The organism is Paenibacillus wuxiensis, from assembly GCF_040195695.1.
Taxonomy (GTDB): domain Bacteria; phylum Bacillota; class Bacilli; order Paenibacillales; family Paenibacillaceae; genus Paenibacillus_B; species Paenibacillus_B suaedae.
The window spans coordinates 115,343-346,028 of sequence record NZ_JBEFZI010000002.1 but is presented as its reverse complement, the minus strand read 5'-3'; the positions used below and the strand labels follow the sequence as shown (position 1 = coordinate 346,028).

General features: G+C 42.5%; 229 protein-coding genes and 10 pseudogenes (2 of these 239 cut by a window edge). 78 read left to right on the top strand and 161 right to left on the bottom strand.

The features are described 5' to 3' along the window. Positions 1-190, top strand: the 3' end of a protein-coding gene (locus ABN764_RS04945; RefSeq protein ID WP_446671132.1) for a lipase family protein. It extends 626 nt beyond the left edge of the window; only the last 190 of its 816 coding nucleotides appear in the window; its start codon lies beyond the left edge, outside the window; its stop codon occupies positions 188-190. A gap of 36 nt (positions 191-226) precedes the next feature. Then, positions 227-1,078: a lipase family protein gene (locus ABN764_RS04940; protein WP_446671131.1), complete on the top strand. Its 852-nt coding sequence runs from the start codon at positions 227-229 to the stop codon at positions 1,076-1,078. A 118-nt stretch (positions 1,079-1,196) separates the two neighbouring features. Here the strand turns inward: ABN764_RS04940 and ABN764_RS04935 are convergent, their stop codons facing one another. From ABN764_RS04935 to ABN764_RS04920, 4 genes are all read right to left on the bottom strand, one after another. Further along, positions 1,197-1,814: a hypothetical protein gene (locus tag ABN764_RS04935; protein WP_446671130.1), complete on the bottom strand. Its 618-nt coding sequence runs from the start codon at positions 1,812-1,814 to the stop codon at positions 1,197-1,199. 219 nt (positions 1,815-2,033) lie between these two features. Then, positions 2,034-3,041: an alpha/beta hydrolase family protein gene (locus ABN764_RS04930; protein ID WP_446671129.1), complete on the bottom strand. Its 1,008-nt coding sequence runs from the start codon at positions 3,039-3,041 to the stop codon at positions 2,034-2,036. 26 nt (positions 3,042-3,067) lie between these two features. Then, positions 3,068-3,700: a GNAT family N-acetyltransferase gene (locus tag ABN764_RS04925; RefSeq protein ID WP_446671128.1), complete on the bottom strand. Its 633-nt coding sequence runs from the start codon at positions 3,698-3,700 to the stop codon at positions 3,068-3,070. Beyond that, positions 3,675-4,487, bottom strand: a complete 813-nt coding sequence (locus tag ABN764_RS04920; RefSeq protein WP_446671127.1) for a helix-turn-helix domain-containing protein — start codon at positions 4,485-4,487, stop codon at positions 3,675-3,677. Before ABN764_RS04920 ends, ABN764_RS04925 begins: the two co-directional genes overlap by 26 nt. Before the next feature lie 377 nt (positions 4,488-4,864). On the opposite strand from ABN764_RS04920, the gene ABN764_RS04915 reads away from it, so the two are divergent. The 6 genes from ABN764_RS04915 to ABN764_RS04890 all read left to right on the top strand — a co-directional run bounded on the left by ABN764_RS04915 (position 4,865) and on the right by ABN764_RS04890 (position 10,161). After that, the gene (locus ABN764_RS04915; protein WP_446671126.1) at positions 4,865-5,539 is read left to right on the top strand and encodes a hypothetical protein; all 675 of its coding nucleotides are present in this window, start codon (positions 4,865-4,867) and stop codon (positions 5,537-5,539) included. 60 nt (positions 5,540-5,599) lie between these two features. Beyond that, a complete protein-coding gene (locus ABN764_RS04910; protein WP_446671125.1) occupies positions 5,600-5,959 on the top strand; it encodes an immunity protein PIM1 family protein in 360 nt (119 codons plus the stop codon). Positions 5,960-6,010: 51 nt separating this feature from the next. Then, the gene (locus ABN764_RS04905; protein WP_446671124.1) at positions 6,011-7,306 is read left to right on the top strand and encodes a DUF1963 domain-containing protein; all 1,296 of its coding nucleotides are present in this window, start codon (positions 6,011-6,013) and stop codon (positions 7,304-7,306) included. Positions 7,307-7,355: 49 nt separating this feature from the next. Beyond that, on the top strand, positions 7,356-9,023 hold the full coding sequence (locus tag ABN764_RS04900; protein ID WP_446671123.1) for a DUF6138 family protein: 1,668 nt from the start codon (positions 7,356-7,358) through the stop codon (positions 9,021-9,023). A gap of 116 nt (positions 9,024-9,139) precedes the next feature. Further along, positions 9,140-9,580 (top strand): DMP19 family protein, encoded by a 441-nt coding sequence (locus ABN764_RS04895; RefSeq protein ID WP_021262872.1) that lies wholly within the window; start codon positions 9,140-9,142, stop codon positions 9,578-9,580. Between the two features lie 17 nt (positions 9,581-9,597). After that, the gene (locus tag ABN764_RS04890; protein ID WP_446671122.1) at positions 9,598-10,161 is read left to right on the top strand and encodes an SMI1/KNR4 family protein; all 564 of its coding nucleotides are present in this window, start codon (positions 9,598-9,600) and stop codon (positions 10,159-10,161) included. A gap of 137 nt (positions 10,162-10,298) precedes the next feature. Here ABN764_RS04890 and ABN764_RS04885 read toward each other — a convergent pair whose 3' ends face one another. Genes ABN764_RS04885 through ABN764_RS04875 form a run of 3 tightly spaced genes read right to left on the bottom strand, consistent with a single transcriptional unit; the run spans position 10,299 to position 12,613 of the window. Next, positions 10,299-11,681 (bottom strand): SMI1/KNR4 family protein, encoded by a 1,383-nt coding sequence (locus ABN764_RS04885; protein WP_446671121.1) that lies wholly within the window; start codon positions 11,679-11,681, stop codon positions 10,299-10,301. A 36-nt stretch (positions 11,682-11,717) separates the two neighbouring features. Beyond that, the gene (locus ABN764_RS04880) at positions 11,718-12,179 is read right to left on the bottom strand and encodes a hypothetical protein (RefSeq protein ID WP_446671120.1); all 462 of its coding nucleotides are present in this window, start codon (positions 12,177-12,179) and stop codon (positions 11,718-11,720) included. Then, on the bottom strand, positions 12,176-12,613 hold the full coding sequence (locus ABN764_RS04875; RefSeq protein WP_446671119.1) for a MarR family winged helix-turn-helix transcriptional regulator: 438 nt from the start codon (positions 12,611-12,613) through the stop codon (positions 12,176-12,178). The genes ABN764_RS04880 and ABN764_RS04875 overlap by 4 nt, the downstream gene beginning before the upstream one ends. A 230-nt stretch (positions 12,614-12,843) precedes the next feature. Here ABN764_RS04875 and ABN764_RS04870 point away from each other — a divergent pair, with 230 nt between their 5' ends. Both ABN764_RS04870 and ABN764_RS04865 read left to right on the top strand, forming a co-directional pair. Continuing rightward, positions 12,844-13,482, top strand: coding sequence for a nitroreductase family protein (locus ABN764_RS04870; RefSeq protein WP_446671118.1), 639 nt, complete (start codon positions 12,844-12,846; stop codon positions 13,480-13,482). Positions 13,483-13,530: 48 nt separating this feature from the next. Continuing rightward, on the top strand, positions 13,531-13,827 hold the full coding sequence (locus ABN764_RS04865) for a putative quinol monooxygenase (protein ID WP_446671117.1): 297 nt from the start codon (positions 13,531-13,533) through the stop codon (positions 13,825-13,827). 184 nt (positions 13,828-14,011) lie between these two features. Here the strand turns inward: ABN764_RS04865 and ABN764_RS04860 are convergent, their stop codons facing one another. Together ABN764_RS04860 and ABN764_RS04855 are read right to left on the bottom strand one after the other, a co-directional pair. After that, positions 14,012-14,575, bottom strand: a complete 564-nt coding sequence (locus ABN764_RS04860) for an SMI1/KNR4 family protein (protein ID WP_446671116.1) — start codon at positions 14,573-14,575, stop codon at positions 14,012-14,014. A 35-nt stretch (positions 14,576-14,610) separates the two neighbouring features. Then, a complete protein-coding gene (locus ABN764_RS04855) occupies positions 14,611-15,048 on the bottom strand; it encodes an Lrp/AsnC family transcriptional regulator (protein ID WP_446671115.1) in 438 nt (145 codons plus the stop codon). Positions 15,049-15,188: 140 nt separating this feature from the next. Here ABN764_RS04855 and ABN764_RS04850 point away from each other — a divergent pair, with 140 nt between their 5' ends. The 6 genes from ABN764_RS04850 (at position 15,189) to ABN764_RS04825 (ending at position 20,912) form a co-directional block, all read left to right on the top strand. Next, complete coding sequence (locus ABN764_RS04850) at positions 15,189-15,770, top strand: DJ-1/PfpI family protein (protein ID WP_446671114.1); 582 nt, start codon at positions 15,189-15,191, stop codon at positions 15,768-15,770. A 158-nt stretch (positions 15,771-15,928) separates the two neighbouring features. Further along, positions 15,929-16,696: a GNAT family N-acetyltransferase gene (locus ABN764_RS04845; RefSeq protein WP_446671113.1), complete on the top strand. Its 768-nt coding sequence runs from the start codon at positions 15,929-15,931 to the stop codon at positions 16,694-16,696. A gap of 33 nt (positions 16,697-16,729) precedes the next feature. After that, positions 16,730-17,101, top strand: a complete 372-nt coding sequence (locus ABN764_RS04840; RefSeq protein ID WP_446671112.1) for a hypothetical protein — start codon at positions 16,730-16,732, stop codon at positions 17,099-17,101. A 225-nt stretch (positions 17,102-17,326) separates the two neighbouring features. Next, a complete protein-coding gene (locus tag ABN764_RS04835) occupies positions 17,327-17,890 on the top strand; it encodes a sigma-70 family RNA polymerase sigma factor (RefSeq protein WP_446671111.1) in 564 nt (187 codons plus the stop codon). Further along, positions 17,856-19,145: a DUF4179 domain-containing protein gene (locus tag ABN764_RS04830; RefSeq protein ID WP_446671110.1), complete on the top strand. Its 1,290-nt coding sequence runs from the start codon at positions 17,856-17,858 to the stop codon at positions 19,143-19,145. Before ABN764_RS04835 ends, ABN764_RS04830 begins: the two co-directional genes overlap by 35 nt. A 393-nt stretch (positions 19,146-19,538) precedes the next feature. Next, on the top strand, positions 19,539-20,912 hold the full coding sequence (locus tag ABN764_RS04825) for an MFS transporter (protein WP_446671337.1): 1,374 nt from the start codon (positions 19,539-19,541) through the stop codon (positions 20,910-20,912). Positions 20,913-21,187: 275 nt separating this feature from the next. Here the strand turns inward: ABN764_RS04825 and ABN764_RS04820 are convergent, their stop codons facing one another. Then, positions 21,188-21,436: a hypothetical protein gene (locus ABN764_RS04820; protein ID WP_268625259.1), complete on the bottom strand. Its 249-nt coding sequence runs from the start codon at positions 21,434-21,436 to the stop codon at positions 21,188-21,190. Between the two features lie 284 nt (positions 21,437-21,720). On the opposite strand from ABN764_RS04820, the gene ABN764_RS04815 reads away from it, so the two are divergent. From ABN764_RS04815 to ABN764_RS04785, 7 genes are all read left to right on the top strand, one after another. Further along, entirely contained in the window at positions 21,721-22,710 is a 990-nt protein-coding gene (locus tag ABN764_RS04815; RefSeq protein WP_446671109.1) for a BadF/BadG/BcrA/BcrD ATPase family protein, read from the top strand. Between the two features lie 27 nt (positions 22,711-22,737). Continuing rightward, positions 22,738-23,532, top strand: coding sequence for a DUF6597 domain-containing transcriptional factor (locus ABN764_RS04810; RefSeq protein WP_446671108.1), 795 nt, complete (start codon positions 22,738-22,740; stop codon positions 23,530-23,532). 93 nt (positions 23,533-23,625) lie between these two features. After that, positions 23,626-24,015 (top strand): DUF8051 family protein, encoded by a 390-nt coding sequence (locus tag ABN764_RS04805; RefSeq protein WP_446671107.1) that lies wholly within the window; start codon positions 23,626-23,628, stop codon positions 24,013-24,015. A gap of 192 nt (positions 24,016-24,207) precedes the next feature. Then, entirely contained in the window at positions 24,208-25,578 is a 1,371-nt protein-coding gene (locus tag ABN764_RS04800; protein WP_446671106.1) for a sigma-70 family RNA polymerase sigma factor, read from the top strand. Between the two features lie 91 nt (positions 25,579-25,669). Continuing rightward, positions 25,670-26,560: an alpha/beta hydrolase family protein gene (locus tag ABN764_RS04795; RefSeq protein ID WP_446671105.1), complete on the top strand. Its 891-nt coding sequence runs from the start codon at positions 25,670-25,672 to the stop codon at positions 26,558-26,560. 344 nt (positions 26,561-26,904) lie between these two features. Beyond that, positions 26,905-27,804, top strand: coding sequence for a GNAT family N-acetyltransferase (locus ABN764_RS04790; protein ID WP_446671104.1), 900 nt, complete (start codon positions 26,905-26,907; stop codon positions 27,802-27,804). Continuing rightward, entirely contained in the window at positions 27,801-28,607 is an 807-nt protein-coding gene (locus tag ABN764_RS04785; protein WP_446671103.1) for an aminoglycoside 3'-phosphotransferase, read from the top strand. The genes ABN764_RS04790 and ABN764_RS04785 overlap by 4 nt, the downstream gene beginning before the upstream one ends. A gap of 413 nt (positions 28,608-29,020) precedes the next feature. Here the strand turns inward: ABN764_RS04785 and ABN764_RS04780 are convergent, their stop codons facing one another. The 3 genes from ABN764_RS04780 to ABN764_RS04770 all read right to left on the bottom strand — a co-directional run bounded on the left by ABN764_RS04780 (position 29,021) and on the right by ABN764_RS04770 (position 30,320). Continuing rightward, positions 29,021-29,491 (bottom strand): efflux RND transporter permease subunit, encoded by a 471-nt coding sequence (locus ABN764_RS04780; protein WP_446671102.1) that lies wholly within the window; start codon positions 29,489-29,491, stop codon positions 29,021-29,023. Continuing rightward, the gene (locus ABN764_RS04775) at positions 29,466-29,807 is read right to left on the bottom strand and encodes a hypothetical protein (protein ID WP_446671101.1); all 342 of its coding nucleotides are present in this window, start codon (positions 29,805-29,807) and stop codon (positions 29,466-29,468) included. The genes ABN764_RS04780 and ABN764_RS04775 overlap by 26 nt, the downstream gene beginning before the upstream one ends. Before the next feature lie 144 nt (positions 29,808-29,951). Further along, on the bottom strand, positions 29,952-30,320 hold the full coding sequence (locus ABN764_RS04770) for a TetR/AcrR family transcriptional regulator (RefSeq protein WP_446671100.1): 369 nt from the start codon (positions 30,318-30,320) through the stop codon (positions 29,952-29,954). A 1,025-nt stretch (positions 30,321-31,345) separates the two neighbouring features. Here ABN764_RS04770 and ABN764_RS04765 point away from each other — a divergent pair. The 9 genes and pseudogenes from ABN764_RS04765 to ABN764_RS04725 all read left to right on the top strand — a co-directional run bounded on the left by ABN764_RS04765 (position 31,346) and on the right by ABN764_RS04725 (position 36,231). Continuing rightward, the gene (locus ABN764_RS04765) at positions 31,346-31,453 is read left to right on the top strand and encodes a VOC family protein (protein WP_139170691.1); all 108 of its coding nucleotides are present in this window, start codon (positions 31,346-31,348) and stop codon (positions 31,451-31,453) included. Beyond that, positions 31,450-31,734, top strand: coding sequence for a VOC family protein (locus ABN764_RS04760; RefSeq protein WP_446671099.1), 285 nt, complete (start codon positions 31,450-31,452; stop codon positions 31,732-31,734). Before ABN764_RS04765 ends, ABN764_RS04760 begins: the two co-directional genes overlap by 4 nt. Positions 31,735-31,753: 19 nt before the next feature. Further along, entirely contained in the window at positions 31,754-32,200 is a 447-nt protein-coding gene (locus ABN764_RS04755; protein WP_051614123.1) for a GyrI-like domain-containing protein, read from the top strand. Between the two features lie 223 nt (positions 32,201-32,423). Further along, the gene (locus ABN764_RS04750) at positions 32,424-32,822 is read left to right on the top strand and encodes a VOC family protein (RefSeq protein ID WP_446671098.1); all 399 of its coding nucleotides are present in this window, start codon (positions 32,424-32,426) and stop codon (positions 32,820-32,822) included. A 35-nt stretch (positions 32,823-32,857) separates the two neighbouring features. Beyond that, on the top strand, positions 32,858-33,067 hold the full coding sequence (locus tag ABN764_RS04745; RefSeq protein ID WP_446671097.1) for a hypothetical protein: 210 nt from the start codon (positions 32,858-32,860) through the stop codon (positions 33,065-33,067). 57 nt (positions 33,068-33,124) lie between these two features. Continuing rightward, positions 33,125-33,787, top strand: a complete 663-nt coding sequence (locus ABN764_RS04740; RefSeq protein ID WP_446671096.1) for an AMP-binding protein — start codon at positions 33,125-33,127, stop codon at positions 33,785-33,787. 61 nt (positions 33,788-33,848) lie between these two features. Then, positions 33,849-34,814 carry a 2,3-diaminopropionate biosynthesis protein SbnB gene (gene sbnB, locus ABN764_RS04735; RefSeq protein ID WP_268625235.1) on the top strand — a complete coding sequence of 322 codons (966 nt, stop codon included), beginning with the start codon at positions 33,849-33,851 and terminating at the stop codon, positions 34,812-34,814. Positions 34,815-34,819: 5 nt separating this feature from the next. After that, a pseudogene (locus tag ABN764_RS04730) lies at positions 34,820-35,020 on the top strand (NADH-dependent alcohol dehydrogenase); the annotation flags it as partial. A 578-nt stretch (positions 35,021-35,598) separates the two neighbouring features. Next, positions 35,599-36,231, top strand: coding sequence for a class I SAM-dependent methyltransferase (locus ABN764_RS04725; protein ID WP_028532846.1), 633 nt, complete (start codon positions 35,599-35,601; stop codon positions 36,229-36,231). A 409-nt stretch (positions 36,232-36,640) separates the two neighbouring features. Here the strand turns inward: ABN764_RS04725 and ABN764_RS04720 are convergent, their stop codons facing one another. The 4 genes from ABN764_RS04720 to ABN764_RS04705 all read right to left on the bottom strand — a co-directional run bounded on the left by ABN764_RS04720 (position 36,641) and on the right by ABN764_RS04705 (position 41,190). Then, positions 36,641-37,966, bottom strand: coding sequence for an ISL3 family transposase (locus ABN764_RS04720; RefSeq protein ID WP_446671336.1), 1,326 nt, complete (start codon positions 37,964-37,966; stop codon positions 36,641-36,643). An 18-nt stretch (positions 37,967-37,984) separates the two neighbouring features. Further along, positions 37,985-39,166, bottom strand: a complete 1,182-nt coding sequence (locus ABN764_RS04715) for an MFS transporter (protein WP_446671095.1) — start codon at positions 39,164-39,166, stop codon at positions 37,985-37,987. A 78-nt stretch (positions 39,167-39,244) separates the two neighbouring features. Continuing rightward, positions 39,245-39,535 (bottom strand): ArsR/SmtB family transcription factor, encoded by a 291-nt coding sequence (locus tag ABN764_RS04710; protein ID WP_446671094.1) that lies wholly within the window; start codon positions 39,533-39,535, stop codon positions 39,245-39,247. Positions 39,536-39,756: 221 nt separating this feature from the next. Beyond that, the gene (locus ABN764_RS04705; protein WP_446671093.1) at positions 39,757-41,190 is read right to left on the bottom strand and encodes an MFS transporter; all 1,434 of its coding nucleotides are present in this window, start codon (positions 41,188-41,190) and stop codon (positions 39,757-39,759) included. 144 nt (positions 41,191-41,334) lie between these two features. On the opposite strand from ABN764_RS04705, the gene ABN764_RS04700 reads away from it, so the two are divergent. From ABN764_RS04700 to bla, 5 genes and pseudogenes are all read left to right on the top strand, one after another. After that, on the top strand, positions 41,335-42,168 hold the full coding sequence (locus ABN764_RS04700) for an AraC family transcriptional regulator (RefSeq protein WP_446671092.1): 834 nt from the start codon (positions 41,335-41,337) through the stop codon (positions 42,166-42,168). Positions 42,169-42,298: 130 nt separating this feature from the next. Next, positions 42,299-43,654, top strand: coding sequence for an erythromycin esterase family protein (locus ABN764_RS04695; protein WP_446671091.1), 1,356 nt, complete (start codon positions 42,299-42,301; stop codon positions 43,652-43,654). Between the two features lie 299 nt (positions 43,655-43,953). Further along, positions 43,954-44,793 carry a polysaccharide deacetylase family protein gene (locus ABN764_RS04690; protein WP_446671090.1) on the top strand — a complete coding sequence of 280 codons (840 nt, stop codon included), beginning with the start codon at positions 43,954-43,956 and terminating at the stop codon, positions 44,791-44,793. 82 nt (positions 44,794-44,875) lie between these two features. Continuing rightward, a pseudogene (locus tag ABN764_RS04685) lies at positions 44,876-44,971 on the top strand (DNA-binding response regulator); the annotation flags it as partial. Positions 44,972-45,243: 272 nt separating this feature from the next. Continuing rightward, positions 45,244-46,170: a class A beta-lactamase gene (bla, locus tag ABN764_RS04680; RefSeq protein ID WP_446671335.1), complete on the top strand. Its 927-nt coding sequence runs from the start codon at positions 45,244-45,246 to the stop codon at positions 46,168-46,170. A 133-nt stretch (positions 46,171-46,303) separates the two neighbouring features. Here bla and ABN764_RS04675 read toward each other — a convergent pair whose 3' ends face one another. After that, the gene (locus tag ABN764_RS04675) at positions 46,304-46,897 is read right to left on the bottom strand and encodes a cysteine hydrolase family protein (protein ID WP_446671089.1); all 594 of its coding nucleotides are present in this window, start codon (positions 46,895-46,897) and stop codon (positions 46,304-46,306) included. A 211-nt stretch (positions 46,898-47,108) separates the two neighbouring features. Between ABN764_RS04675 and ABN764_RS04670 the strand changes: the two genes are divergently transcribed. The 10 genes from ABN764_RS04670 (at position 47,109) to ABN764_RS04625 (ending at position 57,594) form a co-directional block, all read left to right on the top strand. After that, a complete protein-coding gene (locus tag ABN764_RS04670; protein WP_446671088.1) occupies positions 47,109-48,122 on the top strand; it encodes a thiamine pyrophosphate-dependent dehydrogenase E1 component subunit alpha in 1,014 nt (337 codons plus the stop codon). A 15-nt stretch (positions 48,123-48,137) separates the two neighbouring features. Next, positions 48,138-49,121, top strand: a complete 984-nt coding sequence (locus tag ABN764_RS04665) for an alpha-ketoacid dehydrogenase subunit beta (RefSeq protein ID WP_446671087.1) — start codon at positions 48,138-48,140, stop codon at positions 49,119-49,121. A gap of 17 nt (positions 49,122-49,138) precedes the next feature. Beyond that, on the top strand, positions 49,139-50,428 hold the full coding sequence (locus ABN764_RS04660) for a dihydrolipoamide acetyltransferase family protein (RefSeq protein ID WP_446671086.1): 1,290 nt from the start codon (positions 49,139-49,141) through the stop codon (positions 50,426-50,428). Positions 50,429-50,445: 17 nt separating this feature from the next. Then, positions 50,446-51,585, top strand: a complete 1,140-nt coding sequence (locus ABN764_RS04655) for an acyl-CoA dehydrogenase (protein WP_446671085.1) — start codon at positions 50,446-50,448, stop codon at positions 51,583-51,585. A gap of 14 nt (positions 51,586-51,599) precedes the next feature. Then, a complete protein-coding gene (locus ABN764_RS04650) occupies positions 51,600-52,946 on the top strand; it encodes an acetyl-CoA carboxylase biotin carboxylase subunit (protein WP_446671084.1) in 1,347 nt (448 codons plus the stop codon). A 63-nt stretch (positions 52,947-53,009) separates the two neighbouring features. Continuing rightward, a complete protein-coding gene (locus tag ABN764_RS04645; RefSeq protein WP_446671083.1) occupies positions 53,010-53,222 on the top strand; it encodes an acetyl-CoA carboxylase biotin carboxyl carrier protein subunit in 213 nt (70 codons plus the stop codon). A gap of 23 nt (positions 53,223-53,245) precedes the next feature. Next, positions 53,246-54,148, top strand: a complete 903-nt coding sequence (locus tag ABN764_RS04640; RefSeq protein ID WP_446671082.1) for a hydroxymethylglutaryl-CoA lyase — start codon at positions 53,246-53,248, stop codon at positions 54,146-54,148. 51 nt (positions 54,149-54,199) lie between these two features. Continuing rightward, a complete protein-coding gene (locus tag ABN764_RS04635; protein ID WP_446671081.1) occupies positions 54,200-54,982 on the top strand; it encodes an enoyl-CoA hydratase in 783 nt (260 codons plus the stop codon). Positions 54,983-55,013: 31 nt separating this feature from the next. Further along, positions 55,014-56,552, top strand: coding sequence for an acyl-CoA carboxylase subunit beta (locus ABN764_RS04630; protein WP_174809518.1), 1,539 nt, complete (start codon positions 55,014-55,016; stop codon positions 56,550-56,552). A gap of 145 nt (positions 56,553-56,697) precedes the next feature. After that, positions 56,698-57,594 carry a LysR family transcriptional regulator gene (locus ABN764_RS04625; RefSeq protein ID WP_446671080.1) on the top strand — a complete coding sequence of 299 codons (897 nt, stop codon included), beginning with the start codon at positions 56,698-56,700 and terminating at the stop codon, positions 57,592-57,594. Between the two features lie 120 nt (positions 57,595-57,714). Here the strand turns inward: ABN764_RS04625 and ABN764_RS04620 are convergent, their stop codons facing one another. After that, positions 57,715-57,903 carry a YgaP family membrane protein gene (locus ABN764_RS04620; RefSeq protein WP_021253404.1) on the bottom strand — a complete coding sequence of 63 codons (189 nt, stop codon included), beginning with the start codon at positions 57,901-57,903 and terminating at the stop codon, positions 57,715-57,717. A 440-nt stretch (positions 57,904-58,343) separates the two neighbouring features. On the opposite strand from ABN764_RS04620, the gene alv reads away from it, so the two are divergent. The 5 genes from alv (at position 58,344) to ABN764_RS04595 (ending at position 65,269) form a co-directional block, all read left to right on the top strand. Further along, positions 58,344-59,849, top strand: a complete 1,506-nt coding sequence (gene alv, locus ABN764_RS04615) for a cholesterol-dependent cytolysin alveolysin (protein WP_021253403.1) — start codon at positions 58,344-58,346, stop codon at positions 59,847-59,849. A gap of 267 nt (positions 59,850-60,116) precedes the next feature. After that, the gene (locus tag ABN764_RS04610; protein WP_446671079.1) at positions 60,117-61,319 is read left to right on the top strand and encodes a macrolide family glycosyltransferase; all 1,203 of its coding nucleotides are present in this window, start codon (positions 60,117-60,119) and stop codon (positions 61,317-61,319) included. A gap of 314 nt (positions 61,320-61,633) precedes the next feature. Beyond that, positions 61,634-63,241 (top strand): BCCT family transporter, encoded by a 1,608-nt coding sequence (locus ABN764_RS04605; RefSeq protein WP_446671078.1) that lies wholly within the window; start codon positions 61,634-61,636, stop codon positions 63,239-63,241. Positions 63,242-63,273: 32 nt separating this feature from the next. After that, positions 63,274-63,441 (top strand): hypothetical protein, encoded by a 168-nt coding sequence (locus ABN764_RS04600; protein WP_174810504.1) that lies wholly within the window; start codon positions 63,274-63,276, stop codon positions 63,439-63,441. A 16-nt stretch (positions 63,442-63,457) separates the two neighbouring features. Then, a complete protein-coding gene (locus ABN764_RS04595) occupies positions 63,458-65,269 on the top strand; it encodes a choline/carnitine O-acyltransferase (protein WP_446671077.1) in 1,812 nt (603 codons plus the stop codon). A 994-nt stretch (positions 65,270-66,263) separates the two neighbouring features. On the opposite strand, the gene xerS is transcribed toward ABN764_RS04595, so the two are convergent. The 4 genes from xerS to ABN764_RS04575 all read right to left on the bottom strand — a co-directional run bounded on the left by xerS (position 66,264) and on the right by ABN764_RS04575 (position 69,499). After that, positions 66,264-67,334 carry a tyrosine recombinase XerS gene (gene xerS, locus ABN764_RS04590; protein WP_446671076.1) on the bottom strand — a complete coding sequence of 357 codons (1,071 nt, stop codon included), beginning with the start codon at positions 67,332-67,334 and terminating at the stop codon, positions 66,264-66,266. Between the two features lie 192 nt (positions 67,335-67,526). Continuing rightward, the gene (locus tag ABN764_RS04585) at positions 67,527-68,072 is read right to left on the bottom strand and encodes an AAA family ATPase (protein WP_446671075.1); all 546 of its coding nucleotides are present in this window, start codon (positions 68,070-68,072) and stop codon (positions 67,527-67,529) included. A gap of 19 nt (positions 68,073-68,091) precedes the next feature. Continuing rightward, positions 68,092-68,466: an ASCH domain-containing protein gene (locus tag ABN764_RS04580; protein ID WP_446671074.1), complete on the bottom strand. Its 375-nt coding sequence runs from the start codon at positions 68,464-68,466 to the stop codon at positions 68,092-68,094. Then, positions 68,444-69,499, bottom strand: a complete 1,056-nt coding sequence (locus tag ABN764_RS04575; RefSeq protein ID WP_446671073.1) for an N-acetyltransferase — start codon at positions 69,497-69,499, stop codon at positions 68,444-68,446. Before ABN764_RS04575 ends, ABN764_RS04580 begins: the two co-directional genes overlap by 23 nt. Positions 69,500-69,745: 246 nt before the next feature. On the opposite strand from ABN764_RS04575, the gene ABN764_RS04570 reads away from it, so the two are divergent. Continuing rightward, a complete protein-coding gene (locus ABN764_RS04570) occupies positions 69,746-70,159 on the top strand; it encodes a TIR domain-containing protein (RefSeq protein ID WP_446671072.1) in 414 nt (137 codons plus the stop codon). A 14-nt stretch (positions 70,160-70,173) separates the two neighbouring features. Next, the gene (locus ABN764_RS04565) at positions 70,174-71,112 is read left to right on the top strand and encodes a caspase family protein (protein ID WP_446671071.1); all 939 of its coding nucleotides are present in this window, start codon (positions 70,174-70,176) and stop codon (positions 71,110-71,112) included. A gap of 458 nt (positions 71,113-71,570) precedes the next feature. Here ABN764_RS04565 and ABN764_RS04560 read toward each other — a convergent pair whose 3' ends face one another. From ABN764_RS04560 to ABN764_RS04545, 4 genes are all read right to left on the bottom strand, one after another. Then, on the bottom strand, positions 71,571-71,705 hold the full coding sequence (locus ABN764_RS04560) for a hypothetical protein (protein ID WP_446671070.1): 135 nt from the start codon (positions 71,703-71,705) through the stop codon (positions 71,571-71,573). Between the two features lie 15 nt (positions 71,706-71,720). Further along, positions 71,721-72,320 carry a DUF6338 family protein gene (locus tag ABN764_RS04555; RefSeq protein WP_446671069.1) on the bottom strand — a complete coding sequence of 200 codons (600 nt, stop codon included), beginning with the start codon at positions 72,318-72,320 and terminating at the stop codon, positions 71,721-71,723. A gap of 360 nt (positions 72,321-72,680) precedes the next feature. Then, positions 72,681-73,697: a hypothetical protein gene (locus ABN764_RS04550; RefSeq protein ID WP_446671068.1), complete on the bottom strand. Its 1,017-nt coding sequence runs from the start codon at positions 73,695-73,697 to the stop codon at positions 72,681-72,683. Between the two features lie 45 nt (positions 73,698-73,742). After that, complete coding sequence (locus ABN764_RS04545; protein ID WP_446671067.1) at positions 73,743-74,093, bottom strand: helix-turn-helix domain-containing protein; 351 nt, start codon at positions 74,091-74,093, stop codon at positions 73,743-73,745. A 154-nt stretch (positions 74,094-74,247) separates the two neighbouring features. Between ABN764_RS04545 and ABN764_RS04540 the strand changes: the two genes are divergently transcribed. After that, entirely contained in the window at positions 74,248-75,246 is a 999-nt protein-coding gene (locus tag ABN764_RS04540) for a DGQHR domain-containing protein (protein ID WP_446671066.1), read from the top strand. Positions 75,247-75,266: 20 nt separating this feature from the next. Here the strand turns inward: ABN764_RS04540 and ABN764_RS04535 are convergent, their stop codons facing one another. The 13 genes from ABN764_RS04535 to ABN764_RS04475 all read right to left on the bottom strand — a co-directional run bounded on the left by ABN764_RS04535 (position 75,267) and on the right by ABN764_RS04475 (position 90,877). Beyond that, on the bottom strand, positions 75,267-76,859 hold the full coding sequence (locus ABN764_RS04535) for a hypothetical protein (RefSeq protein ID WP_446671065.1): 1,593 nt from the start codon (positions 76,857-76,859) through the stop codon (positions 75,267-75,269). A 23-nt stretch (positions 76,860-76,882) separates the two neighbouring features. Further along, on the bottom strand, positions 76,883-77,860 hold the full coding sequence (locus ABN764_RS04530; protein ID WP_446671064.1) for an ATP-binding protein: 978 nt from the start codon (positions 77,858-77,860) through the stop codon (positions 76,883-76,885). Between the two features lie 25 nt (positions 77,861-77,885). Further along, on the bottom strand, positions 77,886-79,835 hold the full coding sequence (locus ABN764_RS04525) for a TnsB C-terminal domain-containing protein (RefSeq protein WP_446671063.1): 1,950 nt from the start codon (positions 79,833-79,835) through the stop codon (positions 77,886-77,888). Continuing rightward, the gene (locus tag ABN764_RS04520; RefSeq protein ID WP_446671062.1) at positions 79,798-80,490 is read right to left on the bottom strand and encodes a hypothetical protein; all 693 of its coding nucleotides are present in this window, start codon (positions 80,488-80,490) and stop codon (positions 79,798-79,800) included. Before ABN764_RS04520 ends, ABN764_RS04525 begins: the two co-directional genes overlap by 38 nt. 221 nt (positions 80,491-80,711) lie before the next feature. Beyond that, complete coding sequence (locus ABN764_RS04515; RefSeq protein ID WP_446671334.1) at positions 80,712-81,824, bottom strand: phospholipase D-like domain-containing protein; 1,113 nt, start codon at positions 81,822-81,824, stop codon at positions 80,712-80,714. A 75-nt stretch (positions 81,825-81,899) separates the two neighbouring features. Continuing rightward, a complete protein-coding gene (locus ABN764_RS04510) occupies positions 81,900-83,585 on the bottom strand; it encodes a UvrD-helicase domain-containing protein (protein ID WP_446671061.1) in 1,686 nt (561 codons plus the stop codon). Beyond that, positions 83,570-85,642: an ATP-dependent nuclease gene (locus tag ABN764_RS04505; RefSeq protein ID WP_446671060.1), complete on the bottom strand. Its 2,073-nt coding sequence runs from the start codon at positions 85,640-85,642 to the stop codon at positions 83,570-83,572. Before ABN764_RS04505 ends, ABN764_RS04510 begins: the two co-directional genes overlap by 16 nt. A 450-nt stretch (positions 85,643-86,092) precedes the next feature. Beyond that, positions 86,093-86,257: an aspartyl-phosphate phosphatase Spo0E family protein gene (locus ABN764_RS04500; RefSeq protein ID WP_446671059.1), complete on the bottom strand. Its 165-nt coding sequence runs from the start codon at positions 86,255-86,257 to the stop codon at positions 86,093-86,095. Between the two features lie 344 nt (positions 86,258-86,601). Beyond that, the gene (locus ABN764_RS04495) at positions 86,602-87,183 is read right to left on the bottom strand and encodes a hypothetical protein (RefSeq protein ID WP_227774658.1); all 582 of its coding nucleotides are present in this window, start codon (positions 87,181-87,183) and stop codon (positions 86,602-86,604) included. 340 nt (positions 87,184-87,523) lie between these two features. Next, positions 87,524-88,816: a helix-turn-helix domain-containing protein gene (locus tag ABN764_RS04490; protein ID WP_072729402.1), complete on the bottom strand. Its 1,293-nt coding sequence runs from the start codon at positions 88,814-88,816 to the stop codon at positions 87,524-87,526. A gap of 235 nt (positions 88,817-89,051) precedes the next feature. Further along, positions 89,052-89,414: a hypothetical protein gene (locus tag ABN764_RS04485; protein ID WP_446671058.1), complete on the bottom strand. Its 363-nt coding sequence runs from the start codon at positions 89,412-89,414 to the stop codon at positions 89,052-89,054. A gap of 386 nt (positions 89,415-89,800) precedes the next feature. Further along, complete coding sequence (locus ABN764_RS04480) at positions 89,801-89,908, bottom strand: hypothetical protein (RefSeq protein WP_446671333.1); 108 nt, start codon at positions 89,906-89,908, stop codon at positions 89,801-89,803. Positions 89,909-90,286: 378 nt separating this feature from the next. Continuing rightward, positions 90,287-90,877, bottom strand: coding sequence for a hypothetical protein (locus ABN764_RS04475; RefSeq protein WP_446671057.1), 591 nt, complete (start codon positions 90,875-90,877; stop codon positions 90,287-90,289). 273 nt (positions 90,878-91,150) lie between these two features. Between ABN764_RS04475 and ABN764_RS04470 the strand changes: the two genes are divergently transcribed. Beyond that, positions 91,151-91,474 carry a 2Fe-2S iron-sulfur cluster-binding protein gene (locus ABN764_RS04470; RefSeq protein WP_021253380.1) on the top strand — a complete coding sequence of 108 codons (324 nt, stop codon included), beginning with the start codon at positions 91,151-91,153 and terminating at the stop codon, positions 91,472-91,474. 400 nt (positions 91,475-91,874) lie between these two features. Here ABN764_RS04470 and ABN764_RS04465 read toward each other — a convergent pair whose 3' ends face one another. The 7 genes from ABN764_RS04465 to ABN764_RS04435 all read right to left on the bottom strand — a co-directional run bounded on the left by ABN764_RS04465 (position 91,875) and on the right by ABN764_RS04435 (position 96,445). Then, complete coding sequence (locus tag ABN764_RS04465) at positions 91,875-92,000, bottom strand: hypothetical protein (protein ID WP_446671332.1); 126 nt, start codon at positions 91,998-92,000, stop codon at positions 91,875-91,877. Positions 92,001-92,267: 267 nt separating this feature from the next. Next, on the bottom strand, positions 92,268-92,747 hold the full coding sequence (locus ABN764_RS04460; protein ID WP_446671056.1) for a DUF2975 domain-containing protein: 480 nt from the start codon (positions 92,745-92,747) through the stop codon (positions 92,268-92,270). A gap of 498 nt (positions 92,748-93,245) precedes the next feature. After that, positions 93,246-93,479: a hypothetical protein gene (locus tag ABN764_RS04455; protein ID WP_268625193.1), complete on the bottom strand. Its 234-nt coding sequence runs from the start codon at positions 93,477-93,479 to the stop codon at positions 93,246-93,248. Between the two features lie 422 nt (positions 93,480-93,901). Next, complete coding sequence (locus tag ABN764_RS04450; protein WP_446671055.1) at positions 93,902-94,159, bottom strand: hypothetical protein; 258 nt, start codon at positions 94,157-94,159, stop codon at positions 93,902-93,904. A gap of 23 nt (positions 94,160-94,182) precedes the next feature. After that, positions 94,183-94,338: a hypothetical protein gene (locus ABN764_RS04445; protein WP_446671054.1), complete on the bottom strand. Its 156-nt coding sequence runs from the start codon at positions 94,336-94,338 to the stop codon at positions 94,183-94,185. Beyond that, positions 94,335-95,741 carry a sensor histidine kinase gene (locus ABN764_RS04440; RefSeq protein WP_446671053.1) on the bottom strand — a complete coding sequence of 469 codons (1,407 nt, stop codon included), beginning with the start codon at positions 95,739-95,741 and terminating at the stop codon, positions 94,335-94,337. Before ABN764_RS04440 ends, ABN764_RS04445 begins: the two co-directional genes overlap by 4 nt. Then, positions 95,738-96,445 (bottom strand): response regulator transcription factor, encoded by a 708-nt coding sequence (locus tag ABN764_RS04435; protein WP_072729630.1) that lies wholly within the window; start codon positions 96,443-96,445, stop codon positions 95,738-95,740. Before ABN764_RS04435 ends, ABN764_RS04440 begins: the two co-directional genes overlap by 4 nt. A 638-nt stretch (positions 96,446-97,083) precedes the next feature. On the opposite strand from ABN764_RS04435, the gene ABN764_RS04430 reads away from it, so the two are divergent. Continuing rightward, positions 97,084-97,485, top strand: a complete 402-nt coding sequence (locus ABN764_RS04430) for a hypothetical protein (RefSeq protein ID WP_446671052.1) — start codon at positions 97,084-97,086, stop codon at positions 97,483-97,485. Between the two features lie 325 nt (positions 97,486-97,810). Here ABN764_RS04430 and ABN764_RS04425 read toward each other — a convergent pair whose 3' ends face one another. From ABN764_RS04425 to ABN764_RS04405, 5 genes are all read right to left on the bottom strand, one after another. Then, the gene (locus ABN764_RS04425) at positions 97,811-97,963 is read right to left on the bottom strand and encodes a hypothetical protein (protein WP_175460792.1); all 153 of its coding nucleotides are present in this window, start codon (positions 97,961-97,963) and stop codon (positions 97,811-97,813) included. Positions 97,964-98,519: 556 nt separating this feature from the next. After that, a complete protein-coding gene (gene gshAB / locus ABN764_RS04420) occupies positions 98,520-100,859 on the bottom strand; it encodes a bifunctional glutamate--cysteine ligase GshA/glutathione synthetase GshB (RefSeq protein WP_446671051.1) in 2,340 nt (779 codons plus the stop codon). Between the two features lie 25 nt (positions 100,860-100,884). Then, a complete protein-coding gene (locus tag ABN764_RS04415) occupies positions 100,885-102,228 on the bottom strand; it encodes an MATE family efflux transporter (protein ID WP_446671050.1) in 1,344 nt (447 codons plus the stop codon). A 137-nt stretch (positions 102,229-102,365) separates the two neighbouring features. Continuing rightward, entirely contained in the window at positions 102,366-103,424 is a 1,059-nt protein-coding gene (gene arsB / locus ABN764_RS04410; RefSeq protein WP_446671049.1) for an ACR3 family arsenite efflux transporter, read from the bottom strand. Between the two features lie 14 nt (positions 103,425-103,438). Next, a complete protein-coding gene (locus ABN764_RS04405; RefSeq protein WP_028532861.1) occupies positions 103,439-103,756 on the bottom strand; it encodes an ArsR/SmtB family transcription factor in 318 nt (105 codons plus the stop codon). Positions 103,757-104,116: 360 nt separating this feature from the next. Between ABN764_RS04405 and ABN764_RS04400 the strand changes: the two genes are divergently transcribed. Continuing rightward, entirely contained in the window at positions 104,117-104,548 is a 432-nt protein-coding gene (locus ABN764_RS04400) for a protein-tyrosine phosphatase family protein (protein WP_021253367.1), read from the top strand. A 483-nt stretch (positions 104,549-105,031) separates the two neighbouring features. Here ABN764_RS04400 and ABN764_RS04395 read toward each other — a convergent pair whose 3' ends face one another. From ABN764_RS04395 to ABN764_RS04360, 8 genes are all read right to left on the bottom strand, one after another. Next, on the bottom strand, positions 105,032-107,386 hold the full coding sequence (locus ABN764_RS04395) for a M13-type metalloendopeptidase (RefSeq protein WP_446671048.1): 2,355 nt from the start codon (positions 107,384-107,386) through the stop codon (positions 105,032-105,034). A 30-nt stretch (positions 107,387-107,416) separates the two neighbouring features. Continuing rightward, positions 107,417-107,830 carry a hypothetical protein gene (locus ABN764_RS04390; protein ID WP_446671047.1) on the bottom strand — a complete coding sequence of 138 codons (414 nt, stop codon included), beginning with the start codon at positions 107,828-107,830 and terminating at the stop codon, positions 107,417-107,419. A gap of 221 nt (positions 107,831-108,051) precedes the next feature. Next, positions 108,052-108,342 carry a hypothetical protein gene (locus ABN764_RS04385; protein WP_072729384.1) on the bottom strand — a complete coding sequence of 97 codons (291 nt, stop codon included), beginning with the start codon at positions 108,340-108,342 and terminating at the stop codon, positions 108,052-108,054. A gap of 261 nt (positions 108,343-108,603) precedes the next feature. Continuing rightward, complete coding sequence (gene rpiA, locus ABN764_RS04380) at positions 108,604-109,320, bottom strand: ribose-5-phosphate isomerase RpiA (RefSeq protein ID WP_446671046.1); 717 nt, start codon at positions 109,318-109,320, stop codon at positions 108,604-108,606. 366 nt (positions 109,321-109,686) lie between these two features. Beyond that, complete coding sequence (locus ABN764_RS04375) at positions 109,687-110,658, bottom strand: glycerophosphodiester phosphodiesterase family protein (RefSeq protein ID WP_446671045.1); 972 nt, start codon at positions 110,656-110,658, stop codon at positions 109,687-109,689. A gap of 367 nt (positions 110,659-111,025) precedes the next feature. Further along, complete coding sequence (locus ABN764_RS04370) at positions 111,026-111,658, bottom strand: HAD family hydrolase (RefSeq protein ID WP_446671044.1); 633 nt, start codon at positions 111,656-111,658, stop codon at positions 111,026-111,028. A gap of 200 nt (positions 111,659-111,858) precedes the next feature. Then, entirely contained in the window at positions 111,859-112,233 is a 375-nt protein-coding gene (locus ABN764_RS04365; protein ID WP_174810123.1) for a hypothetical protein, read from the bottom strand. 161 nt (positions 112,234-112,394) lie between these two features. Then, on the bottom strand, positions 112,395-113,741 hold the full coding sequence (locus ABN764_RS04360) for a lytic polysaccharide monooxygenase (protein ID WP_174810128.1): 1,347 nt from the start codon (positions 113,739-113,741) through the stop codon (positions 112,395-112,397). Positions 113,742-114,604: 863 nt separating this feature from the next. Here ABN764_RS04360 and ABN764_RS04355 point away from each other — a divergent pair. Next, on the top strand, positions 114,605-115,102 hold the full coding sequence (locus ABN764_RS04355; protein ID WP_021253356.1) for a hypothetical protein: 498 nt from the start codon (positions 114,605-114,607) through the stop codon (positions 115,100-115,102). Here ABN764_RS04355 and ABN764_RS04350 read toward each other — a convergent pair. From ABN764_RS04350 to ABN764_RS04260, 19 genes and pseudogenes are all read right to left on the bottom strand, one after another. Beyond that, positions 115,097-115,330: pseudogene (locus tag ABN764_RS04350) on the bottom strand (DUF1048 domain-containing protein); the annotation flags it as partial. The gene ABN764_RS04355 and the pseudogene ABN764_RS04350 overlap by 6 nt on opposite strands. Before the next feature lie 238 nt (positions 115,331-115,568). Then, the gene (locus ABN764_RS04345; protein WP_072729378.1) at positions 115,569-116,567 is read right to left on the bottom strand and encodes a FecCD family ABC transporter permease; all 999 of its coding nucleotides are present in this window, start codon (positions 116,565-116,567) and stop codon (positions 115,569-115,571) included. After that, on the bottom strand, positions 116,560-117,573 hold the full coding sequence (locus tag ABN764_RS04340; RefSeq protein ID WP_072729377.1) for a FecCD family ABC transporter permease: 1,014 nt from the start codon (positions 117,571-117,573) through the stop codon (positions 116,560-116,562). The genes ABN764_RS04345 and ABN764_RS04340 overlap by 8 nt, the downstream gene beginning before the upstream one ends. A 108-nt stretch (positions 117,574-117,681) precedes the next feature. Further along, positions 117,682-119,643 (bottom strand): ABC transporter substrate-binding protein, encoded by a 1,962-nt coding sequence (locus tag ABN764_RS04335; protein ID WP_446671043.1) that lies wholly within the window; start codon positions 119,641-119,643, stop codon positions 117,682-117,684. A 261-nt stretch (positions 119,644-119,904) separates the two neighbouring features. Further along, positions 119,905-120,102 carry a hypothetical protein gene (locus ABN764_RS04330; RefSeq protein WP_268625173.1) on the bottom strand — a complete coding sequence of 66 codons (198 nt, stop codon included), beginning with the start codon at positions 120,100-120,102 and terminating at the stop codon, positions 119,905-119,907. Continuing rightward, positions 120,103-120,276, bottom strand: a complete 174-nt coding sequence (locus ABN764_RS04325; protein WP_174811566.1) for a hypothetical protein — start codon at positions 120,274-120,276, stop codon at positions 120,103-120,105. It lies immediately after the preceding gene. A 455-nt stretch (positions 120,277-120,731) separates the two neighbouring features. Beyond that, the gene (locus ABN764_RS04320) at positions 120,732-121,478 is read right to left on the bottom strand and encodes a class I SAM-dependent DNA methyltransferase (RefSeq protein WP_446671042.1); all 747 of its coding nucleotides are present in this window, start codon (positions 121,476-121,478) and stop codon (positions 120,732-120,734) included. 9 nt (positions 121,479-121,487) lie between these two features. Beyond that, entirely contained in the window at positions 121,488-122,000 is a 513-nt protein-coding gene (gene cysC, locus ABN764_RS04315) for an adenylyl-sulfate kinase (protein ID WP_446671041.1), read from the bottom strand. Between the two features lie 14 nt (positions 122,001-122,014). Beyond that, positions 122,015-122,872, bottom strand: a complete 858-nt coding sequence (locus tag ABN764_RS04310) for an STM4011 family radical SAM protein (RefSeq protein ID WP_446671040.1) — start codon at positions 122,870-122,872, stop codon at positions 122,015-122,017. Then, positions 122,869-124,245, bottom strand: a complete 1,377-nt coding sequence (locus ABN764_RS04305; RefSeq protein WP_446671331.1) for an STM4012 family radical SAM protein — start codon at positions 124,243-124,245, stop codon at positions 122,869-122,871. Before ABN764_RS04305 ends, ABN764_RS04310 begins: the two co-directional genes overlap by 4 nt. Before the next feature lie 19 nt (positions 124,246-124,264). Continuing rightward, on the bottom strand, positions 124,265-125,050 hold the full coding sequence (locus tag ABN764_RS04300; RefSeq protein WP_446671039.1) for an STM4013/SEN3800 family hydrolase: 786 nt from the start codon (positions 125,048-125,050) through the stop codon (positions 124,265-124,267). 20 nt (positions 125,051-125,070) lie between these two features. Beyond that, positions 125,071-126,288 carry an STM4014 family protein gene (locus ABN764_RS04295; protein ID WP_446671038.1) on the bottom strand — a complete coding sequence of 406 codons (1,218 nt, stop codon included), beginning with the start codon at positions 126,286-126,288 and terminating at the stop codon, positions 125,071-125,073. Between the two features lie 2 nt (positions 126,289-126,290). Continuing rightward, positions 126,291-127,136 (bottom strand): STM4015 family protein, encoded by an 846-nt coding sequence (locus ABN764_RS04290; RefSeq protein WP_446671037.1) that lies wholly within the window; start codon positions 127,134-127,136, stop codon positions 126,291-126,293. A 239-nt stretch (positions 127,137-127,375) separates the two neighbouring features. Further along, positions 127,376-127,861, bottom strand: a complete 486-nt coding sequence (locus tag ABN764_RS04285; RefSeq protein WP_065293057.1) for an NTF2 fold immunity protein — start codon at positions 127,859-127,861, stop codon at positions 127,376-127,378. 6 nt (positions 127,862-127,867) lie between these two features. Continuing rightward, positions 127,868-128,704, bottom strand: a complete 837-nt coding sequence (locus tag ABN764_RS04280) for a TIGR02452 family protein (protein ID WP_446671036.1) — start codon at positions 128,702-128,704, stop codon at positions 127,868-127,870. A gap of 41 nt (positions 128,705-128,745) precedes the next feature. After that, positions 128,746-129,297 carry a riboflavin biosynthesis intermediates N-glycosidase gene (ybiA, locus tag ABN764_RS04275; RefSeq protein WP_044355428.1) on the bottom strand — a complete coding sequence of 184 codons (552 nt, stop codon included), beginning with the start codon at positions 129,295-129,297 and terminating at the stop codon, positions 128,746-128,748. Then, positions 129,297-130,190 (bottom strand): NUDIX domain-containing protein, encoded by an 894-nt coding sequence (locus ABN764_RS04270; RefSeq protein WP_446671035.1) that lies wholly within the window; start codon positions 130,188-130,190, stop codon positions 129,297-129,299. The genes ybiA and ABN764_RS04270 overlap by 1 nt, the downstream gene beginning before the upstream one ends. Positions 130,191-130,525: 335 nt before the next feature. Then, complete coding sequence (locus ABN764_RS04265; RefSeq protein ID WP_446671034.1) at positions 130,526-132,457, bottom strand: fructose-1,6-bisphosphatase; 1,932 nt, start codon at positions 132,455-132,457, stop codon at positions 130,526-130,528. Between the two features lie 410 nt (positions 132,458-132,867). After that, positions 132,868-134,124, bottom strand: coding sequence for an MDR family MFS transporter (locus tag ABN764_RS04260; RefSeq protein WP_315746083.1), 1,257 nt, complete (start codon positions 134,122-134,124; stop codon positions 132,868-132,870). Between the two features lie 455 nt (positions 134,125-134,579). On the opposite strand from ABN764_RS04260, the pseudogene ABN764_RS04255 reads away from it, so the two are divergent. Further along, positions 134,580-135,059, top strand: a pseudogene (locus tag ABN764_RS04255) (DUF899 domain-containing protein); the annotation flags it as partial. A 122-nt stretch (positions 135,060-135,181) separates the two neighbouring features. Further along, a pseudogene (locus ABN764_RS04250) lies at positions 135,182-135,259 on the top strand (hypothetical protein); the annotation flags it as partial. 224 nt (positions 135,260-135,483) lie between these two features. Here the strand turns inward: ABN764_RS04250 and ABN764_RS04245 are convergent. Continuing rightward, positions 135,484-135,942 (bottom strand): EutQ-related cupin domain-containing protein, encoded by a 459-nt coding sequence (locus ABN764_RS04245; RefSeq protein ID WP_021261678.1) that lies wholly within the window; start codon positions 135,940-135,942, stop codon positions 135,484-135,486. Between the two features lie 654 nt (positions 135,943-136,596). Here ABN764_RS04245 and ABN764_RS04240 point away from each other — a divergent pair. After that, positions 136,597-138,462 carry a S8 family serine peptidase gene (locus ABN764_RS04240; RefSeq protein WP_446671033.1) on the top strand — a complete coding sequence of 622 codons (1,866 nt, stop codon included), beginning with the start codon at positions 136,597-136,599 and terminating at the stop codon, positions 138,460-138,462. A 107-nt stretch (positions 138,463-138,569) separates the two neighbouring features. Here ABN764_RS04240 and ABN764_RS04235 read toward each other — a convergent pair whose 3' ends face one another. The 4 genes from ABN764_RS04235 to ABN764_RS04220 form a co-directional block, all read right to left on the bottom strand. Next, complete coding sequence (locus tag ABN764_RS04235; protein ID WP_446671032.1) at positions 138,570-138,731, bottom strand: hypothetical protein; 162 nt, start codon at positions 138,729-138,731, stop codon at positions 138,570-138,572. A gap of 218 nt (positions 138,732-138,949) precedes the next feature. Continuing rightward, positions 138,950-139,678 (bottom strand): DUF981 family protein, encoded by a 729-nt coding sequence (locus ABN764_RS04230; protein WP_072729361.1) that lies wholly within the window; start codon positions 139,676-139,678, stop codon positions 138,950-138,952. Between the two features lie 102 nt (positions 139,679-139,780). After that, positions 139,781-140,119, bottom strand: a complete 339-nt coding sequence (locus tag ABN764_RS04225) for a DoxX family protein (RefSeq protein WP_072729360.1) — start codon at positions 140,117-140,119, stop codon at positions 139,781-139,783. Positions 140,120-140,281: 162 nt separating this feature from the next. Next, a complete protein-coding gene (locus ABN764_RS04220) occupies positions 140,282-140,710 on the bottom strand; it encodes a MarR family winged helix-turn-helix transcriptional regulator (RefSeq protein WP_174810752.1) in 429 nt (142 codons plus the stop codon). Between the two features lie 311 nt (positions 140,711-141,021). Between ABN764_RS04220 and ABN764_RS04215 the strand changes: the two genes are divergently transcribed. After that, positions 141,022-141,357, top strand: a complete 336-nt coding sequence (locus tag ABN764_RS04215) for a hypothetical protein (RefSeq protein ID WP_174810751.1) — start codon at positions 141,022-141,024, stop codon at positions 141,355-141,357. Then, positions 141,354-141,443 (top strand): hypothetical protein, encoded by a 90-nt coding sequence (locus tag ABN764_RS04210; protein WP_446671031.1) that lies wholly within the window; start codon positions 141,354-141,356, stop codon positions 141,441-141,443. The genes ABN764_RS04215 and ABN764_RS04210 overlap by 4 nt, the downstream gene beginning before the upstream one ends. A gap of 60 nt (positions 141,444-141,503) precedes the next feature. On the opposite strand, the gene ABN764_RS04205 is transcribed toward ABN764_RS04210, so the two are convergent. The 15 genes from ABN764_RS04205 to ABN764_RS04135 all read right to left on the bottom strand — a co-directional run bounded on the left by ABN764_RS04205 (position 141,504) and on the right by ABN764_RS04135 (position 156,976). Continuing rightward, positions 141,504-142,034 (bottom strand): GNAT family N-acetyltransferase, encoded by a 531-nt coding sequence (locus ABN764_RS04205; RefSeq protein ID WP_446671030.1) that lies wholly within the window; start codon positions 142,032-142,034, stop codon positions 141,504-141,506. A gap of 127 nt (positions 142,035-142,161) precedes the next feature. Then, on the bottom strand, positions 142,162-142,449 hold the full coding sequence (locus ABN764_RS04200; RefSeq protein WP_446671029.1) for a hypothetical protein: 288 nt from the start codon (positions 142,447-142,449) through the stop codon (positions 142,162-142,164). A 230-nt stretch (positions 142,450-142,679) separates the two neighbouring features. Further along, the gene (locus ABN764_RS04195; RefSeq protein ID WP_446671028.1) at positions 142,680-145,025 is read right to left on the bottom strand and encodes an NPCBM/NEW2 domain-containing protein; all 2,346 of its coding nucleotides are present in this window, start codon (positions 145,023-145,025) and stop codon (positions 142,680-142,682) included. Between the two features lie 345 nt (positions 145,026-145,370). Beyond that, positions 145,371-146,387, bottom strand: a complete 1,017-nt coding sequence (locus ABN764_RS04190) for an aminoglycoside phosphotransferase family protein (RefSeq protein WP_446671027.1) — start codon at positions 146,385-146,387, stop codon at positions 145,371-145,373. Further along, positions 146,384-147,451, bottom strand: coding sequence for a ribosome small subunit-dependent GTPase A (rsgA, locus tag ABN764_RS04185; RefSeq protein ID WP_446671026.1), 1,068 nt, complete (start codon positions 147,449-147,451; stop codon positions 146,384-146,386). The genes ABN764_RS04190 and rsgA overlap by 4 nt, the downstream gene beginning before the upstream one ends. Before the next feature lie 390 nt (positions 147,452-147,841). Continuing rightward, positions 147,842-148,516, bottom strand: a complete 675-nt coding sequence (locus ABN764_RS04180; protein ID WP_072729355.1) for a YqeB family protein — start codon at positions 148,514-148,516, stop codon at positions 147,842-147,844. A gap of 30 nt (positions 148,517-148,546) precedes the next feature. Then, positions 148,547-149,146, bottom strand: coding sequence for a TetR/AcrR family transcriptional regulator (locus ABN764_RS04175; RefSeq protein ID WP_174810370.1), 600 nt, complete (start codon positions 149,144-149,146; stop codon positions 148,547-148,549). 357 nt (positions 149,147-149,503) lie between these two features. Then, complete coding sequence (locus ABN764_RS04170) at positions 149,504-150,643, bottom strand: efflux RND transporter periplasmic adaptor subunit (protein ID WP_446671025.1); 1,140 nt, start codon at positions 150,641-150,643, stop codon at positions 149,504-149,506. Between the two features lie 21 nt (positions 150,644-150,664). Then, positions 150,665-151,477, bottom strand: a complete 813-nt coding sequence (locus ABN764_RS04165; protein WP_446671330.1) for a carbohydrate ABC transporter permease — start codon at positions 151,475-151,477, stop codon at positions 150,665-150,667. A 73-nt stretch (positions 151,478-151,550) separates the two neighbouring features. After that, positions 151,551-152,417, bottom strand: a complete 867-nt coding sequence (locus ABN764_RS04160) for a carbohydrate ABC transporter permease (protein ID WP_446671024.1) — start codon at positions 152,415-152,417, stop codon at positions 151,551-151,553. After that, positions 152,410-153,888 (bottom strand): ABC transporter substrate-binding protein, encoded by a 1,479-nt coding sequence (locus ABN764_RS04155; protein ID WP_446671023.1) that lies wholly within the window; start codon positions 153,886-153,888, stop codon positions 152,410-152,412. The genes ABN764_RS04160 and ABN764_RS04155 overlap by 8 nt, the downstream gene beginning before the upstream one ends. A gap of 232 nt (positions 153,889-154,120) precedes the next feature. Continuing rightward, a complete protein-coding gene (locus ABN764_RS04150; RefSeq protein ID WP_446671022.1) occupies positions 154,121-154,882 on the bottom strand; it encodes a hypothetical protein in 762 nt (253 codons plus the stop codon). Beyond that, positions 154,879-155,298: a sensor histidine kinase gene (locus ABN764_RS04145; protein ID WP_446671021.1), complete on the bottom strand. Its 420-nt coding sequence runs from the start codon at positions 155,296-155,298 to the stop codon at positions 154,879-154,881. The genes ABN764_RS04150 and ABN764_RS04145 overlap by 4 nt, the downstream gene beginning before the upstream one ends. Then, the gene (locus ABN764_RS04140) at positions 155,226-156,317 is read right to left on the bottom strand and encodes a HAMP domain-containing protein (RefSeq protein WP_446671020.1); all 1,092 of its coding nucleotides are present in this window, start codon (positions 156,315-156,317) and stop codon (positions 155,226-155,228) included. Before ABN764_RS04140 ends, ABN764_RS04145 begins: the two co-directional genes overlap by 73 nt. 2 nt (positions 156,318-156,319) lie before the next feature. After that, positions 156,320-156,976, bottom strand: a complete 657-nt coding sequence (locus ABN764_RS04135) for a response regulator transcription factor (protein ID WP_174810199.1) — start codon at positions 156,974-156,976, stop codon at positions 156,320-156,322. A 205-nt stretch (positions 156,977-157,181) separates the two neighbouring features. On the opposite strand from ABN764_RS04135, the pseudogene ABN764_RS04130 reads away from it, so the two are divergent. Continuing rightward, positions 157,182-157,966: pseudogene (locus ABN764_RS04130) on the top strand (transposase); the annotation flags it as partial. 99 nt (positions 157,967-158,065) lie between these two features. On the opposite strand, the gene ABN764_RS04125 reads toward ABN764_RS04130, so the two are convergent. The 4 genes from ABN764_RS04125 to ABN764_RS04110 form a co-directional block, all read right to left on the bottom strand. Beyond that, on the bottom strand, positions 158,066-158,992 hold the full coding sequence (locus ABN764_RS04125) for a hypothetical protein (RefSeq protein ID WP_446671019.1): 927 nt from the start codon (positions 158,990-158,992) through the stop codon (positions 158,066-158,068). A 117-nt stretch (positions 158,993-159,109) separates the two neighbouring features. After that, on the bottom strand, positions 159,110-160,219 hold the full coding sequence (locus ABN764_RS04120; RefSeq protein ID WP_446671018.1) for a hypothetical protein: 1,110 nt from the start codon (positions 160,217-160,219) through the stop codon (positions 159,110-159,112). Positions 160,220-160,336: 117 nt separating this feature from the next. After that, positions 160,337-161,683, bottom strand: a complete 1,347-nt coding sequence (locus tag ABN764_RS04115) for an extracellular solute-binding protein (RefSeq protein WP_446671017.1) — start codon at positions 161,681-161,683, stop codon at positions 160,337-160,339. A 440-nt stretch (positions 161,684-162,123) separates the two neighbouring features. Further along, a complete protein-coding gene (locus tag ABN764_RS04110) occupies positions 162,124-162,429 on the bottom strand; it encodes a hypothetical protein (protein WP_446671016.1) in 306 nt (101 codons plus the stop codon). A 138-nt stretch (positions 162,430-162,567) separates the two neighbouring features. On the opposite strand from ABN764_RS04110, the pseudogene ABN764_RS04105 reads away from it, so the two are divergent. Continuing rightward, positions 162,568-162,735, top strand: a pseudogene (locus tag ABN764_RS04105) (DJ-1/PfpI family protein); the annotation flags it as partial. A gap of 424 nt (positions 162,736-163,159) precedes the next feature. Here ABN764_RS04105 and ABN764_RS04100 read toward each other — a convergent pair. The 21 genes and pseudogenes from ABN764_RS04100 to ABN764_RS04000 all read right to left on the bottom strand — a co-directional run bounded on the left by ABN764_RS04100 (position 163,160) and on the right by ABN764_RS04000 (position 185,363). Beyond that, positions 163,160-163,672, bottom strand: a complete 513-nt coding sequence (locus tag ABN764_RS04100; protein ID WP_446671015.1) for an RNA polymerase sigma factor — start codon at positions 163,670-163,672, stop codon at positions 163,160-163,162. A 341-nt stretch (positions 163,673-164,013) separates the two neighbouring features. After that, positions 164,014-165,006, bottom strand: coding sequence for a hypothetical protein (locus ABN764_RS04095; RefSeq protein ID WP_446671014.1), 993 nt, complete (start codon positions 165,004-165,006; stop codon positions 164,014-164,016). A 242-nt stretch (positions 165,007-165,248) separates the two neighbouring features. Further along, positions 165,249-166,610 (bottom strand): ABC transporter substrate-binding protein, encoded by a 1,362-nt coding sequence (locus ABN764_RS04090; protein WP_446671013.1) that lies wholly within the window; start codon positions 166,608-166,610, stop codon positions 165,249-165,251. 106 nt (positions 166,611-166,716) lie between these two features. After that, a complete protein-coding gene (locus ABN764_RS04085) occupies positions 166,717-167,001 on the bottom strand; it encodes an RNA polymerase sigma factor (RefSeq protein ID WP_446671012.1) in 285 nt (94 codons plus the stop codon). Positions 167,002-167,284: 283 nt separating this feature from the next. Next, complete coding sequence (locus tag ABN764_RS04080; protein WP_446671011.1) at positions 167,285-168,286, bottom strand: hypothetical protein; 1,002 nt, start codon at positions 168,284-168,286, stop codon at positions 167,285-167,287. A gap of 37 nt (positions 168,287-168,323) precedes the next feature. After that, complete coding sequence (locus ABN764_RS04075; protein WP_446671010.1) at positions 168,324-169,805, bottom strand: DUF4179 domain-containing protein; 1,482 nt, start codon at positions 169,803-169,805, stop codon at positions 168,324-168,326. Beyond that, positions 169,798-170,367, bottom strand: a complete 570-nt coding sequence (locus ABN764_RS04070) for an RNA polymerase sigma factor (protein WP_174809688.1) — start codon at positions 170,365-170,367, stop codon at positions 169,798-169,800. Before ABN764_RS04070 ends, ABN764_RS04075 begins: the two co-directional genes overlap by 8 nt. Before the next feature lie 473 nt (positions 170,368-170,840). Next, positions 170,841-171,040, bottom strand: a pseudogene (locus ABN764_RS04065) (LysE family transporter); the annotation flags it as partial. Between the two features lie 432 nt (positions 171,041-171,472). After that, positions 171,473-171,706, bottom strand: coding sequence for a glycine zipper domain-containing protein (locus ABN764_RS04060; RefSeq protein ID WP_072729336.1), 234 nt, complete (start codon positions 171,704-171,706; stop codon positions 171,473-171,475). Between the two features lie 741 nt (positions 171,707-172,447). Then, positions 172,448-173,071: a LysE/ArgO family amino acid transporter gene (locus ABN764_RS04055; RefSeq protein ID WP_315746111.1), complete on the bottom strand. Its 624-nt coding sequence runs from the start codon at positions 173,069-173,071 to the stop codon at positions 172,448-172,450. Between the two features lie 30 nt (positions 173,072-173,101). Next, complete coding sequence (locus ABN764_RS04050) at positions 173,102-174,100, bottom strand: fatty acid desaturase family protein (RefSeq protein WP_446671329.1); 999 nt, start codon at positions 174,098-174,100, stop codon at positions 173,102-173,104. A 282-nt stretch (positions 174,101-174,382) separates the two neighbouring features. Beyond that, a complete protein-coding gene (locus tag ABN764_RS04045) occupies positions 174,383-175,087 on the bottom strand; it encodes a stalk domain-containing protein (protein ID WP_446671009.1) in 705 nt (234 codons plus the stop codon). 29 nt (positions 175,088-175,116) lie between these two features. Further along, on the bottom strand, positions 175,117-176,280 hold the full coding sequence (locus ABN764_RS04040; RefSeq protein ID WP_446671008.1) for a TolB family protein: 1,164 nt from the start codon (positions 176,278-176,280) through the stop codon (positions 175,117-175,119). Between the two features lie 258 nt (positions 176,281-176,538). Then, complete coding sequence (locus tag ABN764_RS04035; RefSeq protein WP_446671007.1) at positions 176,539-178,029, bottom strand: sensor histidine kinase; 1,491 nt, start codon at positions 178,027-178,029, stop codon at positions 176,539-176,541. Continuing rightward, positions 178,030-178,710 carry a response regulator transcription factor gene (locus ABN764_RS04030; protein ID WP_446671006.1) on the bottom strand — a complete coding sequence of 227 codons (681 nt, stop codon included), beginning with the start codon at positions 178,708-178,710 and terminating at the stop codon, positions 178,030-178,032. A 142-nt stretch (positions 178,711-178,852) separates the two neighbouring features. Beyond that, complete coding sequence (locus ABN764_RS04025) at positions 178,853-179,347, bottom strand: DUF4358 domain-containing protein (RefSeq protein ID WP_446671005.1); 495 nt, start codon at positions 179,345-179,347, stop codon at positions 178,853-178,855. 21 nt (positions 179,348-179,368) lie between these two features. Beyond that, complete coding sequence (locus tag ABN764_RS04020) at positions 179,369-180,517, bottom strand: DHHW family protein (RefSeq protein ID WP_446671004.1); 1,149 nt, start codon at positions 180,515-180,517, stop codon at positions 179,369-179,371. Between the two features lie 32 nt (positions 180,518-180,549). Then, positions 180,550-181,956 carry an MBOAT family O-acyltransferase gene (locus tag ABN764_RS04015; RefSeq protein ID WP_446671003.1) on the bottom strand — a complete coding sequence of 469 codons (1,407 nt, stop codon included), beginning with the start codon at positions 181,954-181,956 and terminating at the stop codon, positions 180,550-180,552. Positions 181,957-181,986: 30 nt separating this feature from the next. Beyond that, positions 181,987-182,688 (bottom strand): GDSL-type esterase/lipase family protein, encoded by a 702-nt coding sequence (locus tag ABN764_RS04010; RefSeq protein WP_446671002.1) that lies wholly within the window; start codon positions 182,686-182,688, stop codon positions 181,987-181,989. Positions 182,689-182,886: 198 nt separating this feature from the next. Next, on the bottom strand, positions 182,887-184,689 hold the full coding sequence (locus ABN764_RS04005; RefSeq protein WP_446671001.1) for a sensor histidine kinase: 1,803 nt from the start codon (positions 184,687-184,689) through the stop codon (positions 182,887-182,889). Next, positions 184,686-185,363, bottom strand: a complete 678-nt coding sequence (locus tag ABN764_RS04000) for a response regulator transcription factor (RefSeq protein WP_446671000.1) — start codon at positions 185,361-185,363, stop codon at positions 184,686-184,688. The genes ABN764_RS04005 and ABN764_RS04000 overlap by 4 nt, the downstream gene beginning before the upstream one ends. Before the next feature lie 171 nt (positions 185,364-185,534). On the opposite strand from ABN764_RS04000, the gene ABN764_RS03995 reads away from it, so the two are divergent. Beyond that, complete coding sequence (locus ABN764_RS03995; protein WP_446670999.1) at positions 185,535-185,816, top strand: hypothetical protein; 282 nt, start codon at positions 185,535-185,537, stop codon at positions 185,814-185,816. An 83-nt stretch (positions 185,817-185,899) separates the two neighbouring features. On the opposite strand, the gene ABN764_RS03990 is transcribed toward ABN764_RS03995, so the two are convergent. Both ABN764_RS03990 and ABN764_RS03985 read right to left on the bottom strand, forming a co-directional pair. Beyond that, the gene (locus ABN764_RS03990) at positions 185,900-186,361 is read right to left on the bottom strand and encodes a YqxI family protein (RefSeq protein ID WP_446670998.1); all 462 of its coding nucleotides are present in this window, start codon (positions 186,359-186,361) and stop codon (positions 185,900-185,902) included. Between the two features lie 374 nt (positions 186,362-186,735). Continuing rightward, the gene (locus ABN764_RS03985; protein WP_446670997.1) at positions 186,736-187,713 is read right to left on the bottom strand and encodes an arsenic resistance protein; all 978 of its coding nucleotides are present in this window, start codon (positions 187,711-187,713) and stop codon (positions 186,736-186,738) included. A gap of 260 nt (positions 187,714-187,973) precedes the next feature. Between ABN764_RS03985 and ABN764_RS03980 the strand changes: the two genes are divergently transcribed. The 3 genes from ABN764_RS03980 to ABN764_RS03970 all read left to right on the top strand — a co-directional run bounded on the left by ABN764_RS03980 (position 187,974) and on the right by ABN764_RS03970 (position 190,575). Next, positions 187,974-188,984: an aldo/keto reductase gene (locus ABN764_RS03980; protein WP_446670996.1), complete on the top strand. Its 1,011-nt coding sequence runs from the start codon at positions 187,974-187,976 to the stop codon at positions 188,982-188,984. A 41-nt stretch (positions 188,985-189,025) separates the two neighbouring features. Further along, positions 189,026-189,442, top strand: coding sequence for an SRPBCC family protein (locus tag ABN764_RS03975; protein ID WP_138186114.1), 417 nt, complete (start codon positions 189,026-189,028; stop codon positions 189,440-189,442). A gap of 125 nt (positions 189,443-189,567) precedes the next feature. Beyond that, a complete protein-coding gene (locus ABN764_RS03970) occupies positions 189,568-190,575 on the top strand; it encodes an aldo/keto reductase (protein ID WP_446670995.1) in 1,008 nt (335 codons plus the stop codon). 115 nt (positions 190,576-190,690) lie between these two features. Here the strand turns inward: ABN764_RS03970 and ABN764_RS03965 are convergent, their stop codons facing one another. Further along, positions 190,691-191,206, bottom strand: a complete 516-nt coding sequence (locus ABN764_RS03965; protein ID WP_446670994.1) for a TetR/AcrR family transcriptional regulator — start codon at positions 191,204-191,206, stop codon at positions 190,691-190,693. A 114-nt stretch (positions 191,207-191,320) separates the two neighbouring features. Here ABN764_RS03965 and ABN764_RS03960 point away from each other — a divergent pair, with 114 nt between their 5' ends. After that, positions 191,321-192,274 (top strand): alpha/beta fold hydrolase, encoded by a 954-nt coding sequence (locus ABN764_RS03960; RefSeq protein WP_446670993.1) that lies wholly within the window; start codon positions 191,321-191,323, stop codon positions 192,272-192,274. Between the two features lie 313 nt (positions 192,275-192,587). Here ABN764_RS03960 and ABN764_RS03955 read toward each other — a convergent pair whose 3' ends face one another. The 4 genes from ABN764_RS03955 to ABN764_RS03940 form a co-directional block, all read right to left on the bottom strand. Beyond that, positions 192,588-192,935, bottom strand: a complete 348-nt coding sequence (locus ABN764_RS03955) for a GNAT family N-acetyltransferase (RefSeq protein WP_446670992.1) — start codon at positions 192,933-192,935, stop codon at positions 192,588-192,590. Between the two features lie 143 nt (positions 192,936-193,078). Continuing rightward, positions 193,079-194,821 (bottom strand): Rieske (2Fe-2S) protein, encoded by a 1,743-nt coding sequence (locus tag ABN764_RS03950; RefSeq protein ID WP_446670991.1) that lies wholly within the window; start codon positions 194,819-194,821, stop codon positions 193,079-193,081. Between the two features lie 219 nt (positions 194,822-195,040). Further along, positions 195,041-195,223: a DUF4177 domain-containing protein gene (locus tag ABN764_RS03945; RefSeq protein WP_065293471.1), complete on the bottom strand. Its 183-nt coding sequence runs from the start codon at positions 195,221-195,223 to the stop codon at positions 195,041-195,043. A gap of 178 nt (positions 195,224-195,401) precedes the next feature. Further along, positions 195,402-195,920 (bottom strand): TetR/AcrR family transcriptional regulator, encoded by a 519-nt coding sequence (locus tag ABN764_RS03940; RefSeq protein WP_446670990.1) that lies wholly within the window; start codon positions 195,918-195,920, stop codon positions 195,402-195,404. 17 nt (positions 195,921-195,937) lie between these two features. Here ABN764_RS03940 and ABN764_RS03935 point away from each other — a divergent pair, with 17 nt between their 5' ends. Beyond that, complete coding sequence (locus ABN764_RS03935) at positions 195,938-197,056, top strand: alpha/beta fold hydrolase (protein WP_446670989.1); 1,119 nt, start codon at positions 195,938-195,940, stop codon at positions 197,054-197,056. Between the two features lie 362 nt (positions 197,057-197,418). Here the strand turns inward: ABN764_RS03935 and ABN764_RS03930 are convergent, their stop codons facing one another. The 13 genes from ABN764_RS03930 to ABN764_RS03870 form a co-directional block, all read right to left on the bottom strand. Next, complete coding sequence (locus ABN764_RS03930; protein WP_446670988.1) at positions 197,419-197,883, bottom strand: MarR family winged helix-turn-helix transcriptional regulator; 465 nt, start codon at positions 197,881-197,883, stop codon at positions 197,419-197,421. 65 nt (positions 197,884-197,948) lie between these two features. Further along, on the bottom strand, positions 197,949-199,403 hold the full coding sequence (locus tag ABN764_RS03925) for an alpha/beta hydrolase family protein (protein WP_446670987.1): 1,455 nt from the start codon (positions 199,401-199,403) through the stop codon (positions 197,949-197,951). Between the two features lie 457 nt (positions 199,404-199,860). Then, on the bottom strand, positions 199,861-200,241 hold the full coding sequence (locus ABN764_RS03920; RefSeq protein WP_028532911.1) for a hypothetical protein: 381 nt from the start codon (positions 200,239-200,241) through the stop codon (positions 199,861-199,863). A 226-nt stretch (positions 200,242-200,467) separates the two neighbouring features. Further along, positions 200,468-200,584 (bottom strand): histidine phosphatase family protein, encoded by a 117-nt coding sequence (locus ABN764_RS03915; protein ID WP_174808380.1) that lies wholly within the window; start codon positions 200,582-200,584, stop codon positions 200,468-200,470. A 259-nt stretch (positions 200,585-200,843) separates the two neighbouring features. Further along, a complete protein-coding gene (nadE, locus tag ABN764_RS03910; RefSeq protein WP_446670986.1) occupies positions 200,844-201,662 on the bottom strand; it encodes an NAD(+) synthase in 819 nt (272 codons plus the stop codon). A gap of 19 nt (positions 201,663-201,681) precedes the next feature. Beyond that, on the bottom strand, positions 201,682-202,296 hold the full coding sequence (nadD, locus tag ABN764_RS03905) for a nicotinate (nicotinamide) nucleotide adenylyltransferase (RefSeq protein WP_251485481.1): 615 nt from the start codon (positions 202,294-202,296) through the stop codon (positions 201,682-201,684). 16 nt (positions 202,297-202,312) lie between these two features. Further along, positions 202,313-203,797: a nicotinate phosphoribosyltransferase gene (locus tag ABN764_RS03900; RefSeq protein WP_446670985.1), complete on the bottom strand. Its 1,485-nt coding sequence runs from the start codon at positions 203,795-203,797 to the stop codon at positions 202,313-202,315. Further along, entirely contained in the window at positions 203,790-204,365 is a 576-nt protein-coding gene (locus ABN764_RS03895; protein ID WP_446670984.1) for a cysteine hydrolase family protein, read from the bottom strand. The genes ABN764_RS03900 and ABN764_RS03895 overlap by 8 nt, the downstream gene beginning before the upstream one ends. Before the next feature lie 152 nt (positions 204,366-204,517). Further along, positions 204,518-205,294, bottom strand: a complete 777-nt coding sequence (locus ABN764_RS03890) for an NUDIX hydrolase (RefSeq protein WP_446670983.1) — start codon at positions 205,292-205,294, stop codon at positions 204,518-204,520. A gap of 224 nt (positions 205,295-205,518) precedes the next feature. Next, positions 205,519-205,905 (bottom strand): GNAT family N-acetyltransferase, encoded by a 387-nt coding sequence (locus ABN764_RS03885; RefSeq protein WP_446670982.1) that lies wholly within the window; start codon positions 205,903-205,905, stop codon positions 205,519-205,521. Between the two features lie 201 nt (positions 205,906-206,106). Further along, positions 206,107-206,385 (bottom strand): hypothetical protein, encoded by a 279-nt coding sequence (locus tag ABN764_RS03880; protein WP_446670981.1) that lies wholly within the window; start codon positions 206,383-206,385, stop codon positions 206,107-206,109. A gap of 278 nt (positions 206,386-206,663) precedes the next feature. Then, positions 206,664-208,910: a M56 family metallopeptidase gene (locus ABN764_RS03875; protein WP_446670980.1), complete on the bottom strand. Its 2,247-nt coding sequence runs from the start codon at positions 208,908-208,910 to the stop codon at positions 206,664-206,666. Positions 208,911-208,975: 65 nt separating this feature from the next. Then, positions 208,976-209,356 carry a BlaI/MecI/CopY family transcriptional regulator gene (locus ABN764_RS03870; protein WP_446670979.1) on the bottom strand — a complete coding sequence of 127 codons (381 nt, stop codon included), beginning with the start codon at positions 209,354-209,356 and terminating at the stop codon, positions 208,976-208,978. A 279-nt stretch (positions 209,357-209,635) separates the two neighbouring features. Here ABN764_RS03870 and ABN764_RS03865 point away from each other — a divergent pair, with 279 nt between their 5' ends. Beyond that, positions 209,636-210,340 (top strand): SMI1/KNR4 family protein, encoded by a 705-nt coding sequence (locus ABN764_RS03865; RefSeq protein ID WP_446670978.1) that lies wholly within the window; start codon positions 209,636-209,638, stop codon positions 210,338-210,340. 82 nt (positions 210,341-210,422) lie between these two features. Here the strand turns inward: ABN764_RS03865 and ABN764_RS03860 are convergent, their stop codons facing one another. From ABN764_RS03860 to ABN764_RS03815, 10 genes and pseudogenes are all read right to left on the bottom strand, one after another. Next, positions 210,423-211,817: an aldehyde dehydrogenase gene (locus ABN764_RS03860; RefSeq protein WP_446670977.1), complete on the bottom strand. Its 1,395-nt coding sequence runs from the start codon at positions 211,815-211,817 to the stop codon at positions 210,423-210,425. Positions 211,818-211,959: 142 nt separating this feature from the next. After that, the gene (locus ABN764_RS03855; RefSeq protein ID WP_174810611.1) at positions 211,960-212,262 is read right to left on the bottom strand and encodes an ArsR/SmtB family transcription factor; all 303 of its coding nucleotides are present in this window, start codon (positions 212,260-212,262) and stop codon (positions 211,960-211,962) included. Positions 212,263-212,355: 93 nt separating this feature from the next. Further along, the gene (locus ABN764_RS03850; RefSeq protein WP_446670976.1) at positions 212,356-213,702 is read right to left on the bottom strand and encodes an APC family permease; all 1,347 of its coding nucleotides are present in this window, start codon (positions 213,700-213,702) and stop codon (positions 212,356-212,358) included. A 35-nt stretch (positions 213,703-213,737) separates the two neighbouring features. Further along, positions 213,738-214,670 (bottom strand): acetamidase/formamidase family protein, encoded by a 933-nt coding sequence (locus ABN764_RS03845; RefSeq protein WP_446670975.1) that lies wholly within the window; start codon positions 214,668-214,670, stop codon positions 213,738-213,740. 307 nt (positions 214,671-214,977) lie between these two features. After that, a pseudogene (locus tag ABN764_RS03840) lies at positions 214,978-215,136 on the bottom strand (glycosyltransferase); the annotation flags it as partial. A 140-nt stretch (positions 215,137-215,276) separates the two neighbouring features. Next, positions 215,277-217,865, bottom strand: a complete 2,589-nt coding sequence (gene ppsA, locus ABN764_RS03835; protein ID WP_446670974.1) for a phosphoenolpyruvate synthase — start codon at positions 217,863-217,865, stop codon at positions 215,277-215,279. Positions 217,866-217,876: 11 nt separating this feature from the next. After that, entirely contained in the window at positions 217,877-218,923 is a 1,047-nt protein-coding gene (locus tag ABN764_RS03830; RefSeq protein ID WP_446670973.1) for a Cfr family 23S rRNA (adenine(2503)-C(8))-methyltransferase, read from the bottom strand. 256 nt (positions 218,924-219,179) lie between these two features. Beyond that, positions 219,180-220,664 carry an Lsa family ABC-F type ribosomal protection protein gene (locus ABN764_RS03825; protein WP_446670972.1) on the bottom strand — a complete coding sequence of 495 codons (1,485 nt, stop codon included), beginning with the start codon at positions 220,662-220,664 and terminating at the stop codon, positions 219,180-219,182. Between the two features lie 398 nt (positions 220,665-221,062). Beyond that, positions 221,063-221,878 (bottom strand): response regulator, encoded by an 816-nt coding sequence (locus ABN764_RS03820; protein WP_268626740.1) that lies wholly within the window; start codon positions 221,876-221,878, stop codon positions 221,063-221,065. Then, positions 221,862-223,466: an ATP-binding protein gene (locus tag ABN764_RS03815; protein WP_268626739.1), complete on the bottom strand. Its 1,605-nt coding sequence runs from the start codon at positions 223,464-223,466 to the stop codon at positions 221,862-221,864. The genes ABN764_RS03820 and ABN764_RS03815 overlap by 17 nt, the downstream gene beginning before the upstream one ends. Before the next feature lie 86 nt (positions 223,467-223,552). Between ABN764_RS03815 and ABN764_RS03810 the strand changes: the two genes are divergently transcribed. Beyond that, on the top strand, positions 223,553-224,587 hold the full coding sequence (locus tag ABN764_RS03810) for a DctP family TRAP transporter solute-binding subunit (protein WP_446670971.1): 1,035 nt from the start codon (positions 223,553-223,555) through the stop codon (positions 224,585-224,587). A gap of 107 nt (positions 224,588-224,694) precedes the next feature. Further along, positions 224,695-225,972, top strand: coding sequence for a dicarboxylate/amino acid:cation symporter (locus ABN764_RS03805; protein WP_446670970.1), 1,278 nt, complete (start codon positions 224,695-224,697; stop codon positions 225,970-225,972). A 202-nt stretch (positions 225,973-226,174) separates the two neighbouring features. Here the strand turns inward: ABN764_RS03805 and ABN764_RS03800 are convergent. Then, a pseudogene (locus ABN764_RS03800) lies at positions 226,175-226,390 on the bottom strand (hypothetical protein); the annotation flags it as partial. Positions 226,391-226,543: 153 nt separating this feature from the next. Between ABN764_RS03800 and ABN764_RS03795 the strand changes: the two are divergent. Then, a complete protein-coding gene (locus ABN764_RS03795) occupies positions 226,544-227,224 on the top strand; it encodes a DUF4386 domain-containing protein (RefSeq protein WP_446670969.1) in 681 nt (226 codons plus the stop codon). 202 nt (positions 227,225-227,426) lie between these two features. Here ABN764_RS03795 and ABN764_RS03790 read toward each other — a convergent pair whose 3' ends face one another. From ABN764_RS03790 to ABN764_RS03780, 3 genes are all read right to left on the bottom strand, one after another. Continuing rightward, positions 227,427-227,627, bottom strand: a complete 201-nt coding sequence (locus ABN764_RS03790) for a tautomerase family protein (protein WP_174809326.1) — start codon at positions 227,625-227,627, stop codon at positions 227,427-227,429. Between the two features lie 140 nt (positions 227,628-227,767). Then, a complete protein-coding gene (locus tag ABN764_RS03785; protein WP_446670968.1) occupies positions 227,768-228,028 on the bottom strand; it encodes an NAD(P)-binding domain-containing protein in 261 nt (86 codons plus the stop codon). Continuing rightward, complete coding sequence (locus ABN764_RS03780; protein WP_446670967.1) at positions 227,967-228,356, bottom strand: NADPH-dependent F420 reductase; 390 nt, start codon at positions 228,354-228,356, stop codon at positions 227,967-227,969. The genes ABN764_RS03785 and ABN764_RS03780 overlap by 62 nt, the downstream gene beginning before the upstream one ends. A 171-nt stretch (positions 228,357-228,527) precedes the next feature. On the opposite strand from ABN764_RS03780, the gene ABN764_RS03775 reads away from it, so the two are divergent. Continuing rightward, positions 228,528-228,851, top strand: a complete 324-nt coding sequence (locus ABN764_RS03775) for a GerAB/ArcD/ProY family transporter (protein ID WP_446670966.1) — start codon at positions 228,528-228,530, stop codon at positions 228,849-228,851. Between the two features lie 270 nt (positions 228,852-229,121). Here ABN764_RS03775 and ABN764_RS03770 read toward each other — a convergent pair whose 3' ends face one another. The 3 genes from ABN764_RS03770 to ABN764_RS03760 form a co-directional block, all read right to left on the bottom strand. Further along, entirely contained in the window at positions 229,122-229,448 is a 327-nt protein-coding gene (locus ABN764_RS03770) for an NIPSNAP family protein (protein ID WP_446670965.1), read from the bottom strand. 87 nt (positions 229,449-229,535) lie between these two features. Beyond that, a complete protein-coding gene (locus ABN764_RS03765; RefSeq protein ID WP_446671328.1) occupies positions 229,536-229,688 on the bottom strand; it encodes a tautomerase family protein in 153 nt (50 codons plus the stop codon). After that, positions 229,640-229,789 (bottom strand): hypothetical protein, encoded by a 150-nt coding sequence (locus tag ABN764_RS03760; protein WP_446671327.1) that lies wholly within the window; start codon positions 229,787-229,789, stop codon positions 229,640-229,642. The genes ABN764_RS03765 and ABN764_RS03760 overlap by 49 nt, the downstream gene beginning before the upstream one ends. Before the next feature lie 182 nt (positions 229,790-229,971). Here ABN764_RS03760 and ABN764_RS03755 point away from each other — a divergent pair, with 182 nt between their 5' ends. Continuing rightward, a protein-coding gene (locus ABN764_RS03755) for a helix-turn-helix domain-containing protein (protein ID WP_446670964.1) crosses the window boundary here: on the top strand, positions 229,972-230,686 show its beginning. 1,856 nt of this gene lie beyond the right edge of the window; only the first 715 of its 2,571 coding nucleotides appear in the window; its start codon is at positions 229,972-229,974; the stop codon falls past the right edge of the window.

Below are 230,686 nucleotides of genomic sequence, written 5' to 3'. Positions count from 1 at the left end.
ATATCAACATGTCAAAACCAAGTATCCGCTCGCCTTTCAACTGAATACGGTTACTCGAAATGACAGCATTGCTTGTTATTTTGCATCCCTCAGCAAGAAAGACCCTGTTTTCGCCGATATGTTATGCAGCAATAATCCCGGTTTTTGCCCAAATCCCGAAATGTGTGTTCCGTTTGGGGGAACATGCTAGAGAAGGAAGACTTGATTCATAAAGGGAGCTGCCTAGATGAAAATATCCGAATTAGAACATCGTTTTGTTGCAGAAGACGCCATCTTACTATCAGCCATGATCCATCAGGCCTATCAACTATTTGCACAAGAACCATTTGTACTCCCCAAGGGATTTTCCGTATCATTGATCATTCGTGCTCTTGCTGGCGTTGAAGAGCCGGAGGAGGAAGTGTTCGGCTATATTGCACAATCGAAGCATCGAATCATCGTCGTCTTCAGAGGAACCCGAACGTTCAAGGACAACGAGTCGGATCAAGATTTATATCAGATTCCCTTTCCGTTTGTCCGCGAATCTGGACGTACTCATCGCGGATTCACATGTATCTATCATTCAACAAGGGAAGCGTTGATTAGAGAACTTAGCAAGCTTTCACCAACGAAAACACTATTTGTGACTGGCCATAGTTTAGGAGGAGCCTTAGCCGTACTGGCTGCTTATGATATTGCAGTTAACACTCCCTTTACGAAACCTATTGTATATACGTACGGCAGCCCACGTGTCGCAAGCCCTGCGTTTGCATCAAAATTCGATCTAACGGTTAAGAGCAGCATTCGCATTGTCAATATTCATGACATTATTCCAACCTTGCCGGAACGATCGTATCCGCCTCCGTTTACGAAGGACGGATTAACCTATGAGCATGTGAAGACGAAGTATCCAGTCTCTTTTCAATTGAATAGTTTGGCCAATCGTAATCACGAGATTGTCTGTTATTTTAAAAATCTCAGTAAAAAGAATCCTTATTACGCGAGCTTACTTTGTGAAGAAAATCCAGGTTTGTGTCCGGATACAAGTTGGTGCGTACCTTTTAAAGGAATATGCAGCCCAGTGGAGGAGGAAGGGTAAGCCGACATTAGCCGACTTGAAAGACGGGAAGTTCCAGGAGTTCCCCTCCAGATTGCTGAACGAACTCCTTAATATAAGTCGGAAGACAGTGGAGGGGCTGGCTATACCACAATCATATCTAATTGAAAAAATTGATATTGGCGTAGAACATAAGACCAGCCGGGTTGCCGGGAGTGACAGGCGGGTTAGGACCCAAGTAGTTCACGACAGTGAACGAAGCGAGAATCCCGTATATTCCTCCTGCTGGCAGCGGGTTACTGGATATGTTATAAATGCGAATGCTCTGCCAATTATAAGGTAGAATTTCAACCAATCCTGTATTGGCATCCATACTGCCATCAGTCAATACGGGAGGAGTGAGTGTTGTGATAAAAGCGGGATTCAGGCCTGAGAGATCGTAGACATCGAGACGTGCAACATGAGCATTATCTGCAAATACAGTAAGACTAACGTCAAGCGATACTGAACTTACTTCACTACCAACCCCACCACTAAAGGCAGCAAATGCCCTTACCTGGTTGTCTGTGGTTGTTGAATCCCAAATATATTTGGGATCTGGAAATCCACTATTATCATTACTATACTTAATGATATTTGGCCAGACCGGATATTGAGAAATGACGGTAGCTCTGTTGCCAGCGGCTGCTGTTACAGCTAAATTTATTGCTGTGAGTTGATCAGCTGCTATATAAGTGAATTCATCGCTTAGAACGATAGTTTGCCCTACAAAAGGCATAAGTGACACCTCCATGAGCATGAAATCTCTGTTCCCATGCAGGATATTCATATGACGATAACTTGGATTGGACAAATATGCAGAAAAAATGATCTAGGAATTCCGCCAAGTTCCCTACGATATTAATGCTCGAATCGAGCAATTCTTGCGTGAAGGTCAATAAAAAACAAATAGGGTCGGGTATGGCCCCGCCCCATCTATTCATATCTGTGTACGATGTTATTTAGGAAGTTTCCTCAGAAACTGCTCTATCGCATCCATATAACCTGGTATCGTTATTTGTCTGGGAGCGAACAGACTAATGAGCGTTGCTCGTAGATTCGAGTTCACCGTCTGCTTGCTGAGCATCGAATGATCAGCATCAGAGAAGACAGCAACAGTCAACATTTCCGGCTTAACGATGTCACGGTAGACCCGCTCCGTATCCTTCACATCGACATTAATATCCTCTTCACCTAGAATCAGCAGTACAGGCGAGTTGAAGTTGCGAAGATCTTCTGTGGCATCCGACAAAAAATTTTTGCCGGCGAATATCCATCTGTCTCTCGACATCAAGCTGTTTTTACGTGCGATTTTGACATACTCTTCATAGGAGGCATGTTTCTCTAACAGCTGTCGTACTTGTCGGTTATAGGCCAGTTTGTCTTGAATCTCTGCTTCCGATTTTCCATCAGCCAGCATTTCACTGCGTGTATTGTATTCACCTTGACTAATCCAGTTGATCGCAGGGGATAGAAGAAGGCTAAAAGCAAGCGGCTCCTGCTTGGCAAGCTTCGGAATGACCCAGCCCGCTTGACTCGCTCCCCATACCCCAATCTGCTTCCCGTCAATCATTGGCTGCTCTTTGGCCCAAGCAATCGCCTGACGGGCTTCTTCCACTCGGTCATCTATACTTTGATGCTCCCAATTTCCTTCCGAACCGTTAAGGCCTCTTTTATTAAGAGACAAAGAAGCATACCCAAGGGAAGCTAACCGCTCCCATAGCGGCTTATAGCCATCCTCATGCGTAGCGTCAATAGGGCCGTCCCCATGAATGAACAATACAAGTCCAAGTTTGTTCGTGTAGTTCTTAGGCAGTACGAAGCTGCCTGTTAATTTGCCCTGAGGCGTCTGGATTTCAACAGCTTGTTCATCCATGTCAAAGTTGTGTTGATTCAAGATATACAGTCCAGCACCGCCAAAAATCAGAACGATCAATAGTAAGGATATCGCTATCTTCTTTTTCATCTTATTATCTCCTTGTAAAAAGCCCTCTATGATTTCAATTTTCGGGTCATATAATGCCATGTTCCTTCATTGAAGAAGAAGTGACGCAGAATACTATATTCTTGTATATGGGTAGAGAAGGATAACTGCTCATACAGCTGTTTTGCCCGTGGATTCGTACCTGCGACATGCAAGCTTAGTATGCTCAGGCTTGGTTCTGCTAGCGCAAACTGCTGCACCCATTCCAACAGCAATCTTCCAATTCCCTTGCTTCGATGATCGGGGTGGACAGCCACGTCAGCAATATAACATTCCTCAGCTAACGGCTTATGCTCTAGTAGGGACAATCCGATTACCAGTTTAAGAAAGGCCCATTTTCCAATGAAATGATAATCCTTCCTCGAGGGAAGGTTTCCCGTTGCCTGTTGAATTTCTGCATTTGCACTCCATTTGATCGATAGAGTTCCGATCACTTCTCCCGCTTGCAGCGCAACAACTCTCAAGCTTGCTGGTTCAGCAGGAAAGGAGTCCAGCATTTTCTCGAAAAAAAGAGCAAGATTCTCCTCACTCAAGTTCGTAAGGTGTTGGAATTTCCCGCGGAACCCGTGGACGAGTAAACGTCCGACTTTGGCATTGTATTTGGGCTGCATCGGTTCAATCGTTATCCGCGCCACAGACATGATCATAGCCTCCTTCAGATTTGGCAACCGGCTCTATTAACGTTTGCAGCTCGTAGTGAAGCTTGTTGTTGCTGAACAGAGACAAATACGATTTCTCAATAACGATCAAAGGTCCCCATACAACATAAGATTGCGCAGCAGCATATTCATAGAACTGTTCTACGACTTGATCTAGCTCTTCGACTTCTTGAATGGCGCACTGCATCGACAGGTAATCTCCCTCCGGCACAGAAAAATCGCCAGGTGCTTGCGTTTCCAGACACAAGGTGCTCAGACTTGAACCATCATCGATGTAGTGGATATCCATCTCGAATAAGTCCGGAATATGTTTCTGCTGCTCTACCAATTGTTTGGCCGTAAGCTTTGTCTGGGGATACATCTCAATCCACCGTGTGAAATGCCTAGGTTCTCGCCGCTTGACTTGATAGGTGCTATTCGAGTTCATTATGTTCTGCTGTTCGTGCAGCACTTTTTGAATGAACTGTTGGAGATCCCTAAGACGCTGTAATTCCGCTTCTATATCTCGTAGGGAGGATTGAAGCAGCTGTCGGTATTGGGCTCCAGAATAAGAGGTCATGCATTCCTTAATGGATGAGACAGGCACCTCCAACTTGCGAAGCAGCAGAATTTGCGCCAGCTGGTATACTTGCTCCATATCGTACATGCGATACTGGTTGTTATCTGTGTAGCTCGGTTGAAGTACGCCTTTCTCTTCAAAGTACCGGATTTGATGAACGGATACATTCATCAGCTTCGCTAATTCACTAATTGTAATTTCACTTTTCATCACGTCCACTCCTAGGGGGGAAACTTGGAATATCTCAACGATACACCTTAGGTCTGACCTAAGGTCAAGTGTTTGTTGCACATTCATTTTATAAATAGAAGGGAATGTGCCTTTTGATCTAATGGCTGCAACAATATTTACAAGGAACAAAGACGCAAACAAGTAGGACTAATGTATCGTTCCCTAAATACTAGTGGGCTGTAAGGTTGATTGCTATCTTCCTTACCCCGTATACTATCCATAATCAGGAATGGAGTCCCTTCCTTCTACTTGATCTATCAAAGGAACATAGGACTCCGATCTCCTGATATTTATTTGTATTTTGCATGAAAATGACGGGATTGTTACTATGGATTAGCGAGAAGGGAAATGTACAGATGGATAAACAGTCATACGCGAGATATTTACTTCAGCTTATGGATGAAGAAGTAGAATCCGATGATGCAGTCATTGAAGATAACGAGCTGTATGGATATTTTCAAATGTATATGCCAAGCGGTGAAGGGGTGGAGGCTACCTTTGCACCGCTGCAAGATGGAGACGCCTATTTACAGCGGATTGTACCGATGTATGACGTCCTCGATCCCGCGGATTTTGGCGGAGACACGGTGCCAGGCTATTTTAACAGTAAAGTTGCAGCTGTACCTGAAGAGGTGCTGAGAGGACATGGCGAGCAGCTTATTAAAGGGCTGAAGGAGCTGCTTCAAGAGTTTGAACAAATTGAGGGTGCGGCAGATGCAGCGTCATACCTTTCTGGAATCAAAGAAATTCAAATCCTGCCGCATGGGAAAATAAACAAGATCCGCCAATCACACGATTCTGATGTTTATGATGCGCTGTTTGAAGTTATCAGTGCACACAAGGATTACGATGCACCGATTGAAATTCTGGATGAAGCCTATTACTCGATGGCCTGCGATTATTGGATCTCTTATTATTTGCAGTGGCACCGCTACGGACTTAAGGGCGACCCATTCGCACCTTATTTCGAGCTGTATAGGCTCGGATATTCCGCAATCTTCTCAGAGCACAAATTGCTCATCGGCTCGTAAGAAGTTGTATGCTGATGCGTTGAACGAGAGACAAATAGAGATGAAAGAGGCGATAGTGCTTTGATAACACCAAATGAAATCTTAACTATGATTCGTGCTGACGGTTTCTTCGAACGTGTTTTTGAAAAAGAAGGGGACTGGGACGCACAATTAGACGCTAGAGAATCAACTGCATTCGATGCGGCATGGAACTCTAGCTACGAAACCATACATAAGAAAGACCCCACTGAAAATGCGACAATTCGAGATATTAGAGAATATGCATTCAAGCAAACGTTTCGGCTCACGCAAAATTCCGAGCTGGCTAGTTATGTGTCTGACGACCTCGGTCTCATTGCTAAGGCTTTCGATAGCAAGCTCGCCAATGCATTTGTTAGTAGACTCTGGAATTCCTATCTTCAAGGGCAGTTTCCGAAATGAATCGGTTCGAGATCGATGAATAATAGAACAACATGTGGAGGGTACTCAACTATGGCAGAACGCATTCCATGCAAAACGGAAGGCTGCAGCTCGACGATCCTGCCGGCTACGGCGGCTAAAACAGGCGGTATCTGCATGCCCTGCCAACAGGAACAGGTACGTCAGGAACAGCAAGCGTATATTGAGCAGCATCGTAAAACGGTGAATTTATATGAAGGCTTAACGAACCCAGTAGACATTTTGAAGGTTATGCATACACAAAGAACGTATAGCCCGCTAATTCAATATGTCGATTACCCGCATAGCAAGGAACACATCTATGTATCCTTGACGGCTGCTGAGGCGGAGCAAATGCTGAAGTTTACGGTGGAGCTACTGGATGCAGGGAATGAGGATGAAGCGGAACAAATTCTACTATCTCTCGTATGTTACCGGAATGATGATATTTCAAAAGTTATGCCCAAGCTTATAGAGCGTGACATGTATTATCCCTCGATCTTATTTAAGGATGCGCCGCCTGAAATCCGGGAGCGACTCCTCCAGCAAGTAGAATGGGACGACGACAACCGCAATCATATTCTGATCATACTGAGCTGGATCGGTGACGCTGAGGTTGTGAGACAATTTGAGGAATGGCGGCTGCATCCGCCGAAATGGGCGGGACAGTTATTCGTCAATCCCGACGTGTATGCTCTAGAGGGGGGCTGGGAGCTTGCATCGAACGGAAAAAAACGAGATTTGATCAGTGAGCGATGCTATGCGATTCGGTTAACGGAGGAACAGCCGATACTTTCAGTAGCAGAAACTTCTGCTGCGCACTTCCTACAGACGAGCAATTCCAATTGTCCATGGTGCATGAGGAAGCTCACTATCTTGATGGACGCGGACACCACTCATCCATCCTTGGCGTATCTCGGCCTGCCGATGGAACGCCTGCAAGTGGCAACATGCGAACACTGTGGAGGCTTCAGCACGATTTACATGGAGCTCGATCAACAGGGAGAACCGGTCTGGAGCCGGTTTAATCAGAAGCCCGATTATTTGCCTAATTGGGATGACGAGGACAGCAACGTTGCTGTTGAAGAAATTAAGCTTACTCTATCATCCGAGCCGCACTCTCCGTACTATGCTGCGACTTGGACATTAACACAGCAAGATTCGCAAATCGGAGGCCACCCAAGCTGGGTGCAGGATGCAGACTACCCGCATTGCCCTTGCTGCGCTCAAAGAATGCGGTTTATCGGTCAGCTGGACTGGGCTGATTTCGACAAGTATGGTGAAGGCATTTTCTATATGTTTATTTGTACAGAGGATAGGATGACGGCTACATTATATCAGCAGAGCTGATTCATAGATGCTGAAAGCATATTCACTTTTTAATCAGGAGGAGACACCGTTGAATCACGCTGTAGAAGCTTTTCTGAATGATGTGTGGGAGGAAGTCACATCGATTTACGCAAAAGAAAGCAAAAGGATAAGCGAGTTTAAGGATAAAAGAAGTTTACAGGCTGGAGTCAAGAATTATCTTCGGGTCGCATGGAGAAAAGGCAAGTTTACATGGGCAAATGGAAACATCCATATCGATATCTACGAGCCATTATCTTGGAGCGACAGCTCGTATAAGGTGGAAGCTGGCGCCTACATAACAGAGTTGACCAATGAACTGCTCATTGAGGAATTCTTTCCTGCCTTGTGCGAACGAGTAGAGCGACTGTTCCTCTCTGAGGAGCTGGGAGCGCGTTTCTTTGATTACAAGTTTGAGGTTCTATTGGATTTTGAATGGGAAAATTCAATGTTATCGCGTAATCAACAGTTCATCAATGAGCCAAAGCTAAATCAACTGAAACAGACCCTAGAGCAATTTATTCAAACTAAGGTATTATCTGATCCACCAGTACAACCAGCAGTAGATGACTATTTCTTTTTTGCCAAACATTTGGTCAATCCTGATCTAATGAAACAGGAAGTAGCAGATATCGAGCCGTTGATCCGACGACTCAATGACAAGCTGAAGGAGAACCACGAACGCAAAAAAGAATGGATCAGCCGATATACTTATTCCTTCAAACGTTGGGCGGAGGATCACTTTTTACCGCAGCATTTTAACCAAACCGGTTATTATCGAAACGAATGGGTGTTGAAGGAGGAAGTGATTCCTTCTTCCGTAGATGCAGGAGAATTGGAGTTCTTTATTTATGCAGCCGTACAGATTGGATTCACTGAGCCGGATAATCGGCTGAAATATCTGGGACTTGCGGCGCAATTGGGTTCAAAGCGGGCAGCAGATTATTTGAAAATAGGCAGCGGTAAATTTGAGAGCACCTATCGGGGAGAGAAAGTAGAGGCCCACAACAATGACGTGACGAAGACGATCGTCATTCGGATTCTCTCTGAAGAGGAGGCAGCTTACGGTGAAGCGCTCGATTATATCATTGATCTGTTGCGGCGGGATTTCCCTAAAGAATATAACCTTAAGCTGAAAAGCAGCCAAAAGCATGTGCTTCCGTATAAAAAGCTGGCGAAGTCCAAGCTGCATCGATTTTTTGCCAATGCACTCAGCTATCCGGCATTGTTCCCCAAAGTTGCAGAATATGCGGAGACGGCAATGGAGGAGTTCGCATGGTACAGCGATGTGGAGCCAAGTGAGAAATCGGCTATGCCGGGCACTTATGCCGTACTGGGCCTCGGCTTGTACAGTGAGGATTATTTCCCATTGGTATCCCGTTATATGGGCATGGTGGATACAGAGCACCAAATGGTACAGGATGGCTATCCGCAGGCATTTATCGAGGCGCATGGCGTCAAGGCAGAGCATATGTCGGTAATCGTATCCATGTTGCTGGGAGGCATTGACGAGGGGACGAAGGTCAAAAATCTGACTATCGACCGTCCTGAGCTTGCCGAGGCGCTTATCGAAGCATTGAAAGACAAAGAGAATTACCAATGTGAGATGGTCGTGTGCCGAATCTTTGGAAGCGTGAAGAAGCTGGAGGGAGCGGCACGAAAAGCAGAGTCGCCGCTAAAAGAAAGACTAGAGCAGCTATTGACTCTCTCGAACTGTTAATTCTATTAAATATTAACCTAATAAATGATCAGGTAAGCAGCGACGTCCCATGTATAAATGAAGCGTATAAATGATGTTCTGATCTATAAGGTCTATACATTAAAGGGGGAAACAAAATGGAGAAGACGGATATCTGCGACATTTGGTTCGATTTTGCCTCTTCCTTTGTGGATAAGAAAAATGATTCAGGCTGGGATGCCTTGACTCCAGAGGAACAAGAGATCACTTCCTTGTGGCTGTTGGAAGTTGACTTATATAACGGCGGGTTTATTCAGTTTTTCTGCAATTGGGGAGAAGTGGCATATCTCCATGCAATTCGAGCGTTACAAGCGATTGGAGCGATTCATGCACTCGACATCATACAATCCGGATATGCCTGTATCGAACGTTTGTCAGAAGACAAGCGCCTTACAGAACTCTGGGATATTCCTCAGTTCCTTACTGAGGAAGAGATAGAGAGACTTGATAAGTTGGATAATCGATTTTGGGAAGATCCAGATAAAATCGCGGAAATCGCACATCGATACTACGTAGAGCAATTGGGAATACATACTTAATGAGAGGAAGCTATGCATTGGATAAACGGGACTATATCAAAAAAGGATTTGAAGCTTATTATCGCCGATATGACCAAGTAACGGAGGATGGATTTGGTAGATGGATGGGACCAGATGTTCCGGGTGAAATGAAGGCAACCGACTCTAATGAGGAGTGGTCGATATGGAGATTAGTTCCTTCTACCGTTACTGATGGCGACATTTGTGCGCTGGAAAAAGAATTCGGGCTGGACTTTCCGGAATGGTATCAAGCATTCATTTCAACCTATCATCACTATTTCGACATCGTGCCAGCACAACCGGTCGATGAGCCGTTACGCCGCATTCAAGATATGTATAATCCACTACTGTGCAAGTGGGGTTACCTTCCATTCTCCTGGGACTCCGAGTATGGTCACATATTATGCATGGATCTTACTGGTCCGGATGAGGAGCACTATGCAATCTATGAGATTGACCATGAAATATTATTTGATTTTGATGGAGAAAAGGCAGGGCGTGATCAACTGAAAGCGTCGATGAGATTTTTGTATCCTAATTTCAAATCGTTTTTTGACGATGCTTTTGAATTGAAAAAATAGTCCTTTATTTTTTTCTGCCAGAAGGAAATATTCTTGTTCCCGCTGTATACTGAATCTCCCATTACTAAAAAAAGAAGAAGAGCCCTCGTCCGAACGTGGGCTCTTCTGATTGGTTGCTTGATGCTTGGTCGGTCTTGTTAGGCTTCTTGCAGCTGCTGAACTAGTTTCTCAATCGATTGCTCAGTAAACCGAAGGTGTCCATTAACCTGCACAATCTGTCCTTCCTTTTTGCGGCGATCCAGCCAATCCGAAATAAAGGATGGGGCGTAGCCGCCTTGACCGAACTCGCCGCCGAAGGCGATCATTTTCTCATAGATTCCCAGATACTGCTCGCGGCTGGTCTCTGGATATGACTTTGTATATAACCAAAACTGCAAATCATACATCAAATACGAACGTTCATCCGCATGAAAGGAAAAATGGCCTTTCGCTTCTACAATCTGTGTACAGATCCGGCGGATCCTCTGTTCAATCTGATCCACTTCGATTACATTAGCGCATAACTCCTCCAACAACGGAGAAAATTTGCCATGAGCTACCCTATGAAGATCTTCTAGCTTATCCTCCTCAGAAGTATCATACTCCTCTGCGCTTACTAGACCTCTAATAAACGCTTCGAAATTATCGGCCAGGAACGTAATTTCATAATCGTCCTCCTGATCGACATGAATGACTTCCGGTTCGCCATCTCTTCCGCAGGCTCGGTAGTCCAGCATGACTAAATCATGGCCTGCTGAAGGACAATCGCAGATCACGACGCCAATGTCAGGGTATCCCCAATCCTCAATCATGAACTGACTGCCGAGATCCCCGCAGAGCGAATAGCTCTTCTCACGGCCAATACCCAGAATTCCTGTGATTGCGATATGATCCTCTGCCCAAGAAGTAGCGTCCTCAGTCGGGAAACAGGTGTTATTCGGAACCCCACCATTACGCTGCTTCATCAGTGTGATATAGGAGGAGGGGAGCTTGTATCCCAATTCTTCCTCAATTGAGGCGATCAGCTCATCTGTAGGCGGCTCGGATTGATAAGTTTCTCTCGCATACTCGCGATCATCCCAAAAATCATCAAAAGACATATCCGAAAAAGGCTCTACTACTGCCGATCCACTCGCTTTCAAGGCTGCTTCTTTCTTAGCTGCAATTCGGCGTTCTTGTCTTTGTTGTTTCTCCGCTTTTTGAACACTTAACTGCAATAAGAATTCGATATGCTGATCACCAGGCTCTAACCGTTCAGCGGTACGCAATGCCTGAACGGCTTCCTCATAGCGCATTACATGATAAAGAGCAAAACCTACCCGGTAGTGCCACCGCGGATCGTGCTGCCCCGCTTCAGCAATGCTATTAGAATGATGGAGTGCTTCTTCATAGAGTTCCAAGTTATTATAAGCTCTGGCCAGTCGACTAATCGTTTCATAATCCCGTTCGTTCTCGGGTATGGCTAACAGTGTATCCACAATTCGTTGGTGTTCATCATCTTCATGCCACTGATTCAATTGATCCATAAGTACTTGGTTCATCGCTGCCTCCATGAATTTAATAGATTGTATTTCATTTTATACCGACGTCAGCCAAGCAGTACCACCACCTGCAATCGCCAAGAGAGATCCAGCTGATATGATCCATATATGCTTTTTATCTAATTTCATCTCTCCAATGACCAGGGGTAGCAGCCATACAAAAGCAATGGGCGCGTAGGCACCCTGTACCGATCCCCATAGAACCAGCTTCTTGGCTTGCGCAAGGTAAGCATCGGTCGAATCTGGGTGCTCGAAAGCTAACATACCTCCGGTACGTATGATCCGATAGGTAATGATCGCATACAAAAATAAAATGGACAAGGTAAAAAAGACCGATAATGTAAACTTGATTTTATCCGGCGAGAACCTTTGTTTCGAGGAATGGGTGGGAGCCAGCCCGACTAGATAAAAGACAAAGCCTACAAAAACGACGCCACCTACAAACACACATTGGATCGTGTTCACGACGGCTCCCGCCATCAAAAGCAAAAATGTCATGACTTAGTTAATTTTTCTACGTTATGATCAAGTTTTTTCACTAACATCTGCAGCTGCTTTACCTCTTGCTCTGAAAACCCGCCAAACAATTCAGCGATAAATTGGTTTTTATCTACATCACAGTTCCTTAAAATGTCCTTGCCTGCCTCCGTAATCTGAACAATCACTTCACGATTATTCTGCTCATTGCGATTGCGGGTAACAAAGCCTTTTCCCTCAAGTATTTTTAAATGTCTTGTTATTGCAGCTTGATCGATCTTCATCTCTTGTTGTAAACCGATTTGAGAAAGCAAGCCCATTTCAAGTAATTTGTACAAGATTTCATATCTCGTTAAGCTAATGCCTAATCGTTTCTCAAAGTGCTGGGTGACATGTCTTTCCATATTTTTAAACATTAGAAATACTTGCTTCATTTCCTGGTGAGACACTTGCATTGTTTTTCCACCTCTATAGATGATTAATCAATCATTGATGCGTCAATTATAGAATACACAACCTCATTCTTCAAGGCGGACAGTAAGCAGTCAGCTGAGTTTATCTAAAGAAGTTCACTTGACTTAATGTTAGACCTGATATATATTGTTTGACATATCAATAGTTGACTAGTCAATTGTTGATTGATCAAAGGATTTACATTTATATAGAGTAAGGAGTAGATCACATCATGTCTAACACAACAAGAAACAATGATTTTCAAGAAATACTGGTAGGACGCCGCTCTATTCGCAAATATGACTCGTCCGTAAAAATAAGCAAAGAAGAAATGTCAGAAATGATTGAAGTTGCTACTCGTGCACCATCATCTGTCAATATGCAACCATGGCGTTTTCTAGTCATTGAGAGTGAAGAAGGAAAGGCAACATTAGTACCTCTTGCTCGTTTTAACCAACTGCAAGTTGAAACTTCTTCAGCAATGATTGCAGTATTCGGGGATTTGAATAGCTTTGAAAATGGGGAAGACATTTATAGCAAAGCAGTAGAATTAGGATATATGCCAACTGAAGTAAAAGAAAAACAGATGGCAGCATTAACAAACTACTATGCAAATCTGTCTCCAGAAGTAAACAAAGAAACCGTGCTAATTGACGGCGGACTCGTATCGATGCAGTTCATGCTAACAGCTCGTGCCCATGGATATGATACTTGTCCAATCGGAGGGTTTGAAAAAGATCAGATCGCTGAAGCTTTCGGTATGGATAAAGACCGCTATGTTCCGGTAATGCTCATTTCCATTGGAAAAGCAGATGGTGCAGGATACCAATCCGTACGTCTTCCTGTGGAGACAATAGCCGAGTGGAAATAAATTTTTATTTGAATAATGAATGAAAATAACAGGTAGAGAGGGATTCAAATGATTATTATTCATGCTGTTTCAAGTGTAAATCCAGAAAAAGAACAAGCTTACGTTGAAGAGATTCAATCTCTAGTGAAAGCTTCTAGAGCGGAAAGTGGAAACATTGCTTATGATTTCTATAAAAGCGTAGAAACAGAACATGTCTATATCATGGTGGAAGTATGGAAAGACCAAGAAGCGGTGGCAGCACACAATTCAAGTAAACATTTTACTTCTTTTGTTGCAAAGGCTAAAGCTTATTTAACAGCTCCGCTCGAAGTGAAAGTGTATAGTGGATCTGAAGCAATAGCGTAAAAGAATAGGACTATGATTTATAAAAAGATGACCTCTAAAGCCACCACGATATTGTGGAACTTAGAGGTCATTTTCCTTATAACGTCGTCCTGAAAAAGAAAACACACAGTCCAATATCGCTGGCGCTTCACCTTGACGTTCAAGCCTTCATTTGCGTAAAACAAATCGAATGGTCTTCCTGCAATCATTCATCATTACCGTAAAGTAAATCTTCAGCCGAGATTGTTCCCGTACATAGTTCTATGAAGGTTGAAGCAACTTGTGCGCTGTCCGCGTAGCCTAAATTTCCCGAGTGAGATACAAGAATGGGATATTCATTTTCTTCTGAGCTGCTGCGCATATCCCAAGCATAATGAATCCCGCAGCCATCCATAGCAAAGGGGATCGCCTCTGGCATGTACTCGGGAAATTCATAGGCCAGCATCATCGCTCGTAACTCATCAGCACTGAAAAACTGAAAATGCCGAACACCATTTCCGAATTCACCGCCATTGGAATAACGCAGTAAATCAAGATAAGCGGCGGGAAGACACTTGTTCGGAATAGACCATTTTGCCGGATCGAACGGGTGGTATAGCTTATGTAAAGGATCGGTTACGGGGAAGGGATTGCGCTGCCTTTCCCGTATTTCCGCAATCTCCTCTTCAGATAGAGGGTTGTTCCAATGACTAATAAAATGTTCCGCTTCTTGCTCCGTCAAACCGGGATATTTCTGGTAGCACACTTCGAATACAGACGCCCAATTCATCCGAGCGTTCCTCCTTTTGACCTGTTGATTATTTTTTATTCTTTACAAGTATAAGGGTCGATTACTTTTTGTTCATAAGAAGATAACACGATATTTGTTGAGGGCGTACCATATTGCATGGAATCATCAATAAATTGCTCTAAACTCTCTACAGAATACGTTGCTATTTTGACAATATAGCTAATTTCCCCTGCTACCCGGTGACACTCAAGTACATCTGGATGGTTACTGCAAAAGCTTGCTAACGATTTACAATCCTTCGATTCAAACAAAATAAGTGCAGAGATTGGACGGTTCATTTTTTTTAGAGAAACGCGTGCATGGTAACCTTCAATAATTTGTTGCTCCTCTAACTTTCGTACTCGCTCAGTTACGGATGGAGAAGATAAATGAACAGCTTCTGCCAAATCTTTCATGGAAATTTTCGCATTCGACTGTAATATTCTCACGATGTTTTTATCAATTTGATCCATAACATATCCAACCTTTTTTTATAATATAGAATAACCAAAATAATTAATAAATTAAAGCCAAACAATAAAATATCCTTTTCTAGCCTGTTCATGAGTCTTCTATATTTTTATAAAATAAGGATATGGAGGGGATTTAGAACATGAAAAAGATATTATTATTATTAGCTAACGGATTTGAAGCAGTAGAAGCTAGTGTATTTACAGATGTGCTAGGTTGGAATAAGTGGGAGGGAGATGGCTCAACTGAGGTCGTAACCGTAGGTCTTCGGAATAAATTAACCTGTACATGGAATTTTACTGTTATCCCTGAAAAAACGGTCAATGAAATTCAACTAGATGAGTTTGATGCACTCGCTATTCCAGGAGGATTTGAAGAAGCTGGATTTTACGAAGATGCCTTCAGTGCGCCATTTTTACATATCATTCAACATTTTTATTCCAATCAGAAACCGATTGCTAGTATCTGTGTTGCATCATTAGCACTTGGCAAAAGCGGTATTCTTAAAGAAAAAAAAGCGACCACATACAATCATTCAACGAGTAAACGAAAAGAGCAGTTAAAGAATTTCGGTGCAGATGTGCAACATGATTTAATTGTTCAGGATGGTAATATTATTACATCTTCAAATCCAGGTACAGCTTTTGCTGTTGCATTTCTATTACTCGAAAAACTAACGTCTAAAAAAAATGCGGAACATGTGAAGGATCTTATGGGATTTTGAATCATTCAGAAGCAAGTGAATGTGTAGAAAATAAATATAGAAGTATTCAACATAGTAAAAGCAAATCTTTTCATTTACAGTTTGGTATAGGGCTTCTTATATCTGGAAGCACATGCGAATGAGTAGAGAAAAGTCTAAAGAAAAGGGTAATGATCAAGATGCCAAATCAACAAAATCAAACACTCCAAACGACAAGCATGCCTAGATTTTCAGAGATGATTGCTGCCTTTTGGCAGGGGCAATTCGGAAACGGGGAAGTCCTTTATCACGATGAAGTCTTTACACTCACCATCAATCCTGACCTGAGCGATGACAACCGGGTTATGGTATTGGCAATGACCGACGGGAAGGTAATGGCGGTTCTGACGCCGGCAATGGCTGATAAGGCGGGCCTTACTCATCAAGCAGAACTGACGGAAGCCACCTTGAGACAAAAATTAAATGAAGCAGGGGTTACGCTGCATGGGGCAGATTATCTCTTCTATTTTACAGAAGCCGATAAGAACACATTGATGCAAGAAGCCGTGGACGGTGATTTGCGGCAATTGACAGAGCAAGACCATGCTGTATTTTTCGAATTCCAAGCCGCTGCCTTGGAACAAGACTTGGATGACGCTTATGTGGAATTGGATCACTGGGCTGTGTTTGGCTCGTTTGAGCATAACCGCTTAGTGAGTGCCGCCAGCATGTACCCATGGCTGAATTCGCATATAGCGGATACCGGAGTGCTCACGCTGAATGACTATCGAGGGAAAGGCCATGCCCGCAAAGTAGTGCGCTCCATTAGCAAGTTCGCTTACACACAAGGGTACGAACCCCAATACAGATGCCAGCTTGATAACTATGCGTCTACGTCCTTGGCTAAAGCCGCAGGTTTAACACTGTTTGGCAAGTGGGAAATCATTTCTCCTGACTCTGTGAACTGAATTATCCTTTAAAACGAACCTGTCAAATGTGCGTTGATCCTTAAACAGAAGGAGAGGATTATAACAGATAAACATCCGAGTAATTATGAACAGATTTTCAATGAAATTGAAAAATTGCCGTTGCTATTGAATGATGTAGATTATTACTCTTTAGTAAAGCGCGGATACGATTATCTAGTTATGCTGCATGATAGCGGCTTGGATGAAAAAATGGTATATAACCGCCTCTTAGCAACACATCAAAATTTAAAAAATGAGTGGCAACAAGACTTTATAGCAGAACTCTTAGATTTTGTTTGCGGTTTTATTGGGAACCAAGCGTATTATATTTGGCGGCATGATGGAGCATTTTCAAGGGAACTCTCATCCGTAAATGTAAAAACAGAAAGATCAAATCAAGATTAATCGAATCGATTCTCTGCGAATCGTACTTTTTGTTTAAAATCGGTTGTTCGTCAGAACGCCACGCGGCGCCAAGATAGTGCAGCAATCTACAGTGTAATCAAACGATTAATAGAGCCCTCATCTGTGTAACAAGGTGTGGGCTATTTGACGTTTATGTATAATTTTTTATATAAAATGAACTTTTCTGATCCCCGCGATCTCTTATCTATGAAAAGGGGAGTGAACATGAGAGTAAGCCATCTTGTCAAACAAGCCAAAAAAGGCAACAAAGAGGCATTATTACAGCTCATTATGGCCGATAAGGACGCTTATTACCGACTTGCCTATACCTACATGGGCAATGAGCATGATGCGATGGATGCAATGGAAGATATGATAGTCGCACTATATGAGAAGATTGAGCAATTGCAGAATAGCGAAGCGTTCTACAGTTGGAGCAAGACGATTCTCGTCAATCGCTGCAAAACATTACTTCGCAAAAAGGATCGGTTCGTACCACTGGAAGACGAGGAAGAGCCATCACTAGCTGCATTAACAGATGATAATCCTTATCGTGATACCGAGTCCGAATTGGACATGCAGGTGCTGCTATCCCATCTGAATGCACAGCAGCGGGAGGCGATCGAGCTTCGCTATGTTCATGATCTTCCGTATCAGACCATTGCCGATATGACCGGAGCGCCGCTTGGAACCATAAAATCGAGAATCTCACAGGGCATACAAAAACTAAAAGTGATGATCGGAGGTGATCGTTATGACAACGATCGAGGAGAAGTTACAGGAGCATAAAGAAACCTTGAATCAAATCCAGGCTCCGTCTGACCTTGAGGGCAGACTTCGAGATGCACTTCACAATGTTCCATCCAAAAAAAGAAACAAGAACAAAACTCGGGCATGGGTTGCATCGGCAGCGGCAGCAGTCATTCTCATTGTTGGCGTATACGAGTATCCAGCCTTAGCTTATTATGGAGTCAAGCTGTTTGGCGGCGTCAACTTCAACAGCATTGCGGATGTGATGAAGCAGGGAGTCGCACAAGAAGTAAACAAAAGCACAACGCTTAAGGATGGAACTGTCCTTACTATTAATGACGTAATTGCGGACGATAACGTATTCCGCATATATTACACGATTGATCGACCCGCGGGCACTGAGTATACGGACCACGACTTTGTACGGTATAGTTTTGAACATGTGAAAGGGTTCTTGACCGATTCCAGCCCAATTGAGGGGGGCGGAAGTCCCGGAAAAAATAAAAGCCAGTTCGTGGGAGATGCTGATTTCGAACCAGTCAGTCCATTTTCTCGTACATTAACCCTTACATTCACTGAGTGGCTGGACAATGGGGAGAAGATATCCTATCCCATCTCCTTCGATTTTGAAGCGAACAAAGCGATGAAGAGTATCATTAAAGAGGATATTTCCGAATCCATCGTTGTCGATAAAGGAACCATTCATTATGACTACATTACAGCTTCGCCTACTTCAACCATTGTTAAGGGACATTATGAGTTAGAGGAATACCCGAGATTTTCAGGCCAAACCAAGCTCTATGTGAATGGAAAAGAAGTTAGTTGGACTAGAGGAGGGGGAAGTAATCCAGACTTCGAACTGAAATTTGATCCATTCCCTACAGACAATATTCAGTCCATTGAGCTTGAACTCGTCAATTTTGAAGGATATCATAACATACAAGAGCCTATCTCGCTTGCATCACCATCCGATCGCTCCATTCAAATTGGAGATGAAAAGTTCTGGATTCGCAGCGTTACCAAAACGGCTACAGGTCATGATGTCGTCATTGCGAGAAAACAATTTACTTTCTTGAAGACGGACACATTGTCCATACAGGCTGGCAGTAAAGTTATTCCTGTATCGTCAATATCGAAAGAAAGACAATGGGATTTGAAGAACGGCAACATTCTGTGGGAACAGACGTATTCGTTTAATACAACCGATAAACCAGAATTCCTACTGGTGGACGGCTACCAATATATAAAAACCTATAAGAAGAAAATATCGATTCCTGTAGATAATAATAAATAAAATCACGCTGTACAGCGGTTCATAATCATACGTACACAAACCAAAATAGAGAAATAACCAGATTTAGAGTACATGAAAGCCCGGAAGATAGACACTTGTGACAAAGAGTGGGTATTCGCCGGGTTTTTATACTTTGCACACAAAATACTGCGCGTGCATTTTATAACGCAATGTATATTAATTATAAACTTTACAGGATATGGTGATAAGAATGCATGCAAAAAATGAGCTTATTGTCATCGAGGGCTACGGCCATGTAGGAAGAACCATTTGCGCGAAACTGGGGCCGGTATTCGATACCCGGCAATCCGCTCTTCCGCTGAAGGGGAGGGAGAACTGTTGAGCGTTGCTGCACACGAAAGACTAGGAACAGCTGACGGAAAACGGGCATGGATGATGACGGCGATTTGTCTCAGCGCATTCTTGTCTCACTTTACCGCCGGGGTAGTGAATGTGTCGCTTCCCCGATTCGTCTCCGTGTTCCAGTCCGATATTGGGACAGTGCATTGGATGACGACTGGATATCTCCTCGCTATTACGTCGCTCCTCCCCTTGATGGGCAAGTTAGGCGATCGCTGGGGGCATCGCCGCATCCATAACTGCGGCATAGCCTTATTCACAATTAGCTCTGTTCTGGTTGCGCTCTCGCCGAATCTCACCGTGCTCCTCTTCATGCGGGTTGTGCAAGCGACAGGTACGGCAATGTTCCAAGCGACAAATATGGCAATTATCACGTTTCATATGCCGGGCACACATAGAGGGCGGGCTCTCGGTTTTGTGAGCACCGCTGTTGCCCTAGGCGGCATGGCGGGACCGGTTGCAGGCAGCTTCACCGCGGCATGGTTGAGCTGGCAATGGGCGTTTCTGATTCATGTTCCCGTGGCAGTCGTGGCAACCGGGTTAGCGCTGCGCTTCATCCCTGCTGATCAGAAGATTAAGACGAGGAAAGCCTCATTGGACGTAATTGGAGCCATTTTGTTCATGTGCAGCATCAGCATTGGAATATACGCCATTGTGAACGGAGGCGCGATAGGGTGGCGATCTCCGAATATGCTTCTACTTTATGTAGTCCTGCTAATTGTATGCCCTCTGGGCTGGTTGTGGCAGTCCCGGCAGAAAGAGCCTTTTCTGCCGCTCTCGGCGTTCCGTATTCCAGCCGTAGCCTGCGGTCTGATCATTAGCTGTGCATCTTTCCTGATGGCCAATATTGCATTGGTTCTCATGCCTTTTTATATTTCCGGAACCACCTCGGTATCCACGGCGGATACAGGCTATGTCATGCTGGCATATCCGCTTCTCTTGGCTGTAATCGGTCCCGTCGCAGGGCACTTATCTGATCGGATTGGATCACGTCGCTTAATGGGACTTGGATTATGCGCCATGGCAGGCGGGTTCATGCTATTCTCTGGGGTATTCGGCGTATTGCCGCTGTGGGCAATTATTTGTACGCTTGCCTTGATCGGTTCGGGGATGGGGCTGATCGCTTCGCCAAATAACAGCTTCATTATGAGCCATGCGGTGAAGGAAGACGCAGGATCGCTCGGGAGCATGATTGCATTGACGCGTAACGTGGGCTTGGTGCTCGGTGCCGCGCTAGGATTGGGACTTATGGACGACGGCGATCCTGCCAAGCCGTTGGAGGCATATCTGAACATCTTTGGTTTCGGCGCATGGATCGGCGCTGCCAGCCTGCTGCCGCTCGGATACAGTTGGTACGTACGCAGAAGGATGATAAAGCGGCGGCATGGTATCAGTGTAGAAAAATGACGGTAAAATGCCAGCATACACCTGGTTAACTTATTTTATGTTTTCAATATCGAGGAAGCTCAATTGGCTAGCGTATGTAATGAAGGACTGTATCAGATTGTATTCAACGCATTCATCCCTTTGGGAGAGGATGCGTTTTTTGTGCAGCATCCCGGCAGATAAACAAAGTGGATAAAGCGGCTCTACAATTCCTCCACTGAACCATTACCATGGTGTGGGACGAATTATTAGAGCCGCTTATGTACAAGCATGAAAATAATTGTTAGCGAACCGAATTAGTTCTGGGCAATACATCCGCTACGGGTTTCTGTCTCTGTCCATGTTTTGGTCTCTGATTGGCCGTTGTCATACTTGCAGGTTTGCATGTAGTGTCTAGTGATGTAGGTTTTTCCATTGATGCAGTTTGTTTCGGTTCTGATTAAAGCTTTTCCGCCGCACCAGGCTGCATGGGACGGGCTTGGCAACGCAACGAGTACTGCAGATGCGCAAACAACAACCGCCATTAGTTTTGTTATTTTGTTCATATGTTCACCCCCTATTATAAGATACATTCTACTTATGAATGCGTTTTCCTCCTTTATTATAGAAATAATTTCAATGATTTCCCATCCCGTTACAATTATCAATCAACACGATATACAAAATGAGGAGCAGCTGTAGGAACTTTCTCCGGAAAAGAAGGTTTATCGCCGATTTTTGAAGAATATGAAATGTAATGGAATTTCGTGGATGACTTATGATTGAAGGGATAGCTGCCAATAGAGTGATGATGGGTCTGATTTCGATAATTGGTTAGGGGGTCATTGCTGTGACGGAGCGGAATATTGTTGTCGGCATCGATGGAGGCGGTACGAATACAAGAGTTATGATTTGTGATATGAACGGAAATGAGCTTGCTTATGCGGAGGGCGGCTGTGCATCCAAGTATAAAGACGTGAACGCAGCTGAGAATGTGAAAGCAACCATTAAGGATGCGCTTGCGGTAGCAGGGCGAGATACAACCGATGTGGCCGCGCTTGTTGCTGGAATTGCGGGTTATGACTCAGAAGCAGATGACGCCTGGATCCCTGCATTTACCGACCTTCTAGGGCTCGATTGCCCCAAGCTGCATTTGAATGACTCCGATGTTGCTCACGCAGGAGCACTGCAAAATCAACCAGGTATCATTGCCATCGCCGGAACGGGAACGATGGTTATGGGCATCAATGAATATGGCACACGAACCCGAAACTTGGATTATTGTCATTACTCGTATAGTGCCGCTCGTCATCTTGCCTATGATGCTGTGTATGAAGTCCTTGCAGGTCACTCAGATGATTCGAATGAAGGACTGATTGCGCAGATGCTGCAGCATTGGAAAACGAACAGCTTGGAGCAGTTGCAGGAGCTTGCTCGGCGGGGATTTGAGCCAGATACGATGAAGCGCGATCAGCATTTTGGTCAATTCGCTCCATGTGTAACCGCAGCGGCAGAACAGGGCAGCAGTATAGCAAGAAACGTATGCAACCGCGCTGTAGAGCAGCTCCGATTAGGGATCGAGCTTGTCGGCTCCAACTTTGCGGAGCGCAGTCTCGATGTCGTGCTAATCGGCAGCGTCATCTGCAGCCCCTATATGCGCAGCAAGCTGACAGAATTGCTTATGGCCAATCCATTAAAGCAATATCGCGTGGTTGAACCACTGTTTCCACCCGTAGTCGGTGCCATTCTTCTAGCCTATAAGGAGCTGGGCATTCCACTTCAGAACCTGCGACAAGGATCTTTCAGTAAACTCCGGTTAACTCAAAAGCAACTAGAATGATAATAACACCATGTGGAGATGCTTACGATGATTCAAACTATTAAACCTATAACTGATTTACAGAAGTTGGTAGACTATGTTTGGGTCGTTGATTTCTCCGATCTCGGGGACGACAAGAGAGAAGATATAATTATGCCGCTCGGACATATCAATATCATATTCAATTATGCTTCTCCTTATCGGCTGGTGGAGGAAAAGAGGGAAATAACGCTCCCCAATGCGGTTGTGATTGGGCAAATGAAGAGAGCCAAGCATGTCCGATATGGACAACACTTATATCAAATTGGCATATCACTGACTCCTTTAGGGTTTATACAACTTTTTCATGTACCCAGCTTTGAATTTACAGAGCAAGTCGTACACGTCGACGAAGTGGATCCTCTTCTAGGTGAGCTGTATCGAGAGATGAGAGGCTGTAAAGATGTGGAGAAACAGATCACAGCAATCAATCATTATTTGTTGCATCGATTAACGTTGAATAAGAAAGATACCAGCCGTATAGAGCAGATGCTTATGCATGTAGAACGAGAGTACAACAACTTGAACATTGTGAGGATGGCGAAATGTTTTGAAATTTCAGAAAGTACGCTGGAGCGTTCCTTCAAGAAACAGATCGGCCTGACCCCGAAGGCCTATGGAGATATTATAAAGTTCAGAAAGCTTGTTGAGGATGAAGGATTGAGAAAAGATATCCAGATTGGTTACTATGATCAGTCGCACCTAATAAAGACATCCAAAAAATTCACAGGCAAAACCGTCAAAGAATTAGAGAAGCCGCCTCATGAATTAACCCTTCACTATGTATGGTATGGTCAGAAATGATAGAGCTTCATCAAAGATGCTGATTTATTACAATACATTCTCCTTTCCTCTTGTTAAGCTTGTAACACTAACAGATGAGAGGAAGGAATAACGATGCAGAATATGATGTTCATCGCAAGTTTATTCGTGTTTTTAAATGTAATGTTGTTGGCGATATTGGTTCCGGGAGGGCCGATTGAGAATAGGGATTTTTCCAAATTAAAAGGAATTGTATTTTGGGGATTCAATCTGTTTCTTATCTTACTTGGAATTACGTCGTTTATCGCGTGTTATCTCTTGTTGATATCACATGCGAACGCCATTTTCATCACGAAAATCATCGCAGTCTTATACTTTATCGTGTACATAATCGACTTAGCTGGTAGGTTTCCAAAATCACCGACTAAAATGTCTAAACCGCTTATGCTGTTCGAAGTCATTAATGCATCCATGGCGGTATTCCTTTTCATCTTTGTGACTGCGATTGGGCATTTTGGTTCGTAATGAAGAAGTTAAAAATGTACCTTAGCATATTCACTGATTTGGGTTGCCTTATGGCAGCCTTTTTCATCTAACAGGCAGAAAGCTGCGAATACTGTTCCATAAGCTTAGCCATTACACAGAATGGACTTCGAACATAAGTGTCGAAGTTTTTTGTAGCTTTTTTAGCGATTACCGACGGAAAATGCGAATGTAGTGTGCGTTGCTTATGAAGTCGTTCGGGATTATCATACTGCGCAAGACATTGCGCAAGAAACGTTTCTTAAAGCATATACGAATATGCACACCTTACAGAACCCAGAGAAACTTGGGAGCTGGCTATATTCTATTGCTAGGAGATTAAGTCTGAATGCAATACGTACGGAAGGCAGATATACATCGCTTGAAGTTGCCAAGGATCTTCATTTCGGCCAATCAGTCGAAGAACTTGTCATGCAGCGTGGCGTGAGAAACAAGGTCTTCGATGCTTTCAACGCCCTAAGTGAACCGCAGCGGCTTGCATCTATGCTTCACTATTTAGGCGGGTTCACGATTCGAGAACCCACAGAAATACTTGATATATCGATGAACGCGGCGGAGAGTCGAATTCGCAGAGCAAAAGATTCACTCAAAAAGGAGCTGTTTGTATTAATGGATGATTTCATGAATCATGATGGCTTTGGACAAAACATTGAACGAGAAGTTCTGCGTGCGATAGTCCCGCGCATTGCAACAATTGAAATTCCTGTATCGGATTTACGCAGGGCAGTTGAATGGTATGGTGTGATGCTCGGTGCTAACCTTCAAGAAGAATGGAGTGATGAATGGACAACAGCAATGCTGCACTTTCAAGGCGGATCAGGAGCGATTGGAGTGCCTTCCTTGTACCTCGTAAAGACAGAAGATACTCGCCGATTAACATTTAGAAATACGAAACATGGCTATATTCAAAGTATTATCGACCTCTATACGCATGATCTCAAAGGATACTATCGGTTTCTAAAGGAACGCGGAGTTGATGTCAATGAGATTGATTGGGAGCAGGATCCTCATCGTCAAGGATTCGGGTTTCGGGACTGTGACGGCAATTCGTTTGGGGTTTGTAATGTTGAACTTAACGGTCAAGGAGACGCGAACCAAGCAATTCCACAATCTCATCCGTACGTATGGCGTGTTGCAGGCATAGAAATTCCTGTGTCGGATTTGAAAAAAGCAATAGCTTGGTATACCGAGACTTTTGGCATGAAAGTTCTTGGAGAACCGGACGGAGATTGGGAGGCAGCCATGCTTTATCTGGATGGAGGCGAACGTCTTGGGGTTCCAAACTTATATTTGGTTGAAAACCAAGATGAACAGCGACTTGCTTTTACGAATACATATACGAATGTACCCCATAGTGTAATCGACTTCTACTCAGCCAATGTGAAGGAGATGCTATTAGGGTTGCGTAATCGAGATGTGGTTATGAATGGAGCTAGTGGATTTTTTGATCCAGACGGGAATTCATTAGCCGTATGCAGCGCAGTACATCGTGGACAAGTGAATAAACAAGACGACATAACATCCGACTGTAAATTTGCAAAATAGTTCAACACGATAACATGAAAACCCGTATAGTATAAATGAATTCACATTCCAATCGAGTCTACATCTTACTATCTCAGGGGGAACACATAAAATGGACGTAAATGAAATCAAACAGCCAAGGGCCGCAGGACTCCGTAAAGTCGAAATATCGGATAAGGCTTTGGGCATTACATTTCCAATGTGGGTGATGTATCCTACGGGGACGGCTGAGCAAACCGTTCAATTAGGGCCATATTCGATCGAGTTAGCGAAGGATGCTGAGGTCTTGGAGGGAACGTTCCCATTGGTGCTGATCTCTCACGGTACTGGCAGCACTCCTTTTGCCTATCGTATGTTAGCTCAGCATTTGGCACGGAATGGTTTTATCGTCGGAATGCCTGAACACCCATTCAATAATAGAACCGATAATAGCTTGGAAGGTACGGTTCAAAATCTAGCGAACAGACCCCGTCACATTCAGATGGCCATCGACTGTTTTTTTGAAAATGAGAGGTTTGCTGGGAAAGTGAACCCGAATGACGTTTCGATTATCGGACATTCCCTTGGAGGATACACCGCATTGGCAGCGGCAGGCGGGGAGCCCACCTCATTTCCTCATGAGTCGCCAGATGGTCAACCACAGCACATTGAGGTCACGCCAGATCCCCGCATTCAGTCGCTCGTATTACTCGCGCCGGCATCGGTATGGTTTCAATCCAAAGAAGCGTTACGCAAGGTTGATGTCCCAATTTTGATGCTTGACGCCGAAAAAGACTCATACACACCCGCTTTTCACGCGCAAATTATTATGAATGGGGTTGCTGATCGAAATAAAGTTCAATATCGAACTGTGCAAAATGCCGGACACTTTTCCTTTTTGAGCCCATTTCCAGATTCGATGAGTTCACCATCATTTCTGCCATCACAAGACCCTCCGGGCTTCGATCGAATCCAGTTTCACAAGGAGCTGTGCGCAGAAATCACGAGCTTCCTGGAGCGGTAGTAATCATTTTTGCATGCCTCGAAGAATGATTTGGCTAACGGGACGATAACTCAATAAAGATAATTGGCGGCAGCCGACTCCTTGGGGTCAGCTGCCTTTTTTCACGAACAGGAGAAGCGAGTTGAATTAATGTCCCCTACGTGCATTATTATAGCAGGTGGAAAGGGTGGAGGAGTGAGAGCCCCTTTATCACTGTCCATAAGGTGACGACAGTTTATGTAGGGATACAGAGATTGCGAATTGTTCGTGTAGAAGACTGTTAAAAAATAACTAGTACATACACATATGAATGTGGTAAAATATGACTCCCTGAAATCAACTGGCTAACGAGAAGGAGTGTACGCGTGGAAGATCTGATAATAGAACCATACCAACCTGAAAGGGATAAAAATTCAATCAGAGCTATGTTGTGTGGAGATGAACAGATTAAAGAATTGCTAAGATGCGAGAAAATGTTCCCGGATGGTATATTTGTAGCCCGCTACAATGGCATAACAGTAGGTTTCCTATCCATTGATGGGATTAAGAGAAAAGCACAGACAATGATATATGTTAGCGAGGAATACAGAAGGAAGGGGATTGGAACTGCCCTCATGGCGAAGGTAGACCACTTGCTCACCCCACATAAGATCGTAGAACGTTCGATAGGTGGATGCATGGATGGCGATCGTTCTACATTGCAATTTTTATATAAGAATGGTTACTACATCAGTTGGTCGTCTCACATCATGGAGCGGGAAGGTGGCTATCTTCCTGAACAGCATATTTCGGTTAGACCTTATGAAGATGATGATTATGAGACCTGTCATGTACTTATCGAGGTCGCTTTTTACAAGTTGCATGATAATCTGGGAATGCTTCCAACCTATTATTTCCCTCCGAATGAAAATGAACGAAAGCGCATGTTCGATAACAAAAGCAACATATACGTGCTTCTTGTTGAAGGGGAAATCGCAGGGGTTGGAATGATTGATGGCAATGAGCTGAGTCATGTCTCTGTTCGGCATGATCTCCAATCTCAAGGATATGGCAGACCATTCGTTTCATTTCTTGTAAACGAAATCATGCGTCGCGGCAATACCATCGTTCAGCTGGGGGTTGTGAAAGGCAATTATGCGAGGAAGTTATATGAAAGTCTTGGTTTCAATGAAAAGTCATTGTACCACTGGCTAACTAAATACTATAGACCTGACACCCGAATAAGCAGACCGCCAAGTGAGATATTGTCAGTTGAATCGAGGTGAGAGTTATAACCGAACTATTTCCAATCGAGATACAAGCCTACTTCAGTGAAGCAGATGTGACAGTCGTTAAGAAAACCGTAAGATCATCAGTATATCACATGAAAAATCAATCCCACGATGTCTTCCTAAAAGTAACTCCAAAAGAACAAATGCAGCGTGAAGCCATTATGACGAGCTATTTGCATCATAAAGGCATATGCCCAAGCGTACTACACTATAGTTCCAATGATACCAATGATTATCTGGTCACCGAACGAGTTCCCGGTTCACATGCAGCAAGCGATGAATTTATAGCTCACCCAGAGCATTTATGCGATGTATTTACGGAAAGCCTTCTACATTTGCATCAAATTGCACGTACAGATTGCCCTGTTACAAACGGATTAGAGGATATGTTCATCCGGGCAGAGCGCAATTACAGGGAAGGGAAGGCAGAAAAGAGCCTTCTTCACTATATGGGATATACCAGTAGAGAATCCGCATATAAAGATATGGTGTCTCTATATAAATACGCTGAAGAAGACAAAGTGATCATACATGGCGACTATTGCTTGCCGAACTTAATTCTGCAAGATAATAAACGGAATGGCTTCATAGATGTAGGGTATGGCGGGATAGGAGATCGGCATTATGATATCTTCTGGGCGCTATGGTCTCTACAATTCAACTTGAAAAGCGCTGACTATGCCAATCGATTTGTGAAAGCATATGGCGAACATGTTATTGATCAAGATCGACTTCGCCTTTGTGGGCTCCTATCGGTATTTAACGGCTTTAGAGGACAAGATTATTATGAATCGTAGATTCTCTCCACAAATCGTAATATTAAAGCCGCACGAACTATTACCTAGTCCTGCGGCTTGTTCACACGTTAAAATTGAAACTTCGAAGATCTCCAGTTCGTACCGATCATACTATTCAACAGTACGGAAAGCGCACAACCAATTACCAAGCCCCAAAAAACATGATCCGGCAATATGTACATTGGAACGAAACACAAGCAAAAAGCCGTTATTATGAAGTTCATGCTGTTTGAAAGTTTGGGATGTGATGACCACCATTTTTTCATGCTATTCACCCTCCCTCATTTACTATCCTTCCATTATATATCATTTGTAAAACAATTTGAATGAAAGAACCCAATCTACAAGCTTGATTTCTCTTGGTTTAGGACTCCTAAGGACAGACATCTCGTTAGATTGGGTTATCATTTCACCTAATTATGTTCAACATCAACATTTCGCCGTTCAGCAGTTTTCTTCTTACCAAATAAAATGATAATAGCAGGTAAGATCGTCAACGCACAGACCAAGGAATACAGCGTATCGATAACCGTTGTCATCCCGAATGATCGGAGGACAGGGAAGCTAACAAATAGTAAATTAGAGAACCCGAACATAACGGTTAGGCCGGATACCGTAATCGCTTGCCCAACCTTGGATAAGGATACGGTTATTGCTTCTTTTGTAGATAATCCTTTCGATTTTTCTTCTCGATATCTTTCCATGATCAGAATCGTGAATTCGGTTCCTATGCCTAATACTAGGCAGCTTAGCGCAATCGTAAGCGGGTTATAGGACAGGTCCAACATATGCAGGGTACCAGGCGAAAATCCAAGAACCAAGACAATAGGCAGGGAAGGATGCTCCATAGCAAGCATTTCATTCATTAAGCCAATATAGTGCATGCTGCCTGTAATATCCTTGATTTGACCGGCTTTCTGAGCAAAGCGAAACGATTTCCTGTGAAGTTTTTTGGGTGAAAAGAACTTGCGGATCTCCGCTTATCATAACGAAAATGGATTCTCCGCCAAATTGCTCCTGATAGGTTGTCGTGCGTTTGAATACATCAGACGCTTGATTCACGAATATGTTGTTGCCCATTTGCATATCAAGCTCCGGGAGACCAATAACAAAAGACACGGTCAATATCGTGATCACGATGATCGTGAATTTGGAACGTCGAATGATGAAATCCCCGAATGTAGTAAATAATCTGTCCAACTCATGCTCCTCCTTCGTTTTTGTCATGACGAATATAGCAGAGTAGATAGTGGGGAATCGACATTCAATTAGAGATATATGTTTCAGAATAAGACAATTGTCGCAAAATGTTCCGTTACTCCATCAATGTTTGGAGCGTTTCAATTAATTCTTGTTTCGAAATTTTGTAATTTTCACCAACTCATTGTATACATCATTGTTATTGTTTTTAATCGTAAGGTTAAGGAACAGTTGTTTGTGTTCTTCTACATAATTCAGCATTTGCTCGTAGAAAGAATGCAATGACTCACGGTTGCTATTCACATTCTGGAAAAAGTCAGTTGCAATCATGGTCGTGACTTTGTTGAACAAATCATACTTGTCTTCATAGTAACGATAGAAGGTACTGCGATGAACAAGCGATTTTTCGCAAATATCCTGAATAGTAATGGATGAAAAAGTCTTAGTCGTCAGCAGTTCCATAAATGCATTGGTAATATCGCGTTTTGTTCGTATATTCGAATTACTGTTCATATTGGGCATCCTTTCTGCCAGGGAGTGAAAATGAATGGATAAGATAACAAATTTTTTATGAAGATAGATTCGAGCAGACTCAAGTCTGTTGGTATTAAAACTCGTGCTGAATTGAATAATGTGATGAGAAGCGGTGTTGAGTTAACAGTAATAACGTTATGTTAACAATATGGGCGCAGAGGTGCAGTGGTTACAGGTTCTAGCTCGCATGCATTATGATTTGTAGTTGCGTTGGAAGAACTCGACGAACGAATCTGAGCTATTCTGTCAGTAGATGGATTGTTTTAGCGAATTCTGCGCTTGCCCGGGAAATTTCAAATAACAATTACTTGGCTCTGTTAAACTGCTTTGTTGATGTTTTATTGAAGTAACCGGCAAATTAGTGGAACAAAGAGGAGGGAGACTGATTACGGAGAAAATTATAATTTATGAAATACGCGACCATGGCCAAACTTATAATATATATTAACACCATGAGAATCAAAGTGGAAAAGCCTCCCGGTACTACGCGCCTTAAGCCTTTTATATTCGTGAATACAAAGGCTATGCGATATTCCGGAAAGAAATAAATTGTTTATATTTACAAAAGAGAACAATTGTTCTATTATATTAAATATCTCTACTAGCTAGAAATTAATGGTTTTGAGCACTAACTTCATAGTTTTCGCGTAACGTACCAGCATTCGCGCCCCACGCTCTTCCAAGGCAAGTCGATGGAGAGAACTCTAGAAACCCACCAACAGGACTTCATATTAGCACAACAACACATTCTAACAGGTTCCGATAGAGCCATAAGGCTGTTCGCCGTAAAATACATGAGACATTTTATGAAAATGCCGAAGAACCTAAAAATCTTAAGCATTCAGAAATGATCTTCTTGACCATATCGATTGAGATTGTACACCTCAAGAAAACAAATATTCTAGGTATTCCTTGCACAGGTCTAACGAATAAATCAACAATAAGAAGAGATGGATTATAACCTTTTTCACAAATGATATTGAGTCTTTACATACCTATTTGAAATCAGAAGTATCTTTATTCCAGTAAAGAATCTTGAAGAATCCATTCACTGGTATGAGAGCATCTTAGGCTTTCAACTAACCGTAAATTGGGGAAGGGTGCAACATTGAAACTGAATCATACTCCTACTGTATTAGGACTGATACAAGTAGATGAAAGGCAGCCGGTTACATTTAAGAACAAAGATGCATTAATCACACCTTACTATAACTTCTTAACCGAGGATGTCCACTCTGCCCATGAGTATCTGAAGAACAATGGAGTAAACGTGTTTGATATCCGTGACAATGACGATTTTTATTTAATGGATTTTGAAGATCCAGATGGAAACTTGCTCAGTATGATTGATTTGAATCAGGATTCAAGATGGCTCAAAAGCCTTACGAAATAATTTCAAAGGAGAAATGAATATGAACCAAAACCAAGTCGTGGTTGTTCACCTCCAGGAAAAAAAATTTATCGGCATTCCAGTAACATCTAGTTTTCAGAATCATGACCCAAAGAGAGTTGAAGCTACAAAAGAATCTTTCTTGAATCGCAAACATGAAATCAAAAACGTAATCAATTCACATGAATATGTGTGTCCGCACTTCTCATCGGAAGTACTATTTACTTATTTTTTCTGCATGGAAGTAAGTTCCCTTGAGGATATCCCTGAAGGCATGATTGGTTTTACAGCTCCGCCACATTCCTATGCGACAACAAGAACAGAAAAAGACCCTTATGAAGAAATCCATACTTACCTTGCAAACAATGGATTTGAAAACAATTCGAAGGCACTTGCACTTGAGGTCTATCAATTTGAAGATCCGGAATGGCCAGGAAAAGTAGATGTATTCGTTCCAGTTATCGATTAAGTAAGCAATATTGAGAACACAAGAGATTGGTATTGCAAATTACTCGGCTTGCCAACTGATGGAGAAATAATGGAGAAATATTATTTAGCCATATTTATGTGCTTCCAATAGTAAAAAGGTACATAATAGCATTTTCAGCACCCCGCCAAAGCTTTAAGCCGATGGGGAATTGTGATTACAGAAGCCTTGAAATCAATATATTTAACAAGGAGGAATACACATAATGGCAATAAAGATAAAAAACTATGCAGTTGTTTCATTGCCGGTTCGTGATCTAGAGGTTTCCGTTAGGTGGTACAATGAGGTACTCAGTATTCCGTTCACTTTCGAATACTCCCCGGGTGACCAAGAGGCTTGGCTTAACGTCGGGGGAGTCGGACTTGGGCTTATTCGATGCCCAGAGGTGCCAAAGCTGGACTTTACGAATAGCAGTGGAGAGCATCAGCCAATCATTTCGCTGGAGGTAGACAATATTCATGAAGTGTACGAGGAGTTAAAGAAGAAAGGGAACGATATCGACGAAATGGTGTACAAGCCACAGGGCGGGTACGGCTTCACTTTCCGCGATCCGGACGGTCATATGGGGCATTTGTGGGGCGGTTGGCCAAAGGAAGAAAGCTGATAATTTTCTCACACAACAAAGAGGCGGTATTTCATATGGATGTTCCATTGGCCGATTTCGATATATTTTCCGAGGAAGAGAAGCAGATCCTCCTTAACGTTAATCAGTTGAATACAGAGGATCCATTCCATCAATCGATCAGCGAGCTTTTTGAAGCACAGGTTTCCCGTACTCCAAGTCATATTGCCGTTGTTTGCGAAGGGCGGCAAATTAATGCATTGGTACACTCACGAATTTACATTTAGCGAATCGGATTGTGTACTGTTGATTGCTTCAATCAGTTTTGACTTGGCGCAAAAAACTTGTATGCTCCGCTACTAACTGGTGGACGCCTTTGTCTTTTTCCAGCAGCCGTCAATGATTATGCAGGCATATCTGAAACGATCGAACGAGAGCAAGTAACTGTGATCAACTGTGCGCCTAGCCTTATATTTCCCTTGATCGACTTGCATGTGCCTGAGGAAGATCAAAAGGATCTCGGGCATCATTTTTCGCGTCTCCGCTCTGTCAATCGATTGTTTTTGGGAGGCGAACCCATCCATTTATTAAAATTACGACCATGGACAGCGTCGCCTTCTTTCTGCGCAGAGATTATCAATACATACGGCCCAACCGAATGTACGGATGTCTCATCTTATTATCGGCTTACTTACCAAGATGTATCTCATGGAACGAATGTGCCGATCGGCAGTTCGGTTTATAATACTCAGTTATATGTACTTGATGAAAACCTACAGGTGCTTCCGCTTGGGATGGTCGGTGAACTCTATATTGGAGGTGTTGGACTGGCTCGCGGATATTACCGGGCGAAAGAGCAGACGATGGAGAAGTTTTTAGATAGTCCAGTATCCGGCAGCTGCTCAGCCATACGGGCGGCGTCAATGTTCCTGGATTTCCCAGGAAGAGCGCGTAATCGGAGTTCTATGCTCGCAGGACGGCGTTCAGCAATTTGGGAAAAAGCTTAGATATTCACTATTTTAACTGCGTGCCGGTCAAAGGCCGTACAAATGACGGGAGGTTCTCTATATGCTGTATTTGAATCATGCTGATATTTTGGATCTCGGTGTGGATTGGGATGCCAATATTGATGTCATCGAACATGCGGTTCGTTGCATCGCGAATGAGGAATACTCGCAACCGATTAAACCTTATTTACGATTCCAGAATCAAGCCAACCGCATCATTGCGATGCCTGCCTACGCAGGCGGCGCATTTCAGATCGCGGGAATAAAGTGGATTGCCAGCTTTCCAGAGAATATACAAAAAGGTTTACCTCGGGCCAATTCGGTAACGATCCTTAACGACGCGGAAACGGGTGTACCGATAGCAACTATTAATACTTCGCTGATAAGCGTCATACGCACATCAGCCGTGTCAGGCTTAATCGTGAAGTACTATGAAAATACGAGACGGCTACAAAATATTCAAGCCGGCATTGTAGGATTTGGCCCTATCGGTAAGTTCCATTTGAAGATGCTATGCGCATTACTGGGAGAGCGCTTAAGCAAAATATATATTTATGATGTAGCAGGAGTTCGGCCAGAAGAAATTTCGCATTTAGAAGGGAAAGTAGAGGTTTGCAATAGCTGGGAAGATGCTTATGTAAACTCGGATATATTTATAACTTGCACGGTGTCCAAATCTGGTTATATAGATCGAAAACCTAAGGACAACGCTCTTATTCTGAATGTATCCTTAAGGGATTTTAAGCCTGAAATTCTGAATTACACGAAATCCATTATAGTCGATAACTGGGAAGAGGTTTGTCGGGAAAATACGGATATCCTGCACATGAATGAACAAATGGGATTGCAAAAAGAGCACACGAAATCCATTGTGGACATTGTGCTGGAAAATGAACTAAAACAACGAAGACCAAACGATGCTATCATGTTTAATCCTATGGGCATGGCGATATTCGATATTGCCATGGCCCATCACTACTATAAGCTGGCTATGAACCGAGGGATAGGAACCCTCTTGAGCAGCTAGAAATGAGACAATTTGCTGAAGAAGGTATCGACGAGCTTAGGAAATTCTTTGCATCCCTTTCTGCACCAAGCAGATTAGCGGATTATGGCATCGACGATTCAACGATTGAATTAATGGCGGATAAAGCAATGATATATGGTGATTTAGGAAACTTTAAGAAATTGAGCCGCTCCGATGTCTTGCATATATACCGGATGTCGCTATAAGAGAACATTAATTCATATTACCGATCCTACTCCTTCCAAGTAAAGGGAGCCAGGATCGGTTTTTATTATGTGTCTGGAGTATGGGAAGATGTAGTGATGCCTCACTAATCATCAGCGTTGCTCTATGTTGCAGGGTATGACATGCATTTCACTTCGGGATAATTAACGCAGTTTAATGTCGGTTGGATTGCCAAGGTGGACAAGGAGCAAGGTGAGCAGTGTTTCAATTTCAAGATGCGACGAAATTCTAATCTGGTTCCGTGAACCACATCGTGTCAACCGATTGACTTACGTACTTCGCATCTGTACAATAATAGACAAATGGGATCTATAATATCTTTTGAAATTGTCCTCTTTCTTTTCAATATGATGACACAAGCAAAACCTATTTTAGAGCGCATCTGCAGAACAAAAAGGTTACTAAAGTAACCCAATATGCTTGCAATTCATGAAGTAAAGTAACATTCACTTCATCAGAGATGTTTTTTATATTCTATTTACAGATATAAGATATCTACAATATACATTATATGCTTTTGTATTATATCGCATTTGAAACCATCACAGAGGAGAAAGCTATGACAGAATTCTGGGAAGCAAGCTTTATTGAGAAACAAATGATGTGGGGATTGGAACCTTCCGACTCTGCTTTTATGGCAAAGGACTTTTTCCTCGAGAAGAAAGTGAAGGACGTATTGATACCTGGTTTTGGTTACGGAAGAAATGCAAAGATATTCTCAGATAACGGAATGCATGTGACAGGTATTGAGATATCAAAAACAGCAATTGATTTAGCTAGGAAAAACGGGGTAAATGCTACTATTTATCATGGTTCAGTGACGAATATGCCATTTGATAACAAGCGATATGATGCGATATTCTGCTACGCCCTGATTCATTTACTGAATCGTCGTGAACGGGAAAAATTGATTCAAGATTGCTACAATCAGTTACAACCCGATGGATACATGATGTTTACTGCTGTTACAAAAAAGGCCCCCATGTATGGCAAAGGCAGAGAACTGAGTAAAGATAGATTTGAGATTATGGAAGGCGTCAAAATGTTCTACTATGATTCGAATTCAGTAAGACGAGAATTTGAGAAGTATGGATTAATCGAGTTCTCAGAGATTGACGAGCCCAATAAAAATATGAAAGATAAGCCTGCTATGAATTTTGTAATTATAACATGTAAAAAGGGAGCTATATAAGTGTTCAACTCCATCCGTTATTTTAACTGGTCTTCATTCAATATATTGCACATATGCTCTGCTAATTTCCGAACTGCCAGCATAGACAAAACACCACATTGTGAAAGGTGTATGCTATCATTTTTGGAAAAGGAGCGTGGATATCATGTTGACACAGCCACTCGCAGCAGAGTATGGAGAAGCTTTTGCAAATTACATTAAGGTATTTGGGAGAATAGAAGATTGATGGGAAGAAGGAGGTAAGTAAAGACTCACTCCTATGGATAAATATCAAAGCCGCAAGGATTATTCCTTGCGGTCTTATTCGTGTCTTCTAAGAATGAAACTTCGAAAAAACACTAAGAGGTCTGCCGTTTGTTTTCATTTCGGGTTCAGGACATACACTAGCGATGTATTGGTGGAAAAAGGCTTATAATTCGCCCTTTTCCAATCTCTCAATCAAGGTGGGAATATCAATGCCAAGCAGAGTTGATTCTTTCGGTTCACAAATAACGGGAGGTATTTTGAACATTGGGAAGTTTTCTTCCATTACGTAAGTTTCGATCCGCCGCTGATTATTTGGCTTGCATTGCTTTGCATGCCCCTCTGTATAGAGAAGTTTGGCTCGTAAGGCTTCAAATGAATAGCCCCTGCCTAAACGGTTAATGACACGGATAAGGCTGTTGAGAGAATCCGTATAGGCGTTTGTAAAGCGATGGTCGAAGTAGGTGAATATCTCTTCTTCCCAGTTCGTCACGGCCATAATTAAAGGCTCAAAAGCGGATTGGAGTTCCTTTGGTATTTTAGATCTCCAATTGAGGTATTTGAGGAACGCTATTTGTCTTGTGTTGCTTTCCCAAATATCGAAAAAGGACTCCTTGATTTCATAAGCAATCCCCAGTAAAGGGTGATTATTCGTCCATAGGTCAAGCGTTATCTTATCCATCTCTGTAAGCTCTTTGTGGCGTTTTAGGAGGGTAAAACGGTCGTGCATAAGCACACGTTGTTCCTTCGGTGATAAGCTCTCTCTAATCTGTTTGTGAATGGATTCTAATGCTTGGTTTGCCATGCGGACAATGTGAAACTTATCGACGATTATAGCAGCTTTTGGCAATATAGCTCTGACAGCGTCCCTATACGGTTGCCACATATCCATTGTGATGTATTGTATTTGTCCTCTATTTGGAAGGCATGAGAGGTAGCCTACAACGGTTTCCTTGTTAAGATTGGCTAGAACGTCTAACAAAGTACATTCTTTAATGTTGGTTATCATGCATCTTGGCTTGATAATGTGTATTCCGTGAATCCCAAGCCAATTAGGAGTTTCAAACCGAATGGTTTCTTTAAGACGATTGATGTAATCACGAAAAATGTTACGTATCGTTTTTTCATTCAATCCAACATCCTCGGATATGCTGACAAACGTACGCTTTAGGCTTTGCTTTTCTATATAAGACAATAATCGCTTGGTGCAGTTTCGCCTCTCGTCTATGGTGTGGTCTAAGCGATCCCAAAAGGTTCGATTGCATTCTCTACAGCGATACCTCTTACGCTCTATTTGAAGTCCTACACGCTTGCCGTAAAGAGGCACATCCATACAAACATATTCCCTGTTACCGTGCTTATAGAAGTTCGCTATGCATCCGCAGTGAGGGCAAGCTAAAGGGGGAGAGTTCGTCACCACTTGTATTAGAATATCAAATTCATTCTCACTAATACTTAGTATGTTGAATTTTGGAAGATTTAGAATATCCATTTGATTTCTTATATGCATTCAAGATGCAAATTCCTTTTTTGTTTTCGTGTGAATCGTCAAAATACCACTTAATATAAAAAATAACAACGAGCCAGCAAAACAAATGGCCGCAAAAATGCCTACGCCATAAAAACCGTTAAAAGTTGCATAAATCATGCCTGCGATCCAAGAGCCGAGTGTTGTCGCAGCGTACATGATCGAATTGGCCAGGCTTGAGATCGTGCCACGGATTGTCGGATTTAACGAATTCAGCAGTCCCAAAATCAGCGGAAATGCGATTCCCATATTAGCAAATATTAAAAAGTATATACCTTCGAAAGCCGAAACCGATGATAGGTAAGGCAAAGCAATAAAACATGCAATAGAGACAAGAAAGCCCACAACTATCGTATTGAAACGGTTCAACATTTTGATCACATAAGCACCGCTAATGCTCCCGATCATATTTCCAAGACCAAGAAAAAACATCACATACCCCACTTGATCGATCGAAAGGTGATAGCGATCCGTCATCCATTTTCCAATGAAAGAAAAAGCAGCAAAGAATCCACACTGAAATAAGAAATGACCCAGGAAAGTTCTTCTCGCTATTTGGCTTGTCAATAGCGGGATGTATCTTCTGAATATTGATATTCCTGTTCTTTGGTCTTGATTCGGTTTCATTTCGGGAAGAGCATACAGGATAAATATCGCCACCAACAAAGAGCAGGCACCGATTGTAAAAAAAGGATAAGACCAATGGGTCGCAGCAAGCAGGCTTCCAATAGGTATACCGAACGCTTGGGATACAGCCAAGCCTGCCATTACGATTCCTGATACTTTGGCGATCTTTGGCGGGGGAAATAGAGCAGGAATAGATGCCCAGACTTGAGGCGCTGTAAATGCTGCGCTGACTCCGGCTAAAAAACGGAATAAAAACATCGACCAAAAACCTGTGGCAAGACCGCATAAAATGGTTGACACCGAGAAGCATATCATGCCAGAAAACATTACTTTTTTTCGATCCCATCCATCGGAAAGCGGTCCAGCGATCAGTGCAAATATCGCATAACCTAAAGCATAGGCCCCCACCATCCAACCGGAATACTCGGTCGAGATATGAAACAAAATTTGAAGAGTGGGGATAAGTGGAGAAATCAAAAATGTATCGGTTCCGATAACAAACATGATGAGGAAAAATAATGTTGTTAATTTTTTCATGGTGCTTACCTTCTCCTTTGCAATTAGTTTTGTAGTTAAAAAACTATTGAACTAAATGATAAAAAAATAGATTTCTTTCTACAGTGTATCCAGAAATCCGGGCAAGTAAGTTTGAAAGGTCTCTATATCGATACTCATATACTTCGTTTGGGCTTCTTTTCGTACCTTGATCAGTTTCGCCTCCCTCAAAGTACGCAAATGATACGAAGTATTCGATTTCGAAGTATCGCGAATTTGCATCACTTCTCCGCAATTCATCTCCTTCCCGTTGGCGTACAGAGTTCGAATGATATCCAGTCTTGTTTCATCAGCTAATGCTTTAAATATTTTGACCCTTTGCTCATCATCAAACATTATTTGAGTTGTCATAAAACTATAGTACTACAATATCGCTACAAATCAACTCTTTAGCAAAATTCCACCATAATCTCCGATTTATAATGAGTGCGTGCGCTTGCATATACGATTGTGGGGCATGAGCTGCATCATGTGAATGTACTGAAGGAACGGTATGACTCATTACTATGAAAGTCAAAGCCGCGAGGATTATTCCTTGCGGCTTACCAGCGATGTATTCACTATCAATCGGCTCAATTACTACGAAGTAATAACGATATCAGGGCGGACATGCCGCAGATTACGCCTGCCGCAAGGAATGCACTATGGTAACCGGCTAGCTGCGCCACTACGGCTGTACTCCCAGACTCTGCATGTAGAGTCGTCATAGAATGAGAGAGTGTCACTAGTATGGCTATACCAAGTGCCCCGCCAAGTTGACGGGCTGTATTTTGCAAACCGGAAGCAAGGCCTGTGTCCTGTGCCGGAATGCCCGCAAGCACAGCTTGGATGGCGGTCATTAACATCAATCCTAGTCCACATCCAACAAGCAAACTTGGAAACAAGAACTCAGAAATATAGTGGGGTTGAGCTGGCAGCCAATTGAACCAGACAAATCCTGCAGCGGCCAAGAGACCACCCAGAAAAGGAAGCCTTTTAAATCCGGCGGCACGAAGTGGACGGGATATAATCGAAGTAATAGCAAGCATGGCCGCCATAGGCAGCAGCGCTAATCCCGTTTGCAGCGGACTGTATCCGCTGATTTGCTGTAAGCTTAGGGATGAAAATAACACGTTGGCTGTTAGAGCTCCACCAAGTCCGAGTACCATGAAAATGCCAATCCGTACATTCCAGTGGCGGAAAATGCTTAGACGTATTAAAGGTGCAGCTGTGTTTTTTTCAATAGCGATGAACACCAGCAATAGCACAAGCGCACCGGCTAACGAGCACAGAACAACTGGAGATTTCCAACCCAGTTCAAGCGTCTGTGTGATTCCAAAAATAAAGGCCGTCAGGGCAAGCGTAATTGTAACAGCTCCTGGTATATCCAGCTTGGCGGGGTTATTTTCTTTCGACTGTGGAAGCAGGCAAATGGCAACCATACCGCTGAGCACAACCCCGATCGGAACGTTGACAAACATTACCCAACGCCAGTTGATTACGCTCGTTAGAACACCGCCAATCACTACTCCGAACGCAGATGCAATAGAAGAAGAGGCTGCCCATAACGATATCGCCCGATCTTGCTTGGCACCTCTCGGATATGCTGCAACGATTACAGTTAATGTAGATGTGGCGAGCACTGAGCCTCCCAGTCCTTGTATGGCACGTGCCGCTAATAACATGGGGCCTGTTGTTGCAAGTCCGCCGGCGAGGCTGGCTAAAGTAAATAAGATAAGTCCAGACTGAAGTATTGCTCTTCTGCCATAAATGTCGCTGGCACGTGCCGCAAGCAGCATAAAACCGCCTAATGTCAGCAGATAAGCATCAATTACCCATTGCTGTTCAGCAACAGAAAGACCCAGATCCGTTTGCATGGCCGGCAAAGCAACATTTACAATCGAACTGTCCATGACGACCATAAAGGCGCATAAACAAGCAACTAATGCGGCGATCCATGCGGGAATGCCTTTTTTCAGCAATGACGATCCGCTTGGGGCAGACAAATTTACAGATTTAGATAACATCGAGATCCCTCCAAAAAATGTGCTGGTTGAAATCAATCATTAGACATTGGTCTGTTCCTTATTTTAGAATAGGATCAACGATGTACGATAACGCTAATTGGACAAAAAATAACGAGAAATGGCCAAAAAAAGGGGCGTTGCAAAATGACCACAGAAGAGGTAGATAAGAGTGATTGGCTGGAAGGGCCTTCATTAATTGCTTTTTGGGGCAATGATGATTCTGACAACCCTTTCCGGCTTGGAACACGTGAATACGATTGGCACAGTCATCGGCGAGGACAGTTTTTTTGTGTGGAAAGCGGGCTAATCCATGTGCGAACACCAACCGGTTCCTGGCTGCTGCCTCCTCGCCGTGCAGGGTGGATTCCACCGAATATAGCGCATAAGGTCACAGTTAGCGGAGCCATGAGCGGCTGGAGCTTACTGCTTACACCTGAAATTAGCAAGGACTTATCATATACTCCGTGTGTTATCAATGTAAGTGAGCTCATGCGTGCGCTTGTGCAGCGAACGGTGTCTTGGAGGGATCAAGAAATCCTCGAACCTAATCAAGAAAGAATAATAGCGGTTTTGCTCGATGAGATTAAACTCGCTCCACTTGAGCCATTACATTTGCCCTTACCGGTTGATCCGCGCCTTTTGCGTATAACGGACGCGATCCTTCAGCAGCCCGAAGATAATCGTACACTTAACGAATGGGCCGTTTGGGCAGCATTATCTCCACGTACATTGCGACGCTTGATATTGGCAGAAACCGGGCTGACGTTTGCGCAGTGGCGCCAACAGGCTCGTCTCACCCTTGCACTGGAAATGCTGGCGCAAGGGGATTCTGTAGGGATGGTAGCTGATGCGCTTGGCTATGGAACTCCGAGCAGCTTTATTGCGATGTTCCGCCGCGCATTCGGTGATTCTCCATCGCATTATTTGGCGGTCAGACGCGAATTGAAACATAACCTTCCACATACTCCTAATCACTGAATGGGGTATACGGACGGAAAATAACTAGAATTGTATTCTATCTTTATACTTTCCTTAGAATTCGCTGTTACGATGTCTTTGCAAACAAAAGAGTAGCGAGAATGGATTTCTAAGGAGGAGTATTTTCATCATGCAAGCAGTACAACGATTAAAAGGATTGATAGCTCTAGGTATGGCGTTTACGCTCGTTCTATCCCTGTTCAATGCCTCAGCGGCAGCGCAAAAGAGTGACGGAGTGAAGGAAAATATACGGGAGATTACATCGACAACGTCATCGAATTATAAAGATTTAGAGTTTCTGAAGCCGATCTTGAAGGATAAGACGGTCGTCAGTCTCGGTGAGAACTTCCACCGTGTTGCGGAATACAGCAGCATGAAGACAAGATTGATTAAGTATTTGCACGAAGAGCTGGGGTTTGACGTGATTGCATTTGAATCCGGACTTGGGGATGCCTTCATGACAAACGAGAATGCTCGCAACTTGACCCCGAAAGAGATGATGCAGCAATCGATATTCCCAATTTGGCACTCCAAGGAGACGCTGAATCTATTCGAATACATCAAGAAACAGCAGGGAACCAAGAACCCGCTCCATCTCGCAGGTTATGACATGCAATTCACTTCGGGCTATCTCACACAGTTTATTGCCGGTTGGATTGCCAAGGTGGACAAGGATCAAGGTCAGCAATATTTCAACTTCGAGATGCAAGCAATGACGGATTTGTATAAGGTACTTAACGAATATGGCATGGAGGATGGCCACCCAGAGGCGAAGGCGGAGGTTAAGAAAGTAAAGGATACATATGAACCGAAATATAAGGCGCTGATCGAATTCATCCAAACAAACAAGAAAGAACTCGCCGCAGCTTACCCAGCCAACCCGCATATGGTGGATATTGCGATCAAGACGCTCGAAGATCGAGTAAAATTCATCGAGATGGGGATGTACGATACGAAGAAAAGCTATGAATTCCGTGACCGTATTATGGCTGACAACGTCGAATGGCTAATGAAGGTGATGTATCCCGGCAAAAAAGTGATTCTATGGGCACATAACGATCATTTAGCGAAGAATACATCTAAGATTCAGACCAAAGAGCAAGGAAAATGGATCGGCAGCTTCACCAGCATGGGAGAACTGCTTCATAAGAAGCTGAAGGATAAAGCTTATGTGGTCGGGCTCTATATGAACAGCGGCAGGGCAAGCACCATTACGACGCAGAAGCTCTTCGATATAAAGCCAATGCCGAAGGGAAGTCTGGAAGAGTTGATGATGCGTAGCGGGTACAAAATTGCATTTGCCGATCTATCCAAACATAAGTCCCCGAAGCAGAGCAATTCATGGATGTTCAAGCCGATCTATGCAGCGGAGGATGGCATGACATCCGAGATTATTGAGCCGATGTCAATGCGATTCGTTCCAAGGGAACAGTTCGACGGTATCATCGTCTTCGATCAAGTGAAGGAACCGACAACGAAATACTAATCTTATTCCATTGGAGAATTAATCGTTCCCCCTGTCGGTGACACCGCGCGTGTTGCTGCAGGGGGATTTTTGACATCGGGCTTCGTTCTCAAGCCTCGTTAATCGAAGAAGAAGTAACCAATTAGTTGACTGACCTCATTACACGATAAATATAAATGTACAGTCTATTCTTTAAATATTATCGACATGATCTGCATCTTATCTTTATCTTTCTACATTAATCTATCACTTGTAAAAAGAAGAAATAGACATGAATGTATTCATCTCAACAAGTGAATGACAGAGAAAGGATCGATAACATGAGATCATCACGACACGGCAGAAGTAATAAGCGCTCGACAATGAAAGCAGGTTTTTTAGTAGGGATCGTCCTAGTAGTATCTTTTCTTATATTTTTTAATATTGGAAAACTATCCTCTACTGCAGCTGAAAGGGTCAGAGATGTCAGCCAAAGCGCTGTTCAACAGCAAGATAAGAGACCTTTCACACAGCCAGCACAGCAAAAACAGTCAGACGGTAAACCGAAGGGAAAGGTAGTCTACCTTACTTTTGACGATGGACCAAGTTCATTAACAGGGCAATTTCTAGATGTATTACAAGAATACAATGTAAAAACAACCTTTTTCATGCAAGGAAGTAATCTAAAAAATACGGGGTCTCAAGATAACGTCAAAAGAGCCGTAGAAGAAGGTCACTATGTTGGAGCCCATAGTATGACGCATGATGCTATCAAATTATATGACAATAAACAATTTGTCCCCGAAATGCTAGAAACATTACATTTGATCCGCAATATTACCGGTACAAATCCGAAATTGACACGTCCTCCATATGGTTCAGCTCCCGGCTTGAAAGAAGAACAAATTCGTGATCAAATCGCAGATGCTGGTATTAAAATATGGGATTGGACGATTGACTCGTATGATTGGAAGTTAAAAGATAACCCAAATAAGATTGTTGAAAATGTAAAAGAACAAACGACTGAAGATTTGGAAGTTGTCCTTATGCATGAGAAGCCGCAAACCTTGCAGGTACTACCGGAAATCATTGAATTTTATAAAGAAAAAGGATATGAGTTTGCAGTGTACCGGGATGAAGAGCATTTTCGTCTTAACTTCCAAAAGGATAACCGTTTATAACACCCACATGTTGGTGATGATATTTATGTACGCAGCCCCCCCATAAAAAGGGGGGATTTTTCATGTAATTGGGGGATCAACCATGAGTAAATCAATATTAATTGTAGAAGACGAGCATATTTTACGAGAAATTATGAAAGATTACTTTCTTAACGAAGGATATTACGTTTTAGAAGCTGGAAACGTTCCTTATTGACACTGTCATCTAGCAATCATGCGAAAAGCTGTATGCTGATAGTTCAAACAAGCAATTGAGTCTGAAGGTATCGCAAGCCCCGATTGAAGTCGTGGCCAAATGAGCCTCTACCAATCTCAACTGCACGTTTTTAGCAGCTAGATTTGTAATTCTAGATAACGCTTGTTAAACTGGTAATAACTACACATTTTATAATCAATACGATACACGATCAATGTAGTGAAAACGTATTGAAACAAGCTAGGGAAGGAAGGATCTTTTTGAAACATACCAGGATACGAAAAATAGCGCTGTTCGTCGGAATACTAACTTTGTCTCTTGCAAATATCAACTTGTTTACTGGAGTATCCTTACATGCAGAAGCAAAAGACAAAAATGAGCAACAACTTAAGCCTGTAAATCAAGTTCATCAACAATTCGTTCAACTTGAGAAAAAGTATGATGCTCGACTGGGCGTTTATGCGATCGATACGGGCACGAACCAGACAATCACTTATCGTTCAAATGAACGGTTTGCTTATGCGTCTACCTTCAAGGCACTGGCTGCAGGCGTTCTGCTGCAGAAAAACTCAATTGAGCAGCTTGATAAAGTGATTACATATACCAAAGATGATCTTGTTGAATATTCACCGGTCACGGAAAAGCATGTAGATACAGGGATGACACTTGAAGAACTTGCAGAGGCTGCTGTTCGTTTCAGTGATAATACGGCAGCCAACCTTTTTCTTAAAGAACTAAATGGACCGAAAGGATTCGAAAAAGCGCTGAGACAGATTGGCGATCAAGTTACTCACGCGGATCGTTATGAAACAGAATTAAACGAGGCTGCTCCTGGGGACATCCGCGATACAAGCACACCTCAAGCGCTTGCTGATGATCTGAAGGCTTTCACACTCGGAAATGCGCTCCCGCTCGATAAACGCAAACTTTTAACAGATTGGATTCGAGGAAATGCTACCGGAGACAAGCTCATTCGCGCTGGCGTACCAAAGGATTGGGATGTTGCCGATAAATCAGGAGCAGGAGGCTACGGAACACGAAACGATATCGCCATCGTATGGCCACCAAATCGAGCACCTATTATCATTGCAGTTCTATCCAGCCGCGATAAGAAAGATGCTGCCTATCATAACGAACTGATTGCAGAGGCTGCTAAAGTTACAATGAATGCTCTCCAGTGATACCTTTGCTGTCCATTCCCTTATAAAAGGCGATCTATTATGGTGGCACCTCATCGTATCAGACTAAAAACGCACAGCGCCGACAAAGGCGCTGTGTTTTTATTTTCACATGGTTCCTGTCGAACATACATTTCTAGAGTAGGATCAAATCCGTATTCGATAATACAGCTCGGTTCCGTGTTCCCGGACTATTCAGCATATGCCATGCTGTGTATTGTTCAGCATACGGATTGGCAGCAGACATTCCGTCGACTGGAACTACTACATCACACCCACGGAATGCAGCAGCAGTAGCTGTGTGGAGAACAGCCCCATTTGCCGCGTAACCCGTTACAATAACCGTTCGAATATGATTCCTCTGCAAAATCTGCTCTAATTCCGTGTTATAGAATTTATCTACGTTTGATTTCACAATTGGCTCGTTCAGCGTAGGGCGCAGGAGTTGAGTAATATCTGAAGCATTTCCTGTATGTGTGAGACTATAGACAACTAACATCCCTGTCTTGCGTGCTTCCGTCAATAAGTAATTAATTCTAGGAATGGATGCAACACAGCGTGGATTGTTACATATCGAATCTTCCATATCCAAGATGAGGAGTGCAGTACTTGTCGGATCAATGGAGACCGCTTTTAACTCTGGGGCTGGTGGGGGAATCACCTCACTCCATTCATCGATGATCGTATGATCAGTTCGCCAATTACCGCATAAGGGACAACGATACCTCATAATAACCCTCCAAGATGCTTCTTTCCATTAGCCTATGTAACCGATTAGAAAAAGTGTATGGCGTGAATAAGGTGAGCCCACAACCAAATCAAGTAGCTATATTTTTTTTGCATCGTTACTATGCACTATATGTATTTCACGATTGGAACGATGGTTAATAAAATAAAGGAAACCGCAGTATGCAGCGGCACAATTGTCGGAGGGATACGATATGAATAACACCGAATTTGGTCAAGTCCAGAACCGGCACCAAGCACTGGGGTTATCAGATCAGCAGGTTCTTGACATGTATCAGCATATGGTTCTGGCGCGAAAAGTAGATGAACGGATGTGGCTGCTCAATCGTGCAGGAAAGATCCCTTTTCTCGTTTCCTGCCAAGGTCATGAAGCAGCTCAGGTAGGGGCGGCATATGCACTGGATCAAACGAGAGATTTTCTGTGTCCCTATTATCGGGACATGGGTATGGTCGTTGCTTTCGGGCTGACAGCACAGGAATTAATGCTTTCCGCTTTCGCCAAGGCAGAAGATCCAACGAGCGGCGGACGCCAAATGCCAGGTCATTACGGGAGCAAAAGCCGGAATATTCTTTCGGGCTCTAGTGTCGTGTCGAGCCAAATTCCGCACGCAGTTGGAATCGCTTTATCTGGAAAAATGCAAGGAAAAAGGCTAGTTGCATTAACGGCCTTCGGGGACGGTGGCAGCAACCAAGGGGAGTTTCACGAAGCGGCTAACTATGCTGGGGTGCACAAGCTGCCTGTCATTTTCATGTGTGAGAACAACAAGTACGCCATATCGGTTCCGTTCTCCAAGCAGGCGGCTTGCGAAAGCATCGCGGATCGAGCAAAGGGATATGGGTTTCCCGGCATCAGTGTGGATGGAAATGATCTATTAGAAGTATACAAAGTCACAAAAGAGGCGGCCGATCGGGCAAGAAGAGGTGAAGGGCCAACGCTTATCGAGACGGTGCTCTATCGTTTAGTCCCGCATTCAAGCGACGATGATGATCGAACCTATCGTTCCCGTGAAGAAGTGGAAGAAGCCAAGAAGCGGGATCCGCTCATAACCTTCAGCAATTATCTGAAAGCATCGGGGCTATTAGATGAACATAAAGACATGGAGATCCATGACCGGTTACGCATGAAGGTCGATGAGGCCACGGAATATGCGGAGAATGCCCCGGATTCAGCTCCGGAAGATGCCCTTAAGCACGTTTATGCAGAATAGGGGGAGTGAGGAGAAATGGCCGTAATTTCTTATCTTGAAGCAGTGTCCCAAGCTCTTCGAGAGGAAATGCAGCGAGATAGCAGGGTATTTATATTAGGAGAAGACGTCGGAGTGCGTGGGGGCGTATTTCGGGTTACACAGGGATTCCAGGAAGAATTCGGGGAACAGCGGGTTATCGACACGCCGCTATCGGAAGCAGCCATTGCTGGCGTATCGATTGGAGCAGCCGCTCATGGAATGAGGCCTGTTGCAGAAATTCAGTTCGCCGAGTATATCATGCCTGCCGTCAACCAAATTGTGAATGAAGCAGCCAAAATGAGATACCGCTCCAACGGAGATTGGAACTGTCCCTTGGTCATCCGTGCCCCTTATGGCGGAGGAGTTCGTGGAGCCCTCTATCATTCGCAAAGCGTAGAAGCGATGTTTTGCTGTATTCCTGGTCTAAAAGTGGTCACGCCTTCCACACCGTATGATGCCAAAGGCCTGCTAAAGGCGGCCATCCGCGATGAAGATCCTGTTCTTTTCTTCGAACATAAGCGATGCTATCGATCGATCAAGGGAGAAGTTCCAGACTCGGATTATACGGTCCCGATCGGGAAGGCTGATATTAAGCGGCAAGGGGAAGACATCACGGTTATTTCTTACGGACTTTCTTTGCATTTTGCGATAAAAGCGGCAGAGCAGCTTTCTAAAGATGGATACAGCGCTCACATTCTGGATTTACGTACCCTCTATCCTCTGGACAAGGAAGCTATTGTAGAGGCTGCTCGCAAAACCGGCAAAGTGCTCATTGTTCATGAAGACAACAAAGAGGGCGGCGTTGGAGCGGAAGTAGCTGCTGTCATCGCAGAAGAATGCCTTTATGAATTGGACGCGCCAATCAAACGTCTCTGCAGTCCGGATGTCCCCGCTATGCCTTACAGCTTGCCAATGGAAAAGTTCTTCATGCTCAACCCGGATAAAGTATATCAGGCCATGAAAGAATTGGCCGAATTGTGAGCCGACGGGAGGAGAATATGGCTAAGAAAATCGTCATGCCCCAGTTAGGCGAAAGCGTAACGGAAGGAACCATCTCCAAGTGGCTCGTCAACGTCGGGGATAAAGTCAATAAATACGATCCTGTATGCGAAGTGCTGACAGATAAAGTGAATGCGGAGGTTCCTTCTTCATTTAGTGGCACGATAACCGAAATTGTCGTTCGAGAAGATGAAACGGTAGCAGTAGGAACGCTGCTCTGCTGTATTGAGGAGGAAAAACAAACAGGCACGCCAATTGAATCCAAACCAGCTGCCGCCGCCCCAAACGAGGAGACCGATGATTCAACTATGCAATCAGCCAAGCAGCAGCGCTATTCGCCGGCCGTACTCAAACTGGCGCAAGACTACAACCTGGATCTTTCCTGTATAGAGGGTTCGGGCACTGCGGGACGCATCACCCGAAGAGACATCTTGCAACTCGTCCAAGGAAAGAAACAGTCTGAAGACTCCCCAGCTCAGCAAATCGAATCTCCATCTCAGTCATTATCACAAGCGGCAGCATCAGTTCCCGATATTGCGTTACCGTCCGAATCATTTGATGCCTTATCTGCTGACCATTCTACCATTCATCAAGCCGACGAGAAGATCCCAGTTACCGGCATCCGCAAAAGCATAGCCAAGCGAATGGTACAAAGCAAGCAGGAAATTCCGCACGCATGGCTTATGGTGGAATGTGATGTCACGAATTTGGTTAGTTATCGCAGCCAGATTAAAGAGGAATTTAAGAAAAAAGAAGGACTCCAGCTTACTTATTTGCCATTCTTTATTAAGTCAGTAGCAGAGACGCTGAAGGAATTCCCTATTTTAAATTCGCAGTGGACAGACAATCACATCATCGCCAAAAAAGCGGTTCATATCTCGATTGCCGTTGCTACCGAGAATGCCTTATTCGTTCCTGTAATTAAGGACGCCGACCAAAAAAGCATTTTCGGTCTAGCCAAAGCGATAGACGAAATGGTCACGAAAACGAGAGAAGGCAAATTAACGCAGGCGGATCTAACTGGCGGAACGTTTACCGTGAATAACACAGGCTCCTTCGGCTCCGTACTTTCAGCCCCGATCATCAATCCACCGCAGGTAGCCATTCTAAGTATGGAAGCCATCGTCAAACGCCCGATCGTCATTAATAACATGATTGCCGTTCGCGATATGATGAACATTTGTCTTTCCTTGGATCACCGGGTTTTGGACGGTCTTGTGTGCGGCCGCTTCTTGAAGAGAGTCAAGCAAAAGATTGAAAGCTACGGCACGGACATCGGACTATATTAAAAGGGAGCGATGAATTCATGCAGTTTGATTTAACCGAGGAACAAGCGTTGATCAAAAAAATGATGCGCGATTTTTCGGAGGGCGAGGTTGCCCCAGGCGCGGATGAACGGGATCGTACGAAGCAATTTCCGAAGGATGTTTTCGAAAAATTAACGAAGCTGGGCGTCATGGGCCTGCCTTTTCCCGAACAATATGGCGGCGGCGGAGCGGATACCATAAGCTTCGCTATCACTGTAGAAGAATTAAGCCGGGTCTGTGCTTCCACGGGCATTACCTATTCCGCCCATATTTCTTTAGGCGGGGCACCCATCCATTTATTCGGAACACATGAGCAAAAGGAAAAATACTTAACCCCTTTATGTACAGGAGAATACATGGGCGCGTTCGGGCTGACGGAACCAAATGCAGGATCGGATGCAGGCGGAACCCAAACGACAGCGAAGCTGAATGGGGATCAGTGGATCATTTCCGGCTCCAAATGCTTTATTACCAATGCAAGCTATGCCAAAAACCTGTCCCTCACAGCCGTTACGGATCGCACTAAAGGGACGAATGGAATCAGTGCATTTATCGTGTCTACAGATGCGCCAGGATTTACGGTCATTAACAATTATGAAAAAATGGGGCTTCATTCATCAAATACAACGGAATTAATTTTACAAGATGTAACCGTTCCCAAAGAAAATCTTCTAGGGAAAGAAGGGCATGGATACAAGCAATTTTTAGCTACGCTTGACGGAGGCCGAATCGGTATCGGTGCGATGGCGGTCGGAATTGCTCAGGGGGCTTACGAAAAATCGCTTCAATATGCCAAAGAAAGAAAACAATTCGGCCAAAGCTTATCCTCCTTTCAAGCGATCCAATTCAAGCTGGCCGACATGGCCATGCATATTGAACTCGCACGCACGATGGTGTATAAAGCGGCATGGCTTAAAGATAAAGGCAGGAAGTTCAAGAAGGAAGCGGCGATGGCCAAATTATTTGCATCGGAAATATGCATGAAAGCATGCGATCAAGCCGTACAAATCCATGGCGGTTATGGATATATGAAGGAATACCAGGTTGAACGATTCTTTCGGGATGCCAAGCTGCTTGAGATCGGGGAAGGAACTTCGGAAGTGCAACGAATGGTCATTGCACGCCAGATCGGTTGTTAAAGGGGATTGGTTCTATGTTCAAAAAGATTCTAATCGCCAACCGAGGCGAAATTGCGGCTCGAGTGATCCGCACTTGCAAAGCGCTGGGCATTGCCACCGTCAGCATCTACTCGAAAGTGGATAAGGAAGCTCCGCATGTCAAAATGGCAGATGAGGCCTACGAGGTCGGAAATCCCAAAGTAACAGATAGCTATTTAAAAATCGACAAGATTTTAGAAATCGCCCAGCTTTCACAAGCGGATGCGATTCACCCCGGATACGGGTTACTTTCGGAAAATGCAGAATTTGCACGCCGTTGTGAGGAAGCGGGTATTGTATTCATCGGCCCATCATCAGATGTCATCGCCCGCATGGGCAGTAAAATTGAAGCCCGAAACAGCATGGAACAGGCAGGCGTGCCTGTTGTTCCCGGCATTTCCTGTGCATTAGCGGATTCGGAAGAAGCAGCACAGGCAGCCGGCCGAATCGGCTATCCGGTTATGCTGAAAGCCTCAGCCGGTGGTGGCGGCATCGGCATGCAAATCGTGAATAACGAAGCGGAGATGAAGCAAGCATTTGAAGGGAACCAGAAGCGTGCCTCTAATTTCTTCGGAGATGGGGCCATGTATCTGGAGAAGGTTGTAGAAAATCCGCGGCATATCGAAATTCAGATTTTAGCGGACGCCCAGGGAAATACCGTCTACTTGTGGGAGCGGGAATGTTCGATACAACGGCGTCATCAAAAAGTCGTGGAAGAAGCTCCTTCAACCTTTTTAGATGAACTCACACGAGAAAAAATGGGAGAAGCGGCGGTTAGAGCCGCTAAATCCATCGGATACCGGAATGCCGGAACCATCGAATTTTTAGTCGACGAGCATAAAAATTTCTACTTTCTTGAAATGAATACTCGTCTGCAGGTGGAGCATACGATCACAGAAGAGATTACCGGCTTGGACCTGGTTGCGGAGCAGCTGCGAATTGCGGCAGGACATTCCTTGAACTTCGGTCAATCTGATGTGAAACGCGAAGGCCATGCGATTGAAGTACGGATATATGCGGAAGATCCGAAGACGTTCTTCCCATCACCAGGAATCATTACGAAGTTCGCTATCCCTGAAGGAGACGGAATTCGCCATGAGCTGGCTGTACATGACGGTTCTGTAGTCACTCCCTTCTATGATCCGATGATTGCAAAGCTCATCGTCGCAGGGAAGGATCGCAATGAAGCGATTAACCGACTTCAACAGGCGCTGGCCGATTATCAGGTTGAAGGCATCAAGACCAACATTCCAATGCTGCAAGAAGTCATTGCGCATCCAGCATTCCGTTCAGGCGAGACAACAACAGGCTTTGTTGCGAAATATGTACTGGAGCAGACATAACTTGATCGGATAAGGCCTCGGCGAGTTACCGTAAGGCTATTCGTAAAAAAGGAGGTTATTCAGATGAGCAAAATCGTGGCGGTTATGGCGGGGAATGTATACAAGATTCTTGTCAAGCCTGGGGATCAAGTCGAGGCAGGACAAAATGTAGTCGTGTTGGAATCGATGAAAATGGAGATCTCGATTACGTCTGGCACCGGAGGAACGGTAAACAAGGTCAACGTGAGCGAAGGCGACTTTGTTGATGAAGGAGATTTGTTGATCGAGCTGCATTAAACAGATGCTGGGGGTTGGAGGAGATGAACTGGCCGGCGAGAGTGACGATCAAAGAGGTTGGTCCAAGGGACGGATTGCAAAATGAGAAGGTCTTTGTTGCAACAGCGGATAAAATCGCTTGGATCAACCAATTGTCCCGTACCGGAATCACATCCTTAGAAATCACTTCATTTGTAAATCCGAAGTGGATTCCAGCACTGGCAGATGCCGCTGAAGTTGCCAAAGGGATTGAGCGGATGCCTGGCATTACGTATTCGGCACTCGTTCCGAATCGGCAGGGCCTAGACCGAGCACTTGAGACCGATGTAGATGAGGTGGCCGTCTTTATGTCTGCCAGTGAGACCCACAATCAAAGAAATATCAACAAGTCAATAAACGCTACGTTTCCCATTCTGCACGAAGTCGTGCAAGCAGCTCATTCCGCTGGGAAGCCAGTCCGCGGTTACGTGTCAACGGTTTTTGGCTGCCCCTATGAAGGGCCTATCTCTATCGACGAGGTCATCCGTGTATCGGAAACGTTGTTCGAAATGGGGATTGGCGAATTATCTCTAGGGGATACGATAGGCATTGCAAATCCGAAGCAGGTAGAAGATGTATTGGAAATGATGCTCAAGCGTTTTGATGCCGAGAAACTGGCTCTGCATTTCCACGATACGCGTGGAACGGCGCTGGCTAATATTCTGGTGTCCATGAATATGGGGATTACAACATTCGATGCTTCTGTCGGAGGGTTGGGCGGGTGCCCGTATGCACCTGGAGCCTCCGGCAATGTCGCTTCGGAGGACTTGCTATTCATGCTGGATTCAATGGGAATTCAGACGGAGATAAATCAGGAAAAACTTCTCTCCGCGGCGCGTTATATTCAGGAGAAGATCGGAAGAACCTTGCCGAGCCGGAATCTTCAGGTCAGCAGCTCGAACGTATGAGCAGGTACATGATGTAGGAGAATGATTCGGTGCTAGGAAGGAGGGGCGATCATGGAAAAAGCCGTACTGGTCTCCAATATGGGAAATGGAATTTTGCTCATCACGTTGAACCGGCCGGAAGCTGCCAATGCGTTATCCATCAAGATGCTCGAACAATTGCGTGATGCGGCAAATGTATGTAAATTGGATCGGGCTGTTCGCTGTATTATCATCACAGGCGCTGGAGAGAAAACCTTTTGCGCAGGTGCTGATTTAAAAGAACGCGCAGGGATGGACATGAGCCAAGTACGTAGAACGGTATCTTTCATTCGAGAGACCATCAATGATGTAGAAGCCTTGCCCCAGCCGGTCATTGCCGCGGTAAACGGAGCTGCTATTGGCGGGGGAATGGAATTGGCCTTGGCCTGTGACATTCGGATTGCTTCCACAACAGCCGCATTCGCCCTTGCGGAGACTTCACTTGGGATTATTCCCGGCGCAGGTGGAACGCAGCGGCTGCCGAGGCTGATCGGGAAGGGGCGGGCGAAGGAGCTCATTTTCACAGCAAGAAAAATCGACGCCGAAGAAGCAAGGAACATCGGACTGGCAGAGGCTGTGGCACCGCCTGAATTCCTGCTCGATAAGGCCTTGGAAATAGCAGGCCGTATTGTTCGAAATGCTCCTATCGCTGTGACTCAGGCCAAATTCGCCATCGATAAGGGATTGGAAGTGGAGCTGAACACTGGACTTGCGATTGAGCAGCATGCATATGAAGTCACAATTCCGACAAAGGATCGCTTGGAAGGACTGCAGGCGTTCAAAGATAAACGTCCTCCCATATTTAAGGGCGAGTAACAAGCATATCGCAGATAAGGAGGAATAGGGGATGTCCATCGAATTCAATCCGGAGGAGCTGCAGAAACGTGTTTCACGAATCCTCGAAGGAGGGGATCCGTCTTATCATCAAAAGAATGCGGAAAAAGGGAAGTTATTTGTTCGCGACCGACTAAAGCTACTGTTTGATCCGGGTTTCGAGCTGGAGGATGCGCTGTTCGCCAACTGCGCCGCAGAAGATCTTCCGGCGGATGGCGTCGTTACGGCAATTGGGAAAATGAACGGAAGAATCGTATGCGTAATGGCCAATGATTCTACGGTAAAAGCCGGATCGTGGGGATCGCGTACGGTAGAGAAGATCATTCGAATCCAAGAGACGGCTGAGAAAATGAGAGTGCCGTTAATTTACCTCGTGGATTCCGCAGGTGCCCGAATTACAGATCAGGTCGAGATGTTTCCTGGCAGACGCGGAGCGGGCCGAATTTTTTACAATCAGGTCAAGTTGTCGGGCAAAATTCCTCAAATTTGCCTGCTGTTTGGCCCTTCGGCTGCGGGTGGAGCCTACATTCCAGCATTTTGTGATATCGTGATTATGGTAGATGGAAATGCATCCATGTATCTCGGTTCCCCGCGGATGGCGGAGATGGTAATCGGAGAAAAGGTTACGCTAGAAGAGATGGGCGGTGCGCACATGCACTGTTCGATTTCAGGGTGTGGGGATGTGCTGGCGAAGAATGAAGAAGAAGCCATTTTGATGGCGCGGCAATATCTCTCTTACTTTCCCTCCCATTTTTCAGAACAACCGCCGGTTGCGAAACCAGTGGCACCACCATTCTTTGAGAAATCATTGGAAGAGCTCATCCCGACCAATCAGAATGCCCCGTTCAATATGGTTGATCTGATTGACCGTATTATCGACGAGGGATCATTTTTTGAGATGAAGAAGCTGTTTGCCGGTGAGCTTATTACAGGACTGGCACGAATGAACGGCAAACCGGTCGGGATCATTGCCAATCAGCCACGGGTGAAGGGTGGCGTGCTGTTCCTCGATTCAGCGGATAAGGCAGCCAGATTTATTACTCTTTGCGACGCATTTCATATCCCGCTTCTATTCCTTGCCGACGTCCCTGGTTTTATGATCGGCACAAAGGTGGAGCGGGCAGGAATTATCCGCCATGGGGCGAAAATGATTTCAGCTATGTCCGAAGCAACCGTGCCTAAAATTTCAGTAATCGTTCGCAAAGCGTACGGAGCGGGTCTATATGCGATGGCTGGTCCAGCATTTGAACCGGATTGTTGCCTCGCACTGCCTACAGCTCAAATCGCGGTGATGGGGCCAGAGGCTGCAGTCAATGCCGTCTATGCCAATAAAATTGCTCAATTGCCTGAAAGCGAGAGGGCTTCTTTTATCGAACAAAAGCGTGAAGAATATAAGCAGGACATTGATATTTACCGATTAGCCTCCGAAATGATTATTGACGGAATTATTCCCGCCAATTCGCTGCGTACCGAGTTAGTGAACCGTTTTGCAGCTTATTCATCAAAGGCTGTCGTCTTCACAGAGCGCAAGCACCCGGTATATCCGGTTTAATCCATCGGCATATTCGAACAGCACTAAGCGTTTAACGGCGCGAAGTGCTGTTTTTGGAGTGTCAGGCATATCATGATCTTGAGCCAAGGGATGAATGGTTTGGATACCACTTTGCCTGTAAGGGAAGGAGGAAGATCCGGATCACATGGATATTAAACAACTTCATTATTTTGCAGAAGTAGCCAAGCATAAAAATTTTACAAAAGCTTCGCAGGTGTTGTATGTTTCTCAGCCGTCCATCAGCAAGATGATCAAGAGTCTCGAGGATGAATTGGGCGTTATGTTGCTTGACCGTTCCGACAGGGAAGTTGTACTCACCGATACAGGAAGGCTGGTTAACGAGAAAGCTTTAAAAATTTTGCAGATGCTAGAGGATTTATCTTCTTCCGTAAATGAGCTGGTTCACGTGCAAAGAGGAAAAGTGACAATGGGGATCATGCCTACAATTAGCGCATTGCTTTTCCCAAAAATCATTTCCGGATTCAAGAAGAGCTATCCCAAGATTGAGATTCAAATGGTAGAATACAGTGCGAAACAAGTAAAGATGCAGATGGAGCAAGGAAATATCGATTTTGGGGTCACGGTGCTGCCGGTGAACACGCAGCTGTATCGAACGGTTTCCTTGTTAACGGAAGAACTGGTTGTCATCGTGAGTAATCATCACTGGCTGGCTGGAAGGAAATCCGTCAGCTTGACCGAATTGCAGAATGAGCCCTTCATTCTGTTCACCAAGGAATTTGCCCTTCATGATGTAGTTGAGCAAGCATGCTTGCAGGCTGGGTTCGAACCCAAGGTGGCTCATTTGACCTCTCTATGGGATTTCTGCTGCGAGATGGTAGCTTCACAACTAGGAATATCATTGATTCCCCGATCGATGGCGAACCGATTGCATCATCTTGCCATTCATGCCGTTACCGTGTCCCAACCGGAAATCGCTTGGGAGCTGGCTCTCATTTATCCTCGGGATAAATATCTTTCTTATGCATCCCGCGCGTTTATCTCCTATATCAAGGCCAATCCGCCGAATCAATCGGGATTATGACAGTGGCTGAAGAAATTGGATGAAGCGGAGTCCAAAACCTATTAAGGTTTTAGACTCATTATTGGAGACTTCACCCAATCATCATTGGATTACGGTAAATAGTAAAGCGAAGGGAAGCATTTATTTCACTTTTTTGCAATTTTGTATGCCGAGAACTGCATTCGCCGGACAATAGCGAGTTGTGCCTGTAATGATAGGAGCCAATCCAATTAAACCCCACCATTTTCTGTAATAAAGTCCCGTAAAGATGATTGCAGCTCCAACTGATATTCGAATCGCTTGTTCCGTTTTTCCAACATTACAGTTCACGTACTTTACACCTCCATAAGCTACTGTCAATTTGCTCATACACCATTTAGAGTTGCCGCATAATTATGGTTTGAAATAGGGCACATTCTCATGCGTGGAATTGATTGGTTCGAGGCTGCCTTTTTATGTAACAGGTTCATCGACACTCTCCTAATGTAATGCTTAGGGGAGTGTTTTATTTCACTCTTTCTACAAATGGGATATTCTTAGTAATTTAGGATTTCATATACAATAATAGAATCAAAAAGAAAAGTCCTATAATTTGAAAATATTACTCTAAATAATCGAATTAGACTTAAAAATATTTTATTCATGTCATAAAAGTTATGAAGTTTCGTATTATTTCTTAATAAAAATATAAAAATTTCATACCAAATTACCGATAAAAAAATTAATGTAGTACATTAGTACTACAATTTTACATAAAGAGGGGTAATTGTATGAAGAAAAAATCAAACTATGTGAAAGGAAGGAAAGTACTCGTAAGTCTGTTAGTTAGTTTGCAAGTGTTCACTTTTGCGAGTATTTCCTCCGCTGCACCCAACGAATCCAATGATATTGATCTTGGAATCGCAGGCCTGAACTATAATCGCAATGAGGTTTTGGCAGTACAAGGGGATCAAATCAGTAGTTTTGTTCCCAAAGAAGGCATTCAGTCCAACGGTAAATTCATCGTGGTTGAACGAGACAAAAAATCACTTACAACGTCACCCGTAGATATTTCAATCATTGATTCGATCACAAATCGTACTTATCCAGGTGCAATACAGCTTGCAAATAAGGATTTTGCGGATAATCAGCCTAGTCTGGTTATGGCTGCGAGAAAGCCAATGGATATTAGCATTGATCTGCCTGGGTTGAAGAACGAGAACACAATTTCCGTTCAAAATCCAAATTACGGCAGCGTATCTAGTGCCATTGATCAGCTCGTATCGACTTGGGGCGAGAAGTATTCCAGCACGCATACACTGCCAGCTAGATTACAGTATGCTGAATCCATGGTTTACAGCCAAAATCAAATTTCCAGTGCACTGAATGTGAACGCTAAAGTGCTTAACGGTACGCTTGGAATCGACTTTAATGCGGTCGCAAACGGCGAGAAAAAAGTGATGGTTGCTGCTTATAAGCAAATCTTCTATACCGTAAGTGCAGGACTGCCCAACAATCCATCGGATCTGTTTGATGACAGTGTGTCGTTTGCCGAGCTAGTCCGTAAAGGGGTTAGCAACGAGACTCCACCGTTGATGGTATCAAACGTAGCTTATGGCCGTACCATTTACGTCAAATTGGAGACGACCTCCAAGAGCAATGATGTACAAACGGCATTTAAATTATTGCTCAATAATCCTAGCATTCAGGCAAGCGGACAGTACAAAGATATTTATGAAAACAGTTCATTTACTGCCGTTGTACTAGGTGGCGACGCGCAAACCCATAACCAAGTTGTCACGAAAGACTTCAATGTTATCCAAAGCGTAATCAAGGACAATGCAGAATTCAGCAGCAAGAATCCAGCTTACCCGATTTCATATACAAGCGTCTTCTTGAAAGACAATTCCATCGCTGCCGTTCACAACAATACCGAGTATATCGAGACGAAAACGACGGAATATACGAAGGGTAAAATTAAGCTTGACCATAGTGGTGCATATGTAGCTCAGTTTGAAGTATATTGGGACGAGTTTTCATATGATGAAAATGGACAAGAAATCGTGACTCGTAAAAGTTGGGATGGAAATTGGCGCGATAGAACTGCTCATTTCTCAACAGAAATCCCACTTCCTCCTAATGCCAAGAACATCAGAATTTTTGCAAGAGAATGCACAGGTCTTGCTTGGGAATGGTGGAGAACAGTTGTTGATGAATATAACGTTCCGTTAGCTAGCGATATTAATGTTTCGATTTGGGGAACAACGTTATATCCGAAATCATCCATTACTCACTAATTAATATGAATACATGAGCATCTCCCCATTCACTTGGGGAGATGTTTTTTTGCTCTAGCATGTTTTTGTTTATCCTCATTTATGATAGGATTTGCACTAATTACATCTCGAGTGAGAAGATTTACGGGGGTTATACAAAAATTATTTGTACTATTTGTATACTGTGATAAACTTGATCCCGAATACAATTTCAAGTTGATCCAAGCGAGGGCATGTGGATACTTGCGAACAATGTAAGCGAACCCGTATTGTTTAGGAGTGATGATAATGGCACGTGTATTATTTATAAATGGGGGATCAGAGGGACATATCAATCCCACGATTGGGGTCGTACAGGAGCTTATCTCACGGGGAGAAGAGGTCGTATACTTCTGCATAGAAGCATTCCGGGAGCGATTGGAGAAGACAGGCGCTATCGTACGAACATTTGATGATCAGAAATTCATCAAAGCCTTTATTTCAGGTGGACGAAATTATGTACTTGAACGAATCAACGGCTTGCTGCTTACGGCAGATGTCGTCATACCTAGCGTACTTGAACAAATAAAGGGAGAGCAATTCGATTACATCATGCATGATTCTATGTTCGGTTGTGGACGAATACTAGCTCACATGTTGAAACTGCCTGCAATCAATTCCTGTACTTCTTTTGTACAATCAGAGGCATCCTTCGTAAGCTTGATGGAACAGTTCCATGCAAGTGTACCTGCAGAGATCGCGAAGCCTATCCATGATACATTTGTAAGCCTGACGGATAAGGTAAAGGAAACCTATCATGTGGAGATCCATTCTCCTTATGAAGTATTTTGTAATCCAGCACCACTTACCATCGTGTATACGACTAGGGAGTTCCAACCTGAAGGAGAAACATTTGATCATTCCTTTCAATTTGTTGGGCCATCCATATCTTCACGGGTCAGCCAAACGGACTTCGACCTTACGGCAATCGAAGGAAGAAGCCTCATTTACATTTCACTCGGTACTGTCTTTAACCAAGCGATTGATTTCTATAAGCTCTGTATCGATACTTTGGGAGACACGGAACATACGATTGTCATGTCGATCGGTGATAAAGTCCAAATTTCAGATTTAGGTAGGATCCCTGCAAACTTCATCGTAAAAAACGTTGTGCCACAAACCGATCTATTGCCACACACGAAATTATTTATTACACATGGTGGCATGAATAGTGCTCATGAAGGTCTCTATTACGGAGTTCCGCTCATTGTTATCCCGCAAAGTGCCGATCAGCCAGTCATTGCCGAGCAAATCTCCAAAGTTGGAGCGGGTGTTACATTACGTATGGATGACTTGACTGCAGAGCAAATCCGCGAAGCCGCAGACCATGTGTTAAGCCACGCATCTTACAAGACAGCCGCTGTAAACATGCAACAATCCTTCCGCGAATCGGGTGGGTATGTACTAGCTGTTGATGAGATATTAGCATTTGCAAGTAATCATCTTAGATAAATATTGTAGAACTACATTCGCCGTGAACCCGCTCCTTCGAACATGTAAATTGATAGTTTTGATGATAGCTCATGATTGATTCCCTGGTATACCTGAATCAATCATGAGCATTTTTATATCCATTTTTATTTGTAAAAGCCAACTTGAAACATGTGGTACCATTTCTGAGCCTTTTTAGCCTGGTGCATATCCCTCTAAATAGGAAAGTGATTACCTGTATGCTCGATTATGAGACCGATGAATTTATGGATTGTGAGACGGTAATATTATGTAGGGGAAGCGCTTATTACAACATAAGATAGGAGATTTCACATATGGCTGAAAAAGGTTCCCCATCATCCTATATGCCGAGTGGCGGCAAAAGTTCATTAACATTCTGGTCGGCGATTGTATTCACTGGCATCTTTTCTGTGTGGGCGGTCGTTAATCCTGAAAATCTAACGAACACGTTATGGGGATGGGTGTATAAGTACCATGGCACCTTTAGCTGGTTTACGATGATGATTCCGCTTATTATTATCGGAATTTGCTTAATACTTGCCTTCAGTAGGCTTGGGAATGTCAAGCTAGGCAAGAAGGATGAGAAGCCTGAGTTTAGCACTTTCTCATGGTTAGGAATGCTGTTCACCGCAGGGATTGGTGTCGGTCTTGTAAACTTTGGTGTCGCTGAGCCGCTTGTTCACTATTTGCAAGCAGCTGGTGGCATCAGATCTGGGGCAGATGCGGTGGCCGCTGCTGAAAACGCGATGAAATATACGATGTTTATTTGGGGCTTGCCAGCATGGTCAATCTATACGATATCAGGGTTAGTGATTGGCTATTTTGCTTATTCCCCTGGCGCAAAGTTTCTGCCGGGGACACCGATTGCGGAAGGTTTTTCGGATAAAAAGTGGGGCAAGTCATTAGCTAACATCACCAATATTTTGGCAGCCGGTGCATCCGCGCTGACGATGGCAGCCTCGATTGGTCTTGGTGTATTCCAAGTTAAAAATGCGGTTTCTGCCGTTTTTGGCTATAACAATGAAGGCTTAGGCTATTCAGTTTTCATTTTACTGGCGATTTTCGCAATCTATACGTTAGCTGCCGTATTGCCAATCGGCAAAGGTATGAAAATTTTAGGTGATATCAATGTTGTTGTTGCGGTCGCTATATTGGTTTATGTATTTGCGTTAGGAAACTCACCGTTTCTAATGAACTTTATTTCACAAACGTTCAAAAATACGTTCCTTGGCGTCGTGCCTACTAGTCTTGAGACCTTACCGTTTCTAAACAAAGGGTGGTTCTTCGATTGGCCGAATACGACTTTGATTTGGTGGATTTCGTGGACACCGTTCCTAGGGATATTTATTGCCCGCATCTCTAAAGGTCGTACGATTCGGCAAATTATTGTTGGGGGCGTATTAGCACCAGTGATGTTCCTCATTGTGTGGTTCAGCGTATTTGGTGGCACAGGCTTCCTCAATGCGATTGTTGGCGATGGCTCAATTATTCAATATATTCAGGATCATCCTGACGATGTATATCTATCGTTCATTATGGTTCTACAGCGGCTGCCGTTGTTCACACTCACCGGGATATTGTTTATCGTGTTGATTCTTGTGTTCCTGTCAACGACTGCGACAAGTTCGATGATCTCGCTGAGTATTATGACGAGTAATGGTCCAGAAAACGCGCCAATAGCACGTACGTTGATCTGGTCGGTCATAACCACGATGGTTGCCTTCGCCAACGTAGCTACAGGGACACTGAATGGGGTGCGGGCGATAGCTGTTTTCTTAGGTATCCCGTATATGTTTTTGTTCTTCATGGCGATCTCCGGATTAATTCGACAATTGCGTCATGACACGAGACGTGAAGAACGTCATGACACGATCCATGAAGGATATGTACATCCTCAACACAAGCTGCAACAGGAACCGTAACTGCAGTTTAAAAAGAAAGGAGTTTACTTGAAATGGAGACTACGAAAGTTCCTTTGCCGCTGCCCGAATATGGAGTAGATCAAACATTAGCAAATAGCACACTCTTGGGGAATCTAGGATTGTTTGTGATAACCACTGCCTTTTTAGTTGTGCTCGGTTGGATGGTAAAGTTGGCACTCGAACCAAAGCATGAGACATGAGATTAGAGGAGACATCATGACCAATCATACGAGCAAGTACACGACACAATTACGACCTCTTCTACAGAAACTGCCCGTACCGGCGTTGCCGGCCACACTAGCGACTTTACTGGAGTGGGTGGAACCGATACTGACCGAGGAACAGCTGAACGAGTTTAAGCAAATTGTGCTGCGTTTTCAGCAAAATGAGGGACCGCAGTTGCAAGAGCAGTTAGAGCAGCATGCAGAAGCTGGAACGGACAGTTGGCTTGCTCCGTGGTGGCTGCAAAGCTACTTAATGACAAGGGGCAACTTACAAAGCGAGACGAATATTGCGTTAACGATTCATCCTGATTACCACGCACATATGGGAGACAGAGCTCATAAGGCGGCAGTGTTGATTGAACGGGCGGTAAACATCTATTTACAGCTTATTTCCGGTAGCTATCCAATGGAACAGACGGTTAAAGGTGCTGCTGTGGATATGAGCTACTATCGGAATATTTTCAAGAGCTGCCGCTTGCCAGCTCACGGGGAAGATAAGTTTTATGTAGGTGCAGATACAGCGGAAAATAACTTTATCGTTGTTATTCGCAACTCACACTTCTACAAGTTAATGGTAACGGATGAGCACGGTGCCGCTATTCCAGCGGCACAATTAGAAGGCAACTTGCGGCATATCTTAACGCACAATGTACCCGCAGCGACCGTTGCTGTGGAAAGTACGGCGGCTGCCAAGCGTGAACTGTCGGCGGATGTATATGAGCAACTACAGCAAAACCCAGTGAACGCTCAGCATTTGCGTACGATTCATGATGCGATATTTGCGATTGGTTTCTCAGATGATGCAGCTGAAAGCACAGCAGAGCAGTTGCATCGTGCGTTATTAGGTTGGAGAAATCAATGGTTTGCGAAGACGATGCAGATGCTTATCGACGCCAACGGTGCGATCAGTTTTAATTTCGAGCATTCATCGATTGACGGTGTGCCCGTAATGAATGTGTTAACTCAACTGTTTACCAAACAAGACGGTAACCTGCGAGAAGAACCGATTTCGCAGCAAGAGGGTTCCAGTGAATTAGTTACAGAACTGAGTTGGGAACAAGATGAACGCGTGCAGTCGTTATTGGCGCAATGCAATGAACAGGCTCAAGCGGAGTATGATAACCATTACTTTGCCCACGTTAGTTTTGAACGTTTCGGTAAGTCTCTAATGAAGCGTGGCAAAGTAAGTCCTGATGCCTTCTTCCATATTGCCTTAGCATTAGCCCAATATGAGTCAATAGGGAAATTGCGTAGCGTATATGAACCGGTCGCTATGCGTCATTATTATCAAGGGAGAACCGAATGCGCCCGTTCCATAAGCACGGAGAAGAAGGCGTTCGTGGAAAGTTTTATGAATGAGTATAAGCTAGGCGAAGATGAGCATTGGCAATTACGCCGGCAGCAGCTGGTTGACAGCTTTATGCGTGCAGCAGCGGTGCATACTGAGCGGATTAAAGCCTGCCAGCGCGGAGAAGGGATCGAGCGTCACTTGTTCGGACTAAATAAAATAAACCAGTTGACGCAGGATTCCCCAAGTCAGTCCGACTACTTCTTCCAGTCGCAAGGGTTAAAAGCTTTGACTGCAGACTTCATTTCAACGACAAGCATACCTTATGAGATTATGGAATCATTTACGTTCGCGCCAGTAAATAGCGAAGGTTTCGGTCTGTACTACGGTATTCTGAATGAGCGGATTGTCCTTGATATCTCTGTCAAGAAAGCCAATAAAGAAGCAGCCAATCAATTGCTGCATAGTCTATGTACGAATTTAGAACGGTTGGCAGCTTTATTAGAATTAAGTTAGAAAGTGTTATTACATAAAAATGTAGCGAATCCAGTTTCCTGGAATTGCTCTATAGCTTTTTCCATACGAAGAGGTTACTTTACTCGGTGATGAATTCATCGAGTTCTTTTTTTGAAGGATGGAGATTGAAAGAACAGTTGTTCGTAGTTATCAAATGACTGGAGAAGGGAAGAAAAGTTTGATATCGTGCATTGCAGGCATAGAGGCTTAGAAACGACGCGAGGAAATTGATAAGATAAAAGCAGATGTATCGTTTAGGATTGAGAAATAATTCACATATTAATAGTGAATATGTAAGTAGTTGAAGTCGGTTGATAATGGATCGCCAAATCAATAAGGATTTTATGATTTGGATCAATAGCGATCAATGATACGATCTAAGTGCCAGTAATCCGTAATATAAATGCAGACTTGTAATGTAAGATTTAAAACAGCTATGAGCAGTAAATCTGAATAATCAACAGTATAAATGTACAAAGAAAATGATAAGCAAGGAACAATTCAAAATAATATTTTGTGATGAGCATGTAGCAAAAAGATAAAACAGAAATAAGGAACAATGAAAACGAAAAATGTACTTATATATAAGCAGTATAAGATATATGTAATGATGCGATTTAAGCAGCTGATTGAGGCCAATTTGGAGAGACTCCTTTTAAATCGATACTACTGTTTCACAAAACCCGTATTTTGTACATATGTCTTAAACAAGTGGAAACCCCCTATATGACAGCTATTCTCCATTGTTAATTGACACAAAGTTACCCCCATTTATGACACAAAGTTGCCCTCTCTAAGTTTAGTGACACAAAGTTACCCTTTTTATTTAGTTCAAATTACACTAATGAGGGTAACTTTGTGTCATTTTGTAAGAGATCTTTCAATCTCATCAAAGATAAGACTCTCCTCCAAGCATGAGGGTAACTTTGTGTCACTACTACTCCAATAAGGGCAACTTTCTCCAAGCAAAAGGGTAACTTTGTGTCATTATTAATTAATTGTCCATTCTGTTTATTGCTTCTTTCATTTCATCGTTTGTCAAATGAGTATAAATCATTGTTGTTTGAATTGAAGAATGGCCCAATTGATTTCTTAATTTGGGAACATCATTGTTCTCTTTATGATATCGAGTTGCAAAAGAATGTCTTAACGTATGCACTGATAAAGATGATTTTCCATATGATTTAGCATATTTCTCAACGATTTTTTCTATTGATCTTTGAGTAAATCTGCGGCTTTTACCCTTCCGTCCTACATCAGCAGGTAAAAATAAAAATGGATCAGATTTTCCTGGTTTGTACCTTGCTTCTCTAATTTTTATATACTCCATTATATCATTAAATGCCTGATCGCTAAAATATACAAATTGTTCTTTATTCCCTTTTCTAGTGACTCGTATCAAGTTGTTTTTTAGATCTAGATCTTCTAGATTACAACCGGCGACTTCTGATAAACGGAGTCCTGATCCTAATATTAGTGAAATAATCGCAGTATCACGTTCCCGATTGTGTTGATGAAATCGGTGCATCCTTTTATTATCTTTATATTTTTGACCATAACCATGCGATACAAATTCACGAAAGGAATCAAAGTCATCATCTCTTAATAGGGTTCCGCCTATTCTGTTTGCAACTGTTTCTTGACTTTCTTTAACTGAATTTAGTTCTACCTTAGCCATGACATTGCGCAATAGATATGGCTTTAAATCGGTGGTTTCAGCTTTATTTTGTAAGTAATCAAACAGCGATTTGAGAGCTGAAATTTTTCGATTAATGGTGATTCTGCTGTTTCCTGTTTGATATTCAAGATAAGTGAGAAAGTTTTCAATGTCCCGGACTGTTAACTTTTCTAAAGCGTCAAGTGATACATTTTTTCGGTGGTCATCTACAAAACAGTCCGTTACCATCCAATCAAAAAAGATAATAAAATCATGGGTATAGTTAAGGAGAGTGGTGTGTGACAGTTTCCTCTTACGGCTATCTATGTATTCTGTAACATACCAAGGTAAGTCAGAAAGCTTCTCATCAATCCGTTTCATATAATGGAGCTTTGTTTGCTTATCCATGCCATGTTACCTCCGCAACCGGTTATCTTATAATAAATTTCGTCAAATTTGTATTTTACGTAATTATTAGTAAATACCTAGTTTGTAGACGTTCGCCAGATAAAAGATGTTAGTTGGGGAGAAACCAAGTGTCAGAGGGATAACCATCCCCCCAACAAAAGGTTTTCGTATGAAATACTATCACAATTACTATCACTTTTCTTCTATAGTTAGTTTCTTAATGAAGTCATCAATAACGACTCGATTGTTGTCTGTTACTCGATAAATACATAAAGGAATATGTAGTATATTCGAAATTTTTTGCGCGAATTTTAATTCTTCTTGCTGTAGTTTTCTTATCATATCAATATCAATAGATGCAATCGAGTCTCTCTTAACTAGCCTGGAGTGGATTTGTGCTTCGTCGTCAGTCAATAAGATGATGCCTCTTGGTAAGAGATCTGAGAACGTTTGAATGGGCAGTCTCACTATATTACTAAACTCATTTATTACACAAAAATGGCCATCTAATAATAAAGTGGTATCAAGCAGTTCAAGTTCATTAATGGCTTCGATTAAATAGTCTTGATTTTCAGTGATGTGACTTACTCTTTTACTAATATCAAAGTGTTTTTGTTTTTTAGATGCGATTAGTTGACTTGCAGTATGGTGAATTAGTTGATAATCATTAGTCAGTTCACGACAAAATTGTGTTTTCCCTACCCCATGTACACCAGAAACGAATATGATATTATTCATCTATAATTCACTCTACTTTTCAATTGATATAACAAAAAGATTGAGGTGCATGAAAAGACTTGTATTCTGATTTGGGATCAATTGGTTTATCGTAAAGAACAGGATCTGAAATTTTAATTGCGTAACCTTCTACTCTGTTTTCAAAGTATTTTTTAAAATATAGATTGCTTATGCCTGAAGCATCTTTCGTCTTTTCCCATAATATATCGGGACGGTTAGCGATTATGGCTTCTATTTTGAATTCACCTACTATTTTCCCTTCAGGCATCGTAGAGTACACTACAACTGTATCAATATTCTCTTTCTTGAAAATTGATTTTCGATACTCATATTTCTTTTCACCGCTAAATATTTTTTCAACGAATTCGGGTTTAATCGATAACAAGACTTTCATATACATCACCTTTTATTAAAATCTGTTCAAATTCTTGATCATTAAGAGTGAAGTAGCCCCAATAGTTATCTTTAGATAGGCCTACTTCCTCCACCAATCTTTGTTGATTTAATCTTCTTCTTAACGCTATATTATAAGTCATTTTTAAAATGTATACGTTACCAGGTTTATTCCAATAATACTGTAAATCCTGAGTTGAAAATACAGAGTAATCTTTACAATACTTAAGAAACTCCTGTATATTTGCAAAATCTCTTCGATGCTTCATCTCCTCTACAACACAGATAGATGTTGCTACCGAGGTATACCATGCTTTTGTGTTTTCCGTTTTTGTTCTATAGATTACAATCAAGTCACCTGGTCTTACAGTTGCAAGTCCAGGCATTGAAGCAATATAAACCTTATGAATACTGTTAGTATGAGATACATCTTTAATTATATCAAAGCTCTCATTACGAAGAATAGAATCCGGAAACAACTTCGTGTGATATACGGGCTTTACTGCTAATAAGTGCTTTCGTTTCCCTTTTGAGCAGACTAAAGGATAATCTTGTAGAATATGACCTACAGCGCTTTCAAGCGTCTTAGTCAATACTAATTCTTGGCCTGTAGTTGATTGCTTAACTGAATTATTAATAAAACCGTACTTAAAGAAGAGACTGACAAGTGATTGGTGTTTTGGGAATACTGTAACATAGATATTCTCTATTCCACATACAACTGCAAAGTCCAATATTTTTTTAATAAATCTTTCACCGAGACGTGTTCCGTGAGGATTTACCTTCATCGTTCCTACTTTTAACCAGGTTCCTTCTTTTAGTGCTGGGTGAACATCTGTAACCGGCCCTATTTCCTTTTTCATATAAAGGAAGGCTTCCAATAATCCCGATTCATTATATAAAACTTGAGCCTTCTCATCTTTTTTCTTATGAAACCAATCAACAAATCCAGGGTAATCTTCCTTTAAGCTAATAAAGAATGGATCATTTAAATCTATTTCTTTAAATATTTTTATCTCAATAATTCCATCCATAATAACACCTCTTGCGCTAAGTATTTTATGAAAATAATGATAACAAATGGCTGATGTCGAAAGCTGTCTAATTAGGTCGTGTGGTCTAAATAAGATATTTTGATTTCCGTGCTGAATACCTATTGTTTTTTATAGATGTTGGAGGAAATCATACAAGAGTAATTGCAAACACAGTGGAATTCTATATAATGGAATTAGCATTCGTTTATGAGAGTGCTAATAAACTAATTTTGAGGAGAGTTTTTCATGTCGAAAACATACAATTTGTTTATAAGTCATTCTTGGGCTTATCCTGAGGCATATGAGGGATTGATTAAGTTACTAGATAAGGATCCCTCCTTCACTTATAAAAATTACTCTGTCCCTAAAGATGATCCTGTACATAATGCTAAAAATGACAAAGAACTTTATGAGGCTATAAAAAAACAAATTAGTCCAAGTTCAGTTGTAATAATCCTCGCTGGAGTTTACGCCTCTTATAGTAAATGGATTGATCATGAGATTACCATTGCCAAAACCGAGTTTTACACATCTAAGCCTATCATAGCTGTTGAACCATGGGCTTCTGAGAAAACGTCTAAGAAAGTAAAAGATAATGCAAATAAAATAGTGAAATGGCAATCTAGTTCCATTATTTCAGCAATTAAAGAATTAGGTTAAGGAGATTAGATACTGTGAGAAAGGCTTTAGTTGTTGGACTAAATGAATATCCTAGTTCCCCACTCTATGGATGTGTCAATGACGCCATTTCTGTTGGACAAATTTTATCGAAAAATGGTGATGGTTCTCCTAATTTCGCTATCAAATATATTACAAATAAATCTACTCGAAGCGAACTAAAAAGAAGTATTGACGAACTTTTCAAAGGTGATAGCGATATTGCTCTCCTCTATTTTTCAGGTCACGGTCTTATAAACTCATCAGGTGGATACATCGTGACGACTGACTATGAAAGTTACGATGAGGGCATTCATATGGATACAATCCTAACCTTTGCTAATCAGTCTACAGCTCGCAACAAAATTATTATTTTAGATTGTTGTCATTCAGGTTTATTCGGTTCTCCTGGTTTAAACCAAGGGAGTTTAAGTCAACTTAGTGATGGATTGACCATCTTAACAGCATGCCGGAGCTCTGAAGTGGCCTTGGAAAGTAACGGTCAGGGTGTTTTCACATCTCTCTTGCTTGATGCACTGCATGGTGGTGCAGCTGATTTAAGGGGATATATCACGCCAGGGAGCTTGTATTCCTATATTGACGAGGCACTCGGTGCATGGGATCAACGACCTGTATTTAAAACTAGTATTTCTCGATTTACACATCTAAGAAGAGTAGAACCTGTTATACCACTAGTTACATTAAGAAAAATCATTGATTATTTTCATATTCCTGAGGAAGAATTCCAATTAGATCCTTCGTATGAGTATACAAGTGATAGTGCAAATGAGGAGAATGTGGCTATTTTTAAAGATCTTCAAAAATACCAATCTGTTGGTCTAGTAGTGCCTGTTGATTCAGAATACATGTACTATGCCGCTATGGAATCAAAATCTTGCCGTTTGACAGCTCTAGGGTATCAATATTGGCGCTTAATAACGGAAGGAAAGGTATAATCAAGAATACTCAAAATTGAAGATCCTAGGCTACCGTAAGGGGGTGAATCCGGTCTTGTACCGGACTCATGCCCTTTACCTTAATTCGTTTGTTACTTGTAGTACACAAGGTATATGATCAAGTTCATTCTTAAAAATGCTCTATTGGTACGTTTTTGTTAACGCCAATTCTTATTACAATGTTCCCCCCTCTTTTCCTTCACGTAACTTTTACCTCTTGTATTAATGTAAATAAGCAACAAAAAAACTGCACACCCAATCTTAGATGTTGTCTAATAATTAGGGTGCAGTTCAAATTGAGTGGTTTTCGATTGGCAAAATTATTTTAAAGGTCTAGGTATGTTAGAGCTTCCGCCAGGAGGCCCTTGTGTTTCTTGGGCTTTATTAGGTTGGTGTCCATTTTCAACCTTTTTGATAGGCTTCTCGCTTTTTTTGTTCATTATTTTCTTCCCCAGTCATTATTTATTTAGGATTGGCCTTGAAATACTTGATCCACCTTTGGGAGGAGACGTATTTTCTTTAGGTGCTACAGGTTGCATACCTTTTTGTTCGCTTTTAGAGCTTGTTTGATGTCCATTTTTATCGTTTTTCATATTTCCCTCCATCAATTACATTTTGTAAAATTCAATATGAAGAATCTGGTCACCGGCTATCCAAACTCCATTAGACCGAGGGACTTCCCTCCAATCCCCTTCGTCATCCAAGCTATAAAGTGTCTCTATATATACATCTTTCTCGTTTGGAACAGAAGAAGCAATAGATTTACTTGAATACTTCCCAAAAATTCGTGTCCCATCTTTTAATGTAATAATAACATAGGAAGCCTCACTCATTATATAATCCCAAGCTGTAGGTACAGGGTGCAATGTATATATATTTAATTTATGGAGCAGTACTCTTACCCATTCCTTCTCAGTTATGTATCCTATCGTTAAACCCAAGATGAATGGGAAAATTATTAGTACACCAATAATACAAATAGACCATCGGAAAGGATGGAGATCATAATAAGCTATCTTAATCCAATGATGTATTAATGGCCACCAAATGATGAAGTTTAAACAACTAAAGAAAAAGAACCTTAGGAAAGCTGGTTGATAAGCTTTATCTCTTTGAGGAATAAAAATACCATAAGCATAACTCATAGAGAACCCAGGGATAATGAACAACAATGTATAAATAGCCATATCCAAGTTAGAAAGAGTCAAATCATAAGCCCCATTTCATATTTACAATAATCTTCACATCCTCAAATAAGCAGATAAACAGTTGTTTAGTGACGAATTCTAATTTCACTATATCAAATACTTTTTCTGTTGTCACATTTTAACTTTACGACTAAACAAGCAATTACAGAAGCTAATCATAATTCGTGTAAAATATATAATAAAGGCGAAATCCACTCATATGGATTTCGCCTTTATTATATATAGTCTGAATATCTATGAAATGTTTAATAACATACACTTATCAAAATTTTATATCCCAGTTCCCAAAACATTTGTGACACATTATTACCTAACCTACTAATAATATAATGCAATGCTGTTGTTTGTGTCTATTACAATTTATAATGCAGGGAAATAATAAGAATAAGGGATTAGTTTTTCTCTCATTGTATTTGTCCAGAAATAATCCAAATAGTCACAGTGTTTTATAAAAGGTTCATTAAGTTCATTCAAATTATATGAATTACAATACTCCTCATTTTCGAACCCTAATACATGATGATTATACAAGTTTACATACTGTTCTATGTTTGGTATGACTTCTCTGAGGAAAACAATATCAAAAAGCACTGGCTCATTTGGATTAAAATATTTATAGGCGTTTAAAGCACATCTTAAATAATAATCTTGTCTTGTTCTTAGTGGTAAGTAAGTTATTTCTAAAAGATTTGAAGGGGTACTTCGTTTCTTACCTGCTCCTAGAATACTAAAAACTATAGTAGCAGAAACTACAGTTAGTAAAAGAGAATGAGACTTATTTTTAATAAGATTTGGTCTTATAGAATTATAGTAAGATATATTTTCATTAAAAGTGATAGTACCTATAATTCTTGTAGCTGCAAAGGCATCTGCATCCATCTCCAATACTTGACTTTCAAGTGGAGGTAATTCATTACGCTCGGATTCTAAGAACATAATTGTTTTGTTTGCAGTATAACCAAGACCTAATTTGTATTTTAAATGTCCATTAAATATATGTCCTAATTCATGATTAATAAATATTTTGGATGAAAGTTCGAATAATATATCAAGATATATTTGAGCGTTATCCTCTGTATAATCCTGGTCTCCATAAGAAATGATTTTGTAAAAATTGAAATTCCCTTTATTTAAAAGTGTATTATAAACTGCAAATATTCTTTCGAAGAATTCCGAGTAAAAAGTCATTGAATATTTATCATCATATAAAAGACTTTGTGCATTGAAAAATATACCGTTCTTAATCTCATAATTAATGCTTAATTCATTATTTGAATATAATTTCAAGTTTTGGTTAGCATAAATAATAGCGGATTCTATTATGTCTTTGTATGTTTCTTTTAAATCATTCGATAGAATTTTCTTTCTCCTCCTCATCTACGACCTTCTGTCGTTTTTGTATATTATTCAATTTTTCTTATTTTATTTTAATGAATCCATTGTATCTAACCAAACACTAACAAGCTTTTCAACAGCTTTAACTTCTTTGATGTCTCGAGCAATTAATTGTGATTGAAGTCGGTTCATAATCTCAATAAATTCATTTGATGAGCCATTATCCTGATAGTTTAGAAATAATTCCTCTGGTGAAACTTTCAAAGCATTTATGATTTTTTGCAAAGTCTCAAGTGTAATATTTCTCTCACCTCGTTCAATCCCACCTACATATGGCTGGGGAAGATCAACTAATTCACCAAGTTGTTCTTGAGTAAGTCCTTGTGCCATTCGAAGGGAACGTATTCGTGAACCTACGAATTGATTTATTTTAATCATATCAATGGCCACCTCTCTTTACTTAAGACTAGGTGTACCATTTCAAATGATAAAGATACCTAAACTATATATTACCACTACTAAATATATATTATATGATATATATTGTATGAACAATATTCAAACTTCTGTAAACTATGGGGTGCTATGTAAAATGATGAATCTACCAAACCAAATAGTTATTGAAAATGTTCTACAGTGCAAAATGAGAGGCAAAGTAGCCTATCAAAGTTATTTCTCAGCCTCTATTGCTATGCAATTAACGTATACTAAACCATATGATCATACTTCAGGTAAAGGTTATCAAAGACCGACTGATGCTAAGAGAATCAGAGACTTCTCAATGTATTTATCAAGAGGCGATGAGGCACTGTTTACTCCGATATTGTTGAATGCAGGTGGTAATTGGGAGTATGTGGCCTATGATAAGCACAGACCATCGTACGGACGTTTAATATGTAAAAGTAAAGCATCTTTGATGGATGGCCAACATCGACTAGGAGGAATTCGCAAATATATACAAGAAACAAATTCAGAATTAAACGTACCTTTTATGGCTTTTCATTTTCTTGATGAGGATGAAGAAATTAAATTGTTCGACACAATAAACACAAAAGCAAAAGGCATCAGTTCCTCTTTAAGTAAATATTTAAAGAGAGAATCTGATGATTTAAGTTGGATTGCAACAGAATTACTTTCCAATAGCGATAGCCCCTTCTATCATATTGGAAGCATCATTGGAAAAAGAACAAATGGTAGACATGTGACTTTACAGAACTTATATAGGATATTGAACTATTTCACAAAAGAAGAAGGCATTAGAAATTTGAGTAAGGACGAAAAATTAGCTCTTGTTCTCTCTTACTTTAATTTAATTCGAGATATGTATCCTAACGAGTGGATCAACTATAAAGAGTTTAAGTTAACTCACATTGTATGTTTGGATGCTCTTGCTATTGCTGGTTCTAAGGCCATTTCTAGATTTATGCGTGAAAATAAAAGACATATCGATCACCAAGGCTATACCAAAGCTGTAAAACGACTGAAGAATATTAACTGGTCAGCCGAAGGTCCTTTCAAATATTTAAAAGGAATTAATGGCTCTAAGACATTGTCAATCGATCTTTTAGAAATCATGATTCCCAATCAATAAGATCCTTGAAGCGGAGTCTTTCACATGTTTCTTATCGCTTGACGTAGTGGATGATGAGAGACTTCGTTGGGTTGTATTTTTCGAGTTTTTTTAGTTGGAAACGGGCAATTAATATTGTTTATCAGTTCGCTAATATTCGTATTATCATCCCATATTATATGGATTGATTCTGAATTGTGTTTTGGATAAAGTACTGCTAATAAGTTGTCTGTTTTTCTTTCATCTACCTCATGATTGGAAATTGACGCTGCCTGTGATAACCAATTATAAAAATTGTTCAAACATACATGACCTATAACATGAGATATTACCCATTTGATGTGAGTATAACATTGTGGATTGGTAACCGGCATATTAAGTAACAAATTATTGACTAGATCTATTAATAAATCCTTATCAGGATCATATGTAAAAGCAATACTCTGGATATTATGAGTTAGCTTATTCGTTGGTTTATTGTCAACATCATAGTAATAATCTAATTTAAGTAGTGATTGTTTCCATTTTGCATAAGCAAAGGCAAACGGACAGATTGGCCTTTCTGATGAACCAGGAATTCTATAGACATTGGTATATCGGTGAATACAGGAGCGATGAGCAAATAGAAAATTATTCATTAATTTTTTCCCGATTGATTGAATCGTTTTTACCTTTATTTCGATTAATTCCTTCATGATATTCTTTACTAAAGGATTGTGTATATCTTCTAAGTCAAAACGATTATGAACTGGATACAAGTTGCTTGGTCGTGTTTTTATATCTGTTTTCATAATCGAAGGATTCTTAATATGCTGAATATTAGATGAACTCGAAACAGACTTTAAATTTGCTTGCAAATTGCTATCTAATTTCCCGATTCCTAATAGAAAGTCCAGTAATAGAGTGTTTTTAGTTATATTAGAATACTCGTAGAAATAAACTCTTTTAAACTTCTCTTGTTCATCAAGATTAAGCCTGATCCATGTATTTATTTTGGGATCTATGATGTCCTCAAAGCTATATTTTTTCCACAGAGCTGTAAATGGTGCATTCTGCTGAAGTTCTTTGTATCTATAGCCGCACGAACAGATATATGGTGAGCTCATAAACCGATCGGATATTTCGTATGGGATTTTCACGTCACATTCAGGGCAGTTTTCAATAAGTGGAGAATTGTGAAATGGGCAGTGATAGATAAGAGCAAATTGATGTAGTATGCTGTGGTAGCCGTCCTTCATACACTCTAAGCATATAGTCAAAGATCTTCTCCAATAGTGGTTTTCACATACGTCTTTTTTTAATTCAATAAACGTTCCGTTCGGTAAAAAACCTGACATCTGTTCAAGAATATATTTGTTATATGATTTTAGAGAAAATCCTAATAGTTGAATGAAACGCTGTTCCTCGAAGGCAGATAGCAAATATAAATCATGATTTTTAGTACCGAGTATTGATCTTTTTTTAAGTACTTCTGTTTTAGCAAACAATTCAAAGATGTCTTTTTTCGTAGCATCGTTAGCATATTTAATTTTTTCGAATATAGACCAAGGTGATTCAAAATCACTTAACCAATTGTCATTCCATGTCAGTAAAATATCAGTTGGACTCAAATAATCTGATAGTTTAGGAATCACTAGATTATCTCTCCTAAATGGAATTATATTAATTCATGTAGAAGTTCATTTTCAATATAGCCTGATTTTTTTATTGCTTCTAACCAATGAGATTGTAATAATGATGGAACATTTTTTCCTTCTAATCCATTCTTTTTAAGAGCATATTCCACAGTCAAAGTTAAATATTGCATGGGTATCTCTAATTTTTTTGAAATTCCTTTTTCTTTTCTAAGAGCTTCGTATGTTCCATATAATTCATCAGTGCAATTGAAAAGACGAAATCCTTGTTCATATGATTCTGGAAAATAATATCGAGTAAATGACCATCCGCTATTCTCTGGGAATTCGGAAAGATTATCATACCCTTCCAAGCATACTTTGAGCTCCTCTTTGGATTTAATTCCCGAAAAGCAATATTCATGCACCATAAATCTCCCCACAATTTGACTCATTTTTGCATTGATAAATGATGAGCGAATATGTTTTAGTTCATCTTGTCCAACAAGAATTGCGGTCATGTTAATTCCGGATTCCTTCAGGTAGTTATAGATGTCCATTAGAATATTGTATTGTAATGGTACGAGTCTTTGGGCATCGTCAATAAAGAGAACTATACGATTACATCCTGCCCTTTCTGCTTTTTCATGTAAGAATTTGTTGAGGCGATCACTTTTAATAGTTTGCCTGCCAGAATAGGGTAAGCTGTGACCGAATTGGGATAGAAGTTGTTCGTAGAATGTATTCTCGTTAATTCTAGTATTTTGATTACATCTAAAACGAAGTATGGGAAGGTGCTCCCCAAAATCTATAGGTAACTCATTAGCTAAGTAGTGAATAGCCCATGTCTTACCTAATCTCGGTCTACCATATGCTATGCCTCCGGGTGCTCGATTTTCTACCCACTGCTTTATAGTTTTATACATTCGACGAACTTCTTTTGTTCCGATAATATACTTTCCACTTTCAATAGGGTGAGACTTAGGTGGGAGCTTTGGCCTATCATATAAATTGATGCTCATTAAAACACCCTTTCACTTTCTAAATTTAAAAAGTATAAGTTCGAAAATGCCTTTTGTCAGAAGAGTCGTCATCTATCTCTGTTTCTTTATAAGGCGTATAATTATTTTCTATCGTCTCATCTTCAGATGCCTTTTCTGATTGAGTTTTCGTTAGTTCTCGTTGTATTTGAGCATATTGATTTCTTTCCCTTTTACTACTCTTAGCCTTTTCCACTTTATACTCATGATATATTTGAAATGGGTCATCATAGGTAGTAAAAAAGATCTTTCTTTTCTTCTTTAATTTGTTAATTGCTTGACGTGTTCTCAATGAGTGTGGTGTCGTTCCCCATTTACCAGTTGCAGTTAAATAACCAAACTCACTTCCATCCTTTAAGAAAGCCCGGATAGTACGAATATCCTCGATATTAACAAATAAAATTAGCTCGGCACCAATTAGATGTGGACTATGAGAAAGAACTTCACTACGATACGTTATACCTTCGAAAGTGATAAATGGACGTTTTCCCTGTTCTACACTACCATTTACTTTTCTCTTTGCACGTAAAGTAAAAAAAGCAGTGTCTCTTCTCTTGGAAGGTTCCATTACCCGTGGTTCCATGCCTCTTTCTATCCTTTGTCTCATAAGTTTTATTGGTGAAAAATTATTGATGCCGCTATGAGGAATTCCATTGTAATCCGAAATTAACACATGAGTTAATTCCTCTAACTCTTCAATGGATATAGAATATCTCTTTGCTTTCTTCTCAGGATCCTTTCGTAATGGATCTGAAGGATTGCTACCCGTTGTGCTTACAAGTTTATGATAACCTTGAACTTCTAGGGTTTTAAATAATCTCTCTATTATTCCCCTTACCTCTGGTGTTTCTACAGGGCCAGGGTTAAGTGTACATTCAACTACTTGATACAGCCGATCTGTAACAATGTTAGCTAGGTTAGCTCGTCCGTTATCATAGCTAAATTCATTCCAAAGGGCCCAAGCACATTCAGGAATTTCGGCAGACGGGATACCTCCTTCTTCATGATAGGTAATACCAGGAATAGTAAAAGATATTTTTTTATAAGGAATTATTGAGTTTCTTATACAATGCAAAACATCATCTGAGTTGTACTCTTTATTAAAACTTAAGTAATGACCTAGTATTGCACGTGTTGCTACATCTACTATCAACAAGAGCCAAACACGCTCCATTACTTCCGTAACTGTGTCCCCCTCAGGTGTTGTGAATGTAATTGTGAAGATTGCGTCTATCTTGTGCCCGTCAAATTGAACTCGATGATAAGGCCTAGTGATCAGAAGTTTCTCTTGTTCCGTATCATGTGTCCGTTTTGATGATCTAAATGCTTGGCTTCCATTACGTTTAGCAGCCTCAACGAAATATGATTGTTCAATTTTTTTTAAGTATCGATACAATGATCTACTAGCTTTGTCCTCAGTGTTAAAAGGATAATCATGTATTCCAATCCCTTGTTTTTCACACTCTTTCAAAAAATAAATGTGAAGACCATCACCGTTTAATGCAGGTAAATTCTTGCTAGCACTTCTTCTACGTAAGAAGGCCGAAATTACTTTTTTTTCAATTTCAGGATAACGTCTTAAAAGATCCGAGAAAGCACCTGTTAATTTAGGAAGCTCTGATTTATTTGAATTCGAGGTTGGAGTTTTTCTTTGATACTTATAAATTCTTTTATGGGGAATAAGCGCCCTAAAACCCCAAATGGTGTTTGTAAGTGGATCGTGTGTTAAACACCGTTTTATATATTTTCGAATCTCTTTCGCATCAATGTTTGTCAATTCCTTTATTTCAATAGATGATTTAGTTCCTTGCATGAATAACATCACTGCGGTTTGTCTTCTTTGAAATATTTCTTTTTCGTCCAAAGTAAATTGATCAGTATTTACCATTGGCCACGTTTGGATATCTAGATATTTTGAATCAATCTGTAAATTCTCGAGAAATCTCTTTTGAGACACTGATACTCACCTCCGTCAGTCCTGAGATTAAACAGTTACAAATATCGGCTTCAAGTATTCCATGATGTATAAGGTTGTAGATATGTTTTCTGATTAATGTTATTTCATAATTATTAGAAATCAAATTTTCTAATTGACGAATGCTATATTTACTTTCTGTAACGAGCTCTAGAAGTAATTGATTAAGGGTTAAGTCAAGTTGACAAAGTGGAGTAAAGTAAGGTAGGAGAGTTTTTATATTAGCAAGATAAACTGTATTCACTCGAATTTCCTTCTCAGTGATTAGCCGATGTATTTTATTGTTTTTTGCACACCAAATTCGTTGAGCGTACAATTCTTTTATAGCAAGCGATTTTGATCGTTTATGTTCTAAATCAACTTCATACGAATGTCTTACACATATATACTCTTCTGTCCCCTCCACGTTTTGGATCCACATATCGAAGATTGATTCTATAACTTCACCAGCAACCGTTTCAACGATTCGAAGTGGTTTCTCGCAGTACTTGATAATTAGTGGATTCGATTCTACTAAACACCAATGGTCGTATTGTAAGTCATTATACAACCTAACCTCTCGATTCAGCCTCTTACTAAAAACAAAAAAACGATTTCGACCCATTTCATTTTTTATTTCACGAATTGGTACGTACAAAGCTACCCTCCTGTTCTACTTTGTAGAATATTGTTACATTATAAATTTTCTATGGAGTCTTACGAAAACCTTTATTGAAAGACTATTTTTATTTAAAAGCACAATAAAATTCTACCTGAGAAGTTCTATATATCCCGTTCTAATTAATCATGACAAATTTGAACCTTATTACTCACTTTCTATAGAAAAAAACTCTGCGCAAATGCGCAGAGTACAATGAATTATGTGTTATCAATTATTGGGTTAACAGTGTGTTTTGAAATCTCTTTTATGATTATATCAACGTATTTAAGGCTTTGAATTATATCTTCGAGATTTCTTTTGACATAGTAAATGTCAATTTCAGCATCGTTACAAATATCAGATAGGATGTCACTTGCATTATCTGAAGAGATATCCAAGTAATATTCGAGCTTCTCTCCATCATCAGCCATGGCACTGTATTCGCTTTCGAAGATATCATTTGTTTTCTGCTGGATATCAAAAGTAATGTAATCATAAATTGGCCCATCGATAGCTAAAAGATCAACGGTGTCATTTATGGGCATGTTATCAAGAATATCGTACATTTGTTCTAATGCAGAAGATACTTCATCCTCCACAGAATCAATATTTTCAATAAGACCTTGAATATCAGTTAATTCCTGAAGATCATGAAGCATTACAAATAGATCATTCTGCGAAAATTTTGTTTCATCATTAATGAATATTGCCTCTTCATTTTTACGAATATAAAAGAATGAATCCATAAAATTCTCATAATGATTCACTAATCTAGTAAGAATACTAATTATAAATAGTCTTAATTGATTATAATTGTCATTAAAATATGGTACTGAGTTTTCTTTTAAGTATTCAAAAAATATCTCATAAAGTTTCTTAATGAATTGCTTATCTTCTATAAGGATACCGGCCTCATAGTTATTTTTGCTTTCAACTGAATAGTTTGCAGAACCTATATATACTATGTTTTCTGTACCTATGATCTTAGAGTGGTTATTAAAATTAAAAAACGGAACGATAGGTCCATTAAAGGTATCTGGATTTAGCTTAGCAAGATATGTATTGATGTTTGTACTGGCAGTACTTCTCCATTTTCTACCTTTCTCGCCATTGTAATAAGACTCAGCACGCGAAGGGATATTTGTTATAATTTCAATATTAGTATCTATATTTAAACTTTTTATTGCTTGTAAAAGTGGGTCTTCTTTTTTACTAGAAATATTGAAAGTAACGATCCTTATTTTTTTTGCATTTTTGAAGTCTTCTACCACACTCTTAAATCCATATTCATCCTTGGAAGAAACAAACTTCCCACCTTCAAAGTCCCACATAACATTCAATTATTATTACCTCCTTAGCATCACTTATTACACGGTAAATTAACCTCTGGAAATGAAGAAAGATCATTAAATCTCGATATGCTTAATTTCGCACACTTCTTCTAACTTGCTAGCGGCTTTAGGAGATAAACTTGGAACACAAAAATAAAGATTCTTTTGGGCTCTGCTAGCAGCCACATAATAAACCCTATGTTCTTCGTTGTTTATATCAGGTGATAACAAGAAAGCTAGATCTCTATCCTCATTATATTTTTGATTAGACTTAGGTTTAATAATAACCAGAACATTTTCAAATTCACTGCCTTTTGCTTGGTGGATAGTACGATCTCGTCCTATGTTTTCTTGGTGTTTAATAAGAAGTGCTACTTCAGAGTATTTTATGTTCTTATAAAAAGATTCTGCTTGAGTCGGATTATTTTTTCTAATTTGAAAGTTGGGCAGTTGAAAAACATCTAAAGCCTTTATTATGTCATAAAAATCCATCATTGATTTGTTACTATATTCAGCATATTCATTTAACAATTGATGAATAATTGTAAGAGCAACTCTGTGGCTTTCTCCACCCATTAAGTTTCTGCGTATTTCCTGAATTGAGTTTTTATAGTTTTTTTGTTTTGCAAACTCTATAGTTTTTATTAGAGATATTATAATTTTTCTTCGATTTTTATTTGAATCGTTTTCTGAAAAGATTGAATCAATTGTCATTGAACTTAAATTACCAGCATACTCTACCTTATCCCTCATTGAATTCGCAACTATGTTAGAAAAAGAAAGAGTATATAAATTATTGCTATTAATCAATTGATGTATATGTGATACGGCTGAAAATGGCTGCCCAATTAAAACAAGTGGTTTTTCTCCTATCTTCTTCTTCGGGCTTTTTTGTGTTATATCAGTACGTATAGTATTTAAAAGTTGTAGTATTTGTTCAGTACTCCGATGATTATCTTGCATTTTATAAAACAACATTTCGGGTAATTCAAAGTTATTAAATTGTTCAACATCTGCTCCTTGGAAACTATAGATCGATTGAGCCATGTCCCCAATCACGCCTATAATAGATTCTTTTTGTGCGATCAGTTTTATTATTTCTGCTTGAATTGGACTCGTATCTTGAAATTCGTCGATGAATACATAAGGGAACTTGGAACGAATGACTCTCAAAGCCCCAGGATGATTATGTAATATCTCCCACGATAATGCCAAAACATCATCGTGATGTATGATCCCTTTCTCCCAAAACATTTTTTTGTAGTTATATAAATCAGAATGCATATCTTTTTTTCTTCCTCTTATATGAAGTTTACAGATATCATCCTCAATGAACCAAAAGATATTTTTAATTAAATCCTTATTTGATAATTTGTATTTGCTTTCTAAATTGGTTTTTTTGAAGTAACCAGAAACAACATGATCAAAGGGGACTGTAATTTTTGTAACATCTATATTGTGCACACCATTTATTAAGGAAAAGTAAGGTTTAAGTACGTGTTCGAATAAAAAACTATGAATAGTGCAAACTTCGACATGATCATTACCTTCTTTTAATCTATCTAAAAGTGTCTCTACACCAACATTTGTGTAAGTAATACAAGCCACCTTTCTATTTCTTCCTAAACGAGTTGAATTATGCATGACATTTTTGACGTGATTAACCAAAAATGTAGTTTTTCCAGCTCCTGGACCGGCGACAACTTTGAAATGATTTTCTATAGGAATCTTGTCGTCTGCAGTAATTAATTGAGAATCCATTTTATCGCATCCTTTATGTATTGTGGGACATTAAATGGCTCCTTGTTTTCCTTTTCAAGATTAACTTCTAGTTCACGAGCTAACTCAAAGGCATTTTCACCTTTTGTTATTGAATTGAGATATCTTGCCGCTAAAACATGTTCTCTTTTATCTTCTCCTTGATATTTTTGGATATTATCCCTAATTCGCTGATTTTGCTTCCCTCTTTCACTTAGAATTTGTAGAATCTCATTTAATTCTTTACCCTGTTGATAATTCATAAACATATTTGTTAATTCATCCTTGTTTTTCATTGATTTTGTGAGAATTAACAAGCTACCAGGATTTTCAAATGCTAATGAATATTCGAATGTACGTCCTTTTCCTTTCTCTTGAGAGAAACAGCGAATATTATTTGGTAGTTCTTTATCAACTAATTTATTTGTACATGAATTGTAAGTATATATATTTGGTTCTAGATTAAGTTCAAATGGATAACATTTATTGTCTTCTTTTGTAGAATCTAATTCATCAGCTGATTTAGATACGTCATTTTTAATTCTTGTTGGATCCAAATCAGTTATGCAGACTACTTTTTTATGAATAGTATAAGGACTCATTGAATCGAATAATTTAAGAAAATGATCAAAAAAACGTCCATTTACATTTATTACAGATACGTGATTGCTTTCTAGGTCATCCCCAAGATACCTTGCAAACAGCGACATGGTTAGTTGCTCTGCTAACCCTTCTACGAGAATAACCGATTTTGCAAACAGCATATCGGATTTTGTTGTGTCCAAAAAACGTTCTACATAGGATTTACCTTCAGAATCTCCTTCAAATATCTTACCTAAATAACTAATGTTAAGTCGATCATTGTCTGACCGATGGAAGCATATTATCTCATCTAGAGATACAGCAGATGTAATATTCGGAGAATGTGTAGTTATAAAGATTTGTCGAGCTTTACTTTTTCCGTTCTCTCTGAGAAATTTCAAGAATTTGTATTGCATTGCGGGATGTAAATGTGCTTCAGGCTCTTCAATAATTAAGACAGGAAATGTCTTTGCATTACTGCCAAGATAGTCACCTGATGCATCTTTTTGCATTTTAGCCAGTAATAAAGACATAAATATGAGATTGTTATAACCTAGCCCGTTATGGGTTGCTGGAATAGTTACACCGGTTTCATATTTTACAATTAGCCGTAGTGCCGAATACAATTCCGAGTCCAATATATTTCCATCAAAATCAGGGTATGCATTTCCAATTGAAGCTCCTGTATCATTTGCGTAACTAAGCATTTCTTTTTTTCCATGTTGCATACGATCTTTGAGTGACTGAATGAGTGTATTTGCATTTTTTGAAAAATCCTTTTTCAGTATTTCAATTTCATTCAACTGTTCTTGTTTATCCTTATTTGAATCACTTTTTATTTCGTAGTCCATAAAAAAGTCAATAACTTCTCGTAATAAAGTGTTTCTTCCTGTAAATAGGTCTCTTTCAACATCTCGGATAGCATCGATAAATTGGAAGTCAATTTTTTTTAGTGACTCGTAATCTGCAGGTTGTTTCAGTTTCAAATCCCCACCGTAAATACTTGATTTATACTTCCGTAAGAAACTATGTTTGATAGTTTGCCAGTATTCTTCGATATTATTACTTGTAATGTTGGCCATTGCTTTTTTATAATCGTCTTCTTCCTTCTCTGGCAAATAAAAAAGGTAGGTTAAAGATGCTTTATATGGTTTATTTAATTCAGTCAACCAATTTGCTACTGTTACTAAATCCTCAGAATATTCAGGCTCATCAACTGACTCAGTGAATGTAACTGTAATTGAAATCGTTGGTGAAGAAACTTTCAAATCTTCTGTTGATACGTCTTTATTGAAATCATCAACAGTCAACCTTTTTGGTGACCCAGCACTAAGCACTAACTCTAAAGCTTTAAGTAAATTCGATTTACCGGAATTGTTATGCCCTATTATGACATTCATTCCCTCATTAAATTCTATGAAATTGTCCGATCCCTTAAAATTACGAAAATTCTCAATATTTATTCTTGAAATATACATCTTTCCATCCTCCTATCCAACAGAATTATAGAATTTACAAACATAATACTTTTGGACTGTTTTTCATTTTAAATAGTTAAAGTATAGGTTAAATTATCTATTTCATTTTAACATAATAATTCCATAGAATACCTTCTGAACATATGAATTCTTACTTGGTCTAACTAATAGTTGTTTTATCAGTTTCATTTTGTATAGGAGAATTCCATATTTTCGCCGCCATTCTTGGAGGCGAGTTTCCGCCAAGCAAAAGGGTAACTTTGTGTCAATCTCTAAGCAAAAGGGTAACTTTGTGTCACAAAAAAATGACACAAAGTTACCCCCAAAAATAACGAAATCCCTTATAAAATAAGGGAAGTTAATAGGGGCAACTTTGTGTCGTTTAACAACATTATTGGGCATGCTATTCCCTCCTTAAAAATATAAGTTGGCTTCATTAAAGGTTTGTAGCTATTTATAATTTCTTTTTTTCTGCCGCGATTGCATTTCTACAATGTATATATCAAGTTGTTGGCTGATTCGTATCACTTCTTCGTCTGCAAAGCCATCTTTAATCTGTACAATCTCCGTAAGCTTCTTCCTAAGCTCATTAATTTTCTCCTCTAAAGAATCCATTACAGATCACCTCACGTACGCTATCTCAATCTTGTAATGTACGTTTCAGTAAAAACTGTATAAAAAAACCACGGCAACATTTGTGTAAAAATGAAATAAGAACACCCGAAGGTGTTCTTATCATTAGATTTGATTCTTATCACTCGGATCTTTTGCCGGTGATCTTATCTATAATGAACATAAATGCACTGAACAAAAGGGACATAATCAACATGTCTAGTATAGTTACACCCGAGTCACTTTTTATGCCAAAGAACATAATAATCTGTAGAATCAGAGATATCACAAAAAGTGATATGTATCTAATGCTATTCATGCAACACCATTCCCTTCGTTGAGTAACTTTACTGACCTATGCAACGGATACTAAACCAAACCAAACTAGCAGCAAGTCCTACAGCTCCGCCTTTAATTGCATTTTTTCCGACGATTTTGATGATTTCAACGGCTAACTTATCCCACAATTTCTTTTCGATCATTTCCATCATTCCGCCAGTTAAAAAGCCGATCCCTGTAAAGTCAATAATTTGGTTAGCAACACAAGATCCCCATGAAGCTGTGGAGAATTCTCCAGCATCTGGATTAGGCACTCCCTCTAGCATATTTGCTGTTAGTTGCTCACCGTTTGCAAGCTTAACAAATGCCGAGATGGTTGCAACATTATCAAATCCGAACTTCTGAGCTATTTTTCCCTCATTCAATACATACTTACCGTCTTTTTTCACAGATGCCTCTTCAAAAATGAATTTCAGGTCAGATGCTACTTGAGCTGATTCAGCCTCACGTACATCAGAATCTTTCACAGTTCCCATCATGCTGCCAATTTGTGACCCCACTTGCCGATCTGATGCTGCAAAAGCCATCGGTGCAAACATCGAAAATGCCATACTCACACTTAATAACGTTCCGATCCATTTTTTCTTCAAGCAACTCGCCTCCATATATTATTGGAGAAGATTACTCTTTATACATGGGAAGGACTCCGTATCAAGATAAACTATATGCGCAACTGTATGTAATGATACATCATCTATTTCTAAGGTGATTTAAAGAGCACCCTCACATAGCGAGTATATAATATGTTGCATAAATTCCATATTTTAGTCGTCCATGAAACAAAAAGTAAACTAAAAGGTGATTTTGGCATGTTTAACTATTTCACCAAGGGAAAACTCCCCCCTGATTGTTTCCTGATGAAGCTGTTATTGTCAAGATCACGATGGCATATAAAAGAGTAGCGGATGTACATCTTCTTTATGAACTGTTTCATGCTGAATCCCCCGTTACTTGAGCATTGTGAGTAAAATATGCGCTTAACTTTTCAATTGTTGACTTTTGCATAGGAATATTTTTTTCTAAATGAATATGCATGACCATATTCAAGCATTTTTTCTCTTCAACCGTATCGTTAACTTTAGAATAGTGCAGTGCCCCTTCTAAAAAGAGATTAATACATGTTTCATATTCACCAACGGCTAAATAATATTCCCCTTTGATTTGAAGATAATCAGCGTATCTGGAACAGATTAAAGGGTTGCTCTTGTCAATAACGGATTGATCTATATTGCTAGTACACAGTAGGTTATTAGCGCTTTCGAGGTCATTTCGTTGTAAAAATAAGCGAAGAAGTTGATTGGTGGCAAGGATGACAGAATCATTACTACAGGACTTTAAAAATGAACGGAGCTGTTCAATAGATTTTTCGATCTCCCCTTTCTTTGTATTTAATAATGCCTCCATAAGAATAACATTTTCTCGGGTGTAAGGATAGTCGAATTGTTTATACTGTATAGCATATCGTTCAGTCTGCTTATAATCTCCAAGACAATAATACGAATTTCTAAGGATGCCAATTGCATGTACTCTATAGGAACTTAATCCATTATCTTCTGTAATAATCTTCTTACATTGTTCAATGCTTTCGTTATAAAGTCTCAAATTATAAGCATGAATCCCTAACTTGTAGTATAGCTCAATCCGATATTGTTGTGGCAAAAATTTGATGTAATTCAAAATGTATTTCCCATTGTAATATGTTTCCTTCATTCGCATGAAGTCATTTCTTTCAATCAGGTACTGCTGATACAAACCTTTTGCAATATAGGGCATTATTCCATGTGAGCGTGAGTAGTCAATGATGAGGTTATACAGTGACAATTTGATGGAGGTATCTTCAATGGAGTCGATTTGTTGATATAGCTTCTCGGTTAAGTCAATGCTGTCTTCGTTTGGAGATTCAAGGTATTTGTTCGCAACTTTCCTGATTAGTTCGGTGCTGCTCCTTCGCTGGATCGTCGCTTGCAGGATATCGAACAACAAGTCTGATCTTTTTTCATTTTCGACGTAATAATCAACCAACGTTTCAAAAGGGATATCCAATGTTGTTGCCAACGGATATGCGGTCGAAAATTCTGGTCGTTTTACTTCGCCGTTCTCGATTCTTGATATCGTACCTTTGTTGATCCCTGACAGTTTTGATAACTGAGTTAATCTGATATTCGATGCACATCTAGTGTCACGAATTAGTTCTCCAATTGTTTTAATGATCGTCGTGTCCAATATCAACCCTCCTTATTTTGATTTAATTACCTATATTTTACCATATATTGAACGGTATGTACATTGTTAGAGCAAACCGTGGGCCGTTATGAAAAGAAGTTCCTTCCTTTATTCAGAAGGAACTTCTAGCTTTATTGGAATTTTTCAAACTCATTCCTTAGCCAAAGATGATTATGAACAACTATATATTGTTCTGAGTTAATCAAAAGATCGACGAGCTCGCGTTTGGAAAGCTTCATATACCGCCTTCTAACGCGATCAATGTCTCTATCTGGACAATATCCTTGAATGTATAATTCTGCTCTTCTATAGCCATTTGTGAAGCCCTACAAGGCATTCTGTTCTTGGAAGTGCAGTACTCAGCAAAGTATGCTTGCAACTTCTCATTCGAGCGAATCGTATTGGGATGATTGCCATTTCCTTCTGTATCTATCTCCTTTGTTTTAGCGGAAACCGTCTGGTATGATACAACTTTTAATTCTTTGCGAAGGATGTCGATTGCTTTTACGCCCAGATCGTAAACTCGCTTTTTTCTCTTATCATAGGTTTCTTGAAGATTATTATATTCAATCTTTGATGTATCGGATTTCCGGTTCATAAGATCCATCCTTCTGGTACTTCTCAATTAATCTAATTTCATCTAATTCGTATTTAGCCTGCTCTTTGCAATCTTCATTTTCTTAACTTCAAGTGGTAATCCAATTTCTTCCTTAAATTCTGGTCGGGGGACTTTTGCTCCGCATCCAACACATGCCAACTTCGTAGGACAAACAAAATCGATGGTGCATATGCCTCCCAAAACTTTAGATAATGTGCCCACCTTCTCACGGTAATCCTCATAAAATTCTTTTAATTCGCCTGGAGCCCGTAAAACACCCTTTTGTATATCAATATAGGTAATCCAATTTTCGTGAAGAGATTCTATGGATTCTGATATTTGTTGTCTTGTTGGTGCAGCATAAATAGCATTAATAGAAAACTCATTTATATGTTTGTATCCTGGAGAGCTTCCATGAACCGATATGTCTCTTCAATCGGGTCAAAAGATGGAGTAATCATATCGATCTGACTCTCTGAAAAGTCGGTTTGGATATAGGGATTATCCTATTATCCGTCTTATTTCCATACGTCTTAAGCTTGTATAGAAAAGGGAAAAGCAGTAGCTAGCGGCAACTGGATCTACATACAGAAACGGATACAATATTCTCAACCTACCAGATTACTCCTGCCCTACTTCCATCTGGCGCTTGAACAAATCCATCTCCTGTCAAGCAACCTACATCATCGTCATATTGGAAGAAGAATTTAAGTGGCCTGCTATCAAATTTTTGACTTTAGGAATATAAGATTCATCAATGGGTATGATTTCTATATTCAAAAAAACCCCTCCCGTGCAAAATTAAAATCTAAATATAATTAATTCATGAGAAATAATATCAGTATCCTTCCCGTTTGCATAATAGCTCTCCGCTAATTAAATACGATTCTGAACCCCACACTCAAAAGGGCCACGGAGACCAGACCTAAAATAACTCCCAGTGCTAACGATTCAAGCGTAAACCAGCGGAATTGCCCCGGCTCTGTTTTATCGATTTTTTTAATGCGGTACAGGATGGCCGCGTTGCCCGATAAGGTAATGATTATAACTATAATAGTCATAATCATCCAAAACCCAGACACATCCCGAATTTGCATGGGATCGTCATCCCTTATGCGAGTAAAAGCCACTAATTGATTTGCCAATAAAAACGTAAAGGCAAATAGTTTCACAATCCGTCCATTTCGCTCCTGCTTCTTGCCTAACTTTTCCCGTTCATATTCCGCAATTTCACGCATAAACCGGGGCCAGTGTAAGAAGAGAAGATGCTTCGGGAAAAAGAGGCCCCAAAATTCAAAAAGCAACAGGGCCCCATACAAAAAAACGCCTACAAGATAAACGTTCGAAGGCGACGGCTCTAGAACAAGTAAGAGACCGCCGGATAATGGGATGAGGATGCAAATACATACATTGATGAGAATGATTTGTTTCACGCGCAAGGATTTAAGTCTACTCGTGTCCATGTTTGGCACACTCCTATCCGCCGAACTTTACAGCACATCCCATTTTACCATATATAGGAACACTGGGGGGGTTAAATTAGGCAGGGCCTAATGGATGGGTGGGTTCCTCCATATACAACCGTGATGAAGTAACAAAGCTTGATCTCCTCATGCATAAAGGTTAACGCGTTCGGTTGTTTACAGATCGCGATTTTGGATAGTATGATAGTGATATTGCACATGATAAGCCATTGATTGCGCAGCTACCAAATTAGGAATGGGGAGAAGTCCAAAATGCCGACGATTCAAATTGAAGGAAGAGGCTCCTATGAAGTTGCAGAAGGTACTAAACTTGTGCTTGCCCTGGTAGATAACGGGGTAGATATATTGCACCGCTGCGGCGGCAAGGCCAAATGCACGACGTGCCGGGTCGAAGTGGTGGATGGAGACGCCGGTCCGGTTGGTGAAGCGGAAGCCGCTCTTCTGCAGGCCAAAGGCATTGCGGAATCAAACATCCGCTTATCGTGCCAGATTCAAGTACATAACGATCTTACTGTAAAACCGGTGATGACGGTATCGTCATCCGGCCTGGAGCCAGGCAATCGTCCGCAGGACTAACCGATCGCGAACCGGCTTCCGGGCTCGTAACCACGCTAAGGCATCTCGCATGAGGTGCTCAGCGTGGTTTTTTAATTAATGGCCTTGGCCAGTTCACCGAACCAGCTAAGCCTTATGCGAGCATGTCGCGAGCCTCGTCGTGCAGCGGTCGCCTGGCTAGTCGCGCCAAATCCGGCGATACGCTTTCCATATCGGATAAAGACAGCAATCGATAGTTTAACGTTACTAGTATTTGGTAAGTTGCGTTAACTGACCGTTACTTCAATGAATACGACAGCTGATCTTTTGACCAGCTGCCTCTATCTCATGATTCAACTATCGTTGCCGTTAGTTGAACCACCACTATCACTTGTTACTGTCATCCATATTAATTTACTAAGGGGATTCTCTAATTGAGTTGTTAACGAACACTGATGTTCTTAAGCAAATCTTCGATCAAGAATCCGTTGATCTTTAGTCCCGTTATATCGCAGTCAGTAATCTCTACGTGCGACAAATTGCAGTGCGAGAATCGCGTTTTATTCAGGTCACATTTGTGGATTCAATTACTTCACCTACGTTATTTAGGTCAAAAACATTCCTTCTGTAAGTGGAAAATAAAGTAATAGACTTCCATTCGACTTTTCGAATTGTCATACCACCAGACTCCATAAAATAAGTTTTAGACTGATCTTAGAAATCGAAACAGCGACAGCCTAAGGATGAGAAAATAAAGTCCTAGACGGTCGCTGTTCCATTTAACTCCCTCGGTACGATTCAGTTTATTCAAGAATGCTTTGCCATATCCTCAACCTCAGACCGTCAAATCATTTTCTGATTTTATATGAATCGCTTCTTGTAAAAGTCTTTGGAGAACAGCTGCAAAAACGGCGATAACCAACGAACCAAAAATGATGATGAGTCCCACAAATCCGATAGGAGGGTCAACTTTCTCCCCTATAAAATGAAAGAGTGGCATACCTAATACGTACCAACCACTTATTGTAATTGCACAACACTTTATGTTCTTTAACGCCTTTACAGATAAATCCGAAAACGCTGTGTTCTCGTCAATGTATCGCAAAAGGTTAAAAGCCTGATAGAGAGCAAAGTAAAAAGGCACAGCCGCTCCATACAACAAAATTAAGACGAGAGATTCTAGATAAGCAATATCTGGATACAATTTCCCAGCAAAAACTCCGATTTTAGGAGCCAAAAATATACAAAATGCAAGAATGGGGATTCCGATAAGAATAACAGCTATCTTTAAAAAGAACGTCGTTACTTTTTTCAAAAAAAGCACCTCACTTGATTTAATGATAAAGAAACTTTATCATTAAATATATCGTTTTTCAATAAATAAACATTGATTTCAATTGCATTTTTATTGTTGTACGATTAAAAAAAGCATTTCTCATTACAAAGAAATGCTCTTACTTTAAAAAGTTAAATTTACCAACGTGTTAAACTAAACTGCCCGTTAGCGAAATGACACACAGTCAGTTAACAGCTTTACTACTATATGTTCGCTGAACAATGTCATTTCTGCTAATCTCTATGAGAGTATTTAGTTTCGTGTATTTTCACGAGCATGACCGGTAATCGATTTTGGTAGTGATTTATACTCGTTTTATACAACTCTGAAGCATTGGAAACGAAATGTTTCTGTCACTGATGATAATGATCATGTGTATTTTCATTTTTATGACAGTTAGGGTTTTAAGCTAACCTGAGAAAAGCAGCCAGTTCCTTATGACTGGCTGCCTTACGTGTTTTTTATGAGCCATCGTACTCATTGTCTTACCGTCAGACTCCATGAAAGATGCGATATCATCCCACAGAAAGTTGCACCTGCAGCCTTCGCTGATTCAATTGCTAATTTCTGATAGCTCTCCGGAATTTCCTCAGTAAAGTCAAGACTGTCTCCACCTGTACTGATATTGGAGTTTCCCCGTAAATAGACAACTTGCCCTAAAAAAGGGATCCCGCTCCATTGATGATTATGATTGTTTAAGATCTGATTCACGATCGATCCACTCAAGAATTTTAAAGTACAGGACATAATTTTATGTATTGCATCATCCTCACTCCTGTAACACTTTGTCACAGATTGTCTATCTTTGACTATATGAAATGTAAATTACAAGAGAAAACCGTCGGCCGTTTATGAAAAAGAAGTTCCTTCAAAATATAGAAGGAACTTCTAGCTTTTTTTGAAAACTCATTCTTTATCCAAAGATGATTATGAACAGCTAAATATTGTTCCGAGTTAATCAGAAGATCGACGAGCTCGCGTTTGGAATACTTCATTTATCGCCTTCTAACACAATCAACGTCTCGATCTGGACGAATTCCTTGAATGTATGATTCTGCTCTTTCTAGAGCCATTTGTGAAGCCCTACGTGGCATTCAGTTCTTGGACGTACAGTACTCAGCAAAGTATATACGCTAAATCGATCCCATGCCTCTTCCTTGCATCATTGAGTTTTTCTGCATCATTCCCTGAGAGTTAGAATTTCCTCCTCTCTGATGACAATTGTTGTACATTTGTTCCAATTCTGAATCATTTAAATTTGGATGCATTTCTTTCATGAAAGGAAGCATGTCTTTAGTGGTACCTGGATTCACATCTGCCGCATAGACAGCAGATCCGATTCCAAGAGTCAGAACAGTTGCACCAACTATCGCTATGAACTTGTTTTTCATGTTGTCACCTCCTGATGAATTACTTAAATCATACTCTTCAAATATGTTGAAACTGTGTAGATTGGTGTGGATCCAAAAAGCATGAAAGTATCTCCTTGATAATACATAGCCGAAACGGTTAAACACACCAGGCCAATCGTCACAAAGAATGCGGCGATCAACCAGTCGACTTTTTTCATATCGACTCCTCCTGTATCGTCGGGAGGGCAAACTGAACCGTAAAACAAGTACCAAACCCCTTCTTACTGGTAACCTGAATGTTTCCTCCCTGCAGCTCCACTAATTTCTTTACAATGGATAGTCCGAGTCCCGTACCGCCAGTTTGTCGTGATCTGGACTTCTCTGCTCGATAGAAACGTTCAAAAATGTACGGAAGCTCCTCCTCTGGAATGCCAATGCCTGAATCCTCTATGGAAACAGAGACCGTATCATGAGTGTGACTCGTATGGATTCGAATCGTACCCTGTTCTGTATAACGTATCGCATTTTCCAATAGATTGATCATGATCTGTTCCATTCGCATTCCATCCCCGCGGATTAGCGGAATTGAATCCGTCAGATGAACGCTAAGTGCTATCCCTTTCTCCTTTGCTTTTAAAGTCACCCTATTAACGGCCTGATTTATAATGTCATTTATATCGACCCATTCGATGACAAGACTGACCTTACCTTCTTCCATCTTCGAAAGTTCAAACAGATCGTCAACCAGATGCTGGAGGCGAACGCCTTCCTGATAAATGATATCTAGATAACTGTCCTTCTCTTCTTCTGTCTGATACAAATGGTTTTTCAGCACACTGGCATATCCTTTAAGGTGCGTGATCGGAGTTCGGAGTTCATGAGATATATTAGCGAAAAACTCTTGCCGTGTATCTCGATATCGCTGTAAGTCGGTTGCTAAATTATTGATCGCCTCCGCCAAATCGCCAATTTCATCTTTTCGTTGAATATCTAATCGGTTTTCTAACTCTCCAACGGCAATTTTCTTTGTCGCTTGCTGCATAAGAATTAGGGGCCGAGAAAAGAGGTGTGCCATAATCCACGTTATTCCGATTGCAAGTAAAAAGGCTCCTACTCCTGAAAGGAGCAGCAGATTTTGCACAGCAGCAAGAGACTTATCCATACTTAGGGTGGAGGCCATTACATAAATTGCTGAAGATACTTGATTATCGCGATAGATCGGTTGTCCAATCACCACATAACGATTGCCTAATGGATCCTGGTGTTCTAAGTTAATGGAAATTCCAGAGAAGATCTTCTTAATATCTTCTGGATGGATAAACGATCGGTCTGAAGCACTGTGTTCACCTGTATGAAGCGTTATCTCGCCTTTTGAGTTGATATAAAACATACTCACATTTGAAAAATCAGCGAAGGTCATAATCATTTCCTCTGAGGAAGACTCCGTTGTTTCTGCCATCGAGATGAAATGAGAGGTCATCTCTGCGACCTCCGTTCTCATTTCCGAATGATAAAAGTTAGAGAACATCTGATAGATACTTACACCCAGAAAGGAGATGACGATAAAGAATACTGAAATGATGATTAAACCAAGTTTCACCCCAATTCTATTGTTCCTCATCTCGTTACTCCTTGGGCTGTAAATTTATATCCTACCCCCCACACGGTTTCAATGGGGTTATAGCCAAGACCTGCGCGTTGTAGTTTTTCTCGGATATTTTTTATATGGGTATCAACAGCACGAGTGTCACCGGTATATTCATAACCCCATAATCGTTCAACTAACTCTTCTCGTGAAAAAGACCGCTGCGTATTTTTCGCTAGATAAAGGAACAAATCAAACTCTTTGGGCGTAAAATCAATACTTTTTTCATGAATATGAACTTCGCGAGCTTCTGCGTTTATTTTCAGATTGTGAAATTCCATGATCGTATGCTGAAACTTCTGCGATTGGTTGATCATAGAACGCCTTAACAAGGAACATACACGCGCCACTAACTCTTCGGGTTCAAAAGGCTTTGTTAAGTAATCATCAGCTCCAATGCCTAGTCCATGTACTTTATCCTTTGTATCAGAGCGAGCCGTGAGCATGAGGATAGGTATTGTTTCGGTTTCACGTATTGCTTTACAAACCTCCCAACCCTCCATTCCAGGCATCATGACATCCAAAATGACAAGATCAAATGCACTCTGCTTCATGATGGACAACGCCTCGTAACCAGATGAGGCTTCCTTAACCTCAAAGCCCTCCTTTAAGAGAAAAATGCGCAGCAAATTACGCATATTCCATTCGTCATCGACTACAAGCACCCGAATTTTTGACATGTCGCTCACCCGCTTCTTCAATCCTATTTCAAAAGTTAACTTTTTTATGATCTTTCAAAAAATCAATTTCCATCTACATTTGTCCATTGCTCGTCATTTGAAGACTGCCCCGACTGATTTCCATTATAAATAAGAATAACATAGGCAGCGGCATCAACGGACACATAAGTGTTATTCATCATCGCTTAAGGTGTTAGTCCCCTTATAATTGCAATGTCTGTGTGCATGAACTTTATATCTGGATTTTAGATCCTGTTTGTGTAGAAACCATGTTGAAATCATGGAGTATAAATAACAAGTCGAGAATTTTCTCAACCGCTTTACGGTTCTTTCCCTTGTATGGATAGTCAACTCATTCCCATAAGGATTCAAGAGTTGCACCATTTCTTGCATTTCACGGATACAGGTAAGTGCCATCTCCTTCATCGTGCCACGGGAGCCCCAAGAATCATGTAAAATCGCTTCTATGCCTTCTGCGATCATCTGATCATGATTGAGGCCCGCCATCTTCTGGTCGTCCATACCGAAAGGTTCATCTTCTTTGAGTAGCATTGTATTTGTAATTAAAAGAAACAAACATTTTGGAATTTAAATGTAGTGAAAAGTGCATAAAAACCTGTTTAGAAGGGAATAAGAGAATGATAAACTTTGAAACTATGATAGAAACTGCAAAATCAGTTCTTGCTGAAGAATCGCCTTTGCAAAACTCAGAAATGCCACCACAGGCGACAGTACTACTTACTGACCATGGCAATGTACATGTAGCTATCTGTCGTGACGTGTTCGGTTCCGACTGTGGTTATGTAAACTTAATAAATACGCTTAAAAACAAAGGAGAGTCTAGAGTTCTCCAAATGGTCACAATGTGGAAGAACGGTACTGTTGACTCTCCTAGTATGAACTTAATAAAATCAATTTATGAAATGAACAAGGAAAATCTAGAGACCGAAGTCATGTTATTTGGTAAAAAACATGATGACCCAGAAGAGCTACCACTCAGAAATTTTATTAGTAAACTGAAATACATGATTATTTATTGAATGAATGCAATTTTAACTCCTAATCTATTATTTATGTTTTACCAATGAATCCATTTTTCTCAGCAAACCTGTTCATCAATTATGCATACATAATAAAGGCTATTGAATTTGAAGTTGCTTAAATGATTGGTCATAATTGTTGATTTATTGTATTGCTACTCCTCATGCAAGTACCAATTCTGTTGCGTTCATGTAGTAAGAATATTACTCATAAAGTACATGTAGTCGATCGAGCGAGGATATGAAATGACTTCAAAGCTATGTATCATTTATCTTTAAAAGGGCTCCCTAACGGGTGCCCTAAATTCTCGTCGTATCTCTGGGGTTATTGCACGAGTTTGCCTTGTTTGGTTTCCACATTACGAGAAACCCTTTTAGCAGTGGTCATCGTGTTCTCTTCAGCGAATTCGGTATTGAACTTCTCATTCGGAGTTTTATAACCTGAAGAAGCTGCTGTTTTATTTTTATTATTTCCCACAGATTTCACCTCCTTTTGCATATCACGAAAGAAACATCTTCTTCCGTTTTTGCGGGCCTTTCATCACGCACCCTCCTTATTATGCAATCAGGCAAGGTAACATATGCGATTTATCCCCTACGTAATAACCTAAACTTAGGCATCTCGTTGACGGTAAAATACAAATACAAAAGCTGCTGTAATCTTCGCATGGGTTGTCAAAGACATTCATGGCAGCTGAATTGGTATGAACGATTTCATGTGAATTTCCTTGGGCTAAATACTTTCAGATGTAAAAGATCTCATGGATAAATGTGACTAAAGAAATATATTATTCCGAGATTTCCCTCATTCTATATGGAGTAATATGAAATCTTCCAATGCTTCTCAATACAGTACACATCTAAAAAAATGGTGGGCTCATCTAAATTCAGTATAAAGTGTCCATTCGCTTGAGTTATTTTATCCGCCTTTTTCATTTTTTCTTCCTCAGCTTTTGTGAGCCGGGACTTTTCTTTGATATATTTGTCATGCTGTTCTTGCTGCTGCTTTCGCTGAAGCTCTTTTTGGACAACAATTAACTCCCTACTTTCCCAAACAGCAAGTCGAGAATTTTCTCATCCGCTTTACGGTTCTTTCCCTTGTATGGATAGCAGTGGATATGAACGGCGGGATTAAAGTTGATCTCAATAATACTGTAGTTGGAATCAGATGCTTCAGATGTAATATCATCAATCATCATGTCCACCCCACAGAAAGTTGCACCTGCAGCCTTCGCTGATTCAATGGCTAATGTCATATAGCTCTCCGGGATTTCATCGGTAAAGTCAAGACTGTCTCCCCCAGTACTGATATTGGAGTTTTCCCGTAAATAGACAACTTGTCCTAAAGAAGGGATCCCGCTCCATTGATGATTATGATTGTTTAAGAACATGGTTTCTGCTTCACCTAGCTGGATCTTCTCTAAAGGCGTCTTATAACCGCGACCCCGAAGCGGATCTTTATTCTTTTCATGTACGAGCTGCTCAATCGTTTGAACTCCATCGCCCACGACATTGGCTGGTACGCGATGCAATACCCCTACAACTTCATCCCCCATGACCAGGAATCGATACTCCTTACCTGTCATGAATTCTTCAAGCAGAACGGTCTGATCGTGTTTAAACGCAATCTCAAATGCTTTTTGATAGTCCTCTTTCGAGAACGTACAATTAAAAATTGTGATACCCAACCCAAAGTTGGTGGACTTCGGTTTAATGACGATAGCTTTGTCACGGTACGACTCATAGGCAGCTAATGCCTCTTCCTGGCTACGGAACACATCCCCATTTGGTACCCGAATACCACGCTCATTAAGGGCTTCTTTCGTTACAATCTTATTCTCCATGATCAACACCGTACTGTAGGAATCAAGCGATGTCTTGGTAGCCTGCTTTACATATTCCTTGTGATCTCCTTTCGTAAACAGTACGAAGTTCTCGTCACGATCGATTAATTTGAACTTGATCCCACGTTTCACGGCTGCCTTTAAAAGCAACTGTGTTGATAATTCCAAATCTTCATATCCAGCAAAGCGATACCCACTTTTCTCACTCTCTTCGGCATACGCTTTGGCTTTTGCCAGATGATATTTCATGTAAGTGGATTTCTGAATATCCGACTTAATCTTGTAGGCAAAGTTCAATTCGGGATGAAGAATTTTTTGCACCTCTCCATCAAGGATTTGGATCAACTCTTCCCTGTGAGGATTCAAAAGTTGCACCATGTCTTGCATCTCATGGATACAAGTAATGGCCATTTCCTTCATCGTACCAAGGGAGCTCTTTGAATCATGTAGGACCCCTTCCAGGCCTTCCATGATCACCTGATCATGATTGAGTTCCGCCATCTTCTGGTCTTCCGCACCAAAAGGCTCATCTCCTTTGAGCAGCATAAAGAGAATAAATAGATGGACAAAATGCATCGTATTTTTACTGATCCCAATCTTATGAAGCGGGTTGAGATCAATCAAGCGCAGCTCTAAGTAAGCCACACCATCTTCTAAAAGTTCTTGCAATGGATTCAATCCTTTGGCTGTTTTCAAGCGAACGGGGCTGTAAAATTCCTTCGCATTCAGTAATTCGTCCTGCTGAATTAATGTGTTCAAATCCCGTACGTAGTCATGTGCCGAATCAAAGGATACATAGAGCGGTTTTTCATTCCGATAGCCACATACACTATTTCGCAGCGAATTCATATTCGCGAAGTAGTGGCTCTTGTTATCATCTGAATGGCTTAATGACACACACTTTTGCATGTAAGTTTTATCAAAGACTGGACTTGCCCCTGTTAAATAAATGAGCAACCAACGGTACCGAAGCAGGTTGCGTGTGATCTTAAAGTAAATTGCATCCTTAAAGTCCTTGTAGGTTTCACCTTGCCCTATTGTTTCATGTAACTTTTGTAAAAATCGTTCATCAAACGAGAAATTATAATGGATTCCACTCAGCAGTTGTCTTTTACGGCCATATTTATCTGCTAATTCATGACGGTACTCATCCGCGATTGGATCATTCATCTTGGCAATAGGAATCTCTTTTTCATCGGGTAAGATTGGAGGATTACTGCTTGGCCACAAGTACTCTCCATCAAGCTCTAAAGACACAATATCCTGGAGGGCTTCCATGAACCCATATGTCTCTTCAATCGAGTCAAAAGATGGGGTTATCATCTCGATCTGACTCTCGGAAAAGTCGGTTTGGATATAGGGATTCTCTGTCTTACTCCCAAACGACTTAGGATGTGGGGTTAGCGCCAATTTACCCTCATGATCAACCCTAACATTCTCTTTCTCTAGGCCAAATTGACCTCGAAACAAATCCTTATTTAACGAATTGTCGATGATTTGTTGTATGATTCCACGATGTAACAAATTCACATGTTGAACCTTCCTTCTTATTATGTTAAACCACGGTGTGTGGAATTTTCATTTTACGTAGCGACCTCCTAAACCAGAAGACCAAAACGATTCCCTTGAACACACTGCTTAAAGCAATAGACATCCACACCCCATTCAAGCCGAATGGTTCGGATAGAATCAGAGCTAGTGGTATTCGTAATGCTGTAAAGGTAATGCTGAAGATCGGTGGGATATGGGTTTTCCCGATTCCGTTAAAGGCACCTACCGTCATGAGCTCCATGCACATAAACAGTTGGGAATAACCAATGATTCGCATATAATCCGTCCCTAACGCTACACTCGCCTCATCAGATAAAAAAACAGAGAAGAGCTGCCCAGGAAAGAGAATAAAGATGATCGATATAAAGATGCCGAATCCCGACGTCAACAGCAAAGCTTGTTGGTATCCTTGCCGGATACGATCTATTCGACCCGCTCCATAATTTTGTCCAAAGAAAGCAGCAATAGCGCCTTGCAGCCCACCTATGGTCATGTAGGAGATTGATTCAATCTGAATACCGACTTTTTGAACCGCAATGGCATCCGCACCAAAGCGTACTATGATCTTCGCGATGATGATGGAAATCAACGTGAAGGTCACCCTTTGAATCGTGATCGGGAGCCCCATGCGGATGACTTCTTTCATGAGATGGCTATTCCATGCTGATGACTTGGTAATCATCCCAGAATGTCTGGTTTGAATGATAAATAATACCGTCACAAGAAGGTTTGCCAACAAAGTCGCAATAGCTGCCCCTACAACGCCCAACCCTTCAAAACGTCCTATGCCAAAAATCAGAAAAGGATCGAGAATGATATTAAGAATAAGACCAACCGTGAAGATATGAAACGGCTGCTTGCTGTTCCCCATCGCGTTCAATATGGTCGCGAACAACATATTTACGACGGAAAAGACAGTACCCAAGATGGAGATCAATAAGAACTGCTTCGCCATCAACTTCACTTCACCACTACCTAAATCGAAGAACCCAATAAGCTGATCCTTTGTCAAAAAGACGAATGCCATATAAAGAAGGCCTAGCAAGACAGACATGATAAATCCATTTTTGATATAGGTCTTAGCTTTATCACCCTCGCCTGCCCCCATACAATGGGACACCTTTATTCCCGTTCCGATCGTAACCATCGTAGCCAAAGCGATCGCTAGATTAATAAAGAAGCTCGCCGTCCCAATTGCTGCAACGGGACCGCTTCCTAGCCGGCCAACCCACATCATATCGACAAGTCCATAAGTCGTGGAGATGAAGTTGGTTGCTATGATCGGAAGGGATAGTTTCATCAAAGTCGGCATAATCTTGCCTTTGGTTAAATCAGTTGTGCCTTTCATGCTGTACTCCTTCATGCTCTAAGTAAAAACCGACCATAAGGGTCGGTTCAAAGCGTTGATTATTTTCCTTCTGCCAGGAAATACTCGATTCTAGCTTTAATTGCATCGCGCACCTCACAGAATTGAGCTATGAGTTCTTACTTTTTTAGTGCAGGCTCGAAATACTTCTGCTTGATCCAAAGCGACACATTTACAAGCCCAATCAATACAGGTACTTCAACGAGTGGCCCAATCACTGCGGCGAATGCAACTCCTGAATCCAGACCGAACACACCAATTGCTACGGCTATCGCTAGTTCAAAGTTATTGCTTGCAGCCGTGAAAGATAAAGATGAAGCCACCGGATAGGAGGTTCCTGACTTTTTCGATAAGAAGAAGGATACTAAGAACATCACGACAAAGTATATGATCATTGGAATCGCAATACGCACTACATCAAGCGGGAGCTTGACAATCAATTCTGCTTTAAGCGTGAACATCAAGACAATCGTAAATAATAATGCAATTAGGGCAAGAGGACTAATCTTCGGAATCAACACTTGTTCATACCACTGTTGACCCTTCAGCTTGATCCCAATCACGCGTGTCAGTAACCCTGCTGCAAACGGAATTCCCAAATAAATCAGCACGCTCTCTGCAATCTGTCCCATGGAGACATCAACAACAGCGCCCTCAACCCCAAACCAGCCTGGTAGCACCGTAATAAACACATACGTAAAAACGGAATAAAACAGGATCTGAAAGATCGAGTTAAATGCAACAAGGCCCGCTGTGTATTCAGGATCTCCCTTAGCTAGATCACTCCATACCAAGACCATCGCAATACATCTTGCAAGCCCAATCATGATTAGCCCGATCATGTATTCAGGCATATCACTTAGAAACAAAATGGCTAAGAAGAACATCAGAATCGGACCGATAATCCAGTTCTGTACTAAGGACAGAAGGAGCACCTTCCAATCTTTAAACACCCGTCCAAGCTTTTCATACTTCACTTTTGCAAGCGGCGGATACATCATCACAATCAGACCTATAGCAAGCGGTACCGAAGTCGTTCCAATTTGCATACTAGAAAGCACATCAGAGAAATTAGGCACCAGATACCCTAACCCTAATCCAATGGCCATTGCCCCAAAGATCCAAAAAGTGAGATAGCGATCCAGAAAAGAGAGTCTCTTGGTGTTATCTTGACTCATGACATCCACACTCCTTATTCACACATCATCGCGTTGATTTTTTCTTGCTCTTCTTCCCCTACCTTCGGCAAATATTCAATTGCTTCTTTTAAATGAGGTTTATCCTCAATCGAAAGAGAGTAATAAATCCACTGTCCTCTTCGTTCTTCTACCACTAAACCAGCGTCCTTTAATTTACGAAGATGCTGGCTAATATTCGGTTGAGTCGATTGCAATAGCTCAACTAAATGACACACGCACATTTGTTGTTGGGATAAAAGTGAGACAATTTTTAGTCGAGTTTTATCACCTAACAACTTAAATTGCTCCGCCATTTCCTCTATTGAGATCATTGTTTCGGTGCACCTCCCTGATTTCAAGCTTATTATATAATCATCCACTTATATAAGCAACTGATTATTTAATGCGACGGAAACTGTTGAAAATATAAGTACATAATTATATAATTACTCACGTATTCGAGAATATCACACTCAAGGAGACGACAACAGATCCCGCAGTTCACCTCTCCCTCGCCCTTGGAGATGATATAGAGGAGAAGTACCCATACCTTTGCAATCCACGTTGTAATCGTCAGTAAATGGATTCAAAAAGTCAAGGTGTTATCCAAACACACCGCTCTCTTTCTTTGGAAAACAACCGAACCAATGGAGACTGCTAGAAATTCTTACTCAACATTAAAGGAGCCTGAAATGAACGAAAAACCTTACCACGCGTTGATACCAAATCTCTATATGTGTGGAGCAAATGATGTAAATCAACTGATCCAAGAGCAAGGCATTGATGTGGTTGTTGATCTACGAGCAGAGGTAGACCCTGCTGAGCTTACACCACTCAACATTACAAGAATTCATGCCCCTCTAGAGGATCATGCGGAGGGTACAGAAGAATCGCAAATGAAAGAAGCAATTCAGGCTGTTGTTACCCATCACCAAGCAGGCAAAAAGGTTGCTTTCCACTGCGGGGCTGGACGAGGACGCACGGGAGCTGTTGCCGTTGGAACATTGATGGAATTAGGATTAGCCTCCGACATCGATAGTGCTTTATCTAAAGCCAGAGAATCACGTTCCATTCTGAAGATGAATGAGGCTCAACGTGCAACTTTGATGCGTCTTTACCTATAGGTTAAGCTGAATACAATAAGAGACACCCAAATAATTCGGGTGTCTCTTATTCATTAATTACCATGATGACTACTTAATTACGGCTCGATCCCTTTTTTACAGCTAAACGATATAACCCTCCACCTTCGACCCAGGAAGCCAAACTTTAATAACGCCCTGGATTCCTCTTTTGGCTCGACCACCACATCTTGAAATCCACTTTGCTTAGCATCGTTTTCAGCTCGTTTACAGATGTCCCCAGTCTGTATCGAAAAGCATTCTGTCCGGATTCACCAACTTCTGAAATAGATCTTCGGGAGTTTGGACTTTTTGGAGAAATGAATCTGCTTCATCCAAATCCGTAGAGCTTACTCCAAGCCTTTCTTTTAAATGTTGAGCCTAAAAAAAAGCTGACGCCGGTAGGTTTCCGGAGCCAGCTTTTTCAGCTTCGTTTATTTCATGTCCCTTACTCAGGGCCAAATAAAAGGCTTATTTATTACTGGATTACCAAATGCTCACGCGGTCTTTAGGAGCGACGTACATGGCATCCTTTTCGCTTACTTCGTATGCTTTATAGAACTCTGGGAAGTTCGAGACGGTACGATTTACGCGTACTTTGTTTGCTGAATGCGTGTCTACTGTCGATAGGTACGCAGCCGTTTCCTTACTCATGGTCATACGCCAGATCGTTGCATAACCTTCAAAGTAGGCTTTGAAATCTGGGTTTTCCATTTTGGACAGCACTTGAAGCGATGCCGCCATACCGCCAAGGTCGGCGATATTTTCGCTTACCGTCAGCTTGCCATTATTGTACACGCCAGGAAGCACCTCAACATGGTCGTAGTAGGAAATAACCTGATCACATTTTTCCTGGAATTTTTTAAAGTCCTCCGGAGTCCACCAGTTGACCGCATTTCCGTTTTCATCGTATGCAGAACCTAAATTATCAAAAGCATGGCTGATTTCATGTGCAATGACCATGCCGATCGCTCCCAAATTCGTTTCGCGTTTGGCTTTGATATCATAAAACGGAGCTTGCAGAATGCCTGCCGGGAACACAATTTCGTTATTCAGCGGATTATAATAAGCATTTACCTCATAGGTGCTCATCATCCAGCTGCTCTTATCGACAGGTTTTCCAAGCGAAGAGAACGCTTGTTTTTTGAGTGCTTTATTAATTGCCACTATGTTGTCAAACAGCGATCCGCCGTCCGCAAAAGTTTTAATCGAAGCATCCTTCAAGTAATCATTCCACTGATCTGGATATCCGATTTTGATTGTCATTTTATCCAGCTTTTTGATGGCTTTGGCTTTGGTTGCTTCAGACATCCAGTCAAGCGCTTTGATCCGTTCTTTATAAACCTCGATGAACTGCTTAACCATCTGTTCAACGTCTTGTTTGGCTTCTTTCGTGAAATATTTTTCTGCGAATTCCTGACTGAGATACTGACTCATGACGGTTTGGGTGGTCATGACCGCCATTTCTTCATTTGTCTTTTCGCCTTCAATTCCAAACAGTTGGGCTTCAAATTCAGTTGCCAATTTCACAAAATCTCCCGATAAAGTGCCTCCGGCATTCATCAACAAAGTGGCTTTGGCGTAGGCTTTGATCTTGTCCAGATTTTTCTCGTTCAAAACTTCCGCGCTTTTATTCAATAATCCAATGTCGGTTACAATCACTTTGTCCGCTTGATCTACCCGGAGTTCTTTCATATATTTGCCCATATCGATCGATTTAAAGAGCGCGATGAATTTATCTTTGTTGTAAGGGTTATAGTAATTTTCAACTTTCCCCTGATCCTGAAGATCCATTGAGGATGCAGCCAGTTCTTTTTCGAATGCGTACACATCTTCGGCTTGCGCTTTTGCCGCTATCTCGTCGGTACCGGACAGTACAAACAATTTGGTCAGGTAGTTCGTGTACACTTTTTTGGTCTTTTCGTCGCCGGAGACATAGCTGTTTTTGTCAAGCCTCGTGCCAAGGCCCGAGAAATACAGCGCATTGACGTTACTGTCCTTCGCGTCGCCCATCACGGCAAAAGACAACAAACCACCTTTCGAGATTTCGTTCTCCATCTTCATGTTAGTATCAAATAATTCTTTGACGGAGGAAGCCTTCTCCAGATCTGTAATATAAGTTGCAATCGGTTTGATCCCTAGCTTGTTGCGACTTTCCATATCGAGTACCGATTTGTAGAAATCGGCGATTTTTTGCTCTTTGGAGCCTGCTGGGTTTTGTTTTTTTACAAGTTCATCGATGATTGCTTTAGTCCGGTCCTCGTTGGCTTTTGCCAGCTCGTTAAATACGCCGTTGGACATTTCTCCTGCTGGGATCTTGGAATCGTTCAGCCATTTTTTATTAACATATTCATAATAATCATCGCGTGGATTCGAGCCTTTAAGGGCCATGACCCGATTCGTCAGCGTAAGCAGTTGTTCTTTCGTGATATGATCGGAAACGCCGAGTTTGCCGTCCGGATAATCGGTAAGCACGCCAGAAGCAATTAGCTTCGTGATTTCGTCTTGTCCCCATTTCGGTACGTCAGTATAGGATGCAGAGGTGTTGGCTACGCGCAAATCATTGCCTTTTGGCGCAGGCAGGTTCGAAAACGCGCGGCCCAGCATGATCAAAGCTTCAATTCTGGTCACTTCCTGATCTTCTCTTGCCTCTCCTTTGCCGTAACCTTTCAAAATATCTTCTCTTTTGATGCCCGGATTGTAATCATCTGCGGCATTCAGCAAAAATTCTACAACTTCTCCCCGTGTTACGTTCGGTTTGGCTTCTTGTGCCAGCACGTATGTAGGCAACGCGGTCAGGAACAATGATGAGGACAATAATAATACTGCAATTTTTTTCAAGTCTTCTCCCCCTAAATTTGGATTGAGCATCTAGGCATCTCGTTTACGGTAAAATATAATAGCTACTGTAATAAAAACCAGTGTCCATAACATTAAAATACCTGTCCCTTGCATTGGTGTAAAGATATTTATTTCATCAGTGGAAGCCGGCATATACATATAATATCCTGCCGTATCCGGAAAATAATTAGGCAGAAAATCTCTCGACAATGGACTAGCAATGAAATAATAACCAAGCAATATTACTAAGGCAGGAGTGGTTCGTCTTAGTAATGCACCTACAGCTGCACTGAGAAGTGTGGTTAATGTTAGATAGCCTGTTGCTCCTACTAATGTTTTTATCAGTGTGTCTATTTCAAACCCTACTGCTGCGTCTCTCATCAAAATAAAAGTATATAGTACACCTGATGCATTGTTATTTTTGATGATTTCTATTGGCATCATCTTTACTTCAGATGCAGGTGTGAAGCATACTGAAACTGGAAATCCATTATTTATTGCATCAGACAGACAAACGGGTACAGTTAAAATCTAATATACTCTTTGAAAAGAGGGACTCCGTCCCTTTTTTTGTTTTTTAAAAGGTTTACATACTGATTAAGTATGCTGGCTTCGGAAGCTGCTCAACAAAATATGTTTAAACTTTCGTGTCTTGTTAGCGTAATCTATACATACTTCCAATCACTCTTGTTTAGCTCAAAACTTGCGATAGAACTATGGAGTGCCTCTTCGATTGATCCCATATCAAAATCTTGATAGACTTCCCAGTTCTTATCACATAAGAACAGATAATAATCATTGGAATCGTCGTATTTCGCAAGTGCTAACCCTGTAATGATTATTTCCTTAGAAGAGCCATTATCTTCTTCATATAGCATTCTTGCGATTGGACGGTTCACATCATTATCCACATACATTATCACCTTCGCACCGTCCAAATGAGCAGGTACAATCATTGAATCCCCCCTAAGGTTTGCTCCCTGGTTTCATTGAACAAACAAGTTAATCTATCACTTCGATAACAAATACGTAGCTTGAACTACCTTCAGAAATTCTCTTTTCTTTATCTTTTAGCCAAGTTGCAAAAAGAGAATAGTAATAAGCACCTTTTTCTTTAGGAGCTTGGATGTCGATTACTACAACGGGGACTTGCCCCATTGCAGTAATCTGGACTACTTGTCTATAACAGCATTTAAACTAGCTGCTTGCTTCTCCGGTTAATCAACGTTGGAACTCTGCCATTTTGAGCCAATGCGAAAACATCTCGTCCCCTCATTCTCCCCCATGATGACCTCATCAGCAATTCCGATGAACAGTCCGTGTTCGACGATGCCGTTCATTCGGGAAAGCTCATCGGCTAGGCGTTCTGGCTGATCGATAGATGCGAACTTGCAGTCTAGAATATAGTTTCCATTTTCGCTCAAATAAGGTACAGGCGGTGTCCCAAATGAGCGTAATTTCGCTTCGCCTCCCAAGTACCTAAGCTTCTTCGCGATCTGGCCCCACATTAGCGGAATCACTTCGATCGGTAGCGCGTATGTGCGTCCGAGTACGCTGACTTGTTTTCTGGAATCCGTAATAATAACCGTTCTAGCGGAACAAGAGGCGACCAGTTTTTCCTTTAGCAAGTAGCCGCCTCCCCCTTTTATTAACCGCAGATACGGATCGAATTCATCTGCTCCGTCAACGGTAAGATCAATTTTTTCCGGAATTTGAGTTGTGATCAGTGGAATGCCAAGTAATGTACAGAGGCGTTCCGTCTCTTTGGACGTAGGCACGCCGGTTACTTGAAGCCCTTCTCGCACTTTCTCTCCGAGAAATTGGATAAAGTGGCTTGCCGTGCTCCCGCTTCCGATCCCGATTATCATCTTGTCTTCTACATAAGCCAGCGCCGTTAATGCAGCTAGCTTTTTTTCTTGTTCATAATTGGTCATCTGTCGTTTCACCCACGCAAGCTAGTTGATTTTTTGATACAACCTCTTCAACAAACCTATTTGGTCTTAACAAAGGCTTCCTCCGTATCAACCACTTCGGCGATATATGCTTCAGAGTGTAGAATACATTGTATTTTGTTCATATGTATAAAAGTATATTCAAACCCTTGTCGGGCCTTTCTTCCTATAATATACGTTGGAATGTAATCCTGAAAACAAAAAAGAGGCATGCCAGCGTTACATTGTGATGGCCGTGCCTCCTATGTCTGATTCTATTTGCTTTCTAATTCCCTCATCGCTATTCCTTACCCCGTGCCGCATTCCCCTCAAGGTCAATGAAGAAGCAACTGTTTTTAATGAATGAAATCATTTAGTAACTTTATCAACCCTATTTGTCCATATATAGCCCTGAAATCCTGCTGGAATTTTTTCAAGGCTTTCTTTTGTATCAAATCCTTCTGACCATTTACCATTTCCCTCTACGATTACGACTCGCGTATTGACAGATTCCATTCTATCAATAAATTTATTTGGCCAGCCCCATAAGAACTTCGCATAATTTAAAGGCAAATGAAGCTCCATATTATGCAATTCTTTCGGAATATATCCCGTCCAACCTAATAATTCGTATTTTAAAAGTGCGTTTTTCATCATTGTTTTCGTCAACAATTTCAACTCTGCATGTTTTGAACGTAAATAATCAAACCCTTCGCTATCTCCATCACCATAAACTGTTATTTCATCTAATTGATTCTTAGACAATTTGCTTAAATAAGAATCCCACAATACTTTTGTTGTTTCCATATCTCCATCTTTGTCATGAATTAAAAACTCTTTATTAGGAAAAGCTGCAAACACCTCATCTAAGCTTGGCATCATGCCAATGCCTTTGCCACGAAACGGATAGCTCTCACCATTATCAGCCGTATATCTAAAGCCGACATCTAGTTTTTTCAATTCGTTCATTTTATAATCTTTGACTTCACCTTTACCATTTGTTCTATACTCTAAAGTAAAATCATGAAAAACAGCTAATTGATGATCCTTCGTTAACTGAATATCTAATTCCACGACGTCAGCACCATGATCAAATGCCGCCTGCATAGAAGGAATTGTATTTTCTATATAAGGGTGCTCGGGCGGATAAATGATTTCAGCTGTATTCGTATCATACTCTACCTGTGAAATATCAAAGGTTTGAGCCAACCCTCTATGAGCTAGAATCTTATAATTTGTATCTTTCGAGTAAAATAGACTCGTATTATTCATCCAAACCATAACAACCAAAAGGGTTATCCCCAAAATGATATATGTCTTTTTATTTTTTCTTTTTTTCATTGGTTATCCTTTCCTTCTTTTTCTTTTCTTACTTTAAAATGAATTTACAATGTCATATCCTTTTTATAAGAGTATTAGAACTTCAAATACAGTTCAATGTATAAAAATGTAATCTAGATAACGACTATCTGAAAAATCAATCTTAAAAAATCCGCTAATAGCGACTTTAAATAGGACCATGTTCTTGTCCCCCGACAAGCAGGTGTCAAAGTGGCATCATCAGATAGTTGAGATGAATTTTTATCATTCCCAATAAGTCTGATTGAACTAATCTATGTTCTTCACCTATAAATATCATTTACATATATTAAAAAACTTCTCATCTATTCAATCTTTAGATGAGAAGTTTTAGCTGTAATGCATACCTTTACTGGAGATTTAAAAGTGTAAGCATGTCCAGTGGATGTTTGAACTTATACTTTGCTGGAATAGAATCCCCATGCTTACATCCCCACAAAGCTAGTCCAAAGTCAACACCAGCGTCTCTGGCACATTCAGAATCATAAATGGTGTCGCCGATGTATATGGATGCCCCAGATTTCGCCCCCGAGATATCCAGAAACTTTAGTAATGGTTCGGGATTAGGCTTGTGCAAGGTTGTATCATCTGCACATATTACGTATTGCATATATTGATCAAGACCAAACGGAACAAAATCGTCGACAAATTCTTGTTTCGTCTTGGATGTGACTACCCCGGTAGAAATAGAATGTTCTTTCAGACTCGCAAGCAATTGTTGAATACCTTCGTAAACATGGATTGTATGTTTATAATCCCCCATAAACTCATTCCAACAATGATTGGCATATTCGATGTCATTATCCTTAATGCCCAGTCGTTTCAAGGAGACAGAACCTGGTATCCCTAGCACAAAAGCAAGTTCTGAGAAGTCAACTTCCCGATTATAGTTAATCTTTAGCAGCTTCTGCAAGGATCTCAACACCGCTTGTTCTGTATTTATTAATGTTCCATCAATATCAAAAATAATTGTTGTATACATGGTTATCATCCTCCTTGGCATATTTAAACAGAACTCCTATTTGTATGCTAAAGTATGAAATCCATTTCAGGTCAATAGCTAAATTGATTCCGAAAGCATCTAACTTTGTTAAAAGACATATAGGTTCGTTAATATGTTAAAAATAAGGAAAACCTCCATCGCCACCGTTAGGAGAAATGTGGCCGAGGAGGTTTTTAACGTTAATTGTAGCCCAAATAGGCAACGACGGTGAAGTCACCTGGTGAGCTTAAGACAAGTCTATACTGTCCGTCGGGTTGATTCGAAGCCAAAGGAATCTTGAGACGTGCATATTGACCAGCCGGAATGGTATTCGTCGAATTACTCCCTACCAGCACATCTCCGGTCGGGGTAACCCGGTACAGATTAAAATTAACCCCGAGGCTGATCTGCCCGTTGTTTATGAAGTTGCCTTCGATATAAATATTGCCATGTGCTTGAACCGGCGCCCAAGTATTGTTGCCTGTACCCGGTCCGCTTGAGGCGGCCAAACCAGTGGAAGCAAAACTGAACAGCAGGACAAACATGAAAACGATAGACGCGATTTTTCTTTTCATACCATCTCAAGCTCCTTTTTTCGTAGAGTGAACTCGACAAGCACTTCTTTGTACCAGATGGTAGAGTCATTGCATGGAATCCACTCGATCGAATCTATCATGAAAAATAATCCCGCCGCTCTTTGCAAACGGCGGGATTCCAGCTCTTTTAAAGCCTGCGTTTACGGTTGCAGCTGCCAGAGCGCGGGCACGTTGCTCGGCTCCCAACCCGGCAAGGCGGTATGGTTCTGGAGGCATTTGTACACCTTGCCATTATAAGATACGAGCGCATTGACCGCATAAGCGGTATTTGGAGCCCATGGCGTTGCACTCGGACCGTCAGGCGTTGACACCGTCACGGCATTGCTGTCACCAGATTCGTTGTTCGACGGGTCGTAAGCGCGAACCGTAAACGTATATTGCGTGTTCGGCGACAAACCGGTAACGACCTTCTCGGTTGCCGTACCAGTGACAGTAGCGATCACCGTGCTGCCGTTGTAAATCCGGTAACCAGCGATGCCGGAATCATCTGTGGATGCATTCCACATCAACGTAACTGACGTCGACGTCGGGGTGCCCATCACATGCAGGCCGGTCGGATTGGTCGGCGGCGTCACGTCAACCGGTAATTTCGTGGTTGTAAACTGGACACTATTGCTGAGCGGTGACCGATTACCGGAAGCGTCGAACGCCTTCACAGCTAGATTATAAGTCGTGCCTGCCAATAGATTGGTGAGATTGGCGCTCGTCTGATTGCCAGGAACCGTGGCGATGACATTGACGCCGTTGTACACCTCATAACCCGTGACGGCAATGTTGTCTGTCGAGGCCCCCCAAGTCAGTGTAGCGGTCGTTGTGCCAACGTTGCTGACGGCCAAATTAGTCGGCGCCGTAGGTGCAACGCTGTCGCCAGGACCGAATTGGGCATCGATGACGATGTACCAGGCATTTTGGGTATCCGCGATATCCCACACGCCGAGGATAACATGGTAGCCGTCTCTTTGCGGCACATTGCAGGTTTGGGTTAACGTGGCCGGCGGCTGCTGGCCATTCCCGTTAATCGTGCAGAACGGAGTCAGATCAAACTGGGCGCGGGTCAACGGTGCATTGGGATTCCAATCCGGCTTGGTGATGAAATACCGGTAGCTTGTCGTGGCATGACGAGCGGTAAAAATCCAAGTAAAGTTGTTGGTGCCGCTCTTCATGCTCACCTTGTTCCAGCGAGTAGCTGATTGCTGGTCAAGCGGAGCGAAGCCGGCAAGGCCGGCGCTGGCGATTTTGCCGTCAGGGGGTCCGGCAGCAGGAAAACCTTTCGGCCCCTCTAGGCTCTGAGGCTCATAGACGATCGGGCCGCAGTTGGTATTTAATCCGTTTTTACACTGGATCGCCCGGCTGGCCGGATCATTAATATATCCGTGGGCTGACAAGGTCTTCGAGAACGCGAACATACAAGCGAACACGAGCAGCAATCCGCCTCCAATCAGCGTTAATCGCTGGATGAAACGGGAATCCAAACGGGTTTGAAACATCATCACATTACCTCCCATGATTTGGTTTGGTCATAATGTGCCTTCGTTTTTCGACACCTTCTTTACCTCGATCTTGTGAGCTGCCTCCTCTCTTGAATAGGATCTTGCCTAAGCTGTGCACAACCGTTAACGTGCGGGCATCCACTCCTTCTTAAACCGATTTATACAAACTCCTTAGAGCTTATATACTCGTACAAAGTCATGAAAAACAATACCTAATCACATCGTGAGAAGCATAGACAAGCGGGTTGGAAATCTACGTAGGAAGGGGAAATTAAGCGTGAGCAACTCTGCTCTACAATATAGAATCAGCTAGTAAACTGCTGATGAACGCTGACATTCATAACGCGCAATTAATTGGGGATCAAAAACCAAGTAAGTACGCCTATAGGTAAAGCATGGAGGGGATTGGAATCATGTCTCAATATGGAGGAATTTATACAGATAAGCATAATAGAATTTCGTCTCAATTGGAGTCGTGTTATCGGAGTGTCATGAATTAGCACTTTTCTTTAAGGGATTTTCCCTCTGAACAATAAGACTTAAATAATACCGCTTTTATTTTTTATGCAGGTATCTAATCGGCTATGAATACAAGTTCTTATCCTTAGCTCGGGACATGAACTTATACCATTAAAACAAAAATCCGCTCCTGTAATGTTAAAGATTAGTTCCTCTAATAAGTGTGGAGTGGTTGGAATCATCAAGGTATGTTACAAGGCTAATAGATGTTAGCACAACACGAGGAATCTCCTATATAGGCATCTGCACAATCATATAGTTATTAACCTACATACTATACATACAGGATATTTGATTTTACGAATAGTGCGTATCTTTACACAGCAAAAGGAGGTATTGTAATGACAAATTTTTATTCTTTTCACGGTACTATCACTATGATTAATGATTTTTTTACAGGGCAAAATGGCGAAGGATGTTATAAATTAATAGCTGTAGACAACGGGTTGGGGGAAATCGTAAATTTCGTGGTGTCGCCCAAAACTTATTTTGTAGACCATGTAATGGTGTCAGTAGGAGATCAAGTGACTGGATATTATGACGGAAATGCACCTGCACCTCTAATTTACCCTCCACAATATCAAGCAATTGTCATGGTAAAAAATAGCCCCTATCAGAATGTAAAAGTAGATTATTTTAATACTGAGTTGGAGAGTAGTGATGGACGATTACGATTAACCATTTCTCCATATACTCAAATCATACTAACAAATGGGCAACACTTTTCAGGAACCCCTGCGAACCGAGATCTAATTGTTATTTATGGACCTACCACAGTAAGTATCCCCGCCCAAACTACACCCTATAGAATTGTAGTTTTGTGTTTGGGGGCATTATAGAAAATTCCTGTTGTTACCTTCTTGGCCAACAGATTCTTGATAGATGTCAGCGTAAGTTTTTGTATCTTTGATTAATCCGTCGCAGAAAGCTGCTACGTCACTGCCCGTCACTTCGAGCACGCCTTTCTCCAAGACTGCTCCCTCTTCAAAGAGATCGATAATCCCAGAAAGCAAATCCGTCCCCTCGGTTAGCTCAAGTGGGCCGACCTTAAAGAGATATTTTTGAATGTTCTAAACATCGATTCTGTTCTCGGCTGAAAGGAGTCACTCAAACCAGAGAATAAACACAAAGAGGCCTAAAGTATACAGCTTCCTAGTAAGTAGAAATGCTAAAACCTTAAGCCTCTTTGCTATAAGGACTCTATTCGTATCAGTAGCGAGTCTATGATCTAACCAGGAGCATACTCAATGAGCGTTCCATTATTCTCCTCCTCTATCTCTATCTCTATCTGAGATGACAGATGAGCTAAGTCCTCTTGCGTTTAAATAGCAAGTACATGAAGAATGGAGCGCCAATGCCTGCTGTGAATACGCCAGCCGGAATATCCAGCGGCTGAAAAAGCATTCTTCCTGCCAAATCCGCCAGCAATAGAATAATCGCACCTATAAATGCGGATACCGGGATGATCAGCTTGTAACAATTTCCGACCAGTCTTCTGGCAATATGCGGTGCCATTAATCCGATGAAAGAGATCGTACCGGCTGCACCAACCGCTGCGCCGGCAAGCGCAACACTATAAAATAAGAGAATCATCCGGCTGAGTTGAAGCCTATTTCCAAGCCCTCGAGCGACATCCTCGCCTAAAGATTGCACATTTAATTCCTTCGCCATTAGCAGTGACAAAGGAATGAATATCGCTACCCACGGCCAGAGCACTTCGATATAGGCCCAATTGGTACCATAGATGCTTCCTGTCATCCAATTCAGCACTTGCGCGGCCAAATACGTCGGACCGCTAATGAGCAGGAATGTAGTGAGCGCCCCCATTGCGGTTGAAATGCCAATGCCGATCAGCACCAGCCGGAACGGCGACACCCCTTTTTTCCAAGCCAATACATAATTGAGGGTAGCCGTAACCAACGCGCCGCCTATCGCAATGAACGGTACCCAGTGAATGCTGTAGCCCGTCACGAAAGTCATGAAAGCAACCACTGCTACCGACGCACCACCCGTTACACCAAGCAAATCCGGAGAAGCTAGCGGATTGCGAATGACGCCCTGCAATAGCGCTCCGGCTGCTGCCAATGCTGCACCAATGAGAATAGCGGCTGTTATTCGAGGCAGACGGAACTGCATGATGATCAGGTTGCTGGCTTCCGCATTTCGCCCGACAAGAGAAGCAAGCACCTCTTCTAGAGGAACACCAACTCCCCCGACCGATAAACTAAGAAGTGACAAGGCAGCAACGATAAAGGTTAAAGCGATAAACATGATCGTATATTTGGCTGTACGCGGGTTAAGCATGCAATTTCCTCCTGGCCACATGAATCAGAAAGGGAACTCCGACAATCGCCGTTGCGACGCCTACCGGGACTTCTTTGGTTTCTAGAATAAAGCGTGATGCTAAATCTGCAGTCACTAGAAGGATTGCACCAACTAGTGCGGTATAAGGAAGCAGCCACTTGAAATCATGTCCAATGATGTATCTGCACAAGTGAGGAACAATAAGCCCGACAAAAGCGATCGGACCAGCTGCTGCTACTGAGCTCCCAGCGAGTAGTACGATTGCCGCAGCCGATAGGACACGCACCAGAGTCAACCGCTGTCCTAAGCTTCTTGCGCTATCGTCTCCAAGCGCCATAATATTTAAAGAGCCCGCCAATAGGAATGAGATAGCTAACCCTATTACCATATAGGGCAGTACCATCAGCAAATGTTCTACATTTCTTCCTTCCACGGAGCCGATCATCCAGAACAGGGCAGATTCAAGCGACTGCTTATCAATAAGCATAATGCCGGATGTAATAGAAGAAGTGAAAGCAGCCATACAAGCGCCAGCCAAGGTCAGCTTCACTGGCTCGAACCCGCCTCCTTGCAGGCCTAGCGTATAGACGGCCACCGATGTTGCGATCGCGCCTGCGAAAGCTAGCCAGACCATACCGCTCATCGTTAGCGAGGAACCGTATGCGAGCAGCCCGATTACAATAAATAGCACTGCCCCTGCATTTACGCCAAAGACAGAGGGCGAAGCCAGTGGATTTCTTGTTAGAACCTGCATAATCGCCCCTGCTACGGCTAAGCTTGCTCCTACCAGAGCCGCAACTAAGGTTCGGGGTACGCGAGCCGTCGTCAGAATAAGATGCTCATTGGATCCGTCGAATTGACTGTAGGCCTGCCACAAGTCTTTCAACCCGAAGTGATGAAGACCGTACAATACACTGCACAACATACTAATCAGCAGCAGGATCGCGCTGACAGCTAGGCCGGCGAGCTTCCGCTTGCTGCTTCGCGTGAGGAAAGAACCATTCATGTCTGCACCGTGCCTCCTTTTCATTGGCAGCCTTAACAACGAAACTGCCAAAATCGCCAACAAGCTGACGCGAATACAGCGTCAGCTTGTTAATTCGATACGCCTTAATTACTTTACATCAAAGTACTTAACAAGTTCGTCCAGCAGCAGATTGGCCGCTTCATATCCGCCTGCTGAGTTCCATATGGCTTCATCGACTTGAATAATTTTGTTGTTCTTGGTAACACTCAAGTTCTGGAACAGCGGATCTTTTTTCCATTCCTCTACGACCTTCGCCGCATCGTTCTTGCCCGGAACCTCCGATACGAAGTAGAAGAGCACATCGCCGTCCATGCTAGGTATCGTCTCTTTGGACATGACTTCCATAAAGGAGTCTTTATCCTGCGATTCTGGGCGGGCAATGCCTAATTGGCTCAATAGCACACCGGAGAACGTTTGCTTCTGATAGATACGAACTTGTTTGGCAGAGAAGCGGGCCACTGATACTTTCGTTTTTGCTTTGCTGCCCAGTTTTGCCTTGACTTCCTCGACACGTTTGTCAAAGGCCGCCATCTTTTGCTCTCCTTCTGCCTGCTTGTTTAAAGCTTCGGAGTAGAGCTTGAAATTGATTTTCCAATCTCCCGCCAGATCTTCGGAGAATATCGTGGGAGCAATTTGCTTTAATTGGTCGTAAATTTTCTCTTGTCTGACCTTATTGCCGATAATCAGATCCGGCTTGAGGCTCGCGATCAATTCAAGATTCGGCTGCAGCTCGTCTCCGACAACGGTGACCCCTTCCATCTCTTGCTTGATATGGTCGTACCAAGGATCGCCAATCCAAGACTGAACGGCTCCGACTGGTTTAATGCCAACTGCCAACAGCGCCTCCGTTCCTTCATTGGTCAATATAACAATACGTTCAGGGGTACCGGTGAGTGTTTCTTCCCCCATCGCATGCTTAATTACTCTTGTCTCATTGCTTGCAGCCGGACTTGTGGAAGCTGCTACGTTATTACTGGGCGAGCCACTGTTTGCCGATGTGGCGTTCGTTCCTCCTGTTGTGCATGCGCTCAACAAGAGGGTGAAACAAAATAATAAGGTTGCTGCCATTGCTGTTCTCGACTTTCGATACATCGGTAATACCCCTTCTCTCTTTTGATGATAATGATTCTCATACTCATTATCAATATAACGTTGCTGTCTTTTAGCAGCAATGGGATATCTGGACACGACGGATGGATTATTTCGACGCTGCTCCTGCTGCAATGCAGCTTCTTTAAAGCTAGTAGGAGAAGCACCTTCGTATTTCTTGAAGATACGGCTAAAATAATAGCTGTCGGTATAACCTACGCTCTCCGCAATTTCCTTCAAGGTGAAATCAGTGGAAAGAAGTAACTGCTTCGCCTTGCTCATCCGTAATTGAATCAAATAATCGATCGGGCTCGTTCTAACTTGCTTCTTGAAGACGCGCAGCAGCTGTCTGGAGCTGCAATCAAGGTGTTCAAGCAGCGTCTCAAGCGTAATCGGCTCCTGATAGCGCTCATGAATATAGCGTACCGCTTGGGCCACGAGGTCAGGCTTGACGGCTATGACATTCTGTCGTTCCATTTGCTCTAGTATTTCATAGACCATTTGATAAAATATCGCTTTAACTTGAAGTTTCTCTATGAAATCCGAATGATGCCACTCCTTGCTCATGGCGGTGACATGATGGAAGACGGAGATCGGGTAATGAGGCTTGAACACATATTGCATTTGAAACGGATTGTGATCCTCTATCAACTTGACCGTTTCTTGACGGGCTGGCAGCGCCAGCACCGCTTTATATAAAATCATATAATAGTCCAGGAGCTCATCCGCAGTAATATCAAGATAGACTCCCTTGCCTCCATGGATCAAGGAAAACCGGCTGACGTGGTGTGCAATGCCGTCCAGCTGGAGCTGTGCGCTGCCTCTAATTACATATAAGAAGGCGCTTGAGGGCATTCTGTACGCATGCAACTCCTCGCCTTGCTTCATTATTGTATGCCGTACATCTATAATCTTGATGAATGCTTGGTTCCATAATAAAGCTTGCTCATTCAATTTCACCGTCTTGCTCTCCCCTTCACTTTCACTCTGTGTTGAAAGATTTATACCCCCATAATATATGATATTGATTATCATTTGCAACGATAATTGCATACCTATTTTCTAGCGTCAAATCCTTCAATAAGCCTAGTCTATCTGTCACAATTTTTTTGTTTCTGCATCATCATTCGATCATGTAAGTGTTTATAAATGGATTTGCAAATCAGCCCAGTATTTTTACCCACTACCTATAATTATTGATGCTACAATCAGTACGCGTTTTCATATTTTCTGAGCAATGAATTTTTTGAATCCAGCAAAATACCGCTCAGATGCCTCCCAGCGCCTCAGATCCAATAAGGACATGTCCTGCATGCCATATTGATCAGGTGGGCTGATAATGCCGTGAAACATAATTTCCATGATCCAGTGAATAAAAATAATACGCTCCATCAGGAGTTCTGATTTCAATCCGGGCATTCAGGTAGTCTCCATCTTCGTCTGTACGCGCTTGACGGTGAGATCACCTTGAACAATCGATTCTCCATGATTGTAGGAGCCGCACAATATTTCCTCAATCATCAGATTACCCGATACATAAATTTCCTGACCGCCAACAGCTATATTTTTCGCACGCAAATTACCGGTGACCATAAGACTTATGGCCCCATCTGTTTCTTTATTATAGAGATTGTCTACTGTAAAATTTCCATCAATAAAAATGAGGATAACCTCTTTTTGATGTGGAATGTCGTATTTTCATGAAATAATCAGGGGTTGAAATTGAAATCAATCGAGATGAGATTTGTAAGTATTTCTGTGAAAGAAGTAATGAAGGAGCTAAATATCAAGAGTGAGGATCAGCTGAAGGTCTGGATGAAGTGGTATTTAGAAGATGCGTGTACACGTTCAGGCTTATCAAAATGCTGGAAAAGGAAACGGCATTACGATGAGCATGTCCCGTACGGGAGCGCCCGCCCTCGTTGAACAGACCGTTAAAGCTCTATCCCATAAGGGACGGACCTGCTCACATTCTAAACTAGGGATCACCAAAAACCCCCTCAACCTGAGGGGATTTTTTCTATTGCGATGCAGTATGTCTGTCTCTCCTAATCTTTCCTACAAACGCTAATGATCGATGAAGATAACGGAGAGAAAGGCGTTTTATCCCAGTCAGCATATTGATGTTCGACGCGAAATCCGTGACGGGTTAATAAAGAATGCAGCGTAATCTGATCCGTGAACCGACAAGCAATTCGGGAAGTCGTTCGCTTATCCCCCCAATTACGCATCGTGACCCAATGCATGATTTGCTGGCTGGCATCGTAGCATTGTGTGCCTGATACCTTGACGGTATTCCCATCCTTATCAATAAATGATCCCCATTCTGTCTCCTCTTCATCGGATAAATCCGTTCCCTCCGGATTACGAGTCTCAAATGCAAAGATTCCGTGGGGTTGTAAATGTTTGTGAACGGTCGTGAGCAAATCGATCTGATCTTGATCACGTAAGAATGCCTGAAATGCATTGCCAGTCAAATAAATCATCGAAAATCGCTTGTCCGATTCGAAAGTACGGGCATCGCCTTCTATAAAAGTAACAGGCAACCCCTCCGCCTTCAACCGCGCATATGCGAGCATCTCTGATGAGATATCCACACCAGTCATCGTTATGCCGGCTTTCGCCAGGGGGATCGTTGTTAAGCCTGTACCACAAGCAAGTTCTAACACTTCTCCAGCACTCGATCTAGCAAGCTCAAGATAGAATTGATATTTGTCCATTTCACCGCCAAATTCAAGATCGTAATTTACCGGATCTTGATATTCTTCAAGATTGCTATGCTCAATCAACGCCATTCCCTCCTCTCATTTTTTCATCAAGTACTCTAAAATTTGACTCACATTAGACTCCACACTGTTTATGTGCGTATGTATCGTGATTTCTGGGTGCACCGGCGCTTCATAGACATCAGAAATACCAGTAAATGCTGTTATCTCTCCTTTTATTGCTTTTGCATATAAGCCCTTTACATCTCTGCGCACACAATCCTCTAAGGGACAATGCACATACACTTCAACGTATGGCTCCAGCTCTGCTCGCGCATAGTCTCGCATTTCCAAATAGGGTGCAATCATGGAGATGATCGTCGTAACACCATTGCGGTTCAGCAGCTTGCTAATATAGACGGCACGACGAATATTCTCCATTCGATCTTCTCTACTGAATCCAAGCTCTCGTCCTACCATTTGTCTAAGTTCATCGCCGTCCAAGCATTCAACCCTAACGCCTCTTTCCTGAAGAGCCGCTGACAAAGCTAACGCCGTTGTCGTTTTACCAGAGCTTGGAATCCCTGTTAACCATATTGCCGTTCCTACCAATGCATAGTTCCCCTTTATGATAATATTGCGATCCGTTCGAGTATACGTTCTCCGTAAATAGAATCGAACGGCTGCTCTTCCATATGGATATAGCCTATATAACAATCACATTGCCTCATACGACACGAGCGTTCTCTAGAGATTCCATCAAGCCCATCTTTATACAAATTCCCAATTACTTGACGATCCTTATAGCAACGCTTTACACGCCCGTCTCCTTGAACATAAAACACATTTTTTCCGGCACGGCACGGCTTGTCCATACTGTCGTAATCCCTGGCATTATGGACAAAATAGGGGTCCATATCGGTCAAAAATGCTGTATCCTCAGCAGAATAGTATGCTGGTTTATCTTTGTAGGCGTTCACCCACATATAAACATCATCACGCAGTGCCTTCCTTAAGGAAGAAATGGAGTTGAACGCGCTCTTCACACCGACACAGCCTACACTGAACGGTATTTTTTGTTCATAAAGCTTGCCGCATTGCTGTAAAAAACGTTCTTCCTTCGTCTGCCCAGGATGGTACGTTACCCAGAATGCAGCCGTAACCGGATTCAACTCGCGCGTCCAATCGAGCTTAGCGGATAAGTTGGTTTGTATAGCGACCTTTTGAACGTGCTGCATGTGGGACAGCTTAACCATCGCTTCCCTGTACCAACTATGCGTAAGCCCTTCACCATATGGGTTGAAAAAAACGGACAGCTGATGCCCGCTTCCTTCTTGCTTCGTTACCCAATCGACAAATGTCTGCACTTGCAGCCGATCCTTCGCCAATGTCTCTGGACTATCCGTGTTCTTGCTAAAAGGACAGTAAGGGCAGTCATAATTGCATGAGCTCAAGCTCCCGCGAAAATAAATCGTCGCTTTCATGATAGTACACAGCTTTCCATACGTGCCCGAATATCCGGAGAAATGAACCAATCTCCTATGGAATCGGAGTACATAAGCCCTTCATCCGTCAGCCGAAGCACCTCATGCTCGATAACAGCAAGATCCGTATGCACAAGCAGATTCAACTCGGGATAATCGACGAGAGATGACGTTCCGAACCGCTCCACGTAGCTGCTCAATGCCAAGCCTTCCGTATGAAGCAGCGCTTTTAGTATAAAGCGTCGCTGCTGGTCATCCTTGCTTAATACAATGCCATAATCTGCATAGGTGTAGTCGGCTGAAGCCACGTAGTCGGCAATGATGCTTGCTGTAGCTGAACGACCTACACTGTATCGCGAGGAGTAATGAACCTCTCTTGTGTAAGAGCGTGCGCCACAGCCAAGTCCAATCATGCCCTCCTCCTGACAACCATACGGAAGCAATGATTTTTTCGAAATCGCATCTGCTTTGGCAAATCTGCGCATAGAGTACTGGGTATATCCATGTGCAAGCAAACGATCCCGCGCCGCACGATAGAAGCTTACCCTCTGATCCTCGCCACTCTGCCTTATCTGCTCTGGCTTTACAATCGTGTGCTCGCGCGTATATAGCGGATAAATAAATAACTCCTCTGGGTCGTAAGACAACGCCTTATCCAGCGAATATATCCATGAATCATGGGTTTGACCGGGAAGGCCATAAATCAAATCTAGATTAAGGATCGGAAATTGGTACAACTTGAGCTGCTTCAGAGCTCTTTCGACTTCCTGCGGCTTTTGGGGACGATAGATCGCGTCCGCTTCAAATTCTACGAAGCTTTGAATGCCCATACTGACCCGATCCACCTGCCTGCTTTTTAAAATATCCAAGCGTTCGGTGGTTATCGTCTCGGGGGATGTTTCTACCGAGATGGAAGCTTGGGCTGGATTCATGCCCATCACATGTTGAGCAATATGAAACAACCGATCCAGCTGGTCAGGTTCGAGTAAAGTCGGCGTACCGCCTCCAATAGCAAATCTAGCAATCGGCTTATTCGGAATAAGTGGAGCCCATTGTGCAGCTTGTCTCTCCAAAGCATCCACATAATTGGTATGTACGTCGGCTCTCTTGTCAGGCAACGTGAATAAATTGCAAAATCCGCAGCGTGCTCCACAAAACGGGATATGCATATATAAAAAGAGTGAATCTGCCTTTTCCTCGCTCCACAGTTCGGAAAGCGGCAGCTTCCTCTCCAATTCTCGATAGGAAGTTTTGTGTGGATAAGCGTATAGATATGATCGGTAAGGCTCTGATGTGAGGTTTTCCTTCCAACTGCGCAGAGCCTCCGAATTCTGGATGATATCCGTGTAATTAGGGTAGACCGTATGGCTCATCATGTTCTCTCCTCTCACCTTACAAAATAAATTCGCGATAAGGCACGTTCCACACGACCTCATGCGCTAGCCTATGGCCGTTGTAGCCATCTTCACCGAAGGCGGTTCCATGATCAGAGAACGCCATGCAAAATACAGGCCGTTCCCGTTCTCTGAATGCCTGAAATAATCGACCAAGCTCACCGTCAACATATCGAAGTGCTGCGCGCTGTGTCTCCAATGAGTCTTTCTTTGCTCCTGGTACAAAATAATGATTGGGCCCATGAATCGCTGATACGTTCATAAATAGAAACAGGCGTTCTGTCTGATTCGAATTATGCAGGAGCTTGATGGCATGGTTCACCTGATGCTCTGTCGAGCGTTGATTTGTAACCCCGAAGGTCATCCGCCAATAGCTTTCTTGGAAATAGCTTGGAAGAACTTTGGCTAGCGGAACTTTTTTGGTAAAGAAGATGACTCCGCCTATACAAATCGTACGGTAGCCCACAGCTTGCAATCCAGATACGATATCCGTTGTATCAAATTGCCATGTATACGGATGTGTCTTTAATCCCGTATTTTTCGAATGAAACAATCGAACATGCTCTGCCTTATTTGTCGTAGCCGGAGTTGGCAGAAATCCGCCAAAGAAAGCATGATGAGCAGCATAAGTGAAGCTGCCTGGTGTATGCCGCTTTTCCCAATTTCCGCTCGCGCACAAATTCGGACAGTTTGCTTCCTCCAGCACAGCGGCGTCATATCGCAGTGTATCCAGCGTAATCATGAGAATATCGTGACTGCCTACAATTTCATTCATGTTAAACATCGTGGTGATCCTCTTCCATTTTAGATAGTCGTAGAGAGTGTAGCCATTCTCATTTCCCATTCATAGGGATCATGTCCTTCATAATGACTATGGTACAGTAAATCTCCGAACGGATTAACATCCAATACATAAGGTCTATAGGAACCGCTGCTCAATAACACATCGATGCCTGCGACGGTTGATCGTGGAAATACCGCTAACGTTTGTTCAGCGCATTGTCGCACGGCAGCTTGAAGATTGTCAGACAAGCCGATTTCATCCAAGCTCATTCGATCACTATCAAGATGCAGATTCGTTATAGGTGTTCTGCTTACCCTTGCAATACTGTGACACGCTTTACCTGCTACGACAAGTTGCCGGATATCAAAGGTGCGATCCCGATAAGACGCTTTTGGAATCCATTGCTCTACATGAGCGCCATGTCCCAATAACCAGTTGATGATTTGGCGAATGACTTGGCGTTCTTTATAGTTCACCAGCTTTTTTACGTTATAAAATATAGGAGGTCTACGTAGATAGTTCTCCACACCTATCGTAGTCACGGCCGACTCTGCACCTGTAATGGGGTTTACCTGATACGCGATTACACCACATGCGCCGGAACCCGTTGCTAGCTTAATAAATAAACGATATATCCGCTCTTTTGCCATAACATCCCGAAGTATATTGTAATCCGGTATGTCTTCCGGTGCAGCTAATCTTCTAGGTACCGGTAATCCAGCCGATGATAAGATCTGGTGAGTATACCTTTTATCGAACATTGCGGCTATATCCTCGGGAGCATTCATCCAACGTGGCGTATTCCACAGCTGTGCTGCCTCCCTGTCCAGTTGAGATAACAGCTTGCAATACCCACGAAACCACTGGGAAGGATGATACAGCTCTCCCTTATTCTCCTCCAACCCTTTGGCCATCCTTACCGAGATAGGCTGAACAACGCTCTTGTTATATCTAAGCCATCGCTCGTCTATATGGGGGTTGGCCGAATCAGGGGCGCCAAGTGCAATAAGCTCACGTTCCACTTCAAAATGTTCCCCAGGCGCGTCAAGCCGCAGCAATGGAGGTTCATCAAACGTTAGCCCCAAGCTCTGTGCAACCGAACTCAAGGATGCTTTTCCCTGCAACACATCTATATAATTCAAAACAAGGGCTGGGGGCAACCCCAGCCGAGTTCTTGCTGCTTGTAGTCCGGTTGTTCTTCTATTGCCGGAATTGCCAATGATAATCATCGATTTCATCGTTATTCCGTCAATGAAGGATAGCGATAATCCTCGTCTTCATCAGCATCCTGTTGATCGCTGATATCTACATTGAGGCCTGACTGCTTCCAACGATTCATCATTTCATCCGACATGTAATGATAGCTTAAATCAAGCGACTTCAGTTTCATTATCTTTTCACTATTGATAAGAGCTTCCGCTCCCTTATCTGTCAACGTCCCCATAGAAAGATCCAACGTATGTAATTGATCAAGAATCGGTGCATCGGCTACTGCAATAGCGATTTCGTCTTGAATTTCACTGTCTTTGAGCCCAAGATAGGAAAGCAGAGGGAATTTTCCAGGTTCAATCAACTGGAGCACATCTGCGAGACTTCCGTCAAATCCATACTCCTCTACCCCTAAATAAAGCTCCAGCTTCTTTAAATTTTTGAAACTGCCTTCGCTTATGCTAGTAATGACGTCTGTTCCAAGCCCGCCGCAAATAATAGTAAGCTCCTCTAGTTTGTCGTGGTGAGCCGGAATAAGACTAAGACCTGTGCTCCCTTTAATGGTGAGTGATTGAAGCTCAGGATAAGCAGATAGAATCGGCCCTAGGTTAGATTGATTAATCCAAGAAACCTCGCATTCTTCAGAGGACATATCGCCAATAAATAAGTTCCGCAGCTGCGTAAAGCGGTCTTTTAACCGAACAAGAGCTTCGACAACTACACTGGAATCATCCTCATAGGCGCCGCCCCAGTCACCGATTATGAGACTTTCAAGCTGCAAGCTCTCATCCTTGCCTGCAAGCTCCTCTATTAAATCTACGATTTTGACACCTTCCTCGTATTGATCATAATCGACAGATAGTTTACATTCGGACATAACATTACCTCCTGAAAATGAATACTAACTTGTTCATTATAATAGCCACACTTGTAAGTATCAAATGTTTCCAATCCATAAATATCCCCTAAAATAATTGCCTTGCGGAAGGGATCCGACAGCCGTATCTCTTTCTGTGAAAGCCAAAATTGCATATAACTAATTCCTTATGTTCTTGTCAAATGAAAATGACAACGAGTGTTATTACCTCGCTGAAATCTGCTCATTTCATTTGTAATTTATCTTGTTGCATACATCATAAGCATCCTCCCATTTTCTTTTGCAAGAGCAATATAAATGACACCGCCAAAAGATCCCGGAGGAAGAGTTCCCTCGATAATCCAAGCTTCTGCAATAGGGTTATAGCTGATAGCAAAGGGTGTTTCCTCCAAAAAACGGGGATAATGCTCTGCTAAATAGGGAAAGATTGCCGTTGCAACTGCATGTACATCTGTAAGCTCACCAAAAGCAGTTTCATCTCCAAACCGATTATCCTGGAGAAGAGTGTCGCGATCGGCGAAATAGAGCTCAAACCTGCCATATAAATTCTCATCATCCAAATCACGCTCTACAAATCCATATTCAATAACTTTTTCCTTTTGATAAACATTGCTTTTACTCTTTTTCTTATAGTCGGCCCGTACGGTGATTTGATTAACTCGAAGACGGTCGCGTTCTTGCTCCTGCTCAGCTATTATTTGCTCCAAAGCATCCATAAAGCTCATTTTGATTCACCCTCTGTTCCCATTGAACTCCTTTTCAAAAGCATGAATGCACTTGCCTTCTTTAGAAGTGTCTAAGACCGCAAAACGAATTTCCGAAAATAGGTATCCCAAGCCTTCATCCTTCAGCAGCTCCCGCCACCATCCTGCTACCTTCACCGGGTCATTCCGGAAAACACCGCAGCCGTAGGCACCCAAAATGAGGTTTTTATCGCCTTTTTGGGCGAATATGGCTAAGGCCAGTCGCATCCTATCTTTCATCATACATTTCGCTTTCCGGGGATCCTCTCCCTTAAGCAGAACCTGCCCATAATTCACGGCGGGCAGAGTCAATACTGAAGCTGTCACCGGCCGCTCTATAAGATCGAACCGCTGGTTACGGAAAAACACTACGTCCGGGGAATAGATGGCGTGATTCGTATACATCATCGATTTACAGGCCCGATTAGCCTTATAATAACGTTCATTGCGCAGCTGTGTTTCATATAATCCGCTGGAGGCCGCCAGGCTTTCTTCCTGAGCCATCGCCCCGTTTAAAAATCCACCTCCGGGATTTTTTGCGCTAGCAAAGTTTAACACGCCGGCGCGCCCTTTCCCTAGCTCCGCAAAATCCAAGATCGACTTTACTGTGGTCTCGTTAGCGACAGAATAAACGGGTTCTTGCGGCAACTTAGGCAGCTCGTCAATTCCCCGTACCATTTTCTCTCCCAGTTCCGGTGTAATCAGCTTGCTATTTGCCTCGGATTGCTTTTGTGCAGTGACGAATTCTACCCGCCGCCCCTTATATTCATAGAAGCCTTGCCGCTGTATTCGTAATGTTTCTTCAGCAATTTCTTTTCGTTTCATTTCATTCCCTCTTCTTTCATCAATAACAAATCCGGTAGATGTTAATCTCGCAGTAATTCGTCTCTCACTTCGGTAAGCACAAATCCGAGTAGGTTCCTACCACGCCATTTTAGTGGATTCTCCACATCCGGATTGGACTGTCCCATGCCGATTCCCCAAATGCGATCCCGTGGGCTGGCTTCGACGAGAATACGGTTTTTCGTTGACTTGAGATATTCGCCAAGCTTCGGATTTTGCGAAAATTTGGCCAAATTGCCTCTTTTAACGATGCCATAGCATTCATTGTCCCAAATGTCCTTGTCGAAGTTTCTAACTGCACGCCCGTAGGCTTTCATCTCCTTAGGATGCTTAGCTTTAAGAATCGCGTCCAACATTTCGCCATCTCCAAAAAGTCTTGCTTTCTCGGACATCATAAACTGCTCGACACAGGAATACTCGTGTCCCTCTACCACGAAAGGGCTCATCCACCATTGGCTAAAACAGCTTTTGTCAACCCCGCCGTCTTTTGGCGGTGTATGGCCCCAGAAGAAGACAAACTTGAACGTTTTACCTGCAATATATGCTTTTCTTAACTGCTCGATATTGTATATCATCATCGATATTCCTCCAAATTTCTTCGAAACAAGCGGGAAGGACGGTGTCCCGCATTTTCAGTATAATGATCGGTCTCCGCTACAAGATGCGCCACTTTACGCCGGAAGGCGGCTTTCAATAATTCTTTGTCCAAGATCACCTCGTAAACCTGCTGCAGCTCCGTCAAAGTAAAGAGGTGCGGCATCAAATGCAGCGCAATGCCGGTATAATTCACTTTTCCCCGCAGTCGTTCAATAGCGCAAGCGATAATCTTCGCATGATCAAAAGCCAATCCGTGATTTGATACGATGGAGTAGGAGGTCGACGTCGAGGCCGGCTTTGACGTCATCGTCCATTCCACAACTGCCGTAAGCTCTTCCTCTTCGCTGCTTAGCTTGAGCTCGTATTCCATCGTTTTCACAAACCCATCCTCAATAAACTCTTTACGCTCACGCAGGAGCCGATAGGTTGCCTTGAACCAGGCTGCGCCGACAGCGTCATCCCCTGCTTTCAGCTGTACCTGATCGCTGTTAATTAAGGCCATGTAGCTGCAGCTCATCACCCAGGTGCGCGGATCCCTTCCAACATCGCTGAAGGTGTACAACTGCTCCAAATATACGTCAGCCACACCCGTTTCCTCGCGCAGCTCCCTCACCGCCGCCTGCTCTGTCGTCTCATTCGGCCGGACGAATCCGCCCGGAAGCGCCCAACTGCCCAAGAATGGATGACCTCCGCGGCGAATGAGCAATATACGCAGCTCTTTTTCTGGAAGTTTGCGGTAGCTGTCCGCCTCCGTTCTCGTTACGGTGAAAATAACCACGTCCGCCGCCACCGAAGGCCGTTCGTAATCCCCGGCACGGTACTGCTCGAGAAATTCACGTTCCGTGAGTCCATCGCGATCCAATAAATTCAAGCCTCTTTACCTCCATTGTTATTTATTCTAGCCGTGCAGCCCTCCAAAAAGAGTTCCTCAACATTCAGTTTATAGTTAGTAACATTTTAATAATATCACTTTGTTAATATCAAATATAGCAAAATAGAAAGAGAGATGCAAGAAGAAACGTGATGAGGAAAGGCATTTGTTACGACAATGCCTCAATCACAAAGAAAGCTAAAGAAGCTGCCGCCAGTAGAGTACCGACGACAGCTTGCTTCTTAGGTATTTTTTCTATGTTCTCTAAATGGGGTCCTGACCAACCCCCCGGGCGGCTCTTTTACCTTTAACAGTTGCTTCATTTAGCAGCTGTTTCATTTCATGTAGCGATATTCCAGGAGATTCTTCAAATTCGAGATTTTCTGCAGCAGCTTCTCCCCGACATTGGTTTCCCTCACCAGTTTCCGTTCCAGTTCTTTGTCCACCAGTCTTTTTACAGACAATACGTCCGTTCCGTTACATAACACATCTTCTTTTGAATTAAATTTCTTATGCGCGACGAGCTGCATGCCAAAGGAATTATACAACAAGGTATATCCGGCGATACCCGTTGTGGATTGATAGGCTTTGGAAAAACCGCCGTCAATGACGACCATTTTCCCATTTGCTTTAACAGGGTTCTCTCCACTAATTTCTTTAACCGGAGTATGCCCGTTAATGATATGTCCATGATCCGGATTCAAATCAAACTCTTGCAGGATTTTCCGGCAGATCTCCTCATTTTCCCGCAAATGGTAGTAAGGGTTCTTTCTCTCCTTATGGGTTTCTTTATCTTGGATAAAGTACCGCTCAAAGGTGGTCATTTCTCTCTTTCCAAAGAGCGAGGAACATTTCCCTGTCCAGATGTACCATACCATATCCGTAGCCAGATCATCCGTCTCTTCCGGAGTCGCAAAGGCGTAACGCAAATAATATTCAAAAACATCGATCAGCTGACGACCCGAATAGGTCTTGTCTTCAATCTGCATTTCTTCCATGTTTCCTTCTTCATTCAAAGGAATGCAGCCGTGGATCAACAAATTCCCGTTGTATTTTAAATAAAGGCTGCCCTTTTTCATAAGGAAATTCATATGTCTGGCCAGCTTTTCGGAATGCTGAACGGAGAACAGCAGCTTCTCCATCACCTGTTGTTCTTCCTCCAGCAATTGTTCAGGCTGCTGCGGATTTACGGTAGCGAAACAGGTGTTTTCCAGCGGGTACGTTTTTCCGCCGATCTTGATTTCATTTTTGTCGTAATCGATCTGCTCAAGCAAAAGCCTTTCAGACATATGAAAGTAAGGACGTCTCTTGATAATCGGGATTTCAAGCTTAAACTGGATCATGGCAATGGCTTGATGGATTTTAGTAATCTGAAGGATTTCCTGCTCCGATACGTTATGGCCTTGCTGCAGCTTCGGTCTGAAGGCTGGGTTGTCATCATAGTATTTTTCCGCCAAGTTCAGCAATGGGCGAAGATTGATTCCGTATACGTCTTCGATGATGTCCAAATTGTCGTATCTGGCGCAGATCCGGATAATATTCGCAAGGCAGACCAGAGAACCCGCATAGGCGCCTATCCACAGGACATCATGGTTCCCCCATTGAATGTCTACAGAATGGTGGTTGATAAGCGTATCCATAATTTTATCGGGGTCCGGCCCGCGGTCATAGATATCTCCGACCACATGAAGATGGTCAACCACTAGGCGCTGGGTCGTATAAGCAAGGCCGATAATCAGCTTATCCGCCTGACCCAAGGAGATAATCTGCCGGTATATTTCCTCATAATAAGGATCCTTATTGTTGGTAGAATCCGTCTTGTATAGAAGCTCTTCTATAATATATACGAACTGCTCCGGCAGAGCTTTACGCAATTTCGAGCGCGTATATTTGGAGGAGGCATAAGAAATGAGCTTAAGCATTTGTTCAATCGTTTGTCTATACCACCGGTTCAAGGCTTGTTGATTGCACAGGTCTCCTTTAACCAGCTGTATTTTTTCTTCAGGATAATAAACTAACGCCGCAAAATCATTGATTTCTTTATCCGTCCAAACCTCTTGGAACAATTCTTTGATTTTCTCTTTTACGGTACCAGAACCGTTTCTGAGTACATGCTGAAAAGCCTGGAACTCCCCATGCAAGTCACTGACAAAATGTTCAGTTCCCTTGGGGAGATTGGAGATCGCTTTAAGATTGATGATTTCTGTTACGACTTTTTCTTCCGTATCATATTTCTGGGCCAATAAATCTAGAAACTGCGCATCCAATATATTGTCCTCCTTTAAGGAAACGGTGATATCCAGCCAGGTATACTTAGAAGACCTATGGCCTTTTTGGGGCTAGCCCGCGTACCTTCAAACTTAGTGCGAACAGTAAAGGGAAAAAACATTAGGTTTCCGAGGTTCCCTTTGGTATTATGCTAACAACTTCGCTTCTATGTGACTCAATTCTTCTTTCGATAGCACTCCATCAAGGCTCACCGATGAGTTGCCCCCTTGGAATAGCTCATCCAAAGGCCGAGCCATTCCATAAGGGCATTTGTACCAACATACCACTATGTTTTCCCTAAATCAAAGACAAATATGAAGACTACCCTGATAATAGGGCTTTTACTTGAATGTGCCCAGAAGGAATCGAGCCCAAGATTGCGCGTTTGTACCGGATGCTTGAACGTGTTTCAAGTTCCTGTCCTAGATGCAGATTCATCATATGCATAGATCTTAAAAAGTTTTATATAAAGAATAATACTAATTAGTGAACAGACAAGGATGAAAGTAAAAACCCCCATTGGAGGTACCCATGCCGATAAAATAACGGTCAAGGGTGCTGCGAATCTCCCAATCGTGAATTGCAGCCTCGATGCCCCCATATATTGCCCTCTCGCGTTCGCAGGTGCATACTGACTTACAAAATTATTGGTCACCGGAGCTCGTATGATTTCTCCAAACGTAAACACGACCGTGATAAGGAATAATAACCAAATATGCGTCGTTAATCCAATGGCGAACATGCCCACCCCAGCCAAAGCGGATGACAGAATGAACACGTCTCGATCTTTTAAGCGATTTAACCATTTTGTAGTGGGTAAAACAAATAGAACGAATAGCAGCCCATTTAACCCGAGAATCCATCCAAATACTTCTGTACTCGTAAGCCGGAGCGTCCAATCATACCAAGTGAATAGGGGTTGCGACGGGACATATTGCGTGACATATATCGCTAAATACAGATCCAATTGCATGATTGTTATAATAGAGAAAACGCCTGCCAGAATATATAGAACAAATATTTTATCCTGAAAGATGATTTTATAGCCTTTCCATTGTTCTTTTATCGAAGTTGAAACTGCATGTAATGAAACCTTTTTGCTGGTACCCGGCATACTCTCATGAATTCTCAGAAAGATTGCAATCGTATAGAGCAGCATGACGATTGTACAAGTCCATAGCAGCTCACTTCGATATTGAAAGAAAAAAAATGCGCCTAATGCGGGTCCTAATACAGCACCAATATTATTAGCTGTCGTAAACGTGGCGAACACCTGACGTCGATCCTTATCGGGAATAAGATCAGCTACCATCGCATCACTAGCAGGTCCATAGAGGGCACCTCCTAATCCAATGCCAATATAGGCGAAATAATTAATCCAATGCGAACTGGACAACGCAAACAATGCGAACATACACGCTTTAAGGGAGGCGCCTGCCAACATCATGGGACGACGTCCCACCCTATCCGCTAAACTCCCTCCAACCATGCTGCCAAGTATGCCAATGAGAGGCGGAATCGCCATTAACATCCCTGCCGTCTGTTTACCTAATGATTCGCTAAAGTAGACCGTAATAAAAGGGAAGTACATCCAAAACAACAAATTGAACAGCCCCTCGCCGATTAGGCGAATTTTCAAATTCACATCCCAAACATGTAATTTCAAATGTTATCCCTCTTCTCTAACGCAAACATCCGTATAGGTCAACGGATATTCACCTTTTCCCCGGCCAGGTAATCCAATGATAAAGTACCTGGGAAATTAAATATAGACTTATAATTTTTAATAAGTTATACTAATAATATGGAAATTCGAGGTAACCCATTTTAATTTAACTGCTCCAAAAAACGAACATTTGTTCGAAATGGTATCATAAAAACAGACGCTCTTATGTGAGAGCGTCTTTGTTCATGTATTCTACGATCCCTAATGCAATGCCACCAACAGCTCTTACTAACAACGCTATTTTTGATGAGATTCTCTCTTCAGACTCAATAAACTCCCCGTATGTGTTCTTTCTGAAATACAAGATGTCTCGGATAATCAGCAACGACCAGTGATCGCCAAAAGCCCCTAAAGAAAAATTAAATTTCCAACTCATATAGGGAGGAATGGATTAAATGAGCATTTCTTCAATGCCTCGGATCGTTTCAGAAGAAGAGTGGCAGATTGCCCGTCAAAAACTGCTCGTCAGAGAAAAGGAGCTCACCCGCGAGTTAGATGCACTTGCTGCGGAACGTAGAAGACTGCCAATGGTGAGAATTGAAAAAGATTACGTGTTCGAAGGATCGAACGGCACTGCAAGCCTGCTTGATCTTTTCGAAGGACGGCGCCAACTCATCATTTATCATTTCATGATGTCTCCAGGCTCTGATCATCGCTGCCGCGGCTGCTCATCCTTTGTTGACAACATTGGCCACCTATCTCATCTGCACGCCCGTGATACTTCCTTCATACTCGTTTCGCCAGCACCCTTTACTCAGATCGAATCATTTCGAAAGCATATGGGCTGGACTATCCCTTGGTATTCCTCAAACGGCGACAATTTCAATTTCGATTGCGGTGCAGGCAAGGGATTTGGTTTGAGCATCTTCCTGCGTAATGACGATAGTGTGTTTCGAACCTACTATACGACTGCACGCGGTGTGGACAGGATCAGAGCCGATTCAATCTCCTCGATCTTACGCCTTATGGTCGTCAAGAGGAATGGGAGGATTCCCCTAAAGGGTGGCCGCAAACACCTCCATACACGTGGTGGCGATTACATGACGAGTACGAAGTGAACCAAGATGGAAAATAACCCTTTCATAGGTCCCGTTAAATGGGGAGAACTGTTTAGGAAAGAAATTCTCATTTCCTACAAGAACTAATGGATACGATATTCACGGTTTGGTACGACCCGTAACCCGGTTCAATTCAGAGATCATAGAAAATGAGGCTGCCGTTCCATGTCGGTAGCCTCGTCCTTGGTGATTGTTATCTCCGAAATAAACCGCTTAACTCTGGCAAAAAGAAATTAGCATGTTACGCTTGTTCTGCCCAGTTAGCCGGATATGTTACATAGATAAATCGTGCATATTCTGGCACAGAAAATTGAATCTTACTTCCATTCGGAATCAGGATCACTTCTCCTGGACCAGCTGACACCTTTGTACCATCAATGATAACATCCAGATGTCCCTCAATCACATAATCAACTTCATCATAGTTAAGTGTCCAGTCAAAGGTTGTTTCTTTCATCTCCATGATACCGCAGCCAAGTCTTGGACTTTCCTTAAGCGAGAAAAGATCCTTACAATAGACGATATCATTCGGGTTGCCTGTATCGAGACGATCCTCTTCTGTTACTTTCATATTTGGCACTTTAACAGAAGTGATCCCTCCAGGACCTCTATGAACGTTCTGTTCAATAGCATCAGCCCCTACTTTTTCCATGATGATTTTACGAACCATCTCTTCAATCATCTTTTTATCGATACTCATGGGTACCCTCCTCAAATTTCTAGGTGCAGTTTTTTGGAACCAATTTACATGGAATGAGCATAGCAACCATTACAGCCAGAATAAACATAAAGAGGCCTAAAGTTATACCGCTTCCTATCAAGTAGGAATGATATAACCTTAAGCCTCTTTGCTCTAAGTAAGACTACGCCTTTGTAGTCCTCTATTACATTATTAACGTGAATGAAACTGTTGTTCCACACGCTGTAGATTCAATTTGCATGCTCCCTTTTAGTTTATCCTCTACATAGCTATTTACAATAGATAAACCTAAACTTTTTGTGAACATTCTTCAACGTTGAATCCTTTGCCATCACTGGTTTGCAATATCTAGATTTCACCTCGTTATCGCATTCAAATTACTATGATTAGCTCTCACAAGAGCTAATTACAATAAAAGGGGATTATTCGATTTTATATCCTACTGAACCTATGTGAAATAAAGTAAATAGAAGTTTTAACGTGATATCTGTATATATCTATCGTTGTTTACGCTTACCTCGGAATTGATCCATTATTTACCTTACCTTATACTGACAATTGTTAGCCTATTTATTCAGCTAGCAACAGAAAAATTTAAGAGAATGGAAAGGAGAGATTACTATTATACACACTTATTCCCGATTAAAAAAAACGTTGTCCGTCGTTCTAGCCACGACCGTGCTTTTATCATTTGGTACTTGGTCAAATGGAGCATACGCTTCAGAGAGTGGACAGTCCTTTCCAACGAGTACATCATTCTCCAACACTGCAACTTCAGTATTTGAAGAAAAAATTGTCGTCAAACTTAAAGAACAAGCCTTCCTGCCAAGTAATGAAGGAAAACTTCAATTGCAACAAGAAGTATCTCCGCTCTCAGCTGTACCAGAATTATCGTTTGATCCGCTAATCTCAGAGGAATTCTTACCGTCAGCTAACAAGAGCTTAGCTGCTAATCCTTTTGCATCCGTGTTTGATCGCTATTATTATTCCAAAATCCCCGCTGGTGCTGACGTCGAACAGTTGTTGCAAACGTTGCGAAGCTTCCCGCTAGTTGAGGAAGCATACGTAAGTAAAAAACCAGAATTGGCCAATGCGCCTCTTCCGAACACAACACCAGTCCTTCCAAGTGATGATCCGCGCTTCTCCTTGCAAAGTTATGCGCAAGCAGATCCTCTAGGTACTAACGCTCCCTATGCTTGGCAATTTGAAGGTGGCGATGGCAAAGGCACAAAGTGGGCCGATATCGAGTGGAATTGGGCTTTAAATCATGAAGATTTAGCCGCTCACAACATACAGCTTCTACCAGGTGGCGCTAATGATGGAGATGCTAGTCACGGTACGGCTGTACTCGGGGTTGTATCCGCAGTTGACAATAGTATCGGCAATATCGGGCTAGCCAACAAAGCTACTCCGATTGTATCCTCTTTAGTTCGGACAGGTGGTACAGCAGAAGCAATTTTAGCGGCCACACAAGTATTATCTCCGGGTGACGTTATTCTGCTCGAAATACAGATCGGTTATGGCGGTCCTTGGTTACCTATCGAAACACTGCCGGCAGAGTTTGATGCAATCCAATATGCAACAAGCCTAGGTATTGTCGTTGTAGAAGCGGGAGCCAATGGTGGTGTTGATCTCGATCAGTACAAGCAGGATAATAAATACATCTTCAATCGAGATCTCCCCGATTTCAAAGATTCTGGAGCAATACTTGTTGGAGCGGGATCATCAACTGCACCTCACTACAAACTCGGCTTCAGCAGCCATGGCAATCGAATCGACGCCTACGGTATTGGTGAGAACGTTGCTACCTTAAGTGCAACAAGTACCGCTTCGACAACCGGTTATACCAACTACTTCAATGGAACATCTTCCGCTTCACCTGTCGTTGTAGGTGCGATTCTACAACTGCAAGGGATTGCTAAAGCCAAATTCGGCGTGCCGTATTCGCCAGATGAAGTTCGTAGAATACTGAGATGGTTACCGTTTAATACCCCGACTACAGATATAGCAAATGACAGAATCGGTACCCTACCTAATTTGCAACAAATTATAACGAATTTACCTACGCCAGGTGCTGTACCTACCGATACAGAAGCACCACTAGCACCAACCAATCTAGTTGTTAATACTACCTCTGGCACAGTTAACCTGAATTGGACAGCTTCTACGGACAATGTTGGATTGATCGGCTATGACATTTACGTAAATAACGATCCTTTTGCTAAAGCAAGATCAACTAGCAACTCCGCCACGATCAGTGGATTAACAAGTGGTTCATATACGTTTACAGTTAAGGCTCGGGATGGCTTTAGTAATTTGTCTGCGGCAAGTAACTCGGTGACCGTTCAAGTTCAAGTTGACCCCTGCCCTGCTCCATGGAGCGCTTCCTCCACTTATGTTCAAGGTGACATTGTTTCTTATAATGGAGTGAAGTATCAAGCCAAATGGTGGACGCAAAATGAATACCCAGATGTGAAAAATGGTCCGAACGATGTTTGGACTGTGCTCGGTCCATGCTAAAAGAATAAAACTTGATCAAATAAAAGAGAGGTAGGGGCATATCCATTCCCTACCTCTTCTACTTATTATCTTCGATAACCCTATACTTCAGCTCTGTAAGTAAACCCCTAAGTCAGTCCATCATAAGGGTCAGCACTTAGTTTCAATTGTAATCGGTCAAAGCCCAAGTCACGGAACCATTTAATCGGTTCTGTCACTGACAAATCAATCTTCTGTTCACACAGAGAGAGAACACTGCTATCCAGCCCGATAATCGCTCTCATTTCCAACTAATTTGCCCGTTAGATGAGAAAAAGGCTGCCTTGTGGCAGCCTTAATGCAATTGATTTATCGTTCTCAGTCCCCTGCTGAAGCATTCTGCTTCTATGTTAGTCTAGTAACTGTACCAACCTATCACTAATAGCAGGTTAATTTTTATCCCTTTATCTTTTTATGCAACCCACATTTTATCGAATTGGGAGCGATAGTCATTGTATATCATTCAATACTATTTGGGCATTGTATTCACAATCAATCCAATATGTGTAAAGTAGTTCATGGCTCCAAATAGAACAAAGGCTATGCCTGCAAGTGCCCAAAGGAATTTAATAACTTTAGCAAAGTTTCGATTTGCGTCTTTGTTTAAGGCAAAAGGAAATAATACAGCTCCAATCCCTATAATCGCGAATAATCCTGACATAAAAGTAGCTTCCAACATTGGATAATCAGCAAAAGCTCCTGATATTGGTTCTTCTGGTGGCGCTGCAAATAATTGAAATCCAATACCTGCAAATGCGATTGAGATGAGTGCTAGCCCCATTGCTGCAGCAAAATAAGATACTGGTTTTAATAAATACGGTAATTCCGCCTTTAATGTATTGGATACTATTTTCGTATCGTTCATATTAATGCCTTGTTTTACATATAGATTAGATTTTCTCCATATTAAGACGGTTGCAGCCAGAAGCAGAACCCCAAAACCTAGAGAAGACTCACCAAATATAATATCATCAAATGGGAATCCAATCTTTGACAAGGGCCAAGTAAGGGTCATATGAGCTCCTGTTAGCGTTAATATAAACCCGGGTATTCCAAATCCTATAGCCCAACCTTCTAGTTGTCCAACTTTTCCTTTGGCTAAATGGGATTCAAATCGAAGCATTAATAATAACCCTATACCAGTTGCAACTGACATTATTGTGTTATAGACAGCTGTTGTTGACCAATCGATAACCATTTAAAAAAACTCCTCACTTAAATTGTTACATATTATTTCCTTTAACTTTATTCATATTTCTTCAGCAAAGTTAGAAGGATTTTATCATCACTAGCTTTCAAACTAGATCAAATGATTCATACTGACGATGATAGACAATAAGCAAAGTACGATAGCCGGTATTGCTTTTGGAAAAGGATCCTTAGCAACAGCAAGAAGAGTAAAGGCTGCGACAAACATCGTAACCGCTAGTAAAAATCCTGCAATAACAGCCGCTATTGGAAACCAAATACCTGCAAATAATCCGATTGCAGATGCAATCTCAATAAATCCCGTCAAAAAATTAAAGATGGGAGGCATGCCGAAACGCTTGAACTCATCTGCCATTTTACCGGAAATAATCTTACTCCCAGTAAACATAAAAAATAATCCTATAATAACTTGCAAAATGATAATAACCAAGAAAATCCCCCCTTTCTCGGAGTATATTATATGCTATAGCATATAATATACAAAAATAATTATTTCTTTTGACAAAATCGTTTCTTTAAAGCTTTCATGGACGTAAGACCATAGAGTCGGGTCTTGTGCGTACCGTCTCGGGTAACGTGGAACGAAGATGATCTAACCGTCATCCATAACACTTGCATACAGTTTTTCAAGTAAAGATTCCAGTACCTGAAATTCATCTTCACTTAAGTACCTTGTCACGTGCTTGTGTGCTTCGATGACAACCGGCAGTAGTTCTGATTTGAGTAGTATACCTTTATCGCTCAGATATAAGTTATGAGATCGTTTATCTGTATCATTTACAATCCGTTTGACGATCTCCTTCTTCTCGAGCGAGTGGATCATTCGAACAACCGTGCTCTGATCTCGGTCGATTGCTTCCGCAAGCTCTTTTTGAGTTGTTGGTCTATCCCCGTCTAGAACACTGATAATACTCCATTGCTCTGGCGTCATCTCATAGGGCTTTAATTGCTTTGTAAAATAGTTGGTCATTTTAACATCCGTACGGTGAATCAAAAAACCCGTTAAATTACACAATTCCATAGTTTTCACCCCCAATTATTATTATGGAATGTTGACTTACCTATAGTACCCCAGTACTCCAGTACACCTGATTCCAATTCACATAGTCACATCATTGAACCCATACTGTTTCATGTTCTTTCACAAAAATACATGCTATAGCATATAAAAATTTATTTAAAAAGTCAAGTTTTACTCCCTCTATGTAGAAACGCATTTCTCTTAAATGCTCACGTATCCTTAGAAGTTGACCGTTTGAACTCTCCCATGTCTCACAGAGACTACGCTCCCACATTCCTTCATTCAACCTGTCCATGAGGTGGAGGTCAGATATGCTGCCCGACAGGATCTTCGTCTGTAAGATAGTTGCGTTCCGACTCATCCGTGCTTCTTTTATCTGTCCAGCTAGCAACAGAAAAATTCAAGAAAATAAAAAGGAGAAAATATTATCTCCGGGTGACGTTATTCTGCTCGAAATACAGATCGGTTATAACGGCGGCCCTTGGTTACCTATCGAAACACTGCCAGCAGAGTTTGATGCAATCCAATATGCAACAAGCCTAGGGATTGTCTTTGTACCGTTCAAGTTCAAGTTGACCCCTGCCCCGCTCCATGGAGCGCTTCCTCCATTTATGTTCAAGGTGACATTGTTTCTTATAACGGAGTGAAGTATCAGGTCAAATGGTGGACACAAAATGAATACCCAGATGTGAAAAATGGCCCGAACGATGCTTGGACTGTGCTCGGGCCTTGATAATAAGAAGAGGTAGAGGCATATTAATCCCCTACCTCACTATTAATATCTTCAATAAAATCAATCTGATATTAATTTCGAATAAATACTGAGATCGTTAAACTTTCCGTCTACTCTCTCGTATTGTCTGAGTGTTCCTTCAAACCTGAAGCTGAGCTTTTGTAAAAGCTTCATAGAATTCACATTTCTGGGGTCAACCCTTGCTTCGATTCGATTCAGCTTTAAGGATGAAAATCCATGTTCTAACAGAGAAGAGATAGCTTCTGTAGCGTACCCTCTTCCCCAAAATGATTTAGCAAAGTCATATCCAATCTCTGCCTTGCCATTTTCAAAATCTAAGTCATTATAACCGCAAGAACCAATAATCTCATTGGACTCTTTTTTAATGATGGAGAAACGAATAGCCTTACTCTCTTGAGAAAGACCATCAAAGAGATTAATCATTTCCAGTGCTTGATTTTCATTAGTAAAACTACAAATATTCATAAATTTAGTTACGTCAGGATCAGACCAAATTTTAAACAAACTAGACGAATCCGATATCTTCATTTTTCTCAAATGTAAACGTTCTGTGTGTAACTCAGTAATCAATACTTTTACCTCCATTATATTTTAATAGTTAGGTTGAAAATATTGATATCTGCGCATAGTTCAGTCCCTTCATTTTTGAAGATAGTTTCATTATATAAGAGGCTATATGCTTTATCTACAATTAATCTCAATCCTTTATTTGCTTCTCATGTTCGGGGATCCATTGATCCGTCACAGGCTGGTGCGCTTGGACAAAGAAAAGAACAGGTAAATTAGGAGAGAAAGATTGCTTTTCTGTTGCATTAAAGTTGGAATACATGCTCTCTGCCTCATTTAATTGAGTAGTATTATACATGCTTTTGCGTATCAAAATGTTCAATTGTTCTTTCGTTTGTTCATCATAAGGGTCAGCACCCAGTTTCAATTGTATTCGGGCGAAGCCCAAGTCGAGGAAACATTTAATCGGTTCTGTCACTGACGAATCAATCTTCTGTTCACTCAGCGAGGGAACACTGCTATCCAGCCCGATAAACGCTCGCACTTCGTTAGGATATTGGTTCACATAATCCAGACTGTAGATCCCCGATCTTCCTTATTTCCTTTCCTATTAGTTGTTCAGAGAAAATAAAGAAAAGCAAAATAGCCCACACCTCGATAACAAGGTGAGGGCTATTAGACACTTACTAGTAAAGCAACACAACAATTCTATTTGATAAGACGAGCATTTACCCAATCGGCATGGTCACTATTTATACCATCTCCGCCATCTGTGACAATGAGTTTTAGCTCATTCTTTCCAGATAGATTAACGTTTACCTCTTTTGCCGCTGTATTTTTATTCATTACGCCACTAGTGAATACAACTTGATTGTCTACAACAACTTTGAACTCCACAGTACCTACAGTACCTACCTCACTATCTACCCCAACTAGCGCGGCAAAGGATGTGTACTGCCCATTCAGTTTGTATACAATTTCACTGTTAGCATGTGTGCCCAAACCTTTTGTATAGGTCTTGTCATTTAACTTGAGTGTATTTCCATCAACACTACGATCTTTTTGGACTGTTCCCCAACCTGCTGTGGCAGAAAACCAATTAATATCGCTGAGATACGTTGTAACAGGTTGTGGTGCTTCAAAGAGTTTAATCTCACTTGCAGATGCAAAACCATTTGTGCCACCACCTTGAGGTACTTCAAGTCGAACATATTTGGCAAGAGTAGGTGTGAAAGTGGCTGTCTTTTCTGTTTTGTCCTTTGCCCAAGTGCCTGTGGCAACCTCATTGAAGGATACTCCATCAAGACTAGTTAGGATTCTATATTTTGTAATAATTCCATTTTCTTCACTTTGTCGTGGTAGATAGGTTAGCTTGGTGAATGTTGTAGGATTTACATACTTCGCTGTAATATGGTAAGGAAACTGATTTGGGTTATTCCATGCACTGTGCCAGATAGTTTTTGTATCTCCATCAAATGCATATACTGCGGCATTACCCTGTGAAGTCTCTTCGCTATTTGCTGTTGCGGCAATGATACCCCCAATACCTTTTACCTTATCCATTCCATCAGTCGGTTTAATGATGTTATAATCTGACCCAAACCAAATTGGTGCGGTTAGAAGAGGTAAATTCAATGCATTAATCTTGTTTTTTGTTTCATTTGTTGCAGGTAAACCCCATTTATCAAAGAAAGGCGTCAAGTTATATTGAGCTACTTTTGAAGTGTTGAGAATAAATGCCTGTTTTTTCTGATCATCTGTAGTTGGCAGATCTGCTTGTGCCATCTCACGATATAATCGATGTAACTGTGGGTAGAAGTTATCCCCAAAAGCAAGATTAAGCTGCCACAGCATTTCTAATTTTGAATTAGAGTCTGCAAAATTCTTGGTTGGCTGATCTACAAACGTGAAAGCAGCTAAGTACTCGCCTGGGGATCTTGCAGGTTCAGTAGGCTTAAGAGCCTTCTTAGCGGCTATAGAATATATATTTACATTAACCTCAGTCATCCCATCCCAATTCCAAGGTGCTTGTTGTCTCAGATGACCTGCCTCATGATACTGCCCCCAACCCGTTCTTGTAAGGTCTAAAGCATCGGCACTTGCTCCAGTATCTTTAGGCATAATTGCCCCATCCCAATTTGCATATGCATACGCTCCTGGTATGGTATTTTCTGATTCAATAAAGCCAATCAAATGCCTATCTAACCGATGCCTAGGATCAGAATCAGAACTAGATAGTCCAGATATTTGATCCTGTGCTGTAATAAACTTATCATAAGTCTGTAAAAGAGTAGTTGGGTCTTGATTCAAGATATGATCTCTAGCAGTAGCATAATAGAAGACAAAGAGAGCTCTTTCTGATTGAAGAACAACAGAAGGTGCATTAGGATATGCATTCATCATTGCCTGCCAATCCGCATTTGTATTCTTGCCTAATACAAAGAATGGAACAGGACTCCCCCCGCTCACTACATTTACATTAATACTACCTTCATTGTTGCTGTTATCAAATGATAACAAACCGCCATTTGGTGAGGTAATTGTGTTTATGCCTGGTTGTAATGGATAAAAAAGCGCCCATTCTTTATCATGACGATGTATTCCAATAACCGCTGTAATTGGTTTGTCACCTGAAACTTCAATCTTAATTTGTTCATTGGGTTTTGCATATAAACCTGTTGGCTGATATATTTTTCGAGCATTTATGAATCTACGTTCTCGGTCGCCTTCCGCCCATATATCTCCAAGCGCTTTTACTTCAAAATTTCGCTGAACAAGAAGATTATTTAGCTCTGTAATGGCTTCCTCTGATGGTTTGATGACTGGCTCTGTTGGTTTGATGACTGGCTCCGTTGGCGTGATGACTGGCTCTGTTGGCGTGATGATCGGCTCCGTTGGTGTGATGACTGGCTCTGTTGGTGTGGTGACTGGCTCCGATGGTGTGGTGACTGGCTCTGAAGTTTGGGCTAGTGCCCAAGATGGCGAGCCAGCTACTACAACCGCTGTTACCACCGTAAGAGATAAAACCTGAAGTGACTTCTTGAGTTTTCTCATCAAATCCTCCTAGAACAAATGAAATTTATGCATAGCTAGCATTTACATGCTGGCGTATCCATCTTGGTAAGTAATAAATGGATTTCAGACTAAAATGATACTTTTTCATTCCAGTTTTTTACATTTGTTAAATAACACCGTTTATCTCTATTGCTTCAATTCCATCTTTATTCTGCTTTTAATAAAAAAAACAAACTCACAACATAAGCTGTAAGTTTCTATTGACAAATCGATTGATTCATTTCATCATGAATGTCGGCAATGTTCTTGCCTGAACAAAAAAATCCTAATGCTACGAAGTAGGCGTATGCCATTTCCATAGCAGAAGGATTTATTAGACAGGATCTACAAATTTCTCATCTCATAGATTTTTTGCAAGGTATTAAGGTGCATTGATTTATCTTCGGGCGACTCAGCGAATTTATACCACTCCACAAGCCTGTATCCGAACATAACAAGGATTAGTTCATAAATACAATGATCGGAGTTGTGAGACACATCCGCATATTCCGAAAAACCCCTGTAATACGCCGGAACGCATCTTTGGTAGTATTCAACCATATGACAGACATCCGCTTCGTCCGCTATTAAACTCGCGATATCCTCGCCCATATGCCCCCATCCGGCGGTATCCCAGTCGATCAGTACGATTTTACTCTCCGAGTAGAATATGTTTGCCACCCAAAAATCTCTATGGCAAAGCACGATTGGCAGCTTTTCAATGCGACTGAATATTTCGTCCGAATTGTTATCTAAGTCTATAAGCATTTTACATAGGTGCTTCGGGATTTCGCAGTCGTCGGAGCGTATGTAATCATACAAAACATTCCATGACCGATACCGCAGATAGTAGTTTTTTGTAAACTCAACCTTGCTTAAATTGGTCAAATTCTGCAATACGTTTGGTTGTTCAGCGTACAGCTTGCCTTGAAACCGCCCCAATTCCTTGGCTGTACGTTCATACATTTCGGAGGTCAGATTTAAACTTGACACACCATCAATATATTCCATCCATAGCTGTATCTCATCGCCATTTATTTCGGCGTGATAACACTCCGGACAACGGAACGAATCGAAGAAAACCTTGTTGAAATCCGATGCATAGAGATCGTATTCCCTTCGCCATGAATCCGGATCACCATAACGCTCCCATTTTTCCTGTGTTTTCCAAACTACCTTATACGGCAGATTTTCACCGTCGGAAGTTTCAGCCATGCCCGTTACAAGCCGAACATCTCCTACTGTCCCGCCTTGCAACTCTTTAAGTTGATAATCTGCGCGGATTATCGTCTTGCCGAGCATTTTACTCACAACAAGCACCAGTATTTCGGGCTTTACAAACATTTCATCATGGTTGTTCATTTCTTGTGTCCTCCATTTTTACCCTTATGTTGCATGGCAATCGACTTTTGCCACGCCCGTTTATTTATGAGATACCCCGTTTTATCATCCACAAACTTGTTTTCACGCTTCTGTACAAGGTAACGCTCCCAATGCTCTGGCGCCAATGATCCATCGGCAAGAGCGGCAAGAACTGCGCAGCCCGGCTCCGTCTGATGGCGGCAGTCACTGAAGCGACACTGTGTGAATAAATCCTCCACATCGTGATATCCCGCGCTGATCCCGTCGTCCGCACTGAACAACCCAAGTTCACGCATTCCCGGCGTATCAATAACCATCGCGCCTGAAGGGAGCATGAAAAGCTGGCGATGCGTTGTTGTGTGCCGACCCCGGCTGTCGGCCTCGCGGATACCCTTGACAGTCATTACATCCTGATTCATCAATGCGTTTAGCAGCGAGGATTTTCCAACGCCGGACATGCCGAGGAATACCACGGTTTTTCCTAGTTGCAGATATTCACTCAACTCGTCTAAACCACTCCCGGTATGACTGGAAACTGCGTGTACCGGCACACCAGGGGCGATTTTCTGAACCTCAGCTAACGATGCACTGAAATCCGGAGCCAAGTCAGCTTTTGTTAAAATTACGACAGGCTGGCCACCACTCTGCCGTGTCTGTGTCAGATAGCGCATGATGCGGCTGACCTTGAAATCCCAGTTTAGGGACGACACGATAAATACGTAATCAAAATTCGTTGCTACGACTTGTTCCAGTATGGTTTTGGCATACCCTGCTGCGTGTCCCGAATAATCAGCGCGGGAAAATTTCGAGCGGCGAGGCAGCAATTTGGCAATGCGCGAAGCGCCGCTTTCGTTGTATTGTAGAAAAACAAAATCGCCAACGCACGGAAACTCCTCTCGAGTCCCCACAGAGTGGTAGAATGCACCCTTCAATACAGCCGTCACTTCTCCTTGTTCGGTGATGACGGTATATTGGTCCCGCTGAAGTTCCGTAACCCTTCCGGGTATTAATCCTATCGGCGGCGTCTCGGCTTCGATATAGCCGTATTGTTTTAAATCAATCATTGAGCCGATCCTCTCCTAAAATTAATGTTGTTTTTGGGCATAAAAATACCGCGAACAAGCAGCCTCCTAAGAAGCTGCTGTTTCGCGGCGACAAGCCAAAAGTCGGCTTATAATCAAAAAGGGATACGACCTACATCGTATCCCGCTAACAGCAGTATTCACGAAAGGTTACTGTTTACGGCATAGCAAAGAAACACGGGTAATATTCCCGATTGTCTCATTCCAAGCTATAATCAAAGATTGGAATTTACTACGCCCGATATTCGGCTAAGTTAAAATCACCAATACCATATAAGCAGCCATTTAAAACATCTCCTTTCGAGGAAAAAAGTGGAATTAAAATTTCACTTCTATAGTTTTACATAAACCTTTGTGGAAATCAATAGGAAATTAGTATTTGATCTTTCGTACATATTGATTCTCGCCCTGATTTTTCACAACGATTCCTAGTTCACGTAAGTCCATTTTTAAATTTGTGGCCTTTTTCTTATCCCCTTCCCTAATTGCATTTCGACGTTCATATAAGATAGCATTCGCATTTTCTCCACATGCATGATCATCCAGGGTCCAAAGATTGAATTCATCTTTATACGGATCCTGTTCACTCCATGGGTAATGATGATACAGGAAGATTTCTCGTATTTTTTCCTTCTTGATGTCTGTCTTTTCGCTCAAAAGCTCTTGTCCCTTTGTTCCCGTAATAACGACAATATTATCTTCCATAAAGATTTCCTTTATCTCAGATTTACTGATTCTCTTTTCTATATTATCTTTATTGATCCGTATTTCTTGATCTCTTATGCTCATTTTCAATGCTTCACTATAGACTGTTAGTGATAAGAGAACGCCTATGACTCCTCCTGCGATCATCAAGATCACAGACGCCCAAAACGGGCTGAATGAAAGTAAAAGTTTAATGACTTTTGAATCGGAAAAGAAAGGTATCCTTTTTGCGAATTCCAACAACTTTGGAAGATACCAGCCTATCGTTCCTAACACAAAAGGAAATAATGCTGCAATCCATTTTTCCAAGAAGCCCATACCAATTGTGGATGTATTGTTCATTATGATTGTTACCTCCAACCTTAATGGATGTTACAAGACGACTTTCAAGGCTAATTTAGTTAGCTCATCAGCGTACTTCTCAAAACTAAAGGAATTTTTGTGCTTAAGCATACTTTCTTCAATCGCACCTTGAATCACAACACAGATCATTTCAACATCAAACTCATTCGAAAACTCTTGTTTTTGTTGTCCCTCGATTAGAATATCTTTGAGCAATGAATGTAATGGATCCTCTTCTTCTCCATGATCGGCCCTATAGTAAGGAATTCCTTCTTCGTTTTGAGCATTAAATATAATCTCAATTAATGCGATATTATTTTTATAGTTGGCTACTTGATAAGCCAAGCTGGCTCCAATATAGGCTTTCAATTGTGAACTAGGTGTTTCTTCTTGAACCACCTTTTCACTAATGAAATCCAACTTTTTGTTAAGCAAGTAGAGCAAGGTCTGGTTAATTAAATCCATTTTGTCAGAAAAATGATACGAAATTAACCCTGTACTTACTTTTGCTGTTTTAGCGATTTTGGTTAAACTGACATTGGTGTAGCCGAGTTCCTCAAGTGTGTTAATGCATGCTTGAATAATCTGTTCTCTTCTTGCTTCGGCAATAAAAGATTGTTTGTCTTCCATCAGAACCTCCACCGTTATTTAATTGGTCGTTTGTTTTTTAATTTGGTCGATCAATCAATTTTATTTTGCACATAAATCCCATTGCTGTCAATAGACAATTGTATCAACCAGATTGTAATGGCAAGAACAGTCGCCTAGATCCTCGAAAAGGCGCAAGCGGAGTGGATGTCAAGGGTTCCCACAATCTGCGCACTCCTCTGGCCACCATTCAAGTTCAAGACTATGGATATATGCTGGAGAGCTTGCCTTAGCAATGGAGCCACGAGGAGAAGCAGGTCATGAGATCGACGATTGGGGAAAAAGGAGATTATAGGCTTGAACTGATCTCCGACTTTGAGAAATCAATAGAAAAGTTGATTATAATCGAATTTTATCGCCTACCTGAAGTGGCTCGCTGCTCTCGGTGACGATTTTTTCCTCTTCGAATAGTCCTTCGGTTACGGCCGATACGGATTCATTGGAATCGATAACGGTAACAGGCAGCTTCCGAATGTAAAATGCGTTGCCGAGCGGGCCGTTTTTTTCCTCGATTCCAAACACATACTTTCCGCCGCCGTCATCGCGGATCGCTTTATTGGGTACGAGGAGCGCAACGCCCGTTATTTTCGTCAACTCGACCTGAGCATTCTCACCGCCTTTTATATCCTGATTTTTCAACGTAATCCGTATAAACTTCATGGCAACTTCGGCATTTGTTCCTTTTCCATCCGGAGCACCGGCCTGATTTCTGGAAAAGGCACTTTGGATATGTTCAATTCGGCCTTCAACTTGAAGAGCCTGGCTTCCCTCCACCCGCACCTTCAAGCTCTCGCCCGATTGCAGCGATGCGGTTATATGAGCAGGCGCAAGGAATTCAAACTGGAATCCTAGGCTTTTGTTTGAGATGACGACATCGGGAGCTCCACCAGAAGGCACCCCCTCCGTCACACCGATCGTCGTAATGATCCCATCAAATGGAGCAACCAGGTTGCCGTTCGCTTTCAAATCATGTTGCAGCTTTTGAATTCGTCGCCCCTGAACCTCGAGATCGATCTCACTGATACCAAGTGCATTTTTCGCTGCCGCAATCGCCTGTTCGTCCGCTTTGTGTGAAGCCTCGATAAAATCGCGCTTCAGCCCTTCCTGCGAAAGCTTCAGCTTTTTCAGACTCGCCCGTTCGTCCAGAATTTGCTGTTCGGCCGCTTCTGTTTCATAAGAGACGAGCCGCTGTCCTTTCTTCACAAGCTGCCCTTCCCTAACGTGTACTTTCTCGACCTTCCACCCCGATTTGTTCGATAAGCGCGCTTCTGCCTTCCATTTCAACACCCCGCTGCCCGTAAACGTATGAACAAGCTGTCCCCTGGACGGCAACGCCAACACCACCTTGGGCAAGCTCAGTGTCGCTAATGTATTGCTAAATAGCGTAAATCCAATCAAGAGGCCGATAAACAAGCCAAATACGAGGCGTATGGTTCGTTTCCGTCCCATTGCTGCCTGTTCACTTTGTTGAAACTCCATTCCGTTCACCCCATATAAGGTCTATCCTTTTATTCCTGACAGCTGAATCCCTTCGACAAATCTGGATTCTGCATACAAAAACAATAAAACCATCGGAGCCATATAGATGACGGATGCGGCAAAAGCTACCCCGCGGGCTCCTTCTTGAATACGCGACAAGTATAAAGATAGCGGCTGCTTGAAGGAATCCTCCAAAAAAATGAGCGGCTGCTCCACCATATTCCAGTTGTCAACAAACAACAATACGATTAATGCAGCGATTCCCGGCTGAATCAATGGAACGATAATTTTGCAAAAAATCTTCCCATGTCCGGCTCCATCCATTTGCGCCGCTTCGATATACGTTTGCGGGATATGCAGCATGAACTGTCTCAGCATAAACACCCCAAAAGCGCTGAAAATTCCCGGCAAAATAATCGCGGATTCGGTGTTCATGATTCCGAGCTCATCCGCAATGATGTAGTTGGGGACTAACGTAACCTGAAAGGGCATCAGCATGGTGATTAAATAAACGAAAAATAGCTTATCCCTCCCCCTGAACCGCAGCTTTGACAGCGCGTAGGCAGCCAAAGATGCAACAAAGACCTGTCCGACAATGATCGGTACGACCAAGAACACGGAATTCCAAAACATTTGCAAAAACACGGGCTTAACAATCAGCACTTCCATATATTGATGAAACGATACCCAGTCAGGGATCAGCTTAAGATTAATAAAGGAGCTGACTTCTCCCACCGAAGTCTTGACCATCTTGCCGATTAGATCATAGTTAAGGTTAATTTCTTCCTCAGTCATCAATGAATTCGAAAATGTGACTACGATCGGGAAAAGCATGATCACAGCGACCGGGAAAAGCGCTATTGTTCGCACCAGCTTACGAAATACAGCCACTTCCACTCCCCCTCGCCTACTCCATAAAATTCCAGAAACGCCGCTCTATGGCCAGCATGGAGCTCACGAAAATCAGGATGCCCCCTACCATAACAACAGCCGCAGCGGTCAGCTTCTGAATATCCAGCGATAGAAACATGTTGTTCATATAATGCTGGAGCATGTAGATTTGATCATGCGGATAATCGCCCGCAATCAGATAGGTTTCGCGGAACACTTTGAACGAGTTGATAATGGACATGAGAACGACGAAAAACATCGTTGGCGTTAAATAGACGAATGTAATATGAGCCCATTGATGGAACTTTCCCGCACCTTCGATCTCCGCCGTCTCGTAATATTCCTTTGGGATGTTCCGCATGCCGGCCAAAAACAAAATGATGTTGTAGCCGATAGTTTTCCATATATATACGACCGCCAGCACGACGATAGCCCAGTCCGATTTCATCCAATCAACCCGTCCCCAATGCAAGCTTTGCAGCCATTCATTTAACGTTCCGTTCCAGTCGAATACGATTTGCCATATCATCACAATGGATGCGACAGGTACAACCATGGGCAATACAAAAGCGGTTTGCAGCCAATTCCGGATAAAAAGCCGCTGGTTCAACAGATGGGCAAATAATAGAGATAGAGCAACGATTAGCGGTACGCATACACCGGTAAACAGAAAAGTGTTAGCTGCCGCTTTGCGGAAGGAAGCGCTCTCCAGTAGCGACCCATAATTGTGCAATCCGACAAAAGAGCCGTTCCCCGGGCTATCCTGGAAAGAATACAGAACCCCCATGATAAAGGGAATCAAATAAAAGATGGCAAAGCCGATCAAGCTTGGCGACAGGAAGAGCGCAGCCACGGCCATTTCATTGCGCAGCAGCTTACTCATTCAGTACTGTGGTTACCCGATTTTGAATCAGTTCGGCCACAGCTTCCGGGGTTTTCTGCCCGCTGAAATAAGCAATCGATTCTTCCTGCACAATTTGATCGATTTTGTTCGTACTTTTCTGAGACGAAGAAGCAAGAGAAATGGTTCCGCTCATGAGCTTCTCCAATACATGATAGTTGGCTCCGTTCACGAACTTCTCCAAATCGTCAATATCCTTTTGGGTAATCTCGAATACTTGGCCTTTCATAGGGCCGACTTCTTGATCGGATTCCACCTTCCCCGTTTTCAGCAGCTCTTTTGCTCTCTTCTCATAGGAAGCTTTATTAATGGAGAAACCTGTGCTTTTCGCTTGAGATAGCATTCCTTCAGATACCATAAACTTGACAAAATCCCAAGCTTCCGGTTTAACAGATGACTTGTTGTTGATGCCGATCGTCATATACGTCCTGAACGTGGCTCCGGGTTTCCCCCCTTCCGGATTCGGACTCAAGTAGAGCTTCGACTTGTAAGCAATATTGCCCCCGAACTCGCTTTGCCTTAACGTGCGTATGTAATCGGCTGGTGAGTTGATTTGAACCAGGTTGAAAATTAGAGAAAATTCAGTTGAACTAATAATGTTATTGTCGTACAAAGATTTCACTTGCTTCATCATCTTAATAAAGTTGCTTGTATCAAATTTTGCTTTCCCATTGACTTGATCTATATAGGAACCGTATTGGTCATTAACAAATTTGGACAACATGTGCTCGGGCGCAATTCCCCCTAAGGCATATCGATAATATTCTTTATCCGCATTCTTGGTCAACTGTTTGGCGGTTTCGGAGAAATCGGCCCAAGTCCACTTCGTATCATCGAATGTAACTCCGCTCTTCTCGATGAATGTCTGGTTTCCCATTAAACCATAAACGAAAAAATATAGCGGCATCCCGTAAATTCCACCGTTGGCCTTAATACCATCCAGCACGTTATTGAAATAGTCCTCTTTTTTAAAATCCTTGTCGATGATTTTGGACATATCGGTTAATAAACCTTTGGAGATGTAATCGGCTGAAGGCAATTGATCCAAATTGATAAGATCGGGACCTTTGCCGGATAGCATGGCCGTATTCGTCGTTTTAACGAATTTCTCCATATCTTGTTCTATCGTGGAATCATCGCTTTCGACGGATTGCAGCTCAATCGTAATGTTAGGATGCTTGGCTTCATATTGCTGCTTTGCCAGCTTATAATAATCGTTTGAAAAGCCGGTAGAGAATACTACCGTTTTTTTCTCCGTAGTGGATGGGGGCGGCATCGCTCCTTCAGTTCCCGGCGACTCGGCAGCATGACCTTTCTGCATCGTTTGGGTTGTATGATCACTGGCGCTTCCTCCGGCTCTATTGCCGTCTTCGCTGCTGTTACCGGTACTGCTGCAGGCCGAAACGGCGGCCATAGAGAAAACGGTTGTCAGGATGATCAAAAACTTCTTCATTGGGCACTTCCTCTCAATTACAGTATGGTATTCACCACGCTCGCGGTTCTCCATCAGTATAATGAGCCGATATATGAGAAATTAGATGGACTTGTATAGAAGTTGTAAAATCAATCTCCACAAAGTGAAGCTTTGGCTTCGGTGTAATTTCAGATACTTTGCGAGGAGCCCCAAAATTAACAATAAAAAAGCCGATCGCTGTAGGCAATCGACCTGGAGACTATGAGTCTGGCTATTTAACTCGGATATAGTTCAGCAGCGCCATAATATCTTTACTGAAACCGCTGACTGCGTTCATATGAAAGCTTACCGTAACACTGTATGCTAGCGTTCGTTTATCTTTGCTCGTATAGAATACCTCCGCTTCACCATCCATACCCCATCGCGTCATGTCTTGATTCAGCGTCAAATCAGACAGTGGATAGCTTCCTTCTTTCTGAATGAACCGATTCGCAATATCAAAGACCTTATCTCTCGCAATCTCCTGCACGCGACTTTGCTTGCCGCCTGATCTCGAAATTTTGACAATATCGCCGTCTTTTGCATTCAGCACCACATCATATACCTCATTGGGCTTCACAGATTGGGTTAGGGTTACATAATACAGTCCTCTTGGAATTTGATCGATCAAGGAAGACTGCCCTTCTGGGATTCGATCGGGCAAGGTTGTGACGTCGTAAACTACAGGACCATCTTGCGGCCGCGGGCTGTTCAATAGATCGGTCAGCTTGTTCTGGTCTACGTACATCGATTCGAAGCGAAGCTCATCCAATGTCACATTCATTTCGTAATATGTATTGATCGCTTTTAAACTGAGCGTCTTCGCTGTTTCTTGAGAAAGCACGCCTTCATATTCCGGTTCGTTGCCCGGGTTCTCTTTCATGATTTGTTTGACCATCACTTTATCCTTGGGGATCGCGTTAAACCAGCCTTCACATCCGGTCAACAGCATAAGGATTACCATACACATAAACGCTAAAATCCATTTTTTCACAGATGTTCCCCGCCTTTCGATTGGACCGGGGCAAAGTCGACTTCGATGATCGTTCCCTGAATCTCACTGTCTGCAATATGAATGTCGGCATGGTGCAATCTGGCGACACTTTGGCAAATCGAGAGGCCAAGACCCGCTCCGTTACTGCTTCTCGTTCTTGCTTTATCCGCCATATAGAACGGCTCGAAGATTTTATCCCGATGCTCTTCAGCAATGCCGATGCCTTGATCGGCGATTTGAACAATATAATGGCTGCCGCGCCAGAAAGTATGCAGCTCAACGGTCTGATTCTCGGTCGAAGCTTTGATCGCATTGTCTACGAGATTGAAGATCAGCACCTTGATCAGGTCAGGATCGACAAGCAAGCTCCCTTCCTCGCAGTCCGTGACGATACAAATCCCCTTCTCCTTCGCCATGATCTCCAGCGCCGGCCAAATTCGGCAACAATGGCTTCGAGCTCATGCGGCACCATTTCGAAGCGATCCTCTTGAAGCAGAATCAAATCCATCAGCTTTAGGGATAACGATTCCAATCGTTTTCCTTCGGAATAAATCACATTCAAGCCGTCGAGGAACACCTCCTCGTTGTACTTGGTCGTCCTCATAAAATTGGCATAGCCGATAATGGAAGTTAAAGGCGTTTTTAACTCATGAGTAAAATTATCGATAAACCGTTGCTTTTGTTCATTGAGCCGTTCAAGATCCGAAATTTTATCCTCTACGACTGCCGCCATTTCATTAAAGTTGTTGGCGAGCACTCCAATTTCGTCCTTGGACTTCAATCGAACCCTTTCCGAAAAGCCACCTTGAGCGATAACCTTCGCTGTCTTGTTTAGCCGGTCTATGGATCGTGTCAATCCTCTGCTCACGAAGAACATAATCAACATAAACAGGAAGCAGGCAGCCAAATCCACCTTAAAGAAAAAATGATATTGATCCACCCGATCCTGATATACGGGAGTCACATCTACCATGTAAGTAAACATATAAGGTTTATGATTGATATTCGCCAGGTTTGAAGTAAAGAGAATCGTGCGCTGGTCGATGTCCCGCAAAATATAACGGATTTCATTCTCCTTCAGCTTGTCCAGCTCGTTGCGCTGAGCAGGCAGCGGAAAATTTATATTGCTGAACACCGGCCGGTTCGTTTTGTCCCTGATATCCAGGTACACCCGTTGATCACTGTTTTTATGTATAAATTCATTGGCAATTCTCGTTAATACCGTTTTCTCGTAATCAATAGAGTCATAGATGCGCAAAATCGGTACAATCGCCTCAACGCTCGTATGGATACTCATATGTTGACTCATCGCGTTGTTGATTTCTTGCTCTAGCATTTTGTTATGGCTCCGCTCAATGACCATGATGGAAGCTGCATGAAAGATGAGGAGAAATACGAGGATCGTGAAGACATAAATTTTCTGCCAAAACTTCATCCCTAGTCCTCCAGCCGGTAGCCCATTTTGTATATCGTCTTGATATGATCATGGAGATCCAATTTCTTGCGAAGCGATTTGATATGCATATCAACCGTTCTCGTCTCCCCATAATAGTCGTATCCCCATACTTTTTCGATGAACTGTTCTCTGGAGAGGGCAATATTTTTGTTTTTCAGCAGAACGATAAGCAAGTCGTATTCCTTCGGTGTTAGCTCGACGGGTATCCCTTGTTTGATGACTTCTCTTTTGTCCAAATCCACTTGAATCGTTTGAAACGTCATCAGCCGCTCTTCTTTTCCATATCTTCGCAACACAGCTTCGATCCGGGCCAGCAGCTCAATCGCTTCGAAGGGCTTGACGATGTAGTCGTCCGCTCCGAGCTTCAATCCGTTGACCTTGTCGTATATCGAGTTTTTCGCCGTCAGGAAAATGACCGGAATGCGGTAGGGCCGAATTTTCTCCATCAATTCGAATCCGTCCAGGTGCGGAATCATTACATCCAACAGGATGAGGTCGAACGGCCCCCGCTTCAGCGCCTCCAGCGCTTCCAAGCCGTCGTAAGCCTCGGCGGTCTCATAGTTTACTAGATTGAGGTTCATTTTAATAATTTTCGAGATATGAATATCGTCTTCGACAATCAATATTTTTTGTGTCATGACCTCAGCACTCCTTGCAAGCAGTTCTTATGTTCCATAATAAGGAGAATAGATTGCGACAGCAAGTGCAAGTGCGAAACGGAGAAAAACCGTTGCCGGATCGCGACTACCAATATAGTAACTGACAAAGGATCTACCTGGCGGCAGTTTTCTACCTTTCCAACAGATCCTTTGTTTTGTAAGCGGTTTATTGTAACCTTCTTAATTAACCGCATCGTTTCATGCGGAGTTATATAAACTTGTACCAGAAAACCACCTACTTCGCAAAATACATGCCACTGTAGATTTTGGATTTATTCATGAACTAGCAAAGCATTCCTACTGTAAGTATTATGGCAGACCTTACAGATCCTGTACAAGATGTGCTGAAACATGTGGTTGGCCAGTGCATGGAACAGGGATTGGTGAAAAGCAAATCCATCATTATGGACGCAACACACACGCAGGCAGGCAGCCAAAAGCAACGGCCGCTCGACGTATTGCGTGGTGCAGCCAAGCGACTGTTTCGAGTTGTCACCAAACATCATCCCAAGCTGGAGAAGAAACTCCCTAAGCTACCATCCGTCAAAAGTGAGCAAGCGGATGCCGAGCAATTCATGCTGGCCTATTTGGCGCAGCTTGGCCAGACGGTAGAGGAGTTCTTGCCGGATCATGAAGGTGCGGTGAGCGATAAACTTGGCATCGCTAAGCAGATTGTCGAGGCCGAGCGGCTACTCTCACATAAGGGGATTCTCTTAGCCATCGACCCAGATGCGCGCTTCGGCTGGAAGAGCAGTTCCAAATCGTTTTTTGGGTACAAAGAACATATTGCAATGACGGAAGAAGAAATCATTACCGCCCTAGAGGTGACACCGGGAAGCACCGACGACGGTAAGCAATTGTTGGCGTTGCTCGAACAGACAACACAAATGGAATAACGTAAGCGAAGGCTTCGAATATAACAAGGACGCCGATTTCGTCGTCTGTCCAGCTGTTGTAAACGCAAAGCGGATGGTAAAGCTAATAGAGCAAAAGCAGCCTATTCCTCAAGTGAGGATAGACTGCTTTTTTTCTCTTATGAGACTACTGCAAAACGAATACAGTTAACGTCTATTTGCTCGTTCTGATGTACACGGGTTTCTTTTCAGCATCCAACGCTGCTTGCAATACCGTCTCTTTACCTTTAACAAAATAATAATCTTTAAATAGGTTGTCCCACTTCACTTCACATCCCGAAATATCGATATTGAATAATTCCTTGGCAAGCGGAGCAACCACTTCCTTTGCATCTTTTTCCGTAACCTCTTGGTTGGTCGTTACCTTTTTTCTTGTATTATTAAATACGTTCAAGACCTTTCCCTTTTTTGCTTCCATCTGAAGTGAAACATCATTATCCTTAAGTGATAACGTTTGAACTTTGTCACCTTTAGAATAAAGTTGAGCTTCTGTGATTTCAAAATCATGATCAAATGCCGTTTTCATCGCTTTTGCTGCCGTTTCCAGCGACTTTGAATCGATCTCTTCCTTGGCAAGCTTTATTAAAACTCTACTCTCAAATTCCGCCTTACCCGATGCTTCCCAATGTGCCTCAAAATCCTTCCCTGTCAACCAATACGAAAAATAATCATCTTTTAATTTTTCATTTTTACCATCATAAAGGCGACTCAGAACCACTTCTTTATCAAGGACGTATGTTTTCTTCGCGTATGCACTTTTCAGTGCTTTCAGGATCTTCTCCTGATCCTGTTTGCTGATTTTATCGATTGGGATCGTTCCGTCGATCTGCCTTACTTCTCCTTTTTTATAATCGAAGTAGACGACATATTTTCCATCAATCGATGTAACCTTTGCATCTGTAGCAAATGTAGTCTCGGCAGCCTCCTGCAACTTTATCTCTTTCTCCGCGAATTGCTTTACCGCTTTTTGCAGCTTGGCCGCCAGCTTCTGGTCGATTTGAACCTTCTTATTATCCGTTTGCTTCTGCGTTTGCGCAGCCTCGGCTCCTGCAGCAATCGGGCCTGCCACGGCAACTAACATACTGGATACGATCATAGACGCTAGAATTGCTTTTTTTAAATTCATATTCTCATTGCGTACCACTGGTATATCGCTGATACTAAGTCAAAATATAATTAAATGGTTCATTTGCAACGTTTATTTAGATTTCACTTCCATATCTGCTACATAACCGTCGAACTGCGCATCAGCAGCTTTCCCTGCGCATATGTATACAATCTTTTTATTCGCATCGAGCGCTGCTCTCACATTCATGCCATTTTTGCTGGTGAAATAATAATCCTTACTGTGTTCATCCCATTTCACGCTATGTCCATTCATGTCGATATTAAATAATTTCTTCGCTAACGGGGCAACCGCTTCTTTCGCCTCTTTTTCTGAAATTCCCTTATGATCTCGTACTCTTATTCCAAACTCATTGTACATGCCTTTTATTTCTCCTGTATTGGGATCCGCATAAACCGTAACTTTGCCGTCATGAAATACCCACGCTGCCTCTGCTTTATTTTTCCCATGAGCCGTTATTGGGAATACATTAACTGCAAGCTGAGCACTTGTCATTTCAAATTTATGTTGAAACGCCGTCTTAGCAGCAGCTATAACTGTTGACAGCAATTTCGGATCAAGCTCTTTCTTATCAAAATCAATACGGAGATAATCAGTTTTCAGTTGACCATCATCATCAAAATCGATTGAGGAAGTGGAGAAATCTTTTCCTTTCAATTCGTACTGTTTCTCCTTAGATAGCTTTACTCTGTCAAGAGGATTATATGCTCTAACGTTTCGTTTACGCACCCAAACTTCTTGTTCAAAGGCGTACTTCTTCTTTGCATACTTTGCATATTTCGCATCTATTACTTTCAACCACTTTAAGACTTCTTCTTGATGCTGCTTGCTGATTTGGTCGATCGTGGTTTGGCCGCCTACCAACAAGATAATTTCCTTATCCTTAAGACTGTCAAATTGTACACAATATTTTCCATCTACCGATCGAACTTCTGCCAGACCCGCACTACTCTTATTATAAATTAATTCACGCTTGCCCACCTTCTGCAATTCAACATCTTTCCCGGCAAATAATTTTATCGCTTGATTCAGCTTTTCAGCAAGCTTCGGATCTATTTGAATCGTCCGGTGATCCGATTGTTTCTGTTCTTGCGCCTTGGCCCCCGCAGGAATCGGGCCTGCCAATGTAGTCAGCATGCTGGATACGACCAGTGTTGCGACGATTGCTTTTTTCAAATTCATGATAAATCCTCCTATGTAATTACTTGAATATAAAATCGATTAGATATTTTAGCGTAGGAATTGGTAAATAACCACATAACATTCCATTAACATCAATTAAGAACACGTTACTATTCCTTAAGGCTTCTTACCTGACGCTGCTCGCGCTTGTATAAGCAACTCTTGCGCCTTGGCCTCCAATACTGCAGCCGCTTCATCCACTGACTTCTTGTTATCTACAACGGCTTGCAGCTCTTCCCGCAGCGGCTCATCGAACAGCGTGAAGAACTTGAATGGAACACGACCGCTCTGCCGTATGGAGTCAGCCTGCTTGACCTTCAGCATATAGAACGCTTCCATGCTCTTGCCCTTGAATTCCTTCACATATCCGGTACGCGAAGGCAAAGTGCCGTCCATCGTTTTCGAACGGGCATGAGCCATTTCCGGGCCGCACACGAACTTGACGAATTCCCATGCAGCTCGCTTATTAGACGAGTCGGCGGCAATCGCAAAGAGAGAGTCAAGGTACACGCCTGTAGATTCATCCGCAGGATCAATCGGTACCGTGACAGCTTCCCACTCTACCGGCGCCTTATCCGTGTTAAATCCGACTTCTCCCGCATGGGGGACACCTTTGAACGTCATCGCGGCAACGCCGTCGTCGAAGAGGTTTTGCGACGAATCGAGTTGAGCTACGGGGTCGAAATATACCACATTGTTGCGTACTGCATCCGTAGCCAGACTCATCGCCTCTTTCCAGCCTTTGGAATTAATGAGCACCTTCTCTCCCATCGGATCGAACAGCTGCAATCCGTAGGTCTTGGCGATATCGTACATCAAATCGCCAACACCTCTCAAGTCATCAAGAAAAACGCCGTGCACCGGACGATCGCCGTGTTTGATATTGGAAAATCTTGCACCTAGCTCGAAAACCTCCCGCCAGGTCATCTTGTTCGTTGGCGGATCGATCTGATTCTCCCGGAACAATGCGGTGTTATAACGCAAAGCCTTATTGTAGACTGCAGGAGTCAGCCCATATAGCTTGCCGTCGCCTAAATTTTTGATCACATCGATCAGTCCCGGCATGAACCCTTCGATATCATAGTTGTCCTGCCGAATCGCTTCCTCTATGCCGTACAGCTTCCCATTGGCGGCGAATTGCTCAAAATTTTGCTGATCCAGCAATAGCACATCTGCTCCAGAGCGCTCCAACAACTTCCTTACCTCTGAATCATATTCATCTGGAATAATCATTTTCCCGAGATTTTTCAGTACCTGAATTTTAGGGATGACTTCAACTTCAATTTGCGGGTAGTTCATCTTAAAATATTTTCCATAATCCAGGTCAAATGCTTCCTCAGTCTGATAGATCACCTTGATTTTGCTTGGCTGTAAAGGCTCCAGCACTTCCTTCTTGCCGAAGCAGCCGCTCATTAAGGAAACGATCATTAGCAGCAAGATCACAATCTTCCATCTATTATGCATATTTTCTATCTCCCTCTTTGTTCAAGCGCAGTTTGCAATGAACCCTGTACTTCTTCTAGTTTCAAACTGAAAGAAAGGTTAGTCCGATAACGTCTATTTGCTCGATCTGATGTACACGGGCTTCTTATCAGCATCCAACGCTGCTTGCAATACCGTCTCTTTGCCTTTAACAAAATAATAATCTTTAAATCGGGCCTGCCACGGCAACTAACATACTGGATACGATCATAGACGCTAGAATTGCTTTTTTTAGATTCATTTCATTTCCTCCTATGTATGAATTGATGAGTTCTACTTTTATGCTAACATTGAATAAATAAGATTCAACTTAACATAATCTGAATATAATTTAAGAATAAAATCAGAAATAAAATACAGCCAGATGGAGGCTTCTTACCCATTCAATATAGCGAAGACCCTTTTTGATTCACTTATTGCCCCTACCTAGTTTCCCGCAATCGTTCTAACATTTCTTGCCCCTTGATCTGAAGCTCGGCAACCGCATCGTCGAGCGTTTCCTCTTTGTTAATAATGGATTTCAGCGCAGCCGACAATAACGAATCGAATTCAGCTTGGAAACCTGGTGGAATGCTTTTTTTATCTAACACACTGCTAGCTTCCATTGGCTTCAGGAGGTAAAAAGCATCCGTTTCCCGCCCTCTAAAATCCTTGAAATAGTCTGATCGCGTAGGCAGCGTATCGTTCATTGCCTTCCCAGCAACCTGCGCCATTTCCAGTCCGTTCACGAATTTGACGAATTCCCAAGTTGCCGCTTGTTCGGAGAATCCGCAGATATGGCATAGATCTTCGACAATTTCACGTAAGCCGATTCATCAGGCTTTGCAGGATTAACTATCGGGTTTCAACTTTTTGGATACAATTTTTTAGACGTTATTGAGCAAAGTTTCGTAAACGAAGGAAATATCTCGACTGCCGCAGGTTGTTTTGCTGCTCAAGATCTCTCAGCTTGGATTATAAGAACCCTAATTAATGAAGAAATGGTTGACACTGTGCTAGAAACTGTTCAGCCAGTGGGCAGCGGATTCGATTGACGTTTCAGGCCATCGAAGGATTCGTCATGTGCAGTTGCTTCGCAACGAGACTGGTACAGATGATCTCCTTGCGCTTTTCTGAGTGCGCTCCTAACCTGCTCTTCCGCTATCTCCGAACAAATAATTCGTTCCAAGCATGAAATGCCTGATATTGACGAGGATTTTCTGGCTCCTTAAGCGTTAGAACTTTCAACTCATAACTTTATATGTACCGACTGCGATGTTTCCTGTTCTTTTTCTTGGTTATACATATTTAGTATTATTCCCCTTACCCTAATTGCTTTTCTCGCTTCCATTTCTTTTTGTTGGTACTACCTGCCATACCGTACCCTTTTACCATGTCTTTGTTCTTTTTGGGCTCCATTATGTCATGCTCTCATTGGCTGCATATGCGAAGGAAATTACCGGACGGTCACTGGGTATATTACATGCTCCCTCTACGGCTCTGTTTAAACAGCTTGATCGTGTTATCAATTTTCGCTTTGATCGTGTTGAGCGGCATTTCCGTCATCTCCGTAATTTCTTCTATCGTATATCCTTCTACATACTTCAGTTGAATAAGCAATCGCGTCATTGGCGACTGTTGTTTCATAAAGGCTTGCAACTCCAAATTCTCTTCCGTCGTTTGGCGTTTTACAAGTCCCTTAACTTCTTCATCATCGATGAAGACAATTAATTTACTATTGAGCAAATGGGATTTGCATTTATGAATCACAATCCGATTGAACCAAATATTGAATCTTTCCGGATTATCGAGTTTTTGGATATTAATAACGGCTTCTTCCACAGCATCACACACCGCGTCCATGCTGGCGGCTTCATCGAGTAAATAGCTATTCGCAATTCGGTACGATTCGTCTTGAATTTGTTGTATTACATACGCGAAGCTATTCATATCGCCCCGCTGCGCACGGTCAATCATCATCTTCTGATCCATAGTTTCTCCTTGGCAACGAGGCATGAGTGCTCAAAATAGTTCTGGAATCTTCACATATAATTATATTCGGATGTTTTTTTAAAATGAAGATTCTGTCACTGTGGCTCTCTAGCAGCATTGTTATCATTCGATTTTTTGTTGCACTCATAGTAACTCCCGGTTCCATTAAGTCTAAAAATGTCTTTGATTATAGAGGTATTGTTCGTAAAAGCGGTTAATATCACGCTAATGAGGGTAACTGACAAAGGATCTGCCTGGCGGTAGTTTTCTACCTTTCCAACAGATCCTTTGTCTTATAAGCAGCTTATTGTGATCTTATTAGAATCTCATCGTTCTGAGCTTTAATTTTTCAGGCCCTTCATCGGCTGCTGCTCGAATGTATGGAATGTCCCTTTTGGATTGACAAGCGCGATAACGGTCGGCTGTCCTTGCTTTGTGAACGTATAGCGGTCGAGCTGTATCGCTACCTTCGATCCCTTCAAATCAACGCCAAATAGCTGCTTTACCGTCGGCGCGGCCTTGGCTATCGCCTGTTCGGACGTGAGTATCGGCTGGGCAAACGCTTGCTTATATTCATCGTCGGATTTAAAGGATTCTTCTTCTCGAAGCAATACGGCCCCCCATATCTTCCCGGTAATGGCTCCGATGTGGAGGATACATATCTTCAATTCTGCATCAATGAACTCTAGTACCTTGCCCTCCTTGTTCTGAGGATTATGATTCAAGTTCACCCCATTAAGTACCTTTACGTCCTGCCCGCCGTTTAATAGTTTCATCGTTTTGCGCGCAATATCAACCTTTGATTTGTCTGGTGCCTTCGCATAGCTAACTGTTGCCTTTGTTACTTTGCCGCTTTTGCCATCAATCGTGACAGAAGCGAAATTCTGACCTTGCAGGATCCATGTATCCTGTCCTCTATATGCGCCTTTCACCTGTGCCATCTTCGGATCCAATTCTTTCAATTTATTCTTGCCCGTTGTCAAAATGGACATAGGTACATCCTTAAGATCTGCAACTAAGCTGAAAGATACGATTTCTCCAGATTGCGAATTGACGACAATGTCTCCGCGTTTATCCTTAAGCTTGAACATAATGTACTCCCCATCAGGCAGATTCGGCATTCCTACCCGCGAATAATCCGCAATTTCATAAGCCGAATTTGGCATGGCATCCTTTATTGCCTTTTTCACCTTCGCAATGATGTCTTCGCTAACTTCGATTTTGGCCTTCGATTGTTGGGCAAAAGCCCTTGGCAAATAAGCCTCTTCGGATAAAACTCCTATAGAGAGTGCACTTACAAGCATTACAGCGACAACTGTTTTCTTCACATTCATTTCGATTCCCTCCTAAAGTTGAAAAATTATAAACAAATTTTCCGCAATCATGACAAAAATGTATTTCATGAAAAAGTGCGCCGGTTGATCATCGTCTAAGAACCCTTTCTTCTTACTTGCCTCCATGTCTATGTATACTTCATAATCGAACGATTGGATCGCTATAAGACAAAAGGGCAATCCTTTGTTATTCACTTGAAAGAGAACGTCAGAATACAGAAGGTTCCCCTGTAATCAACTTTTCAGGGAGAGGTCTGCTCTTTTTTCTCCCTCTCCTCTATATGCGCCTTGTTCAGCATTTGCTGCCCCTTCGCTTCCAGCTCATTGACCGCCTCATCCGGCGTCATCTCGCGCTGCATGACCGCTTGCAAAGTTTTGTCCAACAATTCACTGAACGGTGAGTAGAAGTCTTCCGGCACATATTTGTTGCCGTACCCTACCCAGAATCCCAAGCTCCCTTCAACAGGCGAAGATTCCGTAGATGACTTGGGCTTCAACATATAGAACGGTTCTGTGCTCCTGCCCTCCAATTCCTTGAAAAATTGGTTTCTCGTCGGCAAAGTAGATATCGGATTGCGGGAAGCAACCTTCTCCATGCTCGATCCATTGACGAATTGGACGAACTCCCAGGCAGCCCGCTTGTTCGCGGAGTCCGCCATTACCGCAAAAATTTCCGACAAGCGCACCTTGGAGGACTCGTCAGGTCTTGCTAAGTCGATCGGTACCGTAACGATTTCCCAATTGATAGAGCTCAATTTTTTATCGCGCAGAGGGGCATGCCGCAGCTCTTTGGCGAACCAAGGGCCATCCATGACCATGGCCGCCTTCCCCTGAAGGAACAGATTGTTCATCCCTTCTAATTGTCCGGGCGGATAATTCCGCACCGCATCCGTTGCCATCCGAATGGCTTGCTTCCACCCGTCGGATCGGATGCGCATCGTCTCCCCCTTCGCATCAACGACTTGAAGGGAAGAAGTCGATGCGATATTTATCAATAATTCGGAAGGACTTTGATACAAACCGTAAATTTCGTTATTTCCAGTTCTCATATCGTCAAAGCGCTTAGATAAAGACAGCACTTCCTGCCAGCTCATCTTGTTGCGCGGCAGTTCGATGTTGTACGCTTGGAACAAGTCGCGATTGTAATAAATCACTTGATTATAAAAATAAGGGGTCAGCCCGTACAGCTTCCCTCTTCCTTTCGTACGAATCATATCGATCACGCCTGGCATGTAGCCTTCCATGTCGAATTTTTCTTGTGCAATAATGTCATCCAACGCATAGAGCTTTCCTTGCTGCGCATACGATTCGAACATATGCTCACTCAACAGCACGACGTCCGGCTTGTGCTTGTCCAGCAGTTTTTCCATATCTGCTGCCGTATCCGCCTCAGCAGTGCTAATGATTTCAACCTCAATATTCGGGAATTTGACATTGAAATATTTTCCGTAATCGCGGTAGAACGATTCCTCACTGTAATAAGTCACTTTTATTTTCCCCTTGTCCTCATCCAATGGATGTAATACCGGCTTTTCCAAAAAACATCCCGTTAATACAGACAACATGCTCAGCAGCAATATGCCCAACCTCCATCTTTTACTCAAGCCTTTCTCTCCTCCTTGTATTTGAATAGCCTCTCGGCATTCGCCGAGGCAGCTTAATTTTATATGTACCGACTGCGATGCTTCCTGTTCTTTTTCGGCTCCATTATTACATGCTCTCATTTGCTGCATATGCGAAGGAAATTACCGGACAGTCACTGGGTATATTACATCCTCCCTCTACGGCTCTGTTTAAACAGCTTGATCGTGTTATCAATTTCCGCTTTGAAACGGCTTCTTCCACAGCATCACACACCGCGTCCATGCTGGCGGCTTCATCGAGTAAATAGCTATTCGCAATTCGATACGATTCGTCTTGAATTTGTTGTATTACAAACGCGAAGCTGTTCTTATCGCCCCGCTGCGCACGGTCAACCATCATCTTCTGAACCATAGTTCCTCCTCGGCAACGAGGCATGAGTGCTCAAAATTATTCTGGAATCTGCAACAATCACTGCGGCTGCAATCCCCCTGACCCAAGTTTTTTCTTTTTATAGATTGCATCTATATCAGCTTTCTTAACTCTAAAAAGGTACCCTTTTATTAAGTTCATATCACGCTTAATGAGGGTAACTGACAAAGGATCTGCCTGGCGGTAGTTTTCTACCTTTCCAACAGATCCTTTGTCTTGTAAGCAGCTTATTGTGATCTTCTTATGATTTCATCGCTTTTGCGGGTTAATTTTTCAAGCCCTTCATCGGCTGCTGCTCGAATGTATGGAATGTCCCTTTCGGATTGACAAGCGCGATAACGGTCGGCTGTCCTTGCTTCGTGAACGTATAGCGGTCGAACTGTATCGCTACCTTCGATCCCTTCAAATCAACGCCAAATAGCTGCTTTACCGTCGGAACGGCCTTGGTGATCGCCTGTTCGGACGTGAGTATCGGCTGGGCGAACGTTTGCTTATATTCATCGTCGGATTTATAGTATTCTTTTTCTCGAAGCAATTCGGCCCCCCATACTTTCCCGGTATCCGCTCCGATATGCACGATGCGCAAGATAGAATTCTTTAATTCTTCATCATAGAACTCCAGCACCTTTCCCTCCTTGTTCTGAGGATTATAATTTAGGTTCACCCCGTCGCGCACCTTTACGTCCTGCCCACCGTTTAATAGTTTCATCGTTTTGCGTGCAATATCAACCTTAGATTTGTCTGGCGCCTTCGCATAGCTAATTGTTGCCTCTGTTACTTTGCCGCTTTTGCCATCAATCGTGACAGAAGCGAAATTCTGACCTTGCAGGATCCATGTATCCTGTCCTCTATATGCGCCTTTCACCTGTGCCATCTTTGGATCCAATTCTTTCAATTTATTCTTGCCCGATGTCAAAATGGACGAAGGTACATCCTTAAGATCTGCAACTAAGCTGAAAAGTACGATTTCTCCGGATTGTGAATTGACGACAATATGTCCTCGTTTGTCCTTTAGATCGAAACCAATGTACTCCCCGTCAGGCAAATCCGGCATTCCTGTCCGTGAATAATCGGCAATTTCATATACCGAATTAGGCATGGCTTCCTTTATTGCCTTTTTCACCTTAGCAATGATGTCTTCGTTAACCTCGATTTTGGCCTTCGCTTGCTGGGAAAAAGCCCTTGGCAAATATGCCGCGTCAGTTAAAACTCCTGCAGAAAGTGCACTTACAAGCATTGCAGCAACAACTGTTTTCTTCACATTCATTTCGATTCCCTCCTAAAATACGCCAAACCTTAGTGTCTTATTTGTCTTCTGTCGGCATTGGCAATGCTACTTTCCAATCCAGGTCATAGCTCTTTTCTGCCAATTCTGAAGTAAGACTAAGCTTTTGAGGGAGTTCTTTCATGTCATAGCTTTGCAATTTCATTCGGATATGGTTTCTGCCTTGTTCATCCTTCCCTATCATTTTAAAGTCTCCACCTGTTACATCGTATACTTTGCCCGCTTCATCTTTTATCGTCCAACCAAAACGATTAATAATTTTATCTGTGTCATCATCCATTAAAATCGTATCTGCTATATTAATATGGGATATATCCTTTACATAAGCCTCTAGTAAAATCGTAACGTGCTTCTCAGTCTTTGGAGATGCTTCATTTAATGGTTCGTCAAAGGATACGGACTTGATCTCAATCGTTTTGCCATCCATATCTACTCGTACAGGTTTGTCGGCAAGCTGTTTTGGCTCAAATGATATGCCTAGCTCATACGGTTCTGTTTTTACTAAAGAATCCAATACTAGCGTATATTGATGATCAGGAGACAGTGGAGCAAATCCATACTGCCGATTCAAATGACCGTATTCTCCCAAGGCCTTGCTTGGCGTATCCAGCGCCCTAGTTAAATCTTTTACTTTCTCTCCTTTTTCATTTTCAACATGGAAATTCAGCTTAAAATCATCATAGCGAACATAAGGATCAGCTGAATCTACTTTTCCTTTCACTTGTTTGCTTTCCTCTACTAATCTTTTCTTTGCCTCTTCCGTCCATTTCGTTTCATAATCCACACTAGCAGCAGTCGGTGAATACATAATGCTATTTAGTTTGATTTGCAGTCCCTGTGGTGTGGTATACGTCTTATCGATTGGCAGCACCTGAGAAGCCTTCGTTGTTTTTTCTAAATCAAAAGGAATCTTCAAGGCCCAATTTCCCTCGACAGAGTCGATCTGATTTCCCTCGAACTGTAGTACAAGCTTCTGATCTTCTGTTTCCCCGGGTTTTTTTAGAGTGACATATCCGTAATTTTCGCGGTTTTGTACCCCATATATTCTAGTTTCTTTAATTATATTCCCTTTCGAATCTGTCACCTCTACGTTACTTATGTGAAGCTTATCCGGATGAATAAAGTTATTCTGCTGATCCTTGATCGAATAAACGGCTACAATTCTCATTGGATCGGCCAATATCTCCTCTATTTCAAGAGTATAGCCCTGATCAGTAACAGAGGCATTTACCTTCTGTGAAAAACCCTCCTGTACTGCATGTTGCAGTTCTTGATCAGAACTATCAAATAACGATTTAACATAGGCCGCAAAGGTAGGACTCACCGAAATCGTTAAAAGCAGAGCGCAGCTAATGGAGACGGGAAGTACCCAAGTGCCTAGTAAACGCGACCTTTTTCTTTTAGCGGCTGCCACTTCGTAAGGGATCACAAAATTAGGCTGATCCAATTCTCCAGCTACCTTTTTTAGAGTTTGTGTAATCTGTTGGTCAAGATTAGTCATGCATGATCACTCCCATCTCGGTAATTACCTGTTTTTCTTGCTTAACTTGCATGTTTTCAGCAATTAACTTTCTGGCCTTATGCAGCCTTGATTTTACCGTCCCCTCAAACACACCAAGGATTTTTGCAATTTCAGCTACACTAAACTCTTCATAATAATAAAGAATAACGGCAGAGCGATGCTTCGGCGTCATCAACTGAATCGCTTGCCAAATTTGTTGCTCTTTCTCCCTTTGCAGAATACTCTCCAATGGGTTTTGTCCAGGGTCAATAGAGTCCATATATTCTTCTGTATTTTTCTTTCTACGCACTACATTAAGTGCACGATGTGTCACAATTTTCATAAACCAAGCTCGAAACGATGTCCCTTTTCGTTCATCATATCGATATAGGGATTGATACGCTTCCCATAGAGCTTCTTGAACGGCATCCTGAGCGAGATGGTAATCATGGACGATCAAATAAGCAACTCGAAATGCACTAGTTAAGTGAGGTTGAACAAGTGTTTCAAAATCAACTGGATTTCCCTCCTTGGGTATTGGATAATGATTGCTTTCTTTCACTTCAAAGACCTCCTCGTTTTTCCTTTCACTTCTTATTCACCAGTTCTCGTATTTTGGTTCATTAAAAGAGAAAAAAACTTTTCCCTCACTTGGGTGAACTGGTTGATGATCAAATTAACAGAGCTTGTTTACATGTAATTAACTCTGGAAAATACAAAAAAGAGCCGCAACCGCGACTCAAACAAGTCAACTGAAAAAACTGCCGTCAAATATGTTCCATGTACGTAAATCAACCGGTTCCAGGTATACCCATCAGGCAGAGATAGCTCAGCTCCGCGTTTCATTGTGTATCTGTGTCTCATCCGGATTGTCCTCTGAGAAATGCAATGACCAGCCTACAACCTCATTATAATTAATAAATTGATGTAAAAGTCAACTTCTCGATTACTTCGATTTTGTTTATTCGATTTATGCCATAGGCTGGACCACTGACCTTTAAGCACGAATACCGCCTGGCATTCCTCTCCCATAGTAAACGGAATATTCAGGAAATGAATTACTCCAAAATAAACGAGCAGCATAAATACTCTCTCGGCAGCCATTGCACCAAGACCAACGAGCCTAGCATGCAATAATCCCCCTCTTATCCCCCGATCCATCTGAGCAGCATTATCGGGCTATTTGGAGCGGCCAATGATAAACCTAACAGGTAGTGATTAATCGATATATTCACTATCGTACCTCCTCATATGTACTGCTTATAGATATATGAGGGGTATACAGCAATAAATCTACTCTCATAGAGCACATTACTTAAAAGATTCAATCTGTACCTAAATTTGTACGACTGGATAGGAGGACTTGCTGTGACTAATCCACTTGCAACGCATGAGGTGTTGGAAATCCATGAGCTAATGAATTTCAAAAACACCTGCATGAACAAAACGGCATCTATGTACAATTTGGTTTCATGTGAACAGTTAAAAGCATTGATGGAAACGTGAACGACAAGTTATAGCAAAATACGTAACACTGCAGCTGTGGTTTAGATTAATCATTGCAGCGTGAGGATAGTAACGGTATCGAGAGAATATTGACAATTGTATCAAAAATAGAGGGTGCGGAGTTTCCTCAGCACCCTGATTTTTCTCACTAAAATATGGAGCTAGTCCTGTTTATCCTGTTCAGATCCGGTATTATTATCAACTTGATCGCCAGCCTTGTTGCCCAACGATGCGCCTACGATACCACCTACAACGGTTCCCACAGGACCCAAAGCGGAACCAACTACAGCACCTACGGCACCGCCACTCACTGTTCCTACAGTCTCTCCAGTTCCCAGACCAGCCGTGTTTTGTTTCGTATCATCGTTTCGGTTACGTTCGTTGTGTTTGGCCATTTCAGTCACTCCTCATTTTGTGATAGGAAACGCTGCTGTTGCCTGCGTATCATTCCAAAACATATCGTTCCCTACCCTAACTAAATTGATTCACTGGGTGCTACTGGGTGCTTTAAGTAATCCCCTCCAAATAATTTCTCTTCTACTGAAAGATAGGCTGAAATTCACATTATTGATTTGAATTCAATCTAAGTTACGATAACGGAAATGCATAATGTAAGGACAGAAAAACAATGATAACTGTAATGAGTACCATTTATGAAATTGAGTTCCTATACCATGCATTCAGATTTCGAAAACTCATTTACACGAATTCACCTGTTGTGTTATGCGAATCAAAACGCAATTATAGCTGAGGAGATCCATCCTGAAATTAACAGCCATGGCTGTCAATTTAGCCCTCAGCAAGTAAAACAAGAACTGGATCAACTGACGAGCTTTTATTCGAATTATATCATATCGAGAAATCCATAAGTCGTGGAGATGACGTTCACTGCTAAGATCGGAATGAAATCGAATGAATCTCTAAGGGTAAAGAATTGATATTGCACAATATACGAGCAGCGATGCCATGATGATAATGGCTTCCTGTGCTTTGTAAGTACGAATAGTCGATTTCAACTTTGCATAGATATGTTCTATTCATAAACGGAGACGTCATCAAAGAAAAAAACCGCTTTTACGCGGTTTGTAACGTCACTATTTTTTGTCATCCGACAAGTACATGTAGCCTTTCAAGTCTCAAGCCATCAATTGTTCAATCAGCTGCTTTACTATGTATATCGCAACAGCCCAAATAATAATGGCCGAAATTTTATTGATATTACGGATTAACCTACCATTGCTATCTAATTTACCTACGGCCTTCCCTGCAATCGCAAGCGCAAAAAACCAGCACCAAGATACAACGACGCAAGCAACAGTAAATACAAACTTTTCATTTCCCGTGTAACTTAATGAACTTGTGCCAATGACGCCTATCGTATCTAAGATTGCATGAGGATTTAGCAACGAGACAGAAAGAGCAAATAATATCTGCTTCTTGGCATTTAATACATTCCCGTCTTGCTCCGTGTTAGGAGGCTCACTCTTCCAGACGGTCCATCCCATATAGACTAGAAACACCAGCCCGGCACCAAAGAGAATAAGCTGCAGCCATGCAAGCTGCAATACAACGAGTGATACACCCAGCACGGCCAGCAAGATTAGCAAGGTGTCACATAATGCGGCAGTTAGGATTACGGGTAACGCACGCGAAAATCTCTTCTGCAATGCACCTTGATTAAATACGAATACATTTTGCGCCCCTAGTGGAATAATGAGACCGAAAGCTAATGCGACGCCATGAAAAAATGCAACAGTCAAGATCCTTCCTCCTATTGTCCTGCTGAGATGCTATTCTATTCTTTTATTGCGGCCAAAGTGCTTTCCACAGATGTCTTCGATGGCGCTAAAGAAGCCAGGAACAAATGATTTAAAAAATCCAGTGCAGTGATGCGCCTTCCTATATTCCTCGTCCTCCATTAGCAGCAGATGTGCTTTCTTCAAGTTGTAATGAGGTACAGCCGGAAATAGGTGATGAACTAGGTGGAAATTGTCGTGGTGGGGATGAATTAAAAAACGTTCAAGTGGATTGCCGAACGTATTGCGGCTTGCGTACAGTTCATTGTCTGTCTTCAGACCGGAATGCTCTGCCATCTCAGCCCAGTATCGAAAGATCTGGAAGGTCGTTAGCAATGGAACAAACCAGAATAATAAGAGTTCTTTCCAAAAGCCGAAAGAAATACTACTTGCTATTATTGTAAGCCAATAAATTGATTTGGCAAGCTTTTCTGACCGTGGTTCTTCCTTGGAAAGGATGTTTACACGAATCGTACCGTAAATATACTTAGGAACATGTGTTAGGGTTAAGGGCTTGAGGATGTGACGAATCAGAAACTGTCTGATACTGTCCTGTGGCTTATCCAGCCCGATCAACGCGTAGCGCTTCGTATCTGGGTCTTGTACTGGATCCCACAGATGCTTGTGATGCATATAATGTGATTTGCAATAAGTCGTGTAGGAAGTGAAGACAGGAAATGCTACAAAAAAGCAAGCCATCCACTTATTCAGGTTGCGGTTCTCGAATAACAAAATATGACTGGCCTCGTGCATTAAGTTGTCGAAGGCTCTCATCCTGCTGCCAATCATGCAGAGACTAATCAAGTACATCCACCAGCTTGGATAAGCTTTGGCCAGATAGATACCTGCTGCAATAATCAGCCAGTCGTAACTAATTGCGAAGAAGTTATACCAATTGTTCCTCTTCTGCAGCTCTTGTATCTTCTTGCGTATCTCGGTTGAGAAGGTCGCCTTCTTCACGATATGTTTCTCGCTGCGTACAGCCTCTTCCATCATTATGCCTCCTTCTTAGCTTTCTCTTCATCAACAAGGATTCTGTCTTAGTAAAGAACTAATGATACTAGGTGACATATCTTGATGGGCAACGGGTTGAATTCGCCGATTATCTCCGATACAAGCCTCCACCACCTTCCATAAAGGGGCCTGTAATGGTAATTTTTTATATATTTAACATCTATATATTACCTTATCTGATACTTTGTGTAAACACCTCTTTAAAGGTTTAACGGTGTCAAAACAAATCCCCCTGATTTGAACTTCATCAGGGGGATCTTATTAATTATCAGTCAGTTTCGCTACACTAACAGCGACCTGTTCGATTTGGCTGCTGCTCAGGGTACCATCGGGGGAACTGATCGTCACCGTACGGTCATCCAGTTTGAAACCAAGCAGCGGCGTTTTGGAAGGTGTATACCACTTGGCGCTGATGCCATTGGACAGCTTTACCTCCTTGAATTTATAGTCGTTGGAATAATCACGTGGCGACACATTAATGGTCATATGCTTAAAGAGTAAATTGACTCCATCGCTCGAAGCTACAGCTTTAACATAGCTGTCGTTTTTGGCCATTTGCTTTGGCGCATAGGCCGTCTCAAAGGATTCAAAATCGGCGTAAGCCTCCTTGATCGCCTTAATCTGTGCTTTATTGTAATTGATCGTTGTCCATTCCCCTGCTGGCTGGCTATCGCCGGTCTGCTTCGTTACCAGCCGAATCTGCTGGCTGGCGGCATCGTATCCGACATTGATTCCAGTCATGTCGGAAATGGCCCGCACAGGCAAATACGTCGTATTTTTATAGGTGATCGGCACCAGCCTATTGCCATTACTGTCTGTTAAGGACTGATCGGATCCGTTTACTTTAAAGATAATGCCGTGATTGAGATAAGCGTTGATCTTCTCGAGCTTGCTTCCGGCATATACACCGGCGGTTCCCGATAGAGTCATTCCAAATACGATAGTGGACAGAAGTACTTTTTTCACAACGAATCTCTCCTTTTTATTGAACAAATTCATTTTTTGAAATCGACAATATGGGTTACGGCAAGCTTCTCTTTGTCATCCACGGTGATACCCAGCCTGGAGCCGGAAGGGTTCCAGCTTAGCGGATATGCCGGGTAATACGGTAACCCTAGCGGGGATACCTTACCGGAGACTGTATCAAAAATATAAATCCCATTCATGCCGCCCTTATCCTCGGTATAAACAGCGAAGGCCAGCTTGGAGGAATCGGGAGACCAGTTTTGGTGGGACAATACATCACCTTTACCAATGAGCAAGCCTTGCAAATGACCACCAGTATCGTAGATGAGCAGGCGCGATTCTCCCTGCCCGCCGCTGCCCGCCGTGGAGACGGCAATCCGCTGACTGTCAGGAGACAGGCTTAAGGTGGAGACATCAGCTGCAAGTAGGTTTGGCTTAGAACGTGTGGGGGTGAAGCTTTTCAGGCGGCTTTTAGCATCTGTGTAATAAATCATTCCGTTACCCACAGCAAATTCGGTGAAGCTCTCGATTTCGGAATCCCGCAGCTCGATCTTTGCCCGGGTACCGTCCACGGATATGTTCCATATCTCGCCTCGCCCCTCCATCGAGCCGGCTGCAAGAATATAGGAGTCATGATTGAGCCAACCGCCTACTTCCATATAATTGTCGACCTCGACTTCGTGCTGCTCCCCTGTAGCCATATTTTTGATCGCATTCACGGCCTCATATTTATTCTTCCAAGTCTGAATGAAGCTGTATTTCCCATCAGGTGATCGAAATGTTTTGATGACCTCTTCCTGACCTGCTCCTGTCTGTTCCTTGATGCCCTGCTGCTCACCTGTCTCCAGATCATAACGGAACCGGCGGTAGCTATATTGCGCTTCCTTCGCAGCGGTGGCCTGCTTCTCCAACGTGGTTACCTGGATATCCAGTTCATGGTCTGACAGCCATTTCTCTATATTTGCACCATCAATCCGGTGTATGCGCTGAACAGCAATTCCCTGCTCAACGGGTGGTTTGCTCTCCTTGACCACTGTCAGTTCACGTTTTTCTCCTCCATCTCCGGTGCTGATTTGGCCTGTTGTAACCAGCGTACTGCTCTTCTGCTCTGCATTACAGCCGAATAAGATGCCAGCTGACAGCAAAGTCGTGGTAAGCAGTCCGGCGAGGTATTTCCCGTTGATAACCTTCATCGGAGTCCTCCTGCTTCAAAATGTTATTCAGACCCAGGTCACTTGATCCAGTTGTTGTCTCCTTCCGAACCAACCGGTTGCAAGCTCCCCCATGCCCTTAGAATAGTGCGGCAATATTGCGCAAATATATCTGGCTTGTAACGAACTTGTAAACAATTCAGAAAGCTGGACTCGGATGAACGCTTACCCATTGTGAAGAGCCCGGATGATTTCATTCATTCCGGGCTTCGCCTTTGTCATGGTGTATAGATTGAACTTCTAACCGGGAGCAAGTAGTGGAAGTTCAACCCTGAACCGCGAACCGTCCGCTCCCGTCTCGGCAAGCTGTACCGTTCCTCCTTGCTTCTCGGCCAGATTGCGAACCAGCGCTAACCCAAGTCCTGTTCCGCCGCTGGTTCTTGACCGGTCTCTGCTGACCGTATAAAACGGATCGAAAATGCGGGAAACAGCTTCCTCCGGTATACCGATTCCTGTATCGGCAACCTCGATAATCATCCGGTGTGCTTCGTCTGCTGGCGTTACAGTGTAGTTAAGCAGGTGAATGTGTCCGCCTGGTCTGTTATATTTCACGGCATTGTCCAGTAAATTTAGCATGATGTGCATCACGTTCTCGGGATCAGCCCACACCTCACCTGCAGCAAGCGAAGTATGGATCGCAACCCTGCAGCTGTCCGCCTTTCCTTGCAGCTGAGCCACAGCTTCCTCCAGCAATGGCTGCAGCGAAACCGCCTTCGCATGTGTCTCAAACTCGTAAACATCCATCGCTGACAGCTGCAGCGCCTTCTCCACAAGACTGTATAGCCTCTGCGCCTCCTTATGGATGCGCCTTCCGGCATCCTCCATCAGGGCAGGATCATCGCTGTACATATTCAACAGATCAGCGTAGGCGATAATCGAGGTTAACGGCGTCTTCAGCTCATGGCTGATATTGCCGATGAACTGCTTTTGCTGCTGCTCCAGTTCTCGCAGTCGCCCCACCGTTTCAAGCAGCTTCTGTTTTTCTTCATGCAAAGCACCGACTGATGTAGAGATGCTTCTGCTCATTTCATAGATTCCGTGTGCCAGCTCACCCAGCTCATCCTTTCTGACTACCGAAGGGGCCGATAGATAATCACCTTGCCCAATTTGCGCTGCCGCCCTGTTCATCTTGTCAATGACATTGACCTGCCGCCGGACATACACGTAACCGATTAGAAAACCGACACCCAGCACGATGCCTCCGACAACTAAAAACAACTGGCGAATTTGGGCGAAAAATGTATTTTGCTCGGTGAGCAAAGCATGAAACTGCACCGTGCCAAGGCGCTGCTCGGCATTGTACAGAGGAGCAAGAAACAACAGCTGATCCCCTTCAGTAATGTACGCCGACTGCCCCTGTGCTGTAATTTGCAGCGCATGCTGCACATCGGCCGGTGGCTGAAATGGCACTGAGGTGCCGGCAATAGAGCCATCCACCGTATACAGCGTCACCGCCATACCACTTTGTGCGCCCAAATCTACGGCCAGTCGTTGACCCAACTGCTTCATAAACTGATCCGGCGGCATCCTGTCTTCGGTCAGATATTCCTCCCGAACGCGGAGATTGGCAGATTCTACCTGTCGAGTAAAAGATCGCTCCAGCATGGTTCGCTGGTTCTCCCGGATGCCGCTCAGCACCAGCACGCTCAGGCAGGTTACGACAAAAACGAGCAGCAGGGCGAGCAACAAAGACATTTTCCCCTTTAAGCCCAGCCGAAATTTTCCGGTCATCTAGGGTGACCCCGTGCTTTTATAGCCGATTCCGTACACGGTCTGAATAAGCCCGTGGTGACTGCCCAGCTTTTTGCGCAGCCGCTGCACATGGATGTCCACGGTGCGGGTACCGCCCGCAAAATCCATATCCCATACCTTCTCCAGTAGCATTTCCCGTGAATAGACCCGCCCCGGATTGCGCATCAGCAAGACCAGCAGATCAAATTCCTTAGGCGTTAAATCCAGCAGTTCTCCTTGGATAGTTACCGTGCGGCTGAATATCTCTGCGGTCAAATCCCCTAGTCTCAGCAAATCCTCCTGCTGCATTTGATGTACATATCCTCCCCTGCGTGATAGAGCCTTGACTCTGGCCAGCAGCTCCCTCATATCAAAAGGCTTGGTCATGAAATCGTCAGCGCCCAGCTCCAACCCCAGCACTTTATCGACAATATCATCCTTGACAGTCAGCAGCAGAATCGCAGGCCGCGGCTGTCCATCCAGCTTGCGGCATACGTCATAACCACTTACACGAGGCATCATGACATCGAGCACCATAACGTCAGGTGAGAACGTCTCCACCTTTTCCAGCGCCTCCTGACCGTCCGCAGCTGTATCCACCTCATAACCTTCCCTGCTCAGCGCGTAAACTAAGGCCGCCTGAATGCTGCTCTCGTCATCCACCACAAGTATTTTGATCATGGACATCTCCACTGATTTATTTATGGTTAGCTCAACAATCTATTTTTGACGTTACGAGTCCTTATGGAATATAATACCTATTTGATGGTAACATAAGTTTGCTGCTAAGTGTACAAGAAAACCATTACGACGATGTGCAGGTTTACTCTAATGCCGCGTCAAATGCCTTTTCGATCTGCTCAGCATCAGCTGAGACCACAAACAGAACATAGTGAGACTTCACCTTTAGTACATGTTTTTCAAGCAGAGCATATTCATCAGGGCGATAATCTTTGAATTTAACGGCTTGAGCGTCGATTCTTTGTGCAATACTTGCTTTGACACTGTCTATTAGGCTTTCGTCTTTCACTTTAAGGACAACAATTTCATCCGCTCTAACGTTAGAGGAAGCAGTATATAGCAGGAAGTCCTCAACTTGTTCCGAACCAAGGTCGTACAGCTTCTTCAGCTTGTGCGCGTCCCCTTTTTTCAGCTTATCCAACTTGACTGATTGTTTCATCTGATGCTCTATCTTGGCAGCAGACACGTTGATGTCTGACTGCTCCGAAGCACATCCCGCTACTGCGCTAATCGCAATGACGAATAGGAGTAATGCGAAGAATCGTTTATTTTTAGCAATATAATGATAAGTGCTCATGGGTATGATCCTGTTCCTCCTTTACCCTTCTTCGTTCGTTAAATAATTGATTGATGGATCTTCAATGAATGTATTCATGTTATACAGAATCAACATGTCATGGATTTGATGCTGCCTCGCAAGCGCTGCTACATCTCCTTCATAATAGCGAAGGTCAACCATATAAATTTCACTGAAATGCGATGTTAAAAAAGGCACAAAGCTGTTCGCATAGGAATCCTTGACCACTAGCAGCTTCTTCCCTTCCCGATGATTTGTTTTCAACTGAATAAGAGAATGATTGCCGTTAAAAAACACAGTGTACTTGTCCTTCTTCTTCACATTGTCCATCGCATACATCGAATTCGTGGACTGTTGCTCTTCGACATAATCGACGGTAACCTTCCCTTCATTCTTTGGTACATACAAATCTATACTATCCGAGTGCAAATTCCGAAATCCGCTCTTTGAATATAAGGAGCCATAGAAATCTTCCGTTACCGTTCGGATCTCGAATTCCTCTTCCTTCATCGGCTTGTATCCCATCCAATTGCCTAGCTGTTGGTACGCATAGTAAGCACCCTTACTTGTCCAATGATGATCAGTTTTATAGTAGATCGATTCATTCTGATGCGAAGACAGTGCAGGGTATACATCGTCATAGAGAATGCTTGGATTCAATGATGTTTTTACGGTATGTAGAGCATCCAGCTCTCGATTCTCAGATACGTATTTAGGGAGCTTGCTTTGAATCACACTAACAGCGGTCGGAGCAAGGATTACATACTTATTAAGTTCAGGTGTCGCCGTATGAAAGGCATTGATCGATTGGATTTTCTTTTCAAGCTCTCCTTTTTTCATAGCAGCGAATTTCTGAATTAAATAGTCGTCTTTGCCAAGGTATACACCGTTACTTTCTTTTTTACCTATCGCTTGATCCGCATTAGACTTTATACCAACCCATACATCTCTAACTACGAATTGATCCGTTATAAACTTTTCAAAGTTGGAGGTGAACTTCCCCGAAATAAAGCTGTGAAAGGAAAACGTCGGGAACTGCTCAAGCTTCCGATTTTCTGCCTCTGAGAATTCCCGCTTCGGCAAGATCAAGTTGAGTACGAGAACAAGGCCGATTAATGAAAGAAACAATATAGCGACAACAGACTGAGACAACTTGTCATAACGATTCAAGCGAAATCACCTCCTTTGTGATGTACGACTTCTTAAAATCGAAAGTATAAGAAGGGATTATACGTGTCATTGACCAAATAGGCTGTAGAAAGAAACAGGAACAGAACATACAGGATTGGCGATAAAATTGCGCTCCCTAATGGGTATCTTTGCTTTAGTGCTAAAAACATCCTCTTCGGCAATGGCGTCGCTGCCAGGATCGCAAGCAGCAATATAATGAGATTCGTCGACAAGTAATAATAAGTGTTGTTATCAACAAAATGGTGTGTGCCTAAGCCAAACATAGCCTCTACATATGCTAGGGCTGCTGATAAACGATCAAGATCAAAGAATACCCATCCAACCATGACAATGAGAAGTGTATATAAATTCCCTATTCCACGAGGGAGATGCAGCAGCCATTTGTGCAGGAACAGCTTCTCCATCACAATAAAGCATCCGAAATAAAGGCCCCATATGATAAAATTCCAGCTTGCACCATGCCACAAACCGGTCAGAAACCACACAACCAACAAATTGCGAAGCTGCTTTACGATCCCTACCCTGTTCCCGCCTAAAGGAATATATACGTACTCTCGGAACCATGATCCTAGTGACATATGCCATCTACGCCAAAACTCTGACACGCTGGTTGCTATATACGGATAGTTGAAGTTCTTTGTGAGCTCAAAGCCGAACATTTTTCCAAGACCACGTGCCATATCCGAATACCCGCTGAAATCAAAGTAGATTTGCAACGTAAAGGCAAGGATACCGATCCAGGAAGTTGCTACTGTCACGTCAGACATAGCTGTTGCTTTGATGCTTGACCAGAGCATGCCGATATGATTTGCAAGCAGTACCTTTTTTCCAAGTCCTCGAATGAATAATTGCGTTCCTTCCCCAAATAACGATATTGTAATCTGGCGGTTTGCGAGTTGTTTCGATACATCACCATATGCAACGATAGGCCCTGCAACTAGCTGTGGGAACATCGTCACATAGGTACCGAAGGAAATGAGATTTTTCTGAACGGGAACTTTATCTCGATACACGTCGATTATGTAAGACATGGTCTGGAACGTGTAAAAGGAAATGCCGACAGGGAGCGGAAGTGTCGTCACTTCGAAATGCAAGCCGAACAAAGAATTGATGTTCTCAACTAGAAATCCGTAATATTTAAAGAATCCGAGAATCCCGAGATTTCCGACAATGGAACAGACCAACAGTGCTCTAGCAGTGCTTTTTCGATACCGATATTTATCTATAAGCAGCCCATACACATAATCGATTACCGTTGAAAAGAGCATGAGAAAGATGTAAACAGGCTCTCCCCATGCATAGAACACTAAGCTTGCTACAATCAAAATTGCATTTCTCAGCTGATTCGGTGCTATAAAATAGATAAGAATGGTTATCGGCAAGAAGAAGTACAAAAAAATCAGACTGCTGAATACCAACGCTCGTTGACCTCCTTTATGAGAAGCGTATTACAGTTCGCCTTTCAGAAAATCGAGCAAAAGCGGATAAAATTCAGCTTTGAAATGAATGCCGTCCTCATCATAGAGGGCTGGATTCTGCTCAGCAATAGAGGACACATCTACATACTTCACTTGTTTTTTGCCAGCCAGTTCTTTTAACATTTGATTGTACGCGGCAATATTGGAGTACCTTGGCTCTTCTTTTAACGCTTTCTCTGTTACCGGGGTCACCGACAAGATCGTTATTTTGGTATGAGGGAGCTCCTCTTTCATTTTATCGAGCAGCAAACCGTATTGTTGAATCGCGAACTGTAATGGATTCTCCGTCGGCCAAAGGATGTCATCTGAGCCGAGTGCGATAAATAGATGTTCCGGATTTCTCTCGACCAGTTTGGCCACGTCATTATCTTTTAAGGCGAAAAAGGCTGTTTTTCCGGCCTCTCCAAATACATTCCTGATGTCCAAAACATCATGAAACATAAATCCTTCTGTAATGGAGTCGCCAAAGAAAACACTTTTGTTGAATAATGCTTTCAGTTCATCATTTTCATTCATTGATGTTGAGGCTTCTTTTAACGTTTTTGCGTCTTTGTTTGCTGACGCTTCTGTATCAACTGCCTGTGAAGATGTTCCCCCATTTTGATTTACGCAAGCTGTTAGGGAAACAACAAGCATTCCTGCCAGCAGTATGGTTTTCCATGTGTTCAACATTATATTCTTCCTCTCCTGTGACTCATTTTTTGTTAATTTGATGTATGTGATGTTCCTACCTCATAACAATGAATAGTCTAATGTGGAGAGATGCAGATAAAGTGCAGACGAGATTGATATAAAATAAAAAAAGAGCAGTTCTTGATATTGTCAAGAAACTGCTCGCATATATAACGAATCTGAATTGGTTTGGCTTATTTAAGAATTGCTTTTCTTCAGGTTGAAAAAGAAGAGAACACCGTCCATTGTATTACATGCGCCATAATCGACTTCATGCAATTCCAATATTTTTTTGGAAATGGCCAGTCCGAGGCCAGTTCCCCCAGTAGAACGATGGCGGGAGGCTTCTCCACGATAAAAGCGATCCCATATTTTCTCGATTTTCTCTGCCGGTATTTGGACACCCGTATTTTCAATACATACCTTCACCGATTCCTGTTTCTCATTCATGGAAATATGAATGGAATTCCCCTCAGGTGTGTAGCGTATCGCATTCGTGATAAAGTTGACGATTACTTGACCGATGAGGAGTTGATTGGCCACGACTTCGACCGGAACAAGAGATACATGTAAACTCAAATTCTTCCCAGCAATTTCTGTAGAGAGCTTCTTACATGATTCTTCAATGACTGTATCGATACGGAACGTGTCCAATTGCATGTTATAGGTGCCTGATTCATATTTCGCTAATTTCAACATGTCCACGATGAGAAGATCCATCCTCTTCACTTCACTTTCCATCGCAGTAAAGTAATAATCCTTCTTGTGGTTCGCTACCCCATCCTTCAAGATCGACAGACAACTCTGGATGACACTCAGAGGGGTTTTCAATTCATGCGATACACCGGAAATGAATTCCTTGCGTGTATGCTCCAACTGCTTTTCTTTTTCAATGTCATGCTGAAGCTTTTGGATATAGGAATGTAACTTGTCCGATAACTTATTAATATTGCGGGAGAGATCCCCGATTTCATCCTTTGAAGTAATCGGAAGCTTTTCAGAGAAATCCAGCTCCGTTATTTTCTTTGTCATTTGATTAATTCGCAATAAAGGTCTTGCGATACCTTTAGAATAATAGAACGAGGCCAGCAATATAAGAACCAGAACGAATACAATGAGATAAAGATAATAATCCTGGATCATCTGTACGGCTTCATCAACTGGCTGCAGGGAGGTCATTGCAAATAGATAGGCGTCCTTCCCCTCTTTGTCTTTTATAGGCATAACAAATTGTTTATATTTGATATCATTCTCTTCGTACGTACCTTCTAATGTAGCTGCTGCCTCCTCTGCATTCTTCACCAGCAATTCCGCTTGAAATGCTCTGATTCGGTCTAAGAACAGGTGGTTCGAATAAATAAATCGTATAGGTTCATTTTTTGCAGGAAGCTTCGTTTTCGTTATGGTTCCGTATAGGGAAAATATAGGGAATTTCCCAGCACTCTTATCTCCTTCATATCCATTTGGGAAGAGCTCATGCTCTTTTTTTGCGATTTGATTATTCTCCCACGTAAGTGCGAAGTTATATATGCTCATTCGATAAGGAATAACTTCTGTCCCTTTTCTAAGGACTTGAATTACGGCGTCGGTTCCTTTTCGTAGAAATTCATGTCCTTGTCGGATTCCCTGAAAATCAGTAAAGCTATATAAAGGGATTGTGATGGTTTTGGCAGCGAAATCCCCACCACTAACCCCATTTATTTCAACTTCGATCGAGTCATCATTGCTTTCTTTTATATTGCCGAATTGATCCAGCACAGTCACCCATGTATTATGCTCTCGATAAAATTCCTGTTCCAGCCGCTGTATCTCTACCGTCTGATTGTCGTGGTTAGCATAGTTTTGAGCGAATGCTTCAAGGCTTGCTTTCACATTCTCTACCTTTTGATGGACATAATATTTCTTGAAAAATACGGTCTGGCCAAAATAAATGATGGCGAGGATAAGTAAACATAATGCGGTAGTTAACACAAATAATTTGAATACGATCCCTTTTTTCATGTTATCTCCTCAAATTTATAGCCAGACCGAACAACCGTAACGATGCAATCCGATTTGTCCCCTAGTTTTTGACGCAAATTCCGTATATGACTGTTGACCGTCCGTTCATCGCCTTCATAGTCATAGCCCCATATTCTCATTATCAATTGTTCGCGCGTGATAATAATTCCTTTGTGCTTCATTAAGTATGATAGGATTTCAAATTCAGTATGAGTCAAGCTGCAGCTAACTCCATCTACAGTAACCGTGCGAGCATGCACATAGACGGAAATGCCGCTGCTAGAGATGATTTCGTTGTCCATTTCTTGCATTTGTCGGTTTTCTAGCAATCTCTTCGCTCGAGCGAGTAAGATTGGTGGGCTGTAAGGCTTGGTAACGTAGTCGTCCGTACCCAGTTCAAATCCAAGCAGTGTATCATCTTCATCGACGCGAGCGGTTAGCATAATAATCGGTACATTTGAAGTTTTGCGAATTCGACGACATACGGACCAACCATCTAATTCTGGCAGCATAATATCAAGGATAAGCAGATCCACGTTATTTTCCTGAAATAGTTGTAATGCTGCTTTGCCATCCCCTGCTTCTAGAACGTTGTATCCTTCGTTGCTAAAATAGTCTTTCATAATTTCCCGCAATATATGTTCGTCTTCGACAATTAAGATTGTTTTTGTCATGTTTGATACCCCGTTGATTATTGTAGAGTGAATACAAGCTGATCTTACAAGAAGTTTAACCATGATCCGGTATATATTTCAACTGTTTCATCAGGGGAATGCATAATGAAGGGATAGAAAAACAATGATAACTATGATTGAATACCATTTATGAAAAGGGGATTTTTCACCATGCATTCTGATTTTGAAAACGCATTTACACGAATCCACCTGTTGTATCATGCGAATCAACATGCACTTACACCTGAGGAGATCCAACCTGAGATTAACAGCCACGGCTATCAATTTAGTCCACAGCAAGTAAAACAAGAGCTGGATCATCTGACGAACGAAGGCTATTTAACTATAACAGCTTCCCAATACGATATTACATTAAGGGGAAAAGATGAACTTCGAGACGCTCAGCAGCATCTGGAGACATTATATCAAGAAGTCGCAAAGAAGAAAGTATAAGCAGCTGCTTATATCACAAAAACCAATCCCATACGGTTTGTAGTAACCGGGCAGGAGATTGGTTTTGAATTAACCAAAGTTAATTACAGCAGAAGCCAGTCAACTGTCGTAGCAATTGCTTCAGCAATTGCTACACCGTATGAATCAGGAACTCCTGCCATGCGAAGGCCATCGAGAACAATGGTACTGATGTCTTCAGTCGCATAATCCTTTGTCGTATCGATTTTGGCTATTGCATTATCGATACCTTCAATGATTTTGCTGGAGTTGTTGGAAAAATATTTTGCTGTATCTTTATTAAGCCATTTTGCAACATTGTAGAGTACTTCACCACCAGTAGTAACAGATCCCTTAATTACACCAAGAGCACCTCTAACCAGCACACCCAATTTTCCGGAAGCTTCAACTTGTCCATCCATAACTTTAAGGGCTACTGATGTTACAGGTGCAGGTTTTGCAGCAGCAAATGCTTGTGTCGCCGGAAGTATCGCACTACAAAATAGAACAGCGGCCATCGAAGTGATCATTATTAATTTCTTGAACAATTGGCAGACCCTCCTAGAATGAGAAAGTATGATGGGATTAATACCCATCACTGATAATGATTATAACATTCCATATTTATCCAAATTAGGTTCTGTTGAACTATTTTGTGAATTGTAAAGTAAATATTAGTGCAGAAAATTCCGTTATATTGTCGAACTATCACTACAGAACGAATCCAGTCCACAGCATCGAAAGTCCTGAACACAAGAGGAGAACATCCAATACATATCGGAATGAGGCAATACTCATACGCTCCACCACTCCCTTGGCAACGAACGTGCCGAGCATGAAAGAGGTACCTATAATGACAGATGTTTAGATGAAAAAGGCAGCCGATCGTTGCTGTCCGGCCGCCTCTGTCCTCAATCTATATTTATATTCCCTTTACATCTCGGTAAATAAAATTAGGTACTACTTTTATATACATAAGCTCCGCTATCAGTTCAATAATGGTCTGGGTTACGATCACAGACGCTGCTATGGTAGCCATCTCCCCTGGCAAGGTAAGCGCAAGAGGAAGTACAACAAGCGAATTGCGTGTTCCAGCACTGAAAATAAGTGCTCTCCCCTCTGAAGGACCTATACGAAAAACAGCCGATATGATTCGTGAAAATACCGGAGAAATGATATGGAATAATACATAAATGGGTATAACAGCAATAATCACATCAAAATCCTTAACGACCCTATCAATTTGAGAGCCTATCACCATGAAGAGAACAAGTGCCATAAGCGGGACAGGCAGCCATGCGGTAAAGTCCAGTGTTTTCATGCCGCGTGGATTTCTTCTGGCTACATATTGAATGAGTAATGCAAAGCATAAAGGAGCAATAATTAAGTAAACAAATGCTTCAACAAATGGACCGACTCTTACGATCTCAGATGCCTCAGCACCTATGAATAGCCACAGATAAATAGGCAGCATAATCATTTGGACAACAAAAAGTATTGGAGTAGACGCAAGAATTAGCTTTTCATTCCCTTTGCCCAATTGAGTAAAAACAATGACATAATCGATACATGGAGTTAGCAGTACCAAGCAAACTCCAATCAGAACAGATCCAGGCTGAGGGAAAATCTGAATTAATAGGAGTACAAGCAATGGAATTAAGATAAAATTCACAAGCAGTAAGGCTCCTATGAAACGTCTTTTCCTGAGTGCTTCTCCTAATTTCAGAAATGGAATTTGACAAAACATGCTGAATAAAAGGATTGCAATCGCTAATGAAACCAAGGGTTCTAGCAAGCCTCCTAAGCGTGGACTGACTAAGCCCACTCCCCCTCCTACAAGTAATGTCACTGCATACACGCCGATTTGGTTCTTTTCTAAACTTTCCCTTGAAAACACCAATACATTCTCCTTTTTATACGAATTATATCATAACTATTTTTTTATATAGTTCATCATATCACTGCCTGCTATATGGTGCACAAAGTAAGTTAATCATGTATTACAAAGTTGTATAGGTTACTTTTTAGTCCCTATGTTACTACAAAGTGCGTACTTCTCTTTTTAGTCTCCATGATCAATAATCAATCTTGTCAGTATCGTTTACTGATTCATCAGTTTTTCAATTCGATGCAGAACAAATCTTAGGAGGGTTTATTCAAATGAGAAATATACTGCAAGGTAAACTAGGTTTTGGTACTGCACCGCTAGGTAATATGTACCGGAACATCCCGGAAGAAGAAGCAATCGCAACAGTAGATGCGGCTTGGGAAAGTGGCATTCGTTACTTTGACACTGCTCCTCTTTATGGATCAGGGTTGGCAGAGATTCGTCTTGGCGAAGCACTGTCGAAAAGAAATCGTGATGAGTATGTGTTGAGTACAAAAGTAGGTCGAATTATTTCGGATGAATTGGAAGATCCATCTGCACGTGATTTAGGTGAAAAAGGTGGGCTTTTCGAATTCGGCCGTAAAAATAAAATCATCAATGACTATAGCGCGGATGCAACCCTTCGCTCGATCGAGGATAGTTTGAAACGTCTACAAACAGATCGTATCGATTTTGTATATATTCATGATGTAGCGCAGGACTTTTATGGGGATGAGTGGCTTTCGCAATTTGAAACAGCACGAACAGGTGCATTCCGTGAGCTTACACGTTTGCGTGAAGAAGGCGTCATTAAAGGTTGGGGACTCGGCGTAAACCGAGTAGAACCAGTAGAACTCTTGTTGGATTTGGAAGAAGTAAAACCAGATATAACACTGCTGGCTGGACGTTACTCCTTGCTCGACCATGAGCGTGCACTGCAACGGTTAATGCCTTCGGCTGTAAAACACAATATGGACATTGTTGTTGGTGGTCCATATAGCTCTGGGGTTCTTGCTGGAGGTACACACTTCGAATATCAAAAAGCATCTCCTGAAATTATGGCAAAAGTCGAAAAAATCAAAAGCATTGCAGAACGTCATCAAATCAGCATCAAAGCGGCTGCTTTGCAATTTTCACTGGCGAATCCGGCGGTTGCCGCTGTCATTCCTGGTGCTAGCCGCCCTGAGCGAATTGCAGAGGACAAAGCTGCCTTGAACACAGTAATTCCGGCAGCGTTCTGGGAAGAAATGCGCGAACAAAACCTGGTGGCATCTGATGCACCGCTGCCAACTAATACGAAATAAAACACGAAATAATATACGAAGGTAAAAGGAGAGGAATCAATATGGCACACACTTCGACATCGATTAAAATCTCTGCTTCACCTGAGAAAGTATGGCAATTAATCGGAGGATTTGACTCTCTTCCAGACTGGCTACCGTATATTCCAAGCAGTGAAGTCACTGAAGGTGGACGAGTACGCCATCTGGCTAATCCGGATGGTGACACGATTGTAGAACGCTTAGTGGCATTCAATGAGAAGGAGCGCTACTACACTTATGCCATTTTGAAGGCACCATTCCCGGTTACGAATTATGAATCTACACTTCAGGTTAAAGAAGATGCTGACGGCAAATCATCGTTGATTGAGTGGTCTGGCAGCTTCACACCTGTTGGGGTTAGTGACCAAGAGGCTATCGATTTGTTCCATGGCATCTATAAAGATGGCTTAGAGGCCTTGCAACAAGCATTTCTAGGTTAAATATTTATGAAGTGAATTATTGCACCAGGCGATGAAATGACTTATTTGATTAGTCAGCATGATTGATTTCTGTATCCATTCATGCTGACTAATCTATTTTATATTGAATCAGGAGGATACCTAAAATGAGAAATATACTGCAAGGCACACTTGGTTTTGGTTCGGCACCACTAGGTAATATGTACCGGAATATCTCAGAAGAAGAAGCGATAGCAACTATAGAGGCTGCTTGGGAGAGTGGCACTCGTTACTTTGATACAGCCCCCTCTTATGGAGCAGGCTTAGCAGAGATTCGCCTTGGCGAAGCACTATCGAACAAAAATCGTGATGATTACGTGATAAGCACCAAAGTAGGTCGAATCATCTCGGATGAACTAGAAGACCCAGCTGCACGTGATTTTGGCGAAAAAAGCGGGATTTTCGAATTCGGCCGTAAGAATAAAATCATCAATGACTATAGCGCGGATGCAACTCTTCGTTCTGTCGAGCAAAGTTTGAAACGTTTACAAACAGATCGTCTGGACATTGTTTACATTCATGATGTAGCACAAGACTTTTACGGCGATATGTGGATTTCGCATTTTGAAACTGCCCGAACAGGGGCATTCCGTGCGCTTTCTCGTTTACGTGAAGAAGGAGTCATTAAAGGTTGGGGACTCGGCGTAAACCGAGTAGAACCAATCGAACTCATGCTGGAATTGGAAGAAGTGAAGCCAGATGTATCCTTGTTAGCTGGTCGGTACACATTATTAGACCACGAGCGTGCGCTGCAACGGGTAATGCATGCAGCTATAAAAAATAATATGGACATTGTCGTCGGTGGCCCATATAGCTCTGGTGTTCTTGCTGGAGGTACCCACTTCGAATATCAAAAAGCATCTCCAGAAATTATGGCAAAAGTCGAAAAAATCAAAAGCATTGCGGATCGATATCAAATCAGCATCAAGGCTGCTGCTTTGCAATTTTCACTAGCTAATCCGGCAGTTGCTGCTGTCATTCCTGGTGCTAGTCGACCTGAGCGAATTGCCGAAGACAAAGCTTCCTTGAATACAGTAATTCCGGCAGCGTTCTGGGAAGAAGTGCGCGAACAACAACTGGTAGCACCCCATGCGCCACTACCAATCAACGTGTAATAAAAAGGAGTGTCTTAACGTCGAAATTGGCACGTTGAGACACTCCTTTTTTGCCCCGTAAGCAGTAATGCCACGAGTTCACTTTTCAATTTCTATTTTGGTAGCAGCCATTTTCTTATACTCTATTTTGTAAAAACTGTAAACATATACTTGCTAATTCAGCGGGAGATTCTTTTGCTCCATTCTCTATCCATGTGTAAAGCATTGACCAAAATATGCCAGTAGTAAACGCATTTGCATAAATTGCAGTGATATGATTAAATTCTTTGTCAGTTAAATAATTTTTATTAAGCTTAGGAACATACCTTTTATATTGCTGAAAAATATATAACATTAATTCGTTGTTATACATAAGTTTAAGAAATGTTAAATGATTACTCCAAAATAAAAAATGATTATGAATTAGCACTTCATATGTAGAAGAAAAATAATTTTCTTGAAAGGAGGAATACTCTAAGAATAATAAATTTATAGATTCTTCAAGCACTTCTTCTTTATTCTTAAAATATCTATAAAAGGTTTTTCTTCCTACGCTAGCTTCCTGCGTTATTTGGGTAACAGTGATTAGTGTAAATTCATATTTTTCCATCACAGAAAATAGACCATTAATTATATCTTCTTTTTTCCCCATTTTTTCTCCTGACACACCTTCTATCAATGTGTTTCCATTGATTGCAAATCAATTATTTCATATATAGACTATACTTATATGACACATCTGTGTCAACGAAGGTAGGGAGATAAAATGTATAATTACAGCAAATGGTATACCATAAATGGTGTTAACCAATATGTTCAAGTAGTAAGTACTAATTTGGATAATCCTATTTTAATATATTTACATGGCGGACCTGGTGATGCAGCATTACCTCTTGTTGAGCATTTTAATTCAGGTTTATCCGAAAACTATACTTTAATCATTTGGGAGCAAAGGGGTGCTGGGAAGTCATACTATAGGTTTAGAGAAGATGAACATATTACTATTAATGATTTTGTTCTTGACTTGAAGGTCTTAATTGAAAAACTACTTGTTGAATTCAAAAAAGAGAAAATATGCTTAATGGGACATTCATGGGGAAGTATTATTGGAATGAAATTCATTATTTCTTATCCCGAATTGATACATTTTTATATTGGAGTTGGACAAGTTATTTGTTCGCAAAAAATGTTTAAAAAAAGTAAGGAATACATTGTAAATCATATTGATAATCATCGTCTTAAATACAGAATTTCTTCTCTAAACACAAAGTTTAATCAAGATAATTGGTATTCTGATCTAATGTTTTTTATGAGTCAACTAATCAAGCAAGGTGTTTCTCTTTATGGAAAAAGTACGTATTTTTCATTATATCGCTATTTTATTTTTTCCAAAAACTATTCATTAATGGATTGTGTAAAACGACTAAAAGGTTCTGAGCAGTCCATAGTTAAGCTATGGCACGAAGTATCAGAAATTGATTTTTCTGCTTATGAAAATTTTAGGGTTCCAATCGCTTTTATCGAAGGTGAGTATGATTATCATGTTTCCTCCGAAATAGTTTTTGATTTTTATCGAAGTATTACATCTCCTAAAGTCTATTTCAGTATAAAAGACACCGCCCATTTTCCCCAGTGGACAAGGTCTGACACCTTTAATTTAATTGTAAATTCTTTTAATAGTTCTATTTTTTCAAACAGTAATGAAATAAAGGAATTCTAGTACTATATTCAAATTAACATGAAACGGTCTCCAAAGAGGCCGTGTATATTGCAGTTGGTATTCGTGAAGATGGTTCTCAGGACGTATACCATTGCTCCAACCGAATCGGCCTATGTATCCTCGATGTCATATTGGCTTTGACCGAGCACGTGCTGGACTCCAAGCTATGTTCAGCACTAGAGGATAATAGTATGAGTAATCCCTGCAATAACATTGGGTTGTGTAATCTTGTTCTTAATAAACTGCAGATTTTTATCCCCAGGTATTGAATCTATCATTTGGATTCAGTCCTGTCATTGTTACATCATCCCCTTTATGTATCATTTTTTATTCTTTCGTATCCTGCTTTCTCAAAAGCATTCCGCATCGGGATATTTTCCACATCCGTATCGGCAAAAATTCTCCAAACTCCAAGTTCTTGCAATACTCTTGTTGACCTTAAAAGCAAATCATTAATAAATCCTTTTCCACGGAACTTAGGAATGACACCTATATAATGTATCGTCCCTTCCATTAATCCATTCTTCTCACAACCCTTAAATACAACAGGCTGGATAACTCCTACAATTTCTCCATTATAGTAGGCCAGTTCCCACCATTCTTTATTGTATTGAAAATACTCCTCATCTACGTTACAAATGTTCTCCACGAGTTCAAGCACGTTTCAATTCCTCCTTAGGTTCAATAAAACTGCTTCCTCGCTACAGTTATAGTTATCTTAGTTCAATAAACCATCGGCAGTATAGAACTTTATTGATACGGTCTAAGGCTGCCGATGGCTTTATATTCGGGCCAGTCTAACACTCATTCTTCTTCGAACAATTTCTCTCCTCGATGGAGCCTCCATGCGATTGTCGCCGTATGAGGAGTCTCACGTGAGGTAGGAGCATGCGCCGCTAAATAACGGGTAACCGCAAGAATCAGTGTTTCACGGGCTTTCTCTGCGAACGTTCCCGACTCGGAAGCCCAACGGTCATATTCTGCTACGGCCGCCTCGTACATCTGGAAGGAGTGGAATTCCGCATCCTCTCGAAGCAGCGCATGCCCCAATACATTAAATAAAGGCTCCGGCTTCCCGCCGTTGCGCAGATATCGGATTACCCATTCCGCTGCCGGCGCCACCTGTTGCTGCTTGTCGAGAATCTCAAGCAGCTCGGCGGGTTGCGGCACTTCCTTGGTCGCACCAGTTGCAGACGGTCTCGGAGCCGCTGGGATGTTCAAAAACCGATCAAGGTAAATCGTAGCCGCTGTATGAAAAATCCCACGAACCAACCATGGGTTGGCGGAACGGATCAAACCTTCGTGAACAGCGTGAGCGTGCGTAAACGTGTGCAGCACCGAAATCCAGTCTCCGAAATCGTTTTGCATATGAAACCGGACAACCCGTTCAGCCGCTGCCAATGTGGCAATTTGCGAGATTCGAACCGGAGAGGCGCCATTGAGTAAAGCTTCCTTCAGCATGCTAACCGTCCTGAGCGGATCGTCTCCGAGTAGAGCTAAGAGCAGTTCCTCTTCATCGATGCCAGATTCCTCCCTGCTATCAAATGCAATCCCCTTATTAGACAGCTCCTCGAACGCTTCTTTTAATGGCTGAAGCAAATTGATCGGAGATTGCCAGCTATGAAGCTCTTCGCTTCGAGATGCGCTTCCAAACATCGGAACGAGTGAAGAAAGGACATAATTACGCTGCTCTTGCCCGACATACTTCAAGCTCTCAAATGCTTTATTATGAAAATCCAGTGTATGGCCTCCGTTAATATAGAAGTGATCCGTTGCCGCCATGCTCATCATTGAGAATAATCGCTTCTCATCCGCCCCTGCCTTCACGAGGGTCAGCAGCACCCTTTCCGCGCCTTGCGTATCCCGAACTTCGATGCAATCACGATACCATTCTGTTAACCGTTCTTCGGAAACACCTGTATTAGGGAGCGAATCGAGCAAGAAGCGGGTTCCACTTCTGGCAAAGTCGCGCGCCGTATGTAGCAAGCCTTGAAATAACGCAAGAATTCGACCTTGTTTATCAAGCTTAGGTAGGATGTTGACCATCGCAGTCAGGATCGTTAATCCAGATCCCCACCCTTGCCTGCGTTGTTTGACTCCTATTTCGATCCCGATTGCAGCGATTTCTGTCTCGGGAACGCCAGCTTCTATTAATCCGACTACGGCCTTGGCTATGACAAGGCCAATATTTTGCTCAATGCCACTCAGAAGTCGGTCTTTATACCGTTGAACTTGATTGCCGTTCCGGGAATTCGGGTTGACCCAAATGAATCCTTCATTAACGGTTATATCGTGCACAGGTACATCATCCGCCCAAGGGTCAAGCGTTCCTCCACTGCATACGTCAAACCGCGCATGATGCCAATGACATGTCAAAATTCCATTGCACACACTTCCCATGTGAAGCGGAAAACCAAGGTGAGGGCACCGATTGTCAAGCGCATGCACTCTATCCTCGTGATAAAAAACAACGATGCCGCCCTTGATTAGCTTCGATCCCCGCTCTCTCAGCTCATCTACCGTACCAGCCTGAATCCAACCATTCATGAAAACGCCTCCATTTTCAATATCAGATGACTCCCATATTTAGGATATCTTATTTCCGACACTTTTGAAACATATTTGTTTAGAAAGTCGATATTATTTTTTTACGCCTTAGGTCATAACCTTTTCCCTAATGGGCCCTCACCATCTGTAGGCTGGAATTCTTCAATATATAAAAAAATAGACTATCGAACAGCGATAATCTATTTCCCTCTTAGCTATTTATGCTTTTTTCTCAAAGATGATTTCGAAACTCAAAGTAGACGCCCCATGATATGGTGGGATAACTTGAACTAAGCGCCAGCCGTCCTTAGCATGTTCGTGGATGATCTCTTGTACCTTAGTTTCTACGTTTTTTTGCGACGACAACCCAATCTTTACTTTCTCAAAATGATACGTATACATGTATGTATCCTCCTCGTGAGCCCCCTGCTTGATATACTCAGTCTAACACTTTATTTTTCAGTCTAGTACTTTCATTTTTTTACATTGCTGTTCACAAACAAGGGTACCTTTGAGTCGTTTAACAGCATAAAATATGTTTCATTACATGGTTAATGTAGTCTAAATCTCATATTTTCACTTATGAAATTCGGTCAAAAATAAACTTTTGCATTTGATAAGCAAGGTCAATCGCATGTTCATCCTTGCCATGTTGTAAAGTCCAGTGCAACAATACCATGGCGTTTGCCGCATACAAGCGGGACAGATATTCCATTGATATAGCCGGCGCCGTAACTTCCTTTTCCAGAAAGGATAAACAAGTTTGATATAAAATCTTCTCGAATTCCACATGCAAATCCGCCGAAGGTACATGTACGTTTAACAGTGTGGAAATTTCGGCATTTTGCTTAACCGTTTGTTCGACGATCATTTCGATGACTTCAGCCACATTGCCTTGTTTCATAGAGTCAAAACGCCGCGATATTTCTTGCTCGAATGAAGCCGCATGCAGTTGAACAAGTTTCTCCAGAAGATCGTATTTATCGATAAAATGGCTGTAAAAAGTGGATTGGCGTACATATCGTTCGATTTCGTACGCAAAGAACTTTTTTGCTTGTTGCTGGGTAAAGCCCCTTCCAATAAGATGGCCTTGTAACAACGAAAAGGAGGGATTGTATGTTTAAACAATATGTTGCCAATGAACAATTCAATTTGCAAATCAACCGTTTTTTAAATGATTACTATCAGGATGACGAGCGGGCAAACAGCGATTTGCAAGGAATAATTGCAAGATTGAAGGACATGAACACCTGGTATGAATCTTGGCTGGAATATGCGATTATGCGGGAAGAACGCCAGGATTATGATCTGGCTTCCGTCTATTATCAGGCTGCTGAATTTTATCTGAATCCGTCGAATCCGGCTAAAGAGAATATGTATCAAAAATACCGCGAGACTTTCTACAAAGGTTTCCATGATTTTAACTATGAGTCCTATCAAATTCCGTATGACCATTCCTATCTGCCAGCAATTAAATTGGTGACGCCTGGCGCCAAGCAAACGCTGCTCGTATTTGGCGGATATGATTCATACATGGAAGAAATGGTTAAAATGATGAACTTCATAAAAGGAATTAACTATCATATTATTGTCTTTGACGGTCCGGGACAAGGTACGGCACTTAAAAACGGCTTGAAATTCATTCATAACTGGGAAAAGCCGCTTGCAGCGGTTATCGATTACTTTAAAATCGATCGCGTAAGCATCTTGGGGGCTTCATGGGGCGGTTATTTGGCGATGAGGGCCGCCGCTTTTGAGAAGCGGATCGATAAAGTGATTGCGTTCAATATTTTCTATAGCGGTCTGGATGCATTGAAGATTCGAATGCCTGAAGATGTCTGGAACAAACTGAGCACGCTTTTGGATGCCAATGAAGCTGATCAAGTTAATGCCATGATCGAAAACATGATGAAGGAAAGCATCGATTTGAGCTGGAAAGTCATAAAAGGAATGGAAAACACGGGTGAGAAAACGCCGTTCGCTCTGCTCAAAAATTTCGAGAAGCATACGATGGCGGGGATTGGCTCGTTTATCAATCAAGATGTATTGCTGCTGGCAGGAGAGGATGACCAGTATGTTCCGATCAGCCGACTGCCGCAAATTCAAAATGAACTATGCAACGCAGCGTCCATCACGACGAAGGTGTTCACCAAAGAGACGGGCGGCGAGCAGCACTGCCAGGCCGGACATCGCGATTTGGCTTTCAACGAAATGATCAAATTTTTGCAAGCGTAATGCTGGATTCACCTAGTATAGGATGAGGCAGCCTTATATAGGGCTGCTTCTACGCAGCATATCATACAGATTAGGAAAAAATTGCTCTTAAAAGCAAGTCGTTAATAAATCCTTTCCCACGGAAATTAGGAATGACACCTATATAATGAATCGTCCCTTTGAAAATATTCTTCGTCTACGTTATAAATGTCATCCACGAGTTCAAGATGACTCTCCGGTGTGATGTGTTTTTTACCCTTAAGTTCATTAAACCCTGCTTCCTAGCTACAATGAAAGTCTATTGACTGATTGATGTTAATTCTAGAAACAGGCGGACACCCTGCCCCGAAGGAGGCGGCTGTTTTGAAACAATAACGTTCTTACTACAACTCCTCCTGTTTCTTTGCTTGCATTTTCGATATTTTGACCAATTTCTGAAGAGTGCTATGAACCGCTTCGAGGTCATCCATGCTCACCTTGGAGTAATAATCTCTTACCAGCAACTCATCGATTCGGTACAACAAAGCGGAATATTCCAGACCGCGTTCCCCTAATCGGATCAGCGCTTCCCTTTTATTTTCTGGATTCGTCCAGCGAACGATCATTTTTTGTTCCTCGAGTTTGGGCATAACGTGGCTGACGGCACTCATCGATACGTCCAAATATAAAGCGATTTGTCTCGCCGTTACGGGCTCATTACGGATGATATAGTACATAATGAACTCCTGCTGCGGGGTCAGGTGGAAATGTTCCAGTTGTTTCGCTTCCGCTACCTCCCTTTGAACGATCGCCGTGAATTGCTCAAAGGCTTGATTGATTTGTTCTACTATTTTAAGATAATCTTGCATCGCCGCACCTCAATCAATAAAGTTACCTGTAGCATAAAAAAGTATTTCGATTTCGTCAAATCATACTAGTTCCTCTTTCTATTCGCTTCATAGTCATAAAACTGATTTACATGCTCCTCTTTCAACAACAAGGGATCAATCTCTTCATTCATAACATAATGATTAAAGTAAGCTACAATGTAGCGATTCATCACTTGATGAAATTCTTCTATATCGATCCCCTTCGACAACAGCGGCGATAAAAATGGAAAATCGGAAAAAGAATAATGATCTCCGGCATTAAAAATAAGTTGATAAGTATCTGCCCTAATTCCCTCTCTAAAGTGATAATCCGCAAGCTTTTTAATTTGACTATGATATTGCCGGAATTGCTCTGGCGTGATAGATGTATATTTAATTTCCTCATCGTCTAAATCCAGATAGTCTTTATTCAAAATAAACATAAATGGCCGGTCGAGCCCTTTGCTTGCTACCGGTTCATGCAATGGGCCGTCTATGTTGACCCCCGCCAAAATTCTTGCATCGTTCAATAACGACTGAGCAGCGGTTGAACCCCCGTAGGAGTGCCCAAAAATACCGATTCGTTCCATGTCCAGTTTGCCGGTGAACAAACCTTCGGGATCCCACTCATTCAATACCGTCAATTGATCGAGGACAAACGTCATATCTTCCGATCTTGCCCTCACATTTCGTTCATCTTCGATCGTAAATGAATACGAATAAGCATCGGCCTTACTCAGGACTTCTCGCCCATCGGGAAATTGCGTAAAGGCCGCATCAATCATATGATCCACACTGACAACGATATAGCCATGGCTGGCCAGTTCCTCCATTTGAGAAAAGCTTTGCATTCTCGTGCTGCCAAACCCATGGGAAAATAACAGGATGGGGTATCGGTCTTGCTGATTGGACACGGCAATATCTTGTATGCTGTTGGTTCGGCCATATTTGAGATAGTCAAAAAAGAAGCGGGGCGTAGAAAAAAGAAATTCCATAGTTCCTGCCCATTCTGCATAGGGAAAGGATTGGTAACGGATAGGTTGTATGTCGTCATTGATTTCGGCGGGATACCATATTTGGATCATGAGCTCTTTTCCTACTCGCTCCGGCAAAGCGGCGTTCGTTCGAGATTCTTCAAGCAAGTGTCTAGAGCTCATCCCCACTTCGAACGATCCGGTTGGCTTAGGAAGTTGGAATACGGGAATCAATGTTGCAGGAGCGACGCTGCCGAACGCATACAGAATGAGCAGCAAGGCGTATAAAAGTTTTTGTGCTTTCCTTTTTTTTCTGTTCTCTGTTTTATCTTTCCTTCGAAAATATAGCATAAACGTGACTACAGTCAGAACAACAAACAAAGTATAGGTCACCGCCATCTGCCAGCGATAACCTTCTGCTGCCAGATGAAGAGTTAACAGAACGAATGCGGCTATATTGGCACTTATTTTGATTTTGGCATCCGCCCTGAGTGAAAAAGAAAACAACCAAGCGATATGAACAAATATCAGAACTCCTTCAAACAACCTCACTCATTTCATCTCCTTTTTAAAATGAAGTAAATCTTTCTAATCAACCCTCTTGCAAATTAGTTTACTTTAGTAAAGTAAACTATAATTCAATATTATCTATTTATTTCCTGTTCGTCAACCTGGAAAATCACGATGTCCCACCGTGGCGGAATCCGATGCATAGAGGTCGTATTCCATTCGCCATGAATCTGGATCACCATAACGCTCAAATTTTTTTGTGTTTTCCAAACCACCTTATACGGCAGACTTTCACAACGGCAATCGTTCAGTGTGGTCGAGACATTTTTGCAGTCATAATCTCTTACACGCACACGCTAGACCAAGTTTTAAAGCAAAAAAAGCAACAGACATTTTGGCCATGTCCTCGTTGCTTTTTTTTTGTTGATTGAACTTATTTATTATTCTTTTTTAATTGCCAAATCAATCGATTTCAGTTGTACTTTAGAGTTGATTACAACTCAAGATATATCCATGAATCATCATTTATTCTTTTAGTTGTGCTATCTTGTTTTATCAATTTACCATTTTTATCAAATGCACCAACCCAAAATCTGTATTTATGACCACTGTCCACATAGGTGAGATGCTTATTATCATTATTTTCCCTGTTAAAATATTGCCGGTCGGTATCTAAATTCCTGATGGAAATCTCATACCAAGCAGCACCGGGTACGTCGTTCCATACAATTTTGGCCAGTACCCTTTCTGCGGCTTGACTCACTGCTTTTGCCTCAACAGCAGAGGCTTGAAGCGGCTCCGCAAGAACTGCACCAGAACTAGCAGAGAACAACGTAGTTGCTGCAAGGATTGAAACAGAAAGCTCTTTTAACATAGTATTACCTCCCAAAAGAATTTTGAGGCGGAAAGGAATCTGGGATGTTGTTCTATGTATCATTTTACAATTCAAACATGCTGCCAACTAGGGGAGCGTCATGACATGATTCACTGAATTTTTTTACTATTTTTGGGTTATACATCTAGAATAGGAAAATCAACATTTCCAAATGTAGCGGCATAGCTGGTTCACCATGAAACTTAGAAGCAAGGTGTTCAATATTTCAATACTTGGCAACGATAAGACCAATCAATGCTCCATGACTTACAACTAAAATTCTTTTACCTGCATGGTTCACAGTCAGTTCTTTGAGAAAAGTTAGACCTCGCTTGGCGACCATTTAGAAATCTTCCATGACAAGATTTTGCTTACGCCAGAGCGTTTCCAGGATATCGTACGGGATTTCTTTATCCTTATAGATTTCATGGATTTTATCATTCATATCAAAGCTAATACACCTTGATTGACAACTGTTTCAAACACCTTGCAGCAAATTTCTCTTTTTATTATCATTAAGAATTTTCTTTGACTATCACAGCTTCACTTCCAACGAAAGGGGTATCGTCAATATATTAAATAATTTATACTAATCTATTTCCTTATTTCCACCATTGGTCGAATGGTGTCACTGGCAGCTCCCGTTTGTGTTTTGTCACCGCGTAGCGGGTTTCAATATTCACCTTCGCGTCTGGAGCAACCTCGTTGCCGACTAGATATTCATCCAACAACTCATATTCCAAGCCAAGCTCAGCTTCATCAGCTTGTTGCGGCTTGTTGTCGAGAAGATCTGCTGTTGGCGTCTTCAGATATAGACGTTCCTGTGCATGCAGCTCGATCAAGAGTTCACGCCCTTGACCTTTCGTCAGTCCAGCTAGCGGAAGAATATCAGCTCCTCCATCACCAAACTTGGTGTAGAAGCCAGTGATTGCTTCTGCGGCATGATCGGTTCCCACAACAAGGCATTGATGCTCGCCTGCCACAGCATATTGTGCAATCATACGCATTCTTGCCTTCACGTTCCCTTTATGGTAATCCGAAAGGGCCCTTCCGTCAGCACCCTCATAAGCTTCTGCCATAGCATTTACAGGAGTCTCAATATTGAATGTCAGCGTTTCATCAGGCTTAATAAACTGCAAGGCAAGCTGAGCATCGTCCTCATCTTGTTGTGTCCCATAAGGCAGACGGATCGCAATAAACTTGGCTTCATAACCTTCTGCACGAAGCTCTTCTGCCGCCAATTGGGTTAATCGTCCAGCAAGTGTCGAATCCTGCCCCCCGCTGATTCCTAACACAAATCCCTTCGCTCCCGTTGTACGGCAATACTCCTTAAGGAAATTCACCCGATTACGAATTTCTTCCGCTGGCACAATCGTGCGTTTTACATGCAATACGTTGATGATTTCGATTTGCTTATTCATATCCCGCTTCCCCCTTTCATTATTTGTATAGGTGATTGATTTGAATGTAATCGTAAACCTGATCAGGAACCAAGTAGCGCGGTTCTCCACCCATTTTGAATTCGTCTCTAATATAACTAGAGCTAATCTCCATTGCCAGCCCTTTGTCGATCAAATGAAACGTATGACCATCATCTGCATTTCGAAGAATTGGAGATTTACTAATGGCCGACAGCATATTGATGCCGTCTCTTGCCATGACAATAAACTTATTTTCACGAATTAATTCCTCTGCCCGCTTCCATTTCCCTTCACCGATATCGACGAGCAGATCAGCACCCATGATGAAATACACATCGTCATTCGGATATTTCGCTCGAAAATGCTTCATTGTTTTGTACGTAGCAATTTCCCAAACAGGTTGATTCATCTCAAAATCGTCTACTTCAAATTTGTCGTTGCCCTCAATCGCAATCCGAACCATGTTCATTCGATGTTCATCCGACACATTCATTTGCTTATCTTGCCGCTTACTGGAACAAGGCAGGAAAATCACCTTGTCCAGCTTGCAACGATGCGCTACGGTGCTTGCTGTCCAAAGATGGACATTCGTGATCGGGTCAAAGGATGATCCATAAATCCCGATTTTCGCCATCTCATCCAGCCTCCTTCTAAGCTTCGAGAGCCGCTTGAACTCTATTTCGAACTTCTTCAATCAATCTCATCTTATTATTCCAGCATTCTTGACTGAGGTTAACAGGGTATTCTGCTGGATTGAGCGTCCGTTTATATTCATCCCATAATACATCGAGATTTCCTTTTACAAACTCCCTAATTTCGTTAAGCGTAGGTACATCGTACACCAAGTTGCCACTTTCAAAGACAGTATGATGAAGTTCTCTCGCTTCAAATCCCGTTACGAATTTTGCAATATATGTGTGAACGGGGTGAAACATATGCAAGCGCTGTTCCGACTTCGGTTCTTCATGTTCCAGTGCAATGTAGTCGCCCTCTGATTTCCCATTCGCCTTGTTGACGATACGGAATACACGCTTGCGTCCAGGGGTCGTAATCTTCTCAGGATTCGAGCTGATTTTGATCGTATCGACCATAGTTCCGTTTTCGTCTTCAATCGAGATCAGCTTGTATACGGCACCCAAAGCAGGTTGATCATACGCTGTAATCAGCTTGGTGCCAATGCCCCACACATCTATTCTAGCCCCCTGTGTTTTTAGGTTCATGATGGTTTGTTCGTCGAGATCGTTTGAGGCAAAGATTTTGGCATTCGGGAAGCCTGCTTCATCAAGCATTTTACGGGCTTCTTTCGATAAATACGCTAAGTCTCCACTATCAAGTCGGATACCCTTAAAGTGGATACGCTCACCGAACTCTTTCGCCACTTTGATTGCCGTAGGGACACCAGATCTCAGTGTGTCATAGGTATCAACAAGGAATACGCAGTCTTTATGCGTTTCTGCATACGCTTTAAATGCCTTATATTCATCTCGATAGGCTTGAACCATTGCATGAGCGTGTGTGCCCGAGACAGGGATGCCAAATAACTTCCCTGCCCTTACATTCGACGTTGCTTCGAATCCCGCAAGATACGCAGCTCTCGTACCCCAAATCGCGGCATCCAGTTCTTGTGCTCGCCGAGTTCCGAACTCCATGCAATGATCCTCACCTGCTACTTGCTTAATTCGAGATGCCTTTGTTGCAATAAGGGTTTGATAATTAACGATATTAAGTATCGCAGTTTCAATTAGCTGTGCTTCCGCCAGTGGTGCTTCAATTCGCATAATCGGTTCATTCGCAAAAACCAGTTCCCCTTCTTTCATCGAACGAACGGTTCCTGTGAAACGAATGGCCCGAAGGTAATCTAGATATTCTTCGCTATACCCTTCTTCCTGAAGATAACTCAAATCGCTATCGGTAAAGCGGAAATCATACAAATAACGAACGACCCGCTCCAAGCCTGCAAAGATCGCATATCCGTTCTGGAAAGGAAGTTTGCGGAAGTATACCTCGAACACTGCTTTACGGTTATGCATGCCATTTTGCCAGTAGACCTGCGCCATATTAATTTGATATTTATCGGTATGCAGCGCGAGACTGTCATCACCATGATTGAATATTGGAAGCTCAACCTTATTCATTATCGTTTTCCTCCTTTTTGACTACTGCAGCTCCGAGCGAACCCTTGAAATGTCTGAGTGCCCATACATGACCTTCGGCATCAAAGCTTGCAACGGCATCCTCATGAACGACAATATCGAAACCTTTATTGTAAGCATCTACTGCGGTGTGGAGTACGCAAATGTCCGTACAAACGCCTACTAGATGAAGTTCATTAATCCTTCTTGCTCGAAGTAAAAGCTCTAAGTCTGTACCAGCAAATGCACTGTATCTTGTTTTGTCCATCCAATAGACATTATTAGCGTCTTTATTTGCTTGATACAGATCCTCCAATTGACCGAAAAGCTTCCGACCATCGGTTCCCTCAATGTTGTGCGGCGGGAACAGCTTCGTTTCCGGATGGAATGCGTCATTCTCCTTATGAATGTCGATAGCGAAAACAACGAAATCACCACTTTGAATAAACGCCTTCGTAATTTCAGTCATTCGCCCTTCAATCGCTTGCCCTGGTGCTCCGCAACTCAATGCCCCATCCGTAGCAACAAAGTCCTTTGTATAGTCGATATTAATGAGTGCTTTCTTTTTCATTGTGTACTCCTCCTCTAATTTAACTATTTCATAATTGTTAATTGTTATTGCAAAAAAGAGTAGTGACAATAAAGTTAGAATAGCACTTCACACCTCGACTTCGAAATGCTATTTCCTTTAGTCACCATCTTATTGTAATCAGCTAACATCCATCACATTCTGGTATGGTAAATGGATTTGTTTAGATCCATTTCGACAAATCGGTACAACTGTGTCGGTCGTTTCGATGTTCGGGTAGTCTTCTTTCCTGCAACCTCTTGGATAAAGGGCAATGATTTGATCTTTCTTGCAAATGCCGATTCCAACGCAATTGCGGAATCATCAGTGACCGTAAGGAGAACGGCTTGCAGCTCTGAGTACGTGAATTCTTCGGGCAGAAACTCCTTTGCGACAGTCGTTTCGAGCAGTTTCTGGCGAATCACATGAATCGCATCTGCAATGATTTGTGCATGATCAAAAGCAAGACCGAGATTCATAACCTCTTTTACCGAGAACAATTGAACATCTGAGGCATCATCGTTTGCCTGTCTCTGCGACAACTTGTGCTCTGGAACAATCGCAAAGTGTGCATTTGTAATCATCCAGCCCCGCGGATCTCGTTCTGGTTTATCGTATACACCGAAATGTTCAAGGTGAATGTCCTCTACACCTGTTTCTTCTTGCAGTTCACGTTGTGCACTTTCATAGGCAGTCTCATTGGGATTGACGAAGCCACCCGGCAACGCCCACTTCCCTGCTTCGATATTTGGCTTTCCTTCGCTGTTCAGCGTACTCCGCTGGATGAGCATAATCTTGAGATCCATCTCTGGCGGTTTAAATTCTTTGATTGTAACAGGCAATATCGTAAATACTGCAATGTCCGATGTATATCCATCCGGCGTTCGATATTGTTTGACATCATATTGCTCTAAGGCCTCTTTGTTTGACACGGTAAGCACAACCTTTTCTCTCTTTTAACAATTACCAATGTGTTAATTGTATAATAAGGGTAACTCGCTCTTTTGTCAACCTATATATTCCATGTTTTTAAAGACTTTTGTTCTAACTAATTTTGCGCAAACAAAGAGCCTCCTATTTAGGGAGGCTTCCTTCAGATAAAGCTAATTTCATGTTCCGATGTAATTAGAAAATATAGTTTTCGTAGAGGTATATTTTACTCTAGCGGATAATCATAGCGAATGAACCCCTTGTGATTAGCGACTTTGTCATAGAGCAAACGAGCTGTGGTATTGTCTTGACGAGTTTGCCAGTAGAATCGAGAAGCGTTATGTTCTCGCGCCGATTTCGCGACCCGCTCTATGAGCGCGCGAGCTACCCCATGCCCCCGGGCAGCTTCGTCGACGAATAGATCTTGCAGGTAGCAGACATCTTCCATCCAGATAGCACGATGGAATAGATAGTGCGCTATACCAACTAAATTTCCTTGTAGATGCGCGCCAAAACCATATACACCATCGGCGTTCAGCAATCGGTGCCACACTTCATCATATGTTGAGTCGGGGAGTTCAGTCTGGTAAAAGGTTTTATAACCTCGAGCCAAGATGTTCCAGCGGTCACGGTCTTCTACTCTCAGTGGCAAAATGTCAATCGAGATTTGTTTATTCGATATTCCTGCGATTTTGGATCATCCTCTCAATTATATTAAGAGTAACGAAGGTTCGTATAAAAAAATTATATTGGCAGGCTACAACATTATTTTCTTCGACATCAGACACGGTTATATGTATGGTTAAACCATTGTTTACAAACTAAAAAAGACACCATTTAATAAACCATAAACAATAACTTTGTCTCCATTGACGTTATAAAATGAGAACTTAGAGAAGAAAATATAATTATCTCTTTCCATCCCCAGAAGCTTAAAAGCAACAGATGCTACAAAGTGATTTGCGTCTGCTTTCTTACTCACATAATCAGTAAAGTCATCTTTATTCGGATTCGTAACGGCTAAAATGATCAGCAATACACCAATAACAACGTATTTGAGCGATGACTTCTTTGTTGTTTTTCCTTCTGTCATGATTTCACAGTCTCCCTATTTTCTATATTTTATACATTACGCGAGTGTAAACACATCTAAAATACTATCGAGCATTCGGTCTTTTGTAAATATTATCTTTTTTGTTGTTGTCAACACCATTTACATAGAAAGGGCAGCCGATCGTCTGGTCGGCTGCCTGCGTGCGTGTGTTTATTGAACTAGAGTTCTCCAGTTATCATCATCATTAATACGAAGCGGCCAAGAATGCCGCTCAATGACATAGGTGTAGAAACTCCCAAGCTAGACGGCTGTTTATATTAACGATCAGGTGTCATTAAATATTGCACTATTTTTTGCTCCTCCGATCCTTGGCCGCTGAAAACGGCCTGATAACAAACCTTACCGTCAAACCAGAAATAGCTGACTAGTCTTAGATCATTAGGTCCTTTAGGTTCACCATCCAGATTGTAAGGTTCAGTACGAAGTACTTCTTTCCCCTGTAGAGTTATGGCTGTGAGCTTAACATTATTCCGTTCACCGTCAATTTTCGTAAAAGAAACCTGACCTTTCTTTTTCATCCCCTGATACATATTCCCGTTTAACATCTGCTTAAATGAAACGTCTCGGATACCGGAATCAGCTTTATTTTTCTGTTTGTGATCGCCTCGGCTATAAGTGACATTCAACAGTTTGCGCATGGAATCCTCATCATTCTCTACATGATTGAAATTCACTTTACGGGAAACATAGGAACTGCTGGCGGCAAAATCCCCGGGCAGCTTGCGCGGAAAAGCGGCTTTAAAACCAACCAGTTTCTGAGCGCGCTGGATATCCTCCATGTCATACAAAGAGGTCAAGATTTTCCCGTGATAATCATTATCTACATGAAGTTTGTTCATCTCTGCATCGGGAAATTTCATGGAACCGATCATTTTCTCCATTTCGCTTCTGGACAAGGTGTAGGAGCTTAGTTCATAGCTTATGCCTTGATCCTTCCAGATATAATAATATCTTTCCGGCTGTCCCTTCCACTTGGTCATGCGAATCGTAATTTTATAGCCTTCATCTATGCCAGCTAAGGATATGGATTCTTTCTCTATAACTTTCCCGCTATCCGTCCGAGCGGTTCCGTCTTGCTCTTTCTTGAATATTTGATCATACTGTTTCTGAAGATCAGTGCCTGGCTTGATTCCCAAGCTGAAGTTGCCATTACTTTTGCTTATTTTAGTCGTAACGTAATCTAAGTTGACACTCGGTGGCGAAGCTTTGAACTGAATGCTCAAATCACTAAAACCATAGCCCTTTGGCAGCAAGGATGGAACTTTAAATGTAAACGGTACCACCTTCGCCCCTTTTTCAAGGTTATCATATACCCGGAATTTTTCATTCGGAAATAGCGTTTCATTCCCGCCGTCTTCGGCATGAACCCAAGCGGAAGCTCCCGCTTCAGATGCGTTCGCATTTGTCAGCGTTGCCGTACCGATCAAGAGTACGAGAATGACTGCCATCATTGAAAATTTATAAGAACCCTTTTTAAAAGATTGAATCATACTAATTCTCCTTATCATCTCTTTTTGACCGTTAGAGCCTTTGAAATAAAGAAGATGCGCCTGACTTCTTCCCTTAGCATACCGTCTTAGAAATCCGATAATCGTCATGCCGTAAGGCACAGCCTCCTCTTCCCCAAGCGCCTCCAGGACACAAGCATCACAGGCCAGCTCTCGGTCGGCTTTCATCTGCCGCAGCATGAACCATACGAACGGATTCATCCAGTGAACAGCAAACACAAGACCGCCGATCATATTCCAGATTGTATCCTTTCGTTTGTAGTGGGCTAGCTCATGAGCGATCACATGCTTGAGAAGCTGTTCATTGACTGCTTCTGAAATAAGCGATTTCGGCAGATAGACTGCTGGACGGAAAACTCCAGTAATATACGGACTCTGAGCGGATGGATCCGCGTAAATCCGCACAGGGCGTTTAATGGAAAATAAGATTCGGCATTGTTCCGCAATCTTCAATATCGCAGGACTGTCGACAGGGCTGAGCTGTTTTTGTTTTCTTAGGAATCGCAGCCAGTAGGTCAGGTTATATCCGAGCAAGACGGCCGCACCCGTCAGCCAAACTATAGCCAGCACACGAGCAGCCGGGTGGCTTTCTCTCTCTATGCCCGCTGCGGCATGTTCTTCCGTATCCTTCATGGTCATATGAGGCTGAAAAACAGTGTTCTTCTCAGCTTCATTCGTTGTATAATAGGGTTGATTGGTGTTTTCTATTTGGCTGTGTTCGGATATCGTGTCAGGCTTGTTTAACTGATACGTAAACCCGAAGACAGCATTTTTTATGTCTGTAAGTTTAGGAACTGCATTGAACAAGCTTACCGGACTTTGCGGCAGCACCGGCAGCATGAGCCTCAATAGTACAATTAGCCATAGCGCATGCCTCAAACGCGCATGGATGCGTCTGCGGAACAGATGCTGAACTGACAGCACCAGGACTGCAACTGCGCTTGCCATCAGCGTCGAGGCAACAAACCAATTGAAGAGACGTTCAGCGATATCCATGGCATAACCTCATTTGGTTAAATTTCACGCTTGTAAGGCTGTGATCAGTCTTTTGAATCTGTAGATTATTCTTTTCCTTGCTTCTCCAGCAAAATTTGCTGCAATCGCTCAATCTCCTGATCTGATAGCTGGGTTTCCTCCAAAAAATTGGTCATCATCAATCCAACTGCGCCATTGAAGACTCGGTTTAAAAAAGAACGGCTCTCCGCGCGCACGCACTCTTTTTCCGAAATTAGCGGATAGTACAGATAACTTCTTCCAGATTTCTGGTAACCCAGCGCTTTTTTCTTCATTAGCCGGTTGATAAAGGTTCTGACCGTCTGATCGCTCCAGTCCGTACCCTCCGGCAAATGCTGCACAATTTGCTCGGCTGTCATCGGGTTTTCCCTCCAAATGACCTTCATGATTTCCCACTCGGATTCCGAAATCTTAGGCGATTTCTCCATTGTTTTTCCTCCCTTCTCAACATCGATTAACTATTACATTTGTAAATATAACCTATATAATAAACTATTACAACTGTAAATTTACAATAAAGCTTCATTCCTGATGGTTTCTCCCGAACGGTTAGCCGCCGCCGCAGACTTACCCTTGCCGCGGCTGACGATTTTGATACTGTGATGATATAGCCACTGCCGCGCTCCTTTCCATGCCAATTGTGGTATTTAATAACTAGTTCGCGTTTGCTATACTGATAGCAAATAGCCTAGTTTTGGGAGGATAGTATGAACGAATTAGAGCAAATTGAACAGAAGTACAATTTTACATACCCGAAACTATATAGACAGTTGTATGTAGACGGTATGTTGGATTCGGGCGGAGAATATGGGCAGGATTGGTACGGAAAGTATTATGCCAAATTAGCCCAAAACCCGCCTATGCTGTTTTTCGGCTTTGACTTTGAGTTGCTAAAATGGAACAGAATCGTTGAAGAAATCGAAGCATTTAAAGACCCTGACGATTATCGTCAGACGAAACCAGAGTTTCAGTTTGTTCCATTTGGTCGACAAAAAAGCGGAGATTTGTATGTGTTCCAATTTGATAAACAAAATGGTGAGGATGTACCTATTACGTTGATTTATCACGATGATATTACCGCTGTTGTTTTGGCGAAAAATTTACAGGATTTTATTTTTCGGGACTTGCTTGAAGATGTAACGAATATGAAGTATTCCAATACAGCAAGTGGCGATTTGAAAGTCAATTCTGCCAACATATTAAGAACTCACCGAAAGTATATGAAGCATAGTCAAGTTGAAAAGTTGGAAGAAATCTATGGTAGAGATGTTTTTGAACACATAGAAACGACCTCAACTGGGCGCAAGTTGCCACTGGAAGGGTTAATCTCAAACGATGAATTAAAACAAGTGTTAAAACAGGAGATTAGTTTCGACGCGCTCGACAACGAGTTTGAGTATTGCAATTTATAGATACGCACAAGACGTCAGCACGTCTACGGGCTGACGTCTTCGCTTTGTCTTTTCGATTTGGTTTTCCGATTTACTCAAATTTCTATTTTAAGAACTTTCTAACCAATTTCAGCTTCTTCTCGTTGTACGGAGGCAGAATAAAGCTCGTGTCTATTTTTGTGCTCTTCTTCATAATGCTCTTATGATGTGAAAAAAGGGCGAAACTATATTTCCCATGATAGGCGCCTATGCCCGAATTCCCAACACCACCGAAAGGCAAATGACTATTCGCAATGTGAAGAATCGTATCGTTTACACAACCGCCACCAAAGGAAACTCTACGCAACACCTCTTCCTCACAATTCTTATCCTCAGTGAACAAGTATAAGGCCAATGGCTTCGGATGCTCTTGAATGGTGTGAATGGCATGGTCTAACTGAGCGTATTCCAAAATCGGTAGAAGCGGCCCAAAAATCTCGTCTAACATAACCGCATCAGACCAAGATGCTGCCTCCAGTAATGTTGGTTCGATATACAACTTCTCTCTTACTGATTTACCGCCATAGATTACGTTATTTTGATCTTTTTCCAGAATTGAATTCAATCTATCGAATTGGCGCTCATTCACAATGCGGCCATAGTCCTTACTGTCCATCGGATCTTCTCCATAGTAATTCACGATGACCTCTTTCATTTTTGAAATGAGAGCGTCTTTGACTTCCGAATGTACCAACATGTAATCTGGCGCAATACAGGTTTGGCCTGTATTCATAAACTTGCCCCATACAATTCTTTTCGCTGCTGCATCTAAGTTCGCAGTCTTGTCTACAATGACGGGGCTCTTCCCTCCAAGTTCTAAGGTTACGGGAGTCAGATTCTTGGCAGCAGCCTCCATCACAATCTTTCCAACCTGTACACTTCCCGTGAAGAAGATATAGTCAAAAGGGGCATGAATAAATGCTGACGTTATTTCCTTCTCCCCTTCTACGACGCGGATGTAGCTCTTATCAAAAATCTCGTTAATCATTTCATGAATGACTCGCGTTGTATGAGGTGTATGTTCTGAAGGCTTAAGTACCGCACAATTCCCCGCAGCAATTGCACCAATAAGAGGCTCGATCAGCAATTGGAACGGATAATTATAAGGCCCGATAATGAGTACTGTCCCATATGGCTCTTTAATAATGCGGCTTCTAGAAGGCCACAAAGCTAGAGGTGTTTTTACCTTCTGGGGCTTCATCCATTTCTTCACTTGCTTCATTGTGTTCTTCATACTATCCAGTACAAAGCCAATCTCCGTTGAATACGCCTCATATTCGCTTTTCCCTAGATCCTGATACAGTGCTTTTGTAATTCGGTCTTCATTACGCTTAATGGCATCTTTTAATTTGCTCAGCTGTTCGAGGCGAAATTGCACAGTATTCGTCGTTCCTTTTTGAAAAAATTCTTTATGTTGCGCTAATATGCTATTCACTTCCAGCTTCTCTATTTGATTCATTCCTTTACACCCCTTTTCTATTCTGTATTCTCACTGTATAAATTCCTTATGCTCTTATCCATCCAACAATTCCGAACATTTAAATATCTAAGCGTTCGAACCCTTGGACATATAGGAGATTACAAATGCCTTTAGATTTGCTCTAAAGGCACTCAGTTTCAAGTAACAATAGTAGTTTTTTTAACGAATCAACAGCAGTATCCAAGGTTACGGAATAATAACGCTCTGTACCGATCTTCTCCATCGTAACTAAGCCTTGATCCCGCAGCAATTTTAAATGATGAGAAATCGCTGGACGCGATAATGTAGATTGGGCTGTTATTTCACCAACTGACATTGGCCCCTGTTCACTAAGCCACAGAATGATATCTTGGCGATGCGGATCAACTAACAGTTGGAAAAAAGGAATACATGTGCGGAATTGATCTAATGCCTGCTTTCCCATATTCTATCCTTTCTTCATGACGTTGTAACGAAAGGTTTACATACTTAAAGTCTTGAAGTAAGCGTTTTGTTAATCCATAAAGATAACAAGCATCTACAGATCCCCAGCGATCGAAGCATCCTTCTTCGTCAGCTTCAGATAGATCATATATACAATTCCAATGCCCATCCAGATGAACCCGAACTGTTTGGAAGCAGCGTCAAGGCTGTACCAGACGTAGCCGATAATCACGAGTCCGATGAGCGGATAGAGCAGATGATTCAAGTAATCCCTGCTCTTCAGCTTCCGAAGAAAATAGTTGATTACCGACAAATGAAGAAACAGGAAGGCTGTCAATGCTCCGAAATTGACGAGCGAGGACAGACTGGCGATATGCGATGAAAAGCTGAGCGTGACGATCAGCGAAATTGCCGCGACGATCAGGACGCTCACATAAGGCGTTTGATACTTAGAGTGGACTTTGGCCAGAATCCCCGGGAGCTTCTTGTCGCGCGCCATGCTGTACAGGATGCGGGAAATGGCCGCTTGGGCCACCAGCGAGTTGGCAATCCCCCACGCGAGTGCCGTGGCGATAATGGTTGTCCACTTCAGCCAAGGTCCGCCTGCGAGCTCGGCGATTTGATAGAAGGCGACATCAGCGTTCTCGAAAGTCGTGTAATCCGGCCACAGAAGCGCCGCAACCCAGGTTTGGACGATAAACATGACGCCGATGACCAGCAGAGAGAAGACGATGGAACGGCCGACGGCCTTTTTGCCTCCGTTTGTCTCTTCAGCAAGCGTTGATACCGCATCGAAGCCAAGGAAGCTTAGCACCGCAATGGATACCGCCCCCATGATCGTGCTGATGTTGAAATGAGCTTGGTCATATAGGGGCTTAAATGTAAAGGTGGCGCCGTTAACCCCTTTCGCAACAGCAATAACCGCCGCAGTAATGAACACAGCAAGAATGAGCAGTTGCAGCGTGACTATGATTTTGTTTGCTTTTGCCGTAATCTCGATGCCGAAAATATTGATAACGGTATTGATGCCGATAAAGATCAGCAGCCAGACATAGGACGGGATTTCGGGAATTATTGCTCCTAGGGCTGAGGCGCTGATCAAATACAAAAGTGACGGAATAAGTATGTAGTCGAGCAGAATCACCCACCCGGCAAAGAAACCGACATGTTCATTGATGCCGCGTTGGGCGTAGGAATAAACGGATCCAGCAATCGGAAACGCTTCCGACATTCGCGCGTAACTCAGCGCCGTGAACACCATGCCGACCATGCCGATCAAATACGCGAGAGATACCATCCCGAACGAGCCCTGCGCCACGTAGCCGTAAATGCCGAATGGGGCGATCGGGACCATGAATATAAGCCCGTAAATCAATAAATCCCAGAACGATAAGGAACGCTTGAGCTCTTGTTTGTACCCGAACTGTTCCAAATTAGCCATACGCTCCGGCTGTGACGTAACGTTAGTCTTCAGACTTATCCCTCATCTCTTCCGGCAATTGTTGACTGTTCGAATAATTTGACATTATAAGCATCCAGCGCGCTATTCGGTATAAAGAATCTTGCTGTCATGAGCGGATCGACAATTTGCGAGATTTGCGATTGGCCGATGGCACTGCACAGCATCGTCAGCTCGCCCAAGGACAGCTCCATGTGGGGAAGCAGAGCATCGATCATGACTTTTACAGCCTTACGCGCCGCTTCATCGAGCGTAGGCTTGGATACGATCGAAGCTACCCCTTCTTTATTTTGCACAAAAGGATACGGGATGCTTGTCCCCTTGATGACTTCGAGCGTTACGGTTACACGAGCGGAAACTTCGATGCCGGAGACACCGACTTCGCCATCCCCCATCGCTGCATGCAGATCGCCGAGGCCAAACAGCGCCCCTTCATGGAAAACGGGAAGATAGAGCGTCGCTCCGGTGGTGATCAGCTTCGTGTCTATATTGCCGCCATGCGCACCGGGAGTGCCGCAGGAAATAGGCTCACCTGCCGGGGCAACGCCGATCACTCCGATCATGGGAGTCAAAGGAATGTGCAGCTTATCATTAAATAGAGCCTTGCCGTTTTCTATGGGGATGATTTTGATTTGAAAGGCATCGATACGGTGCCCCATGACGCCAAGTCCGGGCCCTACAGCCATAACGCCTTGCTTGCCCAATTCAATTTCGTTGATATGTACTTTGAGGATATCGCCAGGCATAGCGCCTTCGACATAGATCGCTCCCGAGGCCGGATTGATCTGGTTCCAATCGATGGATTGGAACGTAGCTTGTTCCGATTGAATCTGATCCTTAAAGCAATCGAAGGTATGGATGACAACACGGGAATTGGATGGAACGCGCAAAGCTTGAGAATTATCTTTGCTAAATGAGTAGAAAAATTGCTCGTTGGATACAGCAAACACTATGTACAGCCTCCTTCAAAGTTTTTCTTTTATATAGTTAGTCAAATAAGCGGAAGCATCAGCTTATTTCTATCGTATAACGGAAAACGATAGGGAGCAGTTTGCAGCCGTTTGTCGAAAATAGAATGCCTCCCGCCAGCTCCGCACCTCACGGTTTCTTTTGAGCTCACATGTTGAATAACGACAAACCGCTGGCTGCAAATATTCACCTCTCTTTCTATGGTTAATTATAGCAAGTTTCTACTCAAATAGAAGAAATCACACTAAAAATAGGATGCAGAAGTACACAACAAAAGCTTATTACCAAGGCTTCTCCATAATAGAGCTTGAATACATCGCCTATGTCCTGTTGGTACCGCATGAGCCGATCCAATACATCCTTTTGATCTGCACGATCAGAAATGGCGCTGACCATATAGCTTCTCGTCCATATCGTATGGTCGATCCAAACCTTATGCATATCGACTTATGCGATCAAGACGCGGCGAATTTTATGGCTTTAAACTTGATTAACAACATTACGAGACCGAGGAATAGCTTCCTCGGTCTTCTTTGTTTCGGTATTGTGGAGACTACTTTCAGGAATTCCTGCACGGCGCTCAAGCATTACAATATTTCGATATACCCTTCTGTTCCATGCACACGAATTCGTTGTCCATCTTTGATCAGCTTAGTAGCGTTCTCTACTCCTACAACAGCAGGCAAGCCATATTCACGCGCGATAACGGCTCCGTGGGTCATCAGTCCGCCAACCTCGGTGACGAGGCCTTTGATAGACACAAACAATGGTGTCCAGCTAGGATCCGTAAAGGCGGTGACTAAGATATCTCCAGCTTCTAGATCAGCATCTTCCATGTTGGAGATAACACGTGCACGCCCCTCTATAACACCTGAAGAAACAGGCAGACCTACAATAGCATTCGCGGGGAGATTATCTCGTTTGTACTTCCCTACCATGATTTCGCCATCAGACGTGATAACACGTGGTGGGGTTAGTTTTTCATAATGGTTGTACTCGTCTTTTCGTTTGATAATGATTTGGTAGTCCAGTTTATTGGTGCGTACGACTTCGTGAAGTTCTTCAAGAGCGAGATAGAAGATATCTTCCTTTTCATGAATAATGCCCGCTTTTACGAGTTGTTCCGCTTCTTTCAGTAAAGCCTGCTTATACACGAAGTAGCGATTAATCAAGCTGTACTTTGGATATTCGCGAAACCCGCTGAAATTGCGGATGAGATTGATCATTCGTTTTGTTTCTTTGGCTTTTTGTTCGCCATCCGGCAATTGCTTTAATCGCTCTAATAACTCTTCTTCTTTCTTCAAAGCTTCTTGTTGCCCTTGCTCAAACTTCTGCTTGCTCGCATTAGGCTCAAAGTTTTTGATGTTGCCGAGAATCAGGGGGACAAGCGTAGTTGGTTTCTCACTCCAACGCGTTCTAGTTATATCGATTTCTCCGGCACAGCGCATTCCATATTTGACGAGATAAGCATCGATAGCGTCTCGGGTTTCCTGCCCACCTTCTAACTTAAGCAGTTCATCCAAGAAATGATCCTCTTTTACATGTTCTAAATAATCGATGACTTCTGGATAAGGACGGATCACATCTGCGACATCCAATAGCGCCAGACCCATTTCCGAAGTAATATTGCCCGGTACAGATTGAGAAAGTGTATCTGCAGCGTGTTTTTCACCTAACCACTCGTTCATGTTGTCATTGATCCATGCTGCTGCATCCATTGCAGCCAGAATCACATCTATAATTTGCGCATCAAATACAATCTTCTTTAATTGTTCAAGATCTTCGTAAATAAAATCGAGCAAATCCGCCCCTGATTTCGTTTGGATATTGTGTTTCAACGCTTCGAGCGATTCTTGATTACGTTTAATGGAATCCGGAACGATTGACGGATTGTTTTCAATTTCACGCATTTTATCTGCGGTGCTTTTATACGGATTTGGTGCTGTGTTATCATCTGGCAGCATCTTTATAAAACCCCGCTCTAGAACGGTCATCAGTCCATCTTTGATAAGCGGATCGGATTTTCCCAGGTAATGTAATACATGGTCTCTGCTAGCTAGCATAGGTGTCACATCAACAAACAACCTGCCACCAGCTTTACTCATGGGTGCTGTAGTGGTTAACTGGAAAAAAGACAATCCCAGCGGTTTCATAGGATCGGTCATCATTTGTTGGTGACCGACAGATACATAAACGCGATTTTCCTGATCATTCGCTTCCGGAATCGGGTATAACGTCGTGATTGGCCGACTCTGAACAATGTAAAAGGCATCATCAACCAAGCACCATTCGATATCTTGCGGGCAACCAAAATAGGCTTCGATCTGCCTTCCGATACGAGCTAGTTGTAAAATTTGTTGCTCAGTCAAGGTTTGAGTCTTTTGCAGCTCAGGCACGATCTGTTGAGTCTCTGTTCCGCCTTCTTTTCGTCCATAGACCGCCAATTTTTTGGCCGCGATCCTCTTATCGATGATCGCCCCTTCCTTTACTTGATAACAATCGGCAGAGACCAGGCCAGAGACCAGCGCTTCTCCAAGTCCAAAACTGGCATCGATGGATATTACCTTGCGGTTAGAAGTAATCGGATCAGCGGTAAATAAAATCCCCGAAGCTTGTGGGAACACCATCCTTTGAACAATAACGGCTAAATAAACGTGAATGTGGTCGAATCCATTTTGCATGCGGTAAATGACTGCGCGATCCGTAAATAGGGAGGCCCAACATTTGCTGATATGCTGCAGGATGGATTCTTTGCCGATAATATTTAAATAAGTGTCTTGTTGGCCAGCAAAAGAGGCATGTGGCAGATCTTCAGCAGTCGCACTAGAACGCACGGCATAAGCATGTTCCTCGCCAAACTGGGAGAGATATTGAGTTACTGCTTCCACAACATCAGAAGGAATTTCCGCTTCCAAAATGATTTCTCGAATCTTCCTGCTGATTTCACCAATTTGATCTCGTTCCTCAATGTTTAGCATCGTCAGTCGATTGAGCAAAGCATGATACGTTTCGTTTTGCTCGATTGCTTTTTGATATCCCCGTGTTGTCACACAAAAGCCTTCTGGTACTTGGATTCCCTCAATTTTTGATAACTCCCCTACATTCAATCCTTTTCCGCCAACGAGCAGTAGCTGGTTATTTTTCATTTCCTGAAAACCGAGAACGAAAGAACTCATACCTATCTCTCCTATCCATTCATTTTAGAATCAGCTCGGTACAACTGACCACATGCCGCCTTAATGTCCGCTCCGAATTGAGTTCGGACCGTAACGTTCACACCGTACATTTTCAACGTCCGCACGAACGTTTCGATCCTCTCTGGATCAGATGGCAAGTAGCTCTGAGGCGTCACTTCTGTTGAATTGTAGGGAATGAGGTTCACGTGGTAGAGGTGTTCCCAAGCTCCCCTTCCCCTCAACAGCGCAGCAACCGCTTTCGCATGCTCCGCCGAGTCGTTGAACCCTCGAAGTAAAATATATGCGATATACACCTTTCTTCCCGTATGTCGGATGTGGCGATCCAATGAATTCAGCACATCGCGGAGCGGAAACCGCTTATTGATCGGCATCAGTTCACTCCGTTGCTCGTCGAAAGGCGAATGCATCGAGAAGGTTAGATTGACCTGTGGAAACTCCCGCGTCAACCTATCGATTCCTGGCAACAGGCCAATGGTCGAAATCGTAATTCTTCGATGTCCTAGACCGAAGAGATTTGGATTAGTCAAAATTGCCAGCGCATCGAATAGGTGCGGGTTGGCGAGCGCCTCCCCCATGCCCATGAAGGACACGCTGTCCAAGGTGTGGCCGTTCAAGTGAAAGTGAAGCAATTGGTCGGTAATTTCGTCGGCGGTTAGATTGCGTTTCAGCCCGATGGTACCCGTGGCGCAAAAGCGGCATCCAAACCCGCAGCCGCACTGCGTGGAAATACAATACGATTTCCATCCTCGTTTATAGGAAAGTCTTACGGCCTCTACGCGTTCGCCTCCATCAATGACAAACAACACCTTGCTGACCTGCTGTGATGTGAGTTCTTTTACCGGAATAACGCTGGAGACGTTCGGACCAAGCGTCCGGGCCAACTCTTGTCGCAAAAATGCAGGCAGTATGGTGATCCGTTCGTACTCAGCGATTTTTTGTTTGAAAATAGCGTCTATAATTTGCCCATACCGGTACGCAGGCTGCTTGAAGTCGGACAGGATCTGTCCTATCGTTTCATATTTGGAGGTTGGTTTCATGTGTTCTCCTTACCGCCGGAGAAAATGCAAAAAAGCAACCGTCAATCTGGAGCTTTCATGCGTCATTCACCAACTACGCAGAAAAAATCACGATGAGTTTATGGACATCATCGCTACGTGCATCTGTCGATAGATTGGTATACCTCCGGCAACAGATCTATTTTTTTGTGAACCGGGTCAGCCGGTAGGAACCGGTTCACATTATCATCTACAACCTCAACCTCAATGTTCATTGTTTTCATCCTCCTAGGGTGTGTTATATGTTCAGTTCCACCATTTTAGTTGCGATATGTTTGCAAAACTCGCTGTCATGCTCCACAAAAAGGATTGTTGGTGAATGCTCCAGCAGCAGTTCTTCGATTTGCATCCTGGAAATGACGTCGATAAAATTAAGCGGTTCGTCCCAAATATGCAAATGAGCCTGTTCGCAGAGGCTTTTCGCAATCAGTACCTTCTTCTTCTGACCGCCGCTATAAGAAGCGATGTCCTTTTCAAATTGCAAGCGCGAAAAATCGAGTTTTCTCAAAATCGCTTTGAACAAGCTTTCGTCAATTTCACTGGATTTAGCGAATTCCGTCAAATTGCCTTGCAACTGCGAGGTATCTTGTGAAACATAGGAAATTTTCAACTGGCTCCCTTTTCGAAACACGCCGGAATAAGGAATATCCTCGCCACAAATCAATTTGAGCAAACTGGATTTGCCTGAGCCATTCGGACCGGAGAGCACGATTCTGTCCCCTTGCTCGATAGTAAAGCTGATATCGCTGCACACGTTCTTTTCTCCATAATGAATCGAAACGCGATCAAGCTCGACCAATTGGTGTTTATGATAAGTCATCTGCGATATTTTCAAGCTTTCCGAGCTATCGACGTTTCTCAGAAGCTGTGATCTTTCCTCGATCGCAGAGTGCTGTCTCTGCTCGATCGATTTGGATCGCTTCATCATTTTGGCGGCCTTGTGGCCGATATACCCTTTGTCGACCTTGGAGCCGGAGTTACGGGTGCCGTTTTTCGTTTTTTCTACTTCGTGCGACCAGTTGCTCGTTCGCTTGGCCGCTTCGGACAGCCTCTTAATGTCTTTCCTCAGCTTTTCGTTTTCAGCCAGTTCGAAATTATCTTGTCTTTGTTTGTTCTCCCACCAATCTGAGAAATTTCCGTTCTGAATTTCGATATTAGTCTTATTGATCGAAATGATATGATCTACACAATTGTCGAGAAACGCCCTATCGTGTGACACCAACATAAAGCCGCTCTTCTCGTTCAAATAATCACTTACCAGCTTCCGAGCATGCAGATCCAGATGGTTGGTAGGCTCGTCAATAAGCAAAAAGCTGTCTTCCTTCAAAAACAGGACTGCCAGCATTACCTTCGTCTGTTCACCGTTGGACAACGAGTCGAACGGTCGATACAACACATCTTCTGACAACTTCAGCAGCGAAAACTCGCGCATGAGCTGCCAGTGCTCGTAGTCGGGATAGATTTCAGCTACCACATCGAATGTATAATTTTCCTTGTGTTCGACGTGGAACGGGAAATACTCGAAGCTGACGTTAGAGGAAATCGTTCCGCTGTATTCATACTTGCCGAGCAGCAGATTGAGAAACGTAGTCTTGCCCCGACCGTTCCTCCCCGTAAAGCCCAATTTCCAGTTGGTATCGATTTGTAAACTTACATGCTCAAAAATGTTGTCGTAACTGCCGTCATAGGCAAATGTCAGATTCGTTACCTTGATCAATGACATTCCAGAAACCTCCTTGGTTCACAAATAAAAAAGAGCTGCAAGAAAGTTGACCTTTCTTACAGCTCAAAAAAATAAAACAAATCCAACCCTACACAGAGTCAGATAAGGATATATTTTGAGTGAAAAGAATAAGGTAACTTTCTTGCCAATAAAGAATAAAACAGCACAAATAGAACTTGTTTTATCCTTTAAACGTTAGCAAGAAATTCTACATTATCCTCTTCATCTCCTATCGTAAGTGTTAGCGCAATATTAACATACCAGATATTTCATTGCAATAAGAAGTGGCAGCATTTAACCTGTATAAGTCATGAGTAATTAGCCCCCATCCTCTTCGTTGTTACATTTTCATTTGTAATTTTAATATTCACGTAAAAGGCGTGTTTCGGATTATTTGGTCATTTTGGTCTTGAATGAAGCACATACCGATTAATTGGTCGCCCTACGCCTCCATAACTCACCTCTAGGCAGACATATCCTATCTTTGACAAATAATCAAGGTATCTTCTAGCTGTTACTCTCGCAATCCCAACCCCTTCGGCTGTTTCTTCTGCGGATAGCTTCCCACCTTTATCAGCCATGACTGCAAGCACTTGTTTAAGTGTTACTGGATTTAATCCCTTAGGCAGTTCTTCCGTAGGTATAAACAATTCAGCAGGTGATGATGATTCGATAATGTTCTTGTCTCGGATTACACTCTGCCCTAAACTCTGCTCTAATAGAGGAGATCCATCGTTCACAGTGCTATCAGTTCGGATCTCATCTCCCATTTGCAGAATACGATCAAGCTGCTCTTGGGTAACTGTATGATCGTCGGTTAACGTCTCGTATCGATCACGATAACGTTCCAATGTCCGTCTAACCCGCTCTAGTTTAAATGGCTTGATAATATAATCTACTGCACCGTTTCGCATCATCGCTCGTAATGTTTCCGTCTCTTTAGCAGCCGTAACTACGATCACATCCACTGGTAGATCACGCGCTCTAATTTCCTGCAGCGTACTAATTCCATCAAGTGAAGGCATAAACACATCCAGAAAGATAAGATCCGGCTTCAGTTCTTCGATCATCCGCAATCCATCCAAACCGTTGCCTGCCGCACCAATCACTTTATAACCGTTCACCCGTTCGATGAACATGCGGTTCACTTCCTGAACCATTGGATCATCTTCTATCAATAATACTTGCACGAAATGCTTACATTGCTCCTGCATCTCTTGTCGCCTCCTTCATCGGAAAAACGATTTCCATTGATGTTCCGAGTCCTGGGGAGGATTCACACCGAAGCAGCCCTTTACCTTTTGCAATAATCCCACTTATCAGAAATAGGCCTATCCCTCGATGCTCTCCATTTTTCGTCGAGAAGCTGCGTTCCAGCATTCTTGCTTTCGTGTCTTCTGTCATACCACAGCCATTATCCTCAACTAAGATCGATAAATAATCTTCATCTTGTCCAATGTACAGATACACTGTCTTCTGATCAACCTCGATATTGGAAAGTGCATCAAATGCATTTTCAATCAAATTGCCTACCAGAAGCACGATATCTCGCCGATCAAGCGAATCTGGAAATTGACGCAAGCCGCAATTCGGATCGATGATCACATCTATATCAAGCTCATGTCCGCGACTGATCTTACCAAGCAGTAAGCCTGCAACTCCATCATCCTCAAAATGCTCCTGCATAAATCTTGTTGTCTCTTCATGTTGATCAGATACCTCAAACAAATATCTTAATGCTTCTTCATGCTTTCCAAGCTGGAGAAGCCCCGCAACGGTATGCATTTTATTCATATGCTCATGATTTTGGGCTCGCAAGGCATTCACAAATTCTCGCACGCCTGTCAGTTCTTCTGCCATCTGCGTAACCTCCGTGCGGTCTTGAAAAATCGCTATGGCTCCCTGTGTAACACCCTGCTCGATTATGGGTATTCGATTGCTCCAAATGAGCGTATCGCCAACCAGCAATTCGTGGTTCAAGAGCGGCATCTTTACCTTAAGTACTTCAGGCAAGCGAGAATCTGGAATCACATCCCAAATGTTCAACCCAATAACATCCTTGGACACACCAAAAATGCGCTTAGCCCGTTCATTGAAAATCGTGATTCGCTCCTTGCTGTCGATGGCGATTACGCCTTCATGCATAGCTTGGAATGCAGCCGTATGTTCACGAAACATTGTGGCAATTTCATGCGGCTCTAGATTATACATCTCTTTCTTGATATGTTTCGCAAGCATCGCTGAACCCATCATTCCAAACGAAAGCGCTAATATTATCATTACCATAACCGATCTGAGTTGCTCGGGAAAAATATCCTTCATTGTTGGCAGAAGTCCCCCTGCCATTACAACGCCAACCTGCTCATGCTTCGCGTTCATGATTGGCACAAATGCCCGCAAGCCAACACCTGCTTCACCTTTTACTTTGGAAACATACATATGCTCAGCAAAAGCTGCATCCGCATCGTCGCCACTAAAATACGTTCCTATTCGATCCGATAGAGGATGTGATAAGCGCTTGCGATTCATATCCAGCACGACGATATAATCAGCCTCATTCAGCATGCGAATTTTGTCAGCAACGGGAGCAATATACTCAGCTCCATTCTGCTTATTGATATATTCTGCCACTCCCGGTAGATTAGCAACGATTTGGGCAGTCGTAATAAGCCGTTGACGTAAGCCTTCTTCTTTGACGCTAGTCAAGCTTCCTAGCAAGACTTCTACACCAATAAGGAGGGAGAACAGAACCAAACCGAATGAAAGTAAAATGATTTTCCAATAGATTCCTATTCGGTTCAAGTCTATTGCCCTCCTTTTCGAAATATTTACCTTTATCTGCTATTGTGCAATAATAGGCCTAAATTAGCAACTAGGAGGAGACAAATTTGAAAGCGATTGCAAGTATTGGAATGTTCATTATTATTGGATTGTTAGCTGCATATCTAGTCGGATATCAGCCAAACTTGAATGAACAGCTCTATCAGGATGATGAACAAACTGGACTTAAGCAACGGATCGTCATCAAATTCAGTCATGTAGTTGCTGAGAACACACCAAAGGGCCTCGCTGCAGCTGAATTCGCTGATCTAGTAAAAAAGAAATCAAAGGATCGCGTCGAGATACAAGTGTTCCCAAATGGCATGCTATATAGTGAGAATAATGAAGTTGCTGCACTTCAGCGTGGTGATATTCAAATGATAGCCCCCTCCTTCTCAACCATGAGCGAGATCGATCCAGCATGGCTAGTCATGGATCTGCCATTTGCTTTCAATGATCAGAATGAGGTTGAAAGCAAGCTGAATGGTTCGCTTGGAGACAAGCTATTCCAAACGCTTAAACCGTATGGCATGAAGGGAGTCGCCTTCTGGTCCAATGGCTTCAAACAAGTGACGAACAATGTACGGCCTATTCTGGGGCCCCAAGATTTCAAAGGACTAAAGTTTCGCATACAGCCAAGTCCATTAATTGAACGGCACATGAAGAACTGGGGAGCGAAGACAAGTGTTATTCCTTTTAACGACGCCTATCGCAATCTAGCCGACGGCTCAGTAGATGGACAGGAAAATACGATATCGAATATCGTAAGCAAACGCCTCTACCAAGTACAGAAATATATGACGATTAGCAATCATGGTTATTTGGGCTATGCCGTTATTTTCAACAAATCCTTCTGGGATAGCCTGCCTTCTGATGTGCAACAGCTGCTCATCGAAGCAATGGATGAAACAACAGAGCAGGCAAATAAGAAAGCAGCTAGAAATGAGTCTCATATGAACGAGATTCATACGAACCAGAATTTACAGATTTCCATATTAACGAAAGAGCAAACAGCGGAATGGAGGATAGCCTCAAAGGAGCTTTATAAAGATTTCGCTTTGAAAATCGGAGCTGATGTAATGAGCGAAATTTCTGGACCTTAAAGACCAAAAAGAACAATATGACCATATGCTTGTCACCTTCTCCCCTCTCTCTTACACTTAGCACATCGAATAAAGCGCTTACAATGGTGAAAGCGAGGGGTAAGAACATGAAGTTAAAAAAAATCATGAAAAACATGACCGTTCAAGTATTATTCGCGATTCTTCTTGGGGTTCTCTTCGGACAATTTTTCCCTAAATATGCCGTTGAACTGAAGGTGCTTGGAGACATCTTTATCAAGCTTATTAAGATGGTGATTGCACCAATCATCTTCTTCACCGTAGTACATGGAATCGCAAGCATGGGCGATATGAAAAAGGTCGGACGCATCGGTGGTAAGGCATTATTGTACTTTGAGATTGTAACAACCATAGCACTTACAATTGGCCTACTTGTAGTAAATATAGTTAAGCCAGGCTCAGGAATTGATATTTCAAAGGCTACAGGTGACGTTGCACAATATGCGGAGAAAGCGCATGATAATAGTGTAATGGGCTTTATCATGAACATCGTGCCTGATAATGTTATCGGGGCTTTTGCTAGCGGTGAGCTTCTTCCGGTATTGTTATTTGCAGTCCTGTTTGGTTTTTCTCTAACCGCTATTGGTGAAAAAGGGCAAGCCATCATTTCTTTATTCGATAAACTCTCACACGTATTTTTTGGTATCGTTACTATTATTATGAAGGTTTCACCAATTGCCGCTTTTGGTGCTATGTCATATACAATTGGCAAATTTGGTCTTGGCTCGTTGTTCACACTTGGCAAGCTGATGGGTTCTGTTTATTTGACCATGTTCCTATTTATAATCGTCGTACTCGGATCAATCGCCAAAGTATTCGGATTCAACATCTTCAAGTTTATCTCTTACATTAAAGAAGAAATCTTACTGGTGCTTGGTACCTCTTCATCTGAATCTGCTCTGCCGCGAATGATGTCAAAGCTCGAGGCATACGGTGCTTCCAAATCCGTCGTGGGACTTGTTATTCCAACAGGATACTCCTTCAATCTAGACGGTACATCGATTTATCTGTCAATGGCTGCGCTATTTGTCGCTCAGGTATCTGGTGTTGATCTAAGCATCTGGCAGCAAATTACCCTTCTGTTCGTATTGATGCTAACTTCCAAAGGCGCTGCTGGGGTTACAGGATCAGGATTTATTACACTAGCTGCAACATTAGCTGCTTTCCCATCCATTCCAATCGCAGGCATGGCCCTACTGCTGGGTGTTGACCGTTTCATGTCCGAAGCTCGCGCAATTACGAATTTAATCGGTAATGGTGTAGCAACCGTTGTTATCGCCAAGATGGAGAATGAATTTGATCCGAATCGATTAGAAGCTGATGAATCTACTGTAAAGAGCGGCAGCGGCAACATTGCCTATAATTAAGGCTCTCAGAAAGAGATTTGCGATTATTTATAATTGTAAAAAAGGATGAGTTTAGATCCATTAATAAATGTGGATCTTGCTCATCCTTTTTGTTTATACGCTGCTGTTTACAATGGTGACGAGAACTTGGTGTAGATAAACAATGGTGTCCAGCTAGGATCCGTAGAGGCAGTGACTTCCATCTTCTAGTTCAGCATCCCCCATCGTTCTCTCCGGCACATCGCATTCCATATTTATTGAGAAAAGCATGTATCGCGTCTTGGGTCTCCTGTCCACCCTTCAACTGAATCAGTCCATCATAAAAGTAAACCATAATTTTATTATGTAAACTATAATGGACTTCCGGATAAGGGCGGATTTCATCTGTGACATCCAACAGCTCCAGACCCATTTCCGAAGTAATATAGTTAGGTACTGAAACCCTGCTGACGCCTTCCCCTCATTGCTTTTACACTCCAACTTGATTGATTCAACTTTGCTCAGTAATTCTTTCCGAACCCTGTCATGTCAGTAAACGATTCGGAGTATTTTGATAGTAGCCCCCACGATAGATATGATAAGGAGGTTCATTATGCTGAGGAGAAGTATACATTCAAGTAGAAGGTCTGCTGTAATTGTAGGGTTGTTATTCATAGTCGGGTTGGTTGCAGGGATATGCAGTGTAGTGCCTGATATTGATGGAGCAGACTACCTGGTCAACGCTTCTAAAAATGAAGGTCAGGTACTGATAGGAGCGTTTTCTCAATTATTAATGGTTGCTGCCTATGTTGGGATTCCGATTTTGCTGTATCCGATGTTAAGCAAGCATAATAAAGGTCTTGCTCTAGGCTCTGTTGGCTTTGGCATCATTTCAGGTGTGTTCATTATGATTGGTGTTATCATTCTTCTGCTGTTACTGTCAGTAAGTCAAGAATTTGCAAAAGTTGATGCTCTGAATGTATCCTATTTCCACACCTTGGGTGAATTGTTGCGGGACGGTCGGGATTTGGTGAACCATGTAGCAACAACACTGGCATTTGTTTTAGCAATGTTCTTGTTTACCTGCATTTTTGTCCAAACCAAAATCGTTCCCCGTTGGTTATCAGTTTCGGGTCTGATTGGCTCAACACTATCTATATTGGCAAGCCTGTTATTTATGATTCGCTTCATCGGTTTGGACTCAACCTATATGATATTGAACGTGCCGATTGCTGTTCAACAATTGGTATTGGCTATATGGCTGATCACGAAAGGATTCAATCGGCCGGAATAGTTTCTGTTGTCAGCAGAAAATAAAGTACTAGACTGGATGTCTATGATCGAGGCGACTTTTCAAACTGTTATAACGTCAGACTCCATATAATAAGTTTTAGACTGACCCTAGAAAATAAAACAACGACAGGCCAAGGATAAGAAAATAAAGTCCTAGACTGTCGCTGTTTCATTGAACTAACGTTCCCAGTGAACGTAATAACTTAAGACTTACTCCTTAGAAAATCGTCTGTCAAAACACCGCTGAACCCCCAATTTTCTTCATCAATTTCTTGAATAACAATATGGGTATGTTCAGGTTTCTTGCCAAGTACATTGACAAGGGTCTGAGTAAATTCTTTAACGATTTGCGCCTTTTGCTCCCTACTAGCACCCTTCGTTATTTGGAGATTTATATACGGCATTGTGGCCCCTCCTTACACAATATAATTGGACTACTTAATTATATACGGAAATAAGTGGAAATAGTTTTAAATTCACCACGCTAATCTGCCCGTTAGCACAATGGATCCTTAAAATATTTAAAACTTCCTTCCCTAACGTCTTAATACCCTAAGGCTGTGTTCCCCCCAAACTCAGGAGCGAGAACGCTCCAAATCGTCCCTATCGCCGTCTCCACCTTCGCCATAGCGTCCGGGCCTCTTACGTCTACCGGATCGAGCCCGATTTCGGTTGCAAGTATGGCGACAGCTGCCACCGCTTCGGGGTCAGCCCCGCTCAAGAAAGCAGTCGCGGTGCCCGCTTCATACCGCGGGTTCGCGAGCACTTCCCAAGGTAGTGTGTGAAAAGCGCGAACTACGCGCATTCCGAGTAAAACGCCGCACCTCCATATCAGCGGATGCGCCATCATATCGGTTGGTGCAGTTAATGAGTATCTTGCCGTCCAGATCTCCCGCCTCGGTAAGTACGCGCTCAACATCCCCGGGCAGTACAGCTAGCAGAATCACCTCGCCGAACGCTACCGCTTCCTTGATCGTGCCGGCTTTCGCGTTAGCACCCGCGACCTGCAGCAAGAGCTTAACCTTTTCGCTATTCGGATCCCGCGAGCCAAACATCACACTATGCCCAATAGCGGCCCATCTTTTGCCTAATGTCCCTCCCATATTCCCAGAACCAATTGAAGCGATTTTCATTTTATTTCTGCCTAATTGTAGAAATCCAATTTCTCTCGCGTCCGCCCGATTATGCTTGCCAGCGCTAAGTACTGAGCCTCCATTTTGGCAAGATGCTCCGAGAGAATTTGCGTTCGGCTAGAGATAACTTCCTTTTCTTCAGCGGTTAACGGGAAAGGCCCAGATCATCAGTTGACGGGCAAGCTGAACTATTCGTTCCTGAGCGTCATCCAATATATCGGCATCGAAGGCTCGTTCGAGCGGCTGGAAGCGATCGCCGTCGCGCTGTGGGCCAGGGGCAATTTCGTTAAAGTGTCGGTATCGCTCTTCATTCTGTGTCTAAGCGTCAGCCTACTGTTCCGCATTCGGAACTACCGCGAGCTCATCGCCCCGCTCACGCTGCTGTCAGCGATCGGCTCGGCCTGGTTCTTCCATAACAGCGGCGAACTCCACGCGTATCTCGTCTTGATCTACCCGACCCTCGGGCTGATCATGCAGAGCCTCATTCCGCTGTAGCTTCTCCTGATCGACTGGGTCAGAAGCAAGGCGGGCGGCATGCAGCGGCGATAGCACAAGGCAACGGCTTGCGCCGCCTGCCGGCTTGTCGCGCTTCATCGCGAAGCCGGCCATAGGGAAGAGCCGGATCGCTGCGAACAGCTTCCGGCTCTTGGCTTGCAGTGTACCCCGCTGCGGTTCGTCATGGATCGGTCACGTTGGACGTACCGTGGGCGTATACGGCGGCAGAATGGTCGTCAAGCAGTGCGCCTTTGTTGGTTGGGACTTCATTCATGACATGGCCGTGAAGAAGGCCGCGTTCTTCATGAACAGGCTTTCCAGCTTCGCCACGAGCGGTCCGTCAAGCTCCGATACCTGTCTGATCGCCAACCACTCCGGATCGTTGCGGAAGCGGTCGTAGTTCAGGTTGCGCGCGTCCATGTCTTCATGCTCGACGAGATAGTACAGCCGATTCGCGCCTTCGTCCCAGTCTTCCCAGAACTGCGTCACGTTCATGCCGTGCTTCACGAACAAAGCAACGACATGATCCCGGAACCGGTCCTGGATCGCCTTCATCTTGCCCGGGTGAATATGATAAACCCGCAATTCATATAACAAAGTTCTCGCCTCCTCGTTCAAATTCGCAAGCATAACGGTCGCGGGTTCCATTTGATTGTCCACGCAAGCGATATCGATTATTACCTACTAATAGGTAGACAACCGACCTCGAAACCGCTCTTTGACATCAACCGTGCGTCCTTCATTGAGGAACAACTGGATAAACATCATGTCCTCCGTTCGCTGTATGTTCAGATACGTGGGATCGTACACCATGCCATAGGAGTCGTGTTCCGTAATGACCTGGAACGGTCGTTCGCCGGTACATTGAGCGTGTCGATCATCGCCTGATACACGATATCCCCTACTTTCTTTTGATACTCCGCTGATTTGCCCTTCATCAATGCGATGCGTACGAATGGCATGCCGCATCCCTCCTTATCGTTTTCCCTTAGTCTTTTCCTCACGCTTACCCGGCGTGTTCGGTATGATTGAATCTTAGCACGATGACGTCTATGCTAAGAATGCAGGCGAGTTCGGTTCGAAGAGTTCGTGTAAGTTCGTGTTATCGGGAGGAGAACTAATGGCGGGTAATCAAACAGAACGGGTATGGCCGGAAGAGATGATTCGCAAACTACGGCAGAGACCGGGCCCAACTGGAAGGGCGAAGCTGCGGCAGATTGATCTGTCCAAGCGGATCGGGGTGGAGACAAGGACGATACAGCAGTGGGAAAATGGCGAACGGCTTCCGAGCGCCCATAATCTGCAACTGCTGATTCAACTCTTTGTAGTTGAACAAAAATTTCTTCGCGGTTCCGAGAGCGCGGAGGCTCAGTTACTTTGGGAGACGGTCCGTCGATTCCATGACGACAGGTCAGGAAATAACCGGATGTATCCCCTCTTTGACGAACAATGGTTCGAGGCGATTCTCGCGGATGCTTCTGCAGGTAGCGATTCTAACGTTCACTCCGGAATCCGATCGGAAGGTTCGCCGGTTCACAGAACCGATGAATCGCCGCGAAATGCAACCGCCCCATACGGGACAACGAATCTACCCAGCAGAATGTCCTCGTTTATCGGCCGCCTCGAACAGGTCGGGGAGATTCGGCAACAACTTGCTGACTACCCCCTCGTCACGCTTGCGGGTGCCGGGGGAAGCGGCAAGACGCGCCTGGCGTATAAGGTCGCCTCGGACGCCTGCCTCTCTTATCCCGACGGCGTGTGGCTGTTCGAGCTCGCTTCGGCGATGGATATGCTCTCGGCGCTGAGAATCATTGCATCGGTGTTGGACATCAAGG

Excerpts from the sequence above, each read along its gene's own strand:
- ABN764_RS04745 (WP_446671097.1), top strand. The coding sequence starts at position 32,858 with ATGGATGTTCCATTGGCCGATTTCGATATATTTTCCGAGGAAGAGAAG.
- ABN764_RS04915 (WP_446671126.1), top strand. The coding sequence starts at position 4,865 with ATGGATAAACAGTCATACGCGAGATATTTACTTCAGCTTATGGATGAA.
- ABN764_RS04750 (WP_446671098.1), top strand. The coding sequence starts at position 32,424 with ATGGCAATAAAGATAAAAAACTATGCAGTTGTTTCATTGCCGGTTCGT.
- ABN764_RS03995 (WP_446670999.1), top strand. The coding sequence starts at position 185,535 with ATGCATTCTGATTTTGAAAACGCATTTACACGAATCCACCTGTTGTAT.
- nadE (WP_446670986.1), bottom strand. The coding sequence starts at position 201,662 with ATGAATAAGCAAATCGAAATCATCAACGTATTGCATGTAAAACGCACG.
- ABN764_RS04610 (WP_446671079.1), top strand. The coding sequence starts at position 60,117 with ATGGCACGTGTATTATTTATAAATGGGGGATCAGAGGGACATATCAAT.
- ABN764_RS04640 (WP_446671082.1), top strand. The coding sequence starts at position 53,246 with ATGAACTGGCCGGCGAGAGTGACGATCAAAGAGGTTGGTCCAAGGGAC.
- ABN764_RS04925 (WP_446671128.1), bottom strand. The coding sequence starts at position 3,700 with ATGTCTGTGGCGCGGATAACGATTGAACCGATGCAGCCCAAATACAAT.
- ABN764_RS03945 (WP_065293471.1), bottom strand. The coding sequence starts at position 195,223 with ATGTATACGTATCATTTTGAGAAAGTAAAGATTGGGTTGTCGTCGCAA.
- ABN764_RS03895 (WP_446670984.1), bottom strand. The coding sequence starts at position 204,365 with ATGAAAAAGAAAGCACTCATTAATATCGACTATACAAAGGACTTTGTT.
- ABN764_RS04345 (WP_072729378.1), bottom strand. The coding sequence starts at position 116,567 with ATGCTTAACCCGCGTACAGCCAAATATACGATCATGTTTATCGCTTTA.
- ABN764_RS04165 (WP_446671330.1), bottom strand. The coding sequence starts at position 151,477 with ATGCTTTTCCCGATCGTAGTCACATTTTCGAATTCATTGATGACTGAG.
- ABN764_RS04170 (WP_446671025.1), bottom strand. The coding sequence starts at position 150,643 with ATGGAGTTTCAACAAAGTGAACAGGCAGCAATGGGACGGAAACGAACC.
- ABN764_RS04450 (WP_446671055.1), bottom strand. The coding sequence starts at position 94,159 with ATGAAAAACAAGTTCATAGCGATAGTTGGTGCAACTGTTCTGACTCTT.
- ABN764_RS04850 (WP_446671114.1), top strand. The coding sequence starts at position 15,189 with ATGAAAAAGATATTATTATTATTAGCTAACGGATTTGAAGCAGTAGAA.
- ABN764_RS04340 (WP_072729377.1), bottom strand. The coding sequence starts at position 117,573 with ATGAATGGTTCTTTCCTCACGCGAAGCAGCAAGCGGAAGCTCGCCGGC.
- alv (WP_021253403.1), top strand. The coding sequence starts at position 58,344 with ATGAAGAAAAAATCAAACTATGTGAAAGGAAGGAAAGTACTCGTAAGT.
- ABN764_RS04060 (WP_072729336.1), bottom strand. The coding sequence starts at position 171,706 with ATGGCCAAACACAACGAACGTAACCGAAACGATGATACGAAACAAAAC.
- ABN764_RS04700 (WP_446671092.1), top strand. The coding sequence starts at position 41,335 with ATGACCACAGAAGAGGTAGATAAGAGTGATTGGCTGGAAGGGCCTTCA.
- ABN764_RS04220 (WP_174810752.1), bottom strand. The coding sequence starts at position 140,710 with ATGGAATTGTGTAATTTAACGGGTTTTTTGATTCACCGTACGGATGTT.
- ABN764_RS04595 (WP_446671077.1), top strand. The coding sequence starts at position 63,458 with ATGACCAATCATACGAGCAAGTACACGACACAATTACGACCTCTTCTA.
- ABN764_RS04095 (WP_446671014.1), bottom strand. The coding sequence starts at position 165,006 with ATGAATGTGAAGAAAACAGTTGTCGCTGTAATGCTTGTAAGTGCACTC.
- ABN764_RS04635 (WP_446671081.1), top strand. The coding sequence starts at position 54,200 with ATGGAAAAAGCCGTACTGGTCTCCAATATGGGAAATGGAATTTTGCTC.
- ABN764_RS04940 (WP_446671131.1), top strand. The coding sequence starts at position 227 with ATGAAAATATCCGAATTAGAACATCGTTTTGTTGCAGAAGACGCCATC.
- ABN764_RS04695 (WP_446671091.1), top strand. The coding sequence starts at position 42,299 with ATGCAAGCAGTACAACGATTAAAAGGATTGATAGCTCTAGGTATGGCG.
- ABN764_RS04370 (WP_446671044.1), bottom strand. The coding sequence starts at position 111,658 with ATGTATACAACAATTATTTTTGATATTGATGGAACATTAATAAATACA.
- ABN764_RS04860 (WP_446671116.1), bottom strand. The coding sequence starts at position 14,575 with ATGAATTGGGCGTCTGTATTCGAAGTGTGCTACCAGAAATATCCCGGT.
- ABN764_RS04300 (WP_446671039.1), bottom strand. The coding sequence starts at position 125,050 with ATGTTTAACATGAATGAAATTGTAGGCAGTCACGATATTCTCATGATT.
- ABN764_RS04510 (WP_446671061.1), bottom strand. The coding sequence starts at position 83,585 with ATGGATTCTCAATTAATTACTGCAGACGACAAGATTCCTATAGAAAAT.
- arsB (WP_446671049.1), bottom strand. The coding sequence starts at position 103,424 with ATGAGTCAAGATAACACCAAGAGACTCTCTTTTCTGGATCGCTATCTC.
- ABN764_RS03760 (WP_446671327.1), bottom strand. The coding sequence starts at position 229,789 with ATGAAGGGCAAATCAGCGGAGTATCAAAAGAAAGTAGGGGATATCGTG.
- ABN764_RS04875 (WP_446671119.1), bottom strand. The coding sequence starts at position 12,613 with ATGCAAGTGTCTCACCAGGAAATGAAGCAAGTATTTCTAATGTTTAAA.
- ABN764_RS03855 (WP_174810611.1), bottom strand. The coding sequence starts at position 212,262 with ATGGGAAAGCAGGCATTAGATCAATTCCGCACATGTATTCCTTTTTTC.
- ABN764_RS03980 (WP_446670996.1), top strand. The coding sequence starts at position 187,974 with ATGAGAAATATACTGCAAGGTAAACTAGGTTTTGGTACTGCACCGCTA.
- ABN764_RS03900 (WP_446670985.1), bottom strand. The coding sequence starts at position 203,797 with ATGAATAAGGTTGAGCTTCCAATATTCAATCATGGTGATGACAGTCTC.
- ABN764_RS04280 (WP_446671036.1), bottom strand. The coding sequence starts at position 128,704 with ATGAAACGAAAAGAAATTGCTGAAGAAACATTACGAATACAGCGGCAA.
- ABN764_RS04505 (WP_446671060.1), bottom strand. The coding sequence starts at position 85,642 with ATGTATATTTCAAGAATAAATATTGAGAATTTTCGTAATTTTAAGGGA.
- ABN764_RS04855 (WP_446671115.1), bottom strand. The coding sequence starts at position 15,048 with ATGGATCAAATTGATAAAAACATCGTGAGAATATTACAGTCGAATGCG.
- ABN764_RS04385 (WP_072729384.1), bottom strand. The coding sequence starts at position 108,342 with ATGATTGTACCTGCTCATTTGGACGGTGCGAAGGTGATAATGTATGTG.
- ABN764_RS04190 (WP_446671027.1), bottom strand. The coding sequence starts at position 146,387 with ATGAACAACCATGATGAAATGTTTGTAAAGCCCGAAATACTGGTGCTT.
- ABN764_RS04375 (WP_446671045.1), bottom strand. The coding sequence starts at position 110,658 with ATGAAAAAAAGAAAAAATAAAAAGACATATATCATTTTGGGGATAACC.
- ABN764_RS04920 (WP_446671127.1), bottom strand. The coding sequence starts at position 4,487 with ATGAAAAGTGAAATTACAATTAGTGAATTAGCGAAGCTGATGAATGTA.
- ABN764_RS04550 (WP_446671068.1), bottom strand. The coding sequence starts at position 73,697 with ATGAGGAGGAGAAAGAAAATTCTATCGAATGATTTAAAAGAAACATAC.
- ABN764_RS04290 (WP_446671037.1), bottom strand. The coding sequence starts at position 127,136 with ATGTCCGAATGTAAACTATCTGTCGATTATGATCAATACGAGGAAGGT.
- ABN764_RS04665 (WP_446671087.1), top strand. The coding sequence starts at position 48,138 with ATGGCCGTAATTTCTTATCTTGAAGCAGTGTCCCAAGCTCTTCGAGAG.
- ABN764_RS03870 (WP_446670979.1), bottom strand. The coding sequence starts at position 209,356 with ATGGAGAAATCGCCTAAGATTTCGGAATCCGAGTGGGAAATCATGAAG.
- ABN764_RS04605 (WP_446671078.1), top strand. The coding sequence starts at position 61,634 with ATGGCTGAAAAAGGTTCCCCATCATCCTATATGCCGAGTGGCGGCAAA.
- ABN764_RS04100 (WP_446671015.1), bottom strand. The coding sequence starts at position 163,672 with ATGGATCAGAAGATGATGATTGACCGTGCGCAGCGGGGCGATATGAAT.
- ABN764_RS04120 (WP_446671018.1), bottom strand. The coding sequence starts at position 160,219 with ATGAATTTGAAAAAAGCAATCGTCGCAACACTGGTCGTATCCAGCATG.
- ABN764_RS03790 (WP_174809326.1), bottom strand. The coding sequence starts at position 227,627 with ATGCCGTATATAAATCTCCAAATAACGAAGGGTGCTAGTAGGGAGCAA.
- ABN764_RS03960 (WP_446670993.1), top strand. The coding sequence starts at position 191,321 with ATGTATAATTACAGCAAATGGTATACCATAAATGGTGTTAACCAATAT.
- ABN764_RS04230 (WP_072729361.1), bottom strand. The coding sequence starts at position 139,678 with ATGGTTATCGATTGGTCAACAACAGCTGTCTATAACACAATAATGTCA.
- ABN764_RS04845 (WP_446671113.1), top strand. The coding sequence starts at position 15,929 with ATGCCAAATCAACAAAATCAAACACTCCAAACGACAAGCATGCCTAGA.
- ABN764_RS04215 (WP_174810751.1), top strand. The coding sequence starts at position 141,022 with ATGCTGCCCGACAGGATCTTCGTCTGTAAGATAGTTGCGTTCCGACTC.
- ABN764_RS04705 (WP_446671093.1), bottom strand. The coding sequence starts at position 41,190 with ATGTTATCTAAATCTGTAAATTTGTCTGCCCCAAGCGGATCGTCATTG.
- ABN764_RS04710 (WP_446671094.1), bottom strand. The coding sequence starts at position 39,535 with ATGACAACTCAAATAATGTTTGATGATGAGCAAAGGGTCAAAATATTT.
- ABN764_RS04115 (WP_446671017.1), bottom strand. The coding sequence starts at position 161,683 with ATGCATAATAGATGGAAGATTGTGATCTTGCTGCTAATGATCGTTTCC.
- ABN764_RS03780 (WP_446670967.1), bottom strand. The coding sequence starts at position 228,356 with ATGAAAATCGCTTCAATTGGTTCTGGGAATATGGGAGGGACATTAGGC.
- ABN764_RS04325 (WP_174811566.1), bottom strand. The coding sequence starts at position 120,276 with ATGGTCACCGGTAATTTGCGTGCGAAAAATATAGCTGTTGGCGGTCAG.
- ABN764_RS04715 (WP_446671095.1), bottom strand. The coding sequence starts at position 39,166 with ATGAAAAAATTAACAACATTATTTTTCCTCATCATGTTTGTTATCGGA.
- ABN764_RS04135 (WP_174810199.1), bottom strand. The coding sequence starts at position 156,976 with ATGACACAAAAAATATTGATTGTCGAAGACGATATTCATATCTCGAAA.
- ABN764_RS03950 (WP_446670991.1), bottom strand. The coding sequence starts at position 194,821 with ATGAATGGTTGGATTCAGGCTGGTACGGTAGATGAGCTGAGAGAGCGG.
- ABN764_RS04560 (WP_446671070.1), bottom strand. The coding sequence starts at position 71,705 with ATGAAAAACGATAAAAATGGACATCAAACAAGCTCTAAAAGCGAACAA.
- ABN764_RS04390 (WP_446671047.1), bottom strand. The coding sequence starts at position 107,830 with ATGATGCCAATAGAAATCATCAAAAATAACAATGCATCAGGTGTACTA.
- ABN764_RS04475 (WP_446671057.1), bottom strand. The coding sequence starts at position 90,877 with ATGGACACGAGTAGACTTAAATCCTTGCGCGTGAAACAAATCATTCTC.
- ABN764_RS04360 (WP_174810128.1), bottom strand. The coding sequence starts at position 113,741 with ATGTTTCAAACCCGTTTGGATTCCCGTTTCATCCAGCGATTAACGCTG.
- ABN764_RS03935 (WP_446670989.1), top strand. The coding sequence starts at position 195,938 with ATGTTTAAACAATATGTTGCCAATGAACAATTCAATTTGCAAATCAAC.
- ABN764_RS04670 (WP_446671088.1), top strand. The coding sequence starts at position 47,109 with ATGAATAACACCGAATTTGGTCAAGTCCAGAACCGGCACCAAGCACTG.
- ABN764_RS04625 (WP_446671080.1), top strand. The coding sequence starts at position 56,698 with ATGGATATTAAACAACTTCATTATTTTGCAGAAGTAGCCAAGCATAAA.
- ABN764_RS03875 (WP_446670980.1), bottom strand. The coding sequence starts at position 208,910 with ATGGATATCGCTGAACGTCTCTTCAATTGGTTTGTTGCCTCGACGCTG.
- ABN764_RS04515 (WP_446671334.1), bottom strand. The coding sequence starts at position 81,824 with ATGTGGGACTTTGAAGGTGGGAAGTTTGTTTCTTCCAAGGATGAATAT.
- ABN764_RS04575 (WP_446671073.1), bottom strand. The coding sequence starts at position 69,499 with ATGGATGGAATTATTGAGATAAAAATATTTAAAGAAATAGATTTAAAT.
- ABN764_RS04415 (WP_446671050.1), bottom strand. The coding sequence starts at position 102,228 with ATGAAAGGCACAACTGATTTAACCAAAGGCAAGATTATGCCGACTTTG.
- ABN764_RS04195 (WP_446671028.1), bottom strand. The coding sequence starts at position 145,025 with ATGAGAAAACTCAAGAAGTCACTTCAGGTTTTATCTCTTACGGTGGTA.
- ABN764_RS04540 (WP_446671066.1), top strand. The coding sequence starts at position 74,248 with ATGATGAATCTACCAAACCAAATAGTTATTGAAAATGTTCTACAGTGC.
- ABN764_RS04905 (WP_446671124.1), top strand. The coding sequence starts at position 6,011 with ATGGCAGAACGCATTCCATGCAAAACGGAAGGCTGCAGCTCGACGATC.
- ABN764_RS04770 (WP_446671100.1), bottom strand. The coding sequence starts at position 30,320 with ATGAACAGTAATTCGAATATACGAACAAAACGCGATATTACCAATGCA.
- ybiA (WP_044355428.1), bottom strand. The coding sequence starts at position 129,297 with ATGATATACAATATCGAGCAGTTAAGAAAAGCATATATTGCAGGTAAA.
- ABN764_RS03785 (WP_446670968.1), bottom strand. The coding sequence starts at position 228,028 with ATGCGCGTAGTTCGCGCTTTTCACACACTACCTTGGGAAGTGCTCGCG.
- ABN764_RS04725 (WP_028532846.1), top strand. The coding sequence starts at position 35,599 with ATGACAGAATTCTGGGAAGCAAGCTTTATTGAGAAACAAATGATGTGG.
- ABN764_RS04660 (WP_446671086.1), top strand. The coding sequence starts at position 49,139 with ATGGCTAAGAAAATCGTCATGCCCCAGTTAGGCGAAAGCGTAACGGAA.
- ABN764_RS04720 (WP_446671336.1), bottom strand. The coding sequence starts at position 37,966 with ATGGATATTCTAAATCTTCCAAAATTCAACATACTAAGTATTAGTGAG.
- ABN764_RS04805 (WP_446671107.1), top strand. The coding sequence starts at position 23,626 with ATGCAGAATATGATGTTCATCGCAAGTTTATTCGTGTTTTTAAATGTA.
- ABN764_RS04075 (WP_446671010.1), bottom strand. The coding sequence starts at position 169,805 with ATGACTAATCTTGACCAACAGATTACACAAACTCTAAAAAAGGTAGCT.
- ABN764_RS04400 (WP_021253367.1), top strand. The coding sequence starts at position 104,117 with ATGAACGAAAAACCTTACCACGCGTTGATACCAAATCTCTATATGTGT.
- ABN764_RS03915 (WP_174808380.1), bottom strand. The coding sequence starts at position 200,584 with ATGGTCGCCAAGCGAGGTCTAACTTTTCTCAAAGAACTGACTGTGAAC.
- ABN764_RS04330 (WP_268625173.1), bottom strand. The coding sequence starts at position 120,102 with ATGCCCGGATTGAAATCAGAACTCCTGATGGAGCGTATTATTTTTATT.
- ABN764_RS04050 (WP_446671329.1), bottom strand. The coding sequence starts at position 174,100 with ATGGAAGAGGCTGTACGCAGCGAGAAACATATCGTGAAGAAGGCGACC.
- ABN764_RS04430 (WP_446671052.1), top strand. The coding sequence starts at position 97,084 with ATGATAAACTTTGAAACTATGATAGAAACTGCAAAATCAGTTCTTGCT.
- ABN764_RS04655 (WP_446671085.1), top strand. The coding sequence starts at position 50,446 with ATGCAGTTTGATTTAACCGAGGAACAAGCGTTGATCAAAAAAATGATG.
- ABN764_RS04080 (WP_446671011.1), bottom strand. The coding sequence starts at position 168,286 with ATGAATGTGAAGAAAACAGTTGTTGCTGCAATGCTTGTAAGTGCACTT.
- ABN764_RS03795 (WP_446670969.1), top strand. The coding sequence starts at position 226,544 with ATGCTGAGGAGAAGTATACATTCAAGTAGAAGGTCTGCTGTAATTGTA.
- ABN764_RS04025 (WP_446671005.1), bottom strand. The coding sequence starts at position 179,347 with ATGAGCACTTATCATTATATTGCTAAAAATAAACGATTCTTCGCATTA.
- ABN764_RS04600 (WP_174810504.1), top strand. The coding sequence starts at position 63,274 with ATGGAGACTACGAAAGTTCCTTTGCCGCTGCCCGAATATGGAGTAGAT.
- ABN764_RS03975 (WP_138186114.1), top strand. The coding sequence starts at position 189,026 with ATGGCACACACTTCGACATCGATTAAAATCTCTGCTTCACCTGAGAAA.
- ABN764_RS04795 (WP_446671105.1), top strand. The coding sequence starts at position 25,670 with ATGGACGTAAATGAAATCAAACAGCCAAGGGCCGCAGGACTCCGTAAA.
- ABN764_RS03930 (WP_446670988.1), bottom strand. The coding sequence starts at position 197,883 with ATGCAAGATTATCTTAAAATAGTAGAACAAATCAATCAAGCCTTTGAG.
- ABN764_RS04500 (WP_446671059.1), bottom strand. The coding sequence starts at position 86,257 with ATGGATTCTTTAGAGGAGAAAATTAATGAGCTTAGGAAGAAGCTTACG.
- ABN764_RS04285 (WP_065293057.1), bottom strand. The coding sequence starts at position 127,861 with ATGAGCTTTATGGATGCTTTGGAGCAAATAATAGCTGAGCAGGAGCAA.
- ABN764_RS04125 (WP_446671019.1), bottom strand. The coding sequence starts at position 158,992 with ATGTTAGTTGCCGTGGCAGGCCCGATTGCTGCAGGAGCCGAGGCTGCG.
- ABN764_RS04650 (WP_446671084.1), top strand. The coding sequence starts at position 51,600 with ATGTTCAAAAAGATTCTAATCGCCAACCGAGGCGAAATTGCGGCTCGA.
- ABN764_RS03820 (WP_268626740.1), bottom strand. The coding sequence starts at position 221,878 with ATGCAGGAGCAATGTAAGCATTTCGTGCAAGTATTATTGATAGAAGAT.
- ABN764_RS04010 (WP_446671002.1), bottom strand. The coding sequence starts at position 182,688 with ATGTTGAACACATGGAAAACCATACTGCTGGCAGGAATGCTTGTTGTT.
- ABN764_RS04295 (WP_446671038.1), bottom strand. The coding sequence starts at position 126,288 with ATGAAATCGATGATTATCATTGGCAATTCCGGCAATAGAAGAACAACC.
- ABN764_RS03965 (WP_446670994.1), bottom strand. The coding sequence starts at position 191,206 with ATGGGGAAAAAAGAAGATATAATTAATGGTCTATTTTCTGTGATGGAA.
- ABN764_RS04755 (WP_051614123.1), top strand. The coding sequence starts at position 31,754 with ATGAACCAAAACCAAGTCGTGGTTGTTCACCTCCAGGAAAAAAAATTT.
- ABN764_RS04320 (WP_446671042.1), bottom strand. The coding sequence starts at position 121,478 with ATGGCGTTGATTGAGCATAGCAATCTTGAAGAATATCAAGATCCGGTA.
- ABN764_RS04030 (WP_446671006.1), bottom strand. The coding sequence starts at position 178,710 with ATGATCAAAATACTTGTGGTGGATGACGAGAGCAGCATTCAGGCGGCC.
- ABN764_RS03865 (WP_446670978.1), top strand. The coding sequence starts at position 209,636 with ATGAACGAATTAGAGCAAATTGAACAGAAGTACAATTTTACATACCCG.
- ABN764_RS04005 (WP_446671001.1), bottom strand. The coding sequence starts at position 184,689 with ATGAAAAAAGGGATCGTATTCAAATTATTTGTGTTAACTACCGCATTA.
- ABN764_RS03970 (WP_446670995.1), top strand. The coding sequence starts at position 189,568 with ATGAGAAATATACTGCAAGGCACACTTGGTTTTGGTTCGGCACCACTA.
- ABN764_RS04435 (WP_072729630.1), bottom strand. The coding sequence starts at position 96,445 with ATGTCAAAAATTCGGGTGCTTGTAGTCGATGACGAATGGAATATGCGT.
- ABN764_RS04895 (WP_021262872.1), top strand. The coding sequence starts at position 9,140 with ATGGAGAAGACGGATATCTGCGACATTTGGTTCGATTTTGCCTCTTCC.
- ABN764_RS03850 (WP_446670976.1), bottom strand. The coding sequence starts at position 213,702 with ATGGCTAATTTGGAACAGTTCGGGTACAAACAAGAGCTCAAGCGTTCC.
- ABN764_RS04485 (WP_446671058.1), bottom strand. The coding sequence starts at position 89,414 with ATGAACCGGAAATCCGATACATCAAAGATTGAATATAATAATCTTCAA.
- nadD (WP_251485481.1), bottom strand. The coding sequence starts at position 202,296 with ATGGCGAAAATCGGGATTTATGGATCATCCTTTGACCCGATCACGAAT.
- ABN764_RS03805 (WP_446670970.1), top strand. The coding sequence starts at position 224,695 with ATGAAGTTAAAAAAAATCATGAAAAACATGACCGTTCAAGTATTATTC.
- ABN764_RS04675 (WP_446671089.1), bottom strand. The coding sequence starts at position 46,897 with ATGAGGTATCGTTGTCCCTTATGCGGTAATTGGCGAACTGATCATACG.
- ppsA (WP_446670974.1), bottom strand. The coding sequence starts at position 217,865 with ATGAGTTCTTTCGTTCTCGGTTTTCAGGAAATGAAAAATAACCAGCTA.
- ABN764_RS04440 (WP_446671053.1), bottom strand. The coding sequence starts at position 95,741 with ATGAGGAACAATAGAATTGGGGTGAAACTTGGTTTAATCATCATTTCA.
- ABN764_RS04810 (WP_446671108.1), top strand. The coding sequence starts at position 22,738 with ATGATTCAAACTATTAAACCTATAACTGATTTACAGAAGTTGGTAGAC.
- ABN764_RS04820 (WP_268625259.1), bottom strand. The coding sequence starts at position 21,436 with ATGAACAAAATAACAAAACTAATGGCGGTTGTTGTTTGCGCATCTGCA.
- ABN764_RS04630 (WP_174809518.1), top strand. The coding sequence starts at position 55,014 with ATGTCCATCGAATTCAATCCGGAGGAGCTGCAGAAACGTGTTTCACGA.
- ABN764_RS04000 (WP_446671000.1), bottom strand. The coding sequence starts at position 185,363 with ATGACAAAAACAATCTTAATTGTCGAAGACGAACATATATTGCGGGAA.
- ABN764_RS04780 (WP_446671102.1), bottom strand. The coding sequence starts at position 29,491 with ATGCACTATATTGGCTTAATGAATGAAATGCTTGCTATGGAGCATCCT.
- ABN764_RS04175 (WP_174810370.1), bottom strand. The coding sequence starts at position 149,146 with ATGGAAGACAAACAATCTTTTATTGCCGAAGCAAGAAGAGAACAGATT.
- ABN764_RS03825 (WP_446670972.1), bottom strand. The coding sequence starts at position 220,664 with ATGTCATTGATCAAGGTAACGAATCTGACATTTGCCTATGACGGCAGT.
- ABN764_RS04180 (WP_072729355.1), bottom strand. The coding sequence starts at position 148,516 with ATGAACAATACATCCACAATTGGTATGGGCTTCTTGGAAAAATGGATT.
- ABN764_RS04140 (WP_446671020.1), bottom strand. The coding sequence starts at position 156,317 with ATGAAGTTTTGGCAGAAAATTTATGTCTTCACGATCCTCGTATTTCTC.
- ABN764_RS04885 (WP_446671121.1), bottom strand. The coding sequence starts at position 11,681 with ATGAACCAAGTACTTATGGATCAATTGAATCAGTGGCATGAAGATGAT.
- ABN764_RS04935 (WP_446671130.1), bottom strand. The coding sequence starts at position 1,814 with ATGCCTTTTGTAGGGCAAACTATCGTTCTAAGCGATGAATTCACTTAT.
- ABN764_RS04880 (WP_446671120.1), bottom strand. The coding sequence starts at position 12,179 with ATGACATTTTTGCTTTTGATGGCGGGAGCCGTCGTGAACACGATCCAA.
- ABN764_RS04570 (WP_446671072.1), top strand. The coding sequence starts at position 69,746 with ATGTCGAAAACATACAATTTGTTTATAAGTCATTCTTGGGCTTATCCT.
- ABN764_RS04305 (WP_446671331.1), bottom strand. The coding sequence starts at position 124,245 with ATGAGCCATACGGTCTACCCTAATTACACGGATATCATCCAGAATTCG.
- ABN764_RS04145 (WP_446671021.1), bottom strand. The coding sequence starts at position 155,298 with ATGGCGAAGGAGAAGGGGATTTGTATCGTCACGGACTGCGAGGAAGGG.
- ABN764_RS04930 (WP_446671129.1), bottom strand. The coding sequence starts at position 3,041 with ATGAAAAAGAAGATAGCGATATCCTTACTATTGATCGTTCTGATTTTT.
- ABN764_RS04870 (WP_446671118.1), top strand. The coding sequence starts at position 12,844 with ATGTCTAACACAACAAGAAACAATGATTTTCAAGAAATACTGGTAGGA.
- ABN764_RS04580 (WP_446671074.1), bottom strand. The coding sequence starts at position 68,466 with ATGAAAGTCTTGTTATCGATTAAACCCGAATTCGTTGAAAAAATATTT.
- xerS (WP_446671076.1), bottom strand. The coding sequence starts at position 67,334 with ATGGATAAGCAAACAAAGCTCCATTATATGAAACGGATTGATGAGAAG.
- ABN764_RS04035 (WP_446671007.1), bottom strand. The coding sequence starts at position 178,029 with ATGACCGGAAAATTTCGGCTGGGCTTAAAGGGGAAAATGTCTTTGTTG.
- rpiA (WP_446671046.1), bottom strand. The coding sequence starts at position 109,320 with ATGACCAATTATGAACAAGAAAAAAAGCTAGCTGCATTAACGGCGCTG.
- ABN764_RS04830 (WP_446671110.1), top strand. The coding sequence starts at position 17,856 with ATGACAACGATCGAGGAGAAGTTACAGGAGCATAAAGAAACCTTGAAT.
- ABN764_RS04865 (WP_446671117.1), top strand. The coding sequence starts at position 13,531 with ATGATTATTATTCATGCTGTTTCAAGTGTAAATCCAGAAAAAGAACAA.
- sbnB (WP_268625235.1), top strand. The coding sequence starts at position 33,849 with ATGCTGTATTTGAATCATGCTGATATTTTGGATCTCGGTGTGGATTGG.
- ABN764_RS04355 (WP_021253356.1), top strand. The coding sequence starts at position 114,605 with ATGACAAATTTTTATTCTTTTCACGGTACTATCACTATGATTAATGAT.
- ABN764_RS04040 (WP_446671008.1), bottom strand. The coding sequence starts at position 176,280 with ATGAAGGTTATCAACGGGAAATACCTCGCCGGACTGCTTACCACGACT.
- ABN764_RS04690 (WP_446671090.1), top strand. The coding sequence starts at position 43,954 with ATGAGATCATCACGACACGGCAGAAGTAATAAGCGCTCGACAATGAAA.
- ABN764_RS04365 (WP_174810123.1), bottom strand. The coding sequence starts at position 112,233 with ATGAAAAGAAAAATCGCGTCTATCGTTTTCATGTTTGTCCTGCTGTTC.
- ABN764_RS04405 (WP_028532861.1), bottom strand. The coding sequence starts at position 103,756 with ATGATCTCAATAGAGGAAATGGCGGAGCAATTTAAGTTGTTAGGTGAT.
- ABN764_RS04445 (WP_446671054.1), bottom strand. The coding sequence starts at position 94,338 with ATGAAAAAAGTCGACTGGTTGATCGCCGCATTCTTTGTGACGATTGGC.
- ABN764_RS04585 (WP_446671075.1), bottom strand. The coding sequence starts at position 68,072 with ATGAATAATATCATATTCGTTTCTGGTGTACATGGGGTAGGGAAAACA.
- ABN764_RS04825 (WP_446671337.1), top strand. The coding sequence starts at position 19,539 with ATGATGACGGCGATTTGTCTCAGCGCATTCTTGTCTCACTTTACCGCC.
- ABN764_RS04310 (WP_446671040.1), bottom strand. The coding sequence starts at position 122,872 with ATGAAAGCGACGATTTATTTTCGCGGGAGCTTGAGCTCATGCAATTAT.
- ABN764_RS04530 (WP_446671064.1), bottom strand. The coding sequence starts at position 77,860 with ATGAGCATCAATTTATATGATAGGCCAAAGCTCCCACCTAAGTCTCAC.
- ABN764_RS04085 (WP_446671012.1), bottom strand. The coding sequence starts at position 167,001 with ATGGTTCAGAAGATGATGGTTGACCGTGCGCAGCGGGGCGATAAGAAC.
- ABN764_RS04645 (WP_446671083.1), top strand. The coding sequence starts at position 53,010 with ATGAGCAAAATCGTGGCGGTTATGGCGGGGAATGTATACAAGATTCTT.
- ABN764_RS04835 (WP_446671111.1), top strand. The coding sequence starts at position 17,327 with ATGAGAGTAAGCCATCTTGTCAAACAAGCCAAAAAAGGCAACAAAGAG.
- ABN764_RS04160 (WP_446671024.1), bottom strand. The coding sequence starts at position 152,417 with ATGAGTAAGCTGCTGCGCAATGAAATGGCCGTGGCTGCGCTCTTCCTG.
- ABN764_RS03920 (WP_028532911.1), bottom strand. The coding sequence starts at position 200,241 with ATGTTAAAAGAGCTTTCTGTTTCAATCCTTGCAGCAACTACGTTGTTC.
- ABN764_RS04545 (WP_446671067.1), bottom strand. The coding sequence starts at position 74,093 with ATGATTAAAATAAATCAATTCGTAGGTTCACGAATACGTTCCCTTCGA.
- ABN764_RS03860 (WP_446670977.1), bottom strand. The coding sequence starts at position 211,817 with ATGAATCAAATAGAGAAGCTGGAAGTGAATAGCATATTAGCGCAACAT.
- ABN764_RS04470 (WP_021253380.1), top strand. The coding sequence starts at position 91,151 with ATGCCGACGATTCAAATTGAAGGAAGAGGCTCCTATGAAGTTGCAGAA.
- ABN764_RS04245 (WP_021261678.1), bottom strand. The coding sequence starts at position 135,942 with ATGAGTATCGATAAAAAGATGATTGAAGAGATGGTTCGTAAAATCATC.
- ABN764_RS03830 (WP_446670973.1), bottom strand. The coding sequence starts at position 218,923 with ATGAAACCAACCTCCAAATATGAAACGATAGGACAGATCCTGTCCGAC.
- ABN764_RS04155 (WP_446671023.1), bottom strand. The coding sequence starts at position 153,888 with ATGAAGAAGTTTTTGATCATCCTGACAACCGTTTTCTCTATGGCCGCC.
- rsgA (WP_446671026.1), bottom strand. The coding sequence starts at position 147,451 with ATGATTGATTTAAAACAATACGGCTATATCGAAGCCGAGACGCCGCCG.
- ABN764_RS03880 (WP_446670981.1), bottom strand. The coding sequence starts at position 206,385 with ATGACAGAAGGAAAAACAACAAAGAAGTCATCGCTCAAATACGTTGTT.